The organism is Flavobacterium sp. CFS9, from assembly GCF_041154745.1.
GTDB lineage: Bacteria > Bacteroidota > Bacteroidia > Flavobacteriales > Flavobacteriaceae > Flavobacterium.
Genome location: NZ_AP031573.1, coordinates 1095760 through 1326445, shown reverse-complemented (window position 1 = coordinate 1326445; position 230686 = coordinate 1095760). Strand labels below are relative to the sequence as shown.

Annotated in this window: 203 protein-coding genes, 5 tRNA genes, 6 rRNA genes and 1 pseudogene (1 of these 215 cut by a window edge); 171 read left to right on the top strand and 44 right to left on the bottom strand. The window is 34.9% G+C overall.

Annotation, left to right across the window (positions count from 1 at the left end):
- The first annotated feature begins 25 nt into the window (after positions 1 to 25).
- The 9 genes from rsgA (at position 26) to ACAM30_RS05795 (ending at position 10728) form a co-directional block, all read left to right on the top strand.
- Positions 26 to 1003, top strand: a complete 978-nt coding sequence (gene rsgA, locus ACAM30_RS05835; RefSeq protein WP_369617627.1) for a ribosome small subunit-dependent GTPase A — start codon at positions 26 to 28, stop codon at positions 1001 to 1003.
- Between the two features lie 77 nt (positions 1004 to 1080).
- Positions 1081 to 1533, top strand: a complete 453-nt coding sequence (dtd, locus tag ACAM30_RS05830) for a D-aminoacyl-tRNA deacylase (RefSeq protein ID WP_369617626.1) — start codon at positions 1081 to 1083, stop codon at positions 1531 to 1533.
- 64 nt (positions 1534 to 1597) lie between these two features.
- Positions 1598 to 3505 (top strand): DUF3857 domain-containing protein, encoded by a 1908-nt coding sequence (locus ACAM30_RS05825; protein ID WP_369617625.1) that lies wholly within the window; start codon positions 1598 to 1600, stop codon positions 3503 to 3505.
- 5 nt (positions 3506 to 3510) lie between these two features.
- On the top strand, positions 3511 to 5523 hold the full coding sequence (locus tag ACAM30_RS05820; protein ID WP_369617624.1) for a DUF3857 domain-containing protein: 2013 nt from the start codon (positions 3511 to 3513) through the stop codon (positions 5521 to 5523).
- Between the two features lie 43 nt (positions 5524 to 5566).
- Positions 5567 to 5893 (top strand): nucleotide pyrophosphohydrolase, encoded by a 327-nt coding sequence (locus tag ACAM30_RS05815; RefSeq protein ID WP_012022600.1) that lies wholly within the window; start codon positions 5567 to 5569, stop codon positions 5891 to 5893.
- A gap of 81 nt (positions 5894 to 5974) precedes the next feature.
- Complete coding sequence (gene aroA / locus ACAM30_RS05810) at positions 5975 to 7201, top strand: 3-phosphoshikimate 1-carboxyvinyltransferase (RefSeq protein WP_369617623.1); 1227 nt, start codon at positions 5975 to 5977, stop codon at positions 7199 to 7201.
- A 408-nt stretch (positions 7202 to 7609) separates the two neighbouring features.
- Positions 7610 to 8659, top strand: a complete 1050-nt coding sequence (queA, locus tag ACAM30_RS05805; protein ID WP_173965934.1) for a tRNA preQ1(34) S-adenosylmethionine ribosyltransferase-isomerase QueA — start codon at positions 7610 to 7612, stop codon at positions 8657 to 8659.
- A 153-nt stretch (positions 8660 to 8812) separates the two neighbouring features.
- Positions 8813 to 10090 (top strand): kynureninase, encoded by a 1278-nt coding sequence (gene kynU, locus ACAM30_RS05800; protein ID WP_369617622.1) that lies wholly within the window; start codon positions 8813 to 8815, stop codon positions 10088 to 10090.
- 185 nt (positions 10091 to 10275) lie between these two features.
- Positions 10276 to 10728: a glycine zipper family protein gene (locus tag ACAM30_RS05795; protein WP_369617621.1), complete on the top strand. Its 453-nt coding sequence runs from the start codon at positions 10276 to 10278 to the stop codon at positions 10726 to 10728.
- Positions 10729 to 10786: 58 nt separating this feature from the next.
- Here ACAM30_RS05795 and ACAM30_RS05790 read toward each other — a convergent pair whose 3' ends face one another.
- Complete coding sequence (locus ACAM30_RS05790) at positions 10787 to 12598, bottom strand: hypothetical protein (protein ID WP_369617620.1); 1812 nt, start codon at positions 12596 to 12598, stop codon at positions 10787 to 10789.
- 129 nt (positions 12599 to 12727) lie between these two features.
- A complete protein-coding gene (locus ACAM30_RS05785) occupies positions 12728 to 14290 on the bottom strand; it encodes a hypothetical protein (protein WP_369617619.1) in 1563 nt (520 codons plus the stop codon).
- A 116-nt stretch (positions 14291 to 14406) separates the two neighbouring features.
- On the opposite strand from ACAM30_RS05785, the gene ACAM30_RS05780 reads away from it, so the two are divergent.
- Positions 14407 to 16797, top strand: a complete 2391-nt coding sequence (locus ACAM30_RS05780) for a penicillin acylase family protein (RefSeq protein ID WP_369617618.1) — start codon at positions 14407 to 14409, stop codon at positions 16795 to 16797.
- A 166-nt stretch (positions 16798 to 16963) separates the two neighbouring features.
- Here ACAM30_RS05780 and ACAM30_RS05775 read toward each other — a convergent pair whose 3' ends face one another.
- From ACAM30_RS05775 to ACAM30_RS05755, 5 genes are all read right to left on the bottom strand, one after another.
- Positions 16964 to 17407 (bottom strand): hypothetical protein, encoded by a 444-nt coding sequence (locus tag ACAM30_RS05775; RefSeq protein ID WP_369617617.1) that lies wholly within the window; start codon positions 17405 to 17407, stop codon positions 16964 to 16966.
- A 203-nt stretch (positions 17408 to 17610) separates the two neighbouring features.
- Positions 17611 to 19074 carry a serine hydrolase gene (locus ACAM30_RS05770; RefSeq protein WP_369617616.1) on the bottom strand — a complete coding sequence of 488 codons (1464 nt, stop codon included), beginning with the start codon at positions 19072 to 19074 and terminating at the stop codon, positions 17611 to 17613.
- A 355-nt stretch (positions 19075 to 19429) separates the two neighbouring features.
- Complete coding sequence (locus ACAM30_RS05765) at positions 19430 to 20959, bottom strand: serine hydrolase (protein WP_369617615.1); 1530 nt, start codon at positions 20957 to 20959, stop codon at positions 19430 to 19432.
- Positions 20960 to 21039: 80 nt separating this feature from the next.
- Positions 21040 to 21846, bottom strand: a complete 807-nt coding sequence (locus tag ACAM30_RS05760; RefSeq protein WP_369617614.1) for a helix-turn-helix domain-containing protein — start codon at positions 21844 to 21846, stop codon at positions 21040 to 21042.
- A 190-nt stretch (positions 21847 to 22036) separates the two neighbouring features.
- Positions 22037 to 22501, bottom strand: coding sequence for a DUF4440 domain-containing protein (locus tag ACAM30_RS05755; RefSeq protein WP_369617613.1), 465 nt, complete (start codon positions 22499 to 22501; stop codon positions 22037 to 22039).
- A gap of 172 nt (positions 22502 to 22673) precedes the next feature.
- Between ACAM30_RS05755 and ACAM30_RS05750 the strand changes: the two genes are divergently transcribed.
- On the top strand, positions 22674 to 24014 hold the full coding sequence (locus ACAM30_RS05750) for an FAD-dependent oxidoreductase (protein WP_369617612.1): 1341 nt from the start codon (positions 22674 to 22676) through the stop codon (positions 24012 to 24014).
- A gap of 86 nt (positions 24015 to 24100) precedes the next feature.
- Here ACAM30_RS05750 and ACAM30_RS05745 read toward each other — a convergent pair whose 3' ends face one another.
- A complete protein-coding gene (locus ACAM30_RS05745; protein WP_369617611.1) occupies positions 24101 to 25618 on the bottom strand; it encodes a helicase HerA-like domain-containing protein in 1518 nt (505 codons plus the stop codon).
- A gap of 380 nt (positions 25619 to 25998) precedes the next feature.
- Between ACAM30_RS05745 and ACAM30_RS05740 the strand changes: the two genes are divergently transcribed.
- The 8 genes from ACAM30_RS05740 to ACAM30_RS05705 all read left to right on the top strand — a co-directional run bounded on the left by ACAM30_RS05740 (position 25999) and on the right by ACAM30_RS05705 (position 32489).
- On the top strand, positions 25999 to 26823 hold the full coding sequence (locus ACAM30_RS05740) for a MotA/TolQ/ExbB proton channel family protein (protein WP_017496148.1): 825 nt from the start codon (positions 25999 to 26001) through the stop codon (positions 26821 to 26823).
- Between the two features lie 54 nt (positions 26824 to 26877).
- Positions 26878 to 27504: an ExbD/TolR family protein gene (locus ACAM30_RS05735; RefSeq protein WP_369617610.1), complete on the top strand. Its 627-nt coding sequence runs from the start codon at positions 26878 to 26880 to the stop codon at positions 27502 to 27504.
- A gap of 19 nt (positions 27505 to 27523) precedes the next feature.
- Positions 27524 to 28081, top strand: coding sequence for an ExbD/TolR family protein (locus tag ACAM30_RS05730; RefSeq protein WP_369617609.1), 558 nt, complete (start codon positions 27524 to 27526; stop codon positions 28079 to 28081).
- A gap of 38 nt (positions 28082 to 28119) precedes the next feature.
- Complete coding sequence (locus tag ACAM30_RS05725) at positions 28120 to 28920, top strand: energy transducer TonB (protein ID WP_369617608.1); 801 nt, start codon at positions 28120 to 28122, stop codon at positions 28918 to 28920.
- On the top strand, positions 28920 to 29150 hold the full coding sequence (locus tag ACAM30_RS05720) for a hypothetical protein (protein WP_264531438.1): 231 nt from the start codon (positions 28920 to 28922) through the stop codon (positions 29148 to 29150). Before ACAM30_RS05725 ends, ACAM30_RS05720 begins: the two co-directional genes overlap by 1 nt.
- Positions 29151 to 29152: 2 nt before the next feature.
- On the top strand, positions 29153 to 30070 hold the full coding sequence (locus tag ACAM30_RS05715) for a PstS family phosphate ABC transporter substrate-binding protein (RefSeq protein WP_369617607.1): 918 nt from the start codon (positions 29153 to 29155) through the stop codon (positions 30068 to 30070).
- Positions 30071 to 30087: 17 nt separating this feature from the next.
- Complete coding sequence (locus ACAM30_RS05710) at positions 30088 to 31755, top strand: tetratricopeptide repeat protein (protein ID WP_369617606.1); 1668 nt, start codon at positions 30088 to 30090, stop codon at positions 31753 to 31755.
- Positions 31756 to 31856: 101 nt separating this feature from the next.
- Positions 31857 to 32489, top strand: coding sequence for a 7-carboxy-7-deazaguanine synthase QueE (locus tag ACAM30_RS05705; protein WP_369617605.1), 633 nt, complete (start codon positions 31857 to 31859; stop codon positions 32487 to 32489).
- A 90-nt stretch (positions 32490 to 32579) separates the two neighbouring features.
- Here ACAM30_RS05705 and ACAM30_RS05700 read toward each other — a convergent pair whose 3' ends face one another.
- Both ACAM30_RS05700 and ACAM30_RS05695 read right to left on the bottom strand, forming a co-directional pair.
- Positions 32580 to 33125 carry a YfiT family bacillithiol transferase gene (locus tag ACAM30_RS05700; protein ID WP_369617604.1) on the bottom strand — a complete coding sequence of 182 codons (546 nt, stop codon included), beginning with the start codon at positions 33123 to 33125 and terminating at the stop codon, positions 32580 to 32582.
- An 11-nt stretch (positions 33126 to 33136) separates the two neighbouring features.
- Positions 33137 to 33844 (bottom strand): class I SAM-dependent methyltransferase, encoded by a 708-nt coding sequence (locus ACAM30_RS05695; protein ID WP_369617603.1) that lies wholly within the window; start codon positions 33842 to 33844, stop codon positions 33137 to 33139.
- Between the two features lie 74 nt (positions 33845 to 33918).
- Here ACAM30_RS05695 and ACAM30_RS05690 point away from each other — a divergent pair, with 74 nt between their 5' ends.
- The 12 genes from ACAM30_RS05690 (at position 33919) to rrf (ACAM30_RS05635) (ending at position 48927) form a co-directional block, all read left to right on the top strand.
- Entirely contained in the window at positions 33919 to 34413 is a 495-nt protein-coding gene (locus ACAM30_RS05690) for a YkgJ family cysteine cluster protein (protein ID WP_369617602.1), read from the top strand.
- Between the two features lie 118 nt (positions 34414 to 34531).
- Positions 34532 to 35767, top strand: coding sequence for an ABC transporter permease (locus ACAM30_RS05685; protein ID WP_369617601.1), 1236 nt, complete (start codon positions 34532 to 34534; stop codon positions 35765 to 35767).
- An 865-nt stretch (positions 35768 to 36632) separates the two neighbouring features.
- Positions 36633 to 38146 (top strand): 16S ribosomal RNA (locus ACAM30_RS05680).
- A 128-nt stretch (positions 38147 to 38274) separates the two neighbouring features.
- Positions 38275 to 38348: transfer RNA gene (locus tag ACAM30_RS05675), tRNA-Ile, on the top strand.
- A gap of 142 nt (positions 38349 to 38490) precedes the next feature.
- Positions 38491 to 38564: transfer RNA gene (locus ACAM30_RS05670), tRNA-Ala, on the top strand.
- Between the two features lie 187 nt (positions 38565 to 38751).
- A 23S ribosomal RNA gene (locus ACAM30_RS05665) occupies positions 38752 to 41633 on the top strand.
- A 175-nt stretch (positions 41634 to 41808) separates the two neighbouring features.
- A 5S ribosomal RNA gene (rrf, locus tag ACAM30_RS05660) occupies positions 41809 to 41918 on the top strand.
- 1723 nt (positions 41919 to 43641) lie between these two features.
- Positions 43642 to 45155, top strand: a 16S ribosomal RNA gene (locus tag ACAM30_RS05655).
- A gap of 128 nt (positions 45156 to 45283) precedes the next feature.
- Positions 45284 to 45357: transfer RNA gene (locus tag ACAM30_RS05650), tRNA-Ile, on the top strand.
- A 142-nt stretch (positions 45358 to 45499) separates the two neighbouring features.
- Positions 45500 to 45573 (top strand) — tRNA-Ala (locus tag ACAM30_RS05645).
- 187 nt (positions 45574 to 45760) lie between these two features.
- Positions 45761 to 48642, top strand: a 23S ribosomal RNA gene (locus ACAM30_RS05640).
- A gap of 175 nt (positions 48643 to 48817) precedes the next feature.
- Positions 48818 to 48927: ribosomal RNA gene (gene rrf, locus ACAM30_RS05635) — 5S ribosomal RNA — on the top strand.
- The 16S, 23S and 5S rRNA genes sit together here with 4 tRNA genes alongside, the layout of an rRNA operon.
- A gap of 599 nt (positions 48928 to 49526) precedes the next feature.
- On the opposite strand, the gene ACAM30_RS05630 is transcribed toward rrf (ACAM30_RS05635), so the two are convergent.
- Entirely contained in the window at positions 49527 to 50000 is a 474-nt protein-coding gene (locus ACAM30_RS05630; RefSeq protein WP_369617600.1) for an Lrp/AsnC family transcriptional regulator, read from the bottom strand.
- Between the two features lie 122 nt (positions 50001 to 50122).
- Here ACAM30_RS05630 and ACAM30_RS05625 point away from each other — a divergent pair, with 122 nt between their 5' ends.
- Positions 50123 to 51352 (top strand): aminotransferase class V-fold PLP-dependent enzyme, encoded by a 1230-nt coding sequence (locus tag ACAM30_RS05625; RefSeq protein ID WP_369617599.1) that lies wholly within the window; start codon positions 50123 to 50125, stop codon positions 51350 to 51352.
- Between the two features lie 64 nt (positions 51353 to 51416).
- Here the strand turns inward: ACAM30_RS05625 and ACAM30_RS05620 are convergent.
- Both ACAM30_RS05620 and ACAM30_RS05615 read right to left on the bottom strand, forming a co-directional pair.
- Positions 51417 to 51491, bottom strand: a tRNA-Val gene (locus ACAM30_RS05620).
- A 178-nt stretch (positions 51492 to 51669) separates the two neighbouring features.
- Positions 51670 to 52896 carry a folylpolyglutamate synthase/dihydrofolate synthase family protein gene (locus ACAM30_RS05615; protein WP_369617598.1) on the bottom strand — a complete coding sequence of 409 codons (1227 nt, stop codon included), beginning with the start codon at positions 52894 to 52896 and terminating at the stop codon, positions 51670 to 51672.
- Positions 52897 to 53027: 131 nt separating this feature from the next.
- Between ACAM30_RS05615 and ACAM30_RS05610 the strand changes: the two genes are divergently transcribed.
- Both ACAM30_RS05610 and ACAM30_RS05605 read left to right on the top strand, forming a co-directional pair.
- A complete protein-coding gene (locus ACAM30_RS05610) occupies positions 53028 to 53720 on the top strand; it encodes a MotA/TolQ/ExbB proton channel family protein (RefSeq protein WP_369617597.1) in 693 nt (230 codons plus the stop codon).
- A gap of 3 nt (positions 53721 to 53723) precedes the next feature.
- On the top strand, positions 53724 to 54119 hold the full coding sequence (locus ACAM30_RS05605; RefSeq protein WP_369617596.1) for an ExbD/TolR family protein: 396 nt from the start codon (positions 53724 to 53726) through the stop codon (positions 54117 to 54119).
- 143 nt (positions 54120 to 54262) lie between these two features.
- Here ACAM30_RS05605 and ACAM30_RS05600 read toward each other — a convergent pair whose 3' ends face one another.
- From ACAM30_RS05600 to ACAM30_RS05590, 3 genes are all read right to left on the bottom strand, one after another.
- A complete protein-coding gene (locus tag ACAM30_RS05600; protein ID WP_369617595.1) occupies positions 54263 to 55159 on the bottom strand; it encodes an energy transducer TonB in 897 nt (298 codons plus the stop codon).
- 313 nt (positions 55160 to 55472) lie between these two features.
- Positions 55473 to 56699: a Glu/Leu/Phe/Val dehydrogenase dimerization domain-containing protein gene (locus ACAM30_RS05595; RefSeq protein ID WP_369617594.1), complete on the bottom strand. Its 1227-nt coding sequence runs from the start codon at positions 56697 to 56699 to the stop codon at positions 55473 to 55475.
- A 143-nt stretch (positions 56700 to 56842) separates the two neighbouring features.
- Entirely contained in the window at positions 56843 to 57418 is a 576-nt protein-coding gene (locus ACAM30_RS05590) for a chalcone isomerase family protein (protein ID WP_369617593.1), read from the bottom strand.
- A 493-nt stretch (positions 57419 to 57911) separates the two neighbouring features.
- Between ACAM30_RS05590 and ACAM30_RS05585 the strand changes: the two genes are divergently transcribed.
- From ACAM30_RS05585 to ACAM30_RS05530, 12 genes are all read left to right on the top strand, one after another.
- Positions 57912 to 59054: an acyl-CoA dehydrogenase gene (locus tag ACAM30_RS05585; protein WP_369617592.1), complete on the top strand. Its 1143-nt coding sequence runs from the start codon at positions 57912 to 57914 to the stop codon at positions 59052 to 59054.
- Positions 59055 to 59160: 106 nt separating this feature from the next.
- Complete coding sequence (locus tag ACAM30_RS05580; protein WP_369617591.1) at positions 59161 to 59838, top strand: Crp/Fnr family transcriptional regulator; 678 nt, start codon at positions 59161 to 59163, stop codon at positions 59836 to 59838.
- 92 nt (positions 59839 to 59930) lie between these two features.
- The gene (locus ACAM30_RS05575) at positions 59931 to 60527 is read left to right on the top strand and encodes a peroxiredoxin-like family protein (RefSeq protein ID WP_369617590.1); all 597 of its coding nucleotides are present in this window, start codon (positions 59931 to 59933) and stop codon (positions 60525 to 60527) included.
- Between the two features lie 6 nt (positions 60528 to 60533).
- A complete protein-coding gene (locus tag ACAM30_RS05570) occupies positions 60534 to 60992 on the top strand; it encodes a YHS domain-containing (seleno)protein (protein WP_369617589.1) in 459 nt (152 codons plus the stop codon).
- 4 nt (positions 60993 to 60996) lie between these two features.
- Complete coding sequence (locus tag ACAM30_RS05565) at positions 60997 to 61386, top strand: DoxX family membrane protein (protein ID WP_369617588.1); 390 nt, start codon at positions 60997 to 60999, stop codon at positions 61384 to 61386.
- Positions 61387 to 61388: 2 nt separating this feature from the next.
- Positions 61389 to 61877, top strand: coding sequence for a DinB family protein (locus tag ACAM30_RS05560; RefSeq protein WP_369617587.1), 489 nt, complete (start codon positions 61389 to 61391; stop codon positions 61875 to 61877).
- Complete coding sequence (locus tag ACAM30_RS05555) at positions 61865 to 62575, top strand: NRDE family protein (protein WP_369617586.1); 711 nt, start codon at positions 61865 to 61867, stop codon at positions 62573 to 62575. Before ACAM30_RS05560 ends, ACAM30_RS05555 begins: the two co-directional genes overlap by 13 nt.
- A 10-nt stretch (positions 62576 to 62585) precedes the next feature.
- The gene (locus ACAM30_RS05550) at positions 62586 to 63620 is read left to right on the top strand and encodes a D-alanine--D-alanine ligase (RefSeq protein ID WP_369617585.1); all 1035 of its coding nucleotides are present in this window, start codon (positions 62586 to 62588) and stop codon (positions 63618 to 63620) included.
- Positions 63621 to 63623: 3 nt separating this feature from the next.
- Positions 63624 to 64280 carry a hypothetical protein gene (locus tag ACAM30_RS05545; protein WP_369617584.1) on the top strand — a complete coding sequence of 219 codons (657 nt, stop codon included), beginning with the start codon at positions 63624 to 63626 and terminating at the stop codon, positions 64278 to 64280.
- Positions 64281 to 64308: 28 nt separating this feature from the next.
- Positions 64309 to 65286, top strand: a complete 978-nt coding sequence (locus ACAM30_RS05540; RefSeq protein WP_369617583.1) for a M20/M25/M40 family metallo-hydrolase — start codon at positions 64309 to 64311, stop codon at positions 65284 to 65286.
- A 36-nt stretch (positions 65287 to 65322) separates the two neighbouring features.
- Positions 65323 to 66000 (top strand): SDR family NAD(P)-dependent oxidoreductase, encoded by a 678-nt coding sequence (locus ACAM30_RS05535; RefSeq protein WP_369617582.1) that lies wholly within the window; start codon positions 65323 to 65325, stop codon positions 65998 to 66000.
- Between the two features lie 95 nt (positions 66001 to 66095).
- A complete protein-coding gene (locus ACAM30_RS05530; RefSeq protein WP_369617581.1) occupies positions 66096 to 66689 on the top strand; it encodes a SprT-like domain-containing protein in 594 nt (197 codons plus the stop codon).
- Positions 66690 to 66810: 121 nt separating this feature from the next.
- Here ACAM30_RS05530 and ACAM30_RS05525 read toward each other — a convergent pair whose 3' ends face one another.
- From ACAM30_RS05525 to gcvP, 6 genes are all read right to left on the bottom strand, one after another.
- A complete protein-coding gene (locus ACAM30_RS05525; RefSeq protein ID WP_202703399.1) occupies positions 66811 to 67572 on the bottom strand; it encodes an ABC transporter ATP-binding protein in 762 nt (253 codons plus the stop codon).
- Positions 67569 to 68318 (bottom strand): ABC transporter permease, encoded by a 750-nt coding sequence (locus tag ACAM30_RS05520; RefSeq protein WP_202703398.1) that lies wholly within the window; start codon positions 68316 to 68318, stop codon positions 67569 to 67571. Before ACAM30_RS05520 ends, ACAM30_RS05525 begins: the two co-directional genes overlap by 4 nt.
- A gap of 80 nt (positions 68319 to 68398) precedes the next feature.
- The gene (locus ACAM30_RS05515; RefSeq protein ID WP_369617580.1) at positions 68399 to 69247 is read right to left on the bottom strand and encodes a glycosyltransferase family 2 protein; all 849 of its coding nucleotides are present in this window, start codon (positions 69245 to 69247) and stop codon (positions 68399 to 68401) included.
- Between the two features lie 92 nt (positions 69248 to 69339).
- Positions 69340 to 69867 (bottom strand): methyltransferase, encoded by a 528-nt coding sequence (locus ACAM30_RS05510; protein WP_369617579.1) that lies wholly within the window; start codon positions 69865 to 69867, stop codon positions 69340 to 69342.
- Positions 69868 to 70042: 175 nt separating this feature from the next.
- On the bottom strand, positions 70043 to 71101 hold the full coding sequence (locus tag ACAM30_RS05505; protein WP_369617578.1) for a 3-oxoacyl-ACP synthase III family protein: 1059 nt from the start codon (positions 71099 to 71101) through the stop codon (positions 70043 to 70045).
- Between the two features lie 456 nt (positions 71102 to 71557).
- On the bottom strand, positions 71558 to 74407 hold the full coding sequence (gcvP, locus tag ACAM30_RS05500) for an aminomethyl-transferring glycine dehydrogenase (RefSeq protein ID WP_369617577.1): 2850 nt from the start codon (positions 74405 to 74407) through the stop codon (positions 71558 to 71560).
- Between the two features lie 135 nt (positions 74408 to 74542).
- Here gcvP and ACAM30_RS05495 point away from each other — a divergent pair, with 135 nt between their 5' ends.
- Positions 74543 to 75355 carry a hypothetical protein gene (locus tag ACAM30_RS05495; RefSeq protein ID WP_369617576.1) on the top strand — a complete coding sequence of 271 codons (813 nt, stop codon included), beginning with the start codon at positions 74543 to 74545 and terminating at the stop codon, positions 75353 to 75355.
- Here ACAM30_RS05495 and ACAM30_RS05490 read toward each other — a convergent pair.
- The 4 genes from ACAM30_RS05490 to ACAM30_RS05475 form a co-directional block, all read right to left on the bottom strand.
- Positions 75342 to 75806 (bottom strand): cell division protein, encoded by a 465-nt coding sequence (locus tag ACAM30_RS05490; RefSeq protein WP_369617575.1) that lies wholly within the window; start codon positions 75804 to 75806, stop codon positions 75342 to 75344. The two genes, ACAM30_RS05495 and ACAM30_RS05490, sit on opposite strands and share 14 nt — an antisense overlap.
- A gap of 33 nt (positions 75807 to 75839) precedes the next feature.
- Positions 75840 to 76745, bottom strand: coding sequence for a TIGR01777 family oxidoreductase (locus ACAM30_RS05485; protein WP_369617574.1), 906 nt, complete (start codon positions 76743 to 76745; stop codon positions 75840 to 75842).
- Between the two features lie 46 nt (positions 76746 to 76791).
- Positions 76792 to 77613, bottom strand: a complete 822-nt coding sequence (locus ACAM30_RS05480) for a hypothetical protein (RefSeq protein ID WP_369617573.1) — start codon at positions 77611 to 77613, stop codon at positions 76792 to 76794.
- Positions 77614 to 77774: 161 nt separating this feature from the next.
- Positions 77775 to 78278 (bottom strand): GbsR/MarR family transcriptional regulator, encoded by a 504-nt coding sequence (locus ACAM30_RS05475; protein WP_369617572.1) that lies wholly within the window; start codon positions 78276 to 78278, stop codon positions 77775 to 77777.
- A 331-nt stretch (positions 78279 to 78609) separates the two neighbouring features.
- Between ACAM30_RS05475 and ACAM30_RS05470 the strand changes: the two genes are divergently transcribed.
- The 19 genes and pseudogenes from ACAM30_RS05470 (at position 78610) to ACAM30_RS05380 (ending at position 101538) form a co-directional block, all read left to right on the top strand.
- On the top strand, positions 78610 to 79269 hold the full coding sequence (locus ACAM30_RS05470) for a hypothetical protein (RefSeq protein WP_264531403.1): 660 nt from the start codon (positions 78610 to 78612) through the stop codon (positions 79267 to 79269).
- An 88-nt stretch (positions 79270 to 79357) separates the two neighbouring features.
- Complete coding sequence (locus ACAM30_RS05465; RefSeq protein ID WP_369617571.1) at positions 79358 to 79534, top strand: DUF1843 domain-containing protein; 177 nt, start codon at positions 79358 to 79360, stop codon at positions 79532 to 79534.
- A 73-nt stretch (positions 79535 to 79607) separates the two neighbouring features.
- On the top strand, positions 79608 to 79781 hold the full coding sequence (locus ACAM30_RS05460) for a DUF1843 domain-containing protein (protein WP_017495080.1): 174 nt from the start codon (positions 79608 to 79610) through the stop codon (positions 79779 to 79781).
- A gap of 183 nt (positions 79782 to 79964) precedes the next feature.
- Positions 79965 to 81395, top strand: coding sequence for a radical SAM protein (locus ACAM30_RS05455; RefSeq protein ID WP_369617570.1), 1431 nt, complete (start codon positions 79965 to 79967; stop codon positions 81393 to 81395).
- A gap of 1 nt (position 81396) precedes the next feature.
- Positions 81397 to 81975: a hypothetical protein gene (locus tag ACAM30_RS05450; protein ID WP_369617569.1), complete on the top strand. Its 579-nt coding sequence runs from the start codon at positions 81397 to 81399 to the stop codon at positions 81973 to 81975.
- Between the two features lie 59 nt (positions 81976 to 82034).
- Positions 82035 to 82847 carry a hypothetical protein gene (locus ACAM30_RS05445; RefSeq protein ID WP_369617568.1) on the top strand — a complete coding sequence of 271 codons (813 nt, stop codon included), beginning with the start codon at positions 82035 to 82037 and terminating at the stop codon, positions 82845 to 82847.
- 49 nt (positions 82848 to 82896) lie between these two features.
- The gene (locus tag ACAM30_RS05440) at positions 82897 to 84123 is read left to right on the top strand and encodes a hypothetical protein (RefSeq protein ID WP_369617567.1); all 1227 of its coding nucleotides are present in this window, start codon (positions 82897 to 82899) and stop codon (positions 84121 to 84123) included.
- Positions 84124 to 84130: 7 nt separating this feature from the next.
- Positions 84131 to 85045, top strand: a complete 915-nt coding sequence (locus ACAM30_RS05435; protein WP_369617566.1) for a glycosyltransferase family 2 protein — start codon at positions 84131 to 84133, stop codon at positions 85043 to 85045.
- An 11-nt stretch (positions 85046 to 85056) separates the two neighbouring features.
- Positions 85057 to 86253 carry a hypothetical protein gene (locus tag ACAM30_RS05430; RefSeq protein WP_369617565.1) on the top strand — a complete coding sequence of 399 codons (1197 nt, stop codon included), beginning with the start codon at positions 85057 to 85059 and terminating at the stop codon, positions 86251 to 86253.
- Between the two features lie 259 nt (positions 86254 to 86512).
- The gene (locus ACAM30_RS05425) at positions 86513 to 88357 is read left to right on the top strand and encodes a hypothetical protein (protein WP_369617564.1); all 1845 of its coding nucleotides are present in this window, start codon (positions 86513 to 86515) and stop codon (positions 88355 to 88357) included.
- 104 nt (positions 88358 to 88461) lie between these two features.
- Positions 88462 to 88875 carry a DUF1842 domain-containing protein gene (locus tag ACAM30_RS05420; RefSeq protein ID WP_369617563.1) on the top strand — a complete coding sequence of 138 codons (414 nt, stop codon included), beginning with the start codon at positions 88462 to 88464 and terminating at the stop codon, positions 88873 to 88875.
- 259 nt (positions 88876 to 89134) lie between these two features.
- Positions 89135 to 89839 carry a hypothetical protein gene (locus ACAM30_RS05415; RefSeq protein WP_369617562.1) on the top strand — a complete coding sequence of 235 codons (705 nt, stop codon included), beginning with the start codon at positions 89135 to 89137 and terminating at the stop codon, positions 89837 to 89839.
- A 749-nt stretch (positions 89840 to 90588) separates the two neighbouring features.
- Positions 90589 to 90801, top strand: a pseudogene (locus tag ACAM30_RS05410) (helix-turn-helix domain-containing protein); the annotation flags it as partial.
- Positions 90802 to 90972: 171 nt separating this feature from the next.
- A complete protein-coding gene (locus ACAM30_RS05405; protein WP_369618641.1) occupies positions 90973 to 91260 on the top strand; it encodes a helix-turn-helix transcriptional regulator in 288 nt (95 codons plus the stop codon).
- Between the two features lie 359 nt (positions 91261 to 91619).
- Entirely contained in the window at positions 91620 to 91841 is a 222-nt protein-coding gene (locus ACAM30_RS05400) for a hypothetical protein (RefSeq protein WP_369617561.1), read from the top strand.
- 229 nt (positions 91842 to 92070) lie between these two features.
- The gene (locus ACAM30_RS05395; protein ID WP_369617560.1) at positions 92071 to 92781 is read left to right on the top strand and encodes a hypothetical protein; all 711 of its coding nucleotides are present in this window, start codon (positions 92071 to 92073) and stop codon (positions 92779 to 92781) included.
- Between the two features lie 89 nt (positions 92782 to 92870).
- A complete protein-coding gene (locus ACAM30_RS05390; protein ID WP_369617559.1) occupies positions 92871 to 93599 on the top strand; it encodes a hypothetical protein in 729 nt (242 codons plus the stop codon).
- 187 nt (positions 93600 to 93786) lie between these two features.
- The gene (locus ACAM30_RS05385) at positions 93787 to 97926 is read left to right on the top strand and encodes a glycosyl hydrolase family 18 protein (RefSeq protein WP_369617558.1); all 4140 of its coding nucleotides are present in this window, start codon (positions 93787 to 93789) and stop codon (positions 97924 to 97926) included.
- Between the two features lie 216 nt (positions 97927 to 98142).
- Complete coding sequence (locus ACAM30_RS05380; RefSeq protein WP_369617557.1) at positions 98143 to 101538, top strand: T9SS type B sorting domain-containing protein; 3396 nt, start codon at positions 98143 to 98145, stop codon at positions 101536 to 101538.
- 35 nt (positions 101539 to 101573) lie between these two features.
- Here the strand turns inward: ACAM30_RS05380 and ACAM30_RS05375 are convergent, their stop codons facing one another.
- From ACAM30_RS05375 to ACAM30_RS05355, 5 genes are all read right to left on the bottom strand, one after another.
- Positions 101574 to 102233, bottom strand: a complete 660-nt coding sequence (locus ACAM30_RS05375) for a vancomycin high temperature exclusion protein (protein ID WP_369617556.1) — start codon at positions 102231 to 102233, stop codon at positions 101574 to 101576.
- A 130-nt stretch (positions 102234 to 102363) separates the two neighbouring features.
- Positions 102364 to 104391, bottom strand: coding sequence for a M3 family metallopeptidase (locus tag ACAM30_RS05370; RefSeq protein WP_369617555.1), 2028 nt, complete (start codon positions 104389 to 104391; stop codon positions 102364 to 102366).
- Between the two features lie 115 nt (positions 104392 to 104506).
- Positions 104507 to 104992 (bottom strand): 5-(carboxyamino)imidazole ribonucleotide mutase, encoded by a 486-nt coding sequence (gene purE, locus ACAM30_RS05365; protein WP_012022518.1) that lies wholly within the window; start codon positions 104990 to 104992, stop codon positions 104507 to 104509.
- A 59-nt stretch (positions 104993 to 105051) separates the two neighbouring features.
- Positions 105052 to 106200, bottom strand: a complete 1149-nt coding sequence (locus ACAM30_RS05360) for a 5-(carboxyamino)imidazole ribonucleotide synthase (protein ID WP_369617554.1) — start codon at positions 106198 to 106200, stop codon at positions 105052 to 105054.
- 138 nt (positions 106201 to 106338) lie between these two features.
- The gene (locus ACAM30_RS05355; protein WP_369617553.1) at positions 106339 to 106893 is read right to left on the bottom strand and encodes a hypothetical protein; all 555 of its coding nucleotides are present in this window, start codon (positions 106891 to 106893) and stop codon (positions 106339 to 106341) included.
- Between the two features lie 342 nt (positions 106894 to 107235).
- On the opposite strand from ACAM30_RS05355, the gene ACAM30_RS05350 reads away from it, so the two are divergent.
- The 5 genes from ACAM30_RS05350 (at position 107236) to ACAM30_RS05330 (ending at position 113322) form a co-directional block, all read left to right on the top strand.
- The gene (locus ACAM30_RS05350) at positions 107236 to 107766 is read left to right on the top strand and encodes a phosphoribosyltransferase (RefSeq protein ID WP_369617552.1); all 531 of its coding nucleotides are present in this window, start codon (positions 107236 to 107238) and stop codon (positions 107764 to 107766) included.
- A 73-nt stretch (positions 107767 to 107839) separates the two neighbouring features.
- Entirely contained in the window at positions 107840 to 108412 is a 573-nt protein-coding gene (locus ACAM30_RS05345) for an adenylate kinase (protein WP_264531386.1), read from the top strand.
- A 211-nt stretch (positions 108413 to 108623) separates the two neighbouring features.
- Positions 108624 to 109898: a hemolysin family protein gene (locus ACAM30_RS05340; RefSeq protein WP_369617551.1), complete on the top strand. Its 1275-nt coding sequence runs from the start codon at positions 108624 to 108626 to the stop codon at positions 109896 to 109898.
- 101 nt (positions 109899 to 109999) lie between these two features.
- Positions 110000 to 111001, top strand: a complete 1002-nt coding sequence (gene obgE / locus ACAM30_RS05335; RefSeq protein ID WP_369617550.1) for a GTPase ObgE — start codon at positions 110000 to 110002, stop codon at positions 110999 to 111001.
- Positions 111002 to 111177: 176 nt separating this feature from the next.
- Positions 111178 to 113322, top strand: coding sequence for a S46 family peptidase (locus ACAM30_RS05330; RefSeq protein WP_369617549.1), 2145 nt, complete (start codon positions 111178 to 111180; stop codon positions 113320 to 113322).
- A gap of 154 nt (positions 113323 to 113476) precedes the next feature.
- Here ACAM30_RS05330 and ACAM30_RS05325 read toward each other — a convergent pair whose 3' ends face one another.
- Positions 113477 to 119986, bottom strand: coding sequence for an MG2 domain-containing protein (locus ACAM30_RS05325; RefSeq protein ID WP_369617548.1), 6510 nt, complete (start codon positions 119984 to 119986; stop codon positions 113477 to 113479).
- 212 nt (positions 119987 to 120198) lie between these two features.
- On the opposite strand from ACAM30_RS05325, the gene murC reads away from it, so the two are divergent.
- Positions 120199 to 121554 carry a UDP-N-acetylmuramate--L-alanine ligase gene (murC, locus tag ACAM30_RS05320; RefSeq protein ID WP_369617547.1) on the top strand — a complete coding sequence of 452 codons (1356 nt, stop codon included), beginning with the start codon at positions 120199 to 120201 and terminating at the stop codon, positions 121552 to 121554.
- Between the two features lie 74 nt (positions 121555 to 121628).
- Here the strand turns inward: murC and ACAM30_RS05315 are convergent, their stop codons facing one another.
- Positions 121629 to 122252: a DUF1287 domain-containing protein gene (locus ACAM30_RS05315; RefSeq protein WP_369617546.1), complete on the bottom strand. Its 624-nt coding sequence runs from the start codon at positions 122250 to 122252 to the stop codon at positions 121629 to 121631.
- A gap of 106 nt (positions 122253 to 122358) precedes the next feature.
- On the opposite strand from ACAM30_RS05315, the gene radC reads away from it, so the two are divergent.
- The 3 genes from radC to ACAM30_RS05300 are packed head-to-tail and all read left to right on the top strand — an operon-like array spanning position 122359 to position 124493.
- A complete protein-coding gene (radC, locus tag ACAM30_RS05310; protein ID WP_369617545.1) occupies positions 122359 to 123054 on the top strand; it encodes a DNA repair protein RadC in 696 nt (231 codons plus the stop codon).
- A gap of 3 nt (positions 123055 to 123057) precedes the next feature.
- The gene (locus tag ACAM30_RS05305; RefSeq protein WP_369617544.1) at positions 123058 to 123744 is read left to right on the top strand and encodes a YjjG family noncanonical pyrimidine nucleotidase; all 687 of its coding nucleotides are present in this window, start codon (positions 123058 to 123060) and stop codon (positions 123742 to 123744) included.
- Positions 123745 to 123746: 2 nt separating this feature from the next.
- Positions 123747 to 124493, top strand: a complete 747-nt coding sequence (locus ACAM30_RS05300; protein ID WP_369617543.1) for a hypothetical protein — start codon at positions 123747 to 123749, stop codon at positions 124491 to 124493.
- Between the two features lie 15 nt (positions 124494 to 124508).
- Here the strand turns inward: ACAM30_RS05300 and ACAM30_RS05295 are convergent, their stop codons facing one another.
- Positions 124509 to 125786, bottom strand: a complete 1278-nt coding sequence (locus ACAM30_RS05295) for a replication-associated recombination protein A (RefSeq protein ID WP_264531377.1) — start codon at positions 125784 to 125786, stop codon at positions 124509 to 124511.
- Positions 125787 to 126003: 217 nt separating this feature from the next.
- Here ACAM30_RS05295 and ACAM30_RS05290 point away from each other — a divergent pair, with 217 nt between their 5' ends.
- Positions 126004 to 126768, top strand: a complete 765-nt coding sequence (locus ACAM30_RS05290; protein ID WP_369617542.1) for a rhomboid family intramembrane serine protease — start codon at positions 126004 to 126006, stop codon at positions 126766 to 126768.
- 247 nt (positions 126769 to 127015) lie between these two features.
- Here ACAM30_RS05290 and rlmB read toward each other — a convergent pair whose 3' ends face one another.
- The 9 genes from rlmB to ACAM30_RS05245 form a co-directional block, all read right to left on the bottom strand.
- Positions 127016 to 127750 (bottom strand): 23S rRNA (guanosine(2251)-2'-O)-methyltransferase RlmB, encoded by a 735-nt coding sequence (gene rlmB / locus ACAM30_RS05285; protein ID WP_068843780.1) that lies wholly within the window; start codon positions 127748 to 127750, stop codon positions 127016 to 127018.
- Positions 127751 to 127842: 92 nt separating this feature from the next.
- A complete protein-coding gene (locus ACAM30_RS05280) occupies positions 127843 to 128724 on the bottom strand; it encodes a hypothetical protein (protein WP_369617541.1) in 882 nt (293 codons plus the stop codon).
- 19 nt (positions 128725 to 128743) lie between these two features.
- On the bottom strand, positions 128744 to 130459 hold the full coding sequence (locus ACAM30_RS05275; protein ID WP_369617540.1) for a SusD/RagB family nutrient-binding outer membrane lipoprotein: 1716 nt from the start codon (positions 130457 to 130459) through the stop codon (positions 128744 to 128746).
- An 11-nt stretch (positions 130460 to 130470) separates the two neighbouring features.
- Positions 130471 to 133626 (bottom strand): SusC/RagA family TonB-linked outer membrane protein, encoded by a 3156-nt coding sequence (locus tag ACAM30_RS05270; RefSeq protein ID WP_369617539.1) that lies wholly within the window; start codon positions 133624 to 133626, stop codon positions 130471 to 130473.
- A 393-nt stretch (positions 133627 to 134019) separates the two neighbouring features.
- Positions 134020 to 135453 carry a SusD/RagB family nutrient-binding outer membrane lipoprotein gene (locus ACAM30_RS05265; protein WP_369617538.1) on the bottom strand — a complete coding sequence of 478 codons (1434 nt, stop codon included), beginning with the start codon at positions 135451 to 135453 and terminating at the stop codon, positions 134020 to 134022.
- Positions 135454 to 135467: 14 nt separating this feature from the next.
- The gene (locus tag ACAM30_RS05260) at positions 135468 to 138656 is read right to left on the bottom strand and encodes a SusC/RagA family TonB-linked outer membrane protein (protein WP_369617537.1); all 3189 of its coding nucleotides are present in this window, start codon (positions 138654 to 138656) and stop codon (positions 135468 to 135470) included.
- Positions 138657 to 138970: 314 nt separating this feature from the next.
- Positions 138971 to 140473, bottom strand: coding sequence for a SusD/RagB family nutrient-binding outer membrane lipoprotein (locus tag ACAM30_RS05255; RefSeq protein ID WP_369617536.1), 1503 nt, complete (start codon positions 140471 to 140473; stop codon positions 138971 to 138973).
- A gap of 11 nt (positions 140474 to 140484) precedes the next feature.
- Positions 140485 to 143697 (bottom strand): SusC/RagA family TonB-linked outer membrane protein, encoded by a 3213-nt coding sequence (locus ACAM30_RS05250; RefSeq protein ID WP_369617535.1) that lies wholly within the window; start codon positions 143695 to 143697, stop codon positions 140485 to 140487.
- Positions 143698 to 143784: 87 nt separating this feature from the next.
- On the bottom strand, positions 143785 to 145500 hold the full coding sequence (locus tag ACAM30_RS05245; RefSeq protein WP_369617534.1) for a hypothetical protein: 1716 nt from the start codon (positions 145498 to 145500) through the stop codon (positions 143785 to 143787).
- 167 nt (positions 145501 to 145667) lie between these two features.
- Between ACAM30_RS05245 and rpsL the strand changes: the two genes are divergently transcribed.
- The 37 genes from rpsL (at position 145668) to ctlX (ending at position 169440) form a co-directional block, all read left to right on the top strand.
- Positions 145668 to 146051 carry a 30S ribosomal protein S12 gene (gene rpsL / locus ACAM30_RS05240; protein ID WP_007136570.1) on the top strand — a complete coding sequence of 128 codons (384 nt, stop codon included), beginning with the start codon at positions 145668 to 145670 and terminating at the stop codon, positions 146049 to 146051.
- Positions 146052 to 146170: 119 nt separating this feature from the next.
- The gene (rpsG, locus tag ACAM30_RS05235) at positions 146171 to 146647 is read left to right on the top strand and encodes a 30S ribosomal protein S7 (RefSeq protein WP_026727879.1); all 477 of its coding nucleotides are present in this window, start codon (positions 146171 to 146173) and stop codon (positions 146645 to 146647) included.
- Positions 146648 to 146658: 11 nt separating this feature from the next.
- Positions 146659 to 148815, top strand: coding sequence for an elongation factor G (gene fusA, locus ACAM30_RS05230; RefSeq protein WP_369617533.1), 2157 nt, complete (start codon positions 146659 to 146661; stop codon positions 148813 to 148815).
- 11 nt (positions 148816 to 148826) lie between these two features.
- On the top strand, positions 148827 to 149132 hold the full coding sequence (rpsJ, locus tag ACAM30_RS05225; protein WP_007803605.1) for a 30S ribosomal protein S10: 306 nt from the start codon (positions 148827 to 148829) through the stop codon (positions 149130 to 149132).
- Between the two features lie 406 nt (positions 149133 to 149538).
- A complete protein-coding gene (gene rplC / locus ACAM30_RS05220; RefSeq protein ID WP_369617532.1) occupies positions 149539 to 150156 on the top strand; it encodes a 50S ribosomal protein L3 in 618 nt (205 codons plus the stop codon).
- A complete protein-coding gene (gene rplD, locus ACAM30_RS05215) occupies positions 150156 to 150785 on the top strand; it encodes a 50S ribosomal protein L4 (protein WP_369617531.1) in 630 nt (209 codons plus the stop codon). The genes rplC and rplD overlap by 1 nt, the downstream gene beginning before the upstream one ends.
- A gap of 7 nt (positions 150786 to 150792) precedes the next feature.
- Complete coding sequence (gene rplW / locus ACAM30_RS05210; protein ID WP_017495018.1) at positions 150793 to 151083, top strand: 50S ribosomal protein L23; 291 nt, start codon at positions 150793 to 150795, stop codon at positions 151081 to 151083.
- Positions 151084 to 151092: 9 nt separating this feature from the next.
- A complete protein-coding gene (gene rplB / locus ACAM30_RS05205) occupies positions 151093 to 151917 on the top strand; it encodes a 50S ribosomal protein L2 (RefSeq protein WP_017495017.1) in 825 nt (274 codons plus the stop codon).
- A 6-nt stretch (positions 151918 to 151923) separates the two neighbouring features.
- Positions 151924 to 152202, top strand: coding sequence for a 30S ribosomal protein S19 (rpsS, locus tag ACAM30_RS05200; protein WP_031456039.1), 279 nt, complete (start codon positions 151924 to 151926; stop codon positions 152200 to 152202).
- Positions 152203 to 152210: 8 nt separating this feature from the next.
- Entirely contained in the window at positions 152211 to 152624 is a 414-nt protein-coding gene (gene rplV / locus ACAM30_RS05195) for a 50S ribosomal protein L22 (RefSeq protein WP_007803631.1), read from the top strand.
- A 5-nt stretch (positions 152625 to 152629) separates the two neighbouring features.
- The gene (gene rpsC, locus ACAM30_RS05190) at positions 152630 to 153391 is read left to right on the top strand and encodes a 30S ribosomal protein S3 (RefSeq protein ID WP_007803635.1); all 762 of its coding nucleotides are present in this window, start codon (positions 152630 to 152632) and stop codon (positions 153389 to 153391) included.
- A 19-nt stretch (positions 153392 to 153410) separates the two neighbouring features.
- Complete coding sequence (rplP, locus tag ACAM30_RS05185) at positions 153411 to 153836, top strand: 50S ribosomal protein L16 (protein WP_017495016.1); 426 nt, start codon at positions 153411 to 153413, stop codon at positions 153834 to 153836.
- A 13-nt stretch (positions 153837 to 153849) separates the two neighbouring features.
- Complete coding sequence (gene rpmC, locus ACAM30_RS05180) at positions 153850 to 154041, top strand: 50S ribosomal protein L29 (RefSeq protein WP_007803639.1); 192 nt, start codon at positions 153850 to 153852, stop codon at positions 154039 to 154041.
- A 17-nt stretch (positions 154042 to 154058) separates the two neighbouring features.
- Positions 154059 to 154319, top strand: a complete 261-nt coding sequence (rpsQ, locus tag ACAM30_RS05175) for a 30S ribosomal protein S17 (RefSeq protein ID WP_007803646.1) — start codon at positions 154059 to 154061, stop codon at positions 154317 to 154319.
- A 2-nt stretch (positions 154320 to 154321) separates the two neighbouring features.
- Positions 154322 to 154690 (top strand): 50S ribosomal protein L14, encoded by a 369-nt coding sequence (rplN, locus tag ACAM30_RS05170; RefSeq protein ID WP_007803649.1) that lies wholly within the window; start codon positions 154322 to 154324, stop codon positions 154688 to 154690.
- Positions 154691 to 154701: 11 nt separating this feature from the next.
- On the top strand, positions 154702 to 155016 hold the full coding sequence (rplX, locus tag ACAM30_RS05165) for a 50S ribosomal protein L24 (RefSeq protein ID WP_007803650.1): 315 nt from the start codon (positions 154702 to 154704) through the stop codon (positions 155014 to 155016).
- Between the two features lie 2 nt (positions 155017 to 155018).
- Positions 155019 to 155570: a 50S ribosomal protein L5 gene (gene rplE / locus ACAM30_RS05160; protein ID WP_017495015.1), complete on the top strand. Its 552-nt coding sequence runs from the start codon at positions 155019 to 155021 to the stop codon at positions 155568 to 155570.
- A 3-nt stretch (positions 155571 to 155573) separates the two neighbouring features.
- Positions 155574 to 155843, top strand: coding sequence for a 30S ribosomal protein S14 (gene rpsN / locus ACAM30_RS05155; protein WP_008464305.1), 270 nt, complete (start codon positions 155574 to 155576; stop codon positions 155841 to 155843).
- A 104-nt stretch (positions 155844 to 155947) separates the two neighbouring features.
- Positions 155948 to 156346, top strand: coding sequence for a 30S ribosomal protein S8 (gene rpsH / locus ACAM30_RS05150; protein ID WP_017495014.1), 399 nt, complete (start codon positions 155948 to 155950; stop codon positions 156344 to 156346).
- Positions 156347 to 156364: 18 nt separating this feature from the next.
- Complete coding sequence (gene rplF, locus ACAM30_RS05145) at positions 156365 to 156907, top strand: 50S ribosomal protein L6 (RefSeq protein ID WP_369617530.1); 543 nt, start codon at positions 156365 to 156367, stop codon at positions 156905 to 156907.
- Between the two features lie 12 nt (positions 156908 to 156919).
- Positions 156920 to 157270, top strand: a complete 351-nt coding sequence (gene rplR / locus ACAM30_RS05140) for a 50S ribosomal protein L18 (protein WP_017495012.1) — start codon at positions 156920 to 156922, stop codon at positions 157268 to 157270.
- 3 nt (positions 157271 to 157273) lie between these two features.
- A complete protein-coding gene (gene rpsE / locus ACAM30_RS05135) occupies positions 157274 to 157798 on the top strand; it encodes a 30S ribosomal protein S5 (protein ID WP_085950926.1) in 525 nt (174 codons plus the stop codon).
- Between the two features lie 12 nt (positions 157799 to 157810).
- Positions 157811 to 157993, top strand: a complete 183-nt coding sequence (rpmD, locus tag ACAM30_RS05130; protein WP_017495010.1) for a 50S ribosomal protein L30 — start codon at positions 157811 to 157813, stop codon at positions 157991 to 157993.
- Positions 157994 to 158004: 11 nt separating this feature from the next.
- Positions 158005 to 158457, top strand: a complete 453-nt coding sequence (gene rplO / locus ACAM30_RS05125) for a 50S ribosomal protein L15 (RefSeq protein ID WP_017495009.1) — start codon at positions 158005 to 158007, stop codon at positions 158455 to 158457.
- A gap of 13 nt (positions 158458 to 158470) precedes the next feature.
- Positions 158471 to 159817 carry a preprotein translocase subunit SecY gene (gene secY / locus ACAM30_RS05120; protein ID WP_017495008.1) on the top strand — a complete coding sequence of 449 codons (1347 nt, stop codon included), beginning with the start codon at positions 158471 to 158473 and terminating at the stop codon, positions 159815 to 159817.
- Between the two features lie 7 nt (positions 159818 to 159824).
- Positions 159825 to 160040, top strand: coding sequence for a translation initiation factor IF-1 (infA, locus tag ACAM30_RS05115; RefSeq protein WP_007136545.1), 216 nt, complete (start codon positions 159825 to 159827; stop codon positions 160038 to 160040).
- Between the two features lie 84 nt (positions 160041 to 160124).
- On the top strand, positions 160125 to 160241 hold the full coding sequence (gene ykgO, locus ACAM30_RS05110) for a type B 50S ribosomal protein L36 (RefSeq protein WP_002987490.1): 117 nt from the start codon (positions 160125 to 160127) through the stop codon (positions 160239 to 160241).
- Between the two features lie 2 nt (positions 160242 to 160243).
- Positions 160244 to 160618 (top strand): 30S ribosomal protein S13, encoded by a 375-nt coding sequence (gene rpsM, locus ACAM30_RS05105; protein ID WP_012022478.1) that lies wholly within the window; start codon positions 160244 to 160246, stop codon positions 160616 to 160618.
- A gap of 8 nt (positions 160619 to 160626) precedes the next feature.
- Positions 160627 to 161010 carry a 30S ribosomal protein S11 gene (gene rpsK, locus ACAM30_RS05100; protein ID WP_007803677.1) on the top strand — a complete coding sequence of 128 codons (384 nt, stop codon included), beginning with the start codon at positions 160627 to 160629 and terminating at the stop codon, positions 161008 to 161010.
- Between the two features lie 91 nt (positions 161011 to 161101).
- The gene (gene rpsD / locus ACAM30_RS05095) at positions 161102 to 161707 is read left to right on the top strand and encodes a 30S ribosomal protein S4 (RefSeq protein ID WP_008464326.1); all 606 of its coding nucleotides are present in this window, start codon (positions 161102 to 161104) and stop codon (positions 161705 to 161707) included.
- Positions 161708 to 161728: 21 nt separating this feature from the next.
- Complete coding sequence (locus tag ACAM30_RS05090; RefSeq protein WP_026109818.1) at positions 161729 to 162721, top strand: DNA-directed RNA polymerase subunit alpha; 993 nt, start codon at positions 161729 to 161731, stop codon at positions 162719 to 162721.
- Positions 162722 to 162757: 36 nt separating this feature from the next.
- Positions 162758 to 163246, top strand: coding sequence for a 50S ribosomal protein L17 (gene rplQ / locus ACAM30_RS05085; RefSeq protein ID WP_369617529.1), 489 nt, complete (start codon positions 162758 to 162760; stop codon positions 163244 to 163246).
- A 252-nt stretch (positions 163247 to 163498) separates the two neighbouring features.
- Positions 163499 to 164617 carry a glutamine-hydrolyzing carbamoyl-phosphate synthase small subunit gene (gene carA, locus ACAM30_RS05080; protein WP_369617528.1) on the top strand — a complete coding sequence of 373 codons (1119 nt, stop codon included), beginning with the start codon at positions 163499 to 163501 and terminating at the stop codon, positions 164615 to 164617.
- Between the two features lie 103 nt (positions 164618 to 164720).
- Positions 164721 to 166013 (top strand): phosphopyruvate hydratase, encoded by a 1293-nt coding sequence (eno, locus tag ACAM30_RS05075; protein ID WP_369617527.1) that lies wholly within the window; start codon positions 164721 to 164723, stop codon positions 166011 to 166013.
- Between the two features lie 156 nt (positions 166014 to 166169).
- The gene (locus ACAM30_RS05070) at positions 166170 to 167447 is read left to right on the top strand and encodes a citrate synthase (protein ID WP_017495004.1); all 1278 of its coding nucleotides are present in this window, start codon (positions 166170 to 166172) and stop codon (positions 167445 to 167447) included.
- Positions 167448 to 167513: 66 nt separating this feature from the next.
- Entirely contained in the window at positions 167514 to 168428 is a 915-nt protein-coding gene (locus ACAM30_RS05065) for a dimethylarginine dimethylaminohydrolase family protein (RefSeq protein WP_369617526.1), read from the top strand.
- 76 nt (positions 168429 to 168504) lie between these two features.
- A complete protein-coding gene (gene ctlX, locus ACAM30_RS05060; RefSeq protein ID WP_369617525.1) occupies positions 168505 to 169440 on the top strand; it encodes a citrulline utilization hydrolase CtlX in 936 nt (311 codons plus the stop codon).
- Between the two features lie 76 nt (positions 169441 to 169516).
- On the opposite strand, the gene ACAM30_RS05055 is transcribed toward ctlX, so the two are convergent.
- The gene (locus ACAM30_RS05055) at positions 169517 to 170146 is read right to left on the bottom strand and encodes a MarC family protein (protein WP_369617524.1); all 630 of its coding nucleotides are present in this window, start codon (positions 170144 to 170146) and stop codon (positions 169517 to 169519) included.
- Positions 170147 to 170299: 153 nt separating this feature from the next.
- Between ACAM30_RS05055 and ACAM30_RS05050 the strand changes: the two genes are divergently transcribed.
- From ACAM30_RS05050 to neuC, 58 genes are all read left to right on the top strand, one after another.
- Positions 170300 to 170665 carry a CoA-binding protein gene (locus ACAM30_RS05050; protein ID WP_264531366.1) on the top strand — a complete coding sequence of 122 codons (366 nt, stop codon included), beginning with the start codon at positions 170300 to 170302 and terminating at the stop codon, positions 170663 to 170665.
- Positions 170666 to 170749: 84 nt separating this feature from the next.
- Positions 170750 to 171370, top strand: a complete 621-nt coding sequence (gene recR, locus ACAM30_RS05045; RefSeq protein ID WP_369617523.1) for a recombination mediator RecR — start codon at positions 170750 to 170752, stop codon at positions 171368 to 171370.
- A 70-nt stretch (positions 171371 to 171440) separates the two neighbouring features.
- Positions 171441 to 172235, top strand: coding sequence for a polysaccharide biosynthesis/export family protein (locus tag ACAM30_RS05040; protein ID WP_369617522.1), 795 nt, complete (start codon positions 171441 to 171443; stop codon positions 172233 to 172235).
- A 15-nt stretch (positions 172236 to 172250) separates the two neighbouring features.
- A complete protein-coding gene (locus ACAM30_RS05035) occupies positions 172251 to 174692 on the top strand; it encodes a polysaccharide biosynthesis tyrosine autokinase (RefSeq protein WP_369617521.1) in 2442 nt (813 codons plus the stop codon).
- A 10-nt stretch (positions 174693 to 174702) separates the two neighbouring features.
- Positions 174703 to 175686, top strand: coding sequence for an SDR family oxidoreductase (locus ACAM30_RS05030; RefSeq protein WP_369617520.1), 984 nt, complete (start codon positions 174703 to 174705; stop codon positions 175684 to 175686).
- A 28-nt stretch (positions 175687 to 175714) separates the two neighbouring features.
- Positions 175715 to 177106, top strand: a complete 1392-nt coding sequence (locus ACAM30_RS05025) for a UDP-glucose 6-dehydrogenase (RefSeq protein WP_369617519.1) — start codon at positions 175715 to 175717, stop codon at positions 177104 to 177106.
- A gap of 82 nt (positions 177107 to 177188) precedes the next feature.
- On the top strand, positions 177189 to 177653 hold the full coding sequence (locus ACAM30_RS05020; protein ID WP_369617518.1) for a UpxY family transcription antiterminator: 465 nt from the start codon (positions 177189 to 177191) through the stop codon (positions 177651 to 177653).
- A 269-nt stretch (positions 177654 to 177922) separates the two neighbouring features.
- Entirely contained in the window at positions 177923 to 179236 is a 1314-nt protein-coding gene (locus tag ACAM30_RS05015) for a nucleotide sugar dehydrogenase (RefSeq protein WP_369617517.1), read from the top strand.
- 28 nt (positions 179237 to 179264) lie between these two features.
- Positions 179265 to 180272 (top strand): mannose-1-phosphate guanylyltransferase, encoded by a 1008-nt coding sequence (locus ACAM30_RS05010; protein ID WP_369617516.1) that lies wholly within the window; start codon positions 179265 to 179267, stop codon positions 180270 to 180272.
- Between the two features lie 12 nt (positions 180273 to 180284).
- On the top strand, positions 180285 to 181331 hold the full coding sequence (rfbB, locus tag ACAM30_RS05005) for a dTDP-glucose 4,6-dehydratase (protein ID WP_369617515.1): 1047 nt from the start codon (positions 180285 to 180287) through the stop codon (positions 181329 to 181331).
- 49 nt (positions 181332 to 181380) lie between these two features.
- The gene (locus ACAM30_RS05000) at positions 181381 to 183900 is read left to right on the top strand and encodes an SLBB domain-containing protein (RefSeq protein WP_369617514.1); all 2520 of its coding nucleotides are present in this window, start codon (positions 181381 to 181383) and stop codon (positions 183898 to 183900) included.
- A gap of 7 nt (positions 183901 to 183907) precedes the next feature.
- On the top strand, positions 183908 to 184978 hold the full coding sequence (locus ACAM30_RS04995; protein ID WP_369617513.1) for a lipopolysaccharide biosynthesis protein: 1071 nt from the start codon (positions 183908 to 183910) through the stop codon (positions 184976 to 184978).
- An 86-nt stretch (positions 184979 to 185064) separates the two neighbouring features.
- Positions 185065 to 186078, top strand: coding sequence for a UDP-N-acetylglucosamine 4,6-dehydratase (inverting) (pseB, locus tag ACAM30_RS04990; RefSeq protein ID WP_369617512.1), 1014 nt, complete (start codon positions 185065 to 185067; stop codon positions 186076 to 186078).
- Positions 186078 to 187274 (top strand): UDP-4-amino-4,6-dideoxy-N-acetyl-beta-L-altrosamine transaminase, encoded by a 1197-nt coding sequence (pseC, locus tag ACAM30_RS04985; RefSeq protein ID WP_369617511.1) that lies wholly within the window; start codon positions 186078 to 186080, stop codon positions 187272 to 187274. Before pseB ends, pseC begins: the two co-directional genes overlap by 1 nt.
- A 701-nt stretch (positions 187275 to 187975) precedes the next feature.
- Positions 187976 to 188839, top strand: a complete 864-nt coding sequence (locus tag ACAM30_RS04980) for an aldo/keto reductase (RefSeq protein WP_369617510.1) — start codon at positions 187976 to 187978, stop codon at positions 188837 to 188839.
- The gene (locus ACAM30_RS04975; RefSeq protein ID WP_369617509.1) at positions 188830 to 189591 is read left to right on the top strand and encodes a hypothetical protein; all 762 of its coding nucleotides are present in this window, start codon (positions 188830 to 188832) and stop codon (positions 189589 to 189591) included. The genes ACAM30_RS04980 and ACAM30_RS04975 overlap by 10 nt, the downstream gene beginning before the upstream one ends.
- Entirely contained in the window at positions 189591 to 190901 is a 1311-nt protein-coding gene (locus ACAM30_RS04970; RefSeq protein ID WP_369617508.1) for an aminotransferase class III-fold pyridoxal phosphate-dependent enzyme, read from the top strand. The genes ACAM30_RS04975 and ACAM30_RS04970 overlap by 1 nt, the downstream gene beginning before the upstream one ends.
- 9 nt (positions 190902 to 190910) lie before the next feature.
- Complete coding sequence (locus tag ACAM30_RS04965) at positions 190911 to 191906, top strand: GNAT family N-acetyltransferase (RefSeq protein WP_369617507.1); 996 nt, start codon at positions 190911 to 190913, stop codon at positions 191904 to 191906.
- Between the two features lie 14 nt (positions 191907 to 191920).
- Complete coding sequence (locus ACAM30_RS04960; protein WP_369617506.1) at positions 191921 to 192604, top strand: formyltransferase family protein; 684 nt, start codon at positions 191921 to 191923, stop codon at positions 192602 to 192604.
- On the top strand, positions 192582 to 193292 hold the full coding sequence (locus ACAM30_RS04955) for a PIG-L deacetylase family protein (RefSeq protein ID WP_369617505.1): 711 nt from the start codon (positions 192582 to 192584) through the stop codon (positions 193290 to 193292). The genes ACAM30_RS04960 and ACAM30_RS04955 overlap by 23 nt, the downstream gene beginning before the upstream one ends.
- A gap of 7 nt (positions 193293 to 193299) precedes the next feature.
- Positions 193300 to 194337, top strand: a complete 1038-nt coding sequence (pseI, locus tag ACAM30_RS04950) for a pseudaminic acid synthase (RefSeq protein ID WP_369617504.1) — start codon at positions 193300 to 193302, stop codon at positions 194335 to 194337.
- Between the two features lie 15 nt (positions 194338 to 194352).
- Positions 194353 to 194913, top strand: a complete 561-nt coding sequence (locus tag ACAM30_RS04945) for a DapH/DapD/GlmU-related protein (RefSeq protein ID WP_369617503.1) — start codon at positions 194353 to 194355, stop codon at positions 194911 to 194913.
- Positions 194914 to 194917: 4 nt separating this feature from the next.
- Positions 194918 to 196216: a hypothetical protein gene (locus tag ACAM30_RS04940; RefSeq protein ID WP_369617502.1), complete on the top strand. Its 1299-nt coding sequence runs from the start codon at positions 194918 to 194920 to the stop codon at positions 196214 to 196216.
- 4 nt (positions 196217 to 196220) lie between these two features.
- Complete coding sequence (locus ACAM30_RS04935) at positions 196221 to 197756, top strand: polysaccharide biosynthesis protein (protein ID WP_369617501.1); 1536 nt, start codon at positions 196221 to 196223, stop codon at positions 197754 to 197756.
- Positions 197753 to 198997 (top strand): glycosyltransferase, encoded by a 1245-nt coding sequence (locus ACAM30_RS04930; RefSeq protein ID WP_369617500.1) that lies wholly within the window; start codon positions 197753 to 197755, stop codon positions 198995 to 198997. Before ACAM30_RS04935 ends, ACAM30_RS04930 begins: the two co-directional genes overlap by 4 nt.
- Positions 198987 to 199919 (top strand): NAD-dependent epimerase/dehydratase family protein, encoded by a 933-nt coding sequence (locus ACAM30_RS04925; protein WP_369617499.1) that lies wholly within the window; start codon positions 198987 to 198989, stop codon positions 199917 to 199919. The genes ACAM30_RS04930 and ACAM30_RS04925 overlap by 11 nt, the downstream gene beginning before the upstream one ends.
- Positions 199920 to 199974: 55 nt before the next feature.
- Positions 199975 to 200772 carry a glucose-1-phosphate cytidylyltransferase gene (gene rfbF / locus ACAM30_RS04920; protein WP_369617498.1) on the top strand — a complete coding sequence of 266 codons (798 nt, stop codon included), beginning with the start codon at positions 199975 to 199977 and terminating at the stop codon, positions 200770 to 200772.
- The gene (gene rfbG / locus ACAM30_RS04915) at positions 200757 to 201872 is read left to right on the top strand and encodes a CDP-glucose 4,6-dehydratase (protein WP_369617497.1); all 1116 of its coding nucleotides are present in this window, start codon (positions 200757 to 200759) and stop codon (positions 201870 to 201872) included. The genes rfbF and rfbG overlap by 16 nt, the downstream gene beginning before the upstream one ends.
- Positions 201860 to 202303 (top strand): dTDP-4-dehydrorhamnose 3,5-epimerase, encoded by a 444-nt coding sequence (locus ACAM30_RS04910; RefSeq protein ID WP_369617496.1) that lies wholly within the window; start codon positions 201860 to 201862, stop codon positions 202301 to 202303. The genes rfbG and ACAM30_RS04910 overlap by 13 nt, the downstream gene beginning before the upstream one ends.
- The gene (locus ACAM30_RS04905) at positions 202297 to 203259 is read left to right on the top strand and encodes an NAD-dependent epimerase/dehydratase family protein (protein WP_369617495.1); all 963 of its coding nucleotides are present in this window, start codon (positions 202297 to 202299) and stop codon (positions 203257 to 203259) included. The genes ACAM30_RS04910 and ACAM30_RS04905 overlap by 7 nt, the downstream gene beginning before the upstream one ends.
- 9 nt (positions 203260 to 203268) lie before the next feature.
- Complete coding sequence (locus ACAM30_RS04900) at positions 203269 to 204060, top strand: glycosyltransferase family 2 protein (RefSeq protein WP_369617494.1); 792 nt, start codon at positions 203269 to 203271, stop codon at positions 204058 to 204060.
- Positions 204053 to 205291, top strand: coding sequence for a hypothetical protein (locus tag ACAM30_RS04895; RefSeq protein WP_369617493.1), 1239 nt, complete (start codon positions 204053 to 204055; stop codon positions 205289 to 205291). Before ACAM30_RS04900 ends, ACAM30_RS04895 begins: the two co-directional genes overlap by 8 nt.
- Before the next feature lie 48 nt (positions 205292 to 205339).
- Complete coding sequence (locus ACAM30_RS04890; protein WP_369617492.1) at positions 205340 to 206395, top strand: glycosyltransferase family 4 protein; 1056 nt, start codon at positions 205340 to 205342, stop codon at positions 206393 to 206395.
- Positions 206396 to 207151 (top strand): glycosyltransferase family 2 protein, encoded by a 756-nt coding sequence (locus ACAM30_RS04885; RefSeq protein ID WP_369617491.1) that lies wholly within the window; start codon positions 206396 to 206398, stop codon positions 207149 to 207151.
- Positions 207148 to 208038 carry an NAD-dependent epimerase/dehydratase family protein gene (locus ACAM30_RS04880; protein WP_369617490.1) on the top strand — a complete coding sequence of 297 codons (891 nt, stop codon included), beginning with the start codon at positions 207148 to 207150 and terminating at the stop codon, positions 208036 to 208038. Before ACAM30_RS04885 ends, ACAM30_RS04880 begins: the two co-directional genes overlap by 4 nt.
- Before the next feature lie 42 nt (positions 208039 to 208080).
- Positions 208081 to 209046, top strand: a complete 966-nt coding sequence (locus ACAM30_RS04875; RefSeq protein ID WP_369617489.1) for a glycosyltransferase family 4 protein — start codon at positions 208081 to 208083, stop codon at positions 209044 to 209046.
- Positions 209043 to 209468, top strand: coding sequence for a WxcM-like domain-containing protein (locus ACAM30_RS04870; RefSeq protein ID WP_369617488.1), 426 nt, complete (start codon positions 209043 to 209045; stop codon positions 209466 to 209468). The genes ACAM30_RS04875 and ACAM30_RS04870 overlap by 4 nt, the downstream gene beginning before the upstream one ends.
- Positions 209461 to 210603 carry a DegT/DnrJ/EryC1/StrS family aminotransferase gene (locus ACAM30_RS04865; RefSeq protein ID WP_369617487.1) on the top strand — a complete coding sequence of 381 codons (1143 nt, stop codon included), beginning with the start codon at positions 209461 to 209463 and terminating at the stop codon, positions 210601 to 210603. Before ACAM30_RS04870 ends, ACAM30_RS04865 begins: the two co-directional genes overlap by 8 nt.
- A 17-nt stretch (positions 210604 to 210620) precedes the next feature.
- Positions 210621 to 211169, top strand: a complete 549-nt coding sequence (rfbC, locus tag ACAM30_RS04860) for a dTDP-4-dehydrorhamnose 3,5-epimerase (protein WP_369617486.1) — start codon at positions 210621 to 210623, stop codon at positions 211167 to 211169.
- Positions 211169 to 212014 carry a dTDP-4-dehydrorhamnose reductase gene (gene rfbD, locus ACAM30_RS04855; protein WP_369617485.1) on the top strand — a complete coding sequence of 282 codons (846 nt, stop codon included), beginning with the start codon at positions 211169 to 211171 and terminating at the stop codon, positions 212012 to 212014. Before rfbC ends, rfbD begins: the two co-directional genes overlap by 1 nt.
- A gap of 10 nt (positions 212015 to 212024) precedes the next feature.
- The gene (gene rfbA / locus ACAM30_RS04850; RefSeq protein WP_369617484.1) at positions 212025 to 212909 is read left to right on the top strand and encodes a glucose-1-phosphate thymidylyltransferase RfbA; all 885 of its coding nucleotides are present in this window, start codon (positions 212025 to 212027) and stop codon (positions 212907 to 212909) included.
- 86 nt (positions 212910 to 212995) lie between these two features.
- Positions 212996 to 214966, top strand: a complete 1971-nt coding sequence (locus ACAM30_RS04845; RefSeq protein ID WP_369617483.1) for a polysaccharide biosynthesis protein — start codon at positions 212996 to 212998, stop codon at positions 214964 to 214966.
- 208 nt (positions 214967 to 215174) lie between these two features.
- Positions 215175 to 216038: an ABC transporter permease gene (locus ACAM30_RS04840; protein ID WP_369617482.1), complete on the top strand. Its 864-nt coding sequence runs from the start codon at positions 215175 to 215177 to the stop codon at positions 216036 to 216038.
- Between the two features lie 50 nt (positions 216039 to 216088).
- Positions 216089 to 217357 (top strand): polysaccharide ABC transporter ATP-binding protein, encoded by a 1269-nt coding sequence (locus ACAM30_RS04835; protein WP_369617481.1) that lies wholly within the window; start codon positions 216089 to 216091, stop codon positions 217355 to 217357.
- Between the two features lies 1 nt (position 217358).
- The gene (locus tag ACAM30_RS04830) at positions 217359 to 218603 is read left to right on the top strand and encodes a glycosyltransferase family 4 protein (RefSeq protein WP_369617480.1); all 1245 of its coding nucleotides are present in this window, start codon (positions 217359 to 217361) and stop codon (positions 218601 to 218603) included.
- The gene (locus ACAM30_RS04825; RefSeq protein WP_369617479.1) at positions 218600 to 219676 is read left to right on the top strand and encodes a DegT/DnrJ/EryC1/StrS family aminotransferase; all 1077 of its coding nucleotides are present in this window, start codon (positions 218600 to 218602) and stop codon (positions 219674 to 219676) included. Before ACAM30_RS04830 ends, ACAM30_RS04825 begins: the two co-directional genes overlap by 4 nt.
- Positions 219670 to 220317 carry an acetyltransferase gene (locus tag ACAM30_RS04820; RefSeq protein ID WP_369617478.1) on the top strand — a complete coding sequence of 216 codons (648 nt, stop codon included), beginning with the start codon at positions 219670 to 219672 and terminating at the stop codon, positions 220315 to 220317. The genes ACAM30_RS04825 and ACAM30_RS04820 overlap by 7 nt, the downstream gene beginning before the upstream one ends.
- 32 nt (positions 220318 to 220349) lie before the next feature.
- Positions 220350 to 221249 carry a glycosyltransferase gene (locus tag ACAM30_RS04815; protein ID WP_369617477.1) on the top strand — a complete coding sequence of 300 codons (900 nt, stop codon included), beginning with the start codon at positions 220350 to 220352 and terminating at the stop codon, positions 221247 to 221249.
- Positions 221236 to 222285 (top strand): acyltransferase family protein, encoded by a 1050-nt coding sequence (locus ACAM30_RS04810; protein ID WP_369617476.1) that lies wholly within the window; start codon positions 221236 to 221238, stop codon positions 222283 to 222285. Before ACAM30_RS04815 ends, ACAM30_RS04810 begins: the two co-directional genes overlap by 14 nt.
- Positions 222279 to 223178 (top strand): glycosyltransferase family A protein, encoded by a 900-nt coding sequence (locus tag ACAM30_RS04805; RefSeq protein ID WP_369617475.1) that lies wholly within the window; start codon positions 222279 to 222281, stop codon positions 223176 to 223178. Before ACAM30_RS04810 ends, ACAM30_RS04805 begins: the two co-directional genes overlap by 7 nt.
- A gap of 38 nt (positions 223179 to 223216) precedes the next feature.
- Entirely contained in the window at positions 223217 to 224362 is a 1146-nt protein-coding gene (locus tag ACAM30_RS04800; RefSeq protein ID WP_369617474.1) for a glycosyltransferase family 4 protein, read from the top strand.
- On the top strand, positions 224355 to 225299 hold the full coding sequence (locus ACAM30_RS04795; protein ID WP_369617473.1) for a glycosyltransferase family 2 protein: 945 nt from the start codon (positions 224355 to 224357) through the stop codon (positions 225297 to 225299). Before ACAM30_RS04800 ends, ACAM30_RS04795 begins: the two co-directional genes overlap by 8 nt.
- Positions 225289 to 226305 carry a glycosyltransferase family A protein gene (locus ACAM30_RS04790; RefSeq protein WP_369617472.1) on the top strand — a complete coding sequence of 339 codons (1017 nt, stop codon included), beginning with the start codon at positions 225289 to 225291 and terminating at the stop codon, positions 226303 to 226305. Before ACAM30_RS04795 ends, ACAM30_RS04790 begins: the two co-directional genes overlap by 11 nt.
- A gap of 4 nt (positions 226306 to 226309) precedes the next feature.
- A complete protein-coding gene (locus tag ACAM30_RS04785; protein WP_369617471.1) occupies positions 226310 to 227215 on the top strand; it encodes a glycosyltransferase family 2 protein in 906 nt (301 codons plus the stop codon).
- A 34-nt stretch (positions 227216 to 227249) separates the two neighbouring features.
- Positions 227250 to 227918, top strand: a complete 669-nt coding sequence (locus ACAM30_RS04780) for an acylneuraminate cytidylyltransferase family protein (protein ID WP_369617470.1) — start codon at positions 227250 to 227252, stop codon at positions 227916 to 227918.
- A gap of 15 nt (positions 227919 to 227933) precedes the next feature.
- Positions 227934 to 228980: an N-acetylneuraminate synthase gene (gene neuB / locus ACAM30_RS04775; protein ID WP_369617469.1), complete on the top strand. Its 1047-nt coding sequence runs from the start codon at positions 227934 to 227936 to the stop codon at positions 228978 to 228980.
- Between the two features lie 39 nt (positions 228981 to 229019).
- A complete protein-coding gene (locus ACAM30_RS04770) occupies positions 229020 to 230129 on the top strand; it encodes an acyltransferase family protein (protein WP_369617468.1) in 1110 nt (369 codons plus the stop codon).
- Positions 230130 to 230139: 10 nt separating this feature from the next.
- On the top strand, positions 230140 to 230686 hold the 5' end (the start) of the coding sequence (gene neuC, locus ACAM30_RS04765) for a UDP-N-acetylglucosamine 2-epimerase (protein WP_369617467.1). It continues 581 nt past the right edge of the window; only the first 547 of its 1128 coding nucleotides appear in the window; its start codon is at positions 230140 to 230142; its stop codon lies off the right edge, out of view.

Here is a 230686-nt window from a genome sequence, read left to right as displayed (position 1 = left end):
AAAATCAGAAATCTAAAAATATAGAATGACAGGAATCGTATATAAATCTACAGGAAGTTGGTACACTGTAAAATCAGAAAAGGGTGATTTTATAGAATGCCGTATGAAAGGGAAGTTTAGGATGAAAGGTATTAAAAGCACTAATCCAATTGCTGTAGGTGATATTGTTGATTATGAATTAGAGCAGACTTCAGATGCGGTAACCGGAACGATTTTTAATATTCACGAAAGAAAAAACTATATCGTTCGTAAATCGGTTAATTTATCCAAACAGATTCATATCATTGCATCCAATATCGATCAGGTTTTCTTACTGATTACAATTGATAACCCTCCAACGACTACAAGTTTTATAGATCGTTTTTTAGTTACAGCTGAAGCCTATGGAATTGAAGCCATTTTGATTTTCAATAAAATAGATACATTAAACGAGCAGACTTTAGACGATCAGCTTTACCTGCAGCATATTTATACCGAAATTGGATATAAATGTCTCAGAATTTCATCAACCGAAAATAAAGGGGTGGATAAACTTAAAGAAATGATGGTAGGTAAAGTAAGCATGTTTTCCGGACATTCCGGTGTTGGAAAATCAACATTGGTCAATGCGATGGAACCGAGTTTGCATCTTAAAACTACGGTAATTTCAGAACAAAGTAAACAAGGACAGCATACCACTACTTTTGCCGAAATGTACGATCTGTCTTTTAATGCTCAGATCATCGACACTCCGGGAATAAAAGGTTTTGGAATTGTAGATATGGAACCCACAGAAATAAGCGGTTATTTTCCGGAATTCTTCCGATTAAAAGATCAGTGCAAATTTAATAACTGTTTGCATAAAGAAGAACCGCATTGTGCCATTAAAGCAGCTTTGGAGAAAGACGAAATTGCCTGGTCGCGTTATAATAGTTATCTTAAGATTTTGGAAGGAGACGAAGAGCATTACCGCACGGATACTTACGACGAAGATCGAAAAGCCAGTGACGAATCCAGAAAATAAAATGATATAGAAGTTATGAAGTTCAAAGTTAGATTTGTTGGACTTTGTGATTTTAAAACTTTAGATTAGAATAGAACATGAGAATAGTGCTGCAAAGAGTTTCAGAAGCATCCGTAACAGTTGATCAGAAAAAGGTTGCAGATATTCAGAAGGGTTTATTGATTTTAGTTGGAATAGAAGAAGCCGATACGCAGGAGGATATTGATTGGTTGGTGGGTAAGATTGTCAAAATGAGAATTTTTGGAGATGAGAATGATGTTATGAACTGTTCAATTCAGGATATTGATGGAGATATTATTGTGGTGAGTCAGTTTACACTTCATGCCTCTACCAAAAAAGGGAATCGTCCTTCTTATATAAAAGCAGCAAAACCAGACTTTGCAATTCCTATGTATGAGAATTTTCTACAATCCTTAGAAAAGGAATTCAATAAAAAAATACAGACGGGAATTTTTGGTGCCGATATGAAAGTAAGCCTTGTAAATGACGGGCCTGTAACTATTTTAATAGACAGTAAAAACAGAGATTAAAATAATTTAGACAAATGTTAAGGATTTCTAAAAATAGTATATATTTGGCGAAATTACTTATTAAATGAAAGTTCCTGTTTTTACGTTATTTTTCTTCTTTTTTACCTTTATTCTAACAGCTCAGAAGGTTGAATATAGTTCAGCTGCAATTTCCGACAGCCTTAAAGAAAATGCCAATGCTGTAGTTCGTTTCGATCAGATTGATATAGCGATTTTGTCTCAACGAAGCATGAACACTAAAAACCGTCGTGTTGTTACGGTTTTAAACGAAAAAGGACTCGGCGCAATACAAGCTCATGAATATTATGATAAATCAACTTCGGTTAAGAGTATCGAAGCTGTAGTTTATGATGCTTTTGGTAAGGAAATTAAAAAAGTAAAAAGGAAAGATTTTAAAGATCAAAGCGTTGTTGGAGGTAGCACACTCTTTTCTGATAGCCGTGTTATATATTTAGACTATACTCCGATTTCATATCCTTTCACAGTTGAGTTTAACAGTGAAGTCCAAACTTCTTCAACTGCATTTATTCCAAGCTGGATGCCCTTAAAAGGGTTTTATACCAGCATTGAAAAAGCGGTTCTAAATGTCGTCTATCCTGCTGATTTGGGCTTTAAGAAGAAAGAACTTCAATTTTCAGGGTTCAACGTAAAGAAAACAATCGATACCAGTACACAGCTTTCTTATACCGCAAGTACTATTTTAGCACAAAAACAAGAAGATTATAGTCCGGTATACAAAGATCTTTTTCCTAAAGTGATGATGGGGTTAGAGCGTTTTCATCTGGAAGGTGTTGACGGTACCGCTACAAATTGGACTGATTTTGGCAAATGGTATTCTGAAAAAATACTTTCCGGCACAACTGATCTGCCGGAGGAAACCAAAGCTAAAATAAAAACGATTGTTGGCAATGAAAAAGACCCGATTAAAAAAGCAAAACTGGTTTACGATTTTGTGCAAAAGAAATCCAGATATGTAAGCATTCAGGTTGGTATTGGCGGTTGGAAACCTATGCTGGCGACCGATGTTGATCGTTTGGGTTATGGCGATTGTAAAGCTTTAACCAATTATACCAAAGCACTTTTACAGGCCGTAGATGTTCCGTCGTATAATACAATTTTATACGGAGATACTAATAAAACAAATATCGAATCTGATTTTGTTTCCATGCAGGGTAATCACATGATTTTATCAATTCCAAATGGGAATCAGTATATCTGGCTAGAATGTACGAGTCAGGACGATCCTTTTGGATATCAGGGAACTTTTACTGATGACAGAGATGTCTTGGTTATGAAACCTGAAGGAGCAGAAATAGTAAGGACTAAAATCTATGAAGATAATGGCAATACTCAAATCGAAAAAGGAACTTATACCATAGATGAAAATGGACATTTTTCCGGTTCGATTTTAATAAATTCAGAAGGTTCTCAATACGCTTCAAAAACCAGAATAGAGCATTTACAGCCAACTGAAAAAGAAGCGCATTACAAAGAGTATTGGGATAATATCAACAATTTGAAATTGGGTAAGATAGCTTTGAACAATAATAAAGAGGCTATACGCTTTACCGAAGATGTACAGCTTAGCGCTTTAAATTATGCAACAGTTTCAGGGAACAAACTAATTTTTGCTGTTGATGCATTTAATCAAAACGGGAATAACGTAAAGAGAATCCGAAACAGAAAAAGTCCATTTCAGATTCAGCGCGGCTATGCAGATACAGATGAGATTGAGGTTAATTTACCAGCAGGTTTTGCTATAGAATTCTTGCCTTCAAATTTTGAATTAAAAGGGAAGTTCGGTGAATACAAAACTGAAATCATCAAAAAAGAGAATAATAAATTGCTCTACAAACGATCCTTGTTTTTGAATAAAGGAAAATACTCAAACAAAGAATATGATGATTACCGCCTTTTTATGGAACAAGTCGCAAAAAATGATAACACCAAAATTATACTAACCAAGAATTAATCAAAATGAAATCAATCAAATTTTTAAGTTTTTTAATTGTGTTGCTCTGCATGTTCAAAGGGACAGCGCAAGAGTTTAAATTAGGAAAAGTGTCTGTTGCCGAATTAGAACAGAAAGTTCATCCTAAAGATTCATCAGCGGCGGCAGCTATTTTGTATAGAAAAGGAACAGCCAGATTTGAATACGATGAAACGCAGGGTTTTGTTGTGGTAACGGAAGTCGAAACCAGAATTAAAATCTATAAAAAGGAAGGGTATGACTGGGCAAATCAAAAGGTATGGTATTATAACGAGAACGACTTTAAAGAAAAGGTAACATTTAGTGATGCAGTGACCTATAATTTAGTTGGAGGTAAAATCGAAAAAACAAAACTTAAGAGTGATGGAGTGTTTGACGAGGTAGTCAATAAATTCAGAGCACAAAAAAAGATTACAATGCCTAATGTAAAAGAAGGTTCTGTTCTGGAGTTTAGATATGTTTTAAGATGTCCAAGTGATCGAATGATCAGAGAATGGGATTTTCAAACGAGCATTCCTGTAGATTATTCAGAATTTACAACTTATATTCCGGAGTATTATGTGTTTAATCCAAGACAGAAAGGATATATTTTTCCAAAAACTACAGTAGAGAAAGCTTTAAAGACACTTACTTTTACAAGTAAAGAAAGAAGTGGCTGGCTGAACAGTTCTACAACATTTTCTACAGACAAATTAGATTATCAGGAGACTAAAACAACTTATGTGGCAAAAGATTTTCCGGCTATGAAAGAGGAGGCTTTTGTAAATAATATTGATAATTATACATCTAGTATTCAGCATGAATTATCGATGACTAAATTTCCTCGTAAAGAGTATAAAATGTATTCAGTAGACTGGAATTCAGTTGTGAAAACAATTTACGAATATAAAGATTTTGGTGCAGAGTTAAGCAAGACAGGATATTTCGAAGAAGATTTAAAAAAGAAACTGGAAGGGAAAAATAGCCAGGAAGAGAAAATACTGGTTGTTCTGCATCATGTGAAAGAAAATGTGAAATGGAATGATTATTTCGGATATTATGCGGATAATGGAGTTAAGAAAGCGTATAAAGAAAAGACAGGGAATATTGCCGATATTAATTTAATGCTTACAGCGATGTTGCGTTATGCCGGCTTGACAGCAAATCCGGTTTTAGTGAGTACACGTTCTAACGGGATTTCGCTTTTTCCAAACAGAACCGCTTTTAATTATGTAATTGCGGCAGTTGAAACACCGGAGGGGAATATACTTTTAGATGCTTCAGATAAGTACTCAACCCCTAATGTTTTGCCACTTAGAGCGCTAAATTGGTACGGTCGATTGATCCGAAAAGACGGAAGCTCCGAAGAAGTAGATTTGATGCCTAAGAAATCGTCGAATGATATTGTGTTTATGAATTATAGTGTTGATCCTGATGGTAAAATAACAGGGAAAACCAGAAGGCAATGTACAGATTACAATGCTGTGATTACCAGACATAATATTTCTAGTCTCAAAGAAGAAGAGTATCTTGAAAAATTGGAGAATCAAAACAATAAAATTGAAATCAGCGAGTACTCAAAAACCAATGAAAAAGATATTTTATTACCTATTGTTGAATCGTACTCTTTTACAGGAAGTAATTTATGTGAAGTAATTGGCGGTAAAATATATGTGAGTCCGATGTTGTTTTTCGCAAATCAGGAAAACCCATTCAAACAGGAAGTAAGAGAATATCCGGTAGATTTTGGTTTCCCGTTTACTGATAAATACAATATTACACTTAAAATTCCTGAAGGATTCGCAGTAGAAACATTACCTGCGCCAGCAATTTTCAATATGGAAGAGAATCTGGGGTCTTTTAAGTTTAACATTGCAGCAAATGATAATCTTTTACAAATCACAGTGCAGCACCAGATTAATGATGCAATTGTATCTACCGAAAAGTATGAAATGCTAAAAGAATATTACAAAGGGATGATCGCTAAAGAAACAGAGAAAATTGTTTTAAAGAGAATCTAGCGGTATTAAAAGATTAGAATTATTTTTGTTGAAAAATAGAACTATGGATTTGAAAAATGCACAACTGGATGTAGATACCTGGATTAAAGAACATGGCGTTCGTTACTTTAACGAATTAACGAATATGGCACAACTTACAGAAGAAGTAGGTGAAGTTGCCCGTATCATTGCCCGCAGGTATGGAGAACAGTCAGAGAAAGAAAGCGATAAAAACAAAGATTTAGGCGAAGAACTGGCTGATGTTGTTTTTGTAGTGCTTTGTCTGGCCAATCAAACCGGAATAGATTTACAAGCTGCTTTTGATAAAAAAATGGATTTAAAATCAGTTCGAGATAAGGATCGCCATAAAAACAACGATAAATTAAAATAATGTGATAAGTCCAGGTAAAGTTTTGGAGTGTCCTTTATTTAAAATAGATTTGCAAAAATGCTATAATATAATTACCCTATAATGAATTTACTACTCCAAACAACTCAACATAATTTACAAGGACAAATTGCAGTAACCGGATCAAAAAGCGAAACCAATCGTTTGTTGTTATTAAAAGCACTGTTTCCAAATATTACTTTAACGAATACTTCAAACTCCGATGACAGCGAAGTCATGCAAAAAGCATTAATTGGTCATGACGAAATTATAGACATTCATCATGCAGGAACGGCGATGCGTTTTCTAACGGCATATTTTGCAGTAAACGAAGGCCGTGAAGTAGTCATGACAGGCTCCAGCAGAATGCAGGAGCGCCCGATCAAGATTCTGGTAGAAGCTTTAGCACAACTGGGAGTCGAGATCTCTTATGAAAAAGAAGAAGGTTATCCGCCAATTCGAATCAAAGGGAAAAAAGTAACTGCTTCAAAAGTAACTTTGGCAGCCAACGTAAGCAGTCAATACATTTCGGCACTTTTGTTAGTGGCGCCAAAACTGGAGAATGGCTTAGAATTGACTTTAGAAGGTGAAATCACTTCGATTCCATACATCAAAATGACTTTGGCTTTGCTAAATGATTTAGATATTCAGACCAGTTTTAAAGGAAATGTGATCAAAGTATATCCAAAAACAGAAGTAGCTTCCAAAGAAATGGTAGTAGAATCCGATTGGAGTTCGGCTTCGTACTTCTTTAGTTTAGTAGCTTTGGCAGACACTGCTTCTATAACGCTGAGCAGTTACAAAGATAACAGCTTACAAGGAGATTCTGAATTGGTATCGCTTTATGAGAAATTGGGAGTGAAAACTACTTTTCAGAACAATAAAATGACTTTGGTAAAACAGGAGAATTTTAAGTTTGAAAATGTAAATTTTGAATTGAACAATACTCCGGATATTGCACAAACAATTGTTGTGACTTGTCTGGGATTAGGAATAGGATGTCATTTAACAGGTCTTCATACTTTAAAAATTAAAGAAACAGACCGATTGGAAGCATTACGAGTGGAACTTACAAAATTAGGAGCCACTATTTCGGTAACCAATGACAGTTTGACTTTAGAGGCATCAGAATCGATTAATCATAATGTGAAAATCGCCACTTACAATGATCACCGTATGGCCATGGCGTTCGCACCATTGGCTTTAAAAGTTCCGATTATTATTGAAGATGCAGGAGTAGTTTCAAAATCATACCCTGATTTCTGGAATGATTTGAAAGCTTTAGAGTTTGAAGTTGCCGAAATTGCATAAGGAATACAAGGTTATTCATTAACCAAACATGATAGAACAGCCTCCGGTTTCAATCGGAGGCTTTTTTGTTTTATCTTCCCAAAATAGGCAGCAGAAGAAATCTGCATAATCTGCGAGATCTGCGTGAAAAATATTTAACACGAGCAACATAGCTTTTTATACTCAGAAAAGAATGTTCAGGAAAACACATTTATCATACACCAGGTAAGTAGACAGAACTTAATTATAGTTAAAGAAAAGCTAAAACTTTCATTTTGAAGGAACTCAAAGGATCAGTAAACCAAAGACTTTTGAAAATAAACGGCAAAACACTTGACAACGCCTATCTCACAATCGTATATTTGCACTCGATTTACAATTTTAGATAAAAACATCTAAAATTTACACTCTAAAATCAGCAATGTCAATATGAAATTATCACATTTTCAATTCAATTTACCAAAAGAACTTTTAGCGGAATTTCCAGCAGAAAACAGAGATGAGTCTCGTTTAATGGTAATCGATCGTCAAAAACAAACTATAGAGCACAAAATGTTCAAAGATGTTATCAATTATTTTGATGATGGAGACGTTTTGATCCTTAACAATACTAAAGTTTTCCCGGCACGTTTGTACGGAAACAAAGAAAAGACAGGAGCAAGAATTGAAGTTTTCTTATTAAGAGAATTAAACTCAGAGCAGCGTCTATGGGACGTTTTGGTTGATCCGGCCCGTAAAATCAGAATTGGTAACAAACTTTATTTTGGCGACGACGATTCGTTAGTGGCTGAGGTAATTGACAACACCACTTCGCGTGGTAGAACTTTACGTTTCTTATACGATGGTTCTTACGAAGAATTCAGAAATAAATTGACAGAACTTGGAGAAACTCCAATTCCTAAATACATCAACAGAGAAGTAACGGCTGAAGATGCTGAAAGATACCAAACCATTTATGCAAAAGAAGAAGGAGCTGTAGCGGCACCAACTGCAGGTTTACACTTCTCAAAACACCTTTTGAAAAAATTAGAAATCAAAGGAGTAAATTTTGCTGAAGTAACACTTCACGTAGGTTTAGGAACTTTCAACCCGGTTGAGGTTGAAGATTTGTCTAAACACAAAATGGATTCTGAAGAATTGATCATCAGACAAGAAGCTTGTGATATCGTAAATGCTGCAAAAGCGGGCAGAAAACGTATCTGTGCAGTTGGAACAACTTCGATGCGTGCCATCGAAAGTTCAGTTTCCTCTCAAAATACTTTAAATCCTTATGAAGGCTGGACCAATAAATTTATTTTCCCTCCTCATGATTTTAGTATTGCAAACTGTATGATTACAAACTTCCACACACCAAAATCAACATTATTAATGATGATTTCTGCTTTCTGTGGTCATGATTTAATGAAAAGAGCTTACGAAGAAGCCATCAAAGAAGAATACAAATTCTATTCTTACGGAGATGCGATGTTAATCCTATAATTAAATTTTATAGTTATATCCAACCCGACAGGTTTTTAAAACTTGTCGGGTTTTTGTTTTATAATGGTTTCAGGTTCTGTTGGTAACTTGAAACCTGAAACTTCAAACAAAATAAACAAATTTTGTTATTTTAGCATTCAAAACAAAAACACAATGACTTTTCAAAATACACGCGAATTTGCGAAACAACTCGATTCAGAGGATATTTTAAACCATTATCAGGACCAATTTATATTCCCAAAAGTGAATGACAAAAGAGTGATTTATTTCACGGGGAATTCTCTGGGATTACAACCAAAACGTACCAAAGCTTACATTGATGAAGTAATGAATGACTGGGCAAATCTTGCTGTAGAAGGTCACTTTTATGCCGAGAAACCCTGGTGGGATTATCAGGAAAGATTCGCCGAACCCCTGAGCAAAATAGTGGGAGCTTTACCTTCTGAAGTGACAGTAATGAATACGTTGACTGTAAATCTTCATTTATTAATGGTTTCCTTTTATCAGCCAACAGCAACCCGTTACAAAATCATCTGCGAGGAAAAAGCATTTCCTTCAGATCAATATATGTTTCAAAGTCAGGTACATTTTCATGGCTATAAAACAGAAGATGCGATTGTAGAAATTAAACGCCGTGAAGGAGAGCATAATATTCGTCTTGAAGATATTCTGGCTAAAATTGAAGAAGTCGGAGATGAATTGGCATTAGTGTTAATAGGAGGAGTAAATTATTATACCGGGCAGGTTTTCGATATGAAAACAATTACTGCTGCAGGTCAAAAAGCAGGAGCAAAAGTGGGCTGGGATCTGGCACATGCCGCAGGAAATATTAAACTACAGCTTCACGACTGGAATGTAGATTTTGCGGCCTGGTGCAGTTATAAATATATGAATTCAGGACCGGGGAATGCTTCAGGTTGTTTTGTACATGAAAAACATCACAACAATCCGGACTTGCCAAGATTTGCCGGATGGTGGGGACATAACAAGGAGCGTCGTTTTAAAATGGAACCGAATTTTGATCCGGTTCATGGAGCAGACGGTTGGCAAGTAAGTAATTTACCAATACTTTCTTTAGCGCCTTATTTGGCTTCCGTTGAAATGTTTGCTGAGGTTGGAATGGATACTCTGATCACCAAAAGAGATAAAATCACCGCTTATTTAGAGTTTATTCTACATGAAATTGATAAAGAGGTAAAAGGCAGTTTTGAAATTATAACACCGTCAAATCTTAGCGAAAGAGCTTCTCAGCTTTCTGTTTTTTTACATGGAGAAGGAAGAAGCTTATTTGATTACCTGATGAAAAATGGAGTGATAACAGATTGGCGTGAACCCAATGTAATTCGTCTTGCACCTGTTCCGTTGTATTGCTCGTATGAAGACATGTATGATTTCGGACAGATTCTTAAAAAAGGAATTTTAGGAGAATAAGCCAAAGTATGAACCCCTACAGATTCAAATAGATCGAAGCAGTTTTTTTTAAATCTTTTTAATCATCTTAATCTGTGGCGAAACAGAACCTTCGAATTCTATAAGTTTTGGGTGAAATCCTGTAATTTTTCAGAAAAAAGTTCTTCTTTACTTTGTAGTGTAATAATTTTTTAAACTACAATCTCATGAAAGCTTTGTATATTTTTATAGCTGCAGTATTTCTTGTTTCTTGCCAGAATCAGGGAAAAGAGGATATCAATAAAGCAAAACAAGCTAGTATTGATTCGATGAAAGTTGAAATCAGTAAACAAAGAGTTATTGATTCAATGAGAACGGAAATGGCAAAAATCAGAGAAGAGCAGAAAGTAGAGGCACAACAAAAGTTAGAAACACAAAAAGTAGTCGTGGTCAATCAAAAAGCTGACGGAACCTCGACTGCAGCACAAGCCACTCCCAAAAAGAAAGGCTGGAGCTCAGCTGCCAAAGGAGCCGTAATAGGTGCCGGAGTAGGAGCAGTGACAGGAGCCATTGTTAGTAAAAGAAAAGGCGAAGGAGCAATAATAGGCGGTTTAGCCGGAGCAGGTGTTGGAGCCGGAACCGGAGCTATTATTGATGGCAGCAAGAAGAAAAAAGAGTAAACTAGAATACATTTTTAAAATAAAACCGCCGATTTAAATTTTAAATCGGCGGTTTCTTTTATACCAATTCACAAGCTGGAACTTTAATTGTAGCCAGTTCCAGTTTGTAAAAATCGAATTGGTATTTGATTTTTTCGCTATCCTCCTGAAAATAGAAAGAAGACGCGAACAAATTCTCATAATAAGCAATTCCTTCTAAGAGATTAGTCTTGAAAACAGTCCATTTCTTTAATTGGGCATTGGTAATTTCTCCCGAAATGTTATTGATTTCATTCCTGAAATAGTCGATATACATCTTTAATTCCTTCACAAACAGATTTGGCCTGTTATTAGCCCTCAGAATTGATTTATTTCCATAAATATGTGCCAGCATATCAGACAATGAAACTTCCTGGTCAAAATAGGCCATATTAGGTCCTGGACAGATAACAACTCCCTGCGCCTGACCTTTTATCTGAATATTATTTTCTAAATAAGACGCATTGGCCAATCCAACGCATAAACAGGCTTTTTCGGTGATAGCAAATTTTTCTTTCTCATATGCCTCTACAGAAAGAGTATTTCTCTTAGCATCCAATTCTTCCAGTTTAATGTCCTGAAATTTCTTTGACGCGGTACAAATTCCATGCGGATCATATTCCTTACTCAAGGCGAGAAATTTTTTCGGACAGGAACTTCCCGCTTTATTTTGCTCAATCCTTTTTTGCTTTAAAGCCTCATTAGTAGTGCCTTTTAAAGTGTTAAACGGAACTCCTAGCGGAGAAATGTGGCTCAGATACAAGTCTTTTTCTTTAGCATTCATTAATAAGTTGCGAGTGGCCTGATCTACAGAAGTCGCTTCGGGCACTAGTAAAAAAGGAGATCCCCATCCTACAGAGTCCACTTCGTAATTTTGTAATAAAAAATCGTGTTCTTCGGCAGTACCTACGCCTCCCTGAACCGTAATTTTCAATGGTAATGGTTCTTTTGGTACATGAACTTGTTTTTGCTGTAATACCTTTGTCATCAATTCGTGTGCCGACTGAATGAGCTGATTCTTTTTCTGCCTGAATTCTTCTAAAATCGGACCTAGTAAAAGACCGTCAGTGGCAAAAGCATGTCCGCCACAATTTAGTCCTGATTCAATTCGGTATTCAGAAACCCACAGGCCTTTTTTGGCCAGGAAATTTCCCTGAATCATAGCCGATCTGAAATCGCTGACTTTTAAAATAATTCTCTTTTTAAGTTCGTTTTTACTATTGGGAAAGAAATCCGTAAAATTTTCAAAGTAACTGTACAATCTCGGATTCATTCCGGCAGAAAGTACCACTGATGATTCAAGATTACTATTGGCGAAACCTCGCAAAGCAGCATGAGCATCATTAAATTCAATCGGAAGCTGTTCGTTTTTTTCGAAATTATCTTTGTCGATTTTGGTCATGATATTCACATCAATGTCACCGGGTGAAAGATGTGACTCAATATAGTTTTGGATATTTTCTTTAAAAGAAATTCCGTCCTCCAGTAAATTCTGAAACCCTTTTTTGATGTCGGAAGTATTGGGCAACATCGCAATATAGTTTTCTAACGCAGTTTTGCTTTCGATTAATTCCGTTTTAAAATTTTCGAATTTCTCTTTCACAATTTTATCCACCAGATTGAGATACGAAGTAATGCGCTCTGCCCTGTAGTCCTGAAATTTTTGACTGATCTCCTCGTACGGAAAATTAAATTTAGTACTGTAAAAATTACGCATCTTTTCAATTAGGTCGTCATCGGCGATAGAAACTACAGACGAAATACCAAATTGTGCCACTCGAATCGGACTGTCAATTGTATATGCGAGACCCATTACAGGGATATGAAAAGTGTGTAACGATGGTTTTGACATTTGTTTTAAAATTAAAATAAAAGCAAATGTTGGGAAAATAAAATTCAAAAAACCTGATAAATGTCAGGTTTGCAGTTTATTATTCCTTTGATCTTGTAGGGAATGAAACTCTTCTGAAGAATAGATAAATTAAATCAGAATTTGGGTAAAAGACGCCGCAATACTTCTCCATAGAAAATTGTAAAAAGATTTTTCGGGAATTCGGTCCAATTGAACATCAGCAGTTTTGGATGTTTCTCCCGAGTCATCTTTGAGTACTAAATTGGCAACTGCAGTTTTTAATTTCGCTTCCTTTTCAGGATGTTTCTTTTTAAAGAGTTTTACTTTTAAATTTTCATACTCCAGTAATGCATTTCCTTTGACGTTGTCATCATTTCCGTAAAAATTAAAATGGTATTTATGAAATTTACCGGTAAAAGTAGTGTTGATGTAAGGTTTGGTAAAACGCTCCATTGCGGCAACATTGAAACGAGAAATTGTTCCCTCGATATGAAAACTGTCTTTAGGATCCAGAACATTAAAACTCCAATCCACATGTAAAGGAGACGTTTTCATGAACAGGCAATTGATCTTAATCTTCACATCAGCGGTTTTCTTTAAAGCAAAACCACTTTTCAGATGGATAGCCTGCAAATTGAAATGATCAAAATTTAGGATCCCGGGACCCTTTGAAAAATCAATTTCTTCCTCATAAACCAGCTTTGATTTTAAAACCTGTACGGTATCAATCTGTAGAGGGAACTTAATTTTTCGCAATAAAGCATTGTAAAGATACTTTTTGCTCAAATCATCTTTCGGAATTTTATTGCGATAGATATTGGCATCCAGATGATGAGCAACCAACGAATTGGCTTTGAAGAAAAATTGCCCTTTTTTAAAACCCCAATCCATTTTTTCAATGTCGGCCGAATCCAGTTTTAGCGTATAAATATCTTTCTCCTTGTCGAGTTTTTGGATAAATTCTTTTCGATTCAATTCAGGTAAATAAGAAAAATTCTTAACCCTTAGAAATTGATTTTCACTACTGATTTTGCCAATATTCAGACGATAAAAAGCATTGGGTTTAAAATACAAACTATCACAGACCAAAACATATTTTTTAAAATGCATCGGGATTTTTTCTTTTAAGGTAGCAGCAGTGACCAGAATTCCTTCGAGTTTTAGAATCATTTTTTTGATGCTAAAAATAGGTTGGTTATTATTCAGAGAAACCACATCGACACTTCCTTCATTTAAATAGATATTGGAAACTGCAATTATTTTTTGAAAAGGGGCTATAATTTCCGTCTGAATGCTTTTGCTATTGTTTAAAAGCTTTTCACCTTTTTTGTATAAAATAATGCGGGGTTTGTTAATGATGATACTTTCAGCTTGAATAATATCACGAAAGGCCAGATCCCAAATGTTAAAATGCCGAATCGTAATGGATTCAATTTTGGAGTAGATTCCGTTTTTTGTTTTGCTGTTCTGAAGCTGACTTTTGGGATGAATCAGTAAAGTTTGTGCATTGATGCTTCGGCTCCATAAAGAGACTTCGATTTTTTCGTAATGAATCGAATAAGCAGTTTTGTTTTTTTCGTGTACAATAAAAGGCAACTGTTTTTTTATCCAATAGTTGAGGCCAATATTGAATAAAATCACAAAAAAAAGGACTGAAATGATACCCATCGCTATTTTTTTATAGATTGACATTTATAGTATTGATTTTAAATACATAAATTTAGACTTTTAAAAGAGATGTTTCTTACAGGATTTTAAATTTAAGTTACATCATTGCAAAATCATTTATCATTATACGTTTCATAAATATGAAAAAAATTAAAAAAATTCTGCTGGTTTTATTGGTATTGATTGTTATTCTTGGAATTGGTTTGTGTGCCTATATCTTCCATCTGAAGCCTAAATACGAAGGCGAAGTAGAATTGAAGAACCTTCAGAAAGAAACCACGGTATATTTTGATGATTTTGGAGTGCCCCATATTTACGCCGATTCTGAAAAAGACGCGATGACGGCACTTGGCTACGTTCATGCGCAGGAACGATTGTGGCAAATGGAATTACTTCGAAGAATTGCACCCGGTAGATTGTCAGAAATCTTTGGATCGGTTGCACTAAAAAATGATAAATTTTTCTCCGGAATCGGTATAGAAGAAGCTTCGGCAAAAGCCATAGCAAAATTAGATCCGAACAGTCAGAGTTATAAAATGACAATGGCTTATCTGGACGGGATAAATCAGTACATGGAAGAGGGAGTGACACCAATTGAGTTTACCCTGGTAGGAGTGAAAAAAGAAAAATTTACCATAAAAGACGTGTATAATATTTTTGGTTATATGTCTTTTAGTTTTGCAATGGCGCAAAAAACAGATCCTTTGTTAACGTTTATTCGCGATAAATACGGTGTTGAATATTTAAAAGATTTGGGGATTGAGGGGGAGTTTAATACCACCAAAATTAGAAACTCAAAAGAGAATATCGAAGAATATACTACCATTTCAAAATCGGTAGCGGCATTGCTGGAGAATTCACTTATTCCTCCTTTTGTGGGAAGTAACAGCTGGGTTGCGGGTCCCACTAAAACGAAAAGCGGAAAAGTGATTTTTGCGAATGATCCGCATATTAGCTTTTCACAGCCTGCCACCTGGTATGAAGCACATTTGGTAACACCAGATTTCGAATTGTACGGCTGTTATCTGGCCGGAACTCCTTATCCGTTATTGGCACACAATCGCAATTATGCCTATGGGCTGACGATGTTCGAGAATGATGATATCGATTTTTATCAGGAAAAAAATAAAGATGGTGATTCTAATCAATATCAGACGCCAACTGGTTTTGCGGCTTATACATCGATTAAAAAAACGATAAAAGTAAAAGATACGTCAGATGTAGTTTTGACAGTTAAATCAAGCCGACACGGGCCAATTATGAACGATGTGCTGGATCGTTTAGGAAAAAAGAATCCTATTGCAATGTCGTGGGTATATACACGACAGCCCATTCAGATTTTAGATGCAGTTTACGGACTTTCACATGCTAAAAATAAAGACGATTTTAGAAAAGCAGTTTCGCTTGTAGCGGCACCGGGTTTGAATGTGATGTATGGTGATGCCAAAGGAAATGTGGCATGGTGGGCAACCGGAGCACTTTACAAACATGATAAGGGAGTGAACACCTTTCTTATTTTGGACGGTGCCAGCGGTAAAGATGATATTAAAGAACACTTAGATTTTTCGAAGAATCCTTCTGCCGAGAATCCAAAATGGGGTTATGTGTATTCCGCTAACAACCAGCCTGAGGCGATTGACGGCTTTTTATATCCGGGATATTATTTGCCGGAGGATCGTGCCAAAAGAATTTCAGGGTTAATGGATGCAAAATCAGATTGGGATAAAGAAGCCATCAGTAAGATGATTTTTGACAATACTTCACTGGTGTCACCGGGAGTGGTGCAGCGTTTGATTTCGATCGTAGCCGGAAGTAAACTTTCAGCAGAAGAAAAAGAAGCGATAAATGCTTTGCAATCCTGGAAAGGGACCAATAATACAGAAGATGTTGGACCAACGATTTACAATAAATGGGTGTATCTGTATCTGAAAAATACGTTTGAAGACGAGATGGGGGCTGACAATTTTAGCTTATATCTTGATACTTCATTGGGGAAACAAATCATTGCAAGACAAATTCAGAATGAAAATTCCGTTTGGTGGGACAATATCAAAACTAAAAATGTAAAAGAAACCAGAAGTGATATTGTTTCAAAAGCCTTTCATGAAGCCATAGCGGAACTTCAGGAACAATTTGGAACTCAGATCGCAGATTGGAACTGGGGGAAAGCACACACTGTAGAACATGAACATCCTTTGGGAAAAATAGCCGCTTTGCGCAGTTTGTTTAACGTAGGGCCATTTGCAGCTCCGGGATCGAATGAAGTAATAAACAATCAGTTTTTCGGATTTAATAAAGAAGGAAAGTACCACGTAAAAGGCGGACCGTCAACCAGAAGAGTAGTAGATTTCTCTGATATCGAAAATAGCTGGAGTATTCTGCCAACAGGACAATCCGGTAATCCGTTCAGTAAACACTATGAGGATCAGGCAGAGATGTACAATGCCGGTAAATTCAGAAAGATGAAACTGAACAAAGAAGAGATTATTAAAACCTCCACCAAGTTGGTGTTTAAGCCTGCCGGGAGATAGTTTTTTAGTTTCAGGTTTGTTGGTTTTACCGCAAAGATTCGCAAGGTTTCTTTTGCGTTTTTATGATTACATCTTTGTCAAAGCTTACGCTTTGACAAAGATTAAAACCTCAGAACCTCAGAATCTAAAAAAAACTTTGTCGCTTTGAGCCCCTGCAACTCTGAACCTATTTATACTTCCCCCGAACAATATCATTTGCAAATATTTCCAGATTATAACCCAGTGCATCATTCGTAACCATGACATTGGTTGTTTGATAGATTGTATCTTTTTGATAAGTTTTTAAAAGTGTTTCCAATTCTATTTCATTATAAAACGCAAACATATTATAAACGGCATCACGGAAGTTTTTGTAGTTGATACTCGCCGTTATTTCGACTGTTTTCTGATCATTCCATTTTTCTTTAAGTGCAGCTTCGCTAATAGTGGCCAGACAAAAATCGGTGACATAGTTTTTGTATCGGGCAGCCTCAACAATTTTATCAATGATAATTTTGTTTTGCTGGCTCGGCATCGGGACTGTCTTGGTTGAGGTTTGAGAATGACCGATAAAAGGAATAAACAGGCACAATACTAATACTAAAAGAATTTGTTTCTTTAATTTTTTCATAGGTTAAGTAAAACAGTTCACAACAGTTCTTGTTGTAAATCACGTTAATTTGAGGGTTTATTATTGTTTTTTTGGGCAGCGCTAAAATAGTTCTTTTAATGCTAAATTACCGAATCTGACTGTTAGAAATTGTAACAAAAAACTCCGCTAAAACTGATTCAAAATCAATTTTAGCGGAGTTTTTTAAAGAGGGGTGTTAAGAGTTATTTCGTTTTGTTTTTAGAAATTTCTTCTAATACTTTTTTTCCGTTTTCATTTGAAGGATCCAGTTCAACTGATTTGGAATAATTGACAATCGCCAGTTTTTTATCTCCATCAGCCAAATAAGCTTCTCCTAAACTATCGTACACATTTCCGGATTTCGGAAAAGTCTCCGCATTAATTTTAAAAATTTCAATAGCTTCTTTCTTTTTTCCACTTTGCAGTAATTGATAACCGGCTTCGTTCATGTCGTTTTCTTTAATAACGAATGTTGGATCGTTCTTGAACTTTTTATAAGTATCAATTCCGGCTGTGACACCTTTGGTAGAGAAAACATCCAATAAATCAACAGCCAACGATTTTCGGGCAGGTTTATAAGGCTGGTTGTACAAAATAGCACGAATAGCAGTGTTCATTTCGCCCAAAACAGTATTGCCAGTATTGTTAAGTAACACCACTAGAATTTTATCAGCAGGCACACGTGAAATGAGCGTGTTAAATCCGTTGATTCCTCCACCGTGCTCTGTGACTTTTAGTTTGTCCTTATTGCCATTACTAGCTTCCGTAATAAACCAGCCGTAACTGTAAAAATCCCCCCAGGCTTTTATGTAAGGTTTAAAAAATGACTCCATAGATTTTTCTGAAAGCAATTTAGTCGTATAAAGTGCCTGATCCCATAAATATAAATCTTCGACAGTAGAATATAAAGATCCCGCCGCATAGGGAATACTCATGTCAATGAAAGAAGAATTGACAAAATTTTTGCCTTGTTTTTCATAACCCGCTGCTCTGTTTTTAAGAATAACTTCACTATGATCAAAACCACTGTTTGCCATTTTTAAAGGAGTAAGAATAGTTTCCTGCAAATATTGCTCGTAGGTTTTACCGGTAACTTTTTCGATAATATATCCCAGAAGGAAATATCCTGAATTACTATAATTGAATTTTTCACCCGGTTTGAATTCCAGAGGAAGTTTATTAAATGTTTTTACAAAGTCTTCCGGAGTATAAGGATTGCGGCTTTTATCTCTAAGAAAATTTGGTGTGGCCGTATAATTTGGAATTCCCGAAGTATGGGTTAGTAAATGATGAAGCGTTATTAGATCTCCGGTTTCTTTAGGGTAATCCGGTAAGTAAGTACTGATAGGGACGTCCAGTTTTAGTTTTCCGTCATCCACTAATTTTAAGATCAAAAAAGCGGTAAATTGCTTGGTGATCGAGCCTAGTCTGAATTTGGTATCAGCCTGATTCGGAATATCCCATTCCATATTGGCTGAACCAAAGCCTTTTTTAAAAATTACCTTTCCATTTTCGGCAACCAGTACCGAACCATTAAATTGACCGTATTGATTGTAGGTACTTAACAATTGGTCAATTTGTTTGGCTTTATCCTGTGCGGAAGAAATGTTCAGAGCGAAAAATAGAAAAAGAACGCTAAGAACAACTAGTTTGATTGGTTTTTGCATATTGATTGATGGTTAAGGTTAGTGACTCCGTGATTGATTTTTGATTTGATGATTGAAACTCTTTAATCTGTTCAGGATTATGTCGTTGTCTTTTGTTAGACGACAGATTTTCAATTATGTTTCAGGATCGATCCTTTTTTTATCTTTTTCTTAACACTCTTGCGGGAGAGCATAGGCCAGAACCGCCAGGAACTTCTCTATATAGACCTATGCTCATAACTAACAAATTTCTTTCAAATCAATAATAGGTTTATGCAAATAGAACTTCACTTAAATATAACACTATAAGAATACATAGTTTTACCATAGATTTCGGAATAAGGATTTTATATACATCACTTTTTTGAATTTAGATTTACTTGGTTTCAATCTCAATTATTTTCTTCCCTTTTTCACCCATGTAATGTGTAAGGATTTTTTCGTAAACCTTATATCCATCATCAACATTGGTAAAAATAATTAGCCCTTGTTTGGTTTTTGGGAGTAACATGAAAATCGTCTGAACCCCATTGTCAGCCCCGCCATGCGATAAAGCGAAATCATCATTTCCTAAATCATAAATCTCAAAACCTAAACCAAAGTATTTGTTCTTCTTGGTTTGAACCTGATGAGCTGTCATGTCTTCATAAACTTTTTTGCTCAAACCATCACTGTTCATCACACTGCATAGAAATGTCCCGTAATCTTCAAGGGTTGTCAGCAAATCATCGGCTGCACTTGCCGTTTTATTTTTGACAGGTTCATAAGCATTTCCTTTATTGTCGTAACCAATGGCATATCTCGTAACATCTGTTATGGCACCCCAGGTAAATTTGGTGTCATTCATTTTAAGCGGTGTAAAAATCAATTCATTTGCTAATTGATCCAATGATTTACGGAATTTCTTTTCCAGAGCTTTTCGCAAATATTCCATACCTTCTCCTGAGTATTTATATTTTGTTCCGGGTTTGAATTTGAAATCCAATTTGCCGGATTCATTCATATGTCTCCAATTCGGAAAACCGGTTTGATGGCTTAAGACAATTCTTGTCGTTAATAATTTAGTATTCGGATCATTTGCGATATCCGGATCCGACCAGTATTTGTAAAGAGGTTCGTCGAGATCCCATTTTCCGGAACTTACTAATTTTAAAGCGACGATGGCAGTAATGGGTTTAGTCAGAGAGGCCACATTCCAAATCGTATTATAAGGTGCAGCAACTCCTTTTTTAAGTTCACCAAAGACTTTTACTTCCTGTAGTTTTCCATCATTGATCACACCAATGCCCAGTGCCGGAACATTATTCTGAACCAGCCATTTTTTAATTTCGGAATCATTGTCAAAAATATCCGTTTGGGTGCCCGCTGTACTGGTTTCCTGATGATCGTAACTAAGAGATCTTTTAAGTTTCCAATCACCATTTTCTAAAATCCATAAATGAGTAAATCGTGCCGTACTGCCAAATTTCTCCTTCACGTCGGCAAGAGATTCATTTTTTCCTGCTGATTTTTCGTAAAACTGATGAATGCCTATTTGAACAGCGCCATACAATACGCCTTTTTGATACAACGGATAAATTTCAGTGCTGTTTGGAACCAGGTATCTTCGGGCTTTGTAAGTTTCAACCGATTTGCACAAACCTTTTTTGAGATTGACTAAAAAAAGAGCCTTATCAGAAGGACCATCTTTGTCATGATAAAATTCAAAGCTGTCGCTGTACAAATTTTCGAATTGTGATACATCACAAGTATTAAAGCCTACATTAAAAAGTAGGCTGTCTTTCGACATAATGGTCTTGTACAATGGAGAGTTTTTTTCTTCCTGTGAGAATCCAATTTGGATTTGAAAAAGGAATATTCCAATTAAGAGAACTCTGAACCGGAAAACGGATTTGTTGATTTTCATTTTGTATTAATTTTGATTGATTGATGATTTTGCAATAGTACTGCAATCTAAAACCTGAAAATTGTACAAATGCGAAAATCTTATCTTTTTTTAGAAAGAAAGTACAAACTGGAGTTGAATGTTTTTGGAGTTGTTTTCATAACTCCTTTAAATTGTTTTATAAAATGAGACTGGTCAAAATACTTATTGTAAAGCGCAACCTCTGTCAGACTGAGTTTTTCAGGATTCGAATGCACCATTTGATCCACTGATTTTCTGAATTTTAAAATCTGAATGTATTTTTTAATCGTAAGTCCTGTCGCTGTTTTAAACTTCATCTGCAACAACCGCTGAGAGACCTTTAAAATCTCCCCAATTTCCGAAACCGAAATTTCTTCGTTGTGACGTCTGATGATTTCGCAGATGCTTTCGATGGTATTTTTATTCGGATTGGTGAAGTTTAATTCTTCAAAATAGACATTCAGCATCATCAATAATGAGGGAATGTCAAGATTTAAGTTGTTTTTTATTTTAGAGGTAAAAGGCAATTCGGCAGGATCGATTTCAATAATAGAATCAATAAAAGTACTTAGATCGTACTGAGGAAACATCGAAAGTGTCCAGGTTTGCAATTGAATGATAGTTACTTTGGTCTTAGGTCTTATGTTGACCAAAACTTTGTTCGTCATTTGCGAACAAAAGTAAAATCCTTCGTTCATTTCATATTTTCGCTTACTGGTATGTACTTCTATGGATGCTCCCGAAATAATTGCCAGATTAAAACAGCCATTAGGCAAAACGAGTTTGTTTTCAACAGTCGTTTTTCCATTGCCATTATCCAGACACCAGATTTTGGTAACAAACCGCTCGCTTTTCTCGCTTACGTAATATTCCGAATAGAGATTCATTATAGAGGTAATCAGTTAGAGTATGTTTCTCGTTTTTTGAAACAAAATTTCTAAGCTAAAATACCATTTTTATATCACAATAGTTGAGGTTGTTTTCCTATATAAAATAAGGGGAATATTGGCTTTTGACAGTCTTCCATTCCTAAGTAATATTACTATAATAAATATTGTTGGGACGAAGGACTATTTTTTAAATAGCCCGATGCTCATAACTTACAATGCGTTTTACAACCCAGCTGTTGTTTTTTCTTTCCCAGATGTGAATAAATTTTGCAGTTCCAACAGGGACACCATTGACAAGGAATGTGTGTTCGCCCAATTGAACCGCACCATAATCACCCAGTTTATCCACGGTTGTTGAGTTTAGTTTTCGGGTCAGTTTTTCAGGTCTCTCGCATCTTTCCAGAAAAGCTTTGATTTCATTTTCTTTAGAAGCGTTTAATCCCGAACGATCGTCATAAAACTCCAGATCGTTGGCCATAATTTTCTTGAAAAGGTCTGTTTTGCATTCGTTGAAAGCCACAGTAAAGAGTAAACTGTCCATTTTGATGATTTCAGTTTTCAACTGAGCCATTTTAAGAACCTCTTCGTTCGTTTGAGCCTGTATTGTACCAGCTGTAAGGACAATAAAAAGCAGTAAGATTGATTTTTTCATGATTTGATTTTTGATTGAATGGATACGAAAGATAGTAAAAAAGTTTCGTCTTGTATTTTGTTCGACTGATATCTTGCGGATTAGAAAGCTTAAATGCTAAATATTTCCTTTATTTTAAAGCTTATGTATATTTATTACTTATTTTTACGATCTTATATTTAGATTTTTCTTGATGCAAACTCCATTAAAAATTGCTGTTGTTGGTTCCGGATTAGTAGGATCACTTTTGGCGATTTATCTTAAAAAAGCAGGCCATACCGTTCATGTTTATGATCGTAGCCCCGATATTCGTAAAATTAATTTCTCAGGTCGTTCAATAAATTTGGCAATGTCAAACCGGGGTTGGAAGGCTCTTGATGGTGTTGGCGTTGGAGATGCCGTGCGGGAAATCGCTATTCCAATGGACAAACGTGCCATTCATTTGGTCGATAAACTCAATTTCCAGAACTATGGTCAGGAAGGCGAGTCCATTTATTCCATTTCCAGAGGAACTTTAAACCGGAAAATGATTGATCTTGCGGAAGAAGCCGGCGCAGAATTTCTTTTCGAACAAAAAATTTGGGACGTAACGTTAAACGATGCTACGTTACACATAGGTGAAACCGAAAGAGGAGAGTGGGAAGAGAAAAAATACGATATGGTTTTTGGTGCCGATGGTGCTTTCTCGAGAATACGACACAGAATGCAGCGTCAAAGCATGTTCAATTATTCACAGGAATTTTTGAATATGGGGTACAAAGAGCTAAACATCCCTGCAAATACAGATGCTTCGCATAAATTAGATAAAAACTCTTTTCATATATGGCCGCGTGGCGAGTACATGTTAATTGCACTTCCTAATCTCGATGGAAGTTTTACCTGTACTTTGTTTATGCCTTTTGAAGGAGAAAATTCATTTGCATCGCTTACAGATCGTAAAATGGTCGAAGACTTCTTTTTGAAGAATTTCCCGGACTCGATCGAAGTCATTCCGAAGCTGGCTGAAGATTTCTTTAAAAATCCGACCAGTACTTTGGTCACCATGAAATGTTTTCCATGGACATACGAAAATAAAATTGCTTTGATCGGAGATGCCTGTCATGCAATTGTTCCTTTTTACGGACAAGGTATGAATGCGGGTTTTGAAGATATCACCGTTTTAAATGAAATGATCGAAAAATACGGAGACGACTGGAAGAAGATTTTTTCCGAGTATCAAATCTCACGTAAACCCAATGCCGACGCGATTGCCGAATTGTCTTATCGAAATTTTATGGAGATGAGTACCAAAACAGCTGATGAGAAATTCTTATTGCAAAAGAAAATTGAAAAAGCATTCTCAGATAAACATCCTGATAAATGGATTCCGCTTTACAGTCGGGTAACCTTTAGCGATCGTCCGTATACTGAAGCTTTGGCGATCGGAGATTTTCAAAACATCATTATGGAGGAGATTTTACGAATAGAAAATATTGAAAACATCTGGAGCAGTCCTGAAGTAGAAAATAAAATTCTGGAATTACTCCAGAAATAAATTAATTTCAAAAAAGCAATGTCAATAACAATGTCAAAAAATCAATTTTAAATTGTCATTGACATTGTTATTGACTTTTGATATTGTCACTTTTTAAATATTTTGGATAAAACTCCAAAGACGCCTCTTATAAAGGTAGCGCTGGTAACTACTTTTAAAACCGATTTACCAACAACGCTAGCGGTGCTTGGTTCAGATTTAGATGATTTTGCCGGAGTTTCTTCCTCTTGTTCTGCAGCCGCCTGAGTAGCGTCTTCAATTTTCTTGTTCAGAATTTCGTAGGCACTTTCCCGATCAATTTCCTCCAGGTATTTTTTTACGAGTTTCGATTTACTATTGATTCCTTCAATTTCTTCAGAAGTTAAAACATCCATTCGACTCATAGGCGCACGCATCATAGTCGCTACAAGCGGAGTAGGGACTCCCTTTTCATTTAATGCTGTTACCAAAGCCTCTCCAATTCCTAAACTGGTGAGTAATTCATCCGTCTTATAATAAGGAGAAGTTGGATAATTGTCTGCTGTCTTTTTTATCGCCTGACGGTCATTAGCAGTAAAAGCCCTCAGTGCGTGCTGAATTTTTAAACCCAATTGCGCCAATACACCACTCGGAACATCCATTGGATTCTGAGTTACAAAATAAATTCCAACTCCTTTAGAACGGATTAGTTTTACGATTGTTTCGATTTGTTCCAGAAGAGCCTTGCTGGCTTCGTTGAAAATCAAATGTGCTTCATCAATAAAAATGACCAGTTCAGGTTGTGTAACATCTCCTTTTTCCGGCATTTGCTGATAGATTTCAGCCAGTAAACTCAGCATAAAAGTCGAGAACAATTTAGGTTTATCCTGAATATCCGTCAAGCGGATAATGTTTACGTAGCCCTTTCCGTTTTCATCAATTCGCATTAAATCATCAATTTCAAACGAAAGTTCACCAAAGAACAAGTCACCGCCCTGCTGCTCCAATTCTATAATCTTTCTAAGAATTGTTCCCGTGGTTGCGGTTGAGATCTTGCCGTAGTTAGCAGTTATTTCATCTTTGCCTTCCTCGGTAATATAATTAAGAACCTTTTTAATGTCTTTTAAATCAAGCAGCGGCATTTTGTTATCATCACAATATTTAAAGATGACGGCAACAACACCAGCCTGCGTATCATTCAGGTCTAAAATTCGGGAAAATAACACCGGTCCAAACTCCGAAACAGTAGCTCTTAAGCGAACTCCGTTCTGTTTAGAGAGTGACATTAATTCAACAGGAAAAGAAGCTATATTATAAGGTATGTTTATTTTAGCATGACGCTCCGTTATAAAACCTTCTTCTTTACCTTCTTCGGCGATTCCGCTAAAGTCACCTTTAATATCCATCATCAAAACAGGAACTCCCACATTCGAAAGCTGCTCAGAGAAAACCTGTATCGTTTTGGTTTTTCCCGTCCCTGTTGCCCCGGCAATCAGTCCGTGGCGGTTTAATGTTTTCAGAGGAATTTTGACATGAGCTTCTCCAAGTGGTTCTCCGTCCAGAATGGCACTTCCAAGAACAATACTATCTCCCTTTGAAGAATAGCCATTGTTGATATCCTGAATGAAATTGTCTTTTTTATTCATGTTTTTATTTGTAATTTAGATGATTATAAGAGGTTTGCTAGGTTTATTAACATTTTAGGCTGTTTTTCTTTAGTAGGAAAAAACTTTTTCGGGTTAAAAAAAATATAAAAAACAATTTCGCAACTTTTTAAGAAGATATCAATGGAATGTTTGAATATTTACTAAAACGTTGTAATTTTCCCATTATTAGCCCTTTTTTTTGTTTTATCTAAAAAATGATATCGGCAATTTAATGAGATATTTTTTAAATTGACGTTAAATTTCCTTCAATTAAATTAAAAAAAGTTTTTTTATTTAAACTAAACGTATAAATTTGCTCCTCTACAAGTTAAATATAACTAAAAAATAAAAATTATTTAAAACTATTAAAATTAAAAAAAATGGCAAACGTTAAAGTTAAAAAAGAAAGCACTTCAAACGGAGGAGGAATGATCACTGGAATCATTATTGTAGCGTGTATTTTAGTTGGGGTGTTTATTTGGAAAGTAATCATGGGAGATGCAGCTAACTTTGAAGGAGGAAATCCAGAAACAGGTCACCCTATCAATACATTAGGACAGGTTTATAAAGGAGGTTTTATCGTACCAGTATTATTAGGTATGTTTTTAATGGTTGTTGTTTTTTCTATTGAGAGATTTATCGTTATCGGTAAAGCTGCTGGTAAAGCTAACTTAGATACATTTATGAAAAATGTACAAGGAAGCATTAAAGAAGGAAACATCGAGGCTGCTATCGCTTCATGTGACAAACAACAAGGTTCAGTTGCAAACGCAATTAAATCTGCTTTGATTAAATATCAAGATGTTAAAAAAGAAGGTTTCAACAGTGAAGAAGCTTCAGAAGTAATCCACAAAGAAATCGAAGAGGCAACTTCATTAGAAATGCCAATGTTAGAAAAAAATATGACTATTATCTCTACTTTAGTATCATTAGGAACTTTAGGAGGATTATTAGGAACAGTATCTGGTATGATTAAAGCGTTTGGTGCGTTAGCTTCTGCTGGAACTCCAGACCAGGCTGCTCTTGCAACAGGTATCTCTGAGGCACTTATCAACACTGCAACAGGTATCTCTACTTCAATCTTAGCAATCGTTTCTTACAACTTCTTTACTGCTAAAATTGATGATTTAACTTACTCTATCGATGAGGCTGGTACTACAATCGTGAATACTTACAGAAGATTCAGAGGAAGTTTGAAACAATAATTAATTTTTGATATTATATATAATTAATTATTTATCAAAATAAAATAAAAGAGAATGGCTAAAATAAAAATGAAAAAAAAGTCAACATCGACAGATATGACTGCCATGTGTGATGTTGCGTTCCTTTTGCTTACGTTCTTTATTTTGACCGCTACTGCTAAGGTGCCAGAGGCACTTCCTGTAGATATGCCTTCTTCTACTGTTCAAAGTAAATTACCAGATTCTGATTTGGCAATTATTACGATAGGTAAAGGAAAAGACGGAAAAAGCAAAGTGTTTTTTGATATCAAAGGAAGAGAGATTCGTAAAAGAACTCTTGAAGGAATGGGAGCTAAATTCGGTGTGACTTTCTCAGAAGATGATAAAACTAAATTTGCCTTAATGGACGACTTCGGTGTTCCGGTAACAAATTTAAAGCAAATCATCGATATGAAAGCGGCGGATAGAGTAAAAGCTGATCAACCTGGTATTCCAATCGATTCTTTAGACAATCAATTAAAAGAGTGGCTTTTAGTTTCAAGAAGAGCTGCAATTGACCTTGATGACAAAGAATTGCAAATTGCAATCAAAGGAGATGCTAAAGAACAATATCCACAAATCAAAAAGATTATGGATATTTTACAAGATCAGAAAATCAATTCCTTTAACTTAGTTACAGGTATGAGAGGAAAAGACTTTTAATTAAAAAAGATACACTAAAATGGCTGAATTAAATACCGGCGACGGTGGTGGCGGAAAAGGTGGCAAAGTAAGAAGTAAAAAGCAGAATTCGAAAGTCGATTTAACGGCGATGGTAGATTTGGCATTCTTATTGATCACGTTCTTTATGTTAACCACATCGTTGTCAAAACCTCAATCGATGGATCTGTCGTTGCCAAATAAAGATGAAGATCCTACCAAGAATAAAGATATCAAGGTAGATGAGAACCGTACGATGACTGTGATGCTAGGTGAGAATAATAAAATGGTTTATTATATGGGATTGCTTGCAACTCCAATTGCTGGACCAAAAGATATCGCATATGGTAAGGATGGAATTCGTAGAGAAGTTCTTAAAAGAAAGAAATCGGTTTTAGAATATTCTACAGCTTTAGGGAAACCTAAAAATGGGATTATCGTGATCATTAAGCCAACTAAAAAATCAACTTACCGCAATTTAGTTGATATGTTGGATGAGATGGCTATTACAGGAGTAGATACGTATGCAATTGTTCCTGAATTTAGTCCTGAAGAAACTAAATTGATAGATAGTAAATAAGAGTTGTCTTGTTTTAATATCCTAAATAATCAAGAAAAATGAAATTAGATATAATTAAAAATCAGTGGCTTGATATCGTATTCGAAGGGCGTAATAAGATATATGGTGCATATGAGTTAAGAAAATCGAACGGTAAGACGACTGTAAAGTCTCTTGTCATAGGGTCTATTATTTTTAGCTTTGCTGTTGCAGCTCCTCTTATTGCAAGTTACTTACCGGATTCCAGTGAGGACGAAATCAATACAGATATTAAGATCGCTACAGTGAAATTACCTCCTAAAAAAGAGGAAGTAAAGCCAAACCAACCGCCACCACCGCCACCACCACCAAAAGTGGATCAGGTGAAGTTTGTGAAGCCGGTTGTTGCTAAGGCAAATGAAGTTACTGAAGATCCTCCAAAAATTGAGGAACTAAAGGACAAAAAGGTAGGTGCTGAAACCATCAAAGGAGATCCGGATGCAGTTTTAACTGTTGATGAGCCAGTGGGTAAAGGACCAGTTACAGAGATCATTCAGGAAGATAACAACGTTTATAATACTGCAGGTATCGAAGTAAAACCAGATTTCCCTGGAGGAATTGAGAAATTCTACAAATTCGTAGGAAACAATTACAAGACTCCGGAAGAAGAAGGTTTAAAAGGTAAAGTTTATGTTACTTTTGTAGTTGAAAAAGACGGTTCATTAACCGACATTAAAGTTTTAAGGGATATCGGTTACGGTACAGGAGCAGAAGCAATTCGTGTTCTTAAAAAATGTCCAAAATGGACTCCCGGCGAGCAAAATGGTAAAAAAGTTAGGGTGCTTTACTCTCTGCCTATTACTATTCAATCTGCAGAATAATGTTAAAAGATATACTTAATAATATTCAGAAGAAATCGCTCAAAGAGCGATTTCTTCTTGTTTTAGGAATACTGTTCTTTTTAATATATCTTGTACTCGGTTTAATGATCATGTTTTGGGAGAAACTTCCGCTAAATATGGAACAAAAGTATAGATATGCTTTTGGAGGATTATTGATAGTGTATTCAGCAATTCGTTTTTTGAGATTAATTAATTCAAACGCAGAATAATTATGTTAAAGTATAGTAAGATTGGAGGCTTGGTAGTTTTTGTTTTTTTGTTTGCCATGTGCAACCAAAAAAGTAAAAACGATAAGGAAACAATTTTAAAAGGAGCAATCGATATTACTGTCGATGAAACTGTAAAACCTATTGTAGACGATCAGGTTGCTGTCTTCGAGGGAACTTATTACGATGCAAAGATTACAGTAAAACCAAAGTCAGAGGCTGAGCTTATAAATGATTTACTCAATCAGAAAGCAAAAGTTGTGGTTACAACAAGAGATTTGACGAAAGAAGAATTGGCTAAATTTGAAAAAAGTAAAATAAAGCCAAGAGTTACGCCTTTCGCGACAGATGCAATTGCTTTTATTTCGAACAAAGGCAATAATGATACATTAATAGCGTTGAAAACGGTAATCGATTTTATGCAGGGTAAACCTGATGCAAGAATTAAAGGACTTGTGTTTGATAATCCAAATTCAAGCACCGTACGTTATATGAAGGAATTAGCGAAAGTTAAAGAAGTTCCTGTAAAAGGAGTGTTTTCTTTTAAAACGAACGATGAAGTTATTAAATTTGTATCTGAGAATGATGGTATGATTGGGGTAGTTGGAGTAAATTGGCTTTCTCAGCCATCACCTAACATGGCGGATGTGGTTAAGAAAATAAATGTATTGAGCGTCAAAGGATTAAACAGTAATCAATATTATAGCCCAACTCAGAATGATCTTGCAGAAGTGAAATATCCTTTGGCACGTGATTTGTTTATCATAAATTGCCAGGGTTATTCTGGTTTAGGAATGGGGTTTGCATCCTTTATTGCCGGCGATATTGGACAAAGGATAGTTCTGAAATCAGGTTTGTTACCGGTTAGAACTCCTGGAAGAAAGCTTAAAATAAGGAATCAAATAGTAAAAGATAAAGAATAAATTAATTACAATTAGAGATGAATAAATTTAAAATTTTTAGTCTTGCCTTAGTTGCTTCAGCTACTGTAGTAAAAGCGCAAGATATCAAAGAAGCTAAAAAAGCAATCGATGCTGAGCAATTTCAAAAAGCAAAGTCATTGCTAAAATCAATCATCAAAGCAAAACCTTCTGATGGAGAAGCTAATTTTGTTTTAGGTAATGTATATTTAAATCAGGCAATCGTTGATTCTGCTAAAATTTATTATGCAAATGGTTTACAGGCATCAGATAAGAAAAGCTTAAATTATATTGGATTAGGTCAATTAGATCTTGATGCGAAGAATGCAGCTGCCGCTCAGGCAAATTTTGCTTTGGCTACAAAAGATATGAAACGTAAAGATGTAGAAGAGTTTATTTACATCGGTAGAGCTTACATGAATTCTACTTCACCTGATTATACAAATGCTATAGCTGTTTTGAAGCGCGCGTTGGTAATTGATCCTCAGAATGCATCAGCGCTTTTGGCTATTGGTGATGCTTACTATGGGGCAAACAATCAAAATGATGCTTACAAAGCATACCGTGATGCATTCGCTGCTGATCCGACACTTTTAAGAGCAAAAATGCAGCTTGGGGTTTTATTGAAAGGTGCTAAATCTTATGATGAAGCAATTAAATCTTTTAATGAAGTAATCGCTTTAAGTGCTAATTATGGTCCGGTTTACAGAGAGTTGGCTGAGACGTATTACAAATGGGGAAGAAATAAACCATCTACTTCTAAAGTTAACATGCAAAATGCAATTACAAACTATGAGAAGTATTTAAATCTTACGGATTACTCTTTAGATTCTAAAATGCGTCACGCTGATTTCTTGATCTTGGTTAAGGATTATAAGAGTTTAGAGACTGTTGCAAACAAAATGATTGCTGAGGATAAAGTAAATCCTAGAATTTTCAGATATTTAGGATATGCTGCTTATGAGAATGGAAACGTAGATGTAGCGATCAAATCTATTGAAGATTATATCAAAGTGCCTTCTAATAAAGTAATTGGTAGAGATTACTTGTATTTAGGTTTGTCAAAAATTAAAAAAGGAACTGCCGCTGACGGAACTGTTGATCAGGTTTCTTTTGATGCTGGTATAGCAGATATCAAAAAAGCGATCGAACTTGAGCCTTTAGTGGTTGAGGAATTATCTGATTTAGGAAAAGCTTTGTTCGGGAAAAAACAATTTGCTCAGGCTGCTACTGTTTTAGAGCTTGGAACAACGAACAAAGAGTCTAAAAACTATTTAGATGATAATATTTACTACGGTATTTCTCTTTATTACGCTAACGCAAATAAAACAAATGGAGCTGCTGATCCTGTAGCTTTAGGAAAAGCGGATGTTGCTTTTGATAGAATCTTAGAAGCTTCTCCAACTTATAATGAGGCTTACTTGTACAAAGGTAGAATCAACAACTTGTTAGAGAAAGACGATTTAATCATTAAAAACTACGAAGAGTACGTAACAAGAACTACTGCTAAAGGTCCTGAAGAAATGGCTAAGCCGGCTACAGTTAAAAAAATAGTAGAAGCTTACAATAGTATTGGAGCTAGTTATGCCAATACTGATAAAGCAAAAGCAATTGAATATTTCAATAAGAGTTTAGCTTTAGATCCTGCAAATGCTTACGCTGCGCAATCTGTAAAAGCTTTGAAATAATATAAATTTACAGTCAAATATAAAAACCGGTAGTTTCTTTGAACTATCGGTTTTTTTTGTTCCGTATTTAATTGACTATCTTTGCACTTTAAAATAGAATAATGTTATCAAAAGAAATACAATTAGAAGTAAATAAAGGAGCAATGTTGCCTTTGATGGAAGAATTTTATACCATTCAGGGAGAAGGTTTTCATACCGGGACGGCTGCTTACTTTATACGAATTGGAGGTTGTGATGTGGGCTGTCATTGGTGTGATGTGAAGGAAAGTTGGAATGCTGAGTTACATCCGCCAACAAGTATTGATTTAATTGTAAATAATGCGTCAAGTCAGGCCGATACTGTAGTGATTACAGGAGGTGAGCCTTTGACATGGGATATGGGTTTGTTAACCCAGCAGTTAAAGGATAAAAATATGAAAGTTCATATCGAGACTTCAGGAGCTTATCCATTATCTGGTACTTGGGATTGGATTTGTCTTTCGCCTAAAAAAAATAAGCTGCCTACTCAAACAGTGTACGAGAATGCACATGAGTTGAAAGTAATTATTTATAACAAACATGATTTTATTTTTGCAGAAGAGCAAGCAGAGTTGGTAAATGACAACGCAATTTTATTTCTTCAGCCGGAATGGAGTAAAAAAGAAGAAATGACACCCCTGATTGTGGATTATGTGATGAATAATCCAAAATGGAGAGTTTCGCTTCAAACACATAAATATTTAAATATCCCTTAAGGTATTTAAACAAAAAAAAATCTCTTCAATTGAAGAGATTTTTTTGTCTATGGTAAATATTATACACTGTGTAAAAATGAAACATTGGATTTAGATCCAATTTTTACTGTTTTTTAAGTTTGTTATATGGGTCAAATGATGGTTGCTGTGCCAGGCATACATTCCGATGATTTGTTTGATCAGGTATTCGGAGTTGTTTTCAGGATGAATAAATGACTTGTTTAAATCTTGCGGACTTAGATTTTTCATGATATAAGCTAACCGGTAATGTAATCCTTCTAGTAGGTATAAGGTTGGTTGGATGGGCATGGTTAGATTGTCCTGTAATTCCGACCATAATTTTTCATCATAAGCTTTTATTACGGGATTATTTTCGGTTAAAGCCCATTTTACTCTGATATAACAGTTCATGTGGCTTTCGGCGCAGTGATGAATTACTTGTCGTAAGGTCCACCCGTCTGGACGATAAGGGGTGTCAAGTTGTTCGTCGGTTAAATGAATCGTTTCTTTTTTTAATCTTTCGGGAAAAGACGCAATGATGGCAATGTTATCGGAAATGTATTCAGGGGAGTAATCTGTTGGAGTATTAAATTTTCCGATAGGATATTTTAGTTTTTCTAAATCTGTTTCGTTCATTTTTCTTTGTTTTATAGAGAGAGTTTAGCTAAATAATCATAGTGGTCGCCTTCAAGAATAAGCTCACATTTTAATCCATTTGCACTAGCGGCATTTTGAAGTGTATTATAATCAAGGTATAACCAGTCGAACGGTTCTTCTTTTTCATCTTTATAGGAAATGTTAAAGACGAGCTCGCCGTAATAATCATTATTGGACGGGATCCATTTTCCGCCATCTTCATCCTCGTCAAACATATAGATAATGTCTGAACTGTCGAGTAAAATTTGCCCGCCCGGATTCAGAAGAGATTTTAGTTTAGTAAGATACTTGTTGCAATTCTCTAGTTTACCGAAAATTCCAACTCCATTCATTAGTAGAATGATAGTGTCGAATTTTTCTCCTTCAAAATCGAGAATATTTTTGACCATGGCGTTTTTGACTCCGCGAAGCTTGCAGGTTTCAATTGCGTTTTCTGAAATGTCAATTGAAACAACCTCCAGATTTCTGTCATTTTGTAAAGACAAACTGTGACTTCCTGCTCCACAGCCTACGTCCAGGGTTTTTCCGAAAGCTAATTGCAGAGCTTTTTGTTCGAGTTTAGGCATTTCATTGTGCGAACGGAATAAATAATCCACACTCATTTCATCTTCTTCAGAAATAGAAGTTTCAGTGATAATATTCTGAGGTGAATTATTCGTTTGGAAATCGTACATGGCTTTCCCGAAAAGATCTTTCATTGTATTTTAGTTCAAAGTTTAAGGTTTCAAGTTTAAAGTTGTTTAATTTTGCAGATCAACTTTAAATCTTAAACTTGAAGCAAATTTTAAATAACTTAAATAAGTTAGCCAAAGATAAGCATATCGAAAATAAAAAGTATTTTGATAAGCTTAAAAAGAAACAGCCAAAGAATCTGGATTATGTGATGCAGGATTTGCACGACGCCGAATTTAAAAAAACAGACTGTCTGCAATGTGCGAATTGCTGCAAAACTACCGGGCCTTTGTTTACTTTGGCTGATATTGAAAGGATTTCAAAATCATTCCGACAAAAGCCACAGCAATTTATTGAACAATATCTCAGAATTGATGAGGATAAAGATTATGTTTTGAAAAGTGTTCCTTGTGCTTTTTTGGATAATGAAAATTACTGTATGATTTATGATGTCCGTCCGAAAGCATGCAGAGAATTTCCACATACAGATCGTAAAAAGTTTCATCAGATAGCCGACTTAACATTGAAGAATGTGGCTATTTGTCCTGCTGCGTATAATATAGTGGAGGAAATGAAGAAAAAGCTTCCTTTATAGCCTTCTAAACATTTGATAATTGTTTTTAGAAGCAATTCATTTTTGGTTTTTAAAATGTACTTTTGATTCGAATGAACTGAAAGCAGATATAATTAATAATTTCAAGATAACATAAAATTTGAGTTTAGAATATTTCATAGCGAAAAGGCTAATTACTGCAAAAGATTTTAAAAGCAGTATTTCGGCGCCTATTATTAAAATTGCTATTTCGGCCATCGCTATCGGTATGATAATGATGATCGTTTCTGTTGCGACAGGGATTGGTCTTCAAAAGAAAATAAGGGATAAGGTCTCAGCTTTCAATGGGCAGATTATAATTTCAAACTACGATAATAACAATTCTGATGTTACTTTGACTCCTATTTCGAAAAAACAGGAGTTTTATCCTGAATTTAAATCGGTTCCTGAAGTAAGTCATATTCAGGCAATCGCCAGTAAGGCTGGAATCATCAGGACAGAGAATTCTTTTGAAGGTATAATCTTCAAAGGAGTCGGGGCAGATTATGACTGGAAAAATATAGAAGAGTATTTGGTAGAAGGCAAGTTGCCTGATTTTTCAGCCGCTTTAAACGAAGATGTTTTGATTTCAAAATTCCTTGCAGATCGACTTCATCTTAAAGTAGGGGATAATTTTAATACTTTTTTTATCAAAGAAGAACAGGGAAAAATGCCTAATAGCCGCCGATTTAGAATAGCAGGTGTTTTTAGTTCAGGTTTTCAGGATTTTGATGCGACCTATATTTTGGGAGATATAAGGCATATTCAAAGAATTAATAAATGGGGATCCAATCAGGTTGGTGCTTTTGAGGTATTCATCAATGATTTTGATGCTATTAAAGCGACAGGAGAAAAAATTTATGAGCAAACATCATCTAATTTAGATACCAAAACAATAATAGAGAAGTACAGTTATATATTTGATTGGTTACAGCTTTTTGATTTTAATATCATAGTGATATTAGGAGTAATGATCTTGGTGGCTACCATTAACATGGTTGTTGCGTTATTGGTTTTGATTTTGGAAAGAACTCAAATGATCGGAATTTTAAAAGCTTTGGGGGCAAATAATTGGATGGTTCGTAAAGTGTTTTTGTATAACGCCTTCTATTTGATTGTTCGGGGGCTGTTTTGGGGTAATTTAATTGGTATTGCTTTGTTGTTAATTCAGCAGCAGTTTGGAGTGATTCGCTTAAATCCTGAAAATTACTATGTAAACCAGGCTCCGGTCTATTTTAACATTTGGCATATTGTTTTATTGAATTTGCTTACGGTTGGGGTTTGTTTTGTAGTGCTGTTGATTCCTTCTTATATAATCACAAAGATTTCTCCGGTCAAAGCTATTCGTTTCGATTGATGGTATTGTTCTAGAGGATATGTACAGCCCGACAGTTTTTCAGAACCTGTCGGGTTTGCTTTTTCATCTATTCTGTATATAAGAGTAGTTTTTGTCTAATATAGACAAATGCCCGGCTGAGGCGAATGTCCGGCTGAGCGAAGTCGAAGCCTTTAGGTTTGGAATTTGGAATTTGAGGTTTGTAATTTAAGTATTGGGGAGCTTTATCTCGCTATTCGTTTGTATCTTTTGTGTCGAACCCCGCCACAAAAGGATGTCCACTTCTATCGGGGCTAGGAGGTGAGGTTATGATAAAGAGTCAAACCCGACAGGTTTTCAGAACCTGTCGGGTTTACTATTTACAACAACAAAAAAAAAGATTGCTTGTAAAAAACGCCAAACCAGCCATTTAAGAAAAACTTTAAAAATAAGTTTAGAAAAAGCTTGTAAAAGCGAATAAAGTGACTACTTTTGCACCCGCAACAGCGATAACCGTTCACAGTAATACTGGCAAGAAAGGAAAGGAAATGAGAAAAGAAATTTTCGAAAAAAGATTCCAAAAAGCTTGCGAGATTTAAAAACGGGTATTACATTTGCGCCCCGCAAAACATGGGAAGTTCATTGAGAAATTGGTAAGGATAGAGGTTGAAAAGGAAAAGAAATTTTCTAAAAAAAAAACTTCAAAAATCTTTTGCCAGTTTGAAATAAGTTTTCTACTTTTGCACCCGCTTTGAGAAACAAGCGATGATAAGAAAAAAGAATACGTTCGTAGACATATTGAATTGACAGCCGTCCCGATTAATCGGGACAAAAGAATAAGAGTAATAGAGTCGTAAGATTCGAAAAGAACCGATAAATATTCATCGCGATATAATATAAAAAATATACGATGAAGAGTTTGATCCTGGCTCAGGATGAACGCTAGCGGCAGGCTTAACACATGCAAGTCGAGGGGTATATGTCTTCGGATATAGAGACCGGCGCACGGGTGCGTAACGCGTATGCAATCTACCTTTTACATAGGGATAGCCCAGAGAAATTTGGATTAATACCTCATAGTATAACACAATCGCATGATTGAGTTATTAAAGTCACAACGGTAAAAGATGAGCATGCGTCCCATTAGCTAGTTGGTAAGGTAACGGCTTACCAAGGCTACGATGGGTAGGGGTCCTGAGAGGGAGATCCCCCACACTGGTACTGAGACACGGACCAGACTCCTACGGGAGGCAGCAGTGAGGAATATTGGACAATGGGCGCAAGCCTGATCCAGCCATGCCGCGTGCAGGATGACGGTCCTATGGATTGTAAACTGCTTTTGTACGAGAAGAAACACCTCTACGTGTAGAGGCTTGACGGTATCGTAAGAATAAGGATCGGCTAACTCCGTGCCAGCAGCCGCGGTAATACGGAGGATCCAAGCGTTATCCGGAATCATTGGGTTTAAAGGGTCCGTAGGCGGTTTAGTAAGTCAGTGGTGAAAGCCCATCGCTCAACGGTGGAACGGCCATTGATACTGCTGAACTTGAATTATTAGGAAGTAACTAGAATATGTAGTGTAGCGGTGAAATGCTTAGAGATTACATGGAATACCAATTGCGAAGGCAGGTTACTACTAATGGATTGACGCTGATGGACGAAAGCGTGGGTAGCGAACAGGATTAGATACCCTGGTAGTCCACGCCGTAAACGATGGATACTAGCTGTTGGGAGCAATTTCAGTGGCTAAGCGAAAGTGATAAGTATCCCACCTGGGGAGTACGTTCGCAAGAATGAAACTCAAAGGAATTGACGGGGGCCCGCACAAGCGGTGGAGCATGTGGTTTAATTCGATGATACGCGAGGAACCTTACCAAGGCTTAAATGTAGTTTGACCGATTTGGAAACAGATCTTTCGCAAGACAAATTACAAGGTGCTGCATGGTTGTCGTCAGCTCGTGCCGTGAGGTGTCAGGTTAAGTCCTATAACGAGCGCAACCCCTGTTGTTAGTTGCCAGCGAGTAGTGTCGGGAACTCTAACAAGACTGCCAGTGCAAACTGTGAGGAAGGTGGGGATGACGTCAAATCATCACGGCCCTTACGCCTTGGGCTACACACGTGCTACAATGGCCGGTACAGAGAGCAGCCACTGTGTGAGCAGGAGCGAATCTATAAAGCCGGTCACAGTTCGGATCGGAGTCTGCAACTCGACTCCGTGAAGCTGGAATCGCTAGTAATCGGATATCAGCCATGATCCGGTGAATACGTTCCCGGGCCTTGTACACACCGCCCGTCAAGCCATGGAAGCTGGGGGTGCCTGAAGTCGGTGACCGCAAGGAGCTGCCTAGGGTAAAACTGGTAACTAGGGCTAAGTCGTAACAAGGTAGCCGTACCGGAAGGTGCGGCTGGAACACCTCCTTTCTAGAGCCTTAGTGTTAGTTTTCGGACACGCTAAGGAAAAAAGATGATTATTTATAGGATTCTGAATTGGAGATTGTATTACTCTTGCTGTTAATTTAAAAAATGAAAAAAGAATTAAGTAAAAACAGAGTCTCGTAGCTCAGCTGGTTAGAGTACTACACTGATAATGTAGGGGTCGGCAGTTCGAGTCTGCCCGGGACTACTTTTTTAAAGAGTTATAAGTTATGAATTATAAGTTATAAGTTTAAAAAGGCTGAAAAACTTGATTTAAAAGGAAATTTTAGAGGTTGAGTAACCGTTTTAAGTAGTGTTAACTGAAAACTGTTAACTGACAACTAAAAAATGGGGGATTAGCTCAGCTGGCTAGAGCGCCTGCCTTGCACGCAGGAGGTCAACGGTTCGACTCCGTTATTCTCCACAAGGCCTAAAGCTTTAAGCTATAGGCAAAGGCTAAGAAAGCTTAAAGTGTATTGCTTAAAGCCTAAAGCGAAACAAAGTTCATTGACATATTGAGATAAGAAAATAATAAGAAAGTAGAAAGCGTTTTTTATTAGCAATAATAAGAAACAAAAAAAACGGTCTTGTTTTAAATAACAAGATTGGTACAATAAGCAAAATAAGGGCGTATGGGGGATGCCTAGGCTCTCAGAGGCGAAGAAGGACGTGATAAGCTGCGAAAAGCTACGGGGACGAGCACACATCGATTGATCCGTAGATATCCGAATGGGGCAACCCACTATGTTGAAGACATAGTACACCGATAGGTGGGCAAACCCGCTGAACTGAAACATCTAAGTAGGCGGAGGAGAAGAAAACAAAAGTGATTCCGTAAGTAGTGGCGAGCGAACGCGGATTAGCCCAAACCAATGATGTTACGGCATTGTTGGGGTTGTAGGACCACGACATTTCATGTACAAGGAACCGGAATTGACTGGAAAGTCGAGCCATAGAGAGTGATAGCCTCGTATGGGTAACAAGTATAATGGATAGTGGTATCCTGAGTAGGGCGGGGCACGTGAAACCCTGTCTGAATTTGGCGGGACCATCCGCTAAGGCTAAATACTCCTGAGAGACCGATAGTGAACCAGTACCGTGAGGGAAAGGTGAAAAGAACCGTGAATAACGGAGTGAAATAGATCCTGAAACCATACGCTTACAAGCGGTCGGAGCCCTTTAGTGGGGTGACGGCGTGCCTTTTGCATAATGAGCCTACGAGTTAACGTTGCTGGCAAGGTTAAGTGATTAAGTCACGGATCCGTAGCGAAAGCGAGTCTGAATAGGGCGCTTTAGTCAGTAGTGTTAGACGCGAAACCGTGTGATCTACCCATGGGCAGGATGAAGCGCTGGTAACACAGTGTGGAGGTCCGAACCGGTTGACGTTGAAAAGTCTTCGGATGACCTGTGGGTAGGGGTGAAAGGCCAATCAAACTCGGAAATAGCTCGTACTCCCCGAAATGCATTTAGGTGCAGCGCTGATAATAGTTATATAGAGGTAGAGCTACTGATTGGATGCGGGGGCTTCACCGCCTACCAATTCCTGACAAACTCCGAATGCTATATAATGTTTTACAGCAGTGAGGGCTTGGGTGCTAAGGTCCAAGTCCGAGAGGGAAAGAACCCAGACCATCAGCTAAGGTCCCCAAATATATGCTAAGTTGAAAGAACGAGGTTTGTCTGCCCAGACAGCTAGGATGTTGGCTTGGAAGCAGCCATTCATTTAAAGAGTGCGTAACAGCTCACTAGTCGAGCGGACGAGCATGGATAATAATCGGGCATAAGCATATTACCGAAGCTATGGATTTTGCAGCAATGCAAAGTGGTAGGGGAGCATTCCAGCAGGGTTGAAGGTGTATCGTAAGGTATGCTGGACTGGCTGGAAAAGAAAATGTAGGCATAAGTAACGATAATGCGGGCGAGAAACCCGCACACCGAAAAACTAAGGTTTCCACAGCTATGCTAATCAGCTGTGGGTTAGTCTGGTCCTAAGGCGAACCCGAAAGGGACAGTCGATGGCCAACGGGTTAATATTCCCGTACTACTAATTACTGTGATGGGGTGACGGAGTGATGAAAGCGCCGCGAACTGACGGAATAGTTCGTTGAAGTACCTAGCTATATTCTCTATAGGCAAATCCGTAGAGAATGGTGAAATACGATAGTACTCGGAGTCTTCGGACAAAGAGATAGTGCGCCTAAGGGCTTCCAAGAAAAACCTCTAAACTTCAGGTAATTAGTACCAGTACCGTAAACCGACACAGGTAGTTGAGGAGAGAATCCTAAGGTGCTCGAGAGATTCATGGCTAAGGAATTAGGCAAAATAGACCTGTAACTTCGGGAGAAAGGTCGCCCCGAGCAATCGGGGCCGCAGTGAAGAGGTCCAGGCGACTGTTTATCAAAAACACAGGGCTCTGCAAAATCGTAAGATGACGTATAGGGCCTGACACCTGCCCGGTGCTGGAAGGTTAAGAGGAGATGTTATCTTCGGAGAAGCATTGAATTGAAGCCCCAGTAAACGGCGGCCGTAACTATAACGGTCCTAAGGTAGCGAAATTCCTTGTCGGGTAAGTTCCGACCTGCACGAATGGTGTAACGATCTGGACACTGTCTCAGCCATGAGCTCGGTGAAATTGTAGTAACGGTGAAGATGCCGTTTACCCGCAGTGGGACGAAAAGACCCTGTGCACCTTTACTATAGCTTAGTATTGACCTTGGATAAATGATGTGTAGGATAGGTTGGAGACTGTGAAGTGGCGTCGCCAGGCGTTGTGGAGTCATTGTTGAAATACAACCCTTTGTTTATCTGAGGCCTAACCCCGTGTTGCGGGGGACAGTGCTTGGTGGGTAGTTTGACTGGGGTGGTCGCCTCCAAAAGAGTAACGGAGGCTTCTAAAGGTTCCCTCAGTACGCTTGGTAACCGTGCGTAGAGTGCAATGGCATAAGGGAGCTTGACTGAGAGACATACAGGTCGATCAGGTACGAAAGTAGAGCATAGTGATCCGGTGGTTCCGCATGGAAGGGCCATCGCTCAAAGGATAAAAGGTACGCCGGGGATAACAGGCTGATCTCCCCCAAGAGCTCATATCGACGGGGGGGTTTGGCACCTCGATGTCGGCTCGTCACATCCTGGGGCTGGAGAAGGTCCCAAGGGTTGGGCTGTTCGCCCATTAAAGTGGCACGCGAGCTGGGTTCAGAACGTCGTGAGACAGTTCGGTCTCTATCTACTGTGGGCGTTAGAAATTTGAGTGGATCTGATTCTAGTACGAGAGGACCGAATTGGACAAACCTCTAGTGTATCTGTTGTCCCGCCAGGGGCACCGCAGAGTAGCTACGTTTGGAAGGGATAAGCGCTGAAAGCATATAAGCGCGAAACCCACCACAAGATGAGATTTCTTTTAAGGATCGTGGAAGATGACCACGTTGATAGGCTATAGATGTAAAGGCAGTAATGTCATAGTCGAGTAGTACTAATAATCCGTAAGCTTATGTACGCACTTTTCCCTCCGAGCAATCGGAGGGAGGAAACTTTCTAAAACTTAAAATACTTATTTGTTTCTTTATCTCAGTATGTTAAAATATTTGCAGCGAAGCTGCAGTTGAAAGTTGAAGGTTGGTAGTTGATGGAAACACCAACAACCATAAACCAACAACCGCCAACAATAATCTTAAGGTGGTTATTGCGGCGGGGCTCACCTCTTCCCATCCCGAACAGAGAAGTTAAGCCCGCCTGCGCAGATGGTACTGCAGTTATGTGGGAGAGTATGTCGTCGCCTTTCTTTTGAAAACCCTATCCAAATCGGATAGGGTTTTTTGTTTTTATATCTTTTCGAGAAATCCTTGCGTCCTTTGTGTAAATCTTCGCGCTCGTCGCGGTTAGAAATAGTTCACAGATCAAACGTTTTTTTTTGATTTACAGGAGTGAGAATGGCTTTTGCCCTTTCAGGGCGGCTTGATACTGGGTATCGTAAGTCATAGTGCTTCGCACCATGCTGTTGCTTTAGGGCTTTCAGCCCTTTTTCGAATGTCTATGAATGGTTTTTTTCTTGAAATATTCTTTTTATCGCAGACTGCGTTAGGGATGGGAGCGGTATCCTTTTGCGATAACGGTGCTCTTAAAAATTTCCCTGGAACTTCTATCGCAAAAGATTTAGCGGACAGCCCGACCCGGAGGGGAACGCCATAATAATTAGTTAACATGAAAAAAAATGAATATGCGGTCGTGTAGGGATTGCGGAGTTAAGCGAGTTTGTGGATTGGGTGTGGTTAATGTCTTAGCTATGTCTGTTTTCTAAGCCCTAGTTTGATTGATTCTTAGAGGCTTTTTTTTTTGCAATTGATCGGTTAAATTAGAATTTGCTTTGAAATACTCTTGGTGGTGCCGAGGTGAGAAATACTTAGGAGGAATAATAGCGGTTATTGTTGGTATATCGTAAAGGTGGGAGTGTGATTTCGGTGAGAGCAATCTTGTTTTGTTTGAGATTGTGTTTTTAGTGAAATTGCTTTTTTTTTTGTTAAAACTTTGGAGCTTTTTATGAGCTCTTGGTTGAATTGAAATTTTTTAGTTGCTTGAATTTCTTTTGTTTTTAAATTCGAATTACTGTAATCTGTTTTATTGTGTTTCTATTAATTTGTTTCCTGATGATATGTGGAAATGTGTGTAATGAATGTCTTGTAAATGTAAAAAGGATAATGGTTTGATATTTTCTTGAGTTTTTTGTTGATTTTATATTGTGGTTGGTTCTTTTGTAGAGAGTGGGATTAAGGTGCTTTAAAAATCTGATGTACTTGCTTTAAAGCAGATTTTGGTTGCTGTTTGAGTAGGAAAGTTGTAAAAAGAAATTAGAGGGTATTGTGTGTGGATGGAATTTTGATAATAAATGATGGAATATATTGAAGAAGGTGTAGGAATGAAGTAGTGTGGAGGGGTGAAATTATGATAAACAGGTATGTTCGGAGAAAAATCTTATAATTGTAAAAGAAATAAGAAATCGTAAAGCTTGTGTTATCAGAAGGTTAAGTGAAAATTCGAAAAAACTTTAAAAATAAGTTTAGAAAAAGCTTGTAAAAGCGAATAAAGTGACTACTTTTGCACCCGCAACAGCGATAAACGTTCACAGCAATACTGATAAGTAAAACGAATCAAAACGAAAATTTATTTTCGAAAAAAGATTCCAAAAAGCTTGTGAGTAAAGAAAGAAAGTTTTAAGTTTGCACCCCGCAAAACATGGGAAGTTCATTGAGAAATTGGTAAGGATAGAGGTTGAAAAGGAAAAGAAATTTTCTAAAAAAAACTTCAAAAATCTTTTGCCAGTTTGAAATAAGTTTTCTACTTTTGCACCCGCTTTGAGAAACAAGCGATGATAAGAAAAGAGAATACGTTCGTAGACATATTGAATTGACAGCCGTCCCGATTAATCGGGACAAAAGAATAAGAGTAATAGAGTCGTAAGATTCGAAAAGAACCGATAGATATTCGTCGCGATATAATATAAAAAATATACGATGAAGAGTTTGATCCTGGCTCAGGATGAACGCTAGCGGCAGGCTTAACACATGCAAGTCGAGGGGTATATGTCTTCGGATATAGAGACCGGCGCACGGGTGCGTAACGCGTATGCAATCTACCTTTTACAGAGGGATAGCCCAGAGAAATTTGGATTAATACCTCATAGTATAACACAATCGCATGATTGAGTTATTAAAGTCACAACGGTAAAAGATGAGCATGCGTCCCATTAGCTAGTTGGTAAGGTAACGGCTTACCAAGGCTACGATGGGTAGGGGTCCTGAGAGGGAGATCCCCCACACTGGTACTGAGACACGGACCAGACTCCTACGGGAGGCAGCAGTGAGGAATATTGGACAATGGGCGCAAGCCTGATCCAGCCATGCCGCGTGCAGGATGACGGTCCTATGGATTGTAAACTGCTTTTGTACGAGAAGAAACACCTCTACGTGTAGAGGCTTGACGGTATCGTAAGAATAAGGATCGGCTAACTCCGTGCCAGCAGCCGCGGTAATACGGAGGATCCAAGCGTTATCCGGAATCATTGGGTTTAAAGGGTCCGTAGGCGGTTTAGTAAGTCAGTGGTGAAAGCCCATCGCTCAACGGTGGAACGGCCATTGATACTGCTGAACTTGAATTATTAGGAAGTAACTAGAATATGTAGTGTAGCGGTGAAATGCTTAGAGATTACATGGAATACCAATTGCGAAGGCAGGTTACTACTAATGGATTGACGCTGATGGACGAAAGCGTGGGTAGCGAACAGGATTAGATACCCTGGTAGTCCACGCCGTAAACGATGGATACTAGCTGTTGGGAGCAATTTCAGTGGCTAAGCGAAAGTGATAAGTATCCCACCTGGGGAGTACGTTCGCAAGAATGAAACTCAAAGGAATTGACGGGGGCCCGCACAAGCGGTGGAGCATGTGGTTTAATTCGATGATACGCGAGGAACCTTACCAAGGCTTAAATGTAGTTTGACCGATTTGGAAACAGATCTTTCGCAAGACAAATTACAAGGTGCTGCATGGTTGTCGTCAGCTCGTGCCGTGAGGTGTCAGGTTAAGTCCTATAACGAGCGCAACCCCTGTTGTTAGTTGCCAGCGAGTAGTGTCGGGAACTCTAACAAGACTGCCAGTGCAAACTGTGAGGAAGGTGGGGATGACGTCAAATCATCACGGCCCTTACGCCTTGGGCTACACACGTGCTACAATGGCCGGTACAGAGAGCAGCCACTGTGTGAGCAGGAGCGAATCTATAAAGCCGGTCACAGTTCGGATCGGAGTCTGCAACTCGACTCCGTGAAGCTGGAATCGCTAGTAATCGGATATCAGCCATGATCCGGTGAATACGTTCCCGGGCCTTGTACACACCGCCCGTCAAGCCATGGAAGCTGGGGGTGCCTGAAGTCGGTGACCGCAAGGAGCTGCCTAGGGTAAAACTGGTAACTAGGGCTAAGTCGTAACAAGGTAGCCGTACCGGAAGGTGCGGCTGGAACACCTCCTTTCTAGAGCCTTAGTGTTAGTTTTCGGACACGCTAAGGAAAAAAGATGATTATTTATAGGATTCTGAATTGGAGATTGTATTACTCTTGCTGTTAATTTAAAAAATGAAAAAAGAATTAAGTAAAAACAGAGTCTCGTAGCTCAGCTGGTTAGAGTACTACACTGATAATGTAGGGGTCGGCAGTTCGAGTCTGCCCGGGACTACTTTTTTAAAGAGTTATAAGTTATGAATTATAAGTTATAAGTTTAAAAAGGCTGAAAAACTTGATTTAAAAGGAAATTTTAGAGGTTGAGTAACCGTTTTAAGTAGTGTTAACTGAAAACTGTTAACTGACAACTAAAAAATGGGGGATTAGCTCAGCTGGCTAGAGCGCCTGCCTTGCACGCAGGAGGTCAACGGTTCGACTCCGTTATTCTCCACAAGGCCTAAAGCTTTAAGCTATAGGCAAAGGCTAAGAAAGCTTAAAGTGTATTGCTTAAAGCCTAAAGCGAAACAAAGTTCATTGACATATTGAGATAAGAAAATAATAAGAAAGTAGAAAGCGTTTTTTATTAGCAATAATAAGAAACAAAAAAAACGGTCTTGTTTTAAATAACAAGATTGGTACAATAAGCAAAATAAGGGCGTATGGGGGATGCCTAGGCTCTCAGAGGCGAAGAAGGACGTGATAAGCTGCGAAAAGCTACGGGGACGAGCACACATCGATTGATCCGTAGATATCCGAATGGGGCAACCCACTATGTTGAAGACATAGTACACCGATAGGTGGGCAAACCCGCTGAACTGAAACATCTAAGTAGGCGGAGGAGAAGAAAACAAAAGTGATTCCGTAAGTAGTGGCGAGCGAACGCGGATTAGCCCAAACCAATGATGTTACGGCATTGTTGGGGTTGTAGGACCACGACATTTCATGTACAAGGAACCGGAATTGACTGGAAAGTCGAGCCATAGAGAGTGATAGCCTCGTATGGGTAACAAGTATAATGGATAGTGGTATCCTGAGTAGGGCGGGGCACGTGAAACCCTGTCTGAATTTGGCGGGACCATCCGCTAAGGCTAAATACTCCTGAGAGACCGATAGTGAACCAGTACCGTGAGGGAAAGGTGAAAAGAACCGTGAATAACGGAGTGAAATAGATCCTGAAACCATACGCTTACAAGCGGTCGGAGCCCTTTAGTGGGGTGACGGCGTGCCTTTTGCATAATGAGCCTACGAGTTAACGTTGCTGGCAAGGTTAAGTGATTAAGTCACGGATCCGTAGCGAAAGCGAGTCTGAATAGGGCGCTTTAGTCAGTAGTGTTAGACGCGAAACCGTGTGATCTACCCATGGGCAGGATGAAGCGCTGGTAACACAGTGTGGAGGTCCGAACCGGTTGACGTTGAAAAGTCTTCGGATGACCTGTGGGTAGGGGTGAAAGGCCAATCAAACTCGGAAATAGCTCGTACTCCCCGAAATGCATTTAGGTGCAGCGCTGATAATAGTTATATAGAGGTAGAGCTACTGATTGGATGCGGGGGCTTCACCGCCTACCAATTCCTGACAAACTCCGAATGCTATATAATGTTTTACAGCAGTGAGGGCTTGGGTGCTAAGGTCCAAGTCCGAGAGGGAAAGAACCCAGACCATCAGCTAAGGTCCCCAAATATATGCTAAGTTGAAAGAACGAGGTTTGTCTGCCCAGACAGCTAGGATGTTGGCTTGGAAGCAGCCATTCATTTAAAGAGTGCGTAACAGCTCACTAGTCGAGCGGACGAGCATGGATAATAATCGGGCATAAGCATATTACCGAAGCTATGGATTTTGCAGCAATGCAAAGTGGTAGGGGAGCATTCCAGCAGGGTTGAAGGTGTATCGTAAGGTATGCTGGACTGGCTGGAAAAGAAAATGTAGGCATAAGTAACGATAATGCGGGCGAGAAACCCGCACACCGAAAAACTAAGGTTTCCACAGCTATGCTAATCAGCTGTGGGTTAGTCTGGTCCTAAGGCGAACCCGAAAGGGACAGTCGATGGCCAACGGGTTAATATTCCCGTACTACTAATTACTGTGATGGGGTGACGGAGTGATGAAAGCGCCGCGAACTGACGGAATAGTTCGTTGAAGTACCTAGCTATATTCTCTATAGGCAAATCCGTAGAGAATGGTGAAATACGATAGTACTCGGAGTCTTCGGACAAAGAGATAGTGCGCCTAAGGGCTTCCAAGAAAAACCTCTAAACTTCAGGTAATTAGTACCAGTACCGTAAACCGACACAGGTAGTTGAGGAGAGAATCCTAAGGTGCTCGAGAGATTCATGGCTAAGGAATTAGGCAAAATAGACCTGTAACTTCGGGAGAAAGGTCGCCCCGAGCAATCGGGGCCGCAGTGAAGAGGTCCAGGCGACTGTTTATCAAAAACACAGGGCTCTGCAAAATCGTAAGATGACGTATAGGGCCTGACACCTGCCCGGTGCTGGAAGGTTAAGAGGAGATGTTATCTTCGGAGAAGCATTGAATTGAAGCCCCAGTAAACGGCGGCCGTAACTATAACGGTCCTAAGGTAGCGAAATTCCTTGTCGGGTAAGTTCCGACCTGCACGAATGGTGTAACGATCTGGACACTGTCTCAGCCATGAGCTCGGTGAAATTGTAGTAACGGTGAAGATGCCGTTTACCCGCAGTGGGACGAAAAGACCCTGTGCACCTTTACTATAGCTTAGTATTGACCTTGGATAAATGATGTGTAGGATAGGTTGGAGACTGTGAAGTGGCGTCGCCAGGCGTTGTGGAGTCATTGTTGAAATACAACCCTTTGTTTATCTGAGGCCTAACCCCGTGTTGCGGGGGACAGTGCTTGGTGGGTAGTTTGACTGGGGTGGTCGCCTCCAAAAGAGTAACGGAGGCTTCTAAAGGTTCCCTCAGTACGCTTGGTAACCGTGCGTAGAGTGCAATGGCATAAGGGAGCTTGACTGAGAGACATACAGGTCGATCAGGTACGAAAGTAGAGCATAGTGATCCGGTGGTTCCGCATGGAAGGGCCATCGCTCAAAGGATAAAAGGTACGCCGGGGATAACAGGCTGATCTCCCCCAAGAGCTCATATCGACGGGGGGGTTTGGCACCTCGATGTCGGCTCGTCACATCCTGGGGCTGGAGAAGGTCCCAAGGGTTGGGCTGTTCGCCCATTAAAGTGGCACGCGAGCTGGGTTCAGAACGTCGTGAGACAGTTCGGTCTCTATCTACTGTGGGCGTTAGAAATTTGAGTGGATCTGATTCTAGTACGAGAGGACCGAATTGGACAAACCTCTAGTGTATCTGTTGTCCCGCCAGGGGCACCGCAGAGTAGCTACGTTTGGAAGGGATAAGCGCTGAAAGCATATAAGCGCGAAACCCACCACAAGATGAGATTTCTTTTAAGGATCGTGGAAGATGACCACGTTGATAGGCTATAGATGTAAAGGCAGTAATGTCATAGTCGAGTAGTACTAATAATCCGTAAGCTTATGTACGCACTTTTCCCTCCGAGCAATCGGAGGGAGGAAACTTTCTAAAACTTAAAATACTTATTTGTTTCTTTATCTCAGTATGTTAAAATATTTGCAGCGAAGCTGCAGTTGAAAGTTGAAGGTTGGTAGTTGATGGAAACACCAACAACCATAAACCAACAACCGCCAACAATAATCTTAAGGTGGTTATTGCGGCGGGGCTCACCTCTTCCCATCCCGAACAGAGAAGTTAAGCCCGCCTGCGCAGATGGTACTGCAGTTATGTGGGAGAGTATGTCGTCGCCTTTCTTTTGAAAACCCTATCCAAATCGGATAGGGTTTTTTGTTTTTATATCTTTTTGAGAAATCCTTGCGTCCTTTGTGTAAATCCTCGCGCTCGTCGCGGTTAGAAATAGTCCACAGATCAAACGTTTTTTTTGATTTACAGGAGTGAGAATGGCTTTTGCCCTTTCAGGGCGGTTTTACACTAGGTATTATCAGTCATAGCGCTACGCACCATGCTGATGTCTTTCGGGCTTTCAGCCCTTTTACTTTAGGGTGTTTTTGAATGTCTCTGAGTAGTTTTTCTTTAAATGTTTTTTTGTCGTGGATCGCGCGTTAGGGATGGGAGCGGTATCCTTTTGCGATAACCGTGCTTTTAAAAATTTCCCTGGAACTTCTATCGCAAAAGATTTAGCGGACAGCCCGACCCGGAGGGGAACGCCATAATAATTGGCTAATGCGAAAAAATGAAAATGTAGCAGTATAGGGAATGTGTAGTTGAGTTGTTTTTAAATTGTTTTTAGTGTTTTACTTTTGACTTTATTTGTAGAGTGAGGTACTTACTTGTTTTAGATGAAAAAAGCGGCTGAAATCTCCCGTTTTGAAGTGTTTCTTTTTATGGGAAACTACGAGGGGGTTAAATTGTCATAATTGTATCCAACTTTTACCTTGTCCATTATTACATGGGTGTAGAAATGTTTAACATTTGGGTCGTCCATGAGCCATTTTTTGGCAAAAGATTCGTAATGCTGCATGTCTTTTGTGTTTACAATAATGACAAAATCATAGGTGCCGGTGACAAAATAACATTGCGTCACTTCGTGGCATTTCCGCATAGAGGTCTTGAATTTTTCTAAGGCTTTTGAATTTCCGTCGGTTAGAACAATATCTACGATACAAGTAATAGTTAAACCTATAGCGCTTGGTGATATTATTGATATATCGGCTTCTATTATTTTATTTTCTCTCAATCTTGCTAATCTTCTTTGTACGGCTGAACTGCTTAGATTTACTAAGTCGCCAATTTCCTGTGCAGTCAATTTGTTGTTTTCCTGCATGAATTGTAAAATCTTTTTGTCGTAATCATCGAGTGCTTGCATTTTTTACCTGATTTTCAAGTAAATTTAGGTTAAATTAGTTATTTGTAGTATTTATTTGCTGAAATAAAGTAAGGGGATCTAAGTAGTTTTGTGTTGTAATAGTTAACATAAAAAGAAGAGTAATGAAAAATAATGAAAGTGTTTTTTCTGAGGAAGAAATCAAAAAATTTAGAAGTGAAACCATTGGGTGTAAAAATGTAAATCATCTTAACAATGCAGGCGCAGGTCTAATGCCAGATGCGGTGACTCGGTCTATTTTGGAACATATAAAGTTAGAGTCTGAAATTGGAGGGTATGAGGCTGCAGCTTTGAAAGCTGATGTGATAAAGGAATTTTATACTCAGGCGGGAAGATTGATTAATTGTAATCCGGCAAATATTGCTTTTACTGCAAGTGCTACAGATTCGTATACTCGAGCATTGTCTTCTATTCCGTTTTTGAGTGATGATATAATTTTGACGGACAATGATGATTTTATTTCGAATCAGATTCAGTTTATTTCATGTCAGAAACGATTTGGAATTAAAATAGTGAGAATAAAGAATGCTGAAACCGGAGGTATTGATCTAAGTGATCTCGAAGAAAAATTATTTTCTCTTCAGCCGAGATTGTTGGCTATAACACATATTCCAACTAATTCCGGTTTGGTTCAGCCTGTTAAAAGTATAGGTGAAATATACGATCGTTATACAAAAGTGCATACTGATAAAACCTGGTATATTCTGGATGCTTGTCAATCAGCGGGGCAAATGAAGTTGGATGTTGAGGAATTGAAATGTGATTTTTTAAGTATTACGATCAGGAAATTTTTGAGAGGTCCTCGCGGTACGGGGTTTCTTTATGTTTCGGATAGAGTTCTTGTGTCTGGACTTGAGCCTTTGTTTATTGATATGAGAGGTGCTGATTGGGTTGAAAAAGATGAATACAAACAGCAACCGGATGCGAAGCGTTTTGAAGATTGGGAGTTTGCTTATGCTCTTGTTTTGGGAAGTAAGACTGCTATTGAATATTGTTTGGATATTGGGGAGGATAGAATTTGGAAGCAAATACAGCTGTTGTCAAAATATATGAGGGATGAACTGGCTCAAATTCCTAAAGTAAGGGTTTTGGATAGAGGGCCTGAACTCGGGGGCTTGGTGACGTTTTTTGTGGAAGATTCGCAACCAAAATATATTGTTGACGAGTTACTGAAGAGAAAAATAAATGTGGTTCCGAGCTTTAGAAATTTTGCTGTGATTGATTTTGATGAAAAGGGGGTAAAATGGGCAGTGAGAGCATCTCCTCATTATTATAATACTTTCGATGAAATTGATTTGTTTATCGAGGCAGTAAAGGAAATTGTGTCAAGTTAATATCAGTAACTTGTAGTGAGAGAAATAGAAAAAAAAACTCCTTAATTTCTTAAGGAGTTTTTTGTGGGCGATGAGGGGTTCGAACCCCCGACCCCCTCGGTGTAAACGAGGTGCTCTGAACCAGCTGAGCTAATCGCCCTATTTTACTAGGTTGCTATCGTTTGTGATTGCGAGTGCAAATATACGCTAGTTTTTGAGTTCTGCAAAGAAAATCGAATAAAAAATAAAACTTTTTTTAAAAGAATTTATATCTCGCTGTTTATGAATTTGTTATTAAATTGGTTTTTTGTGACTTTTTTGGATCTTAGAACTTTTATTTATGACAGAGGCAGTTCAGCAACTACAAATGTGCTTCCGCCAACATAAATAAAGTCATTTTTTGAAGCATTTTTTCTGGCTGCGGCAAAAGCATGTTCTACGGAGTCATAATTTTCTCCAATTAAATGGTGCTTTTTAGCGGCTTCATTTAAAATTTCAGTTTTCAAACCTCTGGACGAATTTGGGCTGCAAAAATAGTATTGTGCATTTTTTGGAAAAAGAGGTAAAATAGAATCGAGATCTTTATCGTTTACAACTCCCAGTACAATATGTAAATTTTCGAAACTTTCTTTTTGAATTTGTTTCATTACAACGGCTAGTCCGTGTTGGTTGTGGGCGGTATCACAGATGATTTTTGGGTTTTCTCCTAACTGCTGCCATCTGCCTTGTAAACCGGTGTTTTTTACAACATGTAATAAACCGTTTTTTAGATTTTCGTCTGAAACTTTAAACTCATTTTGAGAGTTTAAAATGTGGATGGTTTGCTGTACTGTTTTTTTATTGTGAAACTGATAATCTCCAATTAAATCAGAAGGGAAAACTTCTGTGACTGAATCGGAAGCAAAATAAATTGGAGCTTCATTTAGTTTTGCTTTGGCTAAAAATACAGGTTGAGTTTCGAAGGTGTATTCTCCAATGACAACAGGGACATTTGGTTTTATGATTCCGGCTTTTTCACCTGCAATAGCTGATGGGGTATTTCCTAAAAACTGAGTATGGTCTAAATCGATATTGGTAATAACCGATACTAATGGTGTAATTATGTTGGTTGCATCAAGTCGTCCGCCAAGACCAACTTCAATAATAGCAATGTCTGTTTTCTCTGAAGCGAAGTAATCGAAAGCCAGTCCAACAGACATTTCGAAAAAACTCATATCATTGGCTTCAAAAAAGTTTTTGTGTTTGGCTACGAATTGACAAACAAAATCCTCGGAGATTTCCTGGCCATTAATTTTAATTCGTTCCCTGAAATCTTTAAGGTGTGGAGAAGTATACAATCCTACTTTATATCCGGCTTCCTGTAAAACCGAAGCCAGCATGTGTGAGGTTGATCCTTTACCATTCGTCCCGGCAACATGGATGCACTTTAGCTGATTTTGAGGATTGTCAAGATGTGCAGCCAGCAGCTTAATATTAGTCAAATCTTCTTTGTATGCCGAAGCTCCCTGAAGTTGGTACATTGGAAGCTGATTAAACATCCAGTTTGTCGTTTCCTGATAGTTCATTGAATTGAGTTAAAATAGTTTCGAATTGAAATAATTTTCATTTTTTTTAGTTTTATAAGGGAGTGAAAATTATCTTTATTGCAAATTTCAAATATTTTTTAGAATTAATTATTAAAAACCAGAATTAATATATGTTTAGCTACATTCAATTACAAGCTGATACCATCGCAAATGCCTCAAACGTAGTTATCGAAAAGATTGCACCTGAAAATGAAATTTCAATGTTTGGGTTTATTATGAAAGGAGGAGTTTTCTTAATTCCGATTGCATTATTATTATTTTATACTATTTATATCATTTTTGAACGTTACTTATATATCAAAAAAGCATCAAGAATTGATTCCAGATTGATACAGGATGTGGGCGATAAATTAAATGCCGGAAATATTGAATTGGCCAGAACTATTGTGGAAAGAAGCGATACGGCAGCCGGAAATATTCTGAAAGAAGGTGTGCTGGTTATTGGAAGGCCAATTGCAGAAATTGAATCCAACATGGACCGTGCCGCTGATATTGAAATTGGTGAAATGGAAAGACATTTGGGCCATCTCGGACTTATTGCGGGGATTGCTCCAACCCTTGGCTTTATTGGGACTATTTCGGGAGTAATTAAGATTTTCTACAGTATTTCGGTTACGGAAAATATTAGTATCGGAAATATTTCGGGAGGATTGTATGAGAAAATGATCAGTTCCGGTTCGGGATTAATTGTGGGGATTATTGCCTATAGTGCTTATCACTTACTGAATGGGAAAATTGATGATTTTGCATTGAAGATTCAGAAACAAATATTAGAATTTGTCAATATAATTCAAAGAGCGTAAGGTATGTCTATTAAGAGAAAAAGAAGGTTTCATGCTGAAGTGGCGACATCGTCCTTAAGTGATATTATGTTTTTCCTGTTGTTGTTTTTCCTTATTATATCAACACTTGCGAATCCTAATGTGATCAAAATGACACTGCCGAAAGCGAAAGCCAATGAAAAAACAAATAAACAGCTGATTAGTTTGTCTGTTACTGAAGACAAGAAATTCTATATCGACAAAGTGCCTGTTGAATTTGATGCTCTGGAAACCACTTTGATGGCGAAAATTGGAGCTGACAAACAGCAAACAGTAGTGGTTCGAATTCCGTTTAATCTTCAGGTTCAGGATTTAGTTGATGTACTGCAAATAGGAGTGAAGAATAATTTAAAGTTTGTAATTGCTACAAGTCCGAAGTAAATTGAGAAAAACACATAGTTTTGTCTTTTTGGGATGAAGGAAAAAAAGACAAACAAACTGATGAAAATAAAAAAGGCTTTCAGGAAATTCTGAAAGCCTTTTTTATGAAAACAGATTTTAGTGTAAATCTGTGCAATTCGTGTTTAATCCAGACTGAAATTGTAAATTATTTTTCCAACCTGTTTTGCGGCTGCTTTGTCATCTGCGGACCATCTTGTGTTTAATGCTGCTATTTTTGCCTGTTCCAGTAAACAGCTAGCTGTGTTGGTTGTTCCTTTTATTCCTGCAGTAGCACTAATGGTTTTGCCATTTTGGTCTACGGTAACTTCTACCACTACTTTTCCTTCTTCGTTACAGGTATATTTTGGTGCCGGTTTAGATAATGCTTTTCGTCCGTTTAAAGAATATCCGGATCCTCCACCGGAACCGCCTCCACTTCCCGGGCCATAACCGCTTCCGGTACCAATTCCATTTCCGGTTCCGTTACCACCGCCAGTTCCTCCTCCGGAACCTCCCGTTCCATAATATCCATTAGAACTTAAACTTCCGTTTGCTTTTCCTTTGTTTCCTGCTGCTTTGTCGTCGCCATCACCACCTTTATTCGATCCTTTTAAAATACTTGATAGAGCATCGTTTGTAGAATTGGAAACTTTTGGTTTTTCAGGAATCGGTTTTGTTTCCGGTTTTACAACGGGAGTTGCTTTTTTTGTTTTTTCTTTTGTTGGAATTGCAACACTTTCGTCGGTTGTTGTATTTTCCTGAGTTAAAATTGCTTCGTCCGGTGTTGCTTTTGCAGGAGTTTGTCGGGCTTCGTTTTTTACATTTAAAACTTCACTTTTATAATTTGCTCCCGAGCCTAAATCGCTGTCTCCAAAATTTACCGTAACCCCTCCGCCGCCTCCGCCGGAAGCCAGTGCGACATTGTTCTCCGGATTGTATGGAGGCCAAAAGCGTATAAGAAATAACAACGCAATGAGTACTGCATAGATAACAGTTGTGAGTAGTAAGGATTTCTTTTGATCTGAAGAAATGGAACTCATTTTTATTCTGAATTTTGAAATTGTATTATTTAAAAAACGCTTAAAAGTAGTAAAAATTGTTTAGAAACTAAGAGAGAATTTAACCGCAGAGAACGCAAGGGATTTTCGCAAAGGATGCTAATTTATTTCTCGCAAAGACGCAGAGTTGCAAAGTTTTTCTTTTTAAGTTTTTTTTGCGACTCTGCGTCTTTGCGAGATTAGAAAACAAATAGCTTAGTGAACTTTTTGTAAAGCTTTGCGTTCTCTGCGGTTAAATAAAAAAACGAGTCAAATTTCTATTTGACTCGTTTATATATAAAGTATAAAACTAAGATTATACTAATTGTTTCAATGCAATTTCAAAAGCAGTTGCACTGATATTGGTTTTGGATGAATTTAAAGTATGAGCTTTAACAATCGCATTTTTGATAATTTCTGAAGTATCATTGAAAATATCTTCGTCTGTCATTTGCACTTTTTTCTCCATGAAATATGCAAAAACTCGTGCCATTCCACAGTTTGAGATGAAATCAGGAATCAAACTTACTTTGCTGTCCACTTCTTCCATAATAGATCCGAAGAAAATTTCTTTATCAGCAAAAGGAACGTTTGCTCCACATGAAATAACTTCTAATCCATTTGCGATTAAGTTATCGATTTGGGCCTGAGTTACCAATCTTGAAGCTGCACAAGGGGTGAAGATTTCAGCACCAATCGTCCAGATTTTAGTGTTGATTTCGTCAAATGGAATCATGTTGTCGGCAACTAATTTGTTTCCGTCTTTATTTAAAAACAAAGTTCTGATTTCTTCAAATGAAAAACCTTCTTCTTTTATTAATCCTCCGTCACGGTCAATAATTCCGATTACTTTAGCACCCATTTCTGCCAAATAGAAAGCAGCAGCTGAACCTACATTTCCAAATCCCTGTACAATTGCTTTTTTACCTTTGATGTCTCCACCATAAGTGGCATAAAAATGACGAGCTGCTTCAGCAACACCATAACCGGTAATCATGTCGGCAACCGTATATTTTCGGGTTACATCAGGAGAGAACTTTGGGTTTTCGATTACTTTGATAACACCCTGACGCAATTGTCCGATTCTGTTAATTTTATCTGCTTCGGTTGGTTTGAAGTGTCCGTTGAAAACTCCTTCCTGCGGATGCCATACACCACATTCTTCGGTCATTGGAATTACTTCGTGAATTTCATCTACATTTAAATCTCCTCCGGTTCCGTAGTAACTTTTCAATAATGGTGAAACGGCTTTGTACCAACGTTGTAATACTCCTTTTTTTCGTGGATCATTCGGGTCAAAATTTATTCCTGATTTGGCACCTCCAATGGCTGGTCCTGAAACAGAAAATTTAACTTCCATAGTTTTGGCCAACGATAAAACTTCATTCATATCTAAGCCTTTTCTCATTCTTGTTCCTCCACCCGCAGCTCCACCGCGCAGTGAGTTGATAACAGTCCATCCTTCGGCTTCTGTTTCGGAATCTTTCCAGTTAAAAACAATTTCAGGTGCTTTATTTTCAAATTGCTGTAATAAATCTTTCATTTTGTTGAGATATGTTTAGTTTGCGTAAAAGTATAAAATAGAATAATGCGAATAATGTATCTCGTATCAAAATTTTATCGAACAGAAAAAAGAAAGCCGAAAACAGTACGTTTTCGGCTTTTGAGTTTTATAAATCTAACAAATTATATTCCTAATAAGTGTTTTTTTAATGTCTCGTCAACCGGTTTGTCTGAAAGCCAGATTCCGAACAATGCTTTTTTGAAATCAAATCCGGGAATTTTTCCTTTCAAAACTTCATTTTTGTAAACATTGACTGTTTGGTCAAGTGGGTTGTAAGCCAAAACAAATACATCTTTTTCAGTAATCATGTCGCTTAAAAAAGTTTTAAATTCTTCAATTCGGGGACGCAATTGATTAAGATTGCTTCCTGCAGATTTTTCAAAACCGGCATTCATTGCTTTAGTCAGTTTGCCTGAAGAAACCATTGAAGAAGTAATTTCAATTCGGATTGCCATTTCGGTATCGCTGTCAATAATAAATTGTGGATCCTGACTTAGCTGTGATAAATATAAGGCCTGAACATAAACTTCCAACCACATTTTTGATCGGCCTCCAGCACCATTAAGCTGTAAAGTTTTGCCTTGAAATTCAATTTTTCTTGGAACTGTTACGCCGTTCACGTCAAGCTGAGTCTGGGCTGAAACGGTCGAGAATTGTATACTAAAAAGGAATGTAAGTAGAAGTAAACTTTTTTTCATGTTTTATGGAAATTATAATTTTTGAGCAAAAATAATGTTAATTTATCAATTTTATAGCGTTATTAAATATGTTTTTTTTGACTCAATTTTGCTTTTTTTGTTTGTATAAGATTAATAATCAAATTAGTAAGAGTTATTTTACGGGAACCCGTATATTTTAAGAATTGTTTAATCTTTTGAGTAGCTAAATTTTACTAAAATTTTAGCAATCGGACATTTTTGATCGTGTATTTTATTCTTGTTTTTTAGAGTAATGATTGCAAATTTGATGCGTGTTAGGCTAAATTTTTGAGATAATAACGAAAACGTTATCGTAATTATTGCCGATCTAGTAAATTTATATGCGCGCATTGTTAAACTCACTTTTAAAATTTATCTTTGGAAGCCTTTTTACAGAAAAAAGCAATTCAAAAAAAACAAAACAAAAATAACCGTCATCTTAAATTCGATATTTTAAATCGAGTTGAGCTGAGAAAAATAAAACAGAATAACTATGGATTTTAATCTTACCGAAGAACATTTAATGATTCAACAAGCTGCAAGGGATTTTGCTCAAAACGAATTGCTGCCTGGTGTTATTGAACGTGACGAAAAACAAATTTTTCCAACAGAACAAATTAAAAAAATGGGACAATTAGGATTCCTTGGAATGATGGTTGATCCTAAATATGGCGGAAGCGGACTGGATGCCATTTCTTATGTAATTGCGATGGAAGAAATTTCAAAAGTAGACGCATCAGCTTCTGTAGTAATGTCTGTAAACAACTCTTTAGTTTGTTGGGGACTACAGGAATTTGGAACTGAAGAACAAAAACAAAAGTACTTACCAGGCTTGGCATCGGGAGAGATTCACGGAGCATTTTGTTTGAGTGAACCTGAGGCAGGTAGTGATGCTACTTCTCAAAAAACAACTGCGGTTGATATGGGAGATCATTATTTGGTAAACGGAACAAAAAACTGGATTACTAACGGAAATACAGCATCGGTTTATTTAGTGATCGCACAAACGGATCCGGAGAAAAGACACAAAGGAATCAATGCTTTGATCATGACGAAAGATATGCCGGGCTTTTCTATTGGACCAAAAGAGCAAAAAATGGGAATCCGTGGTTCTGATACACACTCTTTAATGTTTACTGATGTAAAAGTTCCTAAAGAAAACAGAATTGGTGAAGACGGCTTCGGATTTAAATTTGCAATGAAAACTCTTGCCGGAGGCCGTATCGGAATTGCTTCTCAGGCTTTAGGAATTGCTTCAGGAGCTTATGAATTGGCGTTGAAATATTCTAAAGAGCGTAAAGCTTTCGGAACTGAAATCTGCAATCACCAGGCAATTGCTTTTAAATTGGCAGATATGGCAGTTAATATTGAAGCAGCACGTCATTTGTGTATGAAAGCAGCTTGGGATAAAGACCAACATAAAAATTATGATGTAAGTGGTGCGATGGCAAAATTGTTTGCTTCGCAAGTAGCAATGGATACCACTGTTGAGGCAGTTCAGATTCATGGAGGTAACGGTTACGTAAAAGAGTACCATGTAGAACGTTTAATGCGTGATGCAAAAATTACTCAGATTTACGAAGGAACTTCAGAAATTCAGAAAATTGTAATTTCGAGAGCTGTTATTGCAGGATAAATCTCTTCGAAACTTAAATAATCAAAACCCTTTTAGGAATTCAAAAGCCTGAAAGGGTTTTTGTTTGGGTTTTAATTTCGTTATATTTACAAAAATAAACTTTTTTATGTACGAAGATTTAAAATACTGGTATTTGCGGGATCATAAATTGTTTCGAACCCTGAGTTATTCGCAGATCAAGCAATTGTGTATTATCACAGGTTTTAAAAAAGCGTCAAAAGGAGAAATTATTTATTTTTCTACTTCAGATTTACCCCGCATATTTTTACTCAAAAAAGGAAATATTAAAATAGTGTCTATTGATGAAGAAGGTAATGAAACCATAAAAGACATCATTCAGAAAGGGGATTTATTTGGCGAATTAACTTTGGAAACAGATGCCAAAAACGAAGAATATGCAAAAGTACTTTCTGACGATGTTGCAATTTGCAGTTTCCTGATGTCAGATTTCGAAGATTTATTACTGAGAAATCCAACACTAGCACTTTCGTATACCAAATTTGTCGGTCTGAAAATGAAACGCATCAAAAACAGTTACGCTAATTTGATTTCTAAAGATGCAAAAACCAGATTGTACCAATTTCTTAAAGACTGGGCAGAGAAGGAAGGGACTGCCGATGGAAATCTGGTAACTATCGATAACTATTTGACACAGAACGACATTGCACAAATTATTTGTACTTCAAGACAAACGGCAACTCAATTGCTGAACGAGATGGAAACGAACGAACTGATACATTACAATAGAAAAGAAATTGTTATTGTGGATATTACCAAAATTTAGTTATTTTTGGCTAAGTGTAAATTAGCCGACATTTACCTTTTTCATACTACCGTAATTTTACATTATCAAATTAAGATGTAAAGTTAAAAATTATGAAAAAAATATTTTTTATTGCTTTAGTAGCCTTAAGCACTGTGGCTGCTGCACAAAATTCGCTTCCCCAAATAGCGACCGATATTACTCCTTTATTAATAGGAGAGAAAATTCCAAATACCACATTAAAATCAGCTGAAAATGCAACGGTAAAAATCTCTGATTTGCTTGAAAAGAAAAAAGCGGTTTTAGTTTTCTATCGCGGCGGCTGGTGTCCTTATTGCAATATGCATCTTCAGGCGTTAGCTGAAGCAGAGAAACAAATTCTGGATCTTGGATACCAGATTATTGCAATAAGTCCTGATGCCCCGGAGAATTTAAAAATCACGGAAGAAAAAGATAAAGTAAAATATACTTTGCTTTCTGACTCAGAAGGTGAATTTGCGAAAGCAGTTGGAATTGCTTATGCGGCTCCTGAAAACTATAAATCAGTAATTAACGTACATTCTAAAGGAGTCAATACAAGTTTTTTACCGGTTCCTTCTGTCTTTGTTATAAACCAAAATAGTGAGATTGCATTCGAATATATTGCTCCGGATTTTAAGCATCGTATTTCGACCGAATTGCTAGTTTCAGTATTAAAAAACCTAAAATAAAACAAGATGAAAAAGCTATTGTTTTTTGTATTGATTTTGGTTTCGGGGATTTCATTTGCTCAAAATGATGTGAAAAGAATCAGTCAGTACAATCTGGAAAATAGAGTAGCCATTCAGGGCTACGATCCTGTGGCCTATTTTAACCAGGGGAAAGCTATTAAAGGTAAGAATGAATTATCTGCTTCTTATCAGGGGGTAATTTATAAATTTTCTTCAAACGAAAATAAACAGGAATTTTTAAAAAATCCCTCAAAATATGAACCGCAATACGGAGGTTGGTGTGCCTATGCTCTTGGAAGTTCGGGAGAGAAAGTTGAAATAAATCCGGAAACTTTTAAAATTATCGACGGTAAACTCTATTTGTTTTACAACGCATATTTTAATAATACTTTGAAAAGCTGGAATAAAAATCAGACCAATCTGAAAATACAAGCCGACGAGAACTGGAAAAAAATAAACAGGTAACAAGATGGAAAAATCAGAAAAAATAATCTGGGCTTTAAGGATTATAGCAGCCGGAATTTTGTTGCAAACCTTATTTTTTAAATTCAGCGGAGCAGAAGAAAGTATTTATATTTTTTCGACTTTAGGAATGGAACCTTATGGAAGAATTGGATCAGGAATAGCCGAATTGGTTATTGCCGTTTTAATTTTAATTCCAAAAACAACATGGATTGGAGCTTTGGGAGGATGTGGAGTGATGGCTGGGGCTATTTTGTCGCATTTGTTTGTTTTGGGAATTTCAGTTCAGAATGATGGAGGCTTACTTTTTTTTCTGGCCCTTATCACCTTATTATGCTGTTTAGGATTACTTTATTTCAATAAAAGCAAATTGTTTAATCTTCTAAAATTAAAATAGCCATGTTACTAAAATCAATACGCCACAGTTTAGATGAGCTCGATGACCTGCTAGGTCAGTTGAAAGATGCAGATTATGCAAGACCATGCCCTGCTCTCAACAATGCAACAATTGGCGAGCATTTGCGACACATTTTGGAGATGTTTATATGTCTGGAAAAAGGTTACAATTCAGGAGTTATAAATTACGATAACCGCGAGAGAAATATCCGAATGCAAACCGAAACAGCATTTGCAAGAGAACTTATAGCGGGAATAAAAGCAGATTTGAAAAGTGAGAATAAAACCATTTATTTAGAACAGGTAATAGATGGGCTCGCACTTCGAATTCAAAGCAATTATTACAGAGAATTATTATATAATCTGGAGCATTGCATCCATCATCAGGCTTTGATCAAAGTGGCGGTTATACCGTTTAAAAATATTGTGATTCATGAGAATTTTGGTGTAGCCCGTTCCACTATAGAATACAGAAAACAATGTGTACAGTAAGTTTCGTGAACCATAACGGAGTGGTAATGATTACTTCAAATCGGGATGAAAAAGTAATTCGTCCGGAAGCCATTGCACCAAAAAACTATTGTCATAATGGTAAAAACATTATGTACCCAAAAGATTCAAAAGCGGGAGGAACCTGGTTTGCCGTGGATAAAAACGGAACTGTACTGGTACTTTTGAATGGAGGTACGGAGAAGCATCGGATTTCATTTTCGTATAGAAAAAGCAGAGGACTGATCGTTCTTGATATGATTTCCGGCTTATCGCCAAAGGATTTCTGGAATGAAATTAATCTGGAAGATATCGAACCGTTTACGTTGGTTTTGTATCAGAATGGAGAATTGTACGAACTGGTTTGGGATGGTCTCGTGAAAATAAAAACATTGTTAGAAGCTTCGAAAAATCACATTTGGTCGTCGGTTACTTTGTATCCTCCGGAAATTAGAAAGAAACGTTCGGATTGGTTTTTTGAATTTTTAGAAGGTAAGGATGAAATCTTCTCCAAGGATATGTTAGATTTTCATAAAAATACTCAAAATGATGATTCTGAAAACGGATTGGTCATTAACAGAGAAAATGTTTTGAAAACACTTAGCATAACTCAGGTGGTGATCAAACAGAATAAAGGGACTATGAAGTATTACGATTTAATTAAAACAAAGGAGTTCTCGACTTCTTTTATAAGTATTTAATTTACTAAAGATGAAACTATTTTTTCATAAAGTAACCAATTGGGAGTACTGGCCTTTTAAAGTGCTTTACGTCCCTATTTATTTTCTTTGGGCCTATTATGCGATCAAAGCGAGATCAGTATTCTTCTTTAACGCGTCTAATCCGAAGATAAAAAACGGTGGGTTTATAATGGAAAGTAAAAAACAAATTTATGATTTGCTTCCCAGAGAATGTTATCCCAATACTATTCTGATCAAAGAGAATACGGATCTAAATAAGATTGTCGAAAAAATAGTCGAAAACAGAATTTATTTTCCTTTAATTGCTAAACCTGATATCGGTTTAAGGGGTTCGGGTGTGAAAAAAATAAGAAATGTTTTTGAGTTGAGTGAATATGCCCGAAAAGCAAATTTTGATTTTTTGTTGCAGGATTTGATTCCATTTAAAAATGAAGTTGGTATTTTTTACGTGCGTCATCCGCATCAAAAAGAAGGCAAAATTACCGGAATTGTTTCGAAGGAATTTTTAATTGTTACCGGTGACGGAATCTCAACTATTGAAGGCTTAATTTGTAAAACACCACGATTTCAATTGCAGCTTGATGTTTTAAGAGAGGAGTATGGGGATCAGCTGCATCAGGTTTTGAAATATGGTGAAAGAATAAATTTAGTTCCTTTTGGAAATCATGCACGTGGAGCAAAATTTTTGGATGGCAGTGATTGGATTACACCAAAATTAACCGCAATGATAGATAAAATTGCCAAAGAGGTTCCGGAGTTTTATTTCGGACGTTTTGATATCATGTACAATACTTTCGAAGAATTAGAACGAGGAGAGAAGTTTCAGGTTGTAGAACTTAACGGAGCAGCCAGTGAACCAACACACATTTACGATCCTAAACATTCTGTTTGGTTTGCCTGGAAAGAACTGGCAAGACACATCACTTATATGTATGAGATAAGTGCTGCGAATCATAAAAAGGGAGTTCCGTATCTGGATTATAAAGTCGGAATCAGGGAATACAAATTGCATTTGACTCAGAACAGTAAGATTATAAATTTCTAAAGAATGAAAAGGTTAAAAAATATCTCAATTGGATTTTTGGTGAGCTTCATCGGATCGATCCCGTTAGGATATTTGAACGTAGTTGGTTTGGAGATTTATTTGAAATCAGGACTTTATAATTTGGTTTTCTTTCTGTTCGGAGTCATTTTTGTAGAAAGTTTTGTCATTTATTTTACTTTGCTTTTCGCCAGAGAATTAATCAGTAATAAAAAATTAATGAAGCTAATTGATTTTTTTGCGGTCGGATTTATGTTTGTTCTGGCTTTTCTTTTTTATTACAGATTCAATCCATCCACAAAATCAACTGATAATTTAAGAGAGTATCTGGTGTATTCGCCCTTTGTTATGGGAATGATTTTAAATTGTTTCAATTTTTTACAGCTGCCATTCTGGACGAGCTGGAATCTGTATTTGCTTAACGCAGAGTACATTGTTGTAGAAAAAAAGTTAAAATATTATTATATTGCAGGAACTTTGATGGGTATTTTTTTCGGGATGTTAAGTCTGATTGTGGTTTTACAGACGATTTTTGAAAAAAGTAATCAGTTTTCAAGGTATGTGATGCCTGTTTTTATTCCGATATTTTTTATGGTTTTAGGGAGTATTCAGGTATTTAAAGTGTATAAAAAATATTTTAAATCGACTGCTTTAGAGGTTTAACTTGTGAAGCACAATTAAATCATTCTTTATGAAAAAACTTTATTTTTTACTTCCTTTTGTTTTTCTGGCCTGTAAATCGAATCCTGGCGGAATAACCACAACATCTTCAACAACTGTTTCAAAACCTATTGAAGTTGCTTATAAAGTAAAAGAATCTGAAGTTTCGGATTTTCTGAAAGCATTGTCTTCTGATGAGATGGAAGGCCGTGAAACGGGAACAAAAGGAATCGAAAAGGCAGCCGCTTTTTTAGAAGATTTTTTAAAGAAGAACCATGTGAAGCCTTATTTCACAACTTATAAAGACACCTTAACCAATTTTAAAACACCTGCCTATAATATTGTGGGAGTGATAGAAGGAACTGATCTGGTATTGAAAAATGAGTTCGTGGTTCTCAGTGCGCATTACGATCACATCGGATTAGAGAAAAAACAACAGGCAGATGTTGTTTTTAACGGAGCGAATGATGATGCATCGGGAGTTACAGCAGTTGCAGAGATGGCAAAGTATTTTAGCGAAACAAAATCGAACAAACGCAGTATTTTGGTTGTGTTTTTTGCCGGGGAAGAAAAAGGATTATTAGGTTCTAAAAGCCTCGTCCAAAAACTTAAAAAGAAAGATTTTAATTTATACACACAATTGAATATTGAAATGATTGGTGTACCTATGAAACGGGATTATCTGGCGTACATCACCGGTTTTGACAAAACCAATATGGCTGCGAAAATAAACGAATACACCGGTAAAAAGACGATTGGTTTTTTACCAAAAGAAGCAGAATACAAACTGTTTTATAGATCGGATAATTATTCTTTTTATGACGCATTCAAAAAACCATGTCAGTCTATAAGTACTTTCGACTTCGAAAACTTTGACTTTTACCATCATGTTTCAGATGAATTCAAAGTAATGGATATTCCACATATGACTTCTTTTATTCAGGAGCTTCTGCCCGCAGTGACCAAAATTGCGATCACACCCACAGAGGAAATTGTGATGAATAAATAATTCTGTCCTTTTATTCGATTTGTTTATTTTTGCTTTATGAAAAATATTATTGTTACCGGAACCAGTCGTGGAATTGGTTACGAATTGGCATTGCAGTTTGCCAATGCGGGTCATCAGGTTTTGGCCATTTCAAGAAAAATACCTCAGGCACTTTTAGAGCATCAAAACATTAGCTGTCTGTCTGTCGATTTGGCGGACGAAGCAGTATTGCAGGAAGTAGATCAGTTTCTTTCGACTACCTGGAAGAGAGTGGATACTGTGATTCACAATGCAGGCGCATTGCTGTTAAAGCCTTTTGCCGAAACAACCCAGGCTGATTTTGAAAGTATTTATAAAGTGAATGTTTTTGCGGTTGCCAGCTTAACGCGTATTTGTCTTCCTTATCTTCAAAAAGGAAGCCATGTAGTGACAATCAGTTCTATGGGTGGCGTAAGAGGAAGTCTGAAATTTGCAGGTTTAGCGGCTTATAGTTCCAGTAAGGGAGCTGTAATTACTTTAACCGAATTACTGGCGGAAGAATATAAAGAAAAAGGAATTTCATTTAATGTTTTAGCGCTGGGTTCCGTTCAGACTGAAATGCTAAACGAAGCTTTCCCGGGTTATCAGGCACCAATATCTGCCGAAGGAATGGCAACTTACATTTATGATTTTGCACTTAACGGAAATAAATATTTCAACGGAAAGGTTTTAGAAGTTTCGTCGACTAATCCATAAGCTAAAATTCCAAAAAATAAATTCCAAATTCCAAATAGATATGTCAGGCTGAGCGAAGTCGAAGCCCCATTTTTACAAATAACATTTAACTTATAGTGAACGAAACCCTTGCAAAATATATACCGGAGCATGCTGTAAGGCCTGTTTTTGATTTGATTGTTACCAATCAGGTTCATCTGAAAATCGTAAATGAGCGTCAGACACGTCATGGAGATTACAGAAGAGGACCTAGTGGCAAACATGAAATTACGGTGAATGCAAGTTTGAATAAATATCGTTTTCTGATTACGCTGATACATGAAATTTCACATTTGGTAGCGTTCGAAAAGTTTGGCAGAAATATTAAACCTCATGGAAATGAATGGAAGTTTACTTTTCAAAGAATGATGGTTCCTTTTATTCGTCCTGAGATTTTTCCAAGTACTTTATTGCCGTTATTAGCCCGACATTTTAAGAACCCTTCAGCAAGTAGTGATACCGATACGACCTTGTCTTTGGCCTTAAAACAATACGATGCGGACAACGATAAGAACTATATTTTTGAAATTCCCTACGGAAGTGTATTCCGGATAAAAAATGGTAAAATATTCAAGAAACTGGCCGTTAGAACCAAACGTTTTGAATGCATCGAAATTAGCTCAGGAAAAACATACCTGTTTAATCCAAATGCCGAAGTGGAGTTAATGTAATAAAATTCCAATCTTTTAAATTCTAAATCCCAAGTTTCTTGGGAGACTCAATAAAAAATTCCAAATTCCGATACTTATAAAGTTGGAATTTGGAATTTATTTTTTTTAGAATTTTAAAATCTTATCCTTTCAAATAAGCCTCTCGTACTTTTTTAAACAGATTAGAAGAATAAACGAATTTTACAATTGCTTCGTTGTCCGTTCTAAAGATTTCTTCTTTAGTTCCCTGCCACGCTTTTACTCCTTTTTTCAGGAATACAATGTTTTCACCAATTTCCATCACCGAGTTCATATCGTGCGTATTGATAACCGTAGTAATGTTGTACTCTTCTGTAATTTCTTTGATCAGATTATCAATCAGGGTAGAAGTATTTGGGTCCAGACCTGAGTTAGGTTCGTCACAAAATAAGTATTTCGGATTATTTACAATAGCACGTGCAATCGCAACACGTTTCTGCATCCCTCCTGAAATTTCAGAAGGTAATTTTTTATGGGCATCAATTAAGTTTACTCTTTCCAGAACAAAATCAACACGTTCTTTGATTTTGGCTCTGTTATCGTTGGTAAACATTTTTAGAGGGAATGCGACATTTTCTTCAACAGTCATCGAATCAAACAAAGCACTTCCCTGAAAAACCATTCCGATTTCAGTTCGTAATTCTCTTTTTTCATCCGGATCCAGTTCTGAATAAACGCGGCCATCAAACTCAATGGTTCCATTATCGGGAGTATGAATCCCTAACAGACTTTTTAATAAAACGGTTTTTCCGGATCCACTTTGTCCAATAATCAAGTTCGTTTTTCCAGTTTCAAAAACCGTCGAAACACCTTTCAGAACCTTGCTGTCGCCAAATGATTTTTCTAAATTTTTTACTTCTATCATGATCCTAGTAACAATTGTGTTAGTATATAATTAAAAAGAATGATGGAAACCGAAGTCCAAACAAACGATACTGTACTGGCCTTACCTACCTCAAGTGCACCACCTTTCATATAATAACCATGAAAAGAAGGAATGGTAGCCAACAGCATAGCAAATATTAAAGTTTTAATAAAAGCATAGACGATGTGAAAAGGAATGAATTCTATTTGGGCTCCAATGATAAAGTCATTACTGCTGGTAAAACCTCCGTAAACACCTGCCAGCCATCCGCCGAAAATTCCCAAGAACATACTGATACCAATCACAAAAGGATACAATAGTAAAGCAATAATTTTAGGAAAAACAAGGTAGTTAAGAGAGTTTACACCCATAACTTCCAAAGCATCGATTTGCTCTGTAACACGCATCGTTCCGATACTTGAAGTAATAAAGGATCCCATTTTTCCGGCCATAATTACCGAAATAAAAGTAGGAGCAAACTCCAAAATCACAGATTGACGTGTAGCAAAACCAATTAAATATTTTGGGATTAAAGGATTAGTTAAGTTTAAAGCCGTTTGAATCGCAACAACACCTCCAACAAAGAAAGAGATAAAGCAAACGATACCAAGAGAGTCAATAATTAAATCATCAATTTCTTTAAAAATTAATTGTCGCATAACAGGCCATTTAGTCTGTTTATTGAAAATCTCTTTCAGCATTAAAAAATATTTCCCAACCTGGGATAAGTAACGAATTAGCATCATAGTTTTACAAATATTGGCTAAGGTAAAAAGAAGTTATGAGTTTTGAGTTATGAGTTAAGTCTTTTCGGTTTGTTTCCGAATCAAATTAACTTTTCTTTCATTTTCTGCAAACGATAATTCCTAATAAATTTAGCTTGTTCCGGAGTAACGAGTAATGGTGTTTTTGCTTTTTTTGCTTTCCAGAATCCACGGATATAATCCAAAAAGAGGAATGGTTTTTTCTTCATCATGGCCAGTTTAGCCGATGCAATTGCAGTAATCCAGAAACCGTATCCTAAAGTATAAAAAGCTTCACCTTGTTTGTATCGGGCCGTTTTGTTGTAGTTAGCCCCTGTTGGTTTGAGATGTTTTACGTGTAATGAAGCGTCAGTGACAATCTTCCATCCGTAATATTTACAAAGCAGTTCGTCTACAGTATCCCAGCCCATAGCAGGTTTTAAGCCTCCAATTTGCTGAAAAGTTTCTTTGCGGTAGGCTTTTAATGCTCCACGAATATGATCTTTATCGGTAAGGTTTTCTAAAACCCAGTCTCCATTTTTTTCAATGTAACAGAAACCTCCCGCCATTCCGACTTTTGGATCAGACTGAAAATGTTCGATAATCGTTTCGAAGTAATTGGAAGGAAAAATAAGATCACCGTCTATTTTTACCATAATATCATAGTCCGAATCCAAAGTTTCAAAACCTTTCTGAAAAGCCTGAATCACTTTGCTCCCCGGCATATGAATCGCATCTGATGTTTTGTTTATTACGGAAATATAAGGATTGTCCTTTGCAAAATCCAGTACGATCTCTTCTGTTCGATCTGTTGAATTGTCATTTACCACAACAACTTTTGATGGTAAAACAGTTTGTGAAACCAAAGATTGCAGCGTCAGACCAATAAGGTCCTGCTCGTTGTGTGCGGGAATGACGATATAATATTTCATAATTTTCAATTTAAATCCCAATTCTTTAAATTCCAAATTCCAATCAAAACAGGCTTAATTGGAATTTGGAATTTTTTTATTGGAATTTGACTTTAGGCTTTTATTCTTTCCGCCACTACAATATAATATCTTGGAGTAAAATATCTCAATAAAGGTCTGAAGCCAAACTTTTTTACCGGATGTGTGAATTTTTGACGATCGGTAATTTTCCAGCCTGTTTTTTCTAAAAGCCAGTCCAATTGCCAGTCTTCAAATTCATGATAGTGTCTGTCCCACATATCAGTTTTAGAACGATATGCTGATGAAAACCATAAACGTAAGGGAATTGATATTAACAATTTATCACATTTTACATTTTGCAGAATGGTGTAGGGATTTAGTAAATGTTCGAAAATTTCAAACGCCGTAAAAACAGTATATTCCTCCGTTTGTAAAGCCGTTTGATTGTTGTCTAAATCTTCACCTTTTGTGTTTTTTACGGTATAACCGTTTTCCTCCATTATTTTAGAGAATGGATTTGGAACGCCAAAATCTAAAATAGTCTCTGATGTTTTAACGTGTTTTTGTAAAAACTCTAAGGTAAGTTTGAATCTTTTATTCGGAAATGTTTTTTCGTACATAGTCATTGCGAGGAACGAAACAATTTCTCGTTCTTGATTTTATAATTAGGTCGCAAATATACTAAAAAAGTCCGCACCATAGGATACGGACTTTTTTAGTTTACAGTCGTCAGTCTCAGTCCCGGTATTCAGTCGCAGTTTGCCGTTAACTGAATACTGCGACTGAAAACTGTGACTAGTATCTGTATACAAAAGCATTAACATTCATTCCTGCTCCGACAGAGGCAAAAATAACAACATCACCTTTATTTATTTCGTGATTTTCGAGTTTTCCCTGAACTAATAAATCGTAAAGAGTTGGTACTGTAGCAACACTGGAGTTTCCTAAATCATGTATGCACATTGGCATAATATTTTGAGGAGGTGTTTTGCCGTATAGTTTATAAAAACGGGCAATAATGGCTTCGTCCATTTTTTCATTGGCCTGATGAATCAGAATTTTTTTCACTTCATCAATGGATATTCCGCTTTTATCCAGACAGCTTTTCATTGCACATGGCACCTGACTTAAAGCAAATTCATAAATTTTACGCCCGTACATTTTGATGTATTTAATGTCCGGATCTAAATCAGGGTTGTATGATTTTCCAAAGAACAGGTAGTTGGCTTCATCCGTTGCAAAAGTAGCACTTTCGTAAGACAGTAATCCGGCTTCATCATCAGAAGCTTCTAAAATAGAAACACCTGCACCATCTGAGTAAATCATCGAATCGCGATCGTGATCGTCAACTACTCTTGAAAGTGTTTCGGAACCAATTACCATTACTCTTTTTGCCATACCTGATTTTATAAAAGCATTGGCCTGCAGGACTCCTTCAATCCAGCCCGGACAGCCAAAAATAATATCATAGGCGACACATTTAGGATTTTTGATGCCTAGTTTGTTTTTTACACGTGTAGCTAAACTTGGCAGAATATCAGTTTGATGGGTTCCCGCTTTTACGTCACCAAAATTATGTGCGTAAATGATATAGTCTAGGGTTTCGCGATCTATTTTAGCATTTTCAAGAGCTTTTTCAGCAGCAAAAAAGGCTAAGTCAGATGAGGTATATTGGTCTTCAGCATAACGGCGATTTTCGATACCGGTAATACCTTTGAATTTTTTTATTACAACTTCATTAGGGTAACCAAAAGGAGTTCCGTCCTCATTTAAAAAAACATGATCGCCAAAGTCCGTATTGCTTACTTCTTGAGTAGGAATGTAACTTCCTATACCTATTATTTTTATTTTCATTATTCCTTTATTGTCCGGTAAATTTAGGGCTAATGTATAAATAAAATCATGATAACTATCATAAAAAATACTATGCACGCATATAATTGTGGAATAATAATTTTTTACGGAATATATTGTTTATTTTATAATGAATTATAGGTTTTGTCGAGATTTCAAACGTTTGCGATTGATGGCTTAAGGATGTAATTTTTCTCTAAAAATAAAAAGTGTTTTTTGATTTGTTACAAATGAAACATAAGTATAGAAAAGTGTTTTAAATAAAAAGAGAAGAAGAGTCTTTTTAGTTTCAGGTTTTAAGTTTGTACAGGTACTACTTTTTTTAATTCTTTTCTTTCTATTGACATAATTAACTTAATTATAGTCAACTTTTTTCAGGACGAGACATAACAAAAATAAACCCGACAGGTTTTAAAAACCTGTCGGGTTTGGATATTATAAAAGAAAAATAATTTCTTAGTTTTCCATATAAGCTTCAATAGGAGCACAGCTGCAAACTAAATTTCTGTCTCCGTACGCGTCATCTACACGACGAACTGAAGGCCAGAATTTATTGTCAGCAATGTATTCCAATGGGTAAGCTGCTGTTTCTCTTGAATAAGGGAAATCCCAAGTATCAGCAGTTAACATCGCTAAGGTGTGAGGAGCATTTTTTAATACATTGTTTTTGTCATCGGCTGTTGCTGCCTCGATTTCTTTTCTAATAGAGATAAGAGCATCACAAAAACGATCTAATTCTGCTAAATCTTCAGATTCTGTAGGCTCAATCATTAAAGTTCCTGCAACCGGGAAAGAAACGGTAGGAGCATGGAAACCATAATCCATTAAACGTTTAGCGATATCGCCCACTTCAATTCCATTTTCTTTAAATGCACGACAATCTAAGATCATTTCGTGAGCCGCTCTTCCACATTCTCCTGTGTAAAGAATTGGGTAGTGTCCTTCGAAACGTGTTTTCATGTAGTTTGCATTCAAAATAGCATGCTCAGTAGCACTTTTTAATCCTTCAGCCCCCATCATGGTAATGTAGCCGTAAGAAATTAAACATACTAAAGCTGATCCGTAAGGTGCAGAGGAGATAGCTGTAATCGCTTGTTCACCACCTACTTTAAGGATTGGGTTTGTTGGTAAGAAAGGAACCAGTTTTTCGTTCACACAGATTGGTCCAACTCCAGGTCCGCCTCCGCCGTGAGGAATAGCGAATGTTTTGTGTAAGTTTAAGTGACAAACGTCAGCACCAATTGTAGCCGGGTTGGTTAAACCTACCTGAGCATTCATATTAGCACCATCCATATATACTAATCCGCCATTGTCGTGGATCAATTTAGTAATTTCAATAATTGAAGATTCGTAAACTCCGTGAGTAGAAGGATACGTTACCATTAAACAAGATAAATCATCTTTATGTTCGATCGCCTTTTCTCTTAAATCTTCTACGTCAATATTTCCTTCCGGAGTAGTTTTGGTTACAATGATTTTCATTCCGGCCATAGCTGCAGAAGCAGGGTTGGTTCCGTGAGCTGATGAAGGAATTAAACATACATTACGGTGACCTTCATTTCTTGACATGTGGTAAGCACGAATAGCCATTAAGCCGGCATATTCTCCTTGTGCTCCTGAGTTAGGCTGTAATGTAGTTCCCGCAAATCCTGTAATTACATTTAACTGCTGCTCCAGTTTTTTAAGCATGGTGATGTAACCTTCTGCCTGTTCAACCGGTGCAAAAGGGTGAATGCTGTTCCAGTTCGGCATTGATAAAGGAAGCATTTCTGAAGCTGCGTTTAATTTCATTGTACAAGAACCTAATGAAATCATTGAATGATTCAATGATAAATCTTTACGTTCTAGTTTTTTGATGTAACGCATCAACTGACTTTCTGAATGATGATTGTTAAATACATCATGTGTTAAGAAAGGAGAAGTTCTTTCTAATGAAGCCGGTAACTGACTTGCTGCAGATAATTCAGAAACAGTAAAAGTTTCTTTTCCTAAAGCTTCAGCAAAAATGGCAATAATTTGATTGATGTCGGCAATTGAAGTCGTTTCGTTGAATGAAATCGAAATAGATTCGGCATCAGGATAGAAGAAGTTTACTTCGTTTTTCTCTGCAACAGCTTTTACTTTTTGAGCGTCAGCTTTTACTAAAATCGTATCAAAGTAAGCCGTGTTGGTTTGGTAAACTCCTAATTTATTTAATGCTTCAGCAGCAGTAACTGCAGATGCGTGAACTTTGTTTGCAATGTATTGTAAACCTTTTGGTCCGTGGTAAACCGCATACATTCCGGCCATAACTGCTAATAAAACCTGAGCAGTACAAATATTTGAAGTCGCTTTTTCACGTTTAATGTGCTGTTCACGAGTTCCTAAAGCCATACGTAAAGCGCGGTTTCCGTTTACATCGATAGAAACACCAATGATACGTCCCGGCATAGATCGTTTGTATTCTTCTTTAGTGGCAAAGAATGCAGCGTGAGGTCCGCCATAACCCATTGGTACACCAAAACGCTGTGAAGTTCCAACCACTACAGCTGCTCCCATTTCTCCAGGAGAAGTTAAAGTAGCTAATGATAAAATATCAGCAGCAAAGGCAACTTTAATTTCATTTTCTTTTGCTTTAGCAACAAAAGAACCATAATCGTTTACCTGTCCATATTTTCCAGGGTATTGCAAAATAGCTCCGAAAAATTCATTTGAAAAATCAAATGTTTCATGGTTTCCAACTACTAATTCAATTCCAACCGGAGTTGAACGTGTTTGAAGAACAGATAAAGTTTGTGGCAAAATTTCTTCAGAAACGAAGAATTTGTTTGTATTGTTTTTCTTTTGGTCACGTGTACGAACGTCAAATAATAACGCCATAGCTTCTGCAGCAGCAGTTCCTTCATCTAATAAAGAGGCATTGGCAATTTCCATTCCGGTTAATTCAATAACAGTAGTCTGGAAATTTAAAATAGCTTCAAGACGACCTTGAGCAATTTCAGCCTGATAAGGCGTATAAGCTGTATACCATCCCGGATTTTCAAAAATGTTTCTTTGAATTGGAGCCGGAACGATTGTTGGATGGTAACCCAAACCAATATATGATTTGAATACTTTATTTTTCTTTCCTAATTCCTGAATATGGTTGGCAAACTCATATTCCGTCATAGCCGGGTCTAAGTTTAATGGTGCTTTTAAGCGAATATCATCCGGAAGGGTTTCATAAACAAGTTGTTCGATCGATTCAACTCCGATAGTCTGTAACATGTGTTGAAGATCTGTTTCTCTTGGACCAATGTGTCTTAAAGCAAAAGCATCTGTTTTCATATAGTAGTAAAAGTGTTGTTTTTTAGTCGCGCAAAATTAAGTATTAATAATAATTTAATGCACATTTTTAACTTCATTTTTTGTGAAATTTTCAATTAAAGATATGGTTTCTTAATAATTGATTAGATTTGAATAATGAAAGTGTTAAAGTACATATTAGATTTTTACCTGAATGGCAGTATTCATGTGGCTTTATCATGTTATGCACTCATTCGGATTACCTTTCATGTGTTTCATATTCAGTACGATGTGTCGATGGCACTGTTTGGTTTTTTTGGAACAATTGTGGGGTATAATTTTGTTAAATACGATGTTTTGGTTCGTGTTCAAAAGAAAAAAATTGGAAATCAGTTGAAATTTATCGCTGTTTTGAGTTTTATTTCACTGTTTTTGGTGGGCTATTATTTTTTTAAGCTGAAGAGGATTACTCAAATTATTTCAATTGTAATTTTTTTGATAACAGCACTTTACACCCTTCCGTTTTTTCCGAATCGGAGAAATGCACGAAATTGGGCAGGCGTAAAAATTTATATTGTCGCAATTTGCTGGGTTGGTGCTACGCTGGTTTTACCTTTGATAAATGCCGAAATTCCGTTTACTGGTGATTTTTTTATAAAATGCATTCAGCGTTTCGTCTTGGTTTTTGTTCTGGTTTTGGTTTTTGAAATTATCGATTTAGCGAATGACGATCCGCATTTGCAAACTGTTCCGCAAACAATAGGGGTAAAACGAACCAAAATTTTAGGTCTCTTATTGCTGATTCCTTTTTGGGGGTTGGAAGTTTTTGTTTCTACGTTTAATTATCATGATGCTTGTATCAATCTGATCATGATTTTTATATTGATGTTGTTTATTGCTTTTGCCAACCCCAATCGCTCCAAATATTACACTTCTTTTTGGGTCGAGAGCGTGCCGATATTTTGGTGGCTGATGATTACATTCCTTTAATTTTGTTTTCGGTAGTTTCTTTTAAAATTTTATTTCTTTCCAGAAGAAAACGAGTAAGATGTTTTTCTAAAAATAAAATATCAAAAAGTTCACCTAAAATCCCAAATGGAGTTTCATATTGCAGTTTGTCTTTCATAATTGTAAAACCGTCTTTTTCTTCAAAAAAATGTTCGTGTTTGAAAGATTTGAATTTGCCCTGTTCCATTTCATCGACAAAATAGGTATAGAAATTCATTGCTGTGATTCGGCTTTTATGAGTGAGATAAAATCCGAAATGCTTGCCGCGCCAGGTTACAGTTTCATTTAAATGGATTAATCCGGTTGTCACACCGGCAATGGCTTTTTCTTTTGATGAACTTGCAGATTGCTGGTGAACATCAATATTTCGTGAAGCATCAAAAACAATTTTCTGAGAGGCTTTTATTTTGGTTTTGAGCGTTATTGTTGTCATGAAATCATGGGGTATTTCAATTTGCTTTTTTATTTAGATCAGATTTTTTAGTGCTTTTTCCAGGGTGTCAAATTTAAACTCAAACCCATTTTCCTGCAATCGTTTCGGAATCACATTTCGACTTTTTAAAACGAGTTCCGTTTCTGTTCGAATGATAAAAGATCCTATTTCTAAAAAGAATTTGTTGAGTGGGATCCCGAAAGGCACACCAATGGCTTTTCGAAGTTTTTGCATAAAATCAGTATTCGGAATAGGGGTTGGGGAAACGATATTTATTTTTCCAGTCATCTCTTTTTTAATTATAAACTCGATTGCACTTGCAAAATCATCTTTGTGAATCCAGCTTATGAATTGACTACCTTTTCCTTGTTTTCCTCCAAAACCTATTCTAGCCAAAATCTTTAACGGAAGCAGAGCACCTCCATTTTTTCCCAGAACGATTGATGTTCGTAAAGCTGTTTTCAGGGTATTTGGAGTTTCTGTCTTAAAAAAGGCTTTTTCCCACGAGAGTGCCACATTTATAGAAAAATCATTTCCAATTTCGCCCTCGGTTTCGTCCATTGGTTTGTCTAAAGAAAAACGGTAAATGGTAGAAGTTGACGAATTGAGCCACTGTTTTGGAGGATTTTTACAATTCAAAACGGCTTTGTTTAAAATTTTTGTGCTTTCAATTCGAGATAATAAAATTGCTTTTTTATTCTTTGAAGTATAACGGCAATCAACAGATTTTCCTGCAAGATTAATCAATACAGAAGTATTTTCCAATTCGCTTTCCCAGCCTGAAAAAGTTTTAGCATTCCAGTTTACATATTTTATTCCGTCAATGATCTGAGATTTCCCGCGGGTGAGAATGACAATCTCTTCAAATTTATTTTTGAAATGACGTATTAAAACCTGTCCCAGAAAACCTGTTCCGGCTGCGATGATGAGTTTGCTCATTGTTGTATTTTTTTGGTACGAGTTGCTCGAATTAGCACTAATTTTTTTATCCGTTTAAAAGGAAGAATAAAGCAATAATTCGATATAGAATCCAGGTGTAAGATAAATAAAAAGGAAGTTTTAGAATTTTGATTCTTCTAAAATGCTCCAGAAACATTATCAAAACGGTTATTCCGAACCAGCCCAAAATGATAAATTCTGAAAGTGGTATAAAGTTGCTCAGAAGCAAAACAGGACTTAAAATTAAGGATCCCATCAAAGAAACCGTCATTAGATTTCCGGCATAATTGATAATGGTTTGTTTGTCGAATTTCAATAAAAACAGACTTTGGAAAACAATCTGACCCAATGCCAAAATGATTTCTCTTGAAATACTGGTTTTCGGCAAACCCGGAATCAGATTAGCATAACCATAAAGAATAGAACTTGTTACCGTTAATGCAAATCCGATAAACAGAAAGCGGTATTTGTAATTAAAATCAGGAGTACATTGTAGTTTGTTCTCTTCAACTGCATTTCCAGGGATGATTACTTTTCGATTGTAGGAAACAAAAGAATACATTTTTTTGAGGAGAAAGTGAATCGGTTTTAGAGTTGAAATTTTTTCAATCAGCGGGAAAGAAAAACCGACAACTTTAATTAAACTGTCAATTCCATAGGTTACCGTTTTGGTTTGGTTATCAATCAAAGCGATTTCGTTGGGTGCACGTTTTAAATCCACAAAATTCTGTTCTTCTTCAGATAGCTGACAGTATGATTTTCTTCCGTTTTGATCTAACATGCCACTTTTTACAAAGCCGGTAGTATATAAACTGCATAGCGGGCAATCTTCGTCATAAAGCAGGGTTTGGTTTTCCAGCGTTTTCATAGTTTATAGTTTATAGTTTATAGTTTATAGTTTATAGTTTATAGTTTATAGTTTATAGTTTATAGTTTATAGTTTGTTGTTTGTTGTTTGTTGTTTGTTGTTTGTTGTTTGTTGTTTGTTTTGAAGTTTCAGAAAAAAATGAAAGTTTTGATTAAATTTTTTTATTTCATGATTTTGAGAACGAGACGTCCCAACCAGTTTTCATTAAATTCCGTCATTTTATCCATCATATTATCTGCCTTTAAAACGAAATCATACAATTTAGAAGTCTGATCTACAAAGTGTTTTTCTTCTGCGGTATTTTTTGCTTCAATTGTAGATACTTCTTTTAATATTTTAAGAGCAGGTTTAATTTCTCTTTTGCTTCTTTCTCTGGCAATTTTTACAGCTAGTTCATCCAAATCTTTTTCCGCTGTAAAGAATTCTCTTCTCTCCCCGGCTTTGAACTCTTTGTATACAATTCCCCAATCCATTAAAGCTCTCAGGTTCATGCTGGCGTTTCCGCGTGAAATTTGCAATTCCTCCATGATGTCTTCCATAGAAACAGCTTCATTCGAAACCATTAACAGCGCATGAATCTGCGCCATGGTTTTATTAATTCCCCATTGAGAACCTAAGGCTCCCCACGTTTGTACGAACTTATTTTTTGCTTCTTTGAATTCCATGAAACAAATGTAAGTAAAAGTTTTTAAACTTTCAAAAATAAATGAAAGTTTATTGAATTGGCTTTTTTTAAGAATTATCTTATGTCTTGATTTTTGAGTCTTATGACAGATAATTCTCATTTTATAACATTTTTTCGATTCGATCTTCATATCTAAAATAGCTTTGATATAGAAATTTAATGAAAGAAAATTATTTGAGTAACTGATTAATTATTAATTAGTTGAGATTGAAAAAGTGGAGCAGAACCCACTCGAAAAAACGGACTGTTTCGCACAGTTAAAAGCGAAGGCGGATCTGAAAAGCCTCATGAGTAGGACAAAAACTATTATTATGCAAGCAATACCTCAAAAAGTAAAAAATGTAAATGTGTATCCTTATGTAGAATGGCATGGAGGAGGAGTTGGACCAGTTATTCTTCCTGTTGTTGAAAAAGCTACCGGTACCTTTGCAGTTGGAACACTTATTAAATCAGTGTTTTATAATCTTGATTTGAACACACTGTCTGAAAAACCAAAATTAGGTGTACACCAAAGATATATAGCAACTGGAGAATATGAAGACGGTACTCCTTTTACTACTCCGTGGATGTACTGCACAAATGCGGGAACTCAGCCTGAGTTTGGAAGAACTATTACGCTTGGTAAGCCTGAATCTGAAACTATTAATGCAGAAACTTTGCCTCCATATATCACATTGGGAGCACTTACTGATATTACAGTTTCTCAGTTATTCCCGGCACCGGCAATAGGACAGAGAGTGTTAATTGAAAACGGATCGGGAAATGTTATCGCTACCAGAACAGGAACACCTCATGAAATGGGAAGCGAAGTAAATACCGGAAACCGTCTAGGTAAATTAACTGCCGGAGCGAAGAATATCATTATTACCGGAAAAAATAAAGAAGGTCAAACAGTGACTCTGGGTAATTTGACTTGTTTGAGTCCAAACGAACCGGCACTCTTCCTGCATCAGTTCGGTTATAGTAATTAAGGAATCAGAAAGTTTCTCTGGCAGAAATTTTTTCCTGTAAAAAGGATGAATCCTCAAACAAAACAATAATAACTAAAAAACAACAACTATGGGAATAATCATGCCTTATGGTGTCGCTGTTAGAGAAGCTCTTGCCTCTAATGACCTGGCCAAGATGGAAGCTGTTGCCAAGCAAGCAAAGCAAACAATAAAAGATCAGGGAGATCTGACTGTAGCTTTATTAGACTTATTGGACGCAATAGATTCTCTAAAGAACAAGAAATAAGCTGACTTGTACAGAAGAACAAGGGGGTATCTGAAAAACCTAAAGAGTAGGAATAATCAAAAAGCAAAATAGTATGGCAACAGTACTTTACGGAGTCGGAATCAGAGAGGCGATAGCTTCTAATGATTTAGAAAAAATGGTTGCGGTAGCTGAGCAAGCTAAGAAAACCATTAGAGAACAAAAAGATTTGCATGTAGCATTGGTAGAATTGCTTGATGCAATTGATGCCTTGAAAAAGAAAAGGTAATTTAAAAAAGACGGTTTATCAAGTTTTACTTTTTAAACCGTCTTTTAAATAATTGTCAAACCATAAACAAAATTAATACCGATTGTATAGTCAATATAGTCCAATTGCGTGGTACTATTTTCATATTACATCGGCATTATATCATAAAGCATTGTACTAAAATATTAATAAAATTGATATAAGATGGATACTACTAAGACCTCAACAAGATACCGAGTAAGAGATGATTATGCAACGGCCACTCCGGTACATGTCGTATGGGAAATTACGCTGGCTTGTAATTTGAAATGCTCACATTGCGGATCAAGAGCCGGAAAAGTAAGACCGGGCGAATTAACAACTGAACAATGTTTTGGGGTTATTGATAGTCTTAAACGTCTTGGTACCAGAGAAATTTCGATTATTGGAGGGGAAGCTTTTTTAAGAAAAGACTGGATTGAAATTATCGAAAGAATACATCAAAGCGGGATCGAATGCTCTATGCAGTCCGGTGCCTATAATTTAAACGAAGAAAGAATCATTGCTGCAAAAAATGCAGGAATAAATAATATAGGTGTTTCCATTGATGGAATGCCGGATACTCATAATAAAATACGAGGAAGAAGAGATTCTTTTGAACATGCCGTTAATTGCCTCGAACTACTCAAAAAGCATAATATAACTTCCAGTGTAAATACAGTAATTACAAAAAGAAGTAAAAATGAGATGAACGACCTTTTGGATGTTCTGATTGAAAATAATGTTAAAAACTGGCAGATACAATTGGCTGTTGCTATGGGAAATGCCGTAGACAATGCAGATGAACTGATCGTTCAGCCTTATGAATTAATTGATTTTTATGATGAACTTATTGTGATCTACAGAAAAGCCTTAGCTCATAATATCCTGATACAGGCAGGGAATAACATTGGTTATTTCGGACCGTATGAGCACATTTGGAGACAGGGTAATGAAAAATATTACACCGGGTGTTCGGCAGGGCATACCGGAATAGGGATTGAGGCAGATGGTAAAATTAAAGGCTGCCCTTCGTTACCCACAAGTGCCTATACAGGAGGAAATGTAAAAGATATGGCACTGGAGGATATTTGGAAATACAGTGAAGAGATGGTTTTTTCCAGATATAGAAATAAAGAAGAATTATGGGGCGGCTGTAAAGGCTGCTATTATGAATCTTCCTGTCTGGCGGGCTGTACCTGGACAAGTCATGTATTGTTTGGTAAGAGAGGGAATAATCCTTTTTGCCATCACCGTGCTTTAGAATTAAAAAAGAAAGGTCTTAAAGAACGAGTAAGAAAAATACAGGAAGCACCGGGAACGTCTTTCGATATGGGACTTTTTGAAATTATCGTCGAAGATGAAAATGGCGTAATTGTAGAAATACAATCACCTTACAATGAAACTCCTGTTCCTGTTGTTGATGCGACAGCAAGAGTTCCAAGAATACCTAAAGCCTTAAAGTTATGCAATGGCTGTGATAATTATGTATATGAAGAAGAAGAGGTTTGCAGTTTTTGTAACAGCAACGTAAAAGAGGTAAATGATGAATATGCCGCTAAAATGGAAACAGCAAAACGCTCACTGGAAAAACTGGAATTCTTAATGATGAAATAGTATGGAGCAATTAAGAAGCATTCAATCGGAAATTGATCAGTATTCAAGTCATATTGAAGAAGGTTTAAGTCTGTCGGAAATTACCATTAAGTACGGACTAAATTCTTATCGATACGGATCTTCCAGTTTCTTAGAGGCTCTTTTTGACCCGATTCAGATGACTCCACAAACGGTATTTTACGATTTGGGTTCCGGTTACGGGAATGTTATTCTATACGGCGCTGTAAAATATCCGGATGTTCAGTTTAAAGGAATCGAAATTCTGGAAGAGCGAAATAGAATCTGCGTTGCTTTAATCGAGAAAGAAGGACTTGCGAATGTCAGAGCAATTTCGGGAGATATTTTAAAAATGGATATCTCGGATGGAAACGTTTTTTATCTGTACAATCCGCTGTACGATTTTCAGTATGCTGAATTATTAGAAAAGCTCTATCAGATCGCTCTGAACAAAAACATTACTGTAATTGCCGAATCCAGCTGTAACTTTTTTGATGACGCCGATTGGTTAGAGCAATATCATTTTAAAGATATCGATGTGCTTCGGAAAATTAAATATTACCGTTCTAAATCTGTTGATTAAAAAACCACCAACAAACAATAGAAATCAAAATCATTAATTAACCTAAAATCAAAACAGTTATGGCAAGTTTAAGTTCAATTATTCTTCCGGTTCTTGAAGGAATGGAAGAATCACATTTAAAAGATCAATTATTAAAATTCCTTCCTAATCAGGAGGAAGCATTTGCAAAAATTGAGAAAAGTTTCAATCAGCTGACTTCTAAAGTTCAGGACAAAGAACGTTTACAGCGTTTCTTTCACAGCTGGAGTCAGACCAATAACAGCGCAATGACCGTATCCGGAATCAGCAATCGTATGACCATGCTGGTTCATAAAAATCAGCCTATTGGAGATGAAAAAGCATTATTGCAATCGATCACCAGTTTAAACCGTATCGTTGATGAAGATCTGGCAGTGGTAGGCAGAATTTTACATTCGCAGCTGTTTTATACTATGGCGACTACAATTTGCACAGATGATGACTGGCTTTCCCGTCGTTACCTGAATCAGAGTGCCTGTGATTTTAAAGCATGGAAAGATCAAAACTCCTTACGAAATAAAGACATCATGATTGCTTTATTGACGACTTTGATACATGAAATTTATACGCATGGAGAAGTAGAACTGATCTTGCCAAAATTCCAGTCCTGGTTGATTAATGATTACGGCTACACAGAAGAAGAGTGCGATAAAACATTAGCATGGATCAGTGTTCACTGTGGGCCAACAGAGAAAAATCATTTCTTTTTTGCGGTTAGTTCCATTTTTCATTACGCCAAAGCAATGAATATCGATCTGGAATCGTATGATCTGGAAGCAATTGTCAACGACTATTTAGCAAAAAAATCGGCTGTAATGGTAGATCTTTTGGAAGTGGAAGAATTGAGTTTTTAAATCTGCGCATCTCATCATTTATAAAAAAAAAAATAAACTTCAACTCTATATGTCAAAAATAAAACTACAGCAAAACCAAGCTGATCAACAGGAAAAATGGAATCAGTTGTTTTTTGAATATTTTCAGAATATCAACATATTAGGCAGAGATGCTTTTGCGAATTCGTCTGTCGTCCTGTCTCCGGAGTATAACAAACCGATGGATCGCCTGTGTGCTGTTTTGAACAAAGCTTGTACAGCAATTGTTTTGAATTATTTTGAAGACAGCAGAATCCGGAACTATTATCAACTGGAGAAGGACCTTGAAGCTTTATTGAAAAAGTGTAATAACCAAAGCTATAATCAGGGTTTTTATCGCCCTGATTTTTTATATGATACTAACGACCAGCCTAAAATTTGCGAAATAGGAGCACGTTATCCGTTAAATGGATGGATGATCAGTTATTATTTGCATCTGATAAACAATCAGACCAATGAATATAAAGATCAAGTGGCTGTAGGGAGAACAGATTTGAAAAATCTTATCGACGATCTGTCACATCAGTTCGCTCCTCATAAAAAAGTAGCTCTTATTCATGATGATGAAAAAGGCAGCGATATTTTTAATGCACAAAGGGAATTGGCAAAATTAAATATTGAATTAATTTCTGCAAAACCTCAGGAGCTAGCAATTGTAAAGGATGCAATAGAGGCCAACGGAGTACCGGTTTCACAGTTTATACTCGAAATGGATCGGGAAGAATTAAAAAAAATCAGTCCCGATGTATTGGATAAGTTAATCGAAGAGAATTGCTATTTCAATGACATCCGGACTTTAATCCTTATTCATGACAAAAGAGTTTTGGCTGTTATGTATGATGCCGGGATTATGCAGGACTACCTTAGTAAAGAAGAGTACCTTTTTTTAAAAGAGTATCTCATCCCAAGTTTTGTGATTACCGATCCTGTTGAATGTGACGAATTTACCAATACAGCACAAAATCTGATTTTAAAACTAAACAGTGGTGGAAGGGGAATCGGAGCCTACGTGAAAAGCGATTGCACAGATGAAAACTGGAATACTATAGTGAGAGAAAACTGGAACAGCTATCTCATTCAGCATTTTGTAGATCAAAAAGAGTTTGATGATGCTGAAAACAATCGTCAGATTTATTTAGTGGGAATGCTGTTGTGTAAAGACGATAAAAGTTATGGATCCGGCATGTTTCGAGGATCAGATGAATCTGTTGTAAATGTGCATCAGGGAAGGGCTTTGATTTATCCAATAGCACAGTAGTCAAAATATGAGACATACCGTTGTGATACCTCTTTATAATAAGGAAGCTTATGTCTATGATACCATTCGTTCTCTGGCTTTTCAGGAAAAAAAGGTGTCGGAGCTTATCATTGTAGACGATTGCAGTTCAGACCTGAGTTTGATATATCTAAAAGACGCGCTTTCCTTTTTTGCCCCTCAATTTTTGCAGACAGATGTTCAGATTATCGAGCTCGAAGAGAATAAAGGTCCGAGTAATGCCAGAAATATCGGAATCGAGCTGGCAACCGGAGATTTGATAAGTTTTCTGGATGCAGACGACTGTTATTTGCCGACTTGTTTGCACGATGTTAGTGCTATGATGGAAGAGGAGAATCTGGATATTCTGATACTTGGCATTTTGCTCATCCCTTCAAATCATTATTTACCGAAAATTAAATCATTTGAAAAAGAAATGATTCCTTTTTCAGAGGAACTGTTTTTAATTCCGAATCCATTGCACACGATTAGTTCTCCCGATTTTATTATGGGTTTTGGCAGTAATGTTGTGATCCGAAAAAAACATCTCGAAGACATTTTCTATGAAACTGATGTTTCGATAAGTGAAGGCATTGACTTATGGTATCGGGTACTAAAAAAATTACCTCAACCCTCCAGAGTTGGATTACTGAATAAAGCCTGCATCGAAGTACGCGAAGTAGAAGGAAGTTTGTCGAGAATCAGTCCCACAGATTGGAAAGCAATTGAAATTCCGATCATCATAAAGCGGTACAGAAAAAGTTCGAACCGATACGATCAACAGTTAATGGGAATGTATTCGCAGCGATGGCTGGAACATGCCATGGAGCGATTACCATCCTGGCAGCAGAAAGGACTGTTTATTTTCAATCATTTCAAACTGTTAGTTAAGAATAGTTATTATTTAAAAAGAAGAAACTCCTAAAACGACCCCTTATGTATCCCGTTTGTATCCCTCCAAAAATAGACCATACTGAATTACAGGATTACTTTGAATTGGTTAAACAAAATCCTTTGTATATTGAATTTTACAAAGGAAATGATTTTGCTGCCGGAGCACCGGTGCTGAGCAAAAAAGAATTGATGCCGATTTTAGAGACAAAATTTAAACTTGAGGAAGAAAAAACCGGCGTGTATTTGGTACGCTCAGGTGGGAGTACTCACAAGCCTCTCGTTTTTCCGGTTGATATTCGGGAGAATCATAATCAGCGTCTTGCATTGGCAGGAGAACTCACCCGAACTCACTTTTTTACCCCTAAAACAATTGCCCTGAACATTTTTGGTTATTCTGATATGTACCGCACGGCAGCTATTATGGATGATATTCTTGAAAAATGTCAGGCCACAACTTTGGCATTAAGTGCCCATGCAAGTTATGCCGATATGGAACAGGCAGCCCGTCATTTCAAGCCTGATTTTATATTTGGAACTCCTTCAAAATTAGTCTGCTTTGCTCAGTTTTTGCAAAAGAACAACAGAACAATAGAAATAGGAAAGTTGTTTTATGCTGGTGAGTTTTTACGACCTAATACACAAAAATTTTTAGAGCAGGTGCTCGGTTTTCAGGAAGTGTATTCCATGTATGGCTCTGCCGAAACCGGAATTTGGGCCTGGTCGCATTGTACTAAAACGCCATCCTTGTTTTCTGTTATTAAAGGTATCATCGTTGAAATCATTAATCCCGATGAGGAAGGATACGGTACCATAGCCGTAACGAATACATTCCGTAAAAGATTTCCGGTTTTTCGATATGCTATTGGAGATGTCGGGAGATGGGTAGAACTGGATGGAAAATCTTTCCTTGAATTAAAATCCAGAGAGGCAAAATCTTTTATAGTTTGCGAACAGCATTACGACTTAGATAAATTTCTTTCGCTTACAACTGAGGCAACTGCTTTTCAGATTCAATTGTCAACCAATAAAAATTTTAAGGATCTTGTAAAGATGTTAATCGTGCAAAATGTTTCTGATGAAAGAAAACATGATTTTGTGAAGGAAAAACTTGCAGCATTGAAAAAACTATTGAACTACGAAGACGGTTTTATGGAGGTTGAGGTTCTGCTGGTTACGGCGGCAGATCTGTACATAGATCCCAATACGACTAAAACACCCGTGTTGCTGGATCGGAGATAATGTTTTTGAGCAAGGTTGTAATTCTTATTTGGTCTTTTAAAGAATTCTGTTCCATTGATTATTCGCTTTATGGATAAAAAAACCAGTCTCATGACATTTTTTTATGTAGGACTTCTTATGCATTGTAATTTTAATGGGGAAAATTAAAAATGCTGGTTTTGTGAAGTTAATATAAAGAAAATCAGTATGATATGATTTTTTATTGAGAATCAAAATAATACCAAACAATCCAAATTAGTAACCCCAAAAGCAAACTACCATGAAAGATTTAGCCTCTTCTTCGAAAACATGCGTCGATCCGATACCAGATTCAAGATATCCGGTTTTGGATACTTTTACAGGGCCTCAGCCCCGACTTCCACAATTTTGGAAATGTACCTGTGTACTTCACCCTTTTAGTCCTCTGCAGAGTAATAGTACTACTGCCGACAAAGAGAGCCCATTTTTTGAAATTTGTACCGCGACGGTCTATTATGCCGAAGGACTCGGATTAAACGCTTTGCTGGTAGGCGCTTCCGGCAGAAGATGGTGGTACAGAGTTACGCCAACTCAAACAGAAGTATCGACAGATGGAAGCCGTTATACACCGATCAATGTAGGTTGGAGAATTCCAACTACAAACTGGTTTGGAAATGAAAGCAGTAGAGCAAAATGTTCCGGAACCAGCTACCTCAACTGGATGAAGGCGCAAAAAGTAGATTGGTGGAAAATTCCGGTGGGCAACAGCAGTCCGGCACCTGCTACCTGGATGTGGTTTGACCACAATACTAATTTTCCGGTGCGTCTTATGTTTGGACAAGGACCAGTGGCACGCCCGGGGTTGGGAGATGTTAATCAGCTGGCATTATTTCAAATGTTCTCCTTTACTTATTTCTCCACTTTTGAAAGACTAACAAGTAATCCTTTAAACACACCTTTGGTACCTCCGGCTGTACAAGGTTTTTCATTTGGAAATCCTAGTAACTTTGAGTTATTTACATGGAATACTAATTTTGGAATGACTGTTTTCATGACACCGGTCAACGAAGCATTTAATCCGCTTCCTACAAGGGTTTTATACAATTGGAGAGACAATTCGCAATATCGCGTTTCATCAGACAGAAGTCAGAGTACATTGATGAAATATACATACAATCCCACAAATCCATTTACCGCACAGCAAGCGCTTCTTACGGGGCCAACTCCTAGCGGGATGACACCGCCGCCTAATAGTGGTGCAGGATTTTTAATTAACTATTTGGGAGACAGAATAACAAATGCGATTGGTTTTGGAAATTTCCCATTCCCGCAGCAACCGCCAAACTGGGTTCAGATTCCGGCAGTACAAGGAAAAATTCATGCCACTATTGAACGTAATCCGGCACTTTGCCCGGGTAATACTGCCACTGTTGTTGGTGTACTGTTTCCGCCTTCGGGGAATAATTATCCTGATTCTACTTATTTATGGACCTGGTATAGTCCTTTGAATCGAACCGGAAGCCAAAGCCGACCTATAACTTTCATGCAATCGCAGTCAGGTGTAGGTTTAGGAACGAGTCTAGCTCTGGCAGATTATTTTGATTATGAGGAATTTAAAGATCCAATTCCACCTTGCAATTTCGCAGTTCCGCCAGTTGATTTTACCGTTCAGGCAAAACCGAATCCAAGCACTCCCGATAATCCTAATCCTTCTTATCCATGGCTCGATACAGGTGTTCGATTGAATCCTAGCAGAGTTGCTACTATAAAATATAAAGACGGTTTATGGACGGCTAATCCAAATATCAATAACGGTCATTTGTATAATTCTGCCGGAAATCCAACTTTTATTAGTGCAAAACCCGGTTATGCGCTTCCAGGTGCAAACGAAGGAGCACTGGTAGGTAAAATTGGAGATACTGTTTTCTTAATCGGACTGGGAGCAAATACGCCGCCGGGATTAGTTGGAAAATTAGAACTATGCATTAATGACGATTTGAAAGGCATTTACGGAGCAGGTCTAACAGATAACATAGGACAGGTAAACGTACAGATCAGTGTTGCTTCTCCAAATAAGGGAAAAGTTGGACCAGTAATAAAAAGCGGGACAGAACCCACTCTGGAAAACGAGCCGGTATCTGAATAAGGAGAGACCTGATCCAATGATAAAAAGTGGAGCAGAACCCACTATAAAAAACGAGGCGGCATCTGAAAAGCCCTACGAGTAAGAAAAATTTAAATTAAAAGATTATGGCAGATTTATTAGCAGGTGCCTATTTAGCAAAAGGCACAATCGGGAATGTAGGAACACCAGGTGCTCCAATTGCATCATTTAGTTTAGTTGTTGTACCGTCACAACATTCTGTTTCAGGTACAGTAGTCATTACACAGGCCATTCCGGGTCCTGATAGTCATATCGTCGTTCATGTAAAAGGAAGAATATACGCAGCCGGATTTGGTAAAATTACTCAGGTAGTTAGTTTGAGCGGACAATACGTTCAATCTGTTCCTCCTCCTGCAATTGGTTCTTTCCTTGCCAACTTTGAGGCACACTTAGCAATCGATAATTCATGGAACGGTACAGGAGGATTCTCTTACTGGAATCACCATATCGAGAATGTGCCGGTAAAGTCTGTAAAGAATTTGACAAAAGAACTGGCTTAGAAACCAAATTCTCCCCTAACAATTCAATACAGGAATACTGAATGAAGAAAAAATTCTTATTCCATTGAAATCTAAGGACCGCCTGCTTTGGGCGGTTTTTTGTTTCAGGGAATTTTTTCAGATTTAAACTAACCAAAAGAGTATTCCTGAATCACCAAAAACAAAACAATGATTAAAAAACGAACTGTTCGCATTCAGAGCAAAATGCGAGGCGTAACCCGAAAAACCTTATGAGTAGGGCCAAACAAACTAATAAATTATGACAACTTTTAGCACAACAATTAATATTAGTCCGGAGGATGTAAAAATTTTAAAAGAGGAAGGATATTCATTATACGGATTTAAATCGGTAGCGGCATTTGGTGATGGTTCTCCAACAGTGTGGTTTCGTTTACCGCCAGAGGAATTATTGACTGCAACCAAAATTACCTGGCAGGAACAGTTTCAGGCTTACAACTCAACAAGTACGGTAGCATCTATGATTGTAATCGAAGCACGTAATACAATCGATGCAAGTTTAGATGACTTGATAACTATTGAAAAAGGATCCGGGAATCTCAAATCGACTTCAGGCGGTTATCCTGGAGCAGTATCTTTTTTGAACAAAGATACACAGCATTTTGCGGTAGGGATTAATCAGTTAGTAAACGGGAAGCCAAATGTCTTGTGTGCCTTTCCAATTTTAGGAGCCGGGCATGCAAGAGTTATTACGCCTATTAATAAAATAGCGCTAATTTTTTCTAAACATAGGATCGAGACAGCTACCGTAATGACAAGAGCAATGTCTGCCGGAGCCTTTTTTGATCTTACGGGTACAGATTCACGTACGGTTGATTATGGAATAAATGATGGCTGGAGTGCAAAGGGTGGTAGCTGGTTAAAAAACTTTAGAGTTTTTACAGATTTGAAAAACCTGTTAATTGAAAGAACCAACAGCTTTGAAAAAGCAGTAGAAGAGAGATAAACAATAATAGGTTGAGTGTTTGAATTACTCTTCATCTGAATTTGGATGAGGAGTAATTCTTTTTTTTTTAACTTCAAAAGAGCAGGATGATCAATAAACGAATCATTAACTTTTTTAGGAAATGATTGAGGTATTAAATAAAGTAAAAAAGGCTAACTCATTGTATTCGGCTCTGCCATTGTCTCCCAAAAATAAAATTTTAGCTGTCATACGGGTTTTGTACAATAGAATTCCGGCATCCGGATCTTTTCAATAAAACTTCCGATTTTGGTTTCTGACCAGCAAACCCTTCGCAAAAATAAAATGTAAGTTTTAGTAACTTTTTGCAATTATGGCATTAAGAAAAATCTTATGACTAAATTAGTTGTTTTCGTGCCATCATATATTGATCCTGTGACATTTTCCTGTATTAAATTGAATGGCTCGTTTAGTTTTGAAAAGATAAAGATATAAAAGCCATTGATTTAGTATGCTGACCTCAAACAGTATGAAATATCCTTTTTTGAAATTTAGTTTGACACTATTTTTTTGATTGGCTTCTAAATGTTTTTTCAGTTTTGCATTTCTCTTTCTCAGCTTGTCTTTATTTAAATAGGATAAAATATTATTTAAAGCGTATAAACTATGAAAGAACTTGAGATTGAAAAAAGCACTAATTTTTCGGATGAAAATTTTTTACGGCAGACTGATGCTATTATACAAGAAAAAAAACAGACCCTTCTTTTGGAGTCTCCCAATTAGCCGATCAGTTAAAGATCAGTAAAGCACAGCTTAATCGCAAAGTGCAAAATCAAATGAGTTTCTCTCCGGGGAAACTCATTTTGTATTATAGGATGCAGCTAGCAAAACATATTTTAGAAACCAATAAATACTCTATTGAAGAAACGGCTCTTTATTGCGGTTTTAATCATGTGACCAATTTCAGTCGTAAATTCAAACAAGAGTTCGGACTTTCTCCCTCAGCATATCGCGATAACTGTCTGATTACAGGATTCAAGCCGGAAGATTGGAAGATTCCCTTAAGCAATGAATGCTTTAACAAACTCATTCAGTTGAAAGAAGAATACAAATGGCTTACAAAACTGCTGATTATTGTGATTGATAATTTCGACAACGAGGCATTCTGTATAGAGATGCTGTCAGCCAAACTTTTTATGAGTCCGTCAAATCTTAATCGGAAAGTAAAATCACTATTTGGATTTCCTGCTATACGTCTGTTAAGGGATATACGTCTTCAATTTGCTGCGGAGTTATTAGTAGTACAAAAGAAATCAGTTACCGAAGCTGCATCTCTTGCCGGCTTTTTTGATATTGCTCATTTTTCCCGTGTTTTCAAACAAAATTTTGAATGCCCGCCAAGTAAATATAACACCAATAGTCATTTATTTCCATTTGTTAATTTATTAAGAAAAGTGCTATGATTCAAATTGATAAAAAGTAGCTTATTCTGTACAAATAAAAGAGCGAATAAAGGGATAGTTTTGACTTATTAGAATTAAGGATTGTACAACCCGAATCTAAAAACTCATTGAGGGATACTGCAGATCAGGAAAATGAGAAAATCAAAAGTAAAGCAAAAATGTAATTCGTCTCAATAATGTAAATGAGATTTTTATCTCAAAGAAAAAAAGAAAAATACAGCTTGATTGACACGGATTTTGTGTTTACGTTATTGATAAAAGTATATCATTTATAGGAGTAAAATCCACAATTTTTCTGAGGCAGGCAACGAAAAATAATTGCCTCTTTCAGTAATGTTTAATTTAAAAAAAGAGAAATCATGGCAGATGTATTAATTAAAAACGAAGCAGGAACCGGGCCTTTGGCAACAGGAAGAACCAATGACCCAATAAATGCTAACATTTTACACGTAACAAATATTGATCCTGTAGTCCGAATTGTATTAGGGAATGACTATATGGTAGGTTTGGATGACGGTAGTAATATGGTAGGCCGCACCTGTACTGCATTAGCAGGAAATAATGCAACATTTACAAAATAAGTAAAAGTTGCGTTTGCCGGTAATACGATTTGCTTCTTTAAAATAGTGCCTCACTTTTATCAACCATGAATATTAACTATTAGAATTCTAAAAGTGTAAACGATTTTACGGAAGTGTTAAAAAGAGTGGAGCAGATCCCACTTAAAAAAACGACTTGTCTGCATTCAGAAAATAATGCGGGGCGTAACCCGAAAAGCCTCATGAGTAGGGCCAAACAAACAAATAAATTATGGCAACTTTTAATACAACAGTAAACATTAGTCCTGATGACGTAAAAATTTTAAAAGCAGAAGGATATTCTTTATACGGATTTAAATCGGTAGCAGCATCAGGGGATGGTTCTCCAACAGTATGGTTTCATTTACCAGCTGAAAAATTATTGACTTCAACCAAAATTACCTGGCAGGAGCAGTTTCAGGCCTACAACTCAACAAGTACGGTAGCACCTCAGGTTGTAATCGAAGCGAGTAATACCATCAATACAGATTTAGGGGAATTGGTGACTATTGAAAAAGGATCGGGTAATATCGAATCGACTTCAGACGGTTATCCGGGAGCAGTATCTTTCTTGAATAACGATACACAGCGTTTTACAGTAGGTATTAATCAGTTAGTAAACGGGAAATCAAATATCTTGTGTGCCTTTCCAATTTTAGGAGCCGGATCCGCAAGAGTTATTACTCCCATTACTAAAATAGCCCTTATTTTTTCTACAGAGAAAATAGAAACGGCCACTGTAATTACAAAAGCAATGTCTGCAGGAGCCTTTATTGATCTTACAGGTACAGATTCACGTACGGTTGATTATGCAATTAATGACGGCTGGAGTGCAAAGGGTGGTAACTGGTTGAAAAACTTTAATGCTTTTACAGATTTGAAAAAGCTGTTAATTGAAAATACCAGCAGCCGTGAAAAAGCATTAAGCGAAAGAAGTAAATAACAATATAGGGTAGTGTTGTTTGAATTACTCTTCATCTGACTTTGGATGAGGGGTAATTCTTTTTTTCAATCTAAATTAAAAATATCAGGATGTCCAATAGACTCATAATTAACTTCTCTCAGGAAACCGTTGAAGTATTAAATAAAGGAAACTATAGTTTATGCTGTTTTTTGGCCTCAAGGTCCAGAAATGCTTCACAGTTCAGACCTTTGTGCTGGAGTGTGACCAAAAATTTCCTTAGATCGGTTTTTATAGAATGGGAATACAGCCTGAGTGGTTATGTATCGACGAGCGAGATTGCAGAAAATCAAACCATATACATTCCACAGCCACAACTTGACAGACCTGAATCGAGATCAACTTCAAGAAGAAGTGTTGGAGGAACAAATTATAAAATAGAATTAAAACAGCGATTGCTGATTCAGGATTTTGGAGCGGTCTCAGTAGATACCAATAATGATAATCCAACCGTATTAATTCAAAATGAATCCGGTACAGAGTATGCCACGGGGATCTGCATCTATAATAATAACGATAATCGGTATTATGGCAGCTGTACCTTTAACATTTTCGGAAGACAAAATATTGAGGTTACCCCTGACAATAAAGCCTTTTTAATGTTTAGTGACAATAATCCTCAAAATAATACGGTAATGATCACTTCACAAAGTCCGGGAATCTTGATTGATTTTGATTTGATAAATGATTCCAGAATAGTCACATTTGATGTAGATCAGGGCTGGAGTTCCAATGACGAAGCATGGGGAACAAAATATCCAGTTGGTACCAACCTGCAAGCTTTGTTAGTTTCTCAATAAATTTAGAAATCCATTTTCTGATATCGTTTCATTTTTTTGCTCATTTAATACCTTATTATTATGGTAAAAACTCGCTCCCAAATATTAAGTGCTTCTGTGTAACGTGTCGATTATTACACGTAATTAGCCAATTGTTACACTGTGTAAGCTAATTCTGGAACATAGCTTTAATTTTGAAAAAAAAGTTATGAAAAAACACTACTTATTATTTTTATTTTCAGTTTTATTTCCAATCGTATTATTTTCTCAGCCGAGTCATACTAAAAAAGTAGTTGGATATTATGCACAATGGGCTATTTATGACCGAAATTTCAACGTTCCGAAGATTGATGGAAGCAAACTTACGCATTTAAATTATTCTTTTTACGGTACAAGTTATGATCCGGCTCATCCGGAGAATACAAAATTACAATGTTTGGATACCTATGCTGATTTTGAGCATACAGAAGGTGGAATTCCATGGGATGCTCCCGTTAAAGGAAATTTTTATGATTTAATGAAGCTGAAGCAAAAGTACCCCCATTTAAAAGTGCTAATATCTGTTGGTGGCTGGACAAAAGGCCAGGATCTTTCTCCAATAGCGGCCAGTCCTGTAGCAAGAGCTGCTTTGGCAGCCGATATGGTAAATTTTATTACCACCTATCCTTTTATTGATGGTTTCGATATCGATTGGGAATATCCTGTCAAAGGAGGAACAGATGGTACCGAAGAGATTAATGGAGCTCCAATCCCTCCGCAAAAACATAGTCCTGACGATAATAAGAACCTGGTATATTTATTAAAAGCAATGCGTCAGGCAATGCCAAATAAATTAATTTCAATTGCTGCAGGAAACAATGTTAGAGATGTATCTGTACAATATTTAGGCCCAAACAATAGAGCTCAATACGGAATGACAGAAGACATTTCGACGTATTGCGATTATATCACTTATTTTGGCTACGATTTTGGAGGTAACTGGTACGATAAGACCTGCTATAACGCTCCTCTGTATGCAAGTGGTAACACCAACGATCCGCTTTATGGTACAACACAGTCAGAATCATTAGACGAATTAACCAATCAATATTTGAATGTAGTGGGTTTTCCTGCCAATAAATTAATCATGGGATTACCTTTTTACGGGAAAAAATTTGATCATGTAGCCAATAATGGAACCAATCCAAATCTACCAGGATTATTTGTTGCGGCGCCAAGGGATGTTGTTCCGGGATGTAAAAATCCGCAAAGCCCTATCGGGACCTGGGATGGTTCGGCAGCATGTGAACGTTCAGGAAGTATAGAAATTTGTGATTTAGTTGGTAATCCGGTAACCCATTCACATCCTTATTTAGATCCAACTACTATGTCAGTTACACCCACTGCTGCTTCAGCAGGATGGGTGAGATATTTTGATACTACAACCAAAGTTCCTTATTTATATAATTCAACCTTAAAACAGTTTATCTCTTATGAAGATAAGCAGTCGATTGATCTTAAAGTCAAATATATAACTTCTAAGAATCTTGCGGGAGGTATGGTTTGGGAATTGTCTCAAGATACCAGAGGTACTGTGCCAAACGCATTATTAACTCAGATAGATGATTCCTTTAAGGTTTCTGTTGTGGGAAATTTAGCTGTTAGTGGTTCTGTAAAAATGGGACTGAATTTGGTTTCAGATGTCACAGTTCAGTTAAAAGATGAAAACAATACGGTTATTCAAACCGTTCAATCTACAGATGGAAAATTTACTTTTAACAATGTAGTCTCAGGAGGGAAATATTTTGTTACAGCTTTAAAAGTCTCGTATACTTTTACACCTGCAGTACTAACAAATATAACTACAAATCAGACGAATATTACAGTTCAGGGAACACAACCTCTTTATACAATTAGTGGAACTGTGCTAAATGGGACTACTGCAGTTTCGGGAGTAACAGTTACTGCAGCTTCAGCAGCAAATAATAGTACTGCAGTTTCAGATTCCAAAGGAGCTTATAACTTAAATGGTTTAACAGCGGGAGCAGACTATACTGTCAAGGCTGAAAAAACCGGATTTGTTTTTTCACCCGCTTCTATTGTATACACTGTTTTAAGTGAAGATAAAACGCTAAATTTTACTCAAATAGTAAATAAAATAAGCGGAACTGTAAAAAATGGTTCAGTACCAGTTGTTGGTGCAAAAATTGAAATGACTCTTCCCTGGACGGATAGTACACATCCTTATGCCACTTTTTTGGCTACGACTGACGCTAATGGAAAATATAGTTTTGACAATTCAGTACTTTCAGGTTATACAACAATCACAAGTTTAAAAATGAATGCCTGGGATAACGCTTCAGTTGTTTATTATCCGACTGACCTGGCAAATTTACCCATTCCGGTTTTACCAAAAGAATACAACTTTAATTCAAATGCTATCGCTCCGGAAGTGACAATTACAAGTCCATCTACTGCAGATCTTGCAATAGTTCCGGGAACAGCTATCCAGCTTAAAGCAAATGCCAATATGACTTTCGAAGATGGGAAGACTACATTATCATCCGTTTCATTTAATGTAAATGGCTTAAATATCACAGGTACAAATACAACAGGTACAGAATATGTGGCAACATGGACACCGGTAGCAGCAGATTTCAATAAGAGCTATACTCTAAAAGCCACAGCTACTGCGTCTAATAATGCGACATCTGAAAATAGTTTTCCATTTTATTTGCGATGTTCAGGTACAAATTGCCCAAATGTAGTTCCGGAAATTGTTTGGACTGCCCCAGTGTCAACTACAATTAATCAGGTATCAGGTTTTCAGCCCGTTTCAATAATTGTCAATGCAACAGATGCCGATGGTACAATTCAAAGCGTTGCCGCAAGTATAAACGGGACTTATTTTCCGATGACAAAAGGCTCCGGAAATACATACAGCTATACTTTTACCCCAAATGCTTATAAAGAATTTCCAATAATCATAAAAGCAATTGATGACAAAGGTGGTGAAAAACTACTGAACCAATCGATTACTATTGTTAACTCAAAGTTTAATCCGTTGCCGGCTAAAGTTATTGTTGGTTATGCCCATGGATGGGAAAGTGGAAGCGCGCCATTTTTGTATTTTAAAGAAATTGCAGATAAAAAATACAATGTTGTCGTTTATTCCTTTATAGAAACGGTTAACAGAGATGGTTACACACCCGTTTTAGTAGTAAATGAACCTCGATTTTTTACAAATGGAGTTTTTGATCCACAATTATTAAAAAAGGATATCAAAACTTTGAGAGATAAAGGCATTCCGGTAATCGTTTCAATTGGTGGACAAAATGGACATGTTGTATTAAGCACTGTTGACCAGAAAAATACTTTTGTAAATGGAATAAAAGCGATTGTTGATCAGTATAATTTTGATGGACTTGATATTGATTTTGAAGGCAGCTCTATGAATTTTGGGGCAGGAGCACTAAAAGATTTTTCTTATTCGGCTGTTTCGGCATATCCAAAACTTAAGAATGTAATTGATGCTTTCAAGGAATTAAAGGCTTACTATGGAACAGGTTTTATTTTAACTGCTGCTCCCGAAACCTATTATGTACAAGTTGGATATTCGGTGTATGGAGATGGTGCCGGATCTTTTTTGCCCGTAATTCATAATTTACGTAATGAGTTAGATCTTTTGATGGTGCAATTGTACAACACCGGATCTGTAAATGCTTTAGATAATACAGCATATTCTCAAGCCACTCCGGATTTTTTAGTAGCCATGTCAGATATGTTGATGAAAGGATTCAATGTAGCATCAACAGGATTTTATTTTGCACCATTGCCGGCTTCTAAAATAGTTATTGCAATTCCGGCTTGTCCCGGAGCAGCACCGGCGGGAGGATATTTAACACCTGACAAAGGGATTAACGCTTTTAACTATTTACGATTTGGCACTACATATTCAGGACGAAAATATACAATGAGATCTTCTTTACAGCCGCAAATGAGAGGAGTTATGACCTGGTCTATCAATTGGGATGCCGCTTGCGGAAGTGGGTATGAGTTTTCTAACGCTTATGACAATTATTTTAGTAAATCACTGTCGGTTGATAAATTTGACGAAAAAGAGGATATCAATTTTATAACTTATTTTAAAGATAATGCATTGACTATCAAAGTTCATAATGAAGCAATTGATATTGATCATGTTGAGGTGTATAATACTCTTGGACAATCTATAGTAAACTACAAAAATATTCAAAACAACAGAAACTTGTGGTTAGAAGACCAAAGTTTCCTGACGAAGCAATTATTTATTGTTGTCATAACCGATAATCTCGGACGAAGAAAATCGTATAAGCTGGTTAATTTTTAAGACTAAATAATATCCAATTTCCTGAAAAATGAAATTGACCAATTGAAGTTAAATTCGTTAGGTCACCCAATTCCTTATGCCGATTGAAAATGGACTGTTTCGTGATCCTATAAATACAGATGAATAATGATGAAATTTTACAAAATACAATTTCTTTTACTGTTTTTTTTGTTTAACCTAAGTAACGCATATTCTCAAGTAAGCTATGAGTTTTGTATGACAGGTAAGTATGGAAACACGATTGTTTTGGATTTTAAAGTGCATAATAATACAAATGCTTCAATACCGAATTATAGTTTTGTTTTCAATTGGAAAGGAGTTTCTAATGTTATTATGTGGTCCGGAATGGATGTCATTCAAAACGGAGATAACGGTATAGTTGAGCTTAAAAAAACGGCTTGGGGAGATGTTCTGCGGGTAGGAACTACAACTTATAGTGTCACGATGAATTATGTGCCGGGGATGTTTCCGCCGGGCCAGGGGACATTAAATGGTACTCCCATAAAAGGAATTACTTGTTATACACCGCCTGCTGCTGAGAATTTTAAGTGCGAAAAAAACTTCAGTAGTATCTGCGCCATAAAACCTGTGGGACCTAATGGTAATGAAATAAAAATTGGAGAAGGATCTGTCTGGGCATGGGGTGAACGTGTAGATGTTTATATTCCTGAAAATAGAAAAGGCTGGGCTATTGGTATGGCTGTTTCTCACAGTTTGTTTACCAACCTGATGGGATTTGAGGCCATGAGTATCAATGAATATTTTGCAACAACGATTCAGGAAATAAATGCAGGCTGCGAAGGGAGTAAGCTTATTTCCCCAGGTTGGGTTACAAAAAAGTATCCTAATCAGGATTTAATTAACGGGGGAGTCAACTGTTATGATACGACAGGAAAGGTTGCGGCAGGATATTTTCAGCAAGAGATGGGAGGAAGCTGGATGGAGATGTTTATGAACTATCCTTGTTTCATACCTCAGGTTTCTAAGAATAGTTTTATAAGCGATCCGGCCATAGGAGCAAGCTTTGAATTTCAGTCAATTATAAAAACGTATCATGATTACAGAAATATTGCTTTTTGGCAATATGTTAAATGTTGGAATCCTGTAGGATTTATAAAGGACTCAAAAGATCCCTATGCAGCGGTTAAAATTTTAGCTGTGGCTTATAATCAGGGAATGAACAGTGGTGCTTTTGAACCAGTTTTTGTTAAAAATCGTGCAAATGCTGTCGCTGCAACAAATTTGATGGATTACATCTCTCCGGCTTCACCTTCCGGTCTGGACCGACTTTATGCAGAACAAATTAACAGGCTCACAAAAGTATTAGACAATAGGGTGGCAGATATAAGTTGGACTGATGCTGCTATTTGGGGCGTAACCGATAAATCTGCACATACATTTAGAGGATTTTATGACTCACAAATGGAATGGACTGATGTAGAAGCTTATATAAAGAAAATTACCCCTTTTTATGCAGCTTTCGGAGTAACTGAAGCCAATTTTATAGCAGCAGTCAAACCAGTTTTTGATCGTATCAATGGAGGGAATTCTATCTCTTTCAGATATCAAATGCACGATGTAATAGAGGCAATAGTGGTTTTTTTGCCAGCCTTTGATCCTAAAAAAGGACTTTCTGAAGTTTATGGTAACGAATCAAACGGTTGTTTTGCTCCTACAGCCAGAATGGAAGGATTTGATGGAGGTTGTGGGAAAGATTTAGGATTAACAGTTTATTTCTCCGGTACACCTCCTTATAAATTTACGTACAAAAAAACAGATGTATCTCCCGAAATTGTTTATCCCGAAATAACCACTTCACAAAATCCGTATTCGATAGATCCCTCATCTTTGTCAGAAGGAACATATGCTATTGTTGCAATAAGTGATGCTAATTCTGCGGGAGAAGTGGTGTGTGAGCCTATAGAAATAAAAAATGTTGGAGCTGTAATATCAGCAAAATTAGTTAAAGATGGAGGGACCTGTACGGGAACGGGAGCAGGGGTCAAGGTCGAAATAAGCGGTACGGGATCCGGTCCTTTTATAATAGAATATGAAATAGACGGAGTGGCCCAATCTCCCGTAACAATAAATAATACAGGTTTGAATCCTTTAATAGTTGCTCCGGCTAAGGAGGGAACTTATCGATTGACTAAAATCTCTTCGGGAGGATGTACCTCGGCGCTTGATGATACAATTGTTATTGATAAAGGAATTCCAGCATCAGCCAGTGCTAAATTAATCAGGTATGGAGGAGTTTCCTGCTCAGGTTTAGGCTCAGGGATTCAAGTAAACATTATAAGTACAAAATCAGGACCATTTACGATAGAATATGAAATCAACGGAACCGTTCAATCTCCTGTAACGATAAACAATACAGGTTTGCACACCTTAATAATGGCTCCGGCAAATGTTGGAACTTATCGATTAACAAAAATTTCAGTTGGTGGTTGTGACTTTTTACTGGATGATACTTTGGTTATTTATGGAGGAGTGCCTCCTAAAGCCAGTGCCAGTCTAATTAGATATGGAGGAAATTCTTGTTTAGGGGAAAACTCAGGTGTACAGGTAGAAATTACGAGTCCGGATTTAGGACCTTTTGTAATAGAGTATGAAATTGACGGAATACTGCAATCTCCCATAACTATAAATGATGCGGGTTTACATACTTTAGTAGCAGCTCCGTCTAAGGCCGGAAGCTATCGAATTACAAAAATATCAACCGGAGGATGTAGTTTTTCATTAGATAATTCTCTTGTGATTGATAATGAAGAAGCATTTACTGCCAACGCTAAATTAGTCAGATATGGAGGAGATTTTTGTTTAGGAGAGAATTCAGGAGTTCAGGTAGAAATTGCTAGTAAAGATCCGGGACCATTTACAATAGATTATGAATTCAATGGAATAATTCAATCTCCGGTCACTATTGATAGTATCGGTTTACATACATTATTGGAGTCTCCGGCTCAGGCAGGAACTTATCAATTAACCAAAATTTCAACAAAAAGTTGTAGTCTCTTAATGGATGATGTTTTGATTATTGAAGAGAATACAGCTTTAGCAGAGGTTGTAATTGAAGGAAATCTAATGATTTGCAAAGGAGATAGTACTGTTTTAGAGGTAAACATTCCTACCAATCATATTATTAAGTCTTATCAATGGGAAGTTGATGACAATGCTATCTTGGGAGCCAATACAAATACTTATGTTGCAACTAAGGAAGGAAATTATACCGTGAATGTTGTTACCAGTAAGGGGTGCAATTTAATTTCGTCAGTGGCAAAAGTGATTTTTTTAAACAAAGAAGATTGTGAGTTAGAAAAACCTGAATTAACCGAATTGGACTATCCTAAATTTTTTACGCCTAATAGTGATGGATATAATGATACCTGGCATGTAAATAATCTGGAGAATTTCACCAAATTAGAGATCGATATTTTTGACAGATATGGTAAGTTCATCACTCATCTAACAAAAGATACTCCGGGATGGGATGGTACTTTTAGAAGCACTCCTGTTTTTTCCTCAGATTATTGGTTTGTTCTAACGTATGAAGAGATAAATAATCCGGGGATTACCAAACAAATTAGAAGTCATTTTTCTCTAAAAAGATAGTCCGGAAACTTTTGGGAAGTAAAAAAAGGCCTTTATTATCGTTTATCCTCTTTCGAATAATTGGAAACACCATTTATATTAATTTCATTTCCTAAAAAGCGAGGTTCCCGATTTCTTAAAACATCAAAAAAAGATTTTGAAATAGAACCATATTCTCGGGAAGTTACATAGTTGTATCCCAGGTATTCTCCTTTGTTGGCAGAAAATCCAATTGATTTTACCCCAAGTTTTTGTCCAATGTAAATTGCTCTGTTTAAGTGATATTCCTGAGAAATTAAAGTCGCTTTTTTGATTTTAAAAATATGTTTGGCGCGGTACATAGTGGAGTAGGTATCAAAACCGGCATAATCAATATAAATTTTAGTGGTGTCCACTCCATGATTGAAACAATAGGTTTTCATGACGGTTAATTCATCGTATTCGTCTCTGCCATTATCGCCTGATAGCAGAATTTTATCTATTTTATGTGTTTTATACAATAGAATTCCTGCATCCAGTCTGTCTTTTAAATATTTACTCGGCTGATCACCATTGATTCCGGCTCCAAAAATAATTCCAACCTCATTTTTCGGAAGCTTCTTTAAAGTATGATAAATAAAATTTTTGGTTGATGATTTTACATATAGATTTACAAAAACGATAGTAACAATTCCGATGATGAAAAGGGAAAAAAGTACTTTAAGATATTTTTTCAATTGGTCTGGATGAGATTAAGGTTAAAAGAATGGTGAAGATAAATAAAAATTTTTTTAGCATTTGAGTCCGAATCAAAAAAACCGAAGCATTTTTGCCTCGGTTTAAGTATATCTAATAAGTCTAAAATTCTTAAAGTAATCCGGCTCTTTTCAATAAAGCTTCCGGTTTTGGTTCCTGACCTCTGAAACGTTTGTATAAAGTCATCGGATGTTCAGTTCCTCCTTTAGACAGTACATTGTCTTTGAATTTTGAAGCAACTTCGTAATTGAAGATACCGTTTTCCTGAAAATATTCAAAAGCATCAGCATCCAGTACTTCCGCCCATTTGTAGCTGTAATATCCTGAAGAATAACCGCCCTGAAAAATATGAGAAAAAGCAGTACTCATTGCATTTTCTTTTACGTCAGGATACAATTGAGTGTTCGCAAATTGCTCTGTTTCGAAAGTTTTCAGATCCGTAATATTTGTCGGATCTTGTCCGTGCCAGGCCATATCCAGAAGTCCGAAACTCAATTGACGTAAAGTGGCAAGACCTTCCTGAAAACTGGCACTTTCTTTAATTTTTTGAACATATTCGATCGGAATAATTTCATTCGTTTCGTAGTGATTGGCAAACAAAGCCAAAGCTTCAGGCTCGTAACACCAGTTTTCCATAATCTGACTTGGTAATTCTACAAAATCCCAAAATACAGAAGTTCCGGACAAGCTAGGGTAAGTAGTGTTCGCAAGCATTCCGTGTAAACCGTGACCAAATTCGTGAAATAAAGTAGTAACTTCATTAAACGTCAATAACGAAGGTTTGGTTTCAGTAGGCTTAGTGAAGTTGCAAACGTTCGAAATATGGGGTCTTTCGTTTACGCCCTCTTTTATAGATTGTGATTTGAAAGAGGTCATCCAGGCTCCGTTTCGTTTTCCTCTTCTAGGGAAAAAATCCGCATAGAAAATAGCAACCAAATTGTTGTCTGCATCTTTTACCTCGTATGTCATCACTTCTTCGTGATATTTGTCGATGTCGAAAACTTCCGTAAAAGTCAATCCGTACAGTTTTTGAGCAACGGTAAAAGCTCCGTCTAAAACTTTTTCTAATTGAAAATAAGGTTTCAGCTTTTCGTCGTCTAAGTTGAAAAGCTGCTGTTTTAATTTTTCAGAATAATAAGCGCCATCCCATTTCTCCAATTGTTCAATTCCGTCCAATTCTTTAGCGAAAGCGGCTAATTCAGCAAACTCTTTTTGAGCTGCCGGTTTTGCTTTGGCCAGTAAATCATTAAGGAAAGAGAAAACTTTTTCCGGACTTTCGGCCATTCTTTCCTCTAAAACAAAATGAGCATGAGTTTTATATCCTAATAAATTGGCTCTTTTAAAACGTAGTTTGGCAATTGCCAATACGTTTTCCTGATTGTCAAACTCGTTATTTTGAAAAGCTTTTGCACCAAAAGCAATCGCCATTTTTTTACGTAATTCACGATTATCGGCATAGGTTACAAACGGAATATAACTCGGATAATCCAAAGTGAAAATCCAGCCCTCTTTTTCCTGACTTTTAGCTAATAATCTTGCAGCTTCAATAGTACCTTCCGGTAAACCTGCCAAATCTTTTTCATCGGTTAAATGCAATTCGAAAGCATTGGTTTCGGCCAGAACATTTTCGCCAAACTGCAGACTTAACTTTGATAATTCTTTGTCGATTTCACGTAAACTTTCTTTTTTGTCTTCAGGTAAATTGGCTCCGTTTCTGGAGAAGCTTTTGTATTTTTTATCCAAAAGCGTAGTTTGCTCCGGATTTAAATTCAGCTTTTCTTTTTGTTCGTAAACGGCTTTAATTTTAGCAAATAATGCTGCATTTAAAGTAATGTCATTTCCGAATTCCGAAAGTAAAGGAGAGACTTCCTGTGCAATTTTTTGCATTTCATCAGTAGTTTCTGCCGAATTCAGATTGAAGAAAATACTGGAAAGACGATCCAGAACATCACCTGTAAAATCCATTGCTACAACCGTGTTTTCAAAAGTGGGTTCCTCCGGATTGTTTACGATGGCATCAATTTCGGCCTTAGCCAAAGCAATTGCTTCGTTGAAAGCAGGAACGTAATCTTCGATTTTGATCTGCGAAAAAGGTGCTGTATTGTGTTTGGTCTTGAAATACTGTGTTAAGATGCTCATAGTTTTTTTGTGTTACGCAAAGTTTCGCTAAGAAAACACAGAGCTTCGCAAAGTTTTTTTATTATTCTTTGCGAAGCTTTGTGTTTCTTTTTGTGAATCTCTGTGGAATTAATTTTTACTTCTTTAATCCTTCAGCAGCTTTGTTAACCGCAGCTTTTAATTCTTCTTTATACGAAATAATAGTATCCAGTACTTTTTTATCGTGGCTTCCGATGATTTGTGCGGCTAAGATTCCGGCATTTTTAGCACCGTTTAACGCTACAGTTGCAACAGGAACTCCGCCTGGCATTTGAAGAATCGATAGTACTGAATCCCAGCCATCGATAGAATTACTTGATTTAACCGGAACACCAATTACCGGAAGTGGAGACATTGAAGCAACCATTCCAGGCAAGTGTGCAGCTCCTCCGGCTCCGGCAATAATTACTGAAATTCCGCGAGTATGTGCATTTTTACTGAAATCGAATAGTTTTTCCGGCGTTCGGTGTGCCGAAACAATGTCTACTTCAACTTCCACATTAAATTGTTTTAATATGTCGATGGCATCCTGCATGACCGGCATGTCAGAGATACTTCCCATTATGATGGCTACTTTACTCATTTTGTTTTTTGTTTCAGGTTTTTTTGTTTCAGGTTTCAGGTTGTGACTGAAAACTGCAACTAATTACTAATCACTTTAATGGTATTCTTAACGTCTTCGGCAATACGTCTTGCTTCAGTCATATCTTCATTTACGATGGTAACATGCCCCATTTTTCTAAAAGGACGTGTTTGTCTTTTACCGTAAATATGTGGAGTAACACCGTTCCATCTCAAAATGGTTTCGATATTTTCATAAACAACATCTCCTGAAAATCCTTCGGCACCTACTAAATTTACCATAATCCCGGCAACTTTACTGTCGGTATTTCCTAAAGGAAGATCCAAAATGGCGCGCAGGTGATTTTCGAATTGTGAAGTATAACTCGCTTCAATGGAATAATGTCCTGAATTGTGCGGACGCGGAGCTACTTCATTTACTAAAATAGCATCGTCGTTAGTCTGAAACATTTCAACGGCCAAAAGACCAACATGATCGAATTTTTCCGAAACATTTAAGGCAATCGCTCTCGCTTTTTCGGCGACCTTCTCATCAATTCTGGCAGGGCAGATTACATATTCTACCTGGTTGGCTTCTGGATGAAATTCCATTTCAACAACCGGATACGTTTTTATTTCTCCTGATGGATTTCTGCAGACAATAACCGCTAGTTCATTTTTAAACGGAATCATGGTTTCTGCAATACATTCTACATTAGGTAAACTGTCCAGATCCGAAACCTGACGAATTACTTTTACGCCGTTTCCGTCATAACCAAACTCAGTACATTTCCATACAAATGGTAATTTTAGGTTCTGAATTTTAGCTTTTAGACCGTCTAAATTTTCAAAGCGCTCAAATGGTGCTGTTGGGATAGCATGATCTGCGTAAAATTGTTTTTGAATTCCTTTGTTTTGAATTCCTTTTAAAGTTTTAGGAGAAGGATAGATTTTTAAACCTTCATTCTCCAACTGTGTCAGGGCTTCCAGGTTAACCAATTCGATCTCAAAAGTCAGAACATCTACTTGTTTTCCAAAATTATAGACCGTTTCATAATCCATTAAATCGCCCTGAAAGAATTTATTGCAGGCAAATTTACTTGGAGCTTCATCGCTTGGGTCGAGAACATAAGTTTGGATGTCAAATTTTCGGGTGTCGAACAAAAGCATTTTGCCTAATTGTCCGCCGCCTAATATTCCTAATTTAAAATCAGAAGAAAAATAATTCATTGTAGTTGTGTTTTTGCAAAGATACTTTTTAATCTTTTTTTAGCCAAAAAATCGTTTTGCACTATTTTTTTGCCACGAATTCACAATTTTTTACTTTTTCTGATTTGGAAATATAATTCGTGAATCCATGGCAAAAAATTATTTTTCTATTTTCTTTAAAACTTCTTTGGCAACGGCTTTGTAAGCAGCAGAATGATCTCCATAATCTTTGTTCAGAATAACTTGCAGCTCAGGATGTATCCAGTCATAATGGTTGCCTAATATATATAAGGTTCTGATGGAATAGGCCTTTGTCGCTACTTTTACATCATTGATAAGCCAGTCAAATGATGCTTCGATACAATCCTGCAGATTAGTTTCAGAAAGAAAAATTCCGTTTTCGGGTTTTTTATAGTGAGCTTTCACTAATAGCTGAACCACTTTTGCGATAGGACGTATGGCGCTTTCATCTTTCAAAACCTTCAAATTCGAACAGAAAAAATCAAGATACGGTTGCAGCCAGATCAATTTTTCGTAAGATACAAATTCCATAATCCAGCAGGCTTTGTGATTGTTTTTGTCTGAAGGGATAAAACAAATTGAAACAAGTTCTTCAAATAGTGATGGATTCTCTAAAATTTCGTTTGCAACATTAAGACGGTTTTCCCGATACGCTTTTACATAATCTAATTTCGTTTGTAATTCAGAAGACATTTGGGTGAGTTTTGGACAGGTCTAAAATAAGTAATTTAATGGAACAGTTTTATAATAATTTGCAGGGGGTTTTAGGAGTATAGAGTTTTATTTTTCTTTGTGAAAATAGTATTGTTCGGATTTTCATAAAAAAATGCGATACGATGGTGTGAATGTTATTTTACTAAATTATATCCAATGGATTTCAGTAATTTAATAAAGATGTACCTGTTTTTCAGGAAAGAGTTCTAATATAGTACCCGATATTTAACATTCTTAAAAAAATATGTTTGCACTATATTTTGATACTCACAGTTTAGTTGTAATTCTGTATCTTTGCCCATTATTTTAAATGTAAAAATAATGATACAACTTCACGATAAACAATTTGTTCCGTTTATTTCGGCAAAAGAAATTGATTTCGCTTTAACTAAAATAGTCGCACAGGTAGAAGATGATTTTGGAGATGACACCCCAATTTTTATTGGTGTTTTAAATGGGGCTTTTATGGTAGTCGCCGATTTTTTGAGAAAATATAAAGGCCTTTGTGAGGTTTCATTTATCAAAATGGCTTCTTATGAAGGAATTGAAAGTACAAATAGGGTTAAAGAATTAATAGGGATCAATCAGGATTTATCAGGTAGAACGGTTATTCTTATTGAAGATATTATTGATACTGGAAATACAATTGAAGAATTGAAACAATTGTTTAAAGAACAAAATGTAAAGCATTTTAAAATTGCTACTTTGTTTTTTAAACCGGAAGCTTATAAAAAAGACATCAAAATAGATTATATCGGAATCAGAATTCCGAATAAATTCATTGTAGGTTACGGACTAGACTATGATGGTTTAGGAAGGCATTTACCTGAAGTTTATAAATTGGCAGAATAAAATAAACAAACACACAACTATATATTCATTTAAAACTTCTTGTAAAATAGAAGTCACAACACGTACTCATATTATGATTAACATTGTTTTATTTGGAAAGCCTGGAGCAGGTAAAGGAACTCAGGCAGAATTTTTAAAAGAAAAGTACAAATTAACACATCTTTCAACAGGAGATATTTTTCGTTTTAACTTAAAAAATGATACAGATTTAGGAAAACAAGCGAGAGTTTTTATGGATAACGGAGAGTTAGTTCCTTGCGAAGTGACTACTGCAATGTTAATTGATGAGGTAAAAAAACATCCTGATACAGCAGGATTCCTGTTCGACGGTTATCCTAGAACTTTAGATCAGGCAGAAGCTTTAGATCAATTTTTACCAACGATTGGATCAAGTGTAACGGCGACTATTGCGCTAGAAGCTGATGATGAAATTTTGGTAGCTCGTTTGTTGGAAAGAGGAAAAACCAGCGGAAGAGCTGACGATCAGGACGAAGAGAAAATTAGAGTAAGATACCAGGAGTACAATGAAAAAACAGCTCCGCTAATTGGATATTATAAAGAACAAAATAAGTTTCATGCCGTAAACGGTATCGGAACTATTGAAGAAATTACAGAGCGATTAACGTCAGTTATAGATAATTTGTAGAAACTTTTTCCTGCTGTCGTTTCATCCTGACTGCGATCGGGATTTTTAAGAACTATTTTTCTTGTCATAAAACAGGCATCTTTGAGCTGCTGTTTTCTGGGAAGAAAAATTAGTTTTTTAAGACAGAATTCTTTTGAATGATAGGGAAACCAAGTTTTAAGATAACAGAATTATCTTGATGAAGACGATTTTATAACGAATAAACCAAAAATTGGAAATACTAATAATATTTTTTCTAATACTATTGAATGGTGTTTTCTCCATGTCAGAAATTGCATTGATTTCGGCCAGGAAAAACAGACTTGAAACTGCCGCGAAAAAAGGAAATAAAAGTGCAAAAATAGCACTTGATCTGGCCAATTCTCCAAATAAGTTTTTATCGACCGTGCAAATCGGAATCACTTTAATCGGTATTTTGACCGGTATTTATAGTGGTGATAAAATAACAATGGATGTTGAGGTTTTTGTTAGCGGATTTGCATTTTTAAAACCCTATGCCCATTCGGTTGCGGTGGGAATTGTTGTAGTAGTTTTAACGTTCTTCTCATTGGTTTTAGGAGAATTACTGCCAAAACGAATTGGCTTAAACTACCCGGAGTCTATTGCAAAAATGGTAGCCATGCCAATGAAAACCATTTCGATAATTACAGCGCCTTTTATCTGGCTGCTTACGTCTTCGACAGATTTTTTACTGAATGTATTTCAGATTAAACCAACTGCCGACGGTAAGGTAACAGAAGAAGAAATTAAAGCAATTATCAAAGAAGGAACGGAGGGTGGAGAAGTTCAGGAAATCGAGCAAGATATTGTAGAACGTGTTTTTCACATTGGAGATCGAAAAGTAAATTCGTTGATGACACACCGTAAGTCAGTTGATATGCTGCCTTTCAATGCCGATAAAACGAAGATTAAGGAATTGGTTTTACAGGATTTGCATACTGTTTATCCGGTGTACAGAGACAATTATGATGATATTGTGGGAGTTGTAACCCTAAAGAATATCTTTGCAAACATCGAAAGTGAACATTTTGATTTGGCGGGAATCATGATTGATGCGCCTTACCTAATGGAGCAGACAACGGCATACAAGGCACTGGAGAATTTCAAAAAAACAGGGATTCATTATGCTTTAGTTTCTGATGAGTATGGTGTTTTTCAGGGAATAATTACCCTAAATGACATTCTGGAAGCTTTAGTAGGAGATGCATCTGATTTTTATAAAGATGAATTTCAGTTAATTGAAAGAGAAGATGGTTCGTGGCTCGTTGACGGACATTATTCGTTACACGATTTTTTAACTTATTTTGAGTTAGACGAATTGACAAACGATTATGAAGTAAACACGGTAAGCGGAATGATTATGACAGAGCTTTCGCATATTCCAAAAGAAGGCGAGAAATTAATCTGGCAAAAATTTGTATTGGAAGTAATCGATATGGATGGTGTAAAGATTGATAAAGTGTTGGTAAAAGCGCTTAAAGAGTAGAAAGAATTTGTTTTAAGTTTCAAGTTTCAAGTTTCAGGTTGCACAACGCATGACCTGAAGCTTGAAACCTGAAAACTGAAACTACACATAAACAAGTAAAAATGACAGAAGGAAATTTTGTAGATTATGTTAAGATTTATGTTTCTTCCGGTAAAGGAGGGAAAGGATCTACGCATTTACATAGAGAGAAATTTATTGAAAAAGGAGGTCCTGACGGAGGTGATGGTGGACGTGGAGGACACGTGTATTTGGTGGGGAATAAAGGACTTTGGACATTATTTCATCTAAAATTTGCACGACATATTAAAGCCGGTCATGGTGGAGACGGTGGAGGAGACCGCAGTACAGGTGCCGACGGAGAAGATAAATTTATCGAAGTACCTTTAGGAACTGTGGTAAAAGACAAAGAAACAGGAGAAACACTGTTTGAGATTACGGAACATGGTGAGAAAAAAATCCTTTCTAAAGGAGGAAAAGGAGGGTTAGGAAACTGGCATTTCAGAAGTTCAACCAATCAAACACCACGTTATGCCCAGCCAGGTTTACCGGGAGTAGAAATGGATGTAATTTTAGAACTTAAAGTATTAGCCGATGTTGGTTTGGTAGGTTTTCCAAATGCCGGAAAATCAACTTTACTGTCTGTTTTAACTTCTGCAAAACCAAAAATTGCCGATTATCCTTTTACAACCTTAAAGCCAAACTTAGGAATTGTAGCGTACAGAGATTATCAGTCTTTTGTAATTGCTGATATTCCGGGAATTATCGAAGGAGCTGCAGAAGGAAAAGGTTTAGGTCATTATTTCCTGCGTCATATCGAACGTAATTCAACATTGTTGTTTTTAGTTCCGGTGGATACTCCGGATATTAAAGCAGAGTATGATATTTTGGTAAATGAATTAACCAAGTACAATCCTGAAATGTTAGACAAAGAACGTCTTTTAGTAATTTCAAAATGTGATATGCTGGATGACGAATTGAAAGCGGAATTAAAAGCCGAATTGGATGTCGCTTTCAAAGACGTTCCCTATATGTTTATTTCATCTGTTGCCCAACAAGGGATAACAGATTTAAAAGATAAGCTTTGGAAAATGCTTAACGAGTAAAGAAAAAATACAATTTGTAAGAAAGGTGTTCTGGAAACAGGGCACCTTTTTTGTTTTGTATAATGTTAAATTCGTAATGAAATGCTAAAAATTCACTAAGATATCCAATTTCGGCAGGAATTGCGCTAATATAATTGTGAAAATGAATTATATTCGCATCACTTAAACAAAATAACATGAAAAAAATAGTTTTATTCTTGACCATGTGTCTGATGGCTTTTCCTGTAAGAGCTGATGAGGGGATGTGGTTTTTGATGTTTATCGAAAGATTGAACCATAGAGATATGGAAAAAATGGGCTTGCAATTGACAGCCGAAGAAATTTACAGTATCAACCATCATAGTTTAAAAGATGCTATTGTACAATTTAATGGAGGTTGTACAGCAGAAATCGTTTCTAAAGAAGGATTGGTTTTAACGAATCACCATTGTGGTTACGATGCAATTGCAGAACTATCTTCGGCAGAGCAAAACTATTTGAAAGACGGTTTCTGGGCAAAACAAAGAAGTGCCGAAATGAAACCGAAATCATTGTATGTGCGTTTCTTCGTGCGTATGGATGATGTTTCTAAAAGAATTTTGTCAAAAGTAAATGATACAATGACAGAGACTGAAAGAAGTAAAGCGATCCAGCAGGAAATTGCTTTGATTGAAAAAGAAAATAACGAAGGAGGAAAATACACGGTTTCAGTTCGTCCTTTCTTTCAGGGGAATGAATATTACTATTTCGTTTATCAGGATTACACAGACGTTCGTTTAGTAGGAACACCTCCTGAAAGTGTTGGTAAATTTGGTGGAGATACAGACAACTGGGAGTGGCCTCGTCAAACAGGGGATTTCTCTATGTTCAGAGTGTACGCAGATAAAGACGGAAATCCGGCAGCATATTCTAAAGACAATGTGCCTTTGAAACCAAAACACTACTTACCGGTAAGTATCAAAGGAGTGAAAGAGAATGATTTTGCTATGATTTTAGGATATCCGGGAAGAACAAACCGTTGGATGCCGGCTGGAGGAATTGAGCAAAACGTTAAGTTTGCTTACCCTGCATGGGTTGAAGGTGCAAAAACCGGAATGGATCAAATGAAAAAATATATGGACAAAGATGCAACAGTTCGTTTGCAATACGCGTCTAAATATGCTTCTACAGCCAACTACTGGAAAAACCGTCAGGGGATGATTGATGCTTTAACAAAAGCAGGAACTGCAGAGGTTAAAGCGGCACAAGAAGATAAATTTTACGAGTGGGCTACTAAACCGGCTAATAAAGAAAAATATGAGAATGTAATTCCAACGATTAATGATTATTACAGATCTACAAATGTAAAGTCAACTCACGACAATTACCTGACACAGCTTTTACGTACGTCAGCTTATGCAACAGGACCTGCTAATCTAGGAAACGCATTGATCGCTTATTACAACGAAACTGATGCTAAGAAAGCAGAGATGTTGCCTAAGATCAACGCAATGATCGAAAACATTTACGGGGAATTTTATGCACCTCTTGAAAAAGATGTATTAACAGCGCAATTGAACTTATACGCTTCTAAAGCCGCTGAATATGGTTTAGCGACACAAATTGCTAAGATGAAATCAGAGAACAATGGTGACTTTACTGCTGATGTAGCAAAAGCAACTGAAATCAGTTATTTTACTTCTAAAGATAAAGTATTAGCATTTATGGCTAATCCTAAACCATTAGCAATTGTACACGATCCATTGTATATTATCTCTAACGATTTATTGACAAAATACCGTGCTAAAACAGACGATCAGTTGAAAGCTGATGATGGTTTCGCAAGTGCTTACCGTAAATTGGTAGAAGGTTTAAGAGAATCTAAATTGAACGCTATTCAATATCCGGACGCTAACTCAACATTGAGATTAACTTACGGAAAAGTAAGAGCTTTACCTGCTGATCCTCGTAACGATGCAAAAATCAATAATTATACAACCATGGAAAGTATGGTTAAAAAGTATAAAGCAGGAGATCAGGAATTTGATTTGCCAAAACGTTTGTTAGAATTAAACAAAGCAAAAGATTTTGGACAGTATGCTGACAAAGCAGGTTATATGCCGGTAAACTTCTTAACTGATAACGATATTACTGGTGGAAACTCAGGTTCTCCGGTATTAAACGGAAAGGGAGAATTAATTGGAGTTGCTTTTGACGGAAACATCGAAGCGATGGCAGGAGATGTTATTTTCGACTCTAAATTACAAAGAACAATTAACGTAGATATCCGTTACGTACTTTGGATTATCGATAAATACGCCGGAGCTAAAAACATTATTGACGAAATGACAATTATTAAGTAATTCGATTTTTATTATTGAACAAACACCCGACAGGTTTTTAATACCTGTCGGGTGTTTGATTTTTTTTGCCACGAATTCACAAATTTTATTCAATTAATTCGTGAATTCGTGGCGAAGAATTTTTGAAGTATTCTTTTGGAATTTATACAGGTTGTTACTGCACTTTTACTCTGATTCCTTTAGTATGACTGGTGAACTCTGGTGCATACATACTTTGAATTGTTGTAATTCCGTTAGAGAATTCTCCACTGTTGTTTACTCTTATATCATATTCTATAACATAAGTTCCTTTGTTGATTTGGTCAAAGAAGAAATGAGTTGCCGCATCTTTTGTACTCATATAATACCCCAAACGATCTTTATACTGATATTGAGAAAGGACATCTGTAGGTTCAAAACAAGAAGCTCTCATGTCTTTTAAATGTACATATTCGATATCTTCCTTTGAAGTAATAATTAATCGTACGGTAATCAAATCGCCTATTTTTAAAGAATTTTTGGAAGTGATCTTTTCTAATTGATTACCTTTTAATGTGCTTTTCTTTAAATATAATTCTTTCGAAACTGATAGGACTGATCCTGAATTGGTTTTGATTTTATCCAGATCTTCAAAATACTGCCAGTAAGCTCCGCCAAATGCAGGAATTTTTGATTTATTTTGAATAGTAATGGAAGCCATATCTTTTTTAACTTCATCTGCCTTCCAGTTTAGTTTAAAATAACCTGTTTCAGCTTCTTTTTCAGTTTCAGCTAGTTTTTTAGTTATGATTTTTTCAGCTCCTAATTTTATAACAGTATTATCTTTTACAGAAAGCCAGTCTGTACCGTGCATTAATAAAGCGTAAATGGCTTCTGTAGTTGATTTAGTCGTTGGCCAGTTTTTAGTTTGCTTGTTTTTCAATAACCATACTTTCATTGCATCAACAGATTTATTGTCGTTACTCACTTCGACGAAAGCTTCAATTAATAGCGCCTGAGTTTCAATAGGTGCCTCATACCAATACCAACCTGCTTTATTAGCAATCCAATACATTCCCCAGTCTTCGTTGCTTGATGATGTTTCTTTTAGACTCTCTATGATTTTTTTAGCAGTTTCTTTTTCCCCAAAACGATTCAACGTTAATGCAGTTAAACCTTTTTCGTAAATAGAATAGTTCAGCCAATCTTTTTTAGCCGTTTCCAAATAAAGCTTGCTGACTTTTTTTAAAGTGTCAGAAAGTGGATATTTCTCTAAATAAAAACTTCTGGTATACAAATAATGAAGATCTGAATATGGATTGATCCAGATTAGTTTTTCCGTTGGTTTTAAGTCTTTGATACTGTTTTTATAGTATTGTAAAAATTTAGTATCCAGAAACGGAATTCCGGTTTTGGCAATCGCATCGATTTTTTCTTTGTTATCTTCTGTTTTATTCAATTTTGATAAATGACCCAAACCTGCCAGAATATGTCGGGTTATGTATTCGCTTTCATTGCTTCCGTCAAACCATGAAAACCCTCCGGATGCTTTTTGTTTTTGTTTTAATTTGTCGAAAGTAGCTTCTTTCGAAGTTTTCATTTTTTCTAAATCAAACAAAAGGGCGATATTTTTTTTCTTTTCGTCTTCGGTTTCAGCATCTTTCAGCCAGGGAGTTTCAGCCAGAATAATAGATTTCAATTCGTCATTTTCTTCTAGTTTAGAATTTAGTTTTCCGTTCTTTCTCCAATTTTCAAAAAGAGCTGCGATTTTCGGATTACTCGAAATAATTTCTGAGGCCAAAGTATTGGCATAAAAACGAGCAAAAGTTTGTTCGGCACATTCATGTTCGTATTCCATTAAATAGGGAAGTGATTCAATGGCAAGCCAGGTTGGATTTGAAGTATATTCTAAAGTAAATTGATGATTCTTTAAAGTAGTTGAATTGCTGTTTTTCAGATTTTCAAATGTGTATTCTTTGGTTGAGTTTTCTCGAACCCAGATTGGAATACTTTCCGTAACAAGCATATTATTAGTCAAAACCGGTAGAATGTTTTCTTCTCCATCAGAAAAATTGCCTGATTTGGCCAGAATTTTATATTGAACACCTTGTAGCCCCTCGGGAATATAAATCGTCCAGGTTGCCGTTGTGTTTCCAAAAGCACCAACAGTAAAGTTTTTGATGTTTTTTGTGTTTAGCATTTTGGCATCAATAGGCTGCATGGTTACAGCATCAAAAAGCTGTAAACTTGCAATTCCTGTTTTTGTTTCGGCAGTAACATTCGAAATTTTAGCGCTAATTACGATAGTATCCTTTTCTCTAAAATAGCGAGGGAAATTAGGCAGAATCATTAATTCCTTTTGAGTAATAACGCTTTTCTCTAAATAACCCGAAACAGCATCTTTATTGTGCGCGAGTAAACGAAGCTTCCAAGACGTCAAAGCTTCAGGGGAGGTAAAGTTAAAACTTACTTTTCCGCTCGCATCTGTTCTTAAGTTTGGTAAAAAGAAAGCAGTCTCAGATAAATTCTTTCTGGCTTTTACTTGTGTTAAAGCCTCTACGGATTTTTTGGTTGTAATGATTATGGCTCCGTTGGCTCCTTTGCTTCCATAAAGTACTGTGGCTTTATCTCCTTTTAGAACATCTATTGACAAGATGTCTGATGCATTTTGATTCTGAATTGTGTCTCCCGATGTAATTACACCGTCTATTACATAAATCGGATTTTTTGATTCATCAGAGTTTGTTCCGCGAATTATTATTTTGTCTGAGGTTTCGCTTCTAGTTACACTGACTCCCGCAACTCTTCCTGATAGTGCTGATGAAATACTGTATACATTAGTGTCCTCTTCAATTTGTTCGGAACTTACTTTTTTTGTGGAGTATCCAAGTGATTTCTTTTCCTTTTTCATTCCAAGAGCTGTAACCACGACTCCTTCTAATAGATTAGAATCTTTTTCTAGAATAACATCAATATTTTTCAAACCGGAAACTACCACGGTTTGGGTTGTCATACCAAGATAAGAGAAAATTAATTCCTCTCCTGAAGCAGCTTCGATTTGATAGTAACCATCAAAATCAGAAGTTGTGGTTCTTTGTGTACCTTTTATCGTGACAGTAGCTCCGGGCAAGGGTAGGTCGCTATTGTCAATTATTATTCCTGAGATTAATTTTACATTAGTAGGCTTTTTCGCTTTTTTGCTTAGCTGTTTTAAATATTGGTTTTGCAGGTATGTGGAGTTTGGATTGTTAAAGTCGAATCCGAACCAGATAAGACTTGTAGATTCATTACTAAATTGAATTGCTTTTAGATTTGTATTTAAATTCGGTAAAGTAATATATGTGTTCTGTAAACCTAAAACAGATTTGATACTAGCTTGATTATAATTATAGTTTTCGAATTCTAGGCCATTCCACTTGTCAATAACAAACATGTCTAAAGAACTATCGTACATTGAGGCCAGAATTTCAGTTTCTTTTTTTGTGTTTTTGTTCTTTAACTGAAATGACCAACTTTCATTGCTTCCTGGTTGTATTTTACTTCTGAAACTTTCTGATTTCCATTCTAATTTTGGTGCAGTTTGTTTTAAGATTACAACAGTTTCATTGTTAAATGACTGGTTTTCAAAAATACTTTCAAATCTTATTTTTAGTGTTTTTTCAAATTCATTTTTTAATGGAATCTTTACTGTAAGCTCGTTGTTCTGAAGATGATTGGCTTCTTCAAAAAATACAGTATTAGTATAATTTCCACTTGTTGTAATATAGAGTTCAGGAATAGCAGAGGTAAGTTTAAAGAGAATAAAGCCATCTTTTTTAGGAACCTCATTTATTTGTTTAACGGTAAATAATTTACTTGGATTAAATTTGTCTTTGCTTTGTGTGATTTCAAAGTTTTCAGTTGTTTCGATTGGATTACCAAAGTGGTCTTTTGCAGAGACAACAATTTTGTAATAACCGGATTTATATTCGGTTATAAAATCAAGAGGGATGTTTGCATCTTTTTCAGTATCGATTTTTTTAGTAAAAACTAAAGTTTCATTTTGTTTTTCGCGGAGTGTTTTTGCATTATTTTCATAAGGAAATAATTTTTCAAAGTCTTGTTCAGAAATAGTTTCACTTTCTGGTTTCTCCCAGATTCTGGCTTTAAATTTGTTAGAAAAAGGACGAATAAAATAGATTTTTAGTTCGCCTTTAGTAGCCAGGAATTCTCCATTTAAATTCGTACTGGTTATTTTAATTTTATTTTTGTTTTTAGTTTCAATTTCATGAGGAATTTCGGTATTCAGGATTAAGTCATGATAACCTGCTTTTAGAGTTGTTTCAGCATCATGGGTTTCACCGTTTATATCAGTAACAGTGACCTGAATCTGATAATTAAAAACGGGTAATTGTTCTTTGTTAGAGTTTTTAGAAGGAAAGGCGGTAAAATCAACAGTAAATCTGCCTGAAGCATCCGTTTTAGTTTCTCCAGATGAAAGAATTTCATTTTCTTCTCGACCATAATAATTTCTAAAGTAACTTACATATCGTGTTACGGTGTAAGTGACTTTTGCATCTGAGATATTGCTGCCGGCAAAAGCTTTTGCAGATCCTTTCACTTTTAAAGCCTGATTGATTTGGAAGCTTTCTTTTTTAGGATCAAAAGTTACTTCAAATTTTGGTCGTTTGTATTCTTCTACTTTAAATTGCTTTTGAGAATCTTCTAAATCGAAATTGCTCCAAAAAGGATGTTCGTCTGTTTCTTTATCATAAATTATATCTTTTTCATAATCGTAGGGTTCAGCAGCAATAATTTTAAAATTGCCTGTTAACCCAGTTTTTGGCAAAGTAAATTCGCCAGAAAAAGAGCCAAATTCATTGGTAGTAACATCAAATTCTTTAAAATCATTGCCGTTTGCGTCCTCTACGGTTATTTTAAAAGTAGTTTTGGGAACAACATTATTTTTACCATTATTTCTTTGAAAAGCGATCCCTTTATAATATACAATCTGTCCGGGACGATAAATGGCACGGTCTAAGTAAAATTCTACTTTTCCTCTAAATTGAATTGTTTTATCTGTTTCGTAATCATTAGAATAGTTGATGTAGTTTTTTGCAATAGAAAGCGTATCATTTGCAAGATAAAGTTCTACGTTTTCGTAGTTATAATTAGTTTCTTTATTATTAGAAGCTAAACCTTTTTCATTTGTTTTAATATTAAATGTAGGAGATTTTATAGTTACATTTTCGAGAGGTTTTCCTGTTTTTCTGTCTACAACCTGAAATGTTTCTTTTTTATTATTTTGTGATGCTAGAACTATAAGGTTGGAACTTGTAATAGTTTGGTATGCGAATACTTTTTTTACTTCTTTGTCAGATTCGCTCTCAAAATAAACTAAGTAAGAACCAGTTGTTAAACGAGGTAAAAGTACTTCAGTAGAATGTTGAAAATAATCTTTTTTATCTTTTAGGTCATAGGAATCTGAAAATATTGGTTGTTGTTTTTCTGTAATGCTTCTAAACAAACTATCTCTGTCTTTGTAAAATCTATCCAAGTAGGCCACCTGATTTTGATTTATTTTATAGAAAGAAATTTTTAGTTGGTTTACATTTTTATACTGAATGAGAGCTCTCGTGTTTTCGTTAGTGTAAGTATATTTTTGTAGTTGAACATTTAGAGATTTCAATAAAATCTTTTGTTTTTGACTCAATGCAGATTTGTACGCATTTGATCTGTTTTCTATTTTTAAAATACTGTCTAAAAGAGCTACAGCTTTAATATTGTAGTCCGGGTACAATTCTTTAGAGGCTTTTTGTATTAGAACATCAGATTTTTCTAATTGGATTTTTTGAATTAATATCTCATCTTGTGTCCCTATTTGTAAAGTATTTAGAGTATTTAAATATTTGTTATCAGGCTCAATTAAGTACAATTTGCAAAAAAGAATACGATTAAAATGATTCTCTAAGTTTGGATTATTAATTTCCTGGTTTTGATATAATGTAAGAACCAAACGAAGATATTCATTGGTTATAAAGTTCAGATTAAGCTTTGTAAAATCTTCGTGTTTCCCTAAAAAGGCATTATAATAAAGCTTGAAATCATTTTTTTGGATTTGCCATGTTTGTATCTTTTGGGTATAAAATGCAATGTTTTCTGCAATGGCATATGTATATAGATTTTCTTGTTTGAATTTCTCTAAAGTTCCGTAATCAAAAATAGGATCATATTTTGTTAGAGGGGTATTCTTTAGTACATTTTCATTTTCTAATGTTTGTTTTAAAGCCTTGTTTATTTCATCATTAAAACTGTTTTCAGTCCAAGTAAGAAAATCATCATTATAAATTTCAGTATTTGTTCGTTTTCTGATTTTATAATTATTAGAAATTAAGTAGCCGTTGAGACATTTCGCATAAACTAAATTTAGTATAACTTTTGAAGGAATCGAAACTTGATTTATCTGGTTTCTTAAGTTATTTATGATTTTAGTTTGAGCATTTTCTTCAATAATTTGCAGGTATTTAGATTGATAAAAAAAGCATTTTATTAATTGTACTTCATCGTGATCTGCAATTGCTTTGTCGTAAATTTTAGACACAAGTTCATTTGCAGATTTTATTTTACCTTCGTTTTCAAAAGTGATAATCTTGCTCCATTTTTTATCATTTTGTTGTGCAAAGAGTGTTGCTGAAAATAGTAAGAATACAAATAATATTTTTTTCATAAGAGATGTTTTGTCTATTGATGATGTTTTTGATAAAAAGGTTGGGAACGATTAAAAAATATTATCCCTACAAATTACTAATTTAGCACTAAAAGCAAATGAGACATTTTATAATTCCTTATTTTTGAAAAATAATTAACCGATTTAATCGTTGAATTCTATTTTCACTTTTCGATTAAACCGTTCAACAAATAAACGATTCAACGTATTCAATGAAAACACATTTCATCGCCATAGGCGGAAGCGCCATGCATAATTTAGCACTTGCATTGTACAATAAAGGATATCAGGTAACAGGAAGCGATGATGCTATTTTTGAACCTTCAAAATCAAGGTTGGAAAAAAAGGGAATCTTACCGGCTGAAATGGGTTGGTTTCCCGAAAAAATTACTGCTGATATTGATGCTATAATTCTGGGAATGCATGCAAAAGCTGATAATCCGGAGTTGCTAAAGGCACAGGAATTAGGGCTGAAGATTTATTCTTATCCGGAATTTTTGTACGAGCAGTCTAAAAATAAAACCCGTGTGGTAATTGGAGGTTCGCATGGAAAAACAACCATAACTTCGATGATTCTTCATGTCATGCATTATCATAATATCGAAATAGATTATATGGTTGGAGCACAGTTAGAAGGTTTTGATACGATGGTACATCTTACTGAAGAAAATGATTTCGTGGTTTTGGAAGGAGATGAGTATTTATCTTCTCCTATAGACAGACGTCCGAAATTTCATTTGTATCAGCCAAATATCGCCTTGATTTCAGGAATAGCCTGGGACCACATCAATGTATTCCCTACTTATGAGAATTATGTTGAACAATTCGAAATCTTTATTGGGAAAATTACAAATGGAGGAATTTTGGTGTACAACGAAAATGATCCGGAAGTAAAACGTGTTGCTGAAGCCGCTACGAATCCAATCCGTAAATTAGCTTATACTACTCCAAAATATACCGTTAATGATGGTGTAACTTTATTAGAAACTCCGGAAGGTGATATGCCAATTGAAGTTTTTGGTGCACACAATTTAAATAATCTTGCCGGTGCAAAGTGGATTTGCCAAAACATGGGAGTTGACGAAGCCGATTTTTATGAAGCAATCGCAAGTTTTAAAGGAGCCTCAAAACGATTAGAAAAAATAGCAGAAGGAAAAGGAAAAGTAGCTTACAAAGATTTTGCCCACTCTCCAAGTAAAGTAGCTGCAACTACAAAAGCCGTAAAAGAACAGTATCCAAACCGAATTTTAGTGGCTTGTCTGGAATTACACAGTTACAGCAGTTTGAACGCTGAGTTTTTAAAAGAGTATGAAGGAGCTCTTGAATATGCTGATGTTGCAGTAGTATTTTACTCACCGGATGCGGTAAAAATTAAACAGCTGGAAGAAGTGACTTATGAGCAGATAGCAAGTTCTTTTAATCGCGAAGACTTAATTATTTACACCAATCCTGATGAATTTAAAGAATATCTTTTCAATTTAAATCTTGAAAATTCAGCTTTATTATTAATGAGTTCCGGTAATTACGGAGGATTGAATTTTGATGATGTGAAAGGACTGATTGAGTAATTCGCCAATTAGAAAATTTAATAAAGTGCCAATTGTTATACAGTTGGCATTTCTTTTTTGGTGGAATTTTAAACCTATTTTTGATATTTAAAATGTCCAACAATTTTATATTCAAATAAACAATCTTCCAGAACCTGGCCTTGGCCGACGTTATGTACAATTAGATTTCGTTTTCCATCTCTGGATTTTTTGTTTGTCACAATTCCAATGTGTGGCAGTTTATTATTAATTATCCATGTAACAATTTCTCCGGTTTTATAATCTTTGGCATCTTGAGAAAGCGGTAGTTTTATGCCTTTTCGTTCAAAGAATACTTCTAGATTGGGGACTCTTCTATGGTCAATATTAGTATCTGTGCTTGTCATTCCCCATTTTTTTAAGTTTGGATAATCAGAGAAATTCTCAATCATATCTTCGTGAACTTCCTTTTGTAAATCAATACCTAATTTTCTATAGGATCGAATAATGACGTCTGTGCAGACTCCCTTGTTTTTTGGGACATCACCATTCGGATAGTTAATTTTAAAGTAAGAAGGATCGTAATCTATAGAAGGATCAATGATTGAGATTGCTGCATCGGATAATTTTTCCTCAAAATTTTTTGGATGAGAGGCAGACAGAGAAGTTATGGTTTTAGTTTCTTTTTGTTGGCAGGAAATAAAAAGGGTCAGAAAGAGAAGTTTGCTGAGTGATTTCATTTGCAATTGATTTTATTTTAAAGTTAGTAAAAAGCATAAAACAATTATGTTTTTTTTGAAGGTTTTTTCTTATTTTTAAATATCTTCGCTTCTTTAAATTTTTGTAATGATTTCAAAAGGAACCTATTCTCCTATTTCAGCATGGTCAGAAGACGACAGACCTCGTGAAAGATTAATGTTAAAAGGCAAAGAAGCTTTAAGTAACGCCGAGTTGATTGCGATATTAGTGGGCTCAGGCAGTCGCAATGAATCTGCTGTTGATTTAAGTAAAAAGATACTGGCCAGTGCCGGGAGTTTAAATTCTTTAGGAAAAAAATCTATTGCTCAGTTAATGGAATTTAAAGGGATAGGGCTGGCAAAAGCAATTACAATTATTGCAGCATTAGAACTTGGAAGAAGAAGAAGGGCAGAGGATGTGTCTCATTTGAAGATAATTACTTCGAGTAAAATAGTTTTCGAAATTATGCAGCCCATTATTGGAGAACTGTCTCACGAAGAGTTTTGGGTGATTTTCCTGAATAATTCCAATAAAGTAATTTCTAAATCTCAAGTAAGTAAAGGCGGAATTACAGGAGCCATTGTAGATGTGCGTATCGTTTTTAAATTGGCACTCGAAACAGGTGCTACGGGATTGATTTTATGTCACAATCATCCGTCAGGAAATTTGTTGCCCAGTGATGCCGATAAAAAGTTGACGAAAAAGATAAAATTAGCTGGGGATAGTTTAGATGTTAAAGTTTTGGATCATTTGATTATAACTGAAGCAAAATATTATAGTTTTGTAGATCAAGGAATTTTATAAATTATGAATACCACTATTACCGATGTCTTTTTTGATTTAGATCATACGCTTTGGGATTTTGACAAAAACTCTGAAATGGCTTTTGATCGAATTTTTAAAAGTAAATACCCCGAAATTAAAACAGAAGATTTTATCGAGAAATATGCTCCAATCAATCAGGAGTGTTGGAAATTATACCAAAACGATAAAATAACACATCTGGAACTCCGTTACAATAGATTGAAGTTTTCTTTTGACGCTTTGAATTATGTCATATCAGATGAAAATATCAACGAGATTGCTAATGATTATATTGAATTTTTAACCGACAACAATCATCTTTTCGAAGGAGCAATTGAAGTTTTGGAGTATTTAAAACCCAAATACAAACTGCATATCATTACCAACGGTTTTGCAAATGTTCAGGATAAGAAAATAAATAATGCATCACTTTCAGGTTATTTTGAAACCATCACAAATTCTGAGTTGGCAGGTGTGAAGAAACCAAATAGTATTATCTTTGATTATGCACTTCGTGTTGCCAAAGCTTCGAAAGAAAGTAGTGTTATGATAGGAGACTGTCTGGATGCGGATGTCAATGGAGCCTTAAATGCTGGTCTTGATGCTATTTTCTTTAATGAAAAAAGAATCGAAGCTCCGCAAAATATTAAACAAGTAAACCATTTATTAGAACTAAAAAAATATTTATAATTATGAGAATAAAATTTTTATTGATTGCATTCCTTACATCAGTTATTGGATTTTCACAATCGGTTAATGATTACAAAGCGGTTATTGTGCCTTTAAAATATGATTTTCTTAGAACAGAAAATCAATACAGAACGTCAACAATGACAAAAGCGAATTTAAACAAAGCGGGTTTTCAGGCTTTTTATGCTAATGAGGTACTTCCGGAAGGTTTTGGTGACCGTTGTGATCTTTTGTATGCCGATGTTAAAAAAGAAAATGGTTTTTTAATTACCAAGCTTTTTGTAGAATTTAAAGATTGTTACGGTAAAGTGATTTTTACATCCGCGGTAGGAAAAAGTAAAGAGAAGGAATATGAAACAGCTTACAGAGAATGTCTTGATCTTGCGTTTGTTTCAGTAAACGGGTTGCGTTATAAATACAATGGAAAAAGTGCCAATACTGTGAAATCTTCAATTCCGGCGACTCCGTTGACAACTGCAGTTATAGCTGCTAAAGTTGTAGAGGCGGCTCCGGTGGTTGATCTTAAAGATCCAAATTTATTGTATGCACAGCCAACAGAGAATGGTTACCAGCTAATTGATAAAACGCCAAAAGTGGTAATGAAATTATTGAAAACATCTCGTCCGGATTCATTTATCGCTATAAAAGACGGAGTTCAGGGATCTTTAAATGCAAAAGACAATCAATGGTTTTTTGAATATTATAAAAACGATCAATTAGTTTCTGAAAAAGTTTCAGTTAAATTCTAAAAATAGAATACGGTTTTAATAACCGTATTTGTCTTTCCAACGGTTCTTTAAAAATTCGCGGTTGCTATTCTCTCTTGAATTGTGCCCCGGATTGTAAAGAACCGTTTCTTTTATGGCATCTGGTAGAAATTCCTGCTCAGCAAAATTATTGGCATAATCGTGCGAATATTTATAATCATCACCGTAACCCAGTTCTTTCATAAGTTTGGTTGGAGCATTTCTCAAATGAATGGGAACTGGTAAATCTCCGGTTTGTTTTACTAATTGTTGAGCATTGCCGATCGCCATATACGAGGCATTGCTCTTAGGAGAAGTGGCGAGATAAATGGCGCATTGACTCAGTATAATTCTGCTTTCGGGATAGCCAATTGTAGTTACTGCCTGAAAGGTATTATTGGCCATGATAAAGGCAGTCGGATTGGCATTTCCAATGTCTTCACTCGACAGTATAAGCATTCTTCGGGCAATAAATTTTACGTCTTCACCACCTTCAATCATTCTGGCCAGCCAATAAACAGCTCCATTAGGATCACTTCCGCGAATAGATTTTATAAAGGCAGAAACGATATCGTAATGCTGTTCTCCACTTTTGTCATACAGTACTGTGTTTTGTTGTACCAATTCAAAAACACGATCGTTGGTGATGATAATTTCATCACCGGCAGAAGCGTTGATAACGAGCTCAAAAATATTGAGAAGTTTTCGTCCGTCACCTCCCGAAAGTCGCAATAAAGCTTCCGTTTCTTTTAAAGTGATATTTTTTGAAGCCAGGTAGGTATCCGTTTTTAGCGCTCGATGCAATAAAGCTTCTAAATCGGCTTTTGTGAAAGCATTTAAGATATAGACCTGGCAACGTGACAATAATGCAGGAATGACTTCAAAACTTGGGTTTTCGGTCGTTGCACCAACAAGTGTAATCCAGCCTTTTTCGACAGCGGCCAAAAGTGAATCTTGTTGTGACTTGCTGAAACGATGGATCTCATCAATAAACAAAATAGGATTTTTAGCAGTAAATAGTCCACCGCTTTGCTTAGCTTTTTCAATGACATCACGAATATCTTTTACACCTGAATTGATGGCACTCAGGATATAAAACGGACGCTTGGATTCCTGCGCGATGATTTGTGCCAGGGTAGTTTTTCCTGTTCCGGGAGGTCCCCAGAAGATTAACGACGGAATTATTCCTTTCGAAATTTGTTGCGTCAAAGATCCGTTTGGACCAACCAAATGACTCTGACTGATGTAATCTTCTAAGTGTTGTGGGCGAATACGCTCGGCTAAAGGTGCTTCCATTTTGTAAAATTACAGTTTTCGGTTTTAATTTTATAGTTTTTAGAAGCTATTCCTGCTGTCCGCTGTATCTTTTGTGTTCGCTGCGGCGGACACAAAAGGATGCCGCTTCCATCAGGGCTAGAATCGCGCTTAAGAATTTCGGTTAGCTGACAAATTATCAGTAAATTGTAATTGGATAGTTTTTTGATGTTATCATTTAAAATTTACCTTAAAAATTATGAACGACAACCACTTTAAATTTACGACTGCAGTTATTGGTCTTCCGGTATTTTTTGTCCTTTTTTTGTGGATCGTGTACTGGGTTCAGATACGCTTTGATTTCGATTTTTATCAGTACGGAATCTATCCAAGAGATCTGTCAGGTCTGCAGGGTATTTTGTTCAGCTCTTTCATTCATGAAAATTTAAGTCATTTGTACAATAATTCTATCCCTCTTTTAGTATTGTTGGCTGCACTTCAATTTTTTTATTCTAAACAATCCTTCGCAGTGATTGGCTACGGTATTTTATTTTCAGGACTAATTACGTGGATTATTGGTCGTGAAAATTTTCATATTGGTGCCAGCGGGTTGATTTATGTTTTAGTCAGTTTCATTTTTTTTAAAGGAATCCAAACTGGATACTATCGTTTAGTGGCGCTCTCATTATCTGTCATCTTACTGTACGGCGGAATGATTTGGTATGTTTTTCCGGAGGTTGATAAAACTATTTCCTGGGAAGGACATTTGGCAGGTTTCATTACCGGATTTGTTATGTCTTTACTTTATAAAACCCCTGAGTATGCAAAACCTATTGTTTATGAATGGCAGAAACCGGATTTTAATCCCGATGAAGATGCTTTTATGAAGCATTTTGATGAGAATGGAAATTTCGTAAATACGGAGGTAATAGAGGAAGATCCTTTGGTGTTAACAACTTACTTTAATTCGGACGTTGCGGTTAATTATGTAGTTACAAAAACGGAAACGGAGGTGAATAACTGATGTTTGCCGTAAAATGATTGTTTTTGTTTCGATACTAAATTCAATAGAGGTGTTATGAAAAAGTAAGCCTCATAATTGTATTCATTCTAAAATTGCCCGTAGTTGATTGCTTGTCCGTAGCCTAAGTTTGTAATTAGCACAATTACAAACAGGCAACAGATTTTGAAAAAGAATTGGTTATGAGTATATCTTGAAGACATTAATTTGTTATTTATTTGTCGTCGTAATTCTCAATTCTTCGTATGTTTTAACTTCTTTGGCGAACAGTTTCGTATAAAAATGCGCCGCACGCAACAGAAACATTTAAAGATCCGATAGATCCGAACATCGGTAATTTTGCTTTTTCATCAACAATTTTCAATACAGAAGGATTTATACCTCTGTCTTCAGATCCCATGATGATAGCTACTGGTTCGTTTAATGTAATGTCGTATATATTTTGGTCGGTTTTTTCGGTAGCAGCTACTGTTTTGATACCTGACCCCTGAAGGTAAAAAATGGCATCTTTGATATGTTCTACTTTACAGATTGGAACATTAAAAACTGCTCCGGCTGAAGTTTTAACCGTATCACCATTCACTGGAGCAGAACCAGCTTTCTGAACAATGATTCCATTTACACCGGTACATTCAGCAGTTCTGATAATAGCACCAAAATTTCTGGCATCTGAAATTTGATCCAGTATTAAAAATAAAGGTTTTGATCCGGATTCGATTGTTGATTCAACCAAATGTTCCAGTTCAATAAAACCAATAGGAGAGATGGTTGCTACCGCTCCCTGATGATTATTTGGAGTTAATCGATTAAGTTTTTCTACAGGTACGTAAGAAAAATTAATGTTAGCGCGTTTCATCACCTTCATTAAATCTTTCATTAATTCTCCGGAAATTTCTTTTTGAATAAATACTTTATCCACTTCTTTTCCCGCCTGAATGGCTTCTATAATGGCTCTAATTCCAAATATTTGATGTTCTTTTTCCATGTGGCAAATATAGGTATAATGTTGAGATAAAAAAAAACCACTCTGAGTGAACAGAGTGGTTTTGATATAAAATAAATCTAATTAAACTTTTACTAATTTGCCTTAACTAAATTGAGTGTATATTCAGCTGATCCACTAAATCTAATTTTTAAGTTAATGTCTCCGGTACATGAACTAACGTTACCAGTTCCTGTCACAGTGTAAACTGCTCCCGGACCATAATTCCATGGTTCATTGCTGGTTACTGTAACAGTGTTTGTGGCTGGGTTTATAGTACCGATTATGTAAGAAGTACTTGAGTTTATCACGTATGGATTTGCTGTATTTAATATTCTAAATACATATTTACCATTTGCTAGATTATATACTACTGGTACAATATCACCAGGAGCGTAATCTTCCCATGTATCTGCTGTTACCTTATAGTTTCCATTAAAAAGTGAAGCATCATTTAATGGACACAATGCTGTGTAAGTTTGTACAACTTTCCATAGTGTTGAATTGGCAACATCGGCTCCATAAAGTGGCTGGCCGTTATCTGCGATCATTTTCAAAACAGTTCCATCTTTGGTTTTAACATCGGCAGAAATTACCAGTTTGTCATTAAGACCAAAACTTGCAAATGCTGGGAATGCCTTGATTAACTCCGCTTTAGTATACTTTAATTGTGCTGGAAAAGTCGTAACATTTGCTTGTAATGTCGCTTTTGAAACAACACCGTTTTTGGTGAAAAATGCGACAACATCCATAGAAGTAATGTCGCCTGTAGCAACTTGTAATGTTAATCCTAGATTTACATCTCCGCCATTTTGCAGTGCAACAATGTTTATACCCTGGTCAGATGTAGCAACTTTGTTAATGTTTGGAGTAGCTCCTTCTATGGCGCCAATATTTGATGTTCCTCCATCGTCATCACATGAGAACGCTATTAGTAAAAATAGCATTGATGTGAATATTAGTTTTATATTTTTCATTTTATTCGTTTTTTAATGATTAAAGATCCCAAAAGATTTTATAAGTACCTGGGTTTTTCTGAGCTGGTGCATTAGCATTAGAGTTTAGCTCTACTTGTGGCCAATACCATGATAGCTGAAATGGATTATTCAGTACAGTTTGAGAATCATTCAGAGGGAAAGCATCATTGTTATTCAGCTGGTATTCTTTTGTGGTGCTAAGCGGGTTTGCTAATACAGGGAAACCAGTTCTTCTGTAATCAACATACTGATCTGCAGGATCACCAAAAGTACCTACCCACTTTTGTGTCATAATAATTTCTAATTTTTTTGTAGCATCACCAGCATTAAATTCGTTCATTAATTTTGTAATGAATGTAGTTACAGCAGCAGAACCTGTCAGAACAGGAATTGTTGCTAATTGAGGTGATTGGCTCTTAGCTACTACCTGATCTACTTTAGCAAAACTTGCGGTAACTGCCTGCTGAAGTTTAGCTGAGGCACTTCCGGCTAACTTTCCAACCTGTATTAACTCTGCCTGAATGTACAAGAATTCGTCATAAGTTAATATTCTGTGTGGCGCTATACCAGTTCCTGATTTTGCAGCTAATGTTGATACTGAACCACCTTGTCCGTCATCATATCTACCTCCTGAAGGGAAGATACCAGGGTAAGTGAATGTGTTTTCAGCACTTTTATCTCTGTCCGGACCTGTACTTCCAAATCGGATACTAACGAAACCAGTTGATTTATCCCAATAATCTGCACCTGGATTTCCTGTAGTGGTGTTTCCTTGATCAGGTGGGAATTGGTTTGGTTTTAATTGGTTGTAATAGTAATATTTCATCCTTGGATCTGGATTACCGTTATGGATGTTAGGATTTACTCCTTTTAAAATTTCATACATCCATGGGCTTTGGTAAGATCCAAACTGAGTACTCTCGTAAGATTCAATAAACAACCTGTTTCTTTCGTTAGTAGGTGAAATTGAATTGAAACGTGCAAATTGGAAATCATCAGCGTTTGAAGTGAAGAAATCGCCTTCGGCTACCAGCGCGTTAAATCCTGCCTGATCAAAATCGGAAGTTAATCGTACCTGGTTGTACAATTTTAGTTTAAAGGTATTAGCAAATTTGATCCATTTAGTACTGCTACCTCCATAAAAAACATCATCAAGACCTGGTTTTTTTAAACCAGCATTGCTTTTTAAGTTAACTTTTGCAGCATCTATTAATTTAAAAATACTGGCATAAATTTCTTTTTGATTGTCAAATTTTGGTCCAAGATTACCAGAAGTTAATTTGGTTGCTTCTGTATAAGGAACATCTCCCCACATATCTACAGCATATGCCATAATATATGCTTTTTCCATTTGAGCAATACCAAGATACACTAAATCTCCTGATGCAGTAGCTTGTGTTATTAAGGTTTCGATATCATTTAGACCTAAATAAATAGTATTCCAGTCATTATTCATAGGAATGTTGTCAACTTTTACACCATATTGATCTTCTTCTTCTCTGGAAGTCATTTGATGGGTGTATACAGCTAATATGTCTCCCGTACTGTTGTTGAAATCACCTAGTTCAGAAATAGTTGTTTGCGTATTTGTTAATAGGTAATTTAACGGGGCAACTGTAGGGTCATCTGTATCTTTATCAACATCTAAATAATTACTGCAGCTACTGAAAAAAGTAGTGAGAGATAATAAAACCAGAGCAGTTTTATTATTTTTTATAGAATTATATAATTTCATGTCGTTTTGTATTAAAATGTTAAATTAATTTTGAAGCCCCATCTTTTTGCTGTCGGAGCAGCTGAAGTCTCTATACCTTGTAATGTTGAATTACCGTAGCTTGTTGTTTCAGGATCAAAATTGGTATACTTAGGAACGTTTGGTGCAAAATACCATAGGTTGTTTGCAATAAAACTTAAACTGATTTTTCCAAATGGAGTTTTTTCAAGAATTTTACTTGGTACGTCATAAGTTAAGTTTATCTCTCTTAATCTAAATACAGTTCCGTCATAAATTGTCGCTTCATCAACAGAATTTATTCCAAAAGTACTTCCTCCGGCAGGAGAGAAGTAAAGCTCATTCATGCTTAATTGAGTAGTGTTTGGAATTTGATTTCCATTAGCATCTAAGATCGGAGTTCCGTCATTATTTCCGTAGTAACCCGGGATAATAAATGTTTTCTCTCTGTCTTCAGTATCTCTGGTTACACCTCTTCCTAATAATTGTTCTATAGTAGAAGAAGAGATATCACCTCCTTGTTTCCAGTCAAATTGTGTTCTTAAACTCCACGCTTTGTAAGTAAAGGTATTAGCGAAACTTACTCTGAAATCAGCATTTGGATCTCCAATAACACCAAGTGATGGGTCTTGAATAACGGCTCCTCCTGATCTGTTGATCAAATAATTTCCATTAGCATCACGAGCAAATCTTGTTCCGTAGAAAACTCCAAAAGGCTGTCCTGGAATTGCATAAGCAATTTGGTTTGCATTAAGTTGAATTCTGTCTAAACCTTCTTTCAATGTTAATACTTCATTTTCGTTTTTAGTGAAGTTAGTTAGTAACGACCATGTGAAGTCTTTAGTTTTAACAGGTACTAATGTTAATCCAAGTTCGATACCTTTGTTTCTAATAGAACCTGCATTTGTATTTAATTCAGTAAAACCTGTTGAAGAAGCTACAGTTACAGGAGTAATTAGATCTCTTGTCGTTTTGGAGTACAAACTCAAATCAACTACAATACGTTTTCTGAAAAACTCTAAGTCAGTACCAATTTCGTATTCTTCTGAGAATTCTGGCTTAACATTTTGATCTCCCAGGAAAGTATTGTTTCCAATTCTAGGAAGGCCATTGTAAGCTTGTCCTTGGTTGTAAGATATTTTTAAGAATTCTGCAGGTACATCTCTACCAACTTTAGCGAAACTGGCTCTTAATTTAGCAAAAGTTAAAATATCACTTTGGATATTGAAGGCATCAGTTATAACTGCTGAGGCACTTACAGATGGATAGAAATAAGAGTTTCTTTCTTTTGGTAAAGATGAACTCCAGTCATTTCTGGCTGTAGCATTTAAAAACAGGTAATCTTTATAGGATAAAGTTACATCGGCAAATACTCCGACATTTCTTTTCATAGCTCGCTCATCCGTTAGATTCGCTATACTTTTAACGTTTTTAAAAGTAAAGATGTTTGGTACAATGAATTCTCTTCCTTCATTTGCAAGTCTTGAATACTCATTTTGCAATACGTTATTACCAACAATAGTTGCTAATTTAAAGTTCTCATTCAATTCATAATTGAAGTTTAATAAGAATGTAGATTCAATATCCTGGTTTACGTAGTTATCAGCAAGTAAATTACCTAATCCATTATTTGCTCTGGAAGCCAGATCACGAACCTGAGTTCTCGCTAATGAATATTTGTTAATACCAGCTCTGTAAGATGCTGAAATATTGTCGTTGAAAGTGTAGTTTAAGTTAATACCTGCAACAATTCTATCCGTATGAGTGATAATCTGGTCGTGTTGCCAAGACCAAAGTGGGTGGTCGAATTGTGTTCCGTTTGGAGTAACAGATCCACCTGTTACAGGATCTACGTATGGAAGATTTAAATCCCAGTTTCTGGCTAAGAACAAAGTTCTGGCAAATGAAGAAGAAGATCCTGCAAATTGGTTTTCTCCAAAGAAACCTCCTACTTGTTTTGTTTTTGAGTACGCTAAGTTGGCTCCAACAGTGAATTTTTTACTTAGTTTGAAGTTTCCACCTGCAGACATAGAGGTTCTGTCGTAAGAGTTGTAAGGAATGTAACCATCCTGACGTAAATCTGAAATAGTAGCATTAAAAGTTCCGTCTTGTCCGGCATAGTTAAAACCGATTGTTTTGTCTAACACTGTTCCTGTTCTGAATAAGTCTTTTACGTTGTTTGGTTTTGCAACATAAGGAACTGTAGGTCCAAACTGATCAGGGAAAGCGGCTAGCAATGTTGGCCATGTAGGGATTGTTGCCATTGAGTCAAAGCGTGGTCCCCATGAACCATTTGCGTTTGAGTACTGGAAATTTGCTCCTGAACCATAAGTGTTTTGGTAGTCTGGTAAGTTGGCTATGGTTTCAAAATAAGTACCCATTCCAACATTTACATTTAATTTTTGTGATTTATTTGGTTTAGATGCACCGGATTTAGTGGTTACAACGATTACCCCGTTCATAGCTCTTGAACCGTAAAGTGCAGCAGCAGCAGTACTTTTAAGTACGTTGATACTTGCGATGTCATTAGGATCTAAAGAAGATAAAGCAGATTCATATCCACCTCCTCCAGTGATTTGGCTAGTTGAAGTTACCGATACATTGCTGTAAGCAATACCGTCAACGATAATTAAAGGGTCTGTATTACCTGTTAATGAGTTTACCCCTCTAATGGTAATTTGGTTGGCAGCTCCTGCAACACCAGTTGATGTATTAATGTTAACCCCTGCAACTTTTCCTGCAAGAGCTCTTGATAAATCTGGTTCTGAATTTTGAGTAATTTGTTCTGCTTTTACTTCGCTAACAGAGTATCCTAGTTTTTTAGGATTACGCTTAATACCGAATGCAGTTACAACAACACTTTCCAGTTGTTGTGCGGCACCATCTAATAATTTTACATTAATTGCAGAAGAGGTGGCGGCTACTTCCTGAGTTTTCATCCCGATGTAGCTAAATACCAAAACCTGGTTTGAAGAAGCTTTGATAGAGTATTTACCATCAAAGTCTGTTTGTGTCCCTGTTTTTGTTCCTTTGATCAATACACTAACACCTGGTAAAGGCATTCCTGTATTATCGGAAACTGTTCCAGAAACAGCTCTTTCTTGCGCAAAAGTAAGTTGCGCTACTAGTACTAATAAAAGTACTAGGAGTCCATTGAACTTTAGTTTCATTTTTATGTGTTTTGAATTAGTCTGGTAAAAATCTTAATTATTTGTTAAACGACCTAATATAAAAAGCTTTTTTTTTGGGAATGTAGAGTATTTTATTGCAGGATGTGTTTTTTTGATGTTAAAAAGTCAGTGTTTATGCGGTGTTGAAGGATTTTTGTTTGAAATACGACAATGCTGAAAAATGTTAAAATTTTGTGAGATAAACTTAAGAGGAGGTGTTTGGGGTGTTTGGTATTCTCTTAAAAACGATATTTAAGTTTTTTTTTAATATGGAGGATGAGGCAGATTCTTTACCTGTTTATAGATTTTGTATGTTTTTATAAAAAAAAAGAAGGGCACTTATCTCAAGATAAGTGCCCTTCTTAGGGTTTGTTTTGGAATTAAAGAATACTATTATCTAGTACCTCCAGCCCACCAAACTTTTTCTTTGTATACATAAGAACCGTCTCCGTATAGTTCTTTAACGTTTGTGTTTGAAGCAACGTCAGATTGACCGTAAGCAAATCTTTGTGGAAACAATTCAGGTTTTGGATTTACCATAGGAATAAGGTCTCCATTACCCATTGCTTGTAAACGTCTGATGTCGTTATAAGATTCGATACCTTCATTTTCAAAGAAAGAAATGTGTTTTTCTACCATGATTTTTTTCAACAAGGCATTACCGGTTAAAGCTCCAATAGAAGCAATGTAGGTATCTGCTTGCGCCGGTGTAAATGCTACAGCTGTTTTTTTAGCGTAAGCTGCTTTAATAGCTGCATTCATCGTTGTTTGTGCTTCAGGTAAACCTAATCTCGCTTGTGCTTCAGCTTTCAAGAACAATAATTCGTGGTAGCTTAATAAGTAGATTGCGTTTGCCTCGCTCATAAGAGCTGAGATAGAATATCTGCCTTGAGCTTCAACATCTTCTTTTGAATTGTCAAAAGGAAGTACTACACCAGCCTTTTTTGTAAAGAAAGAAGCTGTACGAGCATCTGCAGGTCCGTTAGCAACCATAGTGTCGTAGAAACTTTTAGCAACACAAATAGCTCCTCTGTTTAATTCGAATCTTGCGAAAGGATTTGGAACACCACCATTTACAAGTTTTAATTCGTCGCTAGCATCTGCGAAAGAAGCATTTACATAGTTAATTACACCTTGGTAATCCGCTTTTCTAAGAGATAATCTCATAGTGTATCTTGCTAATAATCCGTTTGCTGCTTTTATCCATTTAGCAGAATTTCCACCATAAATAGGATCCTGAACACCTAAAGTTGCATAAGTTGAAGTTTTGTTCAAGTTAGCAATACCTTCAGTAAGGTTTTTAAAGATGTCTTGGTAAATAGCTTCTTGTTTGTCAACTTTTGGTTGAAAAATTACTCCTGGTTTTACAGCTTCAGTGTAAGGAACGTCTCCAAAAAGATCGGTAAGGATCGCTAAGTTGTAAGCCTTTAAGATTTGTGCTACACCTAATGTTTGGAAATTTCCTTTTTCTTTACCAGTTGTACAGTTGTCAATAATCACTCCTAAATTCAATAATTGTCTGTAGCTATTGTTCCAGCCGTTATTGTAAGTTGAAGATAATTGTGGATCAGCTCTTCTAATCTGAGCATTGTACATTTGATTGTGATTTCCTGCACTTAACTCAGAGTAGATACCTGCGTAAAATGAAGCATCAGCACCAGTTACTGTGAAGGCAGAATTCACCATAACATCCGTAATGATTAAGCGGCTAGCCATCTCTGTCGGATTGTTCACATTCTTATTTATTTCGTCCATCTTGTCCTCAGAACAAGCTTGGAATAAGAACGTAGCCATTAAAGCTGTTAGTGTTATTTTTATATTTTTCATTTGATTTTTTTTAATTAAAATGTAAAGTTCAATCCAAAACCAATGCTCTTAGTTTGTGGCATTGACCATTGTTCGAATCCACCAGCAAAGTTGTTGTTTCCTTGTGTTGCTTCTGGATCAAGATTTGGCATTTTAGACCATAACAAGATGTTTCTTGCGAAAACAGAAGCTTTGATGTCTACTGCGTTGTCTAATAATTTAGGGAATTGGTATCCTAAAGTAACCTCTCTTAATTTTACAAAACTTGCATCAAATACTGCAGATTCTGCAATACCATTTAAAGCTGCTTGTAATTGTTGAGCTCCGTTTGGATCTGCTGCACCACCTCTAACGATGTCGTTTGGAGTTCCGTCAGCTTTAACACCTGGGTAAACAAACTGAGAAGTTCTGTCTGCTGTTCTTGCATCTACACCGTAAAAGTTCATTAAGTTGTTAGATCCACTGTACATTTTTCCACCATTTTTCCAATCTACAACTGCTCCTAAAGATACTCTTTTGTAAGTGAATTGTGTAGAACCTCCTAAAGTAAATTTAGGTGCAACTTCTCCTAATACTTTTAATTTACCGTCAGCTTGTGGAAGACCTTGAGCGTTTACAACGATGTTGTTGTTAGCATCTCTTAAGTATCCTGTACCGTAGATAACTGGGAAACGATCTCCAACGCTAGCTCTAAGCTGTGGGGTAGTAAATCCTCCAAGGAAGATGTTGTCTACACCGTTTGCTAATGCCTCTACGTAAGAATCAATTTGAGAGTAGTTTACGTTAAATGTCCAGTTGAAATCAGCAGTACGAACCGGATTAACGAATAAACTTAATTCGTGTACGTCATTACGCATTTTTCCTCCATTTGTTACAAGAGAATTTGCTCCTGTAGAACCTGATAATGGAACATTGAAGATTTGATTTGTTGAATTTTGTTTAGAGAAAGTATAATCAATTCCAACTCTGTTGTTGAAGAATTTTAAGTCAACCCCAAGTTCATACGATTTTGTATTTTGTGGTTTTAAGTTTGGATCGTATTGTACGTTGCTAGGAATAAATGAGCTAATTCCTCCTAATGGGTACTGTACTGGGTTTCCAGACCAGAATCCGCCTGAGTAACTTGGTGTTGTGAAAGAGTTACCAACGTAGTTTCCAGCTTGACCTACTTCAGCAATAGATCCTCTAAGTTTAGCGTAAGAAAGTACTGAACTTCCTTTTAAACCTTCCAATTCAGTTACCACAAAACCTAAAGAGGCAGATGGGTAAACGAAATCTCTGTTATTTCTTGGCATGTTAGATGCAATATCTTTACGGATAGTACCACTTAAGAAAATCATGTTTTTGTATGAGAACTCAGCATTACCGAAGAAACCAACAGTACGAATTTGTCTGCGGTATTCTGAAGCTGTTACGATTCTTGCGTTAGTGATAGTTGGGAAACCTCCAAAGTTGAAAGCTGTTCCAAGATCATCATATTCTTTAGTGTTTTGATGATTGTACTCGTTTCCAACCAAAACATTTAAGTTAAAATCATTAGTGATGTTCAAGTTGTAGTTTACTGTAAGTAAAGAGTTGATAACATCATTAGTTGTACCGTAAAGGTGTGCACTACTAGTTTGTCCTGAAAGATCAAGTTTGCTTCCAAATTCAAAAATATCTCTGTAGTTTGTAGTCCAAGAGTCTACACCTGCTTGATACTTAACAGTAAGTTTTTGACTTCCGTTTTCACTGATAATTGGAGAGTACTGAATGTAAGCGTTACCGTAAACACGGTTTGTTTTTTCGCTGAATTCATTGTTTTTAGCAGCCCAGTAAGGGTTGTTGAAAACACCTGGTCTGTAATAGATTTGATCGTATGGGTTTGAAGGATTAGCGTAACCAATTCCTTTTAAGTCGTAACTTCTTGGACCTCCGAATACACCAACAATAGCCCCGTCATTTGCAGCTGAACTTTTGTTGATTTTAGTTTGAACGTAGTTAAAAGAGAAACCAGTTTTCCACTCGTTGTTTAACTTTGTGTCTACAAGTGCTTTTACAGTATATCTGCTCATTCCTGTTTCAGGGATGATACCGTCTTGCTTAGAGTTTCCTACTCCAAAAGAGTAATTTGTTTTTTCAGTTGACTGAGCAACATTTAAAGTATTATTGATTGTGAATCCTGTTTTGAAGAAATCACCAATATTGTCATAAGCGCGAGGTGCAACCCATGGGTCTAATCCAGCTTTTGCTCTTTGTGGTACATAGTAAAGACCTGGTCTTAGAGTTCCGCCGTTTAATGCGTTAGCGACGTTTCCTCCGTAAGTTGCATCATTTGGTAATTCAGAGATTTTTGGACCCCAGTTCATTGAAGAGTTTGGATCAAATTTTCCATTTATACCTTGTGCATACTCGTTTTGAGTACTTGGTTTTTTTGAAATGGTTTCAAAACTTGTAGAAGTGTTGAAAGTAATAGTAGGCTTCCCGCTTTGTGCTAGGTTTTTACCGCTTTTTGTAGTAATTAAAATTACACCATTAGAAGCTCTTAATCCGTATAAAGCAGATGCAGCTTGTCCTTTTAGAACGTTGATAGACTCAATTTCGTTAGGGTCAATATCCACAGCTCTGTTAGCAATATCCGCTCCGGTTACACCGTTTCCAGTACCGAAATCAGGTTGAGATGCTACAGGCATACCATCAATAACATACAAAGGTGTGTTGTTTCCTGTGAAAGAACGCGCACCACGAATTATGATTTGAGAAGAAGCTCCAGGCGCACCACTAGAAGGAGTAATAGATACACCCGCTAATTTACCTTGTAAAGCTCCGGCAAGACTGTTGTTGTTTGCTCTTGTGATGTCTGCAGCTTTTACTTCCTGAGTAGCGTATCCAAGTGCGCGTGCACTTTTCTTAACACCTAAGGCTGTAACTACTACGCTTTCCAATTCTACTGAATCGTCTTTTAATTTTGCATTAACAGTAGTAGAACTAGCTGATACTTCTTGAGCTTTCATCCCAATGTAGCTAAAAACTAATACTTGATTTGGTGCTGCTTTGATAGTGTATTTTCCATCAAAATCTGTTTGCGTTGCTGTCTTAGTTCCTTTAACTAATACACTAACACCTGGTAAAGGTATTCCTGTATTGTCAGAAACTGTTCCAGAAACAGCTCTTTCTTGCGCGAACGTAAGTTGCGCAACTAGTACTAAGAAAAGTACTAGGAATCCATTGAACTTTAGTTTCATTTTTAAATATTTTGAATTAGTCCGACAAAAATCTTAATAATTAGTTAATATACCTAATCAAAAAAGTTTTTTTTTCAGCGAAACGGCATTTTTGCTGACAGGAGTTATTTTTTTATCGTTAAAATGCATTCAAAAATGAGGAATTATTATTTTTTTACTTAAAAAGCAATGGATAATTTAGTTTGTACCTGCTGAATAAAATGTTAAATTTTATAAGATGGACGATGAATTTCAGTTTTTTCTGCGTTTTCAATAAAAAAACCACCCCTATACGAGGTGGTTTTGTGTTAAATTATGTTATTTTTTGGTATTTCTTATTTATCCCAAAAAATCTTCGTGCTTAGTTTGTCTCCTCCGATAGAAGTTGATGCAGCATTGTAATTTGTTGCATTTAATGTCTGTTCTCTAATAGGGTATGCCATTCTGGATGGTACCTTTCCTTCAGCTGCTGCGTCTGCACTTGCTGGTGCGGTTAGAACAGGGAAGTCTAATCTTCTTGTTGATGTCCAGCCTTCAAATCCTCTGTTGAACAATGCATACCATGCTTGTTCTCCTACTTTTTGCTGCCAGGTTCCTGTAGCTGTTGCGTAAGCTACGGCTGGTTGAGCAAGATAAGCATTTGCATCTGCCGATGAAACTCCCCAGTCTTCCATAGAAGCCAGAATTGCTGCATTATAATGTGAGGCTATGGTGCCTCCAACAGCAACTCCTCTGCCTACTGCTTCAGCTAATAAGAATTCTACTTCGGCATAATCCAATAAAGTACCACTAAAGTCCGGAGCTTTAATTTTGTCACTTGCATGGGTGAATCTGTTTTGTGTGTTTTTTGCTCCAACAATTCCGCCTCTATAACCGGTTACTGTGATCAGGTCGCCTGCAGCATTTGTGTCTTTATAAGTTGGTCTGAAATAAGGTGTTTTTCTTGGGTCATTTAGTGCGACCAATTTGTCTACAAATGGCTTTGCTACAACAAAGTCATTTCTTCCTGAAAATACCATATCTACATAGAGTGGGTTGGTGTTTGGAAGATCTAACATATAAGGAAGTTTCGCATTATCAGCATTTGATGTAAATCCGCCCGCTGCACCAGAGATGATTGCTGCGTCTGCAATAGATGACTCAAGACCAGATGATTTTAAGTTGATTCCTAATTTTAGTTTGATGCTATTGGCAAATTTAACCCAGGCAGTCAGGTCGTCTTTGTAGATAACTTCAGCAGAACCAAAAGCTGAATGCGAAGTGTCTAATCCGGCGATGTCTTTGTTTAAACGTACAATTAAATCTTTGTAGATGTCTACAGCTTTATCATATTTAGGGAGGTAGTCTCCCGATCCTTTTAGGGATTCTGAGTAAGGAACATCTCCAAAAGTGTCTACTAAAATTTGGTAGGTATAAACCATTAGTATATCAATAAGGATCAACTGATTCTTTTTAACTATTGATTTTTGGGTAAATTCAGGATCTGTAGGTGAGATTACATCTTTTTCCAGGAAGCCTTTCGCCTGAGATAAATCGGCAAGTGGCCCTGCATAAAGTCTGTCCCAGTGATTGTCTGAAATTTTACGGGTTACCCAGTTGTAATTAGATTCATCCAAATAAGTAGTTTCAGTCCATTGTTGGTTTACTAGTCTGAATATGTTTCTGTTTACATTGGTGTTGACAAGTTGCTCTGTTAAGTTTTTTTCAGCATTTGTAAATAAAGTGCTAGGGGGTACTACAGAAGGGTTTTTTGCATCTACATTTAAGTCTGTTAGGCTGCTGTCGTCACATGAAACTGTGAGAAGCATGATTCCTAATGCATATAGTATTTTTTTCATTTTGTTCTGTATTAAAATTTGAATGTTAAGTTAAAACCAATATCTCTGGTAGTTGGAAGTGATCCAACTGAATAGCCTCTTGAGCTGTTTCCTGATGATAGTCCACTTTCTGGGTCTGCGTATGGTAGGTTTTTATGAATTATCCATAAGTTCGAACCAACTAAACTTGCTGATGCCGAGTTTATGAATGTATTTTCGAACATGCTTTTAGGAAAATTGTAAGTAATAGATACTTCTCGAAGTTTAACAAATGAGGCGTCATAAATAAAAGCTTTGTTTGGTGCAGCTTGGTATCCCATGCTGTTCGCAATTGATCCGCCTTTTGTTTTTACAGTGTTTGGAGTTCCGTTAGGAGCAACTCCAGGATTTAAAAGACCATTTTCTCTAATGTCTCCCACAGCTGTTTCTTTATATAATCCAGAAGCAAGTCCATAGTACATGTCTAATGAGAAGATGTCTCCACCTTTTTGAGTGTCAATTAAGAATCCAAAAGTTAAATTCTTGTAAGTAAATTTATTTCTAACACCACCAATCCAGTCCGGAGTAATATTTCCGATTGTGTTGCTTGAAGATGTAGTGATCATGTACTTTCCTGTAGTTTGATCTATTGTAGGTTGTCCGTTTGTATAAACGAAATCGGTTCCTTTTAGGGCACCATAAGCTTCGCCAGGAGCAGCGTTAACTGTAACACCACCTTGGAATGCACCTAATTGAAGGTTGTCAAGTCCATTTGGTAATGTGATAACTTTACTTCTGTTGTTTGACCAGTTTACAATTATTTCCCAGCTAAAGTCTTTTGTTTTAATTGGAGTTCCGTTTAATTGAATCTCAAAACCTTTGTTTTCGATATTTCCACCGTTAACAAGTGCATTTGTAAAGCCGGATCCTGAAGATACTGCTGCCGCAACGATCTGGTCAACTGAATTTGTTTTGTAGTAGGTAACGTCAAATCCTAGACGTCTGTTTAATAAACTTGTTTCTAAACCAACCTCAAAAGATCTTGTTCTTTCTGGTTTAAGGTCCGGATTTTTGTTGATACTACGGAATGGAAGTAATAAAGAGTTTGTGTAAAGAGGTTGTCCTTGAAAATTAGGAACTCTTGTGTAGGTATTGTTTAGTTGAAGCGCATCTGCATCATTTCCTACTTCAGCATAGTTTACTCTGAATTTTCCAAGATTTAACCAGTCTGCCTTTACTACGTTTGAGAAAAGGAATGATCCTGAAACTGCTGGGTAAACATAAGAGTTGTTATTGTCAGGTAAAGTAGAAGACACATCTCTCCTAATGGAAGCATCTATAAAATAAGTGTCTAAATAGCCAATAGACCCCTGTGCGTAGATTCCGTTAACACCGGATGATACTTTGGCTTCTTTTGGAAATGGTAAATCTAAGCGTGAGTTAGATAAAGCATATATTCCAGGTGTAACTAAGCCTCCAATTGTTGAAGAAAGGACATTGTCTCTTTTGTTTCTTCTGATGTTGGTTCCAATTACTCCATTTAAACTGATGTCTTCACCAATCTTTTTGTTGAAGTTTAACATGAAATCATAGTTGATTTCCTGAAAGTTGATGTCGTTTCTTTGATACCCTGAAGATTCGTTTACCGGAGAAAGACCAAATCCTGTAGAAATTGATCCGACAGCTCTTCTTTCTTCCTGAAGTTGTTTGTAAGTGTCAAGAGATACTCTTCCTAATGCGCTTAACCAAGGGGTGATCTCGTAATTAAGGGAAGCGTAGCTGAATAAACGGGTTCTGTCATCAGAAGAATAATTTTGATAACGTGTGAAATAAGGATTGTCCCAGTATGCTGGTGTAAGACCTGAAGGGTCAGTTGGATCCGTCCAGTTCCATGTTATGTTTTGACCGCCTGATGCAAAGTAAACATCTTTTTGTGCCTGAACATCAGTGTTGGTTTGCCACCATTGTCTGAAGTTGCCCATAATGTTATCGTTGTAACCTGTTGAGTTTCTACCAACAGTACTTTGTAGTGTAACGGCAGCATAAGCATTAGCAGTAAGTTTATCGGTAACTTTTTGGCTAAATCTTGCACTTATCTGATTTTTTTTCAATTCACTGTTTGGAAGAATACCAGTTTGATTTGTGTTTACATAGGTTAAAGATAAGCTTGATCTGTCGGTTGATTTCTCTAATGCAATACTGTTAACGAATGTATGTGCATTATTAAAGAAAGTGATAGGGCCGTTTTTTGCAGCTGTCCAAGGGGTGGCTTTTCCGTAGTTTGGAGAAAATGGTGTAAAAGCATCCCATTGGTAAACTGGTTGATTGTTAAAAGCATCTCCGTCAGATGCGTCATTTGAAGTGTCTACAGTGTCTGGAGTACCTGTTCCTAAAAAGGACGATCCGAAACCATATCCTGATCCATATCTGTTTTGGTATTTAGGAAAAGTTGATTTGTCGACACTCCCGTTTGTGAATCCGCTTGAGAACGAAAACCCAATTTTGTTATCTGATTTACCTTTTTTAGTAGTGACCATTACAACTCCATTTGCAGCTCTGGAGCCGTATAATGCTGTTGCAGCAGCTCCTTTAAGGATGTTGATGCTTTCGATGTCTTCCTGATTGATATCTGAAGCATTGTTACCGTAATCGTAACCACCGCCACCAACTTGTTGTGAAGAAACGTTTGAGTTGGAGTTGTCAATTGGCACCCCGTCAATAACCCAAAGAGCCTGGTTATTTCCGGTAAGTGATTTATTACCCCTGATTACAACGTTTGTAGAACCTCCGAAGTTGTTGTTTCTTTGAACTTCTACACCTGCGGCTTTACCTGATAATAAATTGGAAACGTTGGTGCTTCCTGCTCCACCGTTAACATCTTTTCCTGAAATTTGTTGAGAAGCATAACCTAAAGATTTTTTTTCTCTTTTAATACCCATCGCCGTGGTTACTACAACGCCTTCCAATTGTTGAGCGTCTCCGGACAGTTTCGTGCTTACTTGTGATGAGCTTGCGGCAATTTCCTGCGTTTTCATGCCGATGTAGCTAAATACTAAAATTTGACTTGATGTTGCTTTGATGGTGTATTTACCATCAAAATCGGTTTGTGTGCCGGTTTTGGTTCCTTTGATTTGTACACTTACACCTGGTAGTGGCATACCTGCATCATCAGTAACAGTTCCCGAAACGGCTCTTTCTTGCGCAAAGGTTAACTGCGCGAATAGTACTAAAAGTAGTACTAAAAATCCATTGAACTTTGGTTTCATTTTTGTAATTATTTTGAATTAGTCTTACAATATTCATAATAATTTGTTAATAATCCTAGTGTTGTGTTGTGGAATTTTCTCACAGAGTTAAAATTTAACATTGTAACATATACTGACAATAGTGTTAAATAATTGAATTTCCTTAATGTTTCCCGCGCCATTGCTGAGATTAATTCTAAGTAGGCCGCTTGTGGTTTGTATTGTTGTGCCGAATCCAATTCCTGTTAAATTTTTTATTTCGTTTGGAGTCTGATTATTGGTTAAATCTTGGTAAAAAGCAAAATCTATAATGGAGTTAATATATAGATTATTTGAAACTTTGTATCTGTATTCCGTAAGTAACATTGAGGCAAAATTACCTTGTAGGCTATTTTCTATAAAACCTCGTATAGAGTTTGTTCCTCCAAATCGAAACAATTCGTTGGTTATGTAGTTTTGGCTTTTCAGATAAAGAATTTGAGGATTTATGTAGATGAAATTTTTTTTGTTGAGCTCAAAATTATAGGTCAAGTTAAAGTTGGTGTAGAATTGCTTACTTGCTTCGGCAGTTTTGGGGCTGTTGTTGGTATCTCTTTTTCCGTAGCCCAAAAGGAGGTTAAGAGTGGCTTTTTTGGGGAATAAACTTTGGGTGTAATCTAATTTTTTATACTCTAGGGTAGAGGTGATATAGGAGTTTTTGTAGTCGCTAATTGTGGTGTTGTTGGTGTTTTGAATGTCGCTCGATTCTGTCGATTGATAGCCTAAGTACAGTCGGGTGTTGTAGTTTAAGAAATAACCCAGATCAATTGCGGTTTTAGTGTTCTGAAAAGTACTATCCTGTTTAAAAATGTTTAATTGCGCTTTGATGCCTAGTGAGGATTGAAATATATAAGGGATTTCAATTTTAGTATTGAAGGTTTTTTGCTGATTTCCGTCACTTTTCCAGTACAATGAAAATTGTTCGCCAGCATGAAGAGTGTTTAATAATGATAAATCCAGGTATCCGTTCAGGGTTGTTTTTTTGTTTTCATCATTAGAAAAGCCAATATAACCGTCAAAAGTATTGGCTAGTCTTTTTTCTATGTATATGTATATTTTTGTGGAGTCATTTGTAAATAGTACTTCCGGATATTTGGTTTGAGAGGTGAATTCAAATGCATTGATGTCGCTGTATAATTGTTTTATAGTTTCTTGATTGAAAGTCTTATTTAGGTATTTCTTTTTAAGCTGTTTTAGGTGTCCTTTTGGAAAATAATCTCTTTTTGTCTGATCAGTTTGTGTTAGAATAATGGAATTCACGACACGTTTTCTTTCGGATTTGTAATTTAAGTCTGCGTATATAACTGAGCCTTTTTTTTGTAAGTTTTCAAGCTTTAGTTTGTTTAAGGCGAAACCCGCTTTTTCGGCATCTAATGTTTTTTGGTGTAGGTAATTTTCCAGTTCTTCATAGGTTAGAATTAAAGTGTCATTTTTGATTTTTGCTTCGTCAAAAGGACTGTGATTCGTTCCTATATGTATATGGACTTCTTTCGTTTTGTTTTTTAAGTCGATTTTGGAGATAAAAGTACTATCATTTGTTTTTGTTGTTTCAAGTATGGTATGGTCGAGATATCCCCGTTTGGTTAATTTTTCAGATACATTTTTAACTTCTTCGAAAAGTGATTTTATGTTAGTATGGTTTTCTGAATAATCTAGTGAATCAATAATTAGTGTTTCGGTTTGATTAGTTCCTTTAATTTGTAAATGAAGGTTTTGAGCATAAGAAGAAATGCTGATTAGAAAAAAGAAGAGGGGTAAAAGCGGTTTCAAAAGCAATTGTTTCATTAATTAAAAGTATTACAAATATCTATTGTTTGTTTGTAAAATCATATGTATAAATAATGTTGTTGAAAATTAATGATTTAACGTTTGTATAGTGAAAAATATTTTATACATTTGCAACCCCGTAAAAAGCGGGAATTTAATAAACATAATAATTTTTAGTATTAATTATGCCAACAATTCAACAATTAGTAAGAACAGGAAGAACTCAGATCACTAAGAAGAGTAAATCGGTTGCTTTAGATTCTTGTCCTCAAAGAAGAGGGGTTTGTACGCGTGTTTACACTACTACACCAAAAAAACCAAACTCTGCAATGCGTAAAGTTGCGCGTGTACGTTTGACAAATGGTAATGAGGTGAATGCTTACATCCCAGGAGAAGGACATAATCTACAAGAGCACTCGATAGTATTAGTGCGAGGTGGAAGGGTAAAAGATTTACCAGGTGTTAGATATCATATCGTTCGTGGAGCGCTTGACACGTCAGGAGTTGCAGGAAGAACGCAAAGAAGATCTAAGTACGGTGCTAAACGCCCAAAAGAAGCAAAAAAGTAATTTAAAACGTTAAGAGTTGGAGGTTAGGAGTTAAGGGTTGGGATTGTAAGTGTAAGCTTGAAGTCTGTAACACATAACATTTAACGGATAACCTATAACTTTTTATTTAAAAAAAAGACATGAGAAAAAGAGCGGCAAAGAAAAGACCACTTTTACCAGATCCAAGGTTTAATGACCAATTGGTAACACGTTTCGTGAACAACTTAATGTGGGATGGTAAGAAATCTACAGCTTTCAAAGTATTTTATGATGCAATTGATATCATCGAAACTAAAAAGCAAAATGATGAGAAAACTTCATTAGAAATCTGGAAAGATGCTTTAACAAACGTTATGCCTCACGTAGAAGTACGTAGCCGTAGAGTAGGTGGAGCTACATTCCAAATTCCAATGCAGATTCGTCCAGACAGAAAAATTTCTATGGCAATGAAGTGGTTAATACTTTATTCAAGAAGAAGAAATGAAAAATCTATGGCACAACGTTTAGCGTCAGAATGTTTAGCAGCTGCTAAAGAAGAAGGTGCTGCGGTTAAGAAAAGAATGGATACTCACAAAATGGCAGAAGCTAACAAAGCATTCTCTCACTTTAGATTTTAATTCGTAAAGAAATGGCTAGAGATTTAAAATATACAAGAAATATCGGAATTGCTGCTCATATTGATGCTGGTAAAACAACAACTACTGAGCGTATTCTTTTTTATACTGGAAAGTCACACAAAATTGGTGAGGTACACGATGGTGCTGCAACAATGGACTGGATGGCACAAGAGCAGGAAAGAGGTATTACAATTACTTCTGCTGCTACGACTTGTACTTGGAATTTTCCAACAGAGCAAGGTAAAGTGCTTCCGGAATCATTGCCTTACCACTTTAATATTATTGATACTCCTGGGCACGTTGACTTTACTGTAGAGGTAAATCGTTCTTTACGTGTATTGGATGGTTTAGTTTTCTTATTTAGTGCAGTTGATGGTGTTGAGCCTCAGTCTGAAACTAACTGGAGGCTTGCTGATCAATATAGAGTTCCTCGTATGGGATTCGTAAACAAAATGGACCGTCAGGGATCTAACTTCCTTGGGGTTTGTGGGCAGGTTAAAGATATGTTGAAATCGAATGCGGTTGCAATTACTTTGCCTATTGGTGATGAGGCTGATTTCAAGGGTATCGTTGACTTAGTAAAAAATCAGGCTATTGTATGGCATGATGAAACTCAGGGAGCTACTTTTGATATTGTTGATATCCCGGCTGATATGGTTGATGATGTTAAGCATTACCGTTCTATTCTTATCGAAGAAATTGCTACTTATGATGAAAATCTTTTAGATAAGTACATGGAAGATGAGAACTCTATTACAGAGGAAGAAATCAACAACGCTTTAAGAGCTGCTACAATCGACATGGCAATCATTCCTATGCTTGCAGGTTCTTCTTTCAAAAACAAAGGAGTTCAGTTCATGTTAGATGCAGTTTGTAAATATTTACCATCTCCTTTGGATAAAGAAGGTATTGAAGGAATTCACCCTGATGATGCTGATTTATTAGAAGAAGATCAAACTAAAATCTTGCGTAAGCCAGATGTAAAAGAGCCGTTTGCTGCTTTGGCATTTAAAATTGCTACTGACCCATTCGTAGGTCGTTTAGCTTTCTTCCGTGCTTACTCTGGTCGTTTAGATGCTGGTTCTTATGTTTTAAATACTCGTTCTGGTAACAAGGAGAGAATTTCTCGTATTTACCAAATGCACGCTAACAAACAAAATCCAATTGAATTTATTGAGGCTGGAGATATTGGAGCTGCTGTAGGATTTAAAGATATTAAAACTGGAGATACTTTATGTGATGAGAAGAATCCAATTATCTTGGAATCTATGAAATTCCCTGATCCGGTAATTGGTATCGCTATCGAGCCTAAAACTAAAGCTGACGTTGATAAAATGGGTATGGCTTTGGCAAAATTAGCTGAAGAGGATCCAACGTTTACTGTAAGAACTGATGAGGCTTCAGGTCAAACTATTATTTCTGGTATGGGTGAGCTTCACTTGGATATCTTAGTTGATCGTATGAAACGTGAGTTCAAAGTAGAGGTTAATCAAGGTGAGCCTCAGGTTGAGTATAAAGAAGCGTTTACAAAATCTGCTCAGCATAGAGAAACTTACAAAAAACAATCTGGAGGTCGTGGTAAATTCGGTGATATCGTATTTAGAATCGAGCCTGCTGATGAAGTTGATGGTAAAGTTCCTGTTGGATTACAGTTTGTTAATGAGGTAAAAGGAGGTAACGTTCCTAAGGAGTATATTCCTGCTGTTGAAAAAGGCTTCCGTGAGGCTATGAAAACAGGTCCATTAGCTGGATACGCTGTTGATAGTTTAAAAGTGACTTTATTAGACGGATCTTTCCACCCTGTGGATTCTGATGCTCTTTCTTTCGAATTAGCTGCAAGAATGGGGTATAAAGAATCAGGACGTGCTGCCGGAGCTGTTATTTTGGAGCCAATCATGAAAATCGAGGTTATTACTCCTGAAGAAAACATGGGTGATATCGTAGGTGACTTGAACCGTCGTAGAGGTCAGGTTAATGATATGGGTGACAGAAATGGGGCTAAAACTATTAAAGCTGATGTGCCTTTATCTGAAATGTTTGGATATGTTACAACATTGAGAACATTGTCTTCAGGTAGAGCTACTTCAACAATGGAGTTTTCTCACTATGCAGAAACGCCTTCTAATATTTCAGAAGCGGTAATTAAAAAAGCAAAAGGTAACGCTTAATTCTTAAGAAAATGAGTCAAAAAATCAGAATAAAACTAAAGTCTTACGATCACATGTTGGTAGATAAATCTGCTGAAAAGATCGTAAAAACAGTAAAAACTACTGGTGCAGTTGTAACAGGTCCAATTCCATTGCCAACGCACAAAAAACTTTTCACTGTGTTACGTTCTCCGCACGTTAACAAAAAAGCGAGAGAGCAATTTGAAGTAATGTCATACAAGAGATTAATTGATATTTATTCATCTTCATCTAAAACTATTGATGCTTTAATGAAACTTGAATTGCCAAGTGGGGTTGAAGTAGAGATAAAAGTATAATTTTTTTATATTTTTTATATAAAAAGCGAGTCAGAAATGTCTCGCTTTTTTTGTTTTAAAATAATGTCTTTTTTAAGGTGTGGTTTTGAGTTGTTTTTTATTTTTTTATCTCTTTTAATTTTTTATAAAGCCCTTTGTTTTAAGGTGATTCGGGTGTTTTTTGTTGTGGTTTTATTAATTAATTGTTAAGCGTGGATGGATTAAAAATGTAAAAAATGTTTTCAATTTTAGGAAAGATTAGGGTTGTTTTTGATGTTGTTTTGATGCTTGGTTTTTGATAATGAGCGATTTAATTTTTCTAACTGTTTGGTATATTCAATTTTAATATCTACTTTTGCACTCCCTGTTTGGAAATTTCTGTTATTTTCAAATTGAAGGGAATTTTAGTAATTAATAATTAATATTTATGTCTGGGTTAATTGGTAAGAAAATCGGCATGACTAGTATCTTCGACGAAAACGGGAAAAACATTCCTTGTACAGTAATCGAAGCTGGACCATGCGTTGTTACCCAAGTCAGAACCAAAGGTGTTGACGGGTACGAAGCGTTGCAACTTGGTTTCGATGACAAAAACGAGAAACATTCCACTAAAGCGGCTTTAGGTCACTTTAAAAAAGCTGGAACTGTTGCTAAGAAAAAAGTCGTTGAATTTCAAGATTTTGCAACTGAGCAAAAATTAGGAGATCTTATTGATGTTTCTATTTTTTCTGAAGGAGAATTTGTAGATGTACAAGGTGTGTCTAAAGGTAAAGGTTTTCAAGGGGTTGTTAAACGTCACGGATTTGGTGGTGTTGGACAGGCAACTCACGGTCAACACAACCGTTTAAGAGCACCAGGTTCTGTGGGGGCTTCTTCTTATCCGTCTAGAGTATTCAAAGGAATGCGTATGGCTGGAAGAATGGGAGGAGACAATGTAAAAGTTCAAAACCTTAGAGTTTTAAAAGTAGTGGCTGAAAAGAACCTGCTTGTTGTTAAAGGATGTATTCCTGGGCACAAAAACTCTTATGTAATCATTCAGAAGTAATGGAAGTAAAAGTATTAGATTTCAACGGAAAAGATACTGGAAGAAAAGTTCAACTTTCTGATTCAGTATTCGCAATTGAGCCAAACAATCACGCTGTATACCTTGATGTAAAGCAATATCTTGCTAATCAAAGACAAGGGACTCACAAAGCTAAAGAAAGAGCTGAAGTGACAGGAAGTACACGTAAGATTAAAAAACAAAAAGGAACTGGTACAGCTCGTGCGGGAAGTATCAAAAATCCATTGTTTAAAGGTGGTGGAACAATTTTCGGACCAAGACCAAGAAGTTATTCATTTAAATTGAATAAAGGCTTGAAAAGATTGGCAAGAAAATCAGCTTTCTCAATCAAAGCAAAAGAGTCGAATATTATCGTTCTTGAAGACTTTAATTTTGAAACGCCAAACACTAAAAATTTCACTAATGTTTTGAAAGCTTTAGGGTTAGAAAATAAAAAATCTCTATTTGTGTTGGGAGAGACGAATAAAAATGTATATTTGTCGTCACGCAATTTAAAGGCTTCTAATGTCGTAACTAGCTCAGAATTAAGCACTTACGCTATTTTAAACACTAACAATTTAGTGCTTTTAGAAGGTTCTTTGGAGTTAATCGAAGAAAATTTAAGTAAATAATAGGAGTATGAGTATCATAATTAGACCTATAGTAACAGAAAAAGTAACCAAAGAAAGTGAAGTTTTAAACCGCTTCGGATTCGTTGTTGACAAAAAAGCAAACAAAGTTCAAATTAAGAAAGCTGTTGAAGCTGCTTATGGAGTAACTATCGTTTCAGTTAACACGATGAACGTAAGACCGGACAGAACTACAAAATACACTAAAAGTGGTTTAATCAGTGGAAAGACAAATGCTATTAAAAAAGCAATTGTACAAGTACAAGAAGGAGAAACAATTGATTTTTACAACAATATCTAAGATAGAAAAATGTCAGTAAGAAAATTAAAACCTATTACCCCAGGTCAGCGATTTAGAGTTGTGAATGGTTATGACGCCATTACAACTGATAAGCCGGAACGCTCTTTGATAGCGCCGATAAAAAACTCTGGAGGTAGAAATAGTCAAGGAAAGATGACCATGCGTTATACGGGTGGTGGTCACAAGCAGAGATATCGTATTATTGATTTCAAAAGAACTAAAGTTGGAATTCCGGCTACTGTGAAATCAATCGAATACGATCCAAATCGTACTGCATTTATCGCTTTGTTGGCTTATGCTGATGGAGAGAAAACTTATATTATCGCTCAAAACGGATTGAAAGTTGGTCAGAAATTAGTTTCTGGTCCAGAATCTCAACCAGAGATTGGTAATACATTACCTTTAAGCAGAATTCCTCTTGGAACTGTTATATCTTGTATTGAGTTACGTCCAGGACAAGGAGCAGTTATTGCTCGTTCAGCTGGAACTTTTGCTCAGTTAATGGCAAGAGACGGAAAATACGCTACAATTAAAATGCCATCTGGAGAGACAAGATTAATCTTGTTAACATGTTCGGCTACAATTGGAGCTGTTTCTAATTCTGATCACCAATTAGTTGTATCTGGAAAAGCAGGTAGAACAAGATGGTTAGGAAGAAGACCTAGAACTAGACCAGTAGCGATGAACCCAGTTGATCACCCTATGGGAGGTGGTGAAGGACGTTCTTCTGGAGGGCACCCACGTTCAAGAAACGGATTGCCAGCTAAAGGTTACAGAACTCGTTCTAAGAAAAACCCGAGTAACAAGTATATCGTAGAACGTAGAAAGAAATAATAAGATATGGCACGTTCATTAAAAAAAGGACCTTTCGTTCATTATAAGTTAGACAAGAAAGTTCAGGAAAACATTGAAAGCGGAAAAAATGGAGTAGTAAAGACTTGGTCTAGAGCTTCCATGATTACTCCAGACTTTGTTGGACAAACTATCGCAGTTCATAACGGTCGTCAATTTGTACCGGTTTACGTAACAGAAAACATGGTAGGTCACAAATTAGGAGAGTTTTCACCAACTAGATCTTTTAGAGGTCATGCTGGAGCAAAAAATAAAGGTAAAAAATAAAAGAAGCAATGGGAGTTCGTAAAAGAGAAACAGCAGATGCGAGAAAAGAGGCTAATAAGTCTATTGCTTTCGCAAAATTGAATAACTGCCCTACTTCACCTAGAAAAATGCGCTTAGTAGCGGACTTGGTAAGAGGTCAGAAGGTAGAAAGAGCACTTAACATCTTGAGATTCAGTTCTAAAGAAGCTTCAAGAAAATTAGAAAAACTATTATTATCTGCAATCAACAACTGGGAGCAAAAAAATAGTGAAGGTAATTTAGAAGAAGCTGGATTATTTGTTAAAGAGATCAGAGTAGATGGTGGAATGATGTTGAAAAGACTTCGTCCAGCTCCTCAAGGTCGTGCACACAGAATAAGAAAACGTTCTAACCACGTAACAATCGTGCTTGGAGCTATCAATAACACACAAAGCAATTCTTAAGCAGCATGGGACAAAAGACAAATCCAATTGGAAATAGACTTGGTATCATCAGAGGGTGGGACTCAAACTGGTATGGTGGAAATGACTACGGTGATAAACTTGCCGAAGATCACAAAATCAGAAAGTATATCCACGCTCGTTTATCAAAAGCTAGTGTATCTAAAGTAATCATCGAGAGAACTTTGAAACTTGTAACCGTTACTATCACTACTGCCAGACCTGGTATCATTATCGGAAAAGGTGGGCAAGAGGTAGACAAGTTGAAAGAAGAACTTAAGAAAGTTACTGACAAAGAGGTTCAAATCAACATTTTTGAAATTAAAAGACCTGAGTTAGATGCTTATCTTGTGGCGACAAGCATCGCTCGTCAAATCGAAAGCCGTATTTCTTACAGACGTGCAATCAAAATGGCTATTGCTGCTTCTATGCGTATGAACGCTGAGGGTATCAAAGTTTTGATTTCTGGTCGTTTGAATGGTGCTGAGATGGCGCGTTCAGAAGGTTTCAAAGAAGGTAGAATTCCTCTATCAACTTTCAGAGCTGATATTGACTATGCTTTGGCTGAAGCTCACACTACTTACGGTAGAATGGGTATCAAAGTATGGATCATGAAAGGTGAAGTTTATGGAAAGAGAGATCTTTCTCCACTTGCAGGAATGGATAAAAAACAATCTGGAACTGGTGGTGGTAAAGGTGGCGATTCTCCAAGAGGAGACAGAAAGCCTTTTAATAAAGGTGGAAAACCAGACGCTCGTAAAAGAAAGTAAATTTTTAAACTAAAGAAAAATGTTACAGCCTAAAAGAACAAAATACCGTAAGGTACAAAAAGGTAAGATGAAAGGTAACTCTCAAAGAGGGCATGAACTTTCTAATGGAATGTTTGGAATTAAATCTGTACATGAAGATGGAATGTTCTTGACTTCTCGTCAAATCGAAGCTGCACGTATCGCTGCAACTCGTTACATGAAGAGAGAAGGACAGTTATGGATTAAAATATTTCCAGATAAGCCTATTACTAAGAAACCTCTTGAAGTACGTATGGGTAAAGGTAAAGGAGCAGTTGAGTATTGGGCTGCTGTTGTTAAACCAGGAAGAATTATGTTTGAAGTTGGAGGAGTTCCATTGTCAGTTGCAAAAGAGGCTTTACGTCTTGCAGCTCAAAAACTTCCAGTAAAAACTAAATTCGTCGTTGCTAGAGATTTCGAAGCATAATTAAATTTATATTATGAAACAATCAGAAATAAAAGATCTTTCTGCAGCGGAGTTGCAAGAAAAACTTAGTCAAACTAAGAAAATATATGCTGACCTAAAAATGGCTCACGCTATTTCTCCAATTGAGAACCCACTTCAAATTAGAAGTGTAAGAAGAACAGTTGCAAGATTGGCTACAGAGTTAACTAAAAGAGAGTTACAATAATTGTATTCTGCTGAAAGATGGAAGAAAAAAGAAATTTAAGAAAAGAAAGAATAGGTGTTGTTACTTCAAATAAAATGGATAAGTCTATTGTTATTGCTGAAGTAAGAAAAGTAAAACACCCATTATACGGTAAGTTCGTGTTGAAAACTAAGAAATATGTTGCACACGACGAAACAAACGACTGTAACATTGGAGATACTGTAAGAATTAGCGAAACGCGTCCTTTAAGTAAAACAAAATGTTGGAGATTAGTTGAAATCTTAGAAAGAGCTAAATAATTATGGTACAACAGGAATCAAGACTAAAAGTAGCAGATAACACGGGAGCAAAAGAAGTTTTAACTATCCGTGTTTTAGGAGGTACCAAAAGAAGGTATGCCTCTGTTGGTGACAAGATTGTAGTATCTATTAAAGATGCAACTCCAAACGGAAACGTGAAAAAAGGAGCTGTTTCAACTGCAGTTGTTGTACGTACCAAAAAAGAAGTGAGAAGAGCTGATGGTTCTTATATCCGTTTCGATGATAATGCATGTGTTCTTTTGAACGCTGCAGGGGAAATGAGAGGAACACGTGTTTTTGGTCCGGTAGCAAGAGAACTTCGTGAAAAACAATTCATGAAAATTGTATCATTAGCACCAGAAGTGCTTTAATTCGTTTTAAGATGATAAAGCTAAAAATAAAATCAGGAGATATCGTAAGAGTTATTGCCGGAGACCATAAAGGTGCTGAAGGTAAAGTATTACGTGTTTACCGTGAGAAAAATAAAGCGATAGTTGAAGGTGTAAACATGGTTTCAAAACATACAAAACCAAGTGCTAAAAACCCTCAAGGTGGTATCGTTAAGAAAGAAGCTTCTATACAAATATCTAACATTTCACTAATTGATCCTAAAACTAAGGAAACAACTAGAGTTGGTATTAGAGTAGAAGGAGATAAGAAAGTAAGATTTTCAAAAAAATCTAATCAAGTACTATAGTAATGGCATATACACCTAGACTAAAAGAAGAATATAAGAGTAGAGTAATCTCTGCTCTTAAAGAAGAATTCGGATATACAAACGTAATGCAAGTTCCTAAACTTGAAAAAATCGTTTTGAGCCGTGGAGTTGGTGCAGCTGTATCTGATAAAAAACTTATTGACTATGCAGTTGATGAGTTAACAAAGATCACTGGACAAAAAGCAGTATCTACAATTTCAAAGAAAGACGTTGCGTCATTCAAATTGAGAAAAGGGATGCCTATTGGAGCAAAAGTTACTTTACGTGGAGAGAGAATGTATGAGTTTTTAGATAGACTTATTACTTCTGCTTTGCCACGCGTTAGAGATTTTAGTGGTATCAAAGCTACTGGTTTCGACGGAAGAGGTAATTACAACCTTGGAGTTTTAGAGCAAATCATTTTCCCGGAAATTGATATTGACAAAGTAAACAAAATTTCAGGAATGGATATTACTTTTGTTACTACTGCAAAAACTGACAAAGAAGCAAAGTCGTTATTGGCTGAATTAGGTTTACCTTTTAAAAAGAATTAAGACATGGCTAAAGAATCAATGAAAGCCCGTGAGGTGAAAAGAGAGAAAACGGTAGCTAAGTACGCTGAAAAAAGAAAAGCTTTGTTAGAAGCTGGAGATTATGAAGGCTTACAAAGATTACCTAAAAATGCTTCACCAGTTCGTTTACACAACCGTTGTAAATTAACAGGTAGACCAAGAGGTTATATTCGTCAATTTGGTATTTCACGTGTAACTTTCCGTGAGATGGCAAATAATGGATTAATCCCTGGAGTAAAAAAGGCTTCTTGGTAATCTCGCAATAAGTTATTACTTTTGCAAACCGAAAAATAATTTTAATTGATTAAAGGTTCGGGAGACGGGTGTCTCCCGAAAACCATAATCGCAATCAAATACATATGTATACAGATCCTATTGCAGATTATTTGACTAGAGTTCGTAACGCTGTGGCTGCAAACCACAAAGTTGTTGAAATTCCAGCTTCTAATCTAAAAAAAGAAATAACTAAGATCTTATTTGATCAAGGTTATATCTTGAGTTACAAATTTGAAGACAACTCTGTTCAGGGTTCAATCAAAATTGCTTTGAAGTATGATAAAGATACTAAAGAGCCTGTAATTAAAGATATCCAAAGAATTAGTAAACCTGGTTTACGTAAATACGCAGGTGCTGCCAAATTACCAAGAATCCTTAACGGATTAGGAATTGCTATTGTTTCAACTTCAAAAGGTCTTATGACTGGAAAACAAGCGAAACAATTAAATGTAGGTGGTGAAGTAATTTGTTACGTATACTAATTTTAAAGACTAAATAAGATGTCAAGAATAGGTAAAAGCCCAATTGTAATCCCTGCTGGCGTAACTGTAGAAGTTAAAGACGGTATCATTACAGTAAAAGGAAAAAAAGGTCAACTATCTCAGGAGTTTTCGGACGTAGCTGTAAAAGTTGAAGGCGATCAAGTACAAGTTGAAAGATCGTCTGATCATAAAGACCAAAGAGCAAAACACGGATTGTACAGAGCATTAATCAGTAATATGATTGTTGGTGTGTCTGAAGGTTTTACAAAAGAACTTGAATTAGTTGGAGTTGGTTACAGAGCTTCAAACCAAGGTCAAAAGTTAGATTTAGCTCTTGGATATTCTCACAATATTGTTTTAGAAATTGCTCCGGAAGTAAGTTTAGAAACAATATCTGAAAAAGGAAAGAACCCTATCGTAAAATTAACATCATTTGATAAACAACTTTTAGGTCAGGTTGCTGCGAAAATCAGAGGTTTCCGTAAGCCTGAGCCATACAAAGGAAAAGGTGTTAAATTTGTGGGTGAAGTATTAAGAAGAAAAGCAGGTAAATCAGCTTAAAAATATAAGATTATGTCATTAACAAAATCTGATAGAAGACAGAGAATTAGATTCAGAATTAGAAAATCGATTAGTGGTACTGCTGCTAACCCAAGACTATCTGTATTTAGAAGTAACAAAGAAATTTACGCTCAACTTATTGATGATGTAAATGGAGTTACTTTATTAGCTGCATCTTCAAGAGAAAAAGAAATAGGAAAAGGTACTAACGTTGAAGTAGCTGCTGCTGTTGGAAAACTAGTTGCAGAGAAAGCGTTAAAAGCCGGGATCGATACCATCACTTTTGACAGAGGTGGATATTTATACCACGGTCGTATTAAATCATTAGCAGAAGGCGCAAGAGCGGCTGGACTTAAATTCTAATATATTATGTCTAAATACAAAAATGTAGAATTGGTAAAACCAAGTGGTCTTGAACTTAAAGATCGTCTGGTAAGTGTTAATCGTGTTACTAAAGTTACAAAAGGTGGTAGAGCTTTCGGTTTTTCTGCTATTGTAGTTGTAGGTGATGAAAACGGAGTAGTTGGTCATGGATTAGGAAAATCTAAAGACGTTTCTGAAGCAATTGCGAAAGCAGTAGAAGATGCTAAGAAAAATTTAGTAAAAATTCCTTTGAACGGACAATCTGTTCCTCACGAACAAAAAGGTAAATTTGGTGGTGCACGTGTATTCTTAATTCCTGCTTCTCATGGTACAGGAGTTATTGCTGGTGGAGCTGTTCGTTCAGTTCTTGAATCAGTAGGTATTCACGATGTATTATCTAAATCTCAAGGATCATCAAATCCTCATAACGTGGTAAAAGCAACTTTTGATGCTTTATTACAAATGAGAAGCGCTCACACTGTTGCAAAACAAAGAGGTGTTTCTTTAGAAAAAGTTTTTAAAGGTTAATTCAAGGAAATTATGGCTAAATTATTAGTAAAACAAGTAAGAAGCAAAATCAACTGCCCTCTTTCTCAAAAAAGAGGTTTGGAAGCTTTAGGTCTACGTAAAATGGGACAAGTTGTAGAGCATGATTCAAATCCTGCAATCCTTGGGATGATAAACAAAGTTAAACACTTAGTTTCTGTTGAAGAAGCTAAATAACAAATACTGTTATGAATTTAAGTAACTTACAACCAGCTGAAGGGTCAACGCACAATCAAAATAAAAGATTAGGTAGAGGAGAAGGTTCTGGAAAAGGTGGTACTTCTGCAAGAGGTCACAAAGGAGCAAAATCTCGTTCTGGTTATTCTAAAAAGATTGGTTTTGAAGGAGGACAAATGCCACTTCAAAGACGTGTGCCTAAGTTTGGTTTCACAAACATCAATCGTAAAGAATACGAAGGTGTTAATTTAGATACGCTTCAATTATTAGTAGACAATGGTGTGATTACTGATTCTGTTTCTATGACAGATTTCGTAGCAAATCGTCTAGCTACCAAAAATGAAATCGTTAAGATTTTAGGTAGAGGAGAGTTGAAAGCAAAATTAAAAGTAACTGCCCACAAATTTACCGCTACTGCAAAAGCTGCTATCGAAGCTGCTGGTGGAGAAGCTGTAACTATATAACTTATCTATTAAGATGAAGAAATTTATTGAATCAATAAGTAATGTTTGGAAAATCGAAGAACTGAAAAATAGAATCTTAATTACATTAGGATTGCTTTTAGTATATCGTTTTGGTGCACACGTTACGCTTCCTGGAATTGACGCAACTCAATTGACAGGTTTAGCGGGACAAACTAAAAATGGTTTAGGATCTATCCTGGACATGTTTACAGGAGGTGCTTTCTCTAAAGCTTCAGTTTTTGCTTTAGGTATTATGCCTTATATTTCTGCATCTATTGTTGTTCAGTTAATGGGAATTGCTATTCCTTATTTGCAAAAACTTCAAAACGATGGAGAGAGTGGTAGAAAAAAGATTAATCAAATCACTCGTTGGTTGACTATAGCTATTACACTGGTTCAAGGTCCGACTTATATCTATAATTTGTACAGAACATTGCCTGGTAGTGCATTCTTACTTGGCTTTAATTCACCTGAATTTTTGTTCTCGTCAGTTATTATCTTAGTTACAGGTACAATTTTTGCTATGTGGCTTGGAGAAAAAATTACAGATAAAGGTATTGGAAATGGAATTTCATTATTGATTATGGTTGGTATTTTAGCACGCTTACCGCAAGCTTTTATACAAGAATTCACAACCAGAGTTACCAATAACAATGGAGGTCCAATGTTGTTAGTTATTGAGATTATCGTGTGGTTATTAGTAATCATTTCTTGTGTATTGCTTACAATGGCAGTACGCAGAATTCCGGTTCAGTACGCTCGTCGTACTACAACTGGAGATTACGAGCAGGATTTAGCTGGTGGTAACAGACAATGGATTCCTCTTAAGCTTAATGCTTCAGGAGTTATGCCAATCATCTTTGCGCAGGCAATTATGTTTATTCCTGCTGCTGTAGCTGGATTGTCTAAATCAGACACATCACAATCTATTGTTGGTGCGTTTAGTAATATGTTCGGATTTTGGTACAATTTTGTATTTGCAACTTTAATTATTGTATTTACATTCTTTTATACTGCAATCACTGTTCCTACTAACAAAATGGCCGATGATTTAAAAAGAAGTGGTGGTTTTATTCCTGGAGTTCGTCCGGGAGCTGAAACTTCAGACTTCCTTGATAAAGTGATGTCTTTAATAACTTTCCCAGGATCTTTATTCCTTGCTTTGATTGCTGTGTTCCCAGCTATTGTTGTAAGTATTATGGATGTACAACAATCTTGGGCAATGTTTTTTGGAGGTACCTCATTAATAATTATGGTTGGAGTTGCAATAGATACTATTCAACAAATCAATTCATACTTGTTAAACAAACATTATGATGGTTTAATGAAGACTGGTAAAAATAGAAAAGCGGTAGCTTAATATATTTATGGCAAAACAATCAGCAATAGAACAAGACGGATCAATCATCGAAGCATTATCAAATGCGATGTTCCGTGTAGAGTTAGAAAATGGACATATTGTAATTGCTCATATTTCCGGTAAAATGCGAATGCATTACATCAAGTTATTACCTGGTGATAAAGTGAAATTGGAAATGAGTCCTTACGATTTGTCAAAAGCAAGAATTACTTATCGATATTAAAAAGCTGTAAGCAATAGGCAATAAGCATTAAGCAATAAAACTTATGCCTAAAGCCTAAAGCCTAAAGCCTAAAGCAAATTCACTATGAAAGTTAGAGCATCAGTAAAAAAGAGAAGTGCCGAGTGCATTATCGTGCGTAGAAAAGGGAGATTGTACGTAATAAACAAAAAGAATCCTAGATTTAAACAAAGACAAGGATAATTATGGCAAGAATAGCAGGGGTAGATATCCCAAAAAATAAGAGAGGTGTTATCGCACTTACCTACATCTTTGGATTAGGAAAAAGTAGAGCTATTGAGATTTTAGAAAAAGCTCAAGTTAGCCAAGATAAAAAAGTTCAAGATTGGAATGATGACGAGATCGGAGCAATTCGTGATGCAGTTTCATTTTACAAAATTGAAGGAGAATTACGTTCTGAAGTTTCTTTAAACATCAAACGTTTAATGGATATTGGTTGTTACAGAGGTATCCGTCATAGATCTGGTCTTCCGTTAAGAGGGCAAAGAACTAAAAACAACTCTAGAACAAGAAAAGGTAAAAGAAAAACTGTTGCTAACAAGAAAAAAGCAACTAAATAATAAGTAATATGGCTAAAGCAACTGCAAAAAAACGTAAAGTTATCGTTGAATCAACGGGTGAAGCTCATATTTCTGCCACTTTCAACAACATTATCATTTCTTTGACTAATAAGAAAGGTGAAGTTATTTCTTGGTCTTCAGCTGGTAAAATGGGTTTCAGAGGTTCTAAAAAGAACACTCCGTATGCAGCTCAAATGGCAGCAGAAGATTGTAGTAAAGTAGCTCTTGAGGCAGGACTTAAAAAAGTGAAAGTTTATGTAAAAGGACCAGGAAACGGACGTGAGTCTGCTATCCGTTCTATTCATAACGGTGGAATTGAAGTTACTGAGATTATCGATGTTACTCCAATGCCTCACAACGGATGTCGTCCTCCAAAGAGACGTAGAGTTTAATTTTATTTATTCATAGTATAAACAAGGTAGAGCATAGATTATCGAAGGATTAGACCTGAATTCATAATCTCTACCTTAAATTTTTTTTAAAATGGCAAGATATACTGGTCCTAAAACCAAAATCGCTCGTAAATTTGGCGAAGCAATCTTCGGAGATGATAAATCATTCGAAAAAAGAAATTACCCACCTGGACAACACGGGATGGCTAAAAAAAGAGGAAAAAAATCTGAGTACGCTGTTCAGTTAATGGAAAAGCAAAAAGCTAAATATTCTTATGGAATTTTAGAAAAACAATTCAGAAACTTATTCGAAAAAGCATCAGCAACTAAAGGAGTAACTGGTGAAGTTTTATTACAATTATGTGAAGCAAGATTAGATAATGTTGTTTTTAGAATGGGAATTGCTCCATCTAGAAGAGGTGCTCGTCAAATTGTATCTCACAGACACATTACTGTTAATGGTGAAGTTGTAAATATTCCTTCTTACCACCTTAAGCCTGGTGATAAAGTAGCAGTTCGTGAAAAATCTAAATCTTTAGAAGCTATCGAACGTTCTTTGTCAAATTCAAGTCATGTTTATGAATGGATTACTTGGAACAATGATCTTAAAGAAGGAACTTTCGTTTCTGTACCTGCAAGACTACAAATTCCAGAAAACATTAAAGAACAATTAATCGTAGAGTTGTACAACAAATAATAATTGACTTAGTCGAAATTTATGGCAATATTTAATTTTCAAAAGCCCGATAAAGTTATCATGATCGATTCAACCGATTTTGAAGGTAAATTCGAATTTAGACCTTTGGAACCTGGTTATGGATTGACTGTTGGTAATGCACTTAGAAGAGTTTTGCTTTCAGCATTAGAAGGTTATGCAATTACATCTGTTCGTATCGAGGGTGTGGATCATGAGTTTTCTACTATTTCAGGTGTTGTTGAAGATGTTACCGAAATTATCCTTAATCTAAAACAAGTACGTTTCAAACGTCAAATTGAAGATATCGATAATGAAGCAGTTACTATTTCTGTTTCTGGTAAAGATCAATTAACAGCAGGTGATTTTCAAAAATTTATTTCAGGTTTTCAAGTTCTGAACCCAGATCTTGTTATCTGTAATTTAGATTCAAAAATCAAATTGAACTTCGATTTAACTATTGAAAAAGGTAGAGGATACGTGCCTGCTGAGGAGAACAAAAAACAGAATGCTGCAATTGGGACTATTTTTACAGACTCTATTTTTACTCCGGTAAAAAATGTAAAATACGCAATTGAAAACTTCCGTGTGGAGCAAAAAACAGATTACGAAAAATTAGTTTTTGAAATTAAAACTGATGGTTCTATTAATCCAAAAGATGCTCTTACTGAAGCTGCAAAAGTTTTAATTCACCACTTCATGTTATTTTCTGACGAAAGAATTACACTCGAGGCTGACGAAATTGCACAAACAGAATCGTATGATGAAGAGTCATTGCATATGAGACAATTGCTTAAAACTAAGCTTGTTGATATGGATTTATCTGTGAGAGCATTAAATTGCTTGAAAGCGGCTGAAGTTGATACACTTGGTGATTTAGTATCGTTCAATAAAAATGACCTAATGAAATTCCGTAATTTCGGTAAAAAATCTTTAACTGAACTTGATGAACTTGTTGCAGTTAAAAATCTTACTTTCGGAATGGATTTAGCTAAATACAAATTAGATAAAGAATAATTCAATCCGCTGCGGCGGGTTAAATTTAAAATAGCAATGAGACACGGAAAAAAATTCAATCACTTAAGCAGACAGACTGGACATAGAAAAGCTATGTTGGCTAATATGGCTTGTTCTCTTATCGAGCACAAACGTATTAACACTACTGTTGCTAAAGCTAAAGCGCTTAAACAATTCGTTGAGCCTTTAATTACAAAATCGAAAGAAGATACGACTCACAACCGTCGTATTGTTTTTGCTTACTTACGTAGCAAATATGCGGTAACTGACTTGTTCAGAGACGTAGCTGCTAAAGTTGGTGACCGTCCAGGAGGATACACTCGTATCATTAAAGTTGGAAATCGTTTGGGAGATAACGCTGATATGGCAATGATCGAACTTGTAGATTTCAATGAGCTTTATAACGGAGGTAAAAAAGAAGTTAAAAAAGCGAAAAGCCGTCGTGGTGGTAAAGCTAAAAAAGCTGAAGGTGCTCCTGAAGCTCCAGCAGCTGAATCAGAAACGACTACTGAAGCTTCTGAATAATTATGAAAGTAATGATTCTATAGAAATCAAGGATAAACTAATTTTTAGTTTATCCTTTTTTTTTGATTTTTTTTGGAGTGAAATTAAAATTTAAGTTATAAGACTTTGTAGGTTTTATTTTTATAGATGAAAGTTTTAAAAAATCTTGGAGGCACTCTTTTAAAGAAGTAAATTTGCAAAATATCTAATTACAATTGAAAAACCTATCGGGGATTTCATGAAACAATTAAAAAAAACAATACAAATTAAAGAATGAAATACACAACACGACAAAGCGCCATTTTATTACTTAGTGATGGGACTATTTTTCACGGAAAATCTATCGGAATTAGCGGTAAGACTTTTGGTGAGGTTTGTTTTAATACGGGAATGACCGGATATCAGGAGATTTTTACAGATCCTTCTTATTTTGGTCAAATAATGGTAGCCACTAATACTCATATTGGAAATTATGGTGTCAATGATTCTGAAGTTGAATCTGAAAGCGTTAAAATTGCCGGTTTGGTTTGTAAAAATTTTAGCTTTAATTATTCCAGAGAAAATGCTTCCGGGAGTCTGGAAGATTATTTTACCAAACAAAACTTAATTTGTATTTCTGATGTTGATACCAGAGCTCTTGTAAGTTATATTCGTGACAATGGAGCTATGAATGCTGTTATTTGTACAGATGGTACTTCGATCGAAGATTTGAAAAAAGAATTGGCAAATGTGCCTAATATGGAAGGTTTGGAGTTGGCATCAAAAGTTTCAACTACTGAGCCTTATTTTTTTGGTGATGAAAATGCTACTTATAGAATATCTGCTTTAGATCTTGGGATAAAAAAGAACATCTTAAGAAATCTGGCGAAAAGAGATTGTTACATTAAAGTTTATCCATACAACTCAACTTATAAAGATTTAACAGAATTTAATCCGGATGGATACTTTTTGTCTAACGGTCCCGGAGATCCGGATCCGCTTTTTGGAGCTATTGAAGTTGCAAAAGAAATTTTGGCAAATGATAAACCGTTATTTGGGATTTGTTTAGGACATCAGGTAATTGCTTTGGCAAACGGTGTTCAAACGTATAAGATGTTCAATGGTCATAGAGGAATTAATCACCCTGTGAAGAATTTAATAACAGGTAAAGGTGAAATAACTTCTCAAAATCATGGATTTGCTGTAAACAAAGAGCAGTTAGATAATCATCCTGAATTGGAGATTACACATTTGCATTTGAATGATGAAACGGTTGCGGGTATGCGCATGAAGAATAAGAATTGTTTTTCAGTACAATACCACCCTGAGGCAAGTCCGGGACCACACGATTCGTCATATTTGTTCGATCAGTTTGTAGAGAATATAAAAGAAGCTGCTGCTAAAACGATGTAGTTAATAAATAAAGACGTTTCTTGGATAGAATACGTTTTTACTATTAAATATTTTTATAATTTCGAAAAAAAAAATATAATTTATTAATAAAAAAATAAAAATAATGAGTATTATAATTAAGGTTCACGCAAGACAAATTCTTGATTCCAGAGGTAATCCTACTATTGAAGTTGACGTAGTAACTGAAAATGGTATTTTAGGTAGAGCAGCTGTTCCATCTGGGGCATCAACAGGAGAGCATGAAGCAGTAGAATTACGTGACGGAGGTAAAGCTTATCTTGGAAAAGGAGTTTTAAATGCAGTGAACAATGTAAATACTGTTATTGCTGAAGAATTAGTTGGTACTTCTGTTTTTGAACAAAATACTATCGACCAGTTAATGATTGACTTAGATGGTACTCCGAACAAATCTAAATTAGGAGCGAATGCTATCTTAGGAGTTTCTTTGGCTGCTGCAAAAGCTGCTGCTAACGAATTAGGGTTGCCATTATACAGATATGTTGGTGGAGTTTCTGCTAACACTTTACCAGTACCAATGATGAACATCATCAACGGAGGTTCTCACTCTGATGCGCCTATCGCATTTCAGGAATTTATGATTTTCCCTGTAAAAGCGACTTCTTTTACACATGCCATGCAAATGGGAACTGAAATCTTCCATAGCTTGAAAAAAGTATTACATGATAGAGGTTTAAGTACAGCTGTAGGTGACGAGGGGGGGTTTGCGCCAAACTTAGCCGGAGGTACTGAAGATGCTTTAGATACTATCAAATTAGCGGTTGAAAAGGCTGGATATTCTTTCGGTGACGAAATTATGATTGCGCTTGACTGTGCTGCTTCTGAGTTTTATGTAAACGGAAAATACGATTACACTAAATTTGAAGGAGAAACCGGAAAAATCAGAACTTCAGAAGAGCAAGCTGATTATTTAGCTGAATTGGCTGCTAAATATCCAATTATCTCTATCGAAGATGGTATGTACGAAGACGACTGGAATGGATGGAAATACTTAACAGAAAAGATTGGAGATAAGGTTCAGTTAGTAGGTGATGATTTGTTCGTGACTAACGTAGCTCGTTTGTCTACAGGTATTGAAAAAGGCATTGCTAATTCAATCTTAGTAAAAGTAAATCAAATTGGAACTTTGACAGAAACTATTGCTGCTGTAAACATGGCTAAAAATGCAGGATATACTTCGGTAATGTCTCACCGTTCAGGAGAAACAGAAGATAATACAATTGCTGACTTAGCAGTTGCTTTAAACTGTGGGCAGATTAAAACTGGTTCAGCTTCACGTTCTGACCGTATGGCAAAATACAACCAATTGTTAAGAATTGAGGAAGAATTAGGAAGTACAGCTTATTTTCCTGGCTTAAATGCTTTTAAAATTAAATAATTGTAAGAGTTATATATTCAATTTAAACCATCTGCCGCGGCAGATGGTTTTTTTTTGGAGTTTTAACAAATTCATAGCAGGATTCTTTTTTTAATTAGTCTTAAATTCCTTAGATTTGATAAATTATTATTTTATAAGATTTATTTCCGATATATTATGTCAAAAATAGCTACATTAGAAGTAGATGGTCAAAAAATTGAACTTCCGGTAATCACGGGGAGTGAAAATGAATCAGCTATCGATATTAACAAATTACGTGATTTAACAGGTATTATTACTTTAGACCCGGGATATAAAAACTCTGGTTCTTGTAAGAGTGAAATCACCTTCTTAGATGGAGAACTAGGAATTTTGCGTTACAGAGGATATTCCATTGAAGATTTGGCTGAAAAGGCAAGTTTCTTAGAAGTATCTTACCTTTTAATTTTTGGGGAATTACCAACTGCTAAGGAATTAGAGCAATTTGAAAATGGTATTAAAAAGCATACTTTGGTAAACGAAGAGATGAAAAATATCATCGACGGTTTCCCAAAAACGGCTCACCCAATGGGCGTTTTGTCTGCTTTGACTAGTGCATTAACAGCATTCAACCCAAAAGCAGTAAATGTTGAAAATGAAAAAGAGATGTACGAGGCCATTTGTAAAACAATGGGTAAATTTCTTGTAATTGCAACATGGACTTATAGAAAATCTATGGGGTATCCGTTGAATTATTATGACAATACAACCGGTTATGTAGAGAATTTTATGCAGTTAATGTTTAAATTACCTACGGGACCATATTCTGCAAATCCAATTGTAATTGATGCATTAGATAAATTATTTATTCTTCATGCTGATCACGAACAAAATTGTTCTACTTCAACGGTAAGAATGGTAGGTTCTTCTCATGCTGGTTTATTTGCTTCTATTTCTGCAGGTGTTTCTGCGCTTTGGGGACCTTTACATGGTGGTGCAAATCAGGCAGTACTTGAAATGTTGGAGGAAATCAACAAAGATGGCGGAGATACAGATAAATTCTTAGCGAAAGCGAAAGATAAAAATGATCCATTCCGTTTAATGGGATTTGGTCATAGAGTTTACAAAAGCTTCGATCCAAGAGCAAAAATCATCAAAAAAGCAGCTAAAGAAGTATTAGATACCTTAGGTGTTGAAGATCCTATTTTAGAAATCGCTAAAAAATTAGAGTCAGCAGCTCTTGAAGATGAATACTTCAAATCAAGAAATTTATATCCTAATGTTGATTTCTACTCTGGAATTATCTACAGAGCATTAGGAATACCAACAGATATGTTTACAGTAATGTTTGCTATAGGCAGACTACCAGGCTGGATTGCGCAGTGGAAAGAAATGCGTGAGAACAAAGAGCCAATTGGCCGTCCAAGACAAGTTTATACAGGACATCCGTTGAGAGACTTTAAGTCAAACAAATAAAAAAAAATTAAAGCTTCACTTAACCTGTGAAGCTTTTTTTATCTTTGCCCAAAATACAATATAGTTATGTTGCAATTAAATATAAAGAACGAAACGTCAAGACTGCGGGCAGTAGTTTTGGGTTCTGCAGTTCATAATGGGCCAACTCCATCTTTAGAGGAAGCTTATGATCCTAAATCATTGGAACATATTAAAGCAGGGACTTATCCAATCGAAAAAGATATGATTGTCGAAATGGATGCTTTTAATGCTGTTTTTCAAAAATATGATGTAAAAGTGTATCGTCCGGAAATGATTGAGAATTACAATCAGATTTTTGCCCGTGATATAGGTTTTGTGATAGATGATACTTTTGTAAAATCTAATATTCTGCCAGACAGGGAACGTGAGTTGGATGCAATTCAGTACGTAATTGACCAGATGGATCCGTTGAAAGTAATTCGTCCACCTGAGGAAGTTCATATTGAAGGAGGAGATGTAATGTTGTGGAATGATCATGTGTTTGTTGGAACTTATAAAGGAAGTGATTATAAAGATTACATTACGGCAAGAACAAATATGCATGGTGTAGAGTATCTAAGAAAAATGTTCCCAAATAAAATCGTCAAAGAGTTCGATTTGGTAAAATCTAAACTAGAAGCTCGTGACAATGCCTTACACCTTGACTGCTGTTTTCAGCCTGTTGGAAAAGATAAGGGAATTATCTACAAGAGAGGTTTTCGTGAAGAAGCAGATTATTCGTATTTGGTGAACCTTTTTGGAAAAGAAAATTTGTTTCATATCGAAAGAGACGAAATGTATAATATGTTTTCAAACGTATTTTCTATTGCTGAAAATGTAGTGGTATCCGAAAAGAATTTTACCCGTCTGAACAATTGGTTGCGTGCTAATGGTTTTGTTGTAGAGGAAATTCCATACGCAGAAATTGCAAAGCAAGAAGGATTGTTGAGATGCTCAACGCTTCCGTTGATTAGAGATTAAAATAATTGTTTCAAGTTTCAAGTTTTTGCAGAACGTGAAACTTAAAACTTGAAACTTGAAACAAAAAAAACAAAAAATGAAACAAACTACAAATGCAATCGTAATGATTCGGCCAGTAGCTTTCAGAATGAATGAGCAAACGGCAGTAAATAATTATTACCAAAAAGTATTAGACGGACTTTTGCCAAGTACGGTAAATGCAAAAGCACAACAGGAATTTGATGCTTTTGTCGAAAAACTCAGAGCAGTAGGAGTTGATGTTACCGTTATTGAAGATACTTTAGAGACAGATACCCCGGATAGTATTTTTCCAAATAACTGGATTTCATTTCATGAAAATGGAGATGTGGCCTTATATCCGATGTTTGCAGAAAACCGTCGTCAGGAGCGCCGTGAAGATATTTTAGATGTACTTGAAGAGAAAGGCTTTGAAATCTCAAATATAGTAGATTATACATCGGCAGAAGAAGATGGTTACTTTTTAGAAGGAACCGGAAGCTTGCTTTTGGATAGAGCAAATGCAAAAGCGTACTGCGCTTTGTCTCCTCGTGCAGATGAAGAGCTGTTTATCGAATTCTGCGAAGATTTTGATTATGCTCCGGTTATTTTTGAAGCTTTTCAAACAGTTGACGGAGAACGTAAACTGATTTATCATACAAATGTGATGATGTGTTTGGGTGAAACATTCGCCGTTATCTGTGCAGATAGTATCGATGATAAAAAAGAACGTAAAATGGTTCTTGAAAATCTAAAAGCGGATAAAAAGGAAGTTATTCTAATTACCGAAGCACAGGTGAATAATTTTGCTGGAAATATGTTGGAAGTTAGAGGAACAAATGATAAGAGATATATCGTAATGAGTGCATCGGCACATCAGAGTCTGACTCCGAAACAAATTACGCAATTAGAAAATCATGCGGAAATTCTAAGTTCGAGTTTAGATACGATTGAAGCTTGCGGGGGTGGAAGTGCCCGTTGTATGATGGCTGAAGTATTTTTGCCAAGAAGTTAAATAGATTTTTAAATATAGAAAAAGGGGATAAAACACACATTTTATCCCCTTTTTTGTTAGAAGTATGTTGTAGTGTTTACATCAGGTTTCCTTTTACAATATTGATGATTGAGCTAACTATGTATTGAATCCCAATCGAAATTACAATAAAGCCAACAATTCTGGAAATAGCCACAATTCCGGAAGCACCAAGTATACGTGCTAAATAATGAGCACTTTTAAGGATTGCAAAAATTGTAAATGCAATTGCTATGATAGCGGAGCACGAAATTATAATTTCGTTTACTCCGTGGTGTTCCTGATAAAAAGCAATTAATAGTGACATTGATCCCGGTCCTGCAAGCATTGGTATTGCCAGAGGCGTTAGGGCGATGTCGTTTCTTTGTTGTGCGTCCGTTTCGATTTTTTTGTTGATTCCTCGTTTTTTATTGAATTTTCCTGAAAGTAAAGAAAAACCGGAATTTACAATTATGATTCCGCCGGCAATTCGCAAAGCATCAATGCTTATTCCGAAAAAAGTTAAAACATACTGACCGATAAAATAAGAAACTAATAAAATGATTCCAACATTAATAGCGGTCCAAAGTGAAATTCGGGAACGCTCTTTTTGAGAATCGTGTTGTGTTAGTCCAACAAAAATAGGTACGGTGCCGATAGGGTTTAATACTGAAAACAGCGCGGCAAATAAATAAATGAATAAATCCATAGAGTTTAGGTTAGTGAGGTAAAAATAGACATTTTTTAAAACTTCAGGCTAAGATCATGTAAGGATATTGTTTTTTTATTGCTTTTAATTCTAATTGGGTAACCTAAAATAAGCTCATTCTTTTTGATTACTTTTGCAGTATATTTAAAAACAATGAAAAATAAGAAAACCCTCGTTCTTGGCGCTACTACAAAACCGGAACGCTACGCTTTTAAAGCTATAAATATGCTGGTTGAAAAAGGACATACGGTATTGGCAATTGGTCAGAACAGAGGCGAAGTTGCCGGCGTGAAGATTCATACGAAAACAATTCCGGTAAAAAACATCGATACTGTTACGCTGTACTTAAATCCAGCCCGTCAGCGCGAATATTACAATTATATTATCGAAGCACAGCCTAAAAGAGTTGTTTTTAATCCAGGGTCAGAGAATCCCGAATTTTATCAATTGTTAGAATTAAACAATATCAAGGCAGAGGTGGCCTGTACTTTAGTTTTGTTGGCTACAAATCAGTATTAAGTTTTTTGTTTTAACCTCAGAATATCGAGGAATTCATTTTTAATCGGATCAGATAAGAAACATTAATGTATTACTTTTGTCGTCATGGAATTTTCATCAAAATTAATAGAAAAAGCAGTCAGTGAAATGTCGCAGCTGCCCGGAATTGGTAAACGTACAGCGTTGCGATTAGTGCTGCATTTGTTAAAACAGCCTAAGGAACAAACCGGTTTTTTATCTCAGGCTCTATTGAATATGCGTGAGAATATTAAATTTTGTCAAAATTGTCATAACATCTCAGATACCAAAGTCTGCGAAATTTGTGCTAATTCATCAAGAAATCATCAAACAATTTGTGTTGTTGAAGATATTCGTGACGTTATGGCGATTGAAAATACTGGTCAGTACAAGGGAATTTATCATGTACTGGGAGGGAAAATTTCTCCAATTGAAGGAGTTGGCCCCGGCCAATTGAATATTTCAAGTCTGGTTGAAAAAGTAAAGGAAGGAAAGGTCGTAGAAATTATCTTTGCGCTTAGTTCAACAATGGAAGGGGATACCACTAATTTTTACATCTATAAACAAATTGCCGAATCGGAAATTATAATTTCTACCATTGCAAGAGGAATTTCGGTAGGAGATGAATTGGAGTATGCGGATGAAATTACCCTTGGAAGAAGTATTTTGCATCGTGTTCCATTCGAAAAAACTTTCAAAAACAATTAAATAAACTCAAATAACACTTAGATTTTCTGAAGATTAAAGGAAAGTCTATATTTGCGATAAAATTTCACTAATGACAAAAAACGGCTTTTATATACTGTTATTAATAAGCATACTATTTACTTCTTGTATTCCTGTAAAAGATCTGGTTTACTTGCAGGATAAAAATAATTCGGGAGAACAGAATAATATTGCGGCTGTGGAGTCTAAGCCTTACAGATTGCAGGTGAATGATGTTTTGAGTATTGACATAAAAGCAATTGATCCAAAGTTGGTTTCCATTTTTAATACTACAGATGGTGCTTCTTCAGGAGCTGGAAAATCAGAGTCAGGATTGTATTTTAATGGGTTTACAGTTGACGATCATGGTAATATCAGAATGCCAATCTTAGGAGAAATTAATGTTATTGGATACACTCTTGAAGAAGTCCGTGTTCGAATCGAAAAGAAATTACTTGAAGAATATTTTAAAAGTGAAGCTAATATTTTTGTTACTGTGAAATTAGCTGGTTTTAGATATACCATAAATGGAGAAGTGGGAAGTACAGGTACAAAAACTCTGTTTCAGGAACATGTAAATATTATGGAAGCTATCGCAAATGCCGGAGACATCACTATTACAGGTAATAGAAAAGCGGTAACCGTAATTCGTCAGACACCTACTGGTGTACAAATGCAGGATATCGATTTGACGGATATTAACGTGATGAAATCCCCTTATTATTATTTACAGCCTAACGATTATATTTATGTAAAACCGGTCAAACAAAAATCATGGGGAACCGGAAAGACAGGTATAGAATCGATTACAACAATTATTACCGTTTTGTCTTTGGCTACAACGGTGTATCTGTTGCTTAAAAACTAAAATTAAATTCAAAAGATGTTAGATATAAAAGATTTTTCCATTTTTGAAAATCATTCAAATTTTGATTTTAAAGGATTTCTTCTGAAAATTGCCAGTTATTGGAAACTCTTTGCGATTAGTTTGATAATTGCTTTTGCAATTGCTTATCAGGTAAATATTCGTAAAGAAAAAATTTACGGGATGCAGACGATGGTTTCGATTAAGGAAGAAAGAAACCCGTTTTTTACTTCCAATACAAGTCTGGTTTTTAATTGGGGAGGTGTTTCAGATCAGGTCAATGGAATTTCAACCGTTATACAATCAAGATCACACAACGAATTAGTTGTAGATAAATTAGAGTTTTATATCGATTATCTTGTTCAGGGAAAATACAATTTGATTGATTCTTACGGAGCCGTTCCTTTTTACGTAAAAATTGACAAAACAAAGGGACAGCTTGCAAATACATTAATCGGGATTAAGTTTTTGAGTCCAACTGAATATGAAATTCGAATTCCGTTTGAAGGTAATTCGGCTTCATTAATTACATATTCTAATAACAGCTATAGCAATACAACGGTTCAGCCTAAAGAGTATGTAAAAAGATGTAAGGCCGGGGAAAAAGTCTCGCTTCCTTTTTTAAATTGGAGTTTACAGATAAATGATAATCCGGGCTTCTACACCGGAAATGAGTATTTTGTTAGATTTAATGATTTTGACGGGACTGTATCTAGTTATAGAGGTGTGAGTGTTAACGCTGATGATAAAGGGGGATCAATATTGACTCTGGGAATGCAAGGTACAAATAAAGCCAGGATGGTTGACTATTTGAATGCAACGGTAAAAATGTTGATCAAACTTCAACTCGATGGGAAAAACCAATTTGCAACAAATACCATCCGATTTATCGATAGTACTCTTATTGCTATGGAAATGCAATTGAAGCAAACCGGTAATGAGTTGAAATCTTTTAGAAAGGATAAAAATATCTATGAAATTGAAGGCGGTGGAGCTAAAGTTTCAGATAAAATAATGGACTTCGATGTCGAAAAAGACCAGGTTACAAGAAAAATAGCCTATTACAATTCTTTAAAATCGTATTTAAATAATAGTACGGATTATTCAAGATTACCCGCTCCTACGGTAGCAGGTATTGAAGATCCAAATGTTATTTTGCATGTTTCAAAACTTATTGCACTTTCGGCGCAAAGATCGGAGATGGCTTATGCTGTAAAAAGTGATAAGATTTTTAAAGATTTTGACAATCAAATGCAGGCTGTTAAAAATGTTTTATTGGAAAATATAACTTCTGCAAAAGCATTATTGTTGACAGATTTAGCTAGTATAAATGCTAAAATAGGTCAGGCCGAAAGTACCGTAAAAAAACTTCCGGAAGAACAGCAGGAGTTGTTGAAAATTCAGAGGAAATATGACTTAAGTGATAATATTTATACTGAATTTCTAAAAAAGAGAAACGAAGCTGAAATTGTAAAAGCATCGAACTTATCAGATATTCATTTTATTGATCCTGCAAAAGATATTGGAGGAGGATTAATTGGACCGAAAACCTCTGTAAACTATGTACTGGCGCTGTTTTTAGGGACATTAATTCCATTATTGTTTGTTTTTGGAATTTTCTTTGTCAATAACTCAATTCAAAATACCGACGATATTAGTAAATTGACGCAAATACCGTTAATTGGTGTCATTGGTGTAAATAAAGATTTGTTGAGTCTGGCAGTATTTGATAAACCAAAATCGGCATTATCGGAAGCATTTAGAGCGATTCGTTCTTCTTTGCAGTTTTTGTATAAAAAACAACAGGTGAGTGGTTCGAAAACTTTAATGATTACGTCATCCATAAGTGGTGAAGGGAAAACATTCTGTTCCATAAATATTGCCACAGTATTCGCTTTAAGCGAAAAGAAAACGGTAATTCTTGGTTTAGATTTAAGAAAACCGAGATTGGCAGATGAGTTCAATTTGAAAAATCAAATAGGTGTTGTTAATTACCTCATAAAGCAAAATAGTTTAGAAGAAATTACATACCCTACAGAAGTTCCAAATCTGGATGTTATACTTTCGGGGCCAATTCCACCAAATCCTTCAGAGTTAATTTTGAGTGACGCGATGAGAGAGATGATTTTAGAGCTGAAGCAAAAATATGATTATATTATTCTGGATACACCTCCGGTTGGGTTAGTTTCGGATGCATTAGAATTGGCACAATTCGCAGATGTGACGCTTTATATCGTAAGGCAGAATTATACCAAAAAGGATATGATTACATTATTGAACACCCGAGTAAAAAGAGGAGAGTTGAGTAATGCCAGCATTGTATTAAATGGTTATGAGAACAAGGCAAAGTATGGTGCCGCTTATGGATACGGTTACGGTGCTTATGCTAACGGGTATCACGATGAAGAGGAAAAACGCAGTGTTTGGAAGACGGTTTTGAGTAAACTCTATAAAAAATAATTGGAAGAAAATGAGTATATCGATACAATATACAATTTTGATTACTGGTGGAGCCGGATTTATCGGATCAAATTTATCGGAGTATTTTTTAGGACTTGGTCATAAAGTGATCTGTCTGGATAATTTTTCGACAGGTCATCGTCATAACTTAAAGGATTTTATCTCAAATCCGAATTTTAGATTAATTGAAGGAGATATTCGAAATTTTGCTGATTGTGCTTTAGCAGTTGAGGGAGTTGATTATGTTTTGCATCAGGCTGCTTTAGGTTCTGTTCCAAGATCGATTAATGATCCTATCACAACAAATGAGGTGAACGTTTCCGGTTTCCTAAATATGTTAACCGCTTCTCGTGATGCCAAAGTTAAAAGGTTTGTTTATGCAGCAAGTTCATCAACTTATGGAGATTCGCAGGGATTGCCAAAGGTTGAAGAAGTAATAGGGAAACCTTTGTCTCCATATGCGATCACAAAGTATGTGAACGAACTCTATGCTGAGATTTTTAGTAAAACTTATGGATTAGAAACTATAGGATTGCGATATTTTAATGTTTTTGGAAGAAAGCAGGATCCTAATGGAGCTTATGCTGCTGTAATTCCAAAGTTTGTCATGCAGTTAATGAAATACGAGAGTCCTGTAATTAATGGCGATGGAAATTATTCTCGTGATTTTACTTACATAGAGAATGTAATTCAGATGAATGAATTGGCCATGATGAGTCAAAATCCGGAAGCTATAAATACAGTTTATAACACCGCTTTTGGCGATCGAAATACTTTAAATGATTTAGTAGGTTATTTAAAGGAATATTTAGCGGCATTCGATTCTAAAATTTCTGAGGTGAAAATTGTTTACGGTGCAAATCGTGCAGGGGACATTCCGCACTCATTAGCAAGTATTGATAAAGCAAGAAAAATGCTGGGGTACGATCCGAAATACTCATTACAGGATGGGTTGAAGGAAGCTGTGAGTTGGTATTGGAAAAATTTGAAATAAAATAAAGATCAAGATAATAGTAAAGTAAATGAAAATTACAAAGATTTGTTGCATTGGTGCAGGTTATGTTGGAGGTCCGACAATGGCAGTAATTGCTCAAAAATGTCCACATATTCAAGTGACTGTTGTTGATTTGAACGAACAAAGAATTACAGACTGGAATGATCCAAATACGGATAATATCCCGATTTATGAGCCTGGACTGTCAGAAATAGTCGCTGAAGCCAGAGGTAGGAATTTGTTTTTTTCGACAGAAGTTGAAAAAGCGATAAATGAGGCTCAGGTGATTTTTATTTCGGTAAATACACCAACCAAAACCTATGGTAAAGGTAAGGGTATGGCAGCTGATTTAAAATACATTGAATTATGTGCCCGACAAATTGCAAAAGTGGCCAAAGAAAATAAAATTGTTGTTGAGAAATCAACTTTACCGGTACGTACAGCGGAAGCTATTAAAAGCATTTTGGATAATACAGGAAATGGAGTTCAGTTTCAAATTCTATCAAATCCGGAATTCTTGGCTGAAGGGACTGCGGTTACTGATTTGTTGAACCCGGATCGAATTTTAATTGGTGGAGATACAACGCCGGAAGGTGAGGAAGCAATTAGTGCGTTGGTTGATGTTTACGCAAACTGGGTAGACAAAGAAAAGATATTGACCACTAATGTATGGTCGTCGGAATTGTCTAAGTTAACCGCAAATGCATTTTTGGCACAACGAATTTCTTCTATAAATGCAATGTCTGAATTGTGTGAAAAAACAGGTGCAGATGTGAATGAAGTTGCCCGTGCCATTGGAATGGATAGCAGGATTGGACCAAAGTTCTTAAAGGCATCAGTTGGTTTTGGAGGCTCTTGTTTTCAAAAAGACATTCTTAATTTAGTGTATATCGCAAAATCTTACGGATTAAATGAAGTAGCAGATTATTGGGAACAGGTAATTATAATGAATGATCACCAGAAGAAAAGATTTTCCAGTAAGATCGTTCAGACTTTATACAATACTGTAGCCGATAAAAAAATTACATTTTTAGGCTGGGCTTTCAAAAAAGACACGAATGACACCAGAGAATCTGCCGCAATTTATGTAGCTGATGATTTGATTAATGAGCAGGCAAAGATTACAGTTTACGATCCGAAAGTTTCAAAGATCAAGATATTAAATGATTTAAATTATTTAGAAACTAGATCGGCGGAAGAGAACCATGCTACAGTTTCAACGTTTGCCAACGCTTACGATGCTTGTAAAGATGCCCATGCAATTGCTGTTTTAACAGAATGGGATGAATTTACAACGTACGACTGGCAAAAGATATATGATTCTATGCATAAACCAGCCTTTCTTTTCGATGGCAGAAATATCCTGGATGCGAAAAAACTAGAGGCAATTGGTTTTATTTATAATGGAATTGGTTCCTGATTGAAACAGATATTGAGTTGAAATTCACTAGAAAATAAGAAAGTGAGGGTGTTGGAGATTTTATTCATTGTAAAGGAAAATTATGAATTGGTATGTTGTTTATACAAAACCGAAATGGGAGAAGAAAGTTGCGGATAGACTGATTCAAATGGGGATTGAGTGTTATTGTCCATTAATTATTCAGGTTAAAGAATGGTCAGATAGAAAAAAGAAAGTTGAAGTTCCCCTTTTTAATTCTTACGTATTCGTTCAATTGAAAGATATTGATCGAAATTCAGTTTTTCAGACAGCCGGGGTAGTTCGTTATTTATTTTGGTTGGGGAAACCGGCCATTGTTCGCGATGAAGAAATTAATAGTATAAAAGCAAGTCTGAGAGCCCCAAATATAAGCGATATATCAGTGACTTCAATTCAGGCTGGAGATCGAATTAAAATAGAATCAGGAGCTTTTAGTAATCAGGAAGCGATAGTTCAGGAAGTGTCAAATACACATTATATATTGGTTTTAGAATCTTTGGGATGTGTGCTTAAAATAAAATACAAATAAATTAGTTATAGTTTAACTATTTCAGTTAAAACAGAGGGTAAAATTCTTTAATTTGAGATTTTATTTCTCTGTTTTTTTTATAATATAGTTTTTTGCATGCTGATTGATAGAGGATTGTTGGATTAAGTTTTTTTTAATAGTCCGTTTTTTTGGGTATTACGGGAAACCGTATTGATTAAATTGAGTTAATATACTATATTTGCCGAAAATAAATGTGGGGTGTCTGGGGCAAAATTTTGTGACTCAGAAGGGCGGAGCCGTGAATTGAAATGACTGTAGTGGATAAAAAAGAATACAAATTGGATGAAAACATAAAGATAGCCGTTATAGGCTTAGGTTATGTTGGTTTACCTTTGGCCAGATTATTTGCCACAAAATTTGCCGTTGTAGGTTTTGATATCAATGAAGGGCGAGTTGCTTCTTTAAAATCAGGTACAGATACTACATTGGAAATAGATGACGAAACCTTACAAAAGGTTTTAATCAATAATTCTGATGATAAACAAGGGTTGTTTTGTACAACTTCTATAAATGATATCGCAGACTGTAATTATTTTGTGATAACTGTACCTACTCCGGTAGATAAAAATAATCGACCTGATTTGACTCCTTTATACAAATCGAGTGAAACAGTTGGTAAAGTATTAAAAAGAGGGGATATTGTTATTTACGAATCGACTGTATACCCTGGTGTAACGGAGGAAGAGTGTGTGCCGGTTTTAGAAAAAGTTTCTGGGTTAAAATTTAATGAAGATTTTTTTGCAGGATACTCACCTGAAAGGATAAACCCTGGAGATAAGGAACATACCGTCGAGAAAATTCTTAAAGTAACCTCAGGTTCAACCCCAGAGATTGGCCAAAAAGTTGATGCTCTTTATAAATCTGTAATTACTGCCGGAACACATTTGGCACCTTCAATAAAAGTGGCGGAGGCAGCTAAAGTTATAGAAAATTCACAACGAGATATTAATATTGCCTTTGTAAATGAGCTAGCCAAGATATTCAACCTTATGGATATCGATACTCAAGAGGTATTGGCGGCAGCTGCAACAAAATGGAATTTTTTACCCTTCAAGCCAGGATTGGTTGGAGGACACTGCATTGGTGTAGATCCTTATTATCTGGCGCAAAGAGCTCAAGAATTCGGATACCATCCTGAAATAATTTTGGCAGGACGACGTTTAAACGACAGCATGGGAGAGTATGTAGCCGCTCAGGTGGTAAAACTGATGATCAAAAAAGGAATTTCTGTTAATGGAGCTAATTTGTTAATGCTTGGAATTACTTTCAAAGAAAATTGTCCGGATGTTAGAAATACAAAGATTGTTGATGTAATCAAAGCGTTAAAAGAATATGGAATTGCAGTCACATTATATGATCCTTTAGCCAGTATAGAGGAAGTTAAAAAAGAATACAAATTACAAACTATTAATTCTGTACCAAAAGAAAAATTCGATGCGGTTGTACTTGGAGTAGCACATGCTGAATTTTTAAAACTGGATTTTTCAGAGTTGCAGAAAGAAAATAGTTTATTATACGATGTAAAGGGAGTCTTAGGTACTTTAGCTGATAACAGGCTATAGTAAGAAGGCTTTTTTTATTTAAAGAAAAATGGAAGTAAATAATTCAATCATACATGTTATTTTGACAGGTGGTATCGGCAGCAGACTTTGGCCATTATCCAGAAAAAGTCAACCAAAGCAATATTTGGAGATGTTTGAAGGAAAGTCTTTATTTGAATTGACAGTGGATCGCAATAATCATTTAGCTGATAAAGTGATGGTTGTTGGTAATGTAGACAATCACACTCTTAGTGCCAAAGTAATGGATAAGTCTAAAAGAGAGTATGTTAATATTGTTGAAGCGACTCCCCGAAATACCGCTGCGGCAATTGCTTTTGCTGCATTTGCTTGTGATCCTGATGATATTTTAATTGTAACCCCATCTGATCATATTATTGAAAAGATGGAAGATTACAATAAAGCTATAGATGAAGCTATTGTAAAAGCTAAAGAGGGTTTTATAGTAACTTTTGGGATTATTCCAACGAAACCAGAAACAGGATACGGTTACATTGAATCAAAAGGTGATAAAGTAGTTTCATTTCGTGAAAAACCAAACGAAACAACTGCTAAAAATTTCATCGCAAGAGGTAATTTTCTATGGAATAGCGGTATGTTTTGTTTTAAAGCCGGAGTTCTTTTAGAGGAATTAAAACAATTTCAACCGGACGTTTTTGAGAAATCTAAAGCTGTTTGGGAAGCTAACAAAGAGGGTTTTTTAGATTTAGATTTGTCTTTAGAAATCCCATCTATAAGTATCGATTATGCTGTTATGGAACGCAGTAAGAAAATAAAAGTAGTTCCTGCAGCATTTTCATGGTCGGACTTAGGTTCGTTTGAATCCGTTTATGATTATTTGGTTTCAAGAGGGCATTCTGTGGATGATAATGGGAATATGGTTATTGGTACCGAAAAATATACTGCATTTTTAGGATTAAAAAACACCATTTTTGTCTATACAAGTACTGCAAACCTGATCCTACAAAAGGAAAGTTCGCAGGATGTAAAAGATTTATATTGCGAATTAGAAAGACAAAATTCAAAATTGTTAAATTAAATGGAAAGCAAAATGAAGAAAATTCTTGTAACTGGCGGCGCCGGTTTTATTGGTTCACATGTAGTAAGACGTTTTGTAAATAAATACCCAGAATATCAGATCTTTAATTTGGATGCGCTGACTTATGCCGGAAATTTGGAGAATATTAAAGATATTGAGGATAAGTCTAACTATACATTTGTAAAAGGAGATATTGTAGATGAAACTTTTATAAATGAACTTTTTTCAGAACATAATTTTGAAGGCGTTTTGCATTTAGCTGCGGAATCTCATGTGGATCGTTCGATTGAAGATCCATTAGCTTTCGTTAAAACCAATGTGATTGGAACAATGAATTTATTAAACGCAGCAAAGAATCAATGGAAAGGAAATTTTGAAGGAAAACGTTTTTACCATATTAGTACGGACGAGGTTTATGGCTCACTTGGAGCAGAAGGACTTTTTACTGAAAGCACTTCTTACGACCCTAATTCTCCTTATTCTGCTTCTAAGGCAAGTTCAGATCATTTTGTGAGAGCTTATGGAGAAACTTATGGTTTACCTTATGTTTTGACTAATTGCTCTAATAATTATGGATCCTATCATTTTCCAGAGAAATTGATACCTCTTTTTATAAATAATATCATAAATAATAAGCCATTACCCGTTTACGGGGATGGTAATTATACACGTGATTGGTTATTTGTGGAAGACCATGCTATTGCAATAGACTTGGTTTTTCACGAAGGTAAAAATCATGAAACGTATAATATTGGAGGTTTTAATGAGTGGAAAAATATAGATCTGGTTAAATTATTATGCCAGATTATGGACCAGAAGCTGGGTAGATCAGAAGGGACTTCACAAGAATTAATTACTTATGTGAAAGATAGGCCGGGACATGATTTGCGTTATGCCATAGATGCATCAAAAATTAATAAAGAATTGGGATGGAAACCTTCGGTGACTTTCGAAGAAGGCTTAGAAAAAACGATTAATTGGTATCTGAATAATGAAGAATGGCTGCAAAATGTGACTTCCGGTTCTTATAAGGATTACTATCAAAAACAATACTCCTAAAAGAAACATTTCGTTTCAACCAAATTTAAGGTTAAATTTTAACTCAAATATGAAAAAGATAATATACGTTCTTGCTTTGTTTTTTATTTTGCTAGCGTCTTTTAATGCAAATGCTCAGGATATAATAAAGTCGAAAGATTTAAGTACAGTAAAAGTGGATTATTTATCTGATGACGAAATAGGCAAAATTGTTGCTCAGTTAAAGAGCAATAATGCTACCATCAACGATGTTCAGTCTATGGCTTTATCAAAAGGGATGAGTCAAAGTGAGTTCGATAAATTACGAACGAGAGTAACGGAGTACGAGAAAAAGAATGGTAAAGACAAAGATAAGAACTCTAAAGATAAGGATAAAAAGAAAGACGATAAGTCAAATGAGTTTGATAAGGATTCTGAGTTTGGAAGAAAACAGGAGAAGATTAGAAACGAAAAAATAAAAGATTCATTAAACGCTTTGATTTTTGGATCCGAATTGTTTGATAACCCAACTTTAAATTTTGAACCGGATTTGAAAATGGCAACACCGGTAAATTATATTTTAGGGCCAGGGGATAAGTTAGAAATCAGTATATATGGCATTCAACAGTTTGATGATACTGTTCCGGTTAATTTTGAAGGTAAAATTTCAATTCAAAATGTTGGACAAATAGCAGTGTCAGGAATGTCAATCGAGGCTGCTTCACAAAGAATAAAAGCAGCGATTGCAAGAGTTTACAGTACGGTGCGATCTGGACAATCTCAGGTTAGTGTTAGTTTGGGCGATATTAGAACAATTAAAGTAACGATTGTTGGAGGGAAGCAACCGGGTAACTATTCTATTTCCTCTCTTGCCTCTGTATATAACGCACTTCATTTAGCGGGAGGTCCGGGTAAGAATGGCAGTTATAGAAATATTGAATTGATTCGAAATAACAAAGTTTATAAAAATGTTGATATTTACAAGTTTCTGGTAAAAGGGGATCAATCTGATAACGTGAGTTTAAAGGATAATGATGTTATTAGAATCCCTGCTTACACCCAAAGAGTAGTAGTTGAAGGAGAGGTGAAACGACCAGGGATTTTCGAGATGAAAAAAGGAGAAAAATTTTCTGATCTTTTGAATTTTGCCTCAGGTTTTAATGAGTTTGCTTATACTGCATCAGTAAATGTACTTCAGAAAACAGGAAAGGAATTTAAAGTTCACGATATCAACGAAAGTGAATATGGTTCCTATGTTCCGCAATCAGGAGATGTATTTAAAGTTACAAAAATCTTGAACCGATTTGAAAATCGTATTAAAATTGAAGGAGCTGTTTTCAGACCGGATTATTATTCTTATAGTGAAGGAATGAGAATTTCAGATCTTATCACAAGAGCGGAAGGGCTTAAGGAAGATGCTTATACTAAAAGAGCACGAATTATTCGTTTGAAGACCGATTTAACAACTGAAATTGTTAATGTAGATTTAAGTGCTGCTCTATCCGGAGATTTGAATGCAGATATAGAACTTAGAAGAGAAGATATTGTAACAGTATATTCTATTTTGGAATTCAGAGAAGAGTATAAAGTAACAATTGATGGGGAAGTTAAAAAACCAGGAGAGTATGAATACTTTGAAAATTTAACTTTAAATGATCTTGTAGTACAAGTTGGTGGTTTGACTGGATCTGCATCAAAAAGAGTTGAAATAGCCCGAATGGTAAAATCTGATGTGATTGATGATGCCGATCCAAAGAGAATTGAACTGGTTGAACTTGAAATCACAGCTAATAATAACGAACAGATTAAGAATTTTGTATTAAAACCTTTCGATGTCATCAATATACGTAAAATGGCGGTCTATGAAAAACCTGAAATGGTTAAGGTAAGTGGAGCTGTTACCTATCCTGGTAAATATGTTCTGGCAAATAAAAAAGAAACTGTTTACAACGTTGTGATGAGAGCGGGAGGTTTGACCTCAATTGCAAATCTGGATGGTATGAAAATAAAAAGACCGATTAAGCAAGAGCAAATTGAACAGTTAGAGTCTGTAAACCTTAATTTGGATAAAAAACTTACTGCGGAAGAAGAAGCGCTAAAACCAAAACAAGAAGGTTTAAATTTAAAAGATAAAGATACTCTCAGTTCTAAATTGTCGAAAAAACTTAGAGATGAATTAAAATTCGCGACTATTCCTGTAAATTGGGAGAAGATCGTAAAAGATAAAAATCATTATTCAAACGTTACTTTGTTTCCAGGAGATGAGATTGAAGTTGCCGTTTATAATGAAGGTGTAAAAGTGACAGGCAATGTTTTACTAACTTCTGAGATTCCATATAGAAAAGGAAAAGGGTTTAAATATTATATAAACTCAGTTGGAGGAGTGGATAGTAAAGGATGGAAAAAGAAAGCTTATATTATTTACCCTAATGGGAAAGCTTCTGTAACGACATCATTTTTGTTTTTCAGATCCTATCCTAGTGTAGAACCTGATTCACAAATTGTAGTTCCGGAAAAACCACAAACTAAAAAAATGACAGCTGGAGAATGGGTTGGAATTGGAAGTGTGATTTCTAGTTTAGCGTTATTAATTGTTACAGCTTTTAAATAGATTTTAAATGGAAAAAGAATCGAATGTTAATGATGAAGTCACTTTAAAGGAATTGATTCAAAAAATTGTCGAATGGTATCATTATTTGCTTTCTAAATGGAAAATTATCATTATAGCCGGAATAATTGGATCTGTGCTTGGACTTTCATATTCTTTAATTAAGAAACCAGCTTACACGGCTACTTTAACCTTTGCGTTAGAAGATGAAAAACCATCTGGAGGATTAGGAGGAGCAATGGGTTTAGCAAGTTCGCTTGGAATTGATATTGGAGGTGGTGGAGGAAGTATTTTTACTGGTTCTAATTTGACGGAATTGTTTAAATCTAGAGCAATGGTTGAAAAAACATTGCTTAGTCCAGTTTTAATAAATGGAAAAAGAATTTCGTTAGCAGAAATGTATATTCAAAATAGTGAATGGAGAGAAAAGTGGAACGAAATACCTAAATTAAAGAAGCTTCAATTTTTGCCAGAGACTAATCGTAAGCTATTTACACGTGCACATGATAGTATTTTGGGAGTGATTTATAAGGATTTGTCTAATAATCACTTAACCGTAGCACAAAAAGATAAAAAGATCTCAATTATTACAATGGATGTAAAGTCAGATAACGAATTGTTTTCATTATACTTTACTGAGGCTCTTGCAAAACAAGTAGGTGAATTTTATATCGAGACTAAAAGTAAAAAGGCTCGTATGAATATGAAAATTTTAGAGAGGCAAACGGATTCTGTTCGTTCTGAATTAAATGGTGCAATTACTGGTGTAGCGGTTGCTAATGATAATACTTTTAATTTAAATCCAGCCTTAAATGTTAGGAGAGCCCCTTCTGCAAGAAGACAGGTAGATGTTCAGGCAAATACTGCAATACTTACAGAGTTGGTTAAACAATGCGAACTGGCAAAAGTAACTTTGAGAAAGGAAACTCCTTTAATTCAGGTAATTGACAGACCGATTTTACCTTTAAATAAGGAACGTTTAGGAAAGGCTAAGGGAATTGTTTTTGGTGGTTTTTTAGCGGGCTTTTTGGTCTCATTGTTTTTGGTGATAAGAAGACTATTAAGACAGTTATTGTCATAAGTAAAACTATCCACAACAAGTATACTAGTTAAAACTAATAATGTAAAAATATATTTTTTAAATTATATCATAAAAAAGTAGATAAAATGAATCTTGAAAATAAAACAATTTTGATTACAGGAGGTACAGGTTCTTTAGGGAAAGCACTGACTGCACATATTTTTAAAAATCATCCTAATATAAAAAAACTTATAATTCTTTCTAGAGATGAGCAAAAACAATTTCAGATGGCTCAGGAATATTTGGAGAAAGATTATCCTCAAATACGTTTTTTTCTTGGTGATGTAAGAGATCAAGAAAGATTGGTAAGAGCTTTTCAAGGTGTTGATATTGTTATTCATGCTGCCGCTATGAAACATGTCCATTTAGCGGAATATAATCCAGACGAATGTATTAAAACTAATATTGGCGGGGCACAAAATGTAATTTATGCCGCCCTGCAAACAAGTGTCAAAAATGTAGTTGCTCTGTCAACTGATAAAGCATGTGCTCCTATTAATTTGTATGGTGCAACAAAACTAACCTCCGATAAATTGTTTGTTGCAGCTAATAATATAAAGGGAGAGAATCCGATTAAATTTTCAGTCGTACGCTATGGTAATGTAATGGGATCTAATGGTTCAGTAATTCCATTCTTCATGAAGAAGAAATCTGAAGGAAAATTACCTATTACAGACACAACAATGACAAGATTTAATATCTCTCTTCAAGGAGGAGTTGACATGGTGATGCATGCCATTGAGCATGCATGGGGAGGAGAAATCTTTATCCCAAAAATTCCATCTTATAATATTGTTGATGTGGCTAAAGCAGTTGCTCCCGAGTGTTCTTTGGATATTGTTGGAATTAGGCCTGGTGAAAAAATTCATGAGGAAATGATCACATCTTCAGATGCATTTTATACTTATGATTTAGGAAAATATTATACGATATTACCTACTGTTCCTACTTTTAATATAAGTGATTTTGTTGATAAATTTAATGCTAAATTAGTGGAACCAGGATTTAATTATAATTCAGGAACAAATACCGAATGGGAAACGGTAGATACTTTGAGAACTTTAATAAAAGAACATTTAGACCCAACTTTTGAAATATAATGGGACAGAATATCATACCATACGGTCGTCAAAATATTACTGAAGAAGATATTAATGTTGTAATTGAAGCATTAAAATCTGAGTATTTAACACAAGGACCAAAAATATCTGAGTTTGAGCATGCATTTGCAAATTATATCGGAAGTAAATTTGCAGTGGCAGTTTCTAATGGGACTGCAGCTTTGCATCTATGTGCATTAGCTTTAGGTGTTAAGGAAGGCGATAAAGTAATTACTACACCTATTACTTTTGCAGCATCTGCAAATTGTGTTCGGTATTGTGGAGGAGAAGTGATATTTTCTGATATTGATCCAAATACTTATCTTTTAGATATCAATAAAGTTAGATCGTTATTGGAGTCTTCTCCAAAAGGAACATACAAAGGGATTATTCCTGTTGATTTTGCCGGAAGAGCGGTAGATCTGGAAGCTTTTAGAAAATTAGCTGATGAATTTGGCTTATGGATTATTGAAGATGCTTGTCATGCACCAGGCGGAGCATTTTTAAATTCTAAGAATATACTAGAAAATTGCGGAAATGGTAATTTTGCTGATCTGGCAATATTTTCTTTTCATCCTGTAAAACACATTGCATGTGGTGAAGGTGGTATGATTACAACTAATGATGAAAAGTTGTATAAAAAACTTCTAGCCCTGCGTACACATGGAATTACAAAAAATGAAGGAGAATATGTTAATTCTACAAAATTTGCTAATGGATTTGAAACAGAAGAAATAGTTTATCCTTCCTGGTATATGGAAATGCAGACCTTAGGATTTAACTATCGATTAACCGACTTTCAAGCTGCATTAGGATTAAGTCAACTAGAAAGAGCTAATGATGGGATTGCAAAAAGACGTGAAATTGCAACAAATTACAATAAAGCTTTCATTAATAAAAGTTTCATTAAAGGACAATCTGGTGTAGTAGAAGGACATGCTTATCATTTATATATAATTGAAGTTGATGATAGATTAGGACTTTATAATTATCTTAGAAAAAATAACATATTTGCTCAGATTCATTATATTCCATGTCATCTTATGCCATATTATAAGCAATTTGGATGGAAAGAAGGTGATATGCCATTTGCTGAACAGTATTATAAAGATTGCATCAGTTTACCGATGTATCCAACATTAACAGAGGAAGAACAAGAATTTGTAATAAAGATTATAAACTCTTATTTTGAATAAAAATAATCAGAAAGAATCGTTTCTTGCTAGTAAGGCATATGCTTGGTTTGTAAGAAATCGCTAAGTTATTGAAAAATATACCTTTCAACGTGACCGGGTTATTACTCTGATAAAAGAATATAATCTTAATCCGGATAAAATTCTTTAAATTGGATTTTCAGCAGGATATCGAATAAATGCTTTAAAGTCTATCTATAGTAGTTGTGAGGTTTATGGAATTGATCCTTCAAGAATGCTATAAAGTATGAGGTAGAACATTTTTCTGATGTATATTTTATACATGGCACGGGAGATAAATTATATGCCTTTGAAGATAAATTTATTGATATAGTCATCGTTGGATTTGTTTTTATGTTATAGATCGAGATATTTTGTTTAAAGTTATTTCTGAAATCGATAGAGTTTTAAAAAAAAATAGGGAAATTCCTGTAATTGTTGATTTTTTATTGGAAAAATCTTTTAGAAATATATACAAGTATATTAATGAGTTTACTACGTTTTCATTTAAGCAAAACTATGATGAAATTTTTACTTCCTCAAAACTATATTACCTTCTTGATAAATATATCTGGAATCATTCAGAAAAATACTGGATGCAACAGATAATTATTTTGATAAATATAGTTATCTCATTACTCAAAAAAGATATTAATGCCAGCTATAAGTAGGTAATAAAATACAGATTTTTAATATTTTGTAAATTGAATAATAAATTAATATTAGGAACGGTTCAAATGGGCCTAAATTATGGTATTAATAATACCAACGGTAAATTAAGTTTTGAAACTAGTTGTCAGATCTTAAATAAGGCTTTTGATTTGGGTGTTCGTACTTTAGATACAGCGGAAGCTTATGGAGATGCTCATAAGGTTATAGGCGATTTTCATAAATTAAACCCCAATTTAATATTTAATATCATTACTAAGATTCCTCACGGTGATATTAAAGATATTGAATATAAAGTAAACACTTATTTGGAGGAATTACACGTAAAATTTTTAGATGTTTTAATGTTTCATTCGTTTGAGTCATACTTAAATAATAAAGAATGTATTTCGGTTTTAAATGAATTTAAAAAGATTGGAATTATTAATCATATCGGAGTCTCTGTTTATACAAATGAACAAATAGAATCATTATTGTCAGATGATAGCATAACAGTTGTACAGATGCCATTTAATTTACTCGATAATACTTCAATACGTGGTGGAGTAATGGAAGCTTTAAAGAAAAAAGGAAAAATAATTCATACAAGATCTGCTTTTTTGCAAGGATTATTTTTTAAAGAAAACTTTGATAACATTATCTCTCAAAAACTATCATCAGAATTACTTGCTATTAAAGATTTTGCTAAACTTGAAAATATTAATCTTTCCAGTCTAGCGTTAAGCTATTGTCTAAATAATAAATTAATTGATGAAGTTTTAATTGGAGTAGATTCTCCAGAACAACTTACAGATAATTTAAATGCTCTAAATTATAATCTGAATCAAGATCTTTTAGATAAAATCAATGCTATAAAAGTTAAAGATTTAGATTTGCTAAATCCATCCTTATGGAAATAAAAACAATATTAATTACACAGGCTAGATTAGGAAGTACAAGACTGCCTGGAAAAGTGTTAAAGGAAATAAATGGGGAATCATTACTTCAAATTCACCTGGATAGATTAAAAAAAAGCTCTAAAGTTTCTAAAATAATTGTTGCTACAACTATTGTTGATGCGGATGCTATAATTTACAATAAAGCCAGAGAATGGGGATATGAATCCTTTAGAGGGTCTGAATCTGATGTACTAGATAGATTTTATCAGTCAGTAAAGATTGATAAACCTGATTGGATTGTGCGTGTAACATCGGACTGTCCACTTATAGATCCAAATTTGGTTGATAAAGTGATATCATTTGTGCAAGAAAATGATAAAGACTATGGTTCAAATATTTTAATAGAAAATTTTCCAGATGGACAGGATATAGAAGTATTTAAATTTTCAGCATTAGAAAAAGCATGGAAAGAAGCTAAATTGCTTTCTGAAAGAGAACATGTTACACCTTATATTAGAAATAACTCAGATTTTAATGGTGGACATTTATTTTCGTCTATTAATTATGCTTGTAATTCAGATTTTTCTAATATTAGAATGACTGTTGATGAAAAGAGAGATTTTGATTTAATTGAAATACTTGTAAAGGAATTAGGCACAGATAAATCTTGGAGTGAATATACGAATTACATTATTGAAAATGATTTGACCAGAATAAATGGTGAAATTATAAGAAACGAAGGATTATTAAAGTCATTAAAAAAAGATATATAATGGGAACAGGACAAGAATTATATAAGAAAGCTAAAACATTAATACCAGGTGGTACAATGTTGTTATCTAAAAGACCGGAAATGTTTTTACCAGATTTATGGCCATCTTATTTTTCAAAAGCAAAAGGTTGTAAAATATGGGATTTAGACGGAAAAGAACTTTTAGATATGTCAATAATGGGTATTGGAACCAATACACTTGGATATGGTAATGATGAAGTTGATAATGCCGTTTTGGAAACTGTAAAAAAAGGAAACATGACGACTCTTAATTGTCCTGAGGAAGTTTATTTAGCTGAAAAATTAGTTGAATTAAATCCATGGGCTGATATGGTCCGTTTTGCTAGGAGTGGTGGTGAAGCAAATTCAATAGCAATTCGTATAGCTCGTGCAGCTTCTGGTAAAGATAAAGTAGCTATTTGTGGTTACCACGGATGGCATGATTGGTATTTGTCAGCAAATCATAATGATGGTGGTGATGATTTATCTGGACATTTGCTTGCAGGTTTAAGCCCTAAAGGAGTGCCGAAAAATTTAAAAGATACTGTTTATCCATTTAATTATAACAATTTCGAGGAATTACTTTCAATAGTTAATAACAATGAAATTGGTGTAATCAAAATGGAAGTTCTCAGAAATTTTGGACCAGAAGATAATTTTTTACAGAAAGTTAGAAATCTTGCAACAGAAAGAAATATTGTTTTAATCTTTGATGAATGTACCTCTGGATTTAGGGAAACTTTTGGGGGAATTTATCAAAAATTTGGAGTTGAACCTGATATTGCAATGTATGGAAAAACAATTGGAAACGGATATGCTCTAACTGCTGTTGTAGGTAAAAGAGAAGTTATGGAAGCTGCCCAAAATACTTTTATTAGTAGTACATTTTGGACTGAAAGAATTGGATCAACAGCAGCCTTAGCTACGTTAAAAGTGATGGAAGAAGTAAAATCTTGGGAAATCATTACAGCAACTGGGAATAAAATGCGTAACGGTTGGCAGAGATTGGCCGATTCATATAAATTAAACATTTCTATTTCTGGAATTCCAGCTTTGAGTACTTACAGCTTTAATAGCCCTGATGCTCTTTCCTATAAAACATTTATTGCTCAGGAAATGTTGGATAAAGGATTTTTAGCAAGTACTAACTTTTATGCATCAACAGCACAAACAGAGGCTCATTTAGAATCCTATTTTAATGCTCTTGATGAAGTGTATAGTTCAATATCAAAGTGTGAGAAAGGAGATTTGAAAATTCAAGATCTTTTAAACGGCCCCGTATGCCATGGTGGCTTTAAAAGATTGAATTAAATGATAAAGATGAATTCATATAAGGCATTTCAGAAACAAATATTTTCAGACGATAATTATTCGATTGTTCCGATTCGGTTTGAGGATCGTATGGACATTATGAAGTGGCGTAATGAACAAATCTATCATTTGCGTCAAGTTAAACTGTTAACTATTGATGATCAAAATTATTATTTTGAAAATATAGTTGCAAAGCTTTTTGATCAAAGTAAACCAGATCAAATTTTGTTTTCTTTTTTGGAGAATGAGATTTGCATTGGTTATGGAGGATTGGTCCATATTAATTGGAATGATAAAAATGCTGAAATCTCTTTTGTAATGAATACCGAATTACAAAAGAATAATTTTAAAAGATATTGGAGCATTTATTTAGGGTTAATTGAAACTTTTGCTTTTAATGAAATAAACCTTCATAAGATATATACTTATGCATTTGACCTAAGACCTCATTTATATGAAATGCTTGAAGATAAGGGGTATAAGAAAGAGGCAGTTTTGACAGAACATTGCTTTTTTGATGGTGGTTTTATTGATGTCGTTATACATAGTAAATTCGATAGTAGTATAGTTAAAGATGAATTGTTTTTAAGAGAGGCTAATGAAGATGATGTTGAATTGTTATTTATTTGGGCCAATGATCAAGATGTTCGTAAGAACTCTATTGTACAAGACCAAATTATCTGGGAAAATCATTTAGCTTGGTTTAAAAAAAAGATAAATGATTCAGAAACAAAAATATTTATACTAAGTAATAAGAATAAATGTTTTGGACAAATTAGAATTGATAAAGTTGGTTCACAGTGGCAAATTGATTATTCGATTGATCATATTTATAGAGGTCAAGGTTTGGGAAAAGAAATTGTCAAACATCTTTTGAATAAATTTAATTTTAAATTTAAAGCCACAGTAAAAAAAGAAAATTACCCTTCTGCGAAAGTTTTTACTCATTTAGGATTCAAAACTTTGAAATCAGATAATGAAGATTTTTTATTTTTTGAGTACTAAAATTAAAAGAGATTATGAATAACTATATTGTTCTGTCAGAAAAAAGCTGGCATAAAGATCTTTTTAATGATCTAAAAAAGTCATTTAATAATGAAAATTGGTTATTGATTGATTCAAAAAGCGATTTTAATTTAGATAATTTAGAAAAATTTAAACCATCTAAAATTTTTATTCCTCACTGGTCGCATATTATTCCAAAAGAAATTTACGAGAAATATGAATGTATAGTATTTCATATGACTGATTTACCCTTCGGAAGAGGAGGTAGTCCTTTGCAAAATTTGATTGTTAGAGGATACAAATCAACAAAAATATCAGCTTTAAGAGTTGAAGAAGGCCTTGACACTGGAGATATTTATCTAAAAGAATCGCTTGAATTATACGGGACTGCTGAAGAAATATTTTCCAGAGCTTCTCTAATAATAAGGGAAATGATTTTTGATATTATACAAAAGGAGCTAATTGCAACCCCTCAATTTGGTGAAGTTACAGAATTCACAAGAAGAAAGCCAGAAGATAGTAATATAATTGAATTGACAAGCCTAGAAGAAACTTATGATTATATAAGGATGTTGGATTGTGAAGGTTATCCAAAAGCCTTTATTGAAAATGACAGTTTAAAGTTTGAATTTGATAAAGCTATTTTTAATGAAACTGAAAAAATAATTACTGCCAATGTTAGAATTTTTAAGAAATAAAAAAATAATGATTGTTGTTGCCCATCCTGATGATGAATTATTAGGATTGGGTGCCACATTTCACAAATTAATAAATGAATATAATGTACAGACTCATGTCGTTATTCTTGGAGAAGGAATAACATCTCGTGCGGATAGTAGAGATATTAAAGCATGGGAAAGGGAACTTGCAATTCACAGAGATAATATAAAAAAAGCACAATTGGCCATAGGTTATCATAGTACTAGTATTTATGATTTTCCTGATAATCGATTTGATTCAGTAGCGTTATTAGATATTATTAAGACTGTTGAAAAAGAGAAAAAACAATTCAATCCAGAAGTAATTTTTACTCATCATGGAGGAGATGTAAATGTGGATCATCAGCGAACTTTTGAGTCTATAATTACAGCTTGTAGACCAATGAAAGACGAAAAAGTTAAGACTATTATAACTTTTGAAACTCCTTCTGGTACTGAGTGGAGATCGCCAACTGATCCACGTCAGTTTTTGCCAAATTTATTTTTTAGTGTATCAGAAAGTGATTTGAATGCAAAGATTAAGGGGATGGAAAGCTATGAATTTGAACGTCGAGAATATCCTCATCCTCGTTCTCCAGAAGCATTGAAAATTCAAGCTCAAAGATGGGGAATTACAATTGGGACTAATTTCGCAGAAGCCTTTTGTTTAGTAAGATCAATAAATTAATTAGAAAATGAAATTAGGAAATATAGAAATAAATAGTGAATCACCAGTTTTTATAATTGCTGAATTATCTGCAAATCATAATGGTAGTCTTGAAACAGCATTAGAAACTATTAGAGCAGCAAAGCGTGCAGGTGCGAACTGTATAAAGCTGCAAACATATACGGCTGAGACAATGACTATAGATTGTGATAAAGATGATTTTATAATTAAAGGTACGATATGGGATGGTCAAAATTTGCATAAACTTTACCAAGAGGCATATACTCCATGGGAATGGCATAAAGAATTGTTTCTTGAAGCCGAAAAACAAGGATTGATTTGTTTTTCTTCGCCATTTGATAAAACGGCTGTTGATTTTCTTGAAGAGTTGAACGTTCCCGCATATAAAATTGCTTCATTTGAAATTACAGATATACCTTTGATTGAGTATGTTGCTTCGAAAGGAAAACCTATTATTCTTTCTACAGGTATTGCTGAGCAAGAGGATATCGAATTAGCTTTAGAGGCATGTCGAAGAATGGGGAATAATGATTTGGCATTGTTAAAATGTACGTCAAGTTATCCAGCTCCAATAAATGAGGCAAATATGTGTATGGTAAAAGATTTATCTGAAAGATATGGAGTTATAAGCGGATTATCTGACCATACTATGGGAGTTACAGTTCCTATTGTTGCAACCTGTTTTGGTGCAAAAATTATAGAAAAACATTTTATTTTAGACAGAGCAATTGGTGGACCAGATGCTTCATTTTCTATGAACGAAGAAGAATTTACAGAAATGGTAAAAGCAGTTCGAGAAGCTGAAAGTGCTATAGGTGTAGTAGATTACACTTTAACAGAAAAACAGGCAAAAGGAAAAGATTTTTCAAGATCGTTATATGTTGTGGAAGATATGAAAGTTGGAGACGTAATAACAGAGGAAAATGTTCGATCCATTAGACCTGGTTTTGGCTTACATCCTAAGTATTTTAACGATATTTTGGGGAAAGTAATTAATGTAGATTTGACAAAAGGTGAAAGATTGAATAATAAGAATATAGATTAAGAATTTAAACCAATTATGAAGGTTATTAAAAATATTTTGGGATCAATTTATCATAAAATTTTATTTTTTATTTTTAAGTATAGAGCCTTAAGCAAAAAGAATATAATAATCGATAATACAGTTAAATTGTATTACAATAAAGAGAATTTAAATATTTCAAATGATGTTGTAATTGGAGCATTCACTGTTATTTATGCCATTAATTCTGGGCATTCTAGTAAAAAGGGACTACTGAAAATAGGTAAAAATACTTCAATTGGAGAGTTTAACAATATTAGGGCTGCGGGAGGAGAAATAACAATTGGAAATAATTGCCTGATTTCGCAATTTGTAACAATTGTTGCATCAAATCATAATATTAAAAAAGGTGAAAATATTAATGGACAAGGCTGGGATGAAACCAGAACAGATGTTTTTATTGGTGATGATGTTTGGATTGGAGCAAATTGTGTGATTTTGCCAGGAGTAAAAATTGCAAATGGATCTGTTATTGCAGCGGGAAGTGTCGTTACAAAAGATGTGCAGGATAATTCAATAATGATAGGAGTACCTGCAAAAAAAATTAAAGATAGATAGATCAATGAAAAGAAATTTATTGTTGAATTTTTTGAATGAAGAACATAAAGAAAAAGCGAATGATCAACTCTTTTTTGATTATTTGCACTTTAATCTAAATAACAGGATATATTCATATGGGGCACAGTTTAAAAGTCCAAATGAATATGAAAGAGATTTAAAAAAAAGAATAAAAGATAAGTTATTCAATTTTGGAATCAAGATATATGCATTTTTATTTTCCTGTTTTAAAAAGAAAACAGACATTGATGTTATCTTATCTTCAGCATATTTTAATTTAAATAATAATTCAGAACTAAATGAATATTTACTTATTACTCCACCTTGGATATTTGGTAAAAATCAAAAGTATTTTGAATATTCATTTTTTAAGCAAACTTTTGAGTTAAATCATAAGTTGGCAGGTGATTTTAAAGATTTGCTAAAACCAGATTTTATTTCATTAGCAAAAAGATATAAGTTTGATTTTAAAGAATATGTTGTTAGGCATAATATTAAAGCGCTTTTTTTGCCACAAGATATTGGATTCTTTGAAAAAATGGCAATAGACGTCTTTAAAGAATTAAATCTTCCAACCTTTAACTTCATACATGGACTACCAGGTATTTATAATGATATTGATTATAATAGAACAGATTATTTAGTAGTCTGGGGAGAAAGTATAAAAAAAAATTTTGTAAAAGCAGGACTAAATCCAGATAAAATTATTGTAAACGGACATCCTAAATATAGCAGTCTGTCATTAGACCAAAATTTAAGATTTGAACTGGATAATATACTTATTATTACTAAATCGCTTAACGGATCTCAGTTTAGTGATAGTTTGATAGTGGGAGATCGTAGTAATCTTATTTATTATCTGTTATCAATTAAAAAAGTCTTAGAGAAATTGGGCGTGAAGAAAGTACGATTAAGACCACATCCGAGTGAAAATATTGATTGGTATCATAAATATATCGAAAAAGATTTTTTTGTTTTTGATACGGATGATTTAAAGACATCATTAACTAATTCAAGTTTAGTAATTGGCGGAACCTCGACTACTTTTTTAGAAGCATTAATTGAAGGGGTTAATTATGTAGTATATGAGCCACTAATTGAGGATACTTTAATTGATGGATTTTATCCAGTCGCACCATTTGACAGAAGTGAAAAGAAAGTTCCTGTAGCAAGATCAGAAGAAGAACTAGAAGAAATATTAACAAAAAAAGTATTTGTAGATTTAACTATTTTGAATGACTACATCAGTAAAGAATTTAAAACGGATGCTGTTCTAAACTTATTAAAGACAAAAACAAAATAGAAACGTGCAAAATACTTATACAAAAAATTACATTAAAATTTATTTTTGGCAGGGAGTTTCACTTGTTTTAAATTTTCTGTCGATGTTTATTGTTGTTCCATATTTAACGTCTGAGCCTACAATTTATGGTATTTATTCCGTTTGTATCTCTTTTTCGATATTTCTTGCTTATGCAGATTTAGGATTTATGGGAGCCGGACAAAAATATGCAGCAGAATATTTTGCTAAAGGAGATGAAGCTAATGAAATTAAAGTTATTGGTTTTTCTATTTTTATTTTACTTATTTTTTTAGGTTTATTTTCAGTTGGATTTTTTATACTCAGTCAACAACCAGAGATTTTAGTAAAAGGAATTAATACTGCTACGCAACATAAGATAGCATCTTTATTGCTATTAATATTAGCAATTTTTACACCTACAACTTTACTTCAACGTCTATTACAAATGATTTTTGGTATTCGGATGGAGGATTTTATTGTTCAGCGAACAAATATTTTAGGAAGTATAATAAAAATTATTTCCGTTTTATGGTTTTTTAAAAAGGGCAATTATGATATTGTTGGATATTTTTTATTTACGCAGGTTGTCAATTTCGTAATCACAGTAATCGCATTGTATATTGCTAAAAAAAAATACAATTATAATTTTAAGTTTTTATTTTATTCGATACGTTTTAGCAAAGAAATTTTTAAAAAAACAAAAGGTTTAGCTTTTGCCAGTTTGTTTATAACCATATCATGGATATTGTATTATGAGCTTGACTCTGTTGCAATTGGTAAAATTTTAGGAGCTAATCAAGTAGCAATTTATGCAATAGGATTAACTGTTTTATCATTTTTTAGAAGTATATTAGGAATTCTTTTTTCTCCTTTTAATGTGCGTTTTAATCATTTTGTCGGTATTGGTGATGAAAATGCATTAAAATCTTTTTACCTCCAAATTGTATCAATTTTAGCCCCAGTTGTTGTTTTTCCGATACTTGTAATAGCAATTTTATCAAGTTCTATTGTGCTTACCTGGGTTGGGAATGATTATTTACAATCAATAGAAGTCGTACAATGCTTAGTATTATGCAACATATTTGCATTTGTGACATATCCGACTAATTCAATGTTAATTGCCAAAGAAAAGCAAAAAGTATTGTATTTTGTAAATGCGTTACTTCCTTTTGTTTTTTGGACTGGCATTGTTTTTACAGTTAATTTTTTAGGAGTTAAATCATTTGCAATTTTTAAATTGGTTGCTTTTTTGGTATCAGCTTTATTTTTGTTAAGGTTAATGATCATCTACTTGGAATTAGATTTACTTACAGCAATTAAGAAAATTTTTGTTCCAATGTTTTTACCGGTTTTAATTTTAATTATGACTGCTTTTTTTATTAGAAGTTATTTGCCACACGAAAAATCAAAAATGAATTTATTAATCGTGGCTTTAGTTATGGGATGTTTGATTATAATGGCATTTATAATTCAATTCTTTAGTTCCCGAAATTTTAGAATGCAAATATTTAAAACTATTGGTTGGGAAGGTAAACTATGAAAATATTAATTTTTAGTGATTGTTACGTTTATGGTGGAAGTGAACGATTAATGATATTCTTATTGAAAAATGATTTTTTGAATAAAAATAATACATTATTATTTGCTTATAGAAAACATAAAGATTATGAGGAAGGACTTCGAAATGAAAATATTTTAGATCGCAAATATAATTATCCTCTATTTTTACTTTCTAATGAAACTTTATTTCTTAAGATAAATGATGTTGTTAAAAATGGCTTTGTACGAAAACTAATTAAAATACCATTTTATTTAATCGAAAAAGTAGGACTCTATTTTATATGGAATTTGATTAGATTAATGCATTTTCTATTAAAAGTAAAGCCTGAAATTATTCACGTTAATAATGGAGGATATCCTGCTGCAAAAAGCTGTAATATTATGGTTGTTGCTAATTATTTGACAGTTCGAACAAAAGTTATTTATCAGGTTAATAATCAGGCAAGAAAGCGTAAAACTTTTTTAGAAAAGATCTATGATGCGTTTATAAATAAAAATGTTGTTTTTTTTATAAACGCATCATATAAAGCCAAACAACAATTAATTGAAAAAAGAAATTTTGATTCGGATAAAATATTGGTAGTAAATAATTGTGTACCGTTACCAAATGCAAAATTGAACAAAGCAGAAATTTTTGAATTAATTAAAATTCCTCAAGATAGTTTCTTGATTGTTGAGGTTGCATTTTTATCTGAAAGAAAAGGTCAAAAATATTTAGTAGAAGCATTGAAAGAATTATTTGATAAAAAATTACTTTCAAAAGAAAAAGTCTTTTGTGCTTTTATAGGAAATGGAGAAGATGAAGAGTTTTTAAGGAATTATATTAATGATTTAGGATTAACATCAAATATCTTTTTGTTAGGTTATCGCACTAATAGCGAAGATTTTATTATGGCCAGTGATTTATTTGTATTACCTTCAATAAAAGATGAGGATATGCCATTAGTAATATTGTCAGCTTTGGGATATGGAAAAGCAATTATTTCTACAGATTTTGCCGGTATTTCTCAAGTTATAAAATCTAATTTTAATGGTATCTTGATAAAAAATGAAATAGAAACCTTTGCACACAATTTAGGTATCGAAATTCTTCGTTTGTATAATGATAAAGAATTGAGAAATCAAATGGGGATTAATGCAAAAGAAACATATGTTGACTATAGCCCAGAAACTTATGGGATTGTGTTGAATAAAATTTATAAGCGACTATATGCAATTTAAAGAAACTATTCTACTACTTGGGGGCACTGGATTTATAGGAAAAAATATAGTAGATTATATTTTAAAAAATAAACAGTTTTTAGATTATAAAATTGTTGTCTTATCACGAAGTTATCAAAATAATTCTGAAGACAGGGTAGAATATGTGACAGGTGATTATGCTGATAAAAATAGATTGATTAGTTTGTTTTCTAAATGGAATTTCACAAAAGTTTTTCATTGTGCAACTTCAACAACTCCATTATCATCAGGAAGTAATATAATAGGAGATATTAATGGTAATTTGATTGCGACGATAGGATTGTTAGATGTGATGAAAGATTTTGATTGTAAAAATATTGTATATCTATCTTCTGGAGGTGCTGTTTATGGGGAGAAAAATTTGGAGTTAATTTCTGAAAATGAAATTTGCTATCCTTTGAGTTCTTATGGAGTGGTAAAATTAACAATTGAAAATTATCTCCGATTGTACGAAAAACAATATGGGATTAATTACTTAATATTGAGAGTTTCTAATCCCTTTGGGAAGTTCCATACCTCAGAAAAACAAGGAATTATTAATATAGCGATCCGACGAGCCTTGAGAGGTCAGGTTATTGAAGTTTGGGGTGATGGAAATCAATCAAAAGATTATCTATTTGTTGATGATTTGGTAAAAATTATTTTTAATTTATTACAACAAAAATGCGTTAATAAAACAATAAATATTGGTTCGGGAAAATCACATAAGTTAAATGATATTTTAAATACGATTAAGATTTATTTACCGAATTTAGAAGTAAAATATCTCGATTCAAAATTAACAGATGTTAAAGATTTTTGTTTGGACATATCATTTATGAAATCGCTGATTGGTTTTGAAGCTTCAGATTTTAACCAAACCATAGAAAAAACAATTATCTGGGAAAGATTACAATTATGATTATTTAAACTAAAAGTTAATATTAATAAATTATCTATAAAATAAAAGAGATACTATGAAAGCAGTAATACTCTGTGGAGGATACGGAACAAGAATTCGAGATGTCGCTGATGACATACCTAAGCCTATGATACCAATTGGGGGAAAACCTATAATCTGGCATATTATGAAAACGTATGCTCATTATGGTTACAATGACTTTGTTTTATGCATGGGATACAAAAGTGAAGTTATTAAAGATTTTTTCTTGAATTATGAAGTTAGAAGTTCAGATATAACAATAAAATTAGGAAAAAAATCAGAACAAATAATTTCTGAAACAAGCCATGATGAAGATGGTTGGGAAATAACTCTGGCAGAAACAGGTATTAAAGCAATGACAGGAGCTAGAGTACGTCGCATTAAAAAGTATATTGGCGATGATCCTTATTTTATGTTAACATATGGGGATGGAGTTGGAGATATTGATATTAATGCTCTGGTAGCCTTTCATAAATCACATGGTAAAATGGTAACATTAACTGGTGTTAGGCCACCTGGAAGATTTGGTGAACTTGGTATTGGAGACGATGGATCAACAATAACAGGGTTTAACGAAAAACCTCAGGCAAGTGGTGGTAGAATTAATGGTGGATATTTCATATGTAACAGAGAGTTTTTAGATATCCTAAGTGATTCAGAAGACTTAGTTTTAGAGCAAGAGCCAATGAAAAAGCTTGTAGAATTAGGTGAATTAAAAGTTTTTGAGCATGACGGATTTTGGCAACCGATGGATACTTCAAGAGAATATACTTTATTAAATGAACTTTATAATAACGGTAAGGCACCGTGGGTAAAATGGGAGAAAAAATAATCTTTGGAGATGTTTATCGTAACAAAAAAATTTTAGTTACAGGTAACACAGGTTTTAAAGGATCATGGTTATGTACTTGGTTAATTTCTTTAGGGGCTGATGTTTATGGTGTTTCAAATGAAATTCCTACAAAGCCTTCTATGTTCGCTGAATTAGGGCTAACGGATAAAATGAATCATTTTTTTGCTGATGTTAGAGATTTGGATGCAATGAAAAAAATTATAAATGATGTAAAACCTGATTTTGTATTTCATTTAGCAGCACAGCCCATAGTTTCATTATCGTATGCAGAGCCAGTTGATACAATTTCTACTAATGTAATGGGAACTACAAATGTTCTTGAAGTTTTGCGAGCATATGATAAACCTTGTACAGCAATAATAATTACAAGCGATAAATGTTACGATAACGTAGAATGGATTTATGGCTATAAAGAAACTGATGCTGTTGGAGGTAAAGATATCTACAGTGGAAGTAAGGGGGCAGCAGAATTGATTTTTAAATCTTATTATCATTCGTTTTTCAAAAAAGAAGATGGGCAAGTACAGATAGCTTCAGCTCGTGCTGGAAATGTAATAGGAGGTGGAGATTGGGCATTAGACAGAATTATACCAGATTGTATGAGATCTTGGAGCGAAGGTAAAGTAGTAGAGATTAGAAGCCCTAAAGCAACTAGACCTTGGCAACACGTTTTAGAACCTCTTAGCGGATACTTACAATTAGGAGAACGTTTGTATAAAGATCATTCTCTAAATGGTGAAAGTTTTAATTTTGGACCAAAACCGGAATATAATCATACCGTACAGGAAATATTAGAAGATATGAGTGTACGTTGGCATTTCGAAAATTCTAAAGATGCTTATCAAGTAACAGGAGATATCAAATTTTATGAAGCAGGGTTATTAAAATTAAACTGTGATAAAGCCTTATTTCATTTTCAGTGGAAACCAACATTGGATTATAATACTTTGATTGAATATACAAGCGATTGGTATTATCAGTTTTATAAGAATAATGTTGATATGTTTACTTATACAAAATCGCAGATTGAAGGATACGAAGATTTAGCTAAACTTGGTAATATATCATGGACAAAATAATTGTAGACGGAGTTTTACTAACCCCGCTAAAAAAAATACATCATCCAAAGGGTGATGTATTTCATGGAATGAAAAAATCTGATCCTGGTTTTTTTGGTTTTGGAGAAGCTTATTTTTCTACAATTAATAGTGAAGATACTAAACCATGGAAGAAACATTTTGATATGACTTTGAATTTTGTGGTACCAATTGGAGAAATTCGTTTTGTTATTTACGATGACAGAGAATACAGTATGACTAAAAATTGTTTTTTCGATGTGACTTTGGGAGATAATAATTACCAGAGAATTACAATTCCTCCCGGTGTTTGGGTCGCTTTCAGTGGAAAAGGAAAATCATATAATTTGCTGTTAAATTTAGCTAGTATAGAACATGATCCAAATGAAATCGAAAGAAAAGAAAACTTATCTGATATAAAATATCAATGGTAAAAAAAAAGATTCTCATTACTGGCGGGAGTGGATATATAGGAGGGCGTCTGTGCTTGCATTTTGCTAATGAAGGATATTCTGTAACATCTCTTTGTCATTCAAAAATTCCTTCTAATCAGGATTGGGTATCAAAGATGGAAAAAGTTGTAATTGGAGATGTCAGAGATGAATTATTTCTAATAGAATTAGCTAAGGATAATTATGATATAGTAATTCATCTTGTTTCTTTAGATCATCATCAGTCTAACTTATCTCCAACTTTCGTTAGTTCAGTTAACATAACACCAGTCTGGTCCATATTGGAAATATTTTCTAAGCAGGGTCTTAGTAAATTTATTTATTTTTCTACAGCACAAATTTATGGAACGTTACAAGATGAACACGTTTTAGAAAACCAAACATTAAAACCTCAAAATCCTTATGGGCTAACTCATCAAATCGGGGAAGTACTTTGCGATTATTACAATCGAAAATCTTCCGTAGATTGTAGCATAATTAGACTTTCAAATAGTTATGGAGCACCATTGTTTGAAGAAAATAATTGTTGGTGGTTGGTTATAAACGATTTATGTCAAATGGCATACAAAAAAAAAGAAATCGTATTGCAGTCAGATGGTTCTCCTCTGCGTGATTTTATTCATGGTTGGGATGTTTGTAGTGGAGTGCAGACTGTAGTTGAAACAAGTAATAAACAACATTTTGTTTATAATTTAAGTTCTGGAAAAACGTTGTCAATTTTGGATATCGCTGAAAAAGTAAAAAAAATCTATTTGGATCGCTATAATGTTGAATTAGTTATTACGAAAGCAAAATCAAACCATAATATCACAGAAAAAAGAGTATATAAAATTGATAACAGCTTGATTTGCCAAATTGGATTTGAACCCAAATGGAGCTTAGAGATGGGAATAAATGATCTTTTCGATTTTTTAGAAAAAACAATGTTTAAAAAATAAATTATAAATATGCCACTTGTTAGTGTAATCGTAACGACTTATAATAGAAAAGATTTATTAGCGGAAACATTAAATTCAATATTAAATCAGACTTTTCAGGATTTTGAATTAATTGTCGTTGATAATTTTTCTGCTTATGATTTTTTTACTCATATAGAGAGCTTTAAAAGCGCAAAAATAAAATGTTTTCAAAATCATAATAATGGTATCATTGCGATCAATAGAAATTATGGATTAAAGCAAGCTACAGGTAGTTATATTGCATTTTGTGATGACGATGACATTTGGTTTTCTAATAAATTGGAAACACAAGTAGCAATCTTAAACGGCAAAAGTGATCAGACTAAAAAATTAGTTTATTCTGATGTATTACTTTTTGGTGAGAATATTAGTGAAAAAATTTCAAATCGTAAGGCTACAGATGACATTAATGATCTGATTAAAAGAAACCAAATCCCCCTTTCAAGTACTTTAATTTCATATTCTGATTTAGTAATTTTTAATGAGGATTCTGATTTGATTGCATGTGAAGACTTTTATCTTTGGTTGAAATTAATGAAAAATGGTTATTCATTTTTTTATATAAAAGAACCTCTTATAAAATATAGAATGGCAGCCAATTCTGCCTATAATTCTAATGCTCATTTAGCTCATGTCAGAACTATTTACGCATTGATAAAGTACGTAATAAACTTCGGATTTGAAGGAGTCAATATGCTTGGCTTTGTAAAAGTTGTTTATACAGAACTTTTTAAATTTTATATCAAGAATTTAAAATCAAAGCTTAAAAGTAATGCTTGATATTTCAAAAGATAAATTAAATAAAGAATTAATATTTGGACAAGATTTGTTAATTCTCGTCCTGTTTTATTTTGGAATTGCTGCTATATTTGATTACTTTATTAATGTAAAAATTTTAGGACTATCATTCTTTGTTACTATTATAACATACGGTTTTGTTTTTTTTATTTTTATTAAAAATTTAAAAATAATTAATCGAAATCAGATTCTTAGTTATTTCATAATTGTATTGCTGTTACTTTTTGTGCTAGGCTGCAGAGCTTTGTTTTATCAAGAAAACATGATCAACATGTTAGGAAATGATCGATTTATATTTTTCGTTCCGGTTGTTCTAATGCTGTTTAACAGGGTGAATTTTAAAAGAATTTCTGAAAAAAAAATAAGATTTTTTTTATTAGCAATATTGGTCATTCATTCGATTAACTCTCTTTTTTATTTGGTGGGTATACCTGCTATTGAACATGTGGATGTGCTGGCTGATGACTATGTTGAGTTTAGTCGATTTGGTGGTATTATGGGAGGATCAAATGTTCAGGCTGTTTTTACTTCAACTATTTATACTATTCTTGTCTTATCTGATTTAAAGATGTCAGTAGTTAAATTCTTTTTTTTGACATTATTATCAATAATAGCCATCGCTCCCACAATATCGCGAGGAGGAATGGTGGTTTTATTGTTGACGTTGATTTGTTTTTTTTATAACAAATTGAAAAAGGGATCATTAATAGATAAAATTAGTATATCTTTTTTTACATTGTTTATAGTAACTTTAGCAATTACCCAAATTGATTTTTCTAATATAGAAATATTATATACATCATTTTTCGATAGATTTGATCAGGATGATATTTCTAGTGGAAGAGGAGAGAGACTTATTTACTTCTGGAAAATAATTAATAATAGTATAGTTTGTTATATAATAGGTGTTCCGGTATCACTTCAGGAAACAAGTACAAATGCAATAAGTGATAACGTTTTTACGCTTCTGCCAGTAAACTTAGGAGTAATTTTTACTATTTTATTTCTAACCTTTATTTTTTTTATAAGTAAAAAAGTGAGAATTAGAAATAAAGCGGTAATTAATTGGTATCTCGTAATTTTATTTTTAATTTCTTTTACTAATAATGCAATAATTTGGACAGCATGGACTTATTATGTAATATTTGGTTTTTTTTATCTAAAATTCAAAAGTTCAATTAGTGATTCGGATTCTTCATATAGTCTCATTTAATGTTTTTGTTTAAATGGTTGATTATTAATTGTTTTATAAATTTAAATTATGAAAATTGCTTACCTGTTTCCCAGGCTTGACAATAAAAGTTCCATTACTCTTTTTCAAGATTTAATGCCTCAACTGAAATTAATAGACAGTAAAATTGAAATTGATATATATTATTTTGATGAAGAAATAGCTTTGACTTTTGAAGAAAAAACAACAAGATTAGGTTTTTTCGAGCTACTTCCCGTAAATGATTATGATATTATTCATTCAAGTGGTTTAAGGCCAAATATTTATACATATTTACATGGAAGAAAGTTTAATAATAAAACAAAATTAATAACTACAATTCATAGTTTTATTTATAAAGATTTTAGAAATCAGTTTAATGCTGTTTTTGCTTCTATTTTTTCAAAAATTTGGTATTTAGTTTTAAATTCTCAAAATACTGTAGTTGTTCTTACTGATATTGCAAAACAATATTATTCGAATAAGATTAAGACCAGAGTTGAGGTTGTTAATAATGGAAGAAAAAAAATTCAAACAAATTCGATATCGGATATAGATAAGGAATTAATGATGGAAATTAGAGGAAAGTTTTCATTTGTTATGGGGACTCATGCAGTGGTTTCTAAAATTAAAGGTTTAGATACTGTCATCAAAGGCCTTCAAACTTTAAAGGATTTTTGTTTTATAATTATAGGTGATGGTCCAGAAGTCGAAAATTTAAAATTATTGGCTAGAGAATTAAATGTTCATAATCAAGTTTTCTTTTTAGGGTTTAAAAAAAACATAGGATCATTTTTTCAGTTTTATGATGTTTATGTGATGCCATCAAGAAGTGAAGGATTGCCAATTGCTTTAATTGAAGCGATATCATGCAAGACTTTATGTCTAACAAGCAATATTCCTACGTTTAATGAGCTTTTTACAGATGAAGAAGTCCCTAAATTTATATTAGACGATACTAATGATTTTTGTAAAGAAATTTTAAAATTAAAAGAATCTGATCGTCGAGAAAACTTTATAGAAAATGCATATTATAAGTATCATCAAAAATATTCTGATGAAATAATGGCAAAAAATTATTACTCTTTGTACAAAAAGTTATTATAAATGATTGAGAATAACGTTTCTATTATAATGCCATCTTATAAATCAGAAAGATTTATAACAAAATCTATTGAGTCGGTATTAAATCAAACTCATAAAAATTGGGAATTAATAATTATTGATGACTGTTCACCAGATAATTCTTTACAAATCATTAAAGAATATTGTAACATCGATTCCAGAATTAGGTTAGTCACTCATGAAAAAAATTCTGGAGTTGCTGAATCTAGAAATAGAGGGATAAAAGAAGCTAAATTTCCATATATTGCTTTTCTTGATTCGGATGATTTATGGGAAGAAAATAAATTGGAAGTTCAGTTAAATTTTATGGAGCAAAATAAAGCTGCAATATCTTTTACTCAATATTACAGAATTAATGAAGTTGATGAAAAAATAGGGGAAGTTAATAGAATACCAGATACTGTAAGTTACTTTGATCTTTTAAAAGGCAACGTTATTGCTATGTCAACTTCAATGATGGACATGAGGGTTGTAGAAAAAATTAAATTCGAAAAAATAGGGCATGAAGACTATTTATTCTGGCTTATGGCTTTAAAAAGTGGTCCTATTGCATTAGGAATAAATTTGAAACTTGTACATTATAGAGTTCATTCAACGTCATTATCATCTAATAAGCTAAAAGCTGTAACTTATACCTGGCATATTTACAGGGAGTGGCTAAATCTGAATATAATTGGGAGTGCATATTATTTTTTTATACACGAGTTTAATGCAGTTCGTAAAAGATTACAGTTATGAAGATATTGTTGACAGGGGCGAATGGTTTTTTGGGGAGATCTATAAAAGAGAAGCTTTCAAAAGAATATGAAGTTTTTGATTTATCCCGAAGTAAAGGAGATTATACTTATTTTTTGGAAAAAGAAATTCCTGTTTTTAAAGAAAATTTTGACATTGTCATTCATTCAGCGGGGAAAGCACATAGTATCCCAAAAAGTGATCAGGAGAAAAAAGAATTTTATGATATTAATGTAACGGGCACTTCAAATCTCTTAAAAGGTTTGGAGAATAAAGGATTGCCAAAGCAATTTGTTTTTATAAGCTCTGTTTCTGTTTATGGACAAGAAACAGGTCGTAATATAAATGAAAATCATTCTCTAAATGCTGTTGATCCTTATGGAGTTAGTAAGATTGAGGCTGAGAAAATTATAATAGAATGGTGTCGCATAAACAATGTTATATGTACAATTTTAAGATTACCTCTTTTAGTTGCTAAAGAACCTCCCGGGAATTTAGGAGCTATGCTAAAAGCAATTGAAAAGGGCTATTATTTTAACATTGCAGGAGGGAAAGCAAAAAAAAGTATGGTTTTGACTAAAGATATAGCTTCTTTTATACCAATAGTCGCACCAATTGGTGGAACATATAATCTAACAGATGGAATTCATCCCAGTTTTTTTGAGTTAAGTTTTTTGATTTCTAACAAAAGATATTTTAGTTTACCTTTAGGTATTGCTAAATTAATTGGAAAAATTGGAGATATAGTAGTAGGCGAGAGAGCTCCTATAACTTCATTGAAAGTGAAAAAAATTACATCAGATTTAACTTTTGATGATTCAAAAGCAAGAGAATTATTAAATTGGAAACCAGAACCAGTTCTAGATTATTTGAAAAGAGAAAAGCTGTAATTAGAACAATATATTGAAAAAGAAAGATTATAATAATTAAGAATGGAATATTTAACTTTAGGAATTGTTTTGATGATTATAATGCTGCTTTATTTTAAAATGGCAGATCATTTTAACATAATTGATAAACCTAATCAAAGAAGTTCACATACAGAAATTACATTAAGAGGTGGTGGTATCATTTTTTGGTTTTCGGCCTTAATGTATTTTATTCAACATATACAGAATAATTATTTTTTCTTTACTGGAATAACTTTGGTTAGTTTGGTCAGTTTTTGGGATGATATTCAAAGTTTATCTAATAAGATTAGAATATCGATTCATTTTTTAGCGATTTCCTTAGTTTTTTATGATTTAGGTTTGTTTGAATTAGTTCCAATCTGGGGAACAGTAATAGCTTATATTTTGGCTATTGGATTAATAAATGCATATAATTTCATGGATGGAATTAATGGAATTACAGGTCTATATACTTTGATAGTAATGGGTGTGTTATTGTATGTAAACCAAAATATTCAATTTTTTACTGATGGTATATTTATAAAATATGCAATGATTGCAAGCTTAGTTTTTTTATTTTTTAATTATAGAAAAAAGGCTAAATGTTTTGCTGGCGATGTAGGAAGTATTGCTATTGCATTTTGGATAATTTACTTAGTTGTAAAATTAATTTTAGTTACAGATTCGCTTATTTGGCTTTTGTTTTTAGCTGTCTATGGAGTAGATACTATATGTACAATCATTCATCGTTTATATCTGAAACAGAATATTTTTGAAGCACATCGCTTACATTTATACCAGGTTTTAAGTAATGAATGCAAGATACAACATAGGTTAGTATCATTGTTTTATGCAATTATACAATCGGGGGTTTCATTTTTAGTTATCAGTTTATATCAAAAAGTTCAAGATTCTCTCTTGTTTTTGGTTGTAATTATACCTCTATTATTTATATATTCATTGAAATTTTATTTGTTAAATAAAAACAATTTAAGTTTAAATGTATGATACCTAAAATTATTCAAGGAGCGAATTTTTCAGATTATCGTGGAATCATTTCATACGTAAATGATTTTTCCTTTAGCGATATAGCGCGTTTTTATATTATTAGTAATACTCCGGAAAACCCGATCCGTGCTTGGCAGGGGCATAAATTAGACGCTAAAAATTTTTATTGTTTGAGTGGATCTTTTAAAATTCACTTTGTTAAAGTAGATAATTGGGAAAATCCTTCAAAAAAATTAATTGTTGAGACAATTTTAGTTTCAGAATCGGATAGTAAAATTGTTCATATCCCTCCAGGTTATGCAAATGCTATTGAATCTTTAGAAGTAAATTCAAAATTGATTTCATTTTCTACTTTGCCATTAGCGAATGTAAGTGAAGATGATAGTCGTTATCCTTCAGATTATTGGTCTTTAAATGGATAAAAAAAAAATTTACTTGTCATTGTCACAACAAAATGGCTTTGAAAATGAATATATTCAAAAAGCATTAGAGGTAAACTGGATAACTACCGGCGGACCTAATGTAGAAGAATTCGAATGTAAACTTGAAAAATATTATGAAGAAGAATCATTTGTAACAGCTTTAAATTCTGGAACTTCGGCAATTCATTTGGCATTGATTTTAATTGGAGTTAAGGCTGGTGATGAAGTGATTTGTCAAAGTATGACTTTTTCGGCATCCGCAAATCCAGTTCTTTATCAAGGTGCAATTCCTATTTTTGTAGATAGTGAAGCAGAGACATGGAATATTTGTCCACAAAATCTGGAAATTGCTATAAAAGATAGAATTAAGAAAGGTAAAAAACCAAAGGCAATAATTGCTGTCCATTTATATGGTGTACCATATAAAGTTGATGAAGTACATGCGATTGCTGATAAATATGAAATCCCTGTTATTGAGGATAGTGCTGAAGCATTAGGGAGTTGCTATAAAGGAAAAAAATGCGGTAGTTTTGGTAATTTTGGTATCTTATCTTTTAATGGAAATAAAATAATAACAACTTCGAGTGGCGGGGCATTAATTTCTAGTTCTAAAGAGGCAAAAGAGAGAGCAGTTTTTTTCGCAACTCAGTCAAGGGACAATGCAGTTCATTATCAACATAGCGAAATAGGTTATAATTATAGAATGAGTAATATTTGTGCAGGGATAGGTTTAGGACAGATTAAAAGTTTGCACACTAATATAGAATCCAAAGTAATTAATCATAATTTCTATAAAACGATTTTTAATTCCATTCGTAATGTTGAACTTTTTGAAGTTCTTAATGAAGATTATTTCTCAAATTATTGGTTGAATGCAATCTTGGTTGAGCCAGATTTTAGCAATAGTATAAGTAGTGAATCTTTAAGATTAGCTTTTGAAAAAGAAAATATCGAAAGCCGCCCACTTTGGAAACCGATGCATTTGCAACCTATTTTTGAGAAACATCCGTATTACGGAGGCGATATAGCAAAAGACTTATTTGAAAAAGGATTGTGTTTGCCTTCAGGATCGAATCTAACATGTGAGGATAAGGAAAAAATTAAAAAAGTTATTCTAGATTTTTTTAAATTATAAAAGAATTAGATTGTAATATGAAAGTCGAAAAAACTAATATAAAAGATTTATTGATAATTGAACCAGTTATTATAGAAGATGAAAGAGGCTACTTTTTTGAATCCTATAATAAAGCAAGATTTATAGATTCAGGAATTGATATAGAATTTGTTCAAGACAATCAATCGTTTTCTAAGAAAGGTACTTTAAGAGGATTACATTATCAAAATCCACCTTTTGCTCAAACCAAATTAATTCGGGTTTTAGAGGGTGAAATAGTTGACGTTGTAGTTGATTTGAGGAAAAAATCAGCAACTTATGGTAAATTTTTTAGTATATTACTTTCGGCAGAGAATAAAAAGCAGCTTTTCATACCACAAGGTTTTGCTCATGGCTTTTCAGTTATTAGTGAAACTGCATCTGTAATGTATAAGTGTGATCAGTTTTATAATAAAGCTTCCGAAGGGGGAATTAAATTTGACGACCCTTCTTTAAATATTGATTGGGGGATGGATTTAAAAGAAGCAATCGTTTCGGAAAAAGATCAAATTCTTCCTTGTATTGAAAATTGTAACAGTTTATTTTAATGAAAAAGATTCTTGTAACAGGGGCAACCGGACAGTTAGGATCTGAGCTTTCAGTTTTATCTACTTCTTATCCTCAATATGAATGGATTTTTGCTGACCGTACAAAAGTAACTTTAGATAATTTAGAATTATTGCAATTCCAATTAAATGAAATTAGTCCGGATGTCATATTTAATTGTGGGGCCTATACAGCAGTTGATAAAGCTGAAAATGAAAAAAAGTTAGCATTTGACGTAAATCATAAAGCTGTAGAATTAATTGCTAAATATGCTAAAGAGAATGGCGCACAGCTGATTCATGTTTCTACTGATTACGTGTTTGACGGAACTTCATCAGTTGCTTTAGATGAAGAGGCAGAAACGAATCCGGTAAATGTTTATGGAGAAAGTAAATTAGCTGGAGAAAATTGTTGTACAAAAGAATGCCCTAATTCAATTATTATTAGAACTTCATGGGTTTATAGCAAATTCGGAAATAATTTTGTTAAAACCATGCAACGTTTAATGAAGGAAAGAGAAGAAATTAATGTAGTTAATGATCAGGTTGGTTCACCAACGTATGCTAAAGATTTAGCCCTAGCAATGATGAACATTCTTGCAGCGTCAAAATGGATTCCGGGAATTTATAATTATTCAAACGAAGGGGAAATCAGTTGGTATGAATTTGCTTTGGCAATAAAAGAGCTGGGAAATTATAATTGTAAAATTATAGGAATACCTTCCTCGTCCTATCCAACTCCAGCAAAGCGACCAAACTTTTCATTATTGGATAAGAAAAAAATCAAAACTATTTATAATTTAGATGTGCCGAACTACAAAGAAAGTCTAAGAAGAATGTTTATATAAATACAAATTTATGAAAGGAATTATATTAGCAGGAGGCTCTGGCACCCGTTTGCATCCTTTAACACTTGCAATGAGCAAGCAGATGATGCCTGTTTACGATAAACCGATGATCTATTATCCTTTGTCAACATTGATGATGGCTGGAATTAATGAAATTTTAATCATTTCAACGCCTCATGATTTGCCAAATTTTAAAAAGCTCTTAGGTGATGGAAGTACTATTGGCTGCAAGTTTAGTTATGCAGAGCAGCCTAATCCAAATGGTTTGGCTCAAGCTTTTGTAATTGGAGCAGATTTTATTGGTCATGATAAAGTTGCGTTAGTTCTTGGAGATAATATTTTTTTCGGAACAAATATGCAACAATTATTAAAAGATAACGCAGATCCTGAAGGGGGTGTTGTTTTTGCGTATCATGTTTCTGATCCTCAAAGATATGGAGTGGTTGAGTTTGATGAGAATAAGAAGGCTGTGTCCATTGAAGAAAAACCTTTGGAGCCAAAATCAAATTATGCAGTTCCTGGACTATATTTTTATGATAATTCGGTTGTAGAAATTGCGAAGAATATTAAACCTAGCGCACGTGGTGAATACGAAATTACGGATGTAAATAAAGTTTATCTTGAAAAGGAGAAATTAAAAGTTGGTATTTTAAGCAGAGGAACGGCTTGGCTAGATACAGGGACTTTCAATAGTTTGATGCAGGCTGGCCAATTTGTTCAGGTTCTGGAGGAAAGACAAGGTTTAAAAGTAGGTTGTATTGAGGAAATTGCTTGGCGACAAGGATTTATTAATGATGCTCAATTAGAAAAACTTGCATTGCCTTTAGTAAAATCAGGATATGGAACATACCTATTAGAATTTTTAAGACAAAAGAAAAAAGGTGTTAAAATCTAATTTATATAGAGGGAATATTTTTTTAAAACCTTTAATTTGTACTTTTGTAGGCTATACAAAATTTACAAAATCAAACGGAACCAGAATTGGATACTGATAAATCAACCAAAATAGCTTCTATATTGCATAATTCTTTCTCACCAAGAAACTTGCGAGCTAGTATTAATAACCTGAGTTATTTGCCTAGGTGGATCATTATTGCCATTGATATAATGGTTTTGATCTTCTCGTTTACTTTTACTTATATGCTGTTTGAAGGGACGGCATTAGGCTATATTATTACCTCTCATCAGTCTTTTTTCGTCTCGAGTTTAATAGGTGTTAATATATTTTTCTTTTGGTTATTTAGAACATACTCAGGTATTATAAGGCACTCTTCTTATATAGATGCTATAAAATTGCTGTTTTCTCAAATGTCAGTTTTAGTGTTTTTCTTGTTCTTTAATTTAGTTTTTGAATTGTATACAGGTCATAAAGCATTTTTGAATACTGCTCTTTTTATTAATTTGGTATTGTCATTTTGCGGTTTGTTCTTATATCGTGTGATTGTAAAGCAGACTTTTGAATTGTATTTTTCTGAGAAAACCACGACCAAGTTAATTCGAACTGTAATTTATGGGACAGATGCTAATGCTATTTCAGTGGCAAATGCGTTGAAGTTTGAAACTCCATCCCGATTTAAAATTGTTGGATTTGTTGACAAAAACAATCAGAATGCATCTAAAAGGATGCTTGACTTACCTATTCTGATTTTAAGAAAAAAATTACCGGCTTTGATGCGCTCCGTAGCTGCAGAAGGCGTAATTATCGCTGATAAAAGTTTATCTAAAGATGAGCAATTGATTATTGTAGACCAGTGTTTAGAGTTCAATTACAGAGTATATACAGTTCCGTTGATTTCGGATTGGGAGAACCAAAAAGAGATTTCTCAAAAAGTAAAAAATATTCAGATTGAAGATTTATTAGAAAGAAAACCTATCGTTCTGGATAGTAAGTCAATTTCGAAACAATTAAAAGACAAAACAGTTCTTATTACCGGTGCAGCAGGATCTATAGGAAGTGAAATTGTTAGACAGGTTCTTGGTTTTAATCCTAAAATGATTGTTATTTTGGATCATGCCGAAACGCCGCTTCATAATTTGTGTTTGGAAACCGCAACATTTGGTTCCGAATCAAAAATTATAGCTGTAGTTGCCGATGTGAGAAGTAAAAAAGCCTTAGAAAAAGTTTTCAAAAATTATAATCCGCATGTCGTTTTTCATGCCGCGGCATATAAACATGTGCCTTTAATGGAGGAAAATCCGGCACAGGCTATTCATACCAATATTAAAGGGACTAAGAACCTAGCAGATTTATCCTGTAAGTATCATGTCAAAAAATTTGTTATGGTTTCGACAGATAAAGCTGTGAATCCTAGTAATGTGATGGGAGCGAGTAAACGAATCGCTGAAAAATATGTTCAGTCTCTATTCCTGAAAAATCAGAGAGAAAATGGAGGAGAGAGCGTTACTAAATTTATCACGACTCGTTTCGGAAATGTTTTAGGTTCTAACGGATCAGTAGTTCCTTTGTTTACCAAACAAATTGCTGAAGGTGGTCCGGTGACTATAACCCATCAGGATATTATTCGTTATTTTATGACTATTCCTGAAGCTTGTCAGTTAGTTTTAGAAGCCGGGGCAATGGGGAATGGAGGTGAGATTTATATTTTCGATATGGGTAAACCAGTAAAAATTATTGATCTGGCTAAGAAGATGATTAAACTTGCGGGTTTTATTCCTGATAAAGAAATAAAGATTAAAGTGGTTGGTTTGAGACCTGGTGAGAAGCTTTATGAAGAGTTGTTAAATGATACTTCTAAAACTTTACCAACGTATCACAATAAAATTATGATCGCTCAGGAAATTCAGGATGAGTACGAGAATTTGCATATCGAGATTGATGAACTTATCGGTATAGCTGATTTTTATGATAATGAAGATATTGTAGCCAAAATGAAAAAAATAGTTCCTGAATTTAAAAGCATGAATTCTACTTTTGAGGTTCTGGATAAATAATTTGCAATATTTGGATTAAGTTTTAATTCTAAAATATTAAAAGGTGTTTTTTTAAAAAACGCCTTTTTTGCTTTTTGAATATTTTCTTATCGCATAATAATCTTGTTAATTAAAAACGAGAATTTATTAGAACTTGAAAAAATAGTTAAATTTTAAGGAATAACTTTATCAATAATATAGTTGTAGATTGTTCCTAATAATACTAATAATGAACAACAATAGCCCCAATGATTGGTTGTTTGAAATAACACCTAAAAATAAGTTCTTTACGCTAAACTTAAAAGAAGTTTGGCAGTATCGGGACTTGTTACTTCTTTTCGTAAAACGTGACGTCATCACGGTATATAAGCAAACTGTTTTAGGTCCGCTCTGGTATTTGATTCAGCCATTGTTTACTTCAGTAACCTTTACAATAATATTCAATAATGTTGCTGGAATTGAGACAGGAACTGTTCCTCCATTTTTATTTAATCTGGCAGGAATAACAGTTTGGAATTACTTCACTGCTTGTCTTACAGGAACATCAGACACTTTTAAGGCTAATGCCGCGATTTTTGGAAAAGTATATTTTCCCAGAATCATCACTCCTCTATCTGTCGTAATTTCAAATCTTGTCAAGTTCGGAATTCAATTTTTAATTTTTATTGGGTTCTATGTTTTCTATTATTTTCAAGGAGCAGATTTAAGTTTAAATGGTCTTGTTTTATTTTTTCCTGTTTTAATAATCATAATGGGAATTTTAGGATTAGGTCTGGGAATGCTTATTTCAGCAATGGTTACAAAATATCGTGACTTTAGTCATTTAATTGGTTTCGGTATACAATTATTGATGTATTTGTCAGCAGTAATGTATCCGATGGTACTTATTAAAGATAAATTACCGGCTTATGGCTGGCTTGTTGTGTATAATCCATTAGCTTATATTATTGAAACAGCACGTTATATGCTTTTAGATGTTGGAGAAGTTTCAATTTTAGGATTATCCTATACTTTTGTTGTCACCATTGCAGTATTTTTCATTGGACTTTTAATTTTCAATAAAACTGAAAAGAGTTTTATTGATACGGTCTAAAAAACAATAAAATACATCTATTTACCCTTTCTATATATTTACAATAACAATTGGAAAAAGATATAATATTAAAAGCTGAAAACGTTTCTAAACAATACCGTTTAGGAGAAGTAGGTACAGGAACCCTGAGTCATGATATTAATCGTTGGTGGCATAAGATTAGAGGAAAGGAAGATCCATATCTGAAAATAGGGGAGACAAATGATCGCTCTGTTAAAGGTAATTCAGATTATGTCTGGGCTTTGCAGGATATTAACTTTGAAGTGGAACGAGGTGAAGTTTTGGGTATCATTGGTAAAAATGGAGCAGGAAAATCTACTCTTTTAAAAATACTTTCAAAAGTTACAGCTCCAACTACCGGAATTATAAAATCCCGTGGTCGTATAGCTTCGTTATTAGAGGTTGGTACAGGCTTTAATGGTGAAATGACCGGAAGAGAAAACATTTTTTTAAATGGTGCTATTTTAGGAATGACCAAAAAGGAAATTTCGTCAAAATTGGCTGAAATAATTGAGTTCTCGGGTTGTGAACGTTATATTGATACACCTGTAAAAAGATATAGTTCCGGTATGACCGTTAGATTGGCTTTTGCCGTAGCGGCATTTTTGGAGCCCGAAATTTTGGTAGTTGATGAGGTTTTGGCAGTTGGAGATGCCGAATTTCAGAAAAAAGCTATCGGTAAGATGCAGGATATTTCAAAAGGTGAAGGTCGTACGGTTTTATTTGTGAGTCATAATATGGCGGCTGTAAAGAGTTTGTGTACTAGAGGGATAGTTTTAGAGAATGGAACTGTAAAATTTAATGGGGATATTAATGATGCTCTAGATGTATATAATTCTAATCTATCCGATCTTGTTACTACTATAAAATGGGAGGTTGATGAAGCCCCTGGAAATTTAAACGCTAAAATAACATCTATAAAACTTATCGCAGAAAAAGATTCTTTTTTTATTGAAAATCAAATTAGATTAGAAATCGAGTATATAAATTTTATTGAAAATCATTTACTTAATTGTTCTATATCTATTTTTGATGATAAAGAGGTGTATGTTTTAGCTTCCCCCAATTTAGAAAGAACACCTTTAGGAAAAGGAACCTATAAAAGTGTCTGCACTATTCCTGAAAATCTTTTAAATAAAGGTAGATACTTTTTTACAATAATATTAGTGGGTAATAATTTTGAGATTATTACTCAACTCGATAAAATGATTTCTGTAGATCTTGAAGAAGAAGGAATTCATAGAAAAGATTATTTTGGGTATTGGGGAGGAACTGTTCGACCATATTTAAATTGGGAGAATACTCAAATAGTAGGATAATATGAATGTTTTTAGAGTTATCAGACGTAAATTAGGAAATAATTTACCTGTAATTAAATACCTTTATCATCAAGGTTTTTTTTTCCCTTACAAGGGTTTGATAAAAAATGATGTCTTAATTTTTGATGATATTTTTCCCCATCCTGCTTCTGGTTTTAGACTTGAAGAATTTAGACATGTATTTGAAAACTTTGAAAAATCAAAAGTTATAGTTGAACCTACAGCTTATCGTATTGTAGGTACTCCGGTTGAAAATCATCAAAATCATATAAATGAGTTTGAAGAGCAGTATAAATCATTAAAGAATAAAATAAAGCTCAGAAAAGGATTTGTTAATATAAATAGTAAACTGTTCTACTGTGTTTTTATTAATAACATTTTCAGGAACTTAAGCTGGTTGGAAAAACATAAAATACCTTTTGTTTTTACTTTATATCCTGGTGGCGGATTTCAGTTAAATGAAATTCCAAGTGATGATAAATTAAAAAAAGTTTTTCTCTCACCAATGTTTCGTAAGGTTATTGTAACACAAAAAATTACTCATGCTTATTTATTAGATAAAAAACTGTGTGATCCTGAAAAAATAGAATTTATTTTTGGCGGAGTTGTTCCGCAAGTATCTTTAAAAAAAGATTTGAAGGAGAAAAAAAACTATTTAGACAACAAAACAACTTTTGATATTTGCTTTTGTGCTGCTAAATATATGTCAAAGGGCGAAGATAAAGGATACGATGTTTTCATAGAATTTGCCATGGAAATTGCTAATAAATATGATTTTATAAAATTTCATGTGGTTGGCGGTTTTACAGAGGAGGACATTGATATAGCACCAATTAAGGATAAAATCAGTTTTTATGGATATCAAAATTTTGAATCTTTAGGAGCAATATATAAAAATATGGATATCTTAATTTCTCCAAATAAAGCCTTTATTTTAGGAAAAGGAGCATTTGATGGCTTTCCTTTGGGGACAGTTGTAGAAGCAGCTTTAAATGGCGTAGTTGTATTGATTACAGATGAATTAAAACAAAATAATGCTTTTGTTCCAGATATAGACCTTATTTTAATAGAAAGTAAAAAAGAATCAATTATAAAGCAGGTAATAAAATTAATAGAGAATCCGGAAAGATTATATGCAATTTCGAACAATGGCAGGTCTAAATTTGAAAACGTATATTCAAATGAAATTCAGATGTCGCCTAGAATTGCATTACTTCAAAACGAAATTGCAAGAAATATAAAATGATAAATGTAACAAAAACTTTTCTTCCTCCTTTAGAAGAATACAACAAGCAGGTACAGCGTGCCTGGGATAACGAATGGTTAACTAATAGAGGAGAACTTGTTTTAGAATTGGAAGAAAAGTTAAAGAGCTATTTAAAGGTTTCTAATATTATTTTAACAAATAACGGAACAATACCACTACAAATTGCATTGAAACTATTAGGAGAAAATGGAGAAATTATTACAACTCCATTTAGTTATGTAGCCACTACTGCTGCAATTGTTTGGGAAAATTGTACCCCTGTTTTTGTAGATATTCATCCAGAGTATTTATCAATTGATGAAACTAAGATAGAAGCAGCTATCACATCAAAAACAACTGCAATATTGGCAACGCATGTTTTTGGGAATCCATGTAATGTAAATGCAATTGAAATTATTGCAAAAAAACATAATCTGAAAGTAATTTATGACGCTGCACATTCCTTTGCGGTGACTTATAATGGGCAATCTATATTTGATTTTGGAGATATTAATACTTGTAGTTTTCATGCAACCAAATTATTTCATACAGGAGAAGGAGGAGCCATGTTTGCTAACGATCTAAATTTAAGTAACAAATTATTTCATAGTCATAATTTTGGACATAACGGGCCATTGTCATTTCATGGGTTAGGAATAAATGGTAAGATGTCTGAATTGCAGGCTGCACTAGGACTGGCCGTTTTACCTTATATGGAGGAAATAATGTCAGAAAGAAAAAAAGTAGTTAATTATTACAATTCGAAATTGGATTTGTCCAGAATCCAAACTTTAAAAATAAGAGAGAATACCACTTGGAATTATAGTTATTACCCCTTAATTTTTGAGAGTGAAGAGCTATTATTAAAAGTTCAAAAAGAGTTAAATGAAAATGAAATTTTTAGTAGACGTTATTTTTATCCTTCTTTAAATACTATTGAATATACAGGAGGGGAGTCAATGCCAATATCCGAAAGCATTGCCTCCAGAATTATGTGTTTACCATTATACGTTGGTTTAAAGGAACAAGATTTATTTAAAATAATTTCGATAATAAATAATATAGTATGCTAATTGTAGGTGCAAAAGGTTTTGCTAAGGAAGTTTTAGAAGTAGTTTATCAATTAGACCAACTTGAAGATTTGGTTTTCTATGACGATGTAAATGTTGACATAAAAGGTACTTTGTATAATAAATTTACCATTCTAAAAAATACAGAAGAAGTATCGTCTTATTTTAAAACAATCGATAATAGATTTACAATAGGAATAGGTGGTCCTGTTTTAAGAAAAAAAATGTATGATAAATTTACCGCTTTGGGAGGCATTTTTACCTCAACTATAAGTCCTTTATCCAACATAGGTAATTTTGGAAATGAAATCGAAATTGGTTGTAATATCATGACAGGTACAGTTATAACCTCTGATGTTACTATAAAAAAAGGATCTTTAGTGAATTTGAACTGTACAATTGGTCATGATTCGATATTAGGAGAATTTGTAGAACTTTCTCCAGGAGTAAGTATTTCCGGAAATTGTATCATTGGTGCGTATTCTCTTTTGGGAACAAATTCTACAGTCTTACCAAAAGTTACAATTGGTAAAAATGTTATTGTTGGAGCCGGAGCGGTAGTTACCAAAGATGTTCCGGATAATTCAATGGTAGTAGGAATACCCGGAAAGATCATAAAAGAACTAGAATCATTAGATTTTTAAGAATGGGTAATAGTCCAAAAGTTAGTGTTTGCATGATTACATATGGTCATGAGAATTATATTCTTCAGGCCATAGAAGGAGTTTTGATGCAAAAATGTGATTTTGAAATTGAACTAATTATTGCTAATGATTGTTCACCTGATAAAACGGACATCATCATTAAAGAATTTATAGACAATCATCCTAAAAAGTCATGTGTTAAGTATTTTAATCATGAAAATAATTTGGGTATGATGCCTAATTTTATTTTCGCTATTAAGCATTGCTCCGGACAATACACTGCATTATGTGAAGGAGATGACTATTGGACAGATCCGTTAAAGCTTCAAAAGCAAATAAACTTTTTAGAAACAAATTTAGATTATGTTCTATGTTTTCATGAAGTTAATATTCTTAAACCGAACGGTGAAATTACAGAAGATTTTATTACAAAATTGCCTGAGAATTATGAAACCCTTGAAACCTTAGCGAAACTGGGAAATTATATACACACACCATCCGTTGTTTTTAGAAATGTCATTCATGAATTTCCTTTTGAATTTCAATGTACTCCAATTGGAGATTATTTTTTATACTTAATGCTGGCAGAACATGGTAAGTTGAAAATTTTAGATGAAAAAATGGCCATTTACAGATATGGAGTTGGTGTTTTTTCAAGTACTTCACAGCTTCAGATTGTAAAGAATAATCATACATTGTTTACCTGTTTGTTATCTTATTTGAAAGATGAACAAATAAAAAAAATAATTTTCGGAAGACAAAAAGATGATTTAAATCGTATTGAAACTTTGATCAAAAGCGAATATGATCATGTTTTTGTTTCCAGAAATCTTTTTTTTAAAACTATAAATTCGTTGATGAAAGATTATAAAAAGCCAAAAAAAATAATTAAAAAAGTAAAAGCTAAAATCTTTAGGAATGCGGAAAAATAATTTTGATTTTCTAAGATTCAGTTTTGCATTATTTGTGGTAATTTCTCATTCTTACCCGCTTTCAGGAAGCGATCTTAGTAATCAATGGCTTTTGAAAATAACCAATAATCAAATTGAATTATCAAGTTTAGGATTAAACGGTTTTTTTATTTTAAGCGGTTATTTAATATTTCAAAGTCTGGAGAGAAGTAAAAATATAGTTGAGTACTATTGGAAAAGAATATTAAGATTGTTTCCCGGACTATTTGTAGTTCTCGCTTTAACTATATTGTTGGCGCCATTTGTATATAAAAGTTCAATATCATATCTTGATAATAGAGAAGTATGGACCTACATTCCTAGAAATCTTTCCCTGTTTAAATTACAATATAATATCGCTGAAATATTTAAAGACAACCCGTATCATTTTGCTATAAACGGTTCTCTATGGACAATTTGCTATGAATTTTCTTTCTATGTTTTACTTTCCATTCTGTTTATAATAATTAGTAAAAGACGATTAGTTTCATTCCTTCTATTATTTTTCTTTTTAATGATGTTTACGGGATACAACTTTTTCGGTATTCAGTTAAGTCAGATAAGTAAATTTGGAATTTCAGCATATCACTTTATTAACTTAGGAACCTTTTTCGTTGGAGGCAGTTTGTTAGCGTCTTTAAATATCGAAAACTTTAAGCATAAAAATTTTCTTTTAATAATAGTTTCCATTTTTCTTGTAATAACCTTATACTTTAATTTGTATAATTTCTGTAAGCATATCTTGCTTACAAGCATAATTTTAATAATAGGGTTGAATCCTTTAAAATATATAAGTTCTTTTGGAAAAATGGGAGATCCGTCTTATGGAATTTATATTTATGGCTTTCCAATTCAGCAGACATTGATGCATTTTTTTAATTTGAATTTATCGGGATTATTGACCCGATCTGTTTTAATTTCAATAATTTTTGGATATTTATCTTGGCATTTGATTGAAAAGAGAGCTTTGTTCTTTAAAAAAATATTTGCAAAAACTAATTTTGATAATAAATGCTAGCGATTGTAATACCATATTATAAATTGATTTTTTTTGAAGAAACTTTACAATCACTATCGGCGCAAACAGATAAAAGATTCAGAGTATACATAGGGAACGATGCCAGTCCCGAAGATCCCTTTTTGCTTTTGGAGGAGTACAAGGATAAAATGGATTTCGTTTACCAGATATTTGAGGAAAATTTAGGAGGAATATCACTTGCGAAACATTGGGAACGTTGTATTGCCCTTGTTGAAGATGAAGACTGGATAATGATTCTGGGTGATGACGATATTTTGGAGAAAAATGTTGTAGCGTCCTGGTATGAGCATTACAATGTTTTTCATACAAAATCAAATTTGGTAAGATTTGCTTCAAAATCATTAAACATGAATTTGAATGGGAGCATAAGTAATTCATTTACGAATCCGGAATGGGAAAAAGCATCCGATTCTTATTTTAGAAGATTTAAAGGATTGACAAGGAGTTCTTTATCTGAATATACATTTTCAAAAACAATTTTTCAGAAATATGGTTTTTTTGATTTTCCTCTAGCCTGGCATAGTGATGATGCGGCTTGGTTATTTTTTTCGGATGATAAACCTATTTACTCTATAAATGAGAGTAATTTATTAATCCGATATTCCAGTTCGTCCATATCCGGAAAACAGAATAATCAAAAGTTAAAAGATCTTGCAAGCGAAAATTTTTATAAACAATGTATTATTGAAAAAATTGAATTGTTTAGTAAGCCGCAACAGTTGGATTTGATATCAGAATATGAAATTTCAATCAAAAAGAACAGGAAACTGAGATGGAATGAATGGCATTATTTACTTCTTTTTTATCTTTCAGCAATGCAGATCAATGCTTTTATGAAGTGTTTAAGAAGATTTTGTTTAAGTTTTAGATAGTTAGTGGATTTAATGAGTAAGTTAAAACTATAGATCAAGTGAAAATACTTTTTGTATCGATGCCGTCTATTCACGTTCTCCGTTGGATTGAAAACTTAAAAGATAAAGGTCATGAACTTTATTGGTTTGATGTTTTAGATCGGGGACCGCTAGAGAATTTAGATTATGTTCGTCAATTCGTAGATTGGAAAAAAAGAAAATATCCCTATATAAAAGGAGAATATTTTTTGAGAAAAAAGATGCCTTCGGCGTATGATAAAATAATTCCTTATTTAGAAGTTTCTGCCAATGAAGGTTTGGAGAAAATTATACAGGAAATTAAGCCCGATATCGTTCATAGTTTTGAATTGCATTACTGCTCTTATCCCATACTGAAAACAATGAATAAAAATCCGGGTATTAAATGGATTTATTCTTGTTGGGGAAGTGATATTTTTAGACATCAGGTTCTTAAAAATGACATTCAGAAAATTGAATCTGTTTTAAGCAGAGTTGATTTTTTAATAACAGATTGTGAAAGAGATTATCAATTAGCAAAAAAATACAATTTTAATGGAGTTTTTCCGGGAGCTCTTCCCGGAGGTGGCGGATATAATATAAAAGATATTCAGACAAGTTTTCAGGATAATGAATCCAGAAAATTAATCCTGATAAAAGGTAATCATAATGAAACAGGAAGAGCCCTCTATACCTTAAAAGCTATAAAAAAAATAATTGATCTGTTAGATGATTTTCATATTGCTGTTTTTTCAGCAGGAGAAAAAGTCAGAGAATTTATTAAATCAGATTCAGAACTGGAGGGAAAAATTAAAATAATAGAAAGAATAAACCAGTCGGAGCTTCATCATTATTTTGGAAAAGCATTTCTTTATATTGGGAATAATTTTTCAGACGGCATGCCAAATTCATTATTAGAAGCTCTGTTACTTGGGGCAATCCCTTTACAATCCAATCCGGGTAATGCCACAAAAGAACTTATAGGAGAAAAATATTTTGGAGAAATAATTAATGATCCCGAAGACTCAGATGAAATAGCTGAAAAAATAGTAAATCTTATCCATAATAAAGATAATAATGTTCAATTTGCCAAAAGTAATCATCTCAAAGCCATTGAAGATTATAACTATGAAAAAATAAGAGATTCAATAAATAATCTATATAGTACAGTAGCCTTATATGAATAAACCTTTAGTTTCTATTATTATTCCTGCTTACAATCGGGCACATTTGATTGGTGAGACGCTCGATAGCCTGATTGGACAAACTTATTCTAATTGGGAATGTATTATAGTTGATGATAATTCGTCTGATAAAACAGAAGAAACGGTAAAACTTTATCAGGAAAAGGATAGTAGATTCAAACTGGTACTAAAATCAAACGAAGATAAAAAAGGAGCAAGCGTTTCCAGAAATATTGGATTGAAAATAGCAAATGGTGATTATATTCAGTTTTTGGATTCAGATGACATACTGGCTGTAAATAAACTCGAAGAACAAATTCATCTATTGTCAAATGAAGATGAATTTGTTATTTCAACATGCAAATGGGGAAGATTTGATCATATTGGCGAACCGTTTAAATTGAATGAAAATAATCCTGATTATAGAGGTTTTGATTCTGCAAAAGAATATTTTGATTTGATAGGCCTGTATGGAGGTTTTTTTCCATCGCACAGTTTTTTAATGAATAAAAAATTAATAACGTTATCAGATTATTGGAATGAAAGCTTAACGATGAACGATGATGGAGAGTTTTTTTTTAGAGTATTATTGAATTGCAGTAAAATAGTTTTTGCCGGTAACACCTATGTATTATATCGAAATAATGTGTCCGGTGAGAATTTAAGTTTGTTGCAAACCACCGAAAAAGCTCATAGTTTGGTGAATAGCTGGAAAATAATAGAATCACTGTATTACACAACATATGGCGATTCAGATTCTGCTTTTATAAATAAAAAAAAACAAGGGATATATTTTGGGATAAAAAGAGAATTTCCCAAAGTCATTGCAGAGAATAAAGTGTTTTTTAAGCAACAGATTAAAAATGATACGTTTTCTCTAAAATTAGCAAAACTAAAAAAAAGGATTTTTCATAAACTGAAAATTATATTTGAAAAATAAGATGCGGGTAGGATTTAATCCATTTAAAGATGAACCACAAAAAGATTCTGAGTTTATTCATCAGATCATAATTCCTGTTTACATACCTAATCAGGAAGGTTATTTTAAAGATAGTTTTGCAATTTTAAAACTTTGTCTGGAATCTTTATGGTCCACAGTTCACAAAAAAACATTCATTACTATTGTTAATAATGGAAGTGATATAATTGTAAAAGAATATTTAGATTTTCTTTTAAAGCAAAATAAAATACAAGAATTAATTCATACTGATAACATAGGAAAACTTAATGCTATACTTAAAGGTTTAGCGGGGAATAATATAGAATTGGTTACAATTTCAGATTCAGATGTATTGTTTTTACCCAACTGGCAATCTGAAACAATAAAAGTTTTTACAAATATCCCTAATGCGGGAGTGGTAGGCATTGTACCACAGTTTAAAATGTATGAACAAAATTGCGGAAATGTTATTTGGGATAATTTATTCAGTAAAAAATTAAGATTTATTCCTGTAAAAAACAAAGAAGCTTTAATACGGTTTTATGACAGTCTTGGTTGGGATCGAAATTACAATCAGGATTATCTGGAATATAATTTAGGTTTGGAGATTAGTTCAGATTTAAAAGTACTGATTGGTTCGGGACATTTTGTAGCAACTTATAAAAAAGATATTTTTGATGAAATCGTAAGTTATATAGGCTTTAAGATGGGAGGAACCAGTGAGGGCTATTTAGATAAATCGCCTCTTAAAAAGAATTATTGGAGACTAACAACTCAGGATAATTATGCCTGTCACTTAGGAAACACTTTAGAAGACTGGATGTCGGTTCTGCAAGTTTCTCCTATTGAAACAGTCCAATACGGATTTCATAAAAACATAAAATTAAACCCGGTTTTATATTTTATAAAAAACAGAGTATTTGTAAAATTTATTTCAGTCAAATGGATGAAAAAGATATTCTTGCGATATAAAAAGTTACCACAATCAATGATCAGAAATTATTAAGTAAATGTACATTCAAAAGAAGTTTTCTATTCTCATTACAACCAAAAACCGAAAAGAGGATCTGAATTCTACCTTGCGCAAAATTCAGCATTTACTGGATAGAGAAGATGTATCTTGTATTATTTGTGACGACGGTTCAACAGATGGAACGTACTCATTTATTGAAAAAAATTACCCGGAAATTCATTTAATTCGGAACAATAAAAGCGAAGGACTGATCTATAGTCGGAACAGAATGATGGATTTAGTGACAACTGATTTTGCCATTTCGATTGATGATGATCTGCATTTTATTACCACGAATCCTTTAGAAATTATAGAGAAAGCTTTTGACGAAAATCCTGATGCTGCACTGTTTAGTTTTAGAATTTACTGGAATTTAGAAGAACCAAAAATAACAGGCTGTAATGACGTTTTACATCAAACCAAAAGTTTTGCCGGTGGTGCTAATGTCTGGCGAATGTCCGTCTGGCGAGATATACCTGATTACCCGGCCTGGTTTGTTTTTTATGGTGAAGAAGATTTTGCTTCTTTTCAATTGTTTAAAAGACAATGGAAGATTTATTATTTACCGGAGGTGCTAGTAAATCACAGAGTAGATTTAAAATCCAGAAAAAATAATGCCGATTATAGTTTACGCCTGCGACGGTCATTACGTTCCGGCTGGTATTTGTATTTTTTGTTTTATCCTCTTAAGGTCATTCCAAGAAAAATAACATATTCTGTTTGGATGCAGCTTAAATTAAGAGTTTTCAAGGGAGATTTTAAAGCTCTGAAAGCATTGTTTTTGGCAACAATAGATTTAATTTTGGCATTTCCTAAAATAATCAGGAATAGTAATAGATTATCCGTGCGAGAATATAAAATTTATCAGGAACTGGAAGATACCAAGTTGTATTGGAAACCATAAAATAATACTGTCACAATTCTTTTAAACATTTACAATGAAAACGATCGTTATTATTCCGGCACGTGGAGGATCTAAAAGATTGCCTCAAAAAAATATAAAGCTGCTTGGAGGAATTCCTTTGTTAGCACACAGTATTATGTATGCTAAAAACAATAGCGCTATCATTGATGAAATTTATGTTTCGACTGATGATGAAAGTATAAAAGAAGTTGCTTTGGAATACGGAGCAAAGGTAATAGACAGACCCGCAGATATTTCGGGAGATCATGAGGCAACAGCTTCGGCATTAAAGCATGTTTTACAGAATATTGATCATGAAGTAGGGAATGTGGTACTGCTTCAGCCTACAAACCCTGTTCGTCCGGAAAGTTTACTAAAAGAAGCATTTGAAATTTATCAAAAGGAAGCTTGTGATAGTTTATTTACGGTTTCAAGAAATTATAAAAAGTTCGGAAAAATAACAAATCAAAAGTTTATTCCGTACAATTACAAAATTGGTCAGAGAAGTCAGGATATTGAACCGCTTTATTTTGAAAACGGATTATTATATATTACCAGAAGTACTTTAATTCTGGAGAATATAGTGATTTCAGAAAATGCATTTCCTTTTAAAATAGATCATATTTTTGCCAATGTTGATATTGATACACAGGAAGATTTTGATTACGCCACATTTTTATACCATAAACATATAAACCCCTAATTAACAAACTACTTTATGAGACCCTATATAGAGATTGAAGGACGAAGAATTGGACAAGATTTTCCACCTTTAGTTATTGCCGAAATTGGAATTAATCACGAAGGTTCTTTGCAAGTTGCAAAAGAAATGGTCGATGCAGCAAAACGTGCCGGTGCTGAGGTAGTAAAACATCAGACCCATATTGTTGAGGATGAAATGAGCGGAGCCGCTAAAAAAGTAATTCCTGGTAATGCAGATGTTTCTATTTATGAAATTATGGAACGCTGCTCTTTGAATGAAGCTGATGAGCTGGAGCTTAAAAATTATGTTGAAAGCCAGGGCATGATTTTTATTTCAACACCATTTTCACGTGCAGCAGCAGAAAGATTAAAAAAGTTTGATATCCCTGCTTATAAAATTGGTTCCGGAGAATGTAATAATTATCCGCTGCTAGAACATATAGCTTCTTTCGGAAAACCGGTAATTTTGAGTACAGGAATGAATACAATTGAAAGTATTACAAAAGCAGTAGCTATTTTTGATAAACATAATATTCCTGTCGCTCTTTTGCACACCACAAATTTATATCCAACCCCCATTCATTTAGTACGTTTTGGTGCCATGACAGAATTGCATCAGGCATTTCCGGAGAAAGTATTTGGTTTGAGTGATCATACTTTAAACAATAATGCCTGTCTGGGAGCTGTAGCTTTGGGTGCCAGTATTCTGGAAAGACATTTCACGGATCATATGCAAAGAACAGGCCCGGATATTGTTTGTAGTATGGATGAAAAAGCTTGTCGGGAATTAATTATTTCGAGCGCAGAAATCGCATTAATGCGCGGCGGTACAAAAAAACCGGCACAAGAAGAACAAGTGACAATAGATTTTGCATTTGCTACTGTTTGTGCAATTGCTCCAATCAAAAAAGGCGACAAATTATCTAAAGAAAATATTTGGGTAAAAAGACCGGGAACCGGTAAAATACTGGCAGAACATTTTAACGATCTGATAGGAAAAACGGCCTTAAGAGATATTGAAAATGATGAACAATTAAATTGGGAGGATATAAACGAACTTTAAAAACATAATCCATTTACTTTTTAACTCCAATTTATAACTTTGAAGCAAAATATTAGATTAAGAGAACTTGATTTTTTAAGAGGTATCGCGATTATTTTGGTCTTAATGCGTCATCAAAATATAACAGACTGGACTACAAAAATGGGCTGGATAGGTGTTGACTTATTTTTTGTTTTAAGTGGATTTCTTGTTTCGGGACTGTTATTCAAAGAATATTTAAAGTTCGGAAATATAAAACCGGGACTGTTTTTAATACGAAGAGGATTTAAAATTTATCCTATATACTATTTGACCTATTTTTTGTACTTAACCCCAAAAATTATAAAGCATCAGTTCGAGTGGAAAGGTGTCTTTTCAGATGTATTCTTTATTCAGAATTATGTTTATGCCTGGGGTTATGCTTATGTACCAAGTTGGTCTTTAGCAGTCGAAGAACATTTTTATTTTGGTTTTGCCTTATTATTATGGATAGTTGTTAAATATGCCTGGATTAATTTAAAACCGAATCAGACAAGTAAAATAAATAAGTTTGAGTTACTAATCTTTCTTATGATGTCTTTTTCTTTAGTTTTAAGAATTATAAGTAATGTCTATTTTCCTGAGAACGGAGATAAAAATTTTACAATGTCACATTTAAGAATGGATTCACTATTTGCAGGAGTTTTTGTTTCATACCTGTATTATTTTAAAAATGAGGAGCTAACACGTTTTTTTGAGCCAAATAAAATACTATTAATTTTGATTTCATTTTTAGCTCTTAGTTTTACGCCGTTTATAGACTTTGAAGAATCATTTTTCGTAAGAACATTTGGGTATTCACTTCTGTACTTAGCATTTAGCATCATACTGGTGTATTTTCTAGTAAGCGCAGAGATAAACAAGAAACTTGATAGTCTGTTCTCCAATAGAATAGTAAATATTATTAGCAAGATTGGATTTTCTTCCTATAGTATTTATATTATACATGGTTTCATAAATTTTTTCTTTGCCTTAGTAAATAATTTTGTTTTAAATAAATTCTTTAATCAGATTTCTATATTTTTTATTACCTGTACCATAAGTGTTTTATGCGGAATTTTTATGACACTTAATATAGAAAAGTACTTTTTAAATTATAGGGATAAATATTTTCCCAGTCGAATAAACTGATCACCATTAAATGAAAAAAATCCTATTTCTTACAGGAACCCGTGCTGATTTTGGAAAGATAAAATCATTAATTTCAATTTTGGAGCAACAATCTCAATTTGAAGTTTTTGTATTCGTAACCGGAATGCACTTGCAGGAACAATATGGTTATACGCTGATCGAAATTGAACGCTGCAATTTTAAGAATGTTTTTACTTTCGAAAACCATACCCACGAAACAACAATGGATTTGACTCTTGCAAAAACTATTGAAGGATTATCAGGTTATTGCAAAACCATTAATCCGGATATGATAGTTGTTCATGGAGACAGAGTAGAAACCTTAGCGGGTGGAATTGTTGGTTCATTAAACAACATTCTGGTAGCGCACATTGAAGGAGGTGAAGTTTCAGGGACTGTAGATGAATTAATTCGTCATAGTGTTAGTAAACTAAGTCATATTCATTTCGTTTCAAATAAACAGTCGGCGAGAAGATTGATGCAGATGGGAGAGATTAAAGAATCTGTTTTTACAATTGGTTCTCCGGATCTTGATATTATGTTTTCTGACCAGTTAC

Excerpts from the sequence above, each read along its gene's own strand:
- rsgA (WP_369617627.1), top strand. The coding sequence starts at position 26 with ATGACAGGAATCGTATATAAATCTACAGGAAGTTGGTACACTGTAAAA.
- dtd (WP_369617626.1), top strand. The coding sequence starts at position 1,081 with ATGAGAATAGTGCTGCAAAGAGTTTCAGAAGCATCCGTAACAGTTGAT.
- ACAM30_RS05825 (WP_369617625.1), top strand. The coding sequence starts at position 1,598 with ATGAAAGTTCCTGTTTTTACGTTATTTTTCTTCTTTTTTACCTTTATT.
- ACAM30_RS05820 (WP_369617624.1), top strand. The coding sequence starts at position 3,511 with ATGAAATCAATCAAATTTTTAAGTTTTTTAATTGTGTTGCTCTGCATG.
- ACAM30_RS05815 (WP_012022600.1), top strand. The coding sequence starts at position 5,567 with ATGGATTTGAAAAATGCACAACTGGATGTAGATACCTGGATTAAAGAA.
- aroA (WP_369617623.1), top strand. The coding sequence starts at position 5,975 with ATGAATTTACTACTCCAAACAACTCAACATAATTTACAAGGACAAATT.
- queA (WP_173965934.1), top strand. The coding sequence starts at position 7,610 with ATGAAATTATCACATTTTCAATTCAATTTACCAAAAGAACTTTTAGCG.
- kynU (WP_369617622.1), top strand. The coding sequence starts at position 8,813 with ATGACTTTTCAAAATACACGCGAATTTGCGAAACAACTCGATTCAGAG.
- ACAM30_RS05795 (WP_369617621.1), top strand. The coding sequence starts at position 10,276 with ATGAAAGCTTTGTATATTTTTATAGCTGCAGTATTTCTTGTTTCTTGC.
- ACAM30_RS05790 (WP_369617620.1), bottom strand. The coding sequence starts at position 12,598 with ATGTCAAAACCATCGTTACACACTTTTCATATCCCTGTAATGGGTCTC.
- ACAM30_RS05785 (WP_369617619.1), bottom strand. The coding sequence starts at position 14,290 with ATGTCAATCTATAAAAAAATAGCGATGGGTATCATTTCAGTCCTTTTT.
- ACAM30_RS05780 (WP_369617618.1), top strand. The coding sequence starts at position 14,407 with ATGAAAAAAATTAAAAAAATTCTGCTGGTTTTATTGGTATTGATTGTT.
- ACAM30_RS05775 (WP_369617617.1), bottom strand. The coding sequence starts at position 17,407 with ATGAAAAAATTAAAGAAACAAATTCTTTTAGTATTAGTATTGTGCCTG.
- ACAM30_RS05770 (WP_369617616.1), bottom strand. The coding sequence starts at position 19,074 with ATGCAAAAACCAATCAAACTAGTTGTTCTTAGCGTTCTTTTTCTATTT.
- ACAM30_RS05765 (WP_369617615.1), bottom strand. The coding sequence starts at position 20,959 with ATGAAAATCAACAAATCCGTTTTCCGGTTCAGAGTTCTCTTAATTGGA.
- ACAM30_RS05760 (WP_369617614.1), bottom strand. The coding sequence starts at position 21,846 with ATGAATCTCTATTCGGAATATTACGTAAGCGAGAAAAGCGAGCGGTTT.
- ACAM30_RS05755 (WP_369617613.1), bottom strand. The coding sequence starts at position 22,501 with ATGAAAAAATCAATCTTACTGCTTTTTATTGTCCTTACAGCTGGTACA.
- ACAM30_RS05750 (WP_369617612.1), top strand. The coding sequence starts at position 22,674 with ATGCAAACTCCATTAAAAATTGCTGTTGTTGGTTCCGGATTAGTAGGA.
- ACAM30_RS05745 (WP_369617611.1), bottom strand. The coding sequence starts at position 25,618 with ATGAATAAAAAAGACAATTTCATTCAGGATATCAACAATGGCTATTCT.
- ACAM30_RS05740 (WP_017496148.1), top strand. The coding sequence starts at position 25,999 with ATGGCAAACGTTAAAGTTAAAAAAGAAAGCACTTCAAACGGAGGAGGA.
- ACAM30_RS05735 (WP_369617610.1), top strand. The coding sequence starts at position 26,878 with ATGGCTAAAATAAAAATGAAAAAAAAGTCAACATCGACAGATATGACT.
- ACAM30_RS05730 (WP_369617609.1), top strand. The coding sequence starts at position 27,524 with ATGGCTGAATTAAATACCGGCGACGGTGGTGGCGGAAAAGGTGGCAAA.
- ACAM30_RS05725 (WP_369617608.1), top strand. The coding sequence starts at position 28,120 with ATGAAATTAGATATAATTAAAAATCAGTGGCTTGATATCGTATTCGAA.
- ACAM30_RS05720 (WP_264531438.1), top strand. The coding sequence starts at position 28,920 with ATGTTAAAAGATATACTTAATAATATTCAGAAGAAATCGCTCAAAGAG.
- ACAM30_RS05715 (WP_369617607.1), top strand. The coding sequence starts at position 29,153 with ATGTTAAAGTATAGTAAGATTGGAGGCTTGGTAGTTTTTGTTTTTTTG.
- ACAM30_RS05710 (WP_369617606.1), top strand. The coding sequence starts at position 30,088 with ATGAATAAATTTAAAATTTTTAGTCTTGCCTTAGTTGCTTCAGCTACT.
- ACAM30_RS05705 (WP_369617605.1), top strand. The coding sequence starts at position 31,857 with ATGTTATCAAAAGAAATACAATTAGAAGTAAATAAAGGAGCAATGTTG.
- ACAM30_RS05700 (WP_369617604.1), bottom strand. The coding sequence starts at position 33,125 with ATGAACGAAACAGATTTAGAAAAACTAAAATATCCTATCGGAAAATTT.
- ACAM30_RS05695 (WP_369617603.1), bottom strand. The coding sequence starts at position 33,844 with ATGAAAGATCTTTTCGGGAAAGCCATGTACGATTTCCAAACGAATAAT.
- ACAM30_RS05630 (WP_369617600.1), bottom strand. The coding sequence starts at position 50,000 with ATGCAAGCACTCGATGATTACGACAAAAAGATTTTACAATTCATGCAG.
- ACAM30_RS05625 (WP_369617599.1), top strand. The coding sequence starts at position 50,123 with ATGAAAAATAATGAAAGTGTTTTTTCTGAGGAAGAAATCAAAAAATTT.
- ACAM30_RS05615 (WP_369617598.1), bottom strand. The coding sequence starts at position 52,896 with ATGAACTATCAGGAAACGACAAACTGGATGTTTAATCAGCTTCCAATG.
- ACAM30_RS05610 (WP_369617597.1), top strand. The coding sequence starts at position 53,028 with ATGTTTAGCTACATTCAATTACAAGCTGATACCATCGCAAATGCCTCA.
- ACAM30_RS05605 (WP_369617596.1), top strand. The coding sequence starts at position 53,724 with ATGTCTATTAAGAGAAAAAGAAGGTTTCATGCTGAAGTGGCGACATCG.
- ACAM30_RS05600 (WP_369617595.1), bottom strand. The coding sequence starts at position 55,159 with ATGAGTTCCATTTCTTCAGATCAAAAGAAATCCTTACTACTCACAACT.
- ACAM30_RS05595 (WP_369617594.1), bottom strand. The coding sequence starts at position 56,699 with ATGAAAGATTTATTACAGCAATTTGAAAATAAAGCACCTGAAATTGTT.
- ACAM30_RS05590 (WP_369617593.1), bottom strand. The coding sequence starts at position 57,418 with ATGAAAAAAAGTTTACTTCTACTTACATTCCTTTTTAGTATACAATTC.
- ACAM30_RS05585 (WP_369617592.1), top strand. The coding sequence starts at position 57,912 with ATGGATTTTAATCTTACCGAAGAACATTTAATGATTCAACAAGCTGCA.
- ACAM30_RS05580 (WP_369617591.1), top strand. The coding sequence starts at position 59,161 with ATGTACGAAGATTTAAAATACTGGTATTTGCGGGATCATAAATTGTTT.
- ACAM30_RS05575 (WP_369617590.1), top strand. The coding sequence starts at position 59,931 with ATGAAAAAAATATTTTTTATTGCTTTAGTAGCCTTAAGCACTGTGGCT.
- ACAM30_RS05570 (WP_369617589.1), top strand. The coding sequence starts at position 60,534 with ATGAAAAAGCTATTGTTTTTTGTATTGATTTTGGTTTCGGGGATTTCA.
- ACAM30_RS05565 (WP_369617588.1), top strand. The coding sequence starts at position 60,997 with ATGGAAAAATCAGAAAAAATAATCTGGGCTTTAAGGATTATAGCAGCC.
- ACAM30_RS05560 (WP_369617587.1), top strand. The coding sequence starts at position 61,389 with ATGTTACTAAAATCAATACGCCACAGTTTAGATGAGCTCGATGACCTG.
- ACAM30_RS05555 (WP_369617586.1), top strand. The coding sequence starts at position 61,865 with ATGTGTACAGTAAGTTTCGTGAACCATAACGGAGTGGTAATGATTACT.
- ACAM30_RS05550 (WP_369617585.1), top strand. The coding sequence starts at position 62,586 with ATGAAACTATTTTTTCATAAAGTAACCAATTGGGAGTACTGGCCTTTT.
- ACAM30_RS05545 (WP_369617584.1), top strand. The coding sequence starts at position 63,624 with ATGAAAAGGTTAAAAAATATCTCAATTGGATTTTTGGTGAGCTTCATC.
- ACAM30_RS05540 (WP_369617583.1), top strand. The coding sequence starts at position 64,309 with ATGAAAAAACTTTATTTTTTACTTCCTTTTGTTTTTCTGGCCTGTAAA.
- ACAM30_RS05535 (WP_369617582.1), top strand. The coding sequence starts at position 65,323 with ATGAAAAATATTATTGTTACCGGAACCAGTCGTGGAATTGGTTACGAA.
- ACAM30_RS05525 (WP_202703399.1), bottom strand. The coding sequence starts at position 67,572 with ATGATAGAAGTAAAAAATTTAGAAAAATCATTTGGCGACAGCAAGGTT.
- ACAM30_RS05520 (WP_202703398.1), bottom strand. The coding sequence starts at position 68,318 with ATGATGCTAATTCGTTACTTATCCCAGGTTGGGAAATATTTTTTAATG.
- ACAM30_RS05515 (WP_369617580.1), bottom strand. The coding sequence starts at position 69,247 with ATGAAATATTATATCGTCATTCCCGCACACAACGAGCAGGACCTTATT.
- ACAM30_RS05510 (WP_369617579.1), bottom strand. The coding sequence starts at position 69,867 with ATGTACGAAAAAACATTTCCGAATAAAAGATTCAAACTTACCTTAGAG.
- ACAM30_RS05505 (WP_369617578.1), bottom strand. The coding sequence starts at position 71,101 with ATGAAAATAAAAATAATAGGTATAGGAAGTTACATTCCTACTCAAGAA.
- gcvP (WP_369617577.1), bottom strand. The coding sequence starts at position 74,407 with ATGAAAACAGATGCTTTTGCTTTAAGACACATTGGTCCAAGAGAAACA.
- ACAM30_RS05495 (WP_369617576.1), top strand. The coding sequence starts at position 74,543 with ATGAAAGTGTTAAAGTACATATTAGATTTTTACCTGAATGGCAGTATT.
- ACAM30_RS05490 (WP_369617575.1), bottom strand. The coding sequence starts at position 75,806 with ATGACAACAATAACGCTCAAAACCAAAATAAAAGCCTCTCAGAAAATT.
- ACAM30_RS05485 (WP_369617574.1), bottom strand. The coding sequence starts at position 76,745 with ATGAGCAAACTCATCATCGCAGCCGGAACAGGTTTTCTGGGACAGGTT.
- ACAM30_RS05480 (WP_369617573.1), bottom strand. The coding sequence starts at position 77,613 with ATGAAAACGCTGGAAAACCAAACCCTGCTTTATGACGAAGATTGCCCG.
- ACAM30_RS05475 (WP_369617572.1), bottom strand. The coding sequence starts at position 78,278 with ATGGAATTCAAAGAAGCAAAAAATAAGTTCGTACAAACGTGGGGAGCC.
- ACAM30_RS05470 (WP_264531403.1), top strand. The coding sequence starts at position 78,610 with ATGCAAGCAATACCTCAAAAAGTAAAAAATGTAAATGTGTATCCTTAT.
- ACAM30_RS05465 (WP_369617571.1), top strand. The coding sequence starts at position 79,358 with ATGGGAATAATCATGCCTTATGGTGTCGCTGTTAGAGAAGCTCTTGCC.
- ACAM30_RS05460 (WP_017495080.1), top strand. The coding sequence starts at position 79,608 with ATGGCAACAGTACTTTACGGAGTCGGAATCAGAGAGGCGATAGCTTCT.
- ACAM30_RS05455 (WP_369617570.1), top strand. The coding sequence starts at position 79,965 with ATGGATACTACTAAGACCTCAACAAGATACCGAGTAAGAGATGATTAT.
- ACAM30_RS05450 (WP_369617569.1), top strand. The coding sequence starts at position 81,397 with ATGGAGCAATTAAGAAGCATTCAATCGGAAATTGATCAGTATTCAAGT.
- ACAM30_RS05445 (WP_369617568.1), top strand. The coding sequence starts at position 82,035 with ATGGCAAGTTTAAGTTCAATTATTCTTCCGGTTCTTGAAGGAATGGAA.
- ACAM30_RS05440 (WP_369617567.1), top strand. The coding sequence starts at position 82,897 with ATGTCAAAAATAAAACTACAGCAAAACCAAGCTGATCAACAGGAAAAA.
- ACAM30_RS05435 (WP_369617566.1), top strand. The coding sequence starts at position 84,131 with ATGAGACATACCGTTGTGATACCTCTTTATAATAAGGAAGCTTATGTC.
- ACAM30_RS05430 (WP_369617565.1), top strand. The coding sequence starts at position 85,057 with ATGTATCCCGTTTGTATCCCTCCAAAAATAGACCATACTGAATTACAG.
- ACAM30_RS05425 (WP_369617564.1), top strand. The coding sequence starts at position 86,513 with ATGAAAGATTTAGCCTCTTCTTCGAAAACATGCGTCGATCCGATACCA.
- ACAM30_RS05420 (WP_369617563.1), top strand. The coding sequence starts at position 88,462 with ATGGCAGATTTATTAGCAGGTGCCTATTTAGCAAAAGGCACAATCGGG.
- ACAM30_RS05415 (WP_369617562.1), top strand. The coding sequence starts at position 89,135 with ATGACAACTTTTAGCACAACAATTAATATTAGTCCGGAGGATGTAAAA.
- ACAM30_RS05405 (WP_369618641.1), top strand. The coding sequence starts at position 90,973 with ATGCTGTCAGCCAAACTTTTTATGAGTCCGTCAAATCTTAATCGGAAA.
- ACAM30_RS05400 (WP_369617561.1), top strand. The coding sequence starts at position 91,620 with ATGGCAGATGTATTAATTAAAAACGAAGCAGGAACCGGGCCTTTGGCA.
- ACAM30_RS05395 (WP_369617560.1), top strand. The coding sequence starts at position 92,071 with ATGGCAACTTTTAATACAACAGTAAACATTAGTCCTGATGACGTAAAA.
- ACAM30_RS05390 (WP_369617559.1), top strand. The coding sequence starts at position 92,871 with ATGTCCAATAGACTCATAATTAACTTCTCTCAGGAAACCGTTGAAGTA.
- ACAM30_RS05385 (WP_369617558.1), top strand. The coding sequence starts at position 93,787 with ATGAAAAAACACTACTTATTATTTTTATTTTCAGTTTTATTTCCAATC.
- ACAM30_RS05380 (WP_369617557.1), top strand. The coding sequence starts at position 98,143 with ATGACAGGTAAGTATGGAAACACGATTGTTTTGGATTTTAAAGTGCAT.
- ACAM30_RS05370 (WP_369617555.1), bottom strand. The coding sequence starts at position 104,391 with ATGAGCATCTTAACACAGTATTTCAAGACCAAACACAATACAGCACCT.
- purE (WP_012022518.1), bottom strand. The coding sequence starts at position 104,992 with ATGAGTAAAGTAGCCATCATAATGGGAAGTATCTCTGACATGCCGGTC.
- ACAM30_RS05360 (WP_369617554.1), bottom strand. The coding sequence starts at position 106,200 with ATGAATTATTTTTCTTCTGATTTTAAATTAGGAATATTAGGCGGCGGA.
- ACAM30_RS05355 (WP_369617553.1), bottom strand. The coding sequence starts at position 106,893 with ATGTCTTCTGAATTACAAACGAAATTAGATTATGTAAAAGCGTATCGG.
- ACAM30_RS05350 (WP_369617552.1), top strand. The coding sequence starts at position 107,236 with ATGATACAACTTCACGATAAACAATTTGTTCCGTTTATTTCGGCAAAA.
- ACAM30_RS05345 (WP_264531386.1), top strand. The coding sequence starts at position 107,840 with ATGATTAACATTGTTTTATTTGGAAAGCCTGGAGCAGGTAAAGGAACT.
- obgE (WP_369617550.1), top strand. The coding sequence starts at position 110,000 with ATGACAGAAGGAAATTTTGTAGATTATGTTAAGATTTATGTTTCTTCC.
- ACAM30_RS05330 (WP_369617549.1), top strand. The coding sequence starts at position 111,178 with ATGAAAAAAATAGTTTTATTCTTGACCATGTGTCTGATGGCTTTTCCT.
- ACAM30_RS05325 (WP_369617548.1), bottom strand. The coding sequence starts at position 119,986 with ATGAAAAAAATATTATTTGTATTCTTACTATTTTCAGCAACACTCTTT.
- murC (WP_369617547.1), top strand. The coding sequence starts at position 120,199 with ATGAAAACACATTTCATCGCCATAGGCGGAAGCGCCATGCATAATTTA.
- ACAM30_RS05315 (WP_369617546.1), bottom strand. The coding sequence starts at position 122,252 with ATGAAATCACTCAGCAAACTTCTCTTTCTGACCCTTTTTATTTCCTGC.
- radC (WP_369617545.1), top strand. The coding sequence starts at position 122,359 with ATGATTTCAAAAGGAACCTATTCTCCTATTTCAGCATGGTCAGAAGAC.
- ACAM30_RS05305 (WP_369617544.1), top strand. The coding sequence starts at position 123,058 with ATGAATACCACTATTACCGATGTCTTTTTTGATTTAGATCATACGCTT.
- ACAM30_RS05300 (WP_369617543.1), top strand. The coding sequence starts at position 123,747 with ATGAGAATAAAATTTTTATTGATTGCATTCCTTACATCAGTTATTGGA.
- ACAM30_RS05295 (WP_264531377.1), bottom strand. The coding sequence starts at position 125,786 with ATGGAAGCACCTTTAGCCGAGCGTATTCGCCCACAACACTTAGAAGAT.
- ACAM30_RS05290 (WP_369617542.1), top strand. The coding sequence starts at position 126,004 with ATGAACGACAACCACTTTAAATTTACGACTGCAGTTATTGGTCTTCCG.
- rlmB (WP_068843780.1), bottom strand. The coding sequence starts at position 127,750 with ATGGAAAAAGAACATCAAATATTTGGAATTAGAGCCATTATAGAAGCC.
- ACAM30_RS05280 (WP_369617541.1), bottom strand. The coding sequence starts at position 128,724 with ATGAAAAATATAAAACTAATATTCACATCAATGCTATTTTTACTAATA.
- ACAM30_RS05275 (WP_369617540.1), bottom strand. The coding sequence starts at position 130,459 with ATGAAATTATATAATTCTATAAAAAATAATAAAACTGCTCTGGTTTTA.
- ACAM30_RS05270 (WP_369617539.1), bottom strand. The coding sequence starts at position 133,626 with ATGAAACTAAAGTTCAATGGACTCCTAGTACTTTTATTAGTACTAGTA.
- ACAM30_RS05265 (WP_369617538.1), bottom strand. The coding sequence starts at position 135,453 with ATGAAAAATATAAAAATAACACTAACAGCTTTAATGGCTACGTTCTTA.
- ACAM30_RS05260 (WP_369617537.1), bottom strand. The coding sequence starts at position 138,656 with ATGAAACTAAAGTTCAATGGATTCCTAGTACTTTTCTTAGTACTAGTT.
- ACAM30_RS05255 (WP_369617536.1), bottom strand. The coding sequence starts at position 140,473 with ATGAAAAAAATACTATATGCATTAGGAATCATGCTTCTCACAGTTTCA.
- ACAM30_RS05250 (WP_369617535.1), bottom strand. The coding sequence starts at position 143,697 with ATGAAACCAAAGTTCAATGGATTTTTAGTACTACTTTTAGTACTATTC.
- ACAM30_RS05245 (WP_369617534.1), bottom strand. The coding sequence starts at position 145,500 with ATGAAACAATTGCTTTTGAAACCGCTTTTACCCCTCTTCTTTTTTCTA.
- rpsL (WP_007136570.1), top strand. The coding sequence starts at position 145,668 with ATGCCAACAATTCAACAATTAGTAAGAACAGGAAGAACTCAGATCACT.
- rpsG (WP_026727879.1), top strand. The coding sequence starts at position 146,171 with ATGAGAAAAAGAGCGGCAAAGAAAAGACCACTTTTACCAGATCCAAGG.
- fusA (WP_369617533.1), top strand. The coding sequence starts at position 146,659 with ATGGCTAGAGATTTAAAATATACAAGAAATATCGGAATTGCTGCTCAT.
- rpsJ (WP_007803605.1), top strand. The coding sequence starts at position 148,827 with ATGAGTCAAAAAATCAGAATAAAACTAAAGTCTTACGATCACATGTTG.
- rplC (WP_369617532.1), top strand. The coding sequence starts at position 149,539 with ATGTCTGGGTTAATTGGTAAGAAAATCGGCATGACTAGTATCTTCGAC.
- rplD (WP_369617531.1), top strand. The coding sequence starts at position 150,156 with ATGGAAGTAAAAGTATTAGATTTCAACGGAAAAGATACTGGAAGAAAA.
- rplW (WP_017495018.1), top strand. The coding sequence starts at position 150,793 with ATGAGTATCATAATTAGACCTATAGTAACAGAAAAAGTAACCAAAGAA.
- rplB (WP_017495017.1), top strand. The coding sequence starts at position 151,093 with ATGTCAGTAAGAAAATTAAAACCTATTACCCCAGGTCAGCGATTTAGA.
- rpsS (WP_031456039.1), top strand. The coding sequence starts at position 151,924 with ATGGCACGTTCATTAAAAAAAGGACCTTTCGTTCATTATAAGTTAGAC.
- rplV (WP_007803631.1), top strand. The coding sequence starts at position 152,211 with ATGGGAGTTCGTAAAAGAGAAACAGCAGATGCGAGAAAAGAGGCTAAT.
- rpsC (WP_007803635.1), top strand. The coding sequence starts at position 152,630 with ATGGGACAAAAGACAAATCCAATTGGAAATAGACTTGGTATCATCAGA.
- rplP (WP_017495016.1), top strand. The coding sequence starts at position 153,411 with ATGTTACAGCCTAAAAGAACAAAATACCGTAAGGTACAAAAAGGTAAG.
- rpmC (WP_007803639.1), top strand. The coding sequence starts at position 153,850 with ATGAAACAATCAGAAATAAAAGATCTTTCTGCAGCGGAGTTGCAAGAA.
- rpsQ (WP_007803646.1), top strand. The coding sequence starts at position 154,059 with ATGGAAGAAAAAAGAAATTTAAGAAAAGAAAGAATAGGTGTTGTTACT.
- rplN (WP_007803649.1), top strand. The coding sequence starts at position 154,322 with ATGGTACAACAGGAATCAAGACTAAAAGTAGCAGATAACACGGGAGCA.
- rplX (WP_007803650.1), top strand. The coding sequence starts at position 154,702 with ATGATAAAGCTAAAAATAAAATCAGGAGATATCGTAAGAGTTATTGCC.
- rplE (WP_017495015.1), top strand. The coding sequence starts at position 155,019 with ATGGCATATACACCTAGACTAAAAGAAGAATATAAGAGTAGAGTAATC.
- rpsN (WP_008464305.1), top strand. The coding sequence starts at position 155,574 with ATGGCTAAAGAATCAATGAAAGCCCGTGAGGTGAAAAGAGAGAAAACG.
- rpsH (WP_017495014.1), top strand. The coding sequence starts at position 155,948 with ATGTATACAGATCCTATTGCAGATTATTTGACTAGAGTTCGTAACGCT.
- rplF (WP_369617530.1), top strand. The coding sequence starts at position 156,365 with ATGTCAAGAATAGGTAAAAGCCCAATTGTAATCCCTGCTGGCGTAACT.
- rplR (WP_017495012.1), top strand. The coding sequence starts at position 156,920 with ATGTCATTAACAAAATCTGATAGAAGACAGAGAATTAGATTCAGAATT.
- rpmD (WP_017495010.1), top strand. The coding sequence starts at position 157,811 with ATGGCTAAATTATTAGTAAAACAAGTAAGAAGCAAAATCAACTGCCCT.
- rplO (WP_017495009.1), top strand. The coding sequence starts at position 158,005 with ATGAATTTAAGTAACTTACAACCAGCTGAAGGGTCAACGCACAATCAA.
- secY (WP_017495008.1), top strand. The coding sequence starts at position 158,471 with ATGAAGAAATTTATTGAATCAATAAGTAATGTTTGGAAAATCGAAGAA.
- infA (WP_007136545.1), top strand. The coding sequence starts at position 159,825 with ATGGCAAAACAATCAGCAATAGAACAAGACGGATCAATCATCGAAGCA.
- ykgO (WP_002987490.1), top strand. The coding sequence starts at position 160,125 with ATGAAAGTTAGAGCATCAGTAAAAAAGAGAAGTGCCGAGTGCATTATC.
- rpsM (WP_012022478.1), top strand. The coding sequence starts at position 160,244 with ATGGCAAGAATAGCAGGGGTAGATATCCCAAAAAATAAGAGAGGTGTT.
- rpsK (WP_007803677.1), top strand. The coding sequence starts at position 160,627 with ATGGCTAAAGCAACTGCAAAAAAACGTAAAGTTATCGTTGAATCAACG.
- rpsD (WP_008464326.1), top strand. The coding sequence starts at position 161,102 with ATGGCAAGATATACTGGTCCTAAAACCAAAATCGCTCGTAAATTTGGC.
- ACAM30_RS05090 (WP_026109818.1), top strand. The coding sequence starts at position 161,729 with ATGGCAATATTTAATTTTCAAAAGCCCGATAAAGTTATCATGATCGAT.
- rplQ (WP_369617529.1), top strand. The coding sequence starts at position 162,758 with ATGAGACACGGAAAAAAATTCAATCACTTAAGCAGACAGACTGGACAT.
- carA (WP_369617528.1), top strand. The coding sequence starts at position 163,499 with ATGAAATACACAACACGACAAAGCGCCATTTTATTACTTAGTGATGGG.
- eno (WP_369617527.1), top strand. The coding sequence starts at position 164,721 with ATGAGTATTATAATTAAGGTTCACGCAAGACAAATTCTTGATTCCAGA.
- ACAM30_RS05070 (WP_017495004.1), top strand. The coding sequence starts at position 166,170 with ATGTCAAAAATAGCTACATTAGAAGTAGATGGTCAAAAAATTGAACTT.
- ACAM30_RS05065 (WP_369617526.1), top strand. The coding sequence starts at position 167,514 with ATGTTGCAATTAAATATAAAGAACGAAACGTCAAGACTGCGGGCAGTA.
- ctlX (WP_369617525.1), top strand. The coding sequence starts at position 168,505 with ATGAAACAAACTACAAATGCAATCGTAATGATTCGGCCAGTAGCTTTC.
- ACAM30_RS05055 (WP_369617524.1), bottom strand. The coding sequence starts at position 170,146 with ATGGATTTATTCATTTATTTATTTGCCGCGCTGTTTTCAGTATTAAAC.
- ACAM30_RS05050 (WP_264531366.1), top strand. The coding sequence starts at position 170,300 with ATGAAAAATAAGAAAACCCTCGTTCTTGGCGCTACTACAAAACCGGAA.
- recR (WP_369617523.1), top strand. The coding sequence starts at position 170,750 with ATGGAATTTTCATCAAAATTAATAGAAAAAGCAGTCAGTGAAATGTCG.
- ACAM30_RS05040 (WP_369617522.1), top strand. The coding sequence starts at position 171,441 with ATGACAAAAAACGGCTTTTATATACTGTTATTAATAAGCATACTATTT.
- ACAM30_RS05035 (WP_369617521.1), top strand. The coding sequence starts at position 172,251 with ATGTTAGATATAAAAGATTTTTCCATTTTTGAAAATCATTCAAATTTT.
- ACAM30_RS05030 (WP_369617520.1), top strand. The coding sequence starts at position 174,703 with ATGAGTATATCGATACAATATACAATTTTGATTACTGGTGGAGCCGGA.
- ACAM30_RS05025 (WP_369617519.1), top strand. The coding sequence starts at position 175,715 with ATGAAAATTACAAAGATTTGTTGCATTGGTGCAGGTTATGTTGGAGGT.
- ACAM30_RS05020 (WP_369617518.1), top strand. The coding sequence starts at position 177,189 with ATGAATTGGTATGTTGTTTATACAAAACCGAAATGGGAGAAGAAAGTT.
- ACAM30_RS05015 (WP_369617517.1), top strand. The coding sequence starts at position 177,923 with ATGACTGTAGTGGATAAAAAAGAATACAAATTGGATGAAAACATAAAG.
- ACAM30_RS05010 (WP_369617516.1), top strand. The coding sequence starts at position 179,265 with ATGGAAGTAAATAATTCAATCATACATGTTATTTTGACAGGTGGTATC.
- rfbB (WP_369617515.1), top strand. The coding sequence starts at position 180,285 with ATGAAGAAAATTCTTGTAACTGGCGGCGCCGGTTTTATTGGTTCACAT.
- ACAM30_RS05000 (WP_369617514.1), top strand. The coding sequence starts at position 181,381 with ATGAAAAAGATAATATACGTTCTTGCTTTGTTTTTTATTTTGCTAGCG.
- ACAM30_RS04995 (WP_369617513.1), top strand. The coding sequence starts at position 183,908 with ATGGAAAAAGAATCGAATGTTAATGATGAAGTCACTTTAAAGGAATTG.
- pseB (WP_369617512.1), top strand. The coding sequence starts at position 185,065 with ATGAATCTTGAAAATAAAACAATTTTGATTACAGGAGGTACAGGTTCT.
- pseC (WP_369617511.1), top strand. The coding sequence starts at position 186,078 with ATGGGACAGAATATCATACCATACGGTCGTCAAAATATTACTGAAGAA.
- ACAM30_RS04975 (WP_369617509.1), top strand. The coding sequence starts at position 188,830 with ATGGAAATAAAAACAATATTAATTACACAGGCTAGATTAGGAAGTACA.
- ACAM30_RS04970 (WP_369617508.1), top strand. The coding sequence starts at position 189,591 with ATGGGAACAGGACAAGAATTATATAAGAAAGCTAAAACATTAATACCA.
- ACAM30_RS04965 (WP_369617507.1), top strand. The coding sequence starts at position 190,911 with ATGAATTCATATAAGGCATTTCAGAAACAAATATTTTCAGACGATAAT.
- ACAM30_RS04960 (WP_369617506.1), top strand. The coding sequence starts at position 191,921 with ATGAATAACTATATTGTTCTGTCAGAAAAAAGCTGGCATAAAGATCTT.
- ACAM30_RS04955 (WP_369617505.1), top strand. The coding sequence starts at position 192,582 with ATGTTAGAATTTTTAAGAAATAAAAAAATAATGATTGTTGTTGCCCAT.
- pseI (WP_369617504.1), top strand. The coding sequence starts at position 193,300 with ATGAAATTAGGAAATATAGAAATAAATAGTGAATCACCAGTTTTTATA.
- ACAM30_RS04945 (WP_369617503.1), top strand. The coding sequence starts at position 194,353 with ATGAAGGTTATTAAAAATATTTTGGGATCAATTTATCATAAAATTTTA.
- ACAM30_RS04940 (WP_369617502.1), top strand. The coding sequence starts at position 194,918 with ATGAAAAGAAATTTATTGTTGAATTTTTTGAATGAAGAACATAAAGAA.
- ACAM30_RS04930 (WP_369617500.1), top strand. The coding sequence starts at position 197,753 with ATGAAAATATTAATTTTTAGTGATTGTTACGTTTATGGTGGAAGTGAA.
- ACAM30_RS04925 (WP_369617499.1), top strand. The coding sequence starts at position 198,987 with ATGCAATTTAAAGAAACTATTCTACTACTTGGGGGCACTGGATTTATA.
- rfbF (WP_369617498.1), top strand. The coding sequence starts at position 199,975 with ATGAAAGCAGTAATACTCTGTGGAGGATACGGAACAAGAATTCGAGAT.
- rfbG (WP_369617497.1), top strand. The coding sequence starts at position 200,757 with ATGGGAGAAAAAATAATCTTTGGAGATGTTTATCGTAACAAAAAAATT.
- ACAM30_RS04910 (WP_369617496.1), top strand. The coding sequence starts at position 201,860 with ATGGACAAAATAATTGTAGACGGAGTTTTACTAACCCCGCTAAAAAAA.
- ACAM30_RS04905 (WP_369617495.1), top strand. The coding sequence starts at position 202,297 with ATGGTAAAAAAAAAGATTCTCATTACTGGCGGGAGTGGATATATAGGA.
- ACAM30_RS04900 (WP_369617494.1), top strand. The coding sequence starts at position 203,269 with ATGCCACTTGTTAGTGTAATCGTAACGACTTATAATAGAAAAGATTTA.
- ACAM30_RS04895 (WP_369617493.1), top strand. The coding sequence starts at position 204,053 with ATGCTTGATATTTCAAAAGATAAATTAAATAAAGAATTAATATTTGGA.
- ACAM30_RS04890 (WP_369617492.1), top strand. The coding sequence starts at position 205,340 with ATGAAAATTGCTTACCTGTTTCCCAGGCTTGACAATAAAAGTTCCATT.
- ACAM30_RS04885 (WP_369617491.1), top strand. The coding sequence starts at position 206,396 with ATGATTGAGAATAACGTTTCTATTATAATGCCATCTTATAAATCAGAA.
- ACAM30_RS04880 (WP_369617490.1), top strand. The coding sequence starts at position 207,148 with ATGAAGATATTGTTGACAGGGGCGAATGGTTTTTTGGGGAGATCTATA.
- ACAM30_RS04875 (WP_369617489.1), top strand. The coding sequence starts at position 208,081 with ATGGAATATTTAACTTTAGGAATTGTTTTGATGATTATAATGCTGCTT.
- ACAM30_RS04870 (WP_369617488.1), top strand. The coding sequence starts at position 209,043 with ATGATACCTAAAATTATTCAAGGAGCGAATTTTTCAGATTATCGTGGA.
- ACAM30_RS04865 (WP_369617487.1), top strand. The coding sequence starts at position 209,461 with ATGGATAAAAAAAAAATTTACTTGTCATTGTCACAACAAAATGGCTTT.
- rfbC (WP_369617486.1), top strand. The coding sequence starts at position 210,621 with ATGAAAGTCGAAAAAACTAATATAAAAGATTTATTGATAATTGAACCA.
- rfbD (WP_369617485.1), top strand. The coding sequence starts at position 211,169 with ATGAAAAAGATTCTTGTAACAGGGGCAACCGGACAGTTAGGATCTGAG.
- rfbA (WP_369617484.1), top strand. The coding sequence starts at position 212,025 with ATGAAAGGAATTATATTAGCAGGAGGCTCTGGCACCCGTTTGCATCCT.
- ACAM30_RS04840 (WP_369617482.1), top strand. The coding sequence starts at position 215,175 with ATGAACAACAATAGCCCCAATGATTGGTTGTTTGAAATAACACCTAAA.
- ACAM30_RS04830 (WP_369617480.1), top strand. The coding sequence starts at position 217,359 with ATGAATGTTTTTAGAGTTATCAGACGTAAATTAGGAAATAATTTACCT.
- ACAM30_RS04825 (WP_369617479.1), top strand. The coding sequence starts at position 218,600 with ATGATAAATGTAACAAAAACTTTTCTTCCTCCTTTAGAAGAATACAAC.
- ACAM30_RS04820 (WP_369617478.1), top strand. The coding sequence starts at position 219,670 with ATGCTAATTGTAGGTGCAAAAGGTTTTGCTAAGGAAGTTTTAGAAGTA.
- ACAM30_RS04815 (WP_369617477.1), top strand. The coding sequence starts at position 220,350 with ATGATTACATATGGTCATGAGAATTATATTCTTCAGGCCATAGAAGGA.
- ACAM30_RS04810 (WP_369617476.1), top strand. The coding sequence starts at position 221,236 with ATGCGGAAAAATAATTTTGATTTTCTAAGATTCAGTTTTGCATTATTT.
- ACAM30_RS04805 (WP_369617475.1), top strand. The coding sequence starts at position 222,279 with ATGCTAGCGATTGTAATACCATATTATAAATTGATTTTTTTTGAAGAA.
- ACAM30_RS04795 (WP_369617473.1), top strand. The coding sequence starts at position 224,355 with ATGAATAAACCTTTAGTTTCTATTATTATTCCTGCTTACAATCGGGCA.
- ACAM30_RS04785 (WP_369617471.1), top strand. The coding sequence starts at position 226,310 with ATGTACATTCAAAAGAAGTTTTCTATTCTCATTACAACCAAAAACCGA.
- ACAM30_RS04780 (WP_369617470.1), top strand. The coding sequence starts at position 227,250 with ATGAAAACGATCGTTATTATTCCGGCACGTGGAGGATCTAAAAGATTG.
- neuB (WP_369617469.1), top strand. The coding sequence starts at position 227,934 with ATGAGACCCTATATAGAGATTGAAGGACGAAGAATTGGACAAGATTTT.